This is a genomic window from Alkaliphilus crotonatoxidans (assembly GCF_054658015.1).
This window is the reverse complement of record NZ_BAAHXS010000006.1, coordinates 980,415-1,211,100: the sequence shown is the minus strand read 5'-3', so window position 1 is coordinate 1,211,100 and position 230,686 is coordinate 980,415. Positions and strand designations below refer to the sequence as shown.

The window sequence follows — 230,686 nt, the reverse complement described above, 5'->3', positions numbered from 1 at the left end:
GCTGAACATTATCGTTAAGGCCGATGTTCAGGGTTCTGTTGAGGCCGTTAAGCAGTCTTTAAATAAGCTATCCAACGATAAGGTAATCATTAAGCCAATCCACGGCGGAGTGGGAGCCATTACAGAAACCGACGTTTCCCTAGCCTCTGCATCCAATGCCATTATTATTGGGTTCAACGTCAGACCCACTTCTAATGCCAGCTTCCTGGCCGAAAAGGAAAATGTTGATATTCGTTCCTATCGGGTAATCTACAATGCAATTGAAGATATTGAAGCAGCTATGAAGGGAATGTTAGATCCGGAGTATAAAGAAGTTCAATTGGGAAAAGCTGAAGTTAGGGCTACCTTTAAGGTTCCTGGCCTGGGGCTGATTGCCGGCTGTTACGTGGTAGAGGGCAAGATTCTTCGCAGTGCCAAAGTTCGATTGGTTCGGGACGGCATTGTCATTCATGAAGGAGAAATTGGTTCTTTAAAACGTTTCAAAGACGATGTCAGAGAAGTGGCCACAGGTTATGAATGTGGTATTGGTATTGATCACTTCAATGATGTCAAGGAAGGCGATCTGATCGAGGCATTTAAAATGGAAGAGATAGCAAGATAAGTCGGAAAGGATGAAGGATATGGCATATCCTAGGGTAAGTCGATTAAATGAGGAAATAAAGAAAATAGTCAGCCATCTAATTAGAAATGAATTGAGGGACCCACGTATTGCGCCCATGACCAGTGTTGTCGAGGTGGATGTAACCAGGGATTTAAGGTTTGCCTCTATCTATATTAGTGTTTTGGGAACAGAGGATGAAAAGATCAGTACCTTGGAAGCCTTAAAAAAGTCCAGCGGCTTTGTAAGAAGAGAAGTGGGGCAAAAGATTAAGGCAAGGTATACCCCTGAAATACTATTTAGATTAGACAATTCCATTGAAAAGGGAGTTGAAATGTACCATAAGATTTCAAAAATTCAAGAGGCTGGCCCCTTGGGAGAGGAAGACAATGAATAATTTATTTCCTCAGGTTCAAAAAGGCAGCAGAATTGCGGTGATTTCCCATATTAATCCCGACGGCGACAGCCTAGGCTCCCTGTTGGGCCTCTCTCTGGCCTTAAAAAAGCAGGGGGCGGCGGTCACCACCTTTGTCAACGATGACGTGCCGCAAAAATATAGATTTTTACCGCAAATTGATCAGGTAATTCGTTATGATTTAAATCAAAGTGAATGCTTTGACATTTGCTTTGTGCTGGATTGCGGTGATGAAAAACGCCTGGGCTATAGCATTGATTTACTAAAAAAAAGCCGGCAGATTGTGAATATTGATCATCATGTCAGCAATGCAGGCTTTGGAGATATCAATATACTCGATCCTGAGGCTTCTTCAACCTGTGAAATGATTTACCGCTTGATTACCCAGGAAATGGAAGTTGATATTGATAAAGCCATGGCAATCTGTCTATATACAGGAATTGTAACTGATACAGGAAATTTCAGATATGACAGTACCAGCCCCGAAACCCACCATATTGCCGGAGCCTTGCTGGAAAAAGGAGTAGAGCTTAAGGAGCTTACCTACCACCTGCATCAAAATAATACCTTTGGCAGTTTGAAGCTCCTGGGGCACCTTTTGGCAGGCTTGAAAACCTACTTCGATGGAAAGGTAGCCGTTATGGAGGTAACCCATGACCTATTAAAGGCTTATCAAGTACAATATGATGAAGTAGAAGGTATGATCAACTATGCACGGGACATAAAAGGGGTAGAGGTGGCTGTGATTCTAAAGGAGCTTGAAGCTGGCGAAGTTAAAATAAGCCTTAGATCAAAAACAACCTTTGATGTCAGTCGCCTGGCCCAGACCTTCGGGGGCGGAGGTCATAAAAAGGCCTCTGGGGCGGTAATGGCAGGTACAATTCAGGAAGTGAAGGATCAAATACTGGATAAAATACAAAGGATGATTTAGGCTGGTGATGACTTGAACGGTATTTTAAATATATTGAAGCCGCCGGGAGTTACCTCCCACGGGGTGGTTTCCTTGGTCAGAAGAATGACGGGCATTAAAAAGGTGGGCCATACAGGAACCTTAGACCCCAATGCTGCTGGGGTCTTACCCATCTGTATCGGACAGGCCACAAAAATATCACAATTCTTATTAGACAGTCAAAAAAAATATCGAGCTGAGCTGTACCTTGGTATTGAGACCGATACCCAGGATCAATACGGGGAAATTTTAAAGCAACAGGCTGAAATTCCCTCCAGAGAAGAAATTAAAAAGGCCATCATGAGCTATGTGGGAGAATATGATCAAATTCCTCCCATGTATTCAGCTTTAAAGCGAGATGGCAAAAAACTTTATGAGCTGGCCCGGGAGGGAATCGAAGTTCATCGGGAGCCGCGGCGGGTACAGATCCATGAAATCTCGATCATTGAGATCAACGGAAATCGAGTTATTTTTGATGTGCTTTGTTCAAAGGGAACCTATATTAGAACCCTATGTAAGGATATCGGTGAAAGCCTTGGCTGCGGTGGAATGATGTCATTTTTATTAAGAACTGCCACGGGTGAATTTCAACTGGAAAATACCATTACCCTAGAGGCGCTGGAAGCAACCCAGGATATAGAGAAGCTATTGTATCCGGTAGATTATCCCTTGCGGCATCTACCCAAAATATCAGTGAATCCTGGGGCCGAAAGGGCAGTTTTAAATGGCAATAAAATCCCTTCCCATTTGTGGCTTAAGGGTTGGCAGGCTAAAGGGGAAGACCTGGCCAGAGTTTATCTTAAGGATCAATTCATTGGAATAGCAATCGTGAAATCAGGACAGGAAGAGGTCTATTTAAAATTCAGCAGGCTATTTGTTTAAAGGGGCGTCTTTATGAAATTAATAGAAGAGATTCAACATTTATCATCAACTGAAAGGGCAGTAGCTCTGGGGAATTTTGACGGACTTCACATCGGGCATCAAAAATTGATTGAGGCCTTAAAGGAAGCGTCTACGAAGTATCATTTAGAATCCTGTGTCTATACATTTAAAAATCATACCACCACTGTCACCACCAGGGGAAAGGAACCCCTGCAAATTACAAGTCATGAGGTTAAAAACAGGCTCTTTGAAGACTTGGGGATTGAAACTCTGGTATTGGCTGAATTTAACGAAGAAATCATGAATTTAAGTCCTGAAGACTTTGTTAAAAAAATATTGATAGAGAGCTTAAATTGCAAGGTGGCTGTAGTGGGCTTTGACTATCGGTTTGGGTCAAGGGCCAAGGGCGATGTGGTTTTATTGAAGGAGCTGGGGACTAAATATGGTTTTTCTGTCTGTGTAATTGACCCAGTTACCGTTGAAAATGAGAAGGTAAGCAGTACTGCAGTAAGAAAATATATTTTAGACGGTGAAATTGAAAAGGCTAATCAGTACCTTGGCAGGAGCTTTGCCCTCTACGGAAAGGTAATCCATGGAAATGGAAGGGGACGAAATTTAGGTTATCCCACTGCCAATATCATGATAAAGCCTCATCTTTTAATTCCCAGGGAGGGGGTCTATGCTACCCTGGTGAAAATTGAAGATAAGATATTCATGGGGGCAACCTGTATAGGTACCAACCCAACCTTCCAGGGGGAGCATACCTCGGTGGAAACCTTTATTATTGATTACCAGGGTAGCCTTTATGATCAATATATTGAAGTGATCTTTAAAAAAAGGTTAAGGGATAACATCCGATTTGACCGAGTAGAGGGCCTAATTCAACAAATGGAGACAGACGTTGAAAATACAAAAAAATATTTACATGACAAGACAATTATGGTAAAATGATTAAGGTTGAGAACCTGCTCTCGGTATTCTGAATCACCGACGTATACTTAGAGTAAGGGGATATAAATAGAGGAGGTGGAAACAAATGAATAAGGAATTAAAGCAAGAGATCATTAATAACCATAGGGTTCATGAAAATGATACAGGTTCTCCTGAGGTGCAAATTGCCCTGTTAACAGAGAGAATTAATCATCTAAATGAACACGGTAAGATCCATAAGAAAGATCATCATTCCAAAAGAGGTCTTCTTAAAATGGTAGGTAAAAGAAGAAATCTTTTGAACTATGTTAAAAACAAAGATATCGAGCGTTACAGAGAAATCATTGAAAAATTAGGCTTAAGAAAATAATCAAGAGCGGGCTAGCCCGCTCTATTATTTAATTGTGAAAATGGAAAAACATGTAATTAACAACTGGACCTTTGGCCTATTTTCATTATAGGAATTTAATCAAGATTAAAGGAAATAATATTCTTTACATAGAATTTATAATAGAAACAGAATGAAAGGAGGAACAATTTATGGCAAAAACTTTTGAAATGGAACTGGCAGGAAGAACCCTGAAGGTAGAAATTGGCAAAGTAGCTGAGCTGGCCCATGGAGCCTGCACCGTTACCTACGGAGATACAGTGGTTTTAGTGACTGCTTGCGCCTCCAAAACCCCCAGAGAAGGAATTGATTTTTTTCCTTTAAGCTGTGACTATGAGGAAAGATCCTATGCTGTGGGAAAGATACCTGGAGGCTTTATTAAACGGGAGGGAAGACCAACCGAAAAGGCAGTTTTAACCTCCCGGTTAATTGACAGACCCATTAGACCTCTTTTTCCAAAGGGATATTACAATGATGTGCAGGTTATTGCAACGGTTCTATCAGTTGATCAGAACTGTACCCCAGACGTAGTGGCAATGATTGGCTCATCCATTGCATTATCCATCTCACCAATCCCCTTTATGGGACCCACAGGCTCTGTTAATATCGGTATGATCAATGGGGAATACATAGTGAACCCCACCAGTGAGCAAAGAGAAATCAGTGACCTGAATTTAATGGTTTCAGGTACCAAGGATGCCATTATGATGATCGAAGCTGGGGCCAATGAGCTGACAGAGGAACAGGTGCTGGATGCCATTATGTTTGGTCATGAGGAAATCAAGAAAATTGTAGCCTTTATAGAAGGCATTGTGGCAGAGGTGGGACAACCTAAGGCCGAGGTAATATTAAAGGAAACCGATGTGGACCTAGAAGCAGAGGTTAAGGCCTTTGCAACAGATAAGCTGATTAATGCCATTAAAACCTTTGAAAAGCAGGAAAGAATTGAAAATATTGATGCTGTAAAGGAAGAAGCAATGGCCTTTTTCCAGGAAAAATACGAGGATCGTTTGAAGGAAGTCGGCGAAATTCTATCTAAAATCGTCAAGACCGAGATTAGAAGAATGATTCTTGAAGAAGGAATTCGCCCTGACGATCGTAAGCTCGATGAAATTCGCCCCATTTGGAGTCAGGTGGGAGTATTGCCTAGAACCCACGGAACAGGTTTATTTACCCGGGGGCAAACTCAGGTATTAACTGTGGCGACCCTTGGTGCCCTGGGAGATGTGCAAATTTTAGATGGTTTAGGGGAAGAAGAGGAAAAGCGCTATATGCATCACTATAATTTCCCACCCTATAGTGTCGGAGAAACAAGATTTTTAAGGGGACCCGGCCGTAGAGAAATTGGGCATGGTGCTTTGGCTGAAAGAGCTTTAGAGCCAATGATCCCCAGTAAAGAGGATTTTCCCTATGCCATCAGGCTGGTGTCAGAGGTACTAAGCTCCAATGGATCAACCTCCCAGGCCAGTGTATGCGGCAGTACTTTGGCTCTGTTAGATGCAGGGGTACCACTAAAAAACATGGTGGCAGGTATCGCCATGGGACTGGTAAAGGAAAAGGAAAAGGTAGCTGTTCTGTCAGATATCCAGGGGATGGAAGACTTCTTGGGAGACATGGACTTTAAGGTGGCAGGTACAGACAAAGGAATTACAGCTATTCAAATGGATATCAAAATTGCCGGTATCGATCGGCCTATTATGAAGGAGGCCCTTGAGCAAGCCCGGGTTGGCAGACTTCATATATTGAATAAAATGCGTGAAACCATTACTGAGCCTCGTCCTGAGCTATCTCCCTATGCACCTAAAATTGTCAAGATGAAAATCCATCCTGATAAAATCAGAGATGTTATTGGTACTGGCGGTAAGGTAATCAATAAGATCATCGATGATACCGGAGTTAAAATTGACATAGAAAATGATGGTACGATTTTCATTGCAGCCCCTGATCAAGAGTCAGGAAAACGGGCTGTAGAAATTATCGAAGACATTGTCAGGGAACCGGTAGTAGGAGAAGTTTACAAGGGAAAGGTTGTTAAAATCATGAATTTTGGAGCCTTCCTGGAAATATTGCCGGGTAAGGAAGGGCTGGTTCATATTTCTAACATAGCCCATGAAAGAATTAATAAAGTAGAGGATGTATTGCAGGTTGGGGATGAAATTGAAGTAAAGCTGATGGAAATTGACCCCCAGGGAAAAATAAACCTTTCCAGGAAGGCATTGTTGCCTAAGCCGGAAAAGAGTGACAAAGATAAAAACAAAAACGAAAAAGCATAAACCGGAGTGGTTTATGTTTTTTAATTTTTTTGGCTGATTATTCCCTACAATCAGAATAACCTGTCATATTTGGAATAATATATTATGAAATGGTTATTTGAAAAGAAAGGGGGAGCCTTCATGGTAATTATTATGAATAAAAGAATGGTAACTTTAATTATTGCAGTAATAATCATTTTGATCCTGGCAGGGAGTGGTATCTTTTATTTCACCAGAACTGCCAAAACCGCTGAAACCAGTACCTATCAGCCTGCCATTAAGCCCATAGACCAGGGAAAGGCAGATTCTGAATTTATTGCCTTTACCTGTAATGTAGACTGGGGTAATGAGGTAATTCCTGAAATGCTCAAGGTCTTTGAGGAAAAGGAAGTCAAAATCACCTTCTTTGTTACGGGCCGATGGGCCAAGGCCTTTCCAGAGGTCTTTGAAAGCATCATTGCGGCAGGCCATGAAATCGGCAGCCATGGCTATCAGCACCTTAACTACAGTACCCTTTCCCTTGAAAAGAATGAAGAAGAAATTCAAAATGCCGAAGCCGCCATCATGGCCCATACCCAGGAAAAGCCTAAATACTTTGCACCTCCTTCTGGGGCCTATAACGAGCATACCCTTAGGGCTGCAGAAAAGCTAGGTTATCAAACGATCCTATGGTCCATCGATACCATCGACTGGCGCCAGGGCAGTACAAAGGATTTGATTTTAAAGCGAGTTCTTGAAAAGGAAGAATTGAATGGAAAAATTGTTTTGATGCATCCTATGGAAGAAACAGCCAGAGCGCTTCCTGAGCTGATTGATGCCTTAAAGGAAAAGGGCCTTACGGTTGGTCGGGTAAGTGATGTACTCTAAGAAAAGTTGCATCCGTTTGAAAACTCCATTATAATAGATTAAGTATGAATAAATCATTAAACAATTGACGGAGCTTTGGCAGAATCCATAGGCGGGAGGATAAAATGTACAATAAATATACACTAGATAATGGTTTAAGAATTGTTACCGAACAAATTTCCCATGTAAAATCCATTTCAATCGGGGTGTGGATCGAGACCGGTTCAAAGAATGAAAACGTAATAAACAGTGGAATTTCCCATTTCATCGAGCATATGCTGTTTAAGGGAACCTCCACCAAAACAGCAAAGGATATTGCAGATTTAATTGATGGCGTGGGTGGGCAAATCAACGCCTTTACCAGTAAGGAATGTACCTGCTATTACGTTAAGGTTCTGGATTCCCATTTTGATTTGGCCATTGAGCTGTTGGCTGATATGCTCTTTAATTCGAAATTTGATCCCCAGGAAATTGATAAGGAAAGAAGTGTTATTTTAGAAGAGATCAGTATGTATGAGGATTCACCCGAAGACCTTGTTCATGATTTGTTGTCCCATACCATATTCAAGGAGCATTCACTGGGTTATCCAATATTGGGCACAAAGGAATCGCTAGAAGGAATTGATCGACAGGTGCTGATAGATTATATGAAGCACCACTATATTCCCCAACGGGCGGTGATTTCCGTTGCTGGCAACTACGACGAGGCCCAATTGATGGGGGCCATTGAAAAATTTTTTGGTGATTGGAAGGGACAGAGCCTGTCACAGGAGCAAGATCATGAGCTACAGTTTAATTTTGAGTTTTCAGAGCGGGTAAAGGATATAGAGCAAACTCATATATGTCTTGGCTTTAGAGGAGTAGCCCTGGGAAATCAATCTACCTATCCCCTTCTGGTGATTAATAACATTCTGGGGGGCAGCATGAGCTCACGGTTATTCCAGCGAATACGTGAAGACAAGGGTTTGGCCTATTCCATCTATTCCTATCCATCCGCCTATAAGGGAGGGGGACTTTTAACCATCTATGGAGGAATGAATCCTAACCAGCTGGAGGAGGCGGCCTATCTTATAAGAGAAGAAATCGAGCTTTTGCTCAGGGATGGGTTAACCGAAACAGAGCTGCAAAAATCCAAGGAACAGCTAAAGGGAAATTATATTTTAGGCTTGGAAAGCACCAGCAGCCGAATGTCGTCTATTGGAAAGTCAGAGCTGCTTTTAGGCAAGACCCATACCCAAAAAGAGATTATCCAGATGATCGATAACATTACGATGGAAGAAATTAACAATGTTATTAGATCCGTTTTAAACCTTGATTCTCTGGCAGGAGCAGTTGTTAGTAATCAGAAACAGAAAAACATAATGGAAGCAATTTTTTCTAAAAGGTCTTAATTGACCTTTTTTTATGTTTCATTACTTATCGAAATAGCCCCATATTATAAATTCAGAAGAAATAAGAGTAGTTCCTTTATAGGAGCGTTGAAGAAGTAGTCTGTTTAGTTATATAAAATAATGGAAATCAATAGAAATTTATTAAATGTCAAAGTTGACTTCTTCAATTATTGTGATAATATATATATGTAGCTTTTTTGATGAAAAATACTATCGAGGTGTGGCTCAGTTTGGTAGAGCGTTGCGTTCGGGACGCAAAGGTCGCTGGTTCGAATCCAGTCACCTCGACCATTAGTTTTATCTTAAAAAGTCTGCATAAACAAATTAAAAGCTTAGAAGAGCGGAATCCCTGATCCTTACATGAAAAAAGCTGTACTGAATTGAATAAGCCAAGCATATAAATTAAGAAGTAATTGATACAAATGATAGGAGGAATTTATATGCGGTTTAGTACCATGGGAGGTAAGGAAATCGTCAACCTTTGTGATGGCAGCAGACTGGGGATCATTGGCGATTCTGATTTATTAATTGATGAGAAAACAGGTAAAATAAGAGCCCTGTTAATTCCAGATCAAAAGGGCTTGTTTAATTTTCTGTCCAGCTCGACCCTGTTGGAAATTCCCTGGCAGGCCATTAAGAGAATTGGAAATGATATGATTATCATTGAGCTGGAGGATAATGAAAAACGTAAATATAATTTGTAAAAGGATTATGGCCCTCGTTAAAGAGGGCTTATTTTGTTTGGGCAGATTGAGGAAGAATATAAGCAGGGGAAAAGGTTAGAATAAGGTTATACAAAATTAATTGAGGTGAAAAAATGAAGGAATATAATTTTGAGGACCAATATCAAGAGCTGTATCCACCCCTGACAAAAAATAAAGAGGTACCGGGGGAGACTTCAAAAGAAAATCCTGCCCTTGCCAATATTCAAGCCCTTGGTACCAATCATTTGCCAAGTCAAGACAACAATATTCATATTTTAACCATAATTGGTCATATAGAAGGGCATATGATGGCTCCCCCCCAAAATAAATCTACAAAATATGAGCATATTATCCCCCAATTGGTGGCCATAGAGGAAAATGCTGCAATTGAAGGCCTATTGGTAATTCTAAATACGGTTGGGGGTGATGTAGAGGCTGGCCTGGCCCTGTCAGAGCTCATTCACAGCCTTTCAAAGCCTAAAGTAACACTGGTATTGGGCGGAGGTCACAGTATTGGCGTGCCCCTGGCAACGGCGGGAGATTATTCCTTTATTGCTCCCACTGCCACCATGACAATCCATCCAATCCGTATGAACGGCTTGGTGATCGGTGTGCCCCAAACCTTTAATTATTTTAAAAAAATGCAGGATCGAATTATTGATTTTGTTGTACGCACCTCAGGTATGAATCGTACCACCTTTTTGGAATTAATGAATTCCACCGATGAGCTGGCCAATGATATTGGAACAATTTTAATAGGGAAGGAGGCCGTAGAGCTGAAATTAATCAATGAGGTGGGGGGATTAAACCGGGCCATGAATAAGCTGAAGGAATTAATTAAGCTGGCTAAGCAAGATCAAGAAGAGCCCTTGAAAAATTAAAAAATTTCTTCTACTTCATTGTTGTTTCATTAATAAGTTTTTTTAAATCGTTTGTAGAATCGGCAATTTTGTTGTACAATGATATTATTGGATGAATACTTAATTAGAGCGCAGAATACTGCGCTTTACTTAATGGGATGGACAGATCAGTCACCATGTTGACAAAAACTATTACAGTTAAGTACATCGGATTTGGGGTGAGAAAATGAGGAAAAAAACGACAAAGAAGAGTAGAAGACGGACAGATTCCTTTAAAGAGCAATTTAACCATGAAATAAAGGGTGTCTTTTTAATCGGGGTAGGACTATTGTTGCTGGTAGGAATGCATTCCTTAGGTGCCGGAAGGGTGGGAGAATGGATTCGTACCCTGTTGATGGGCCTTTTTAGCAGTGCTGCAATGATTTTACCTTACATAACGATTTTATTAGGAATTTTAACCTTAATTAATACCTCCTTTTGGAAGGATGGCAGGAGTATTTGGTATTTTACAGTAATATTTTCATGCATATTGATTTATATCACCCTATGGGACATGGCCTTTATTGAAGGGCTCAAGGGTCTAAACCTGGTGGAAAGTCTTCGGGTTGCCTATGTGTGGGGACGAGAGGGAGTCAGCGGCGGGGCCCTGGGTATTAGCCTGACCTATCTCCTTGTCAGTCTTTTTGGCAGGGTAGGCTCTTATATCATTGTAACCTGCCTGGTAATCGTTTCAACGATGATCTATACAAAGGTTTCGCTCCTTCAACTGATTCGAGCTATTCAAAGGGGCCTTAAGGGTACCTTTGTATTTTTAAAGGAGGCCATCGAAAACTTTATATTTGTCCCTAAGGAAGAGCCTAAACCAAAGGCTAAAGCTAAAAGCAATCCTAAGGAAAGTCAAGACAAAAAGCTTCAAATGCTTCAGCAAATGGAGATTTTTGAGCAAGATTTGGCCATTGCTGGTGAAGAGGTTCATGATGATCGGTCTGATAAAATAAAGATATTAGACTTTGCCCAGACAGAAGACGGAGAAGAGACCCCGACAGTTCAGAGGAAAACAGGGGTTGATCCGGAACAAACGGTAAGACAGGAGGATAATCAAGGGGAAGAAATTAAAGTCAACCTTCCTCAACCCTCAGAGGTACCTTATGAGCTTCCCAGTCTTGATCTATTAAATCAGATTGAGGCTATGGCCAATAAGGAAGATAAAAAGCGAATTGTTAAAAAGGCCAAGGTGCTGGAAGATACCCTTCTCAATTTCGGGGTAGAGGCCAAGGTCATTCAGGTGAGTAAGGGGCCGGTAATTACCCGTTACGAGCTTCAGCCCAATGTAGGGGTCAAGGTTAGTAAAATTGTAAATTTAAGTGATGATATTGCCCTTAACATGGCGGCCCCCGCCATTCGGATCGAAGCACCGATCCCCGGTAAGGCTGCCATTGGTATTGAAATTCCCAACGAAGATGTTTCAACCGTAACCCTTCGGGAAGTATTAGACAGCAACGGCTTTCAAAACAGCACCGCCAACATTCCCTTTGCCCTGGGGAAGGATATTTCAGGAAATCCTGTAATTGCAGATATTAGCAAAATGCCTCATCTATTGGTGGCCGGGGCCACCGGTTCAGGCAAGAGTGTATGTATTAATACCCTGATTTTAAGCATTTTGTATTCTGCTAAGCCGGAAAATGTAAAGCTGTTGTTAATTGACCCCAAGGTAGTAGAATTAAATCAGTACAATGGTATTCCTCACCTGTTAATTCCCGTGGTAACTGATCCCAAAAAGGCAACCAGTGCATTGAATTGGGCGGTGCAGGAAATGACCCGAAGATACCAGCTCTTTGCCGAAAATGGTGTGAAGGATATCAGCAGCTATAATGAGAAGGGACTTCCTGAAAAGCTCCCCTTTGTTGTGATTATTATCGATGAGCTGGCTGATTTGATGATGGTGGCAGCCAATGATGTTGAAGATGCCATCTGCCGCCTTGCCCAAATGGCCCGGGCTGCAGGCCTGCATTTAATTTTGGCTACCCAAAGACCCTCGGTTGATATTATTACAGGGGTTATTAAAGCCAATATTCCTTCCCGAATTGCCTTTTCCGTTGCTTCCCAAACCGACTCCCGAACGATTTTAGATATGGGAGGGGCCGAGAAGCTTCTGGGCAAGGGAGACATGCTGTTTTATCCCATAGGGGCCAATAAACCCCTTCGGGTTCAGGGAGCCTTTGTTTCAGAAAAGGAAGTGGATCGGGTCGTGGCCTTTATTAAAGAACAACGAGAGCAGCCTCAATACGAAACAGAAATAATTAATAAGATAGATAGCGGAGAAATTACAGATATGTCTGGTTCAGATGATTTCTTTGAAAAGGCTGTAGAAATGGTGGTAGAAAGCCAGCAGGCATCCATTTCAATGCTTCAGAGGAGGCTTCGTATTGGTTATAACAGGGCCGCCAGATTAATTGATGAAATGGAGGAAAAGGGAATTGTTGGTCCCCATGAGGGAAGTAAGCCTCGACAGGTATTAATTGGTCCCTCTGAAATAATTGAGCAAAACAAGATGGGTTAAAGGTAGGTAACCCTTTAGGAATTATTAAATTTCAAAATATCATAGGATGGGTACATAAATTATGATAAAATTGAATAGGCAAATAAAGATAAGCGTTAACTAAGGAATAAGAAGGGAAGAAAATAATGGGTTTAACAATCTATGTAGAAGCATTGGGCTGTGCCAAAAATATGATTGATGCAGAAATGATGCTGGGAATATTGAATAAATATGGTTATCGACTGACAAATCTTAAAGAACAGGCCGATGTGATCATTGTCAATACCTGTGGCTTTATAGAATCCGCCAAGGAGGAATCAATTAATAAAATCATTGAGCTGGGGCTCTTGAAGCAGGAAAGACTAAAGCTGTTGATTGTTTCAGGCTGCCTGGGGGAACGATATCATCAAGAGCTTTTGGCAGAACTTCCTGAGGTGGATGCCGTTGTTGGAACAGGCAATTACGATGCCATTATTGAGGTAATTCATGAATCCTTAGCAGGAAGCCGTGTGGTACAGGTGGGGAATATAGACAAGGTTTTTGATGAAAATCTGCCTCGTTATCAAATTACGCCGACCTATAGCGCCTATATTAAGATTTCAGATGGCTGCGATAATTTTTGTACCTACTGTATTATTCCCAAATTAAGGGGCAAATATAGAAGTAGAAGGATAGAAAATATTGTTAAAGAAGCAAGGGAATTAGCCTCAAGGGGTGTCAAGGAGCTGATTCTAATCGCCCAGGATACAACCCGCTATGGCTTTGATTTGTATGGACAATATCAATTGCCTGCACTTTTGAAGGAGCTAAATGAAATAGATGGCATACAATGGATCAGGCTGCTGTATGCCTACCCCGAGGTGATCACAGATGAGCTGATTGATGCCATGGCTTCCCTGGAAAAGGTCTGTCATTACCTGGATATGCCAATACAGCATTGCAGTGACGAGGTGCTAAAGCGAATGAATCGTCGAACCAGAAAAGCTGATCTGGAGGCCTTAATTAAAAAGCTCAGAACCAGGCTGCCGGATATCACCCTGAGAACATCCCTAATTGTAGGCTTTCCAGGGGAGTCGCAAGCTCACTTCGATGAGCTCAGGCAGTTTGTGGAGGAGATGAGATTTGACAAGCTGGGGGTATTTGAATATTCCCAGGAGGAGGATACGCCCGCCGCAAGACTGCCGGAACAGGTAGATGAGGCGGTTAAGCAGGAAAGACGGGCTATTATCATGGAGCTACAGCAGCAGATTTCCCTTTCTAAAAATCAGGAAAAAGTAAATAAAATCCTTGAGGTTTTGGTTGAAGAAGAAATGGATGAGGATAACCGATACCTGGGCAGAACCCGTTCGGATGCACCTGAAATTGATGGCCTGGTATATTTTGAAGCCAACGACAGGCTGGCTCCGGGAGACCTGGTTAAAGTAAAGATCACAGGCGCCTTAGAATATGATTTGATGGGGGAGAAAACCGATGAATTTGGCCAATAAACTAACAATTTTAAGAATTTTACTGGTTCCCGTATTTATGATTTTCCTATTAAATAAGATTCCCTATGGAGTACCCATTGCTGCGGGCATCTTTATTATTGCAGCCATTACCGACACTTTAGACGGCTACATTGCCCGTAAAAAAAATATGATAACCAACTTTGGAAAGTTTATGGATCCCCTGGCAGATAAACTGTTGGTATCGGCAGCCTTAATTTCGCTGGTACAAATGGGAAGATTATCGGCATGGGTTGTGGTGGTTATTATTGCCCGGGAATTCACCATCAGTATTCTGCGGGCTGTTGCGGCGGCCGAGGGGGTAGTGATCGCTGCCAGCTGGTGGGGAAAGGCAAAGACCATTACCCAAATTATTGCCATTATTTTCTTGCTGCTGAATAACTTTCCCTTTCGTTACATCAATTTCCCCTTTGATATCATCATGATGTATGTGGCTGTGGCCTTTACAATTATTTCGGGTGTAGATTATCTTCGTATCAATAAACATATTCTTAAACATGAATAGACTCATTTCTGTAGAAAAGAGGTAGAATCCATGAAGGCATCAATTATCTGTGTAGGCACTGAATTGGTCACCGGTAAAACCATAGAAACCAATTCCAATTATATAGCGAAGGAATTACGGCAGTATGGCATTTATACCTATCAAAAGCTTGTGGTAGAGGATCATGAAGGGCATCTTGCAGTGCTCCTGGAAATTGCCTGTAAAGATTCAGATTGTGTTATTTTAACCGGTGGGCTGGGGCCTACCCTCGACGATTTGACCCGGGAGGCTGTAGCAGCCTATACGGGTTATCCCCTTGAGCTAAACCATATCGTTAAAGAAAAGATTAAACAAACCTTAGAACGAATACACCAGGCCTGTCCGGTAAACAACTACCGCCAGGCTTATTTTCCTCGGGGAGCCCATATATTAGAAAACCATCACGGAACCGCCCCCGGCTTTATTGTTGATTACCAAAAAACTAAAATTATTGCCCTGCCCGGACCGCCAAAGGAAATGATTCCTATGTTGAAGGATCAGGTGATTCCCTATTTGAGCGATGTAAGGGGCCTTGTGTTTGTTAAAAGGGAGCTGGAATTCATCGGCATTGGTGAATCGGCTCTGGAGGAAAAACTGATGGATTTAATCGAAGGACAGGTTAATCCTGTTATGGCTACCTATGCCGCCGAGGGGCGGGTTTCCCTGGTCATAACTGCCAGGGCTGAAACCCAGGAAGCAGGTGAAATGCTTCTTGCTCCGGTGATACAGGAGGTTAAGGGGCGGGTAGGTGTATATATCTTCAGTGAAACCGGCCAGGCATTGGAAGAAGTGATACAGGCCCTTTTAAATGAAAAAGCCTTGACCCTGGCTGTAGCTGAATCCTGCAGCGGAGGGCTGTTATCGGCAAGATTAACTGCCTTACCGGGGATTTCAACGGTATTCCATAGTGGATATGTGACCTACAGCAATGAAGCAAAGATCAAGACCCTGGCAGTACCGGCGGATACACTCAATCAGTATGGTGCCGTAAGCCCAGAAATCGCCCTGGCTATGCTGAAGGGGTTAAAGGAAAGAACAGGAGCCCATTGCGGTCTTTCGGTAACGGGAATTGCCGGGCCTGGGGGGGGTACTGTACAAAAACCCGTTGGACTTGTTTATGTAGGTGTAAATGTCTTGGACGATTATCAGGTTTTTGAGCTAAGACTTAGGGGAGAGCGCAGCCGGATACAAAATTTAACGGTGCTTTATAGCCTGAATTATTTAAGAAAAGCCCTGCAAAAAATTAAATAATTTATTTGACCTAAACTGAAATATAGTTTATAATAAATTAAAAGAACGTTTGTTCGACTATTCAGAAAGGTGGGTGAAGCCAGACAGGTTCTGGTGGGAGAGATGATTGAAAAGAAAAAAGCTTTAGAAATGGCCATTAATCAAATAGAAAAACAGTTTGGTAAAGGTTCGATTATGAAATTAGGTGAAGATTCAAAGCTTAACCTGGAATCCATTGCCACAGGGGCCATTGACTTGGATATTGCTCTGGGTATTGGTGGTGTACCAAGGGGAAGAATTGTAGAAATCTATGGCCCGGAATCCTCTGGTAAAACCACGGTGACCCTTCATATTATTGCTGAAGCTCAAAAAAATGGAGGAGCCGCCGCCTTTATTGATGCGGAGCACGCCTTAGACCCTGGCTATGCTAAGAAGCTAGGGGTTAATATAGAAGACCTGATTGTTTCCCAGCCCGATACCGGGGAGCAGGCCCTTGAAATTGCAGAGGCCCTTGTTCGCAGCGGTGCCATTGATATTATCGTAGTTGACTCTGTAGCTGCCCTGGTACCAAAGGCAGAGATTGAAGGTGAAATGGGAGATTCCCATGTCGGCCTGCAGGCCAGGTTAATGTCTCAGGCCCTTAGAAAACTGGCAGGGGCAGTCAATAAATCAAATACAACCATTATCTTTATCAACCAGCTTCGAGAAAAGGTTGGGGTTATGTTTGGAAACCCCGAAACCACCACCGGAGGAAAGGCACTGAAATTCTATGCCTCAATCCGATTAGATGTCAGAAAAATCGACGTAATTAAGCAGGGGAATGACATCATTGGAAACCGAACAAGGGTTAAGGTTGTAAAGAACAAGGTGGCCCCTCCCTTTAAGCAGGCTGAATTTGATATTATGTACGGAGAGGGTATTTCAAGAACCGGTGACGTGTTGGATGTAGCCACTAATCTTGATATCGTCAAAAAGGCCGGAGCCTGGTACAGCTATGGGGAACACCGTTTGGGCCAGGGCCGAGAAAATGCCAAGCAATTTTTAAAAGAAAATCCTGATATCTTCCTTGAAATAGAACACAAAATCAGAGAGGCCTATGGCCTGCCTGTAACCAGAAAAAACCCCGAGGTTATTGAAGTAGTCAATGAAGATGCAGCAATAGAATAAAATAAATGATTGAATAGAGCAGCCTCCAATAGAAGCAGATGGTTTGGGCTGCTTTTTTCTTTTTCCTATAATTTAGAAAATTTTGCGAAAGACAGTGAAGGAAGGATTAAAAAATTTAAACAATTAAATTCTTTTTGTGATCCTTACAGAATAATGGGTATAAACGAAGCAGAAGTGTCAAAAATGAAAATAAGCCTTCCATGCCCTGTATGGCAATGGAATGTAACTTGACATTAAAAAAAAAAAGATATACAATTAATACAAATCAAGATGTGTCAATGTCTGTTTTATGTAAATTGGTCTCTGTATTTTAAAGAGTTACATAGTTTTCTACCTAAAAACCTATTTGTAGCTCGCATTATTGAAAACTTAATAAAGGAGGTGTCCACGTATTATTATACAAATCATTTTACTCACTTTAGCTGGAATCGTAGTAGGATGCCTTATCGGCTATTTTTATCGAAAAAGTATTGCGGAGAAAAAAATTGGTGGTGCAGAAGAACTTGCTAAGGAAATTATAGAAAAAGCAGAGCGTGATGCAGAAACAACCAAAAAAGAAGTATTGCTTGAAGCAAAGGAAGAAGTTCATAAACTCCGTAATGAATTTGACCGAGAAAGTAGAGAAAGGCGGAATGAACTACAACGAACAGAAAGAAGATTAATTCAAAAAGAAGAAGCCTTAGACAAAAAGTCTGAAAGCCTTGAACTGAAAGAGGATAAGCTTAATCGAAAGCTAAGGGATCTGGAAGAAAGGCAGCAAGATATCGAACAACTTTATGAAAAGGAACTTCGTAAGCTTGAAGAGCTTTCTGGCTTGACATCTGAAGAAGCAAGACAGCTTCTCTTAAGTGATATTGAAAAGGATGTAAAATATGAAGCAGCAATGATGATTAAAGATATTGAGTCAAAGGCGAAGGAAGAGGCTGAAAAACGAGCAAGAGAAATTATTACCTATTCTATTCAAAAATGTGCTGCTGATCATGTTGCAGAAACTACCGTAACAGTTGTTTCATTACCTAATGATGAAATGAAAGGTAGAATTATTGGTAGAGAGGGTAGAAACATTAGAACCCTAGAGACCTTGACAGGAATTGATTTAATTATTGATGATACCCCAGAAGCAGTAATTTTATCCGGATTTGATCCAATTAGAAGGGAAGTCGCTAGAATAGCCCTTGAAAAGCTGATTTTAGACGGCAGAATTCATCCCGCAAGAATAGAGGAAATGGTCGAAAAGGCCAAACGAGAAGTTGATAATATTATTAAAGAAGAGGGAGAACAGGCAACCTTTGATGCCGGTGTTCACGGTCTTCATCCTGAACTTGTAAAATTACTAGGTAGATTAAAGTACCGTACCAGTTACGGTCAAAATGTGCTTAAACATTCAGTTGAGGTTTCCCATCTTGCTGGTATTATGGCAGCAGAGCTGGGTGCCGATGTAAAAATTGCCAAGCGGGCAGGCTTACTTCATGACATTGGTAAGGCAGTAGACCATGAGGTAGAAGGAACCCATGTAGAAATTGGTATGGAATTACTAAGAAAATACAAAGAATCCAAGGATGTTATCCATGCAATGTCAACCCATCACGGTGACTATGAACCTCAAACAATAGAGGCTGTTTTAGTTACTGCTGCCGACGCTATTTCAGCAGCAAGACCGGGGGCACGACGAGAAACCCTGGAATCTTATATTAAACGATTAGAAAAACTCGAAGAAATCGCCAATGATTTTGATGGCGTTGAAAAATCATTTGCTATTCAAGCCGGTAGAGAAATTCGTATACTCGTTAAGCCAGAGGTTTATAACGACGACGAAATACTTTTATTGGCCCGAAATATCACAAAACGCATTGAGTCTGATCTGGAGTATCCTGGTCAGATTAAGGTCAATGTCATTCGTGAAACAAGAGCAATTGAATATGCCAAATAAAAAACTGCTTAGGCAGTTTTTTAACTTTTGTAGCTCATATCTCCTTATATAAAAAATATTGATTGAAAAAATTGAAATAACAATAATTATGAATACAATATCCAATAATTATACATATAAATTTATTTTTTTGTTGACAGAGGTTATAAACTTGCATATAATCAATATTAATATTCAGATAATTGATGAAGGAAGAAAAAGGTGATCATGGTGTTGGAATTAATTAGAAGGGAATACCAATTAAATATTTATTATTTTTACTTTTACTGGGGCTTTTACTTTTTTAGCGTCAGTTATTTTGCATGGAAAAATAATAAATATTTGTATCCCCTTCTATATCAGAGGGATTCCTTCAAACCTATAACGCTATTCCTATAGTTTATTTAAAGGAACCATACTCCTTTTTTATTACCAGGAGACTCTAGTATAGTAGAGTCTCCTTTTTTTTATCAATTAAATTAAAAATTGAGGAGGCTATCATCATGGTAATTGTAATGAAACCAGAGGCTAAACCGGAAGCAGTGGAAAAAATCCAAAGGAAAATGGAAAGTTTGGGCTGTCAGGTCCATGGAAGCAGGGGTGAAAACTATTGGATACTGGGCTTAGTAGGCGACACAAGTAAAATTGATCCCAGTCAGATCGAAGCCAACGAGAACGTAGAAAGACTCTTGAAGGTTCAGCATCCCTTTAAACTGGCCAGCAGACATTTTCATCCTGAAGACACGGTAATTACCGTTGATCATTTGAAAATTGGCGGCGGCAACATGGCTATAATGGCAGGGCCCTGCTCAGTGGAAAGTGAAGAGCAGCTAATGACCATTGCCCAGGCAGTTAAGAGAAGTGGAGCTCAATTTTTAAGGGGAGGAGCCTACAAGCCAAGGACCTCGCCCTACAGCTTTCAGGGCATGGGAGAAGCAGGCTTAAAGCTGCTGAAAAAGGCCAAGGAAGAAACCGGAATGCCCATTGTAACAGAGGTAATGTGCCAGGAAACCTTTGATGTGGTAGAGGAATATGCCGATATATTGCAAATTGGGGCTAGAAATATGCAAAACTTTCCCCTGCTGAAAAAGGCCGGCAGGAGCCATCGGCCTATTTTGTTAAAGCGAGGCTTGTCTGCCACCATTGAAGAATGGCTAATGTCGGCGGAATATATTATGGCAGAGGGAAACACCAGGGTAATCCTTTGTGAAAGGGGAATCAGAACCTTTGAAACCTATACCCGCAACACCCTGGATATTAGTGCTATTCCGGTTGTCAAGGAGCTGAGCCATCTACCGGTTATCGTTGATCCAAGCCATGCCACAGGAAAATGGTCCACCGTGGCACCCTTGTCAAAGGCTGCCATTGCTGTAGGTGCCGATGGTCTGATAATAGAGGTACACCATCAGCCAGAGCAGGCCCTGTCTGACGGGGCTCAATCCCTTAAGCCCGAAAGGTTTGATAATTTAATGAAGGCAATCAATCTTATGTTGCCCCTGATAAAATAAATAGAGGGCACAAGGTGAGAAGGAGAGAGGCCGGATGGAGAAGTTTAAAAAGATAGCAATCATCGGGATGGGACTAATAGGAGGCTCCATGGCACTAGCCCTGAAAAAAGAAAATTACGGAAGTCAAGTGATAGGATATGATTTATCGGAGCCCAGCCTTAAGGCTGCCCTAAAGGCTGAGGCCATTGATAAAATGGCCCGTAGCCTTCAGGATGCCGTTGAAGGGGCTGATTTAGTGGTATTGTCTACCCCCGTTGGCAACTACCAGGCACTCATGCAGCAAATGGCTGCTTACCTTTCCACTGAGGCCATTGTGACAGATGTGGGAAGTGTCAAAGGCCATGTGGCCAGGCTGGCAGAAGACCTATTGCCTAAGGAAGTAAAATTCATCGGTGGCCACCCTATGGCCGGTTCAGAACAGGGGGGATTTAAGGCTGCCACCGCCACCCTATTTGAAAATGCCTATTATTTTTTAACCCCCCAGGGGGGTGCCACAGATGACGGTCTTGAAAAATTAAAGGTATTGGTCAAAATCATGGGGGCCTTACCCATTGTGATTGATCCCGCTGAACACGACCGGGTCGCTGCCACCATCAGCCACATACCCCACATGACGGCAGCAATCCTAGTAGATATTCTTGAAGACAGCGAAGGAATAAGCGATCGTTTCTTTGTTGGCGGCGGCTTTCGTGATACCACTAGAATTGCCTCAGGAAACCCTGAGATGTGGAAGGATATTTTCTTATATAATCGACAGGAGATGCTGAGGGGGATACAAAAAATTGAAAATCGACTGTTGAAAATAAAAGGATATCTTATGGATCAGAACGAATTAGATATTTTAAATCTACTGAAAAGGGCCAAGAACCTAAGGGATCAAATTCCCCACAGGCTGCCCGACTATATCGCTCCCCTGTTTGACATCACAATTGACCTGGAGGATCGCCCAGGCGCCATTGGAGAGCTGACACAGCTTTTAGGAGAAAATCGGATTAATATTAAAGAAATAGAGGTGCTTCATGTTCGGGAAGGAGTAAAGGGAGCCATTCGTATTGGATTAGAAACGGAAGCAGATGAAGGGCTGGCCTTAGGCCTGCTAAAGGAAAGGGGCTTTTCCTTGATTCATCGGAGAGGAGTGGAACAGGATGCTGAAAATCAATCAAGCTGAAGGAATTCACGGTACCATCACCGTACCAGGAGACAAGTCTATTTCCCATCGGGCTGTTATGCTTGGAAGCATTAGCCAGGGAAAAAGTACAATAAAGGGCTTTTTACAGGGGGAGGATTGTCTGAGCACCATTGCCTGTTTTAAAAAAATGGGGGTTGAAATTTTCCAGCAGGGAAATGAAGTAACGGTGCAAGGAAATGGTGTAAATGGACTCAAGGAGCCAATAGATATATTGGATGCAGGTAATTCCGGCACCACCATGCGGTTGATGGCGGGAATTCTGGCGGGGCAAAGTTTCCTGTCGATCGTAACGGGTGACGAATCCTTAAGAAAAAGGCCCATGGCCAGAATTGCTGCACCCCTTCGTCAAATGGGAGCTGCCATTGATGGCCGGCAGGATGGAAGACTGGCACCCCTAGTCATTCGTGGCGGAGGTCTAAGGGGAATAGACTATGTGCTGCCGGTTTCCAGTGCCCAGGTAAAATCAGCGGTACTTTTGGCGGGGCTCTATGCCGAAGGAACCACCCGGGTTAAGGAGCCGGTTAAAAGCCGAGATCATACCGAAAGGATGCTGAAGGCCTTTGGAGGGAATGTAGCGGTTGAAGGAGAATGGATTCGTATTGGTCAGTCCCAGCTAATAGGGCAAGAGGTGGAGGTACCGGGTGATATCTCCTCGGCGGCCTTTTTCATGGTGGCAGCGGCAGCAAAGCCAGGGGCAGAGCTAATGATAAAAAATGTAGGCCTAAACCCCACCAGAACAGGAATTATTGATGTACTCAAGGCCATGGGTGCAGCCATAGCCATTGAAAGTATTCGTACCAGCGGTGGAGAAGAAATTGGAGATTTGCACATATTGGGCGGCAGACTAAGGGGAACCAGCATCAATCAAGAAATACTTCCCCGTTTAATTGATGAAATACCGGTTATTGCAGTAGCTGCGGCCCTGGCGGAGGGAAAAACCATCATCACTGGTGCTGAGGAGTTAAGACATAAGGAATCAGATCGGATTGCAGCGATGGTGACAGAAATGAAAAAGCTGGGCATTCAAGTGAAGGAATTACCCGATGGTATGGAGATAGAAGGGCCTAACGAAATTGGCTACGGCATTGTAGAGAGCTATTCAGATCATCGAATTGCCATGGCCCTGGCAATTTGCGGACTATTTTCTAAAGGGGGTATCACCATCAATCATCCCCAATGTATTGCCGTTTCCTTTCCGGAATTTCAGGAAAAATTGAAGGCCATCGTTAAATAAGGGGGGCTTTAGATGCAGGTTGGATATCTGGGCCCCATTGGCTCCTACAGCCATGGGGCTGTTATAGAATATTGGAAGGATCATAAAATTACAGCAGTTGCCAAGGATAGCTTTCATGAATTGATTGAAGGGATCGAGGGGGGCGACCTGGAGGCGGCTATTTTGCCAATAGAAAATTCCACCGAGGGGGCTGTTACCCAGGTAATGGACCTTTTGCTTGAAACCAGGCTAACTGTTATTCAAGGTGAAAAAACCCTGCCGGTGGAGCATAATCTCCTTGGAACCGGAACCATGGAACAGCTGAAATATGTTTACTCCCATCCTCAAGCCCTTGAACAGTGCAGAGGCTATTTAAAAAAACAGCTTCCCCATGTAGAACTATGTCCCTGTCAAAGTACCTCCAGGGCCTGTGAAATGGTTAGTGTTAGGGGAGCGGCCCATGGGGCCATCGCCCATCGCCTGGCAGGGGAGCTATACCAGCTTACAATTCTCAAGCCCTCTATTCAGGATAATCCCCTCAATCAAACCAGGTTTATAATTGTTGGAAGAAAGGAAGCAGTACCAACAGGGCGAGATAAAACCTCCATCACCTTTTCCTTTTGTGACGATTATCCGGGCAGCCTTTTCCTTGTTTTAAAAAAGTTTGCTGAGGCGGGAATTAACTTGACCAGAATTGAATCAAGGCCGGCAAAGCTTGAATTGGGAAAATACGTATTTTTTATAGATTTTCAGGGGCATCATAGGGATGAAGCAGTAAAGGACACATTAAGAAAAATATCGAGGCTCACCAGCAATCTTAAAATCTTTGGCTCTTACCCCCAGGGGTAGTAGTTAGATAGGAGTGATTAATTTGTTGAGAATACTTACAGCAGGGGAATCCCACGGAAAGGCACTGGTAGGGGTTATTGAGGGAATTCCTGCCAATGTTACAATTGATATAGATGAGGTCAATCGTGACTTGGCCAGAAGACAGCAAGGCTATGGCCGAGGGGGAAGAATGAAAATTGAACAGGACCAGGTGGAAATAATTTCAGGGTTAAGGGGGGGAAAAACCCTGGGGAGTCCCATTTCGTTTTTAATATACAACCGAGACTATGAAAATTGGGCCGCCTTTATGAACCCTGTTGAAAGGAATCAAGATGACAGAAGGGTAACCAGACCAAGGCCAGGCCATGCAGACTTAACAGGGGCTTTGAAATATAACTTTGATGATGTAAGAAATGTTTTGGAGCGCAGCAGTGCCAGGGAAACCGCCGTTAGGGTTGCCGCTGGAAGCATCGTCAAGCAGCTCTTAAAGTCCTTTGGTATTATCGTCAATAGCCATGTCATTGGCCTGGGTGGGGTTATGACCAATATTAAAGAGGTCTCCCCAGAGGCTATCAAGGGGGCCGATGAATCCCCTGTAAGATGCCTTGATCCCCAGGCAGAGGCCGCCATGATTGCAGAAATCAATAGGGCCAAGGAGCAGGGGGATTCCCTGGGAGGCATCTTTGAAATAAGAATTTCAGGAGTTCCCGCAGGGCTGGGGAGCTATGTACACTGGGATCGGAAGCTGGATGCCAGGTTAGCCTTTGGGTTAATGGGTATTCAAGGAATTAAGGCGGTAGAGGTGGGGGCCGGCATGGAAAATGCCATGAAAAAAGGGTCTGAGGTTCATGACGAAATATATTACCATCCTCAAGAGGGCTACTATCGAAAAACCAATTATGCCGGGGGAATTGAAGGGGGCATGTCCAATGGAGAGGACATTGTTCTTCGGTGTGCCATGAAGCCCATTCCCACCCTTTATACACCCCTGCATACAGTCGATATCATGACCAAGGAAGGAGCCCTGGCTTCAGTGGAGCGCAGTGATACCTGTGCTGTACCCGCCGCCTCCATAGTAGGTGAAATGGTTGCTATTACAATAATTGCAGAGGAATTTATGAAAAAATACGGCGGAGATTCATTGGAGGAGATGATATCCAGGTGGAAACAGTAAATCTAGATTTAGGAACCAACAGCTATACCATTTATATTGAACCGGGTCTTTTAAACCAATTGGGTACCTACATTCCTGGGGATGAGCTTATGGTGGTAACCGATGATCTGGTGGATTCCCACTATGGCCAGCAGCTGGCCATGGCCCTGGGCGACAGAGGCTTTATCAAATACGTATTACCCAGGGGAGAGGAAAGCAAAACCCTGGAACAGGCCAGTATCATACTGGATTTCATGTTGAAAAACAGACTTTCCAGAAGATCGAAGGTTATCGCCCTGGGGGGAGGCATGGTGGGTGATATTGCAGGATTTTGTGCGTCAATATACATGAGGGGAATCGACTACTATCAGGTACCCACCACCCTGCTGGCCCAGGTGGACAGCAGTGTAGGAGGAAAGACCGCTGTTAATATGCCTCAGGGCAAAAACCTGGTGGGTAGCTTTTATCAGCCAAAGGCGGTCTTGATTGATCCCTTTTTATTGGGTACCCTGGATCAAAAACAAATAGTAAGTGGTTTAGGTGAAGTCATTAAGTATGGCCTAATTGCAGACTATGAATTATTTAAGCTATTAAAGAAAAACATTACAGAATTATTAAATTTAAACTATGGCATGCTAACCCAAACCATCAAACGCTGCTGTGAAATTAAGGCCCAGATAACAGGGGCTGACGAGCGGGAAATGGGGAACCGAAAAATTCTTAACCTGGGCCATACCCTGGGGCATAGCCTTGAAATGGTAACCCGATACCAAACCTATGCCCATGGAGAAGCCGTATTGCTGGGTATTTATTATGAAGCAGCCATTGCCCTGGCCCTGGATTTGATCAATACAGACTATTTTACAGAGATAAAAGAAATCATTGAAGCCCTTCCCCTTGCGCTGAAAATTAAGGCTAAGCCAAGGGAACTTATGGAGCCGATGGAGCTGGACAAAAAAAATAAAGATAATAAAATATCGCTTATTTTACCCGTAGGGCCCGGAAAGGCCCAGGAATTTTTATTTGATCCCTCAGTCCTGCTTGAGCTGTTGGATCAGGCTGTGGGGGGTGAAATCCTTTGAGCTTCATTGACAATAAAACCAAGCTTTATGCAGTGATAGGGGACCCCATCGGCCACAGCCTGTCACCCATTATTCATAATACCATTTTTCGAGAATTAAACCTGAACCGTGCCTATCTGCCCCTGCAAATTACCACCCAAGGGCTGGCTGGCAGTATGGGGCTATTAAAAAAGAACTTTAAAGGCTTTAATGTCACAATTCCCCATAAGCAGTCCATTATGAATCATTTAGATGAAATCGATGAAATTGCCCAAATATGTGGGGCTGTCAATACCGTTAAGGTAGAATCGGGGCAACTAAAGGGCTATAACACCGATGGCTACGGCTTTGTTAAAAGCCTCGAGGGCACTAGCCCTTCTCTGGCGGGAAAAAGGGTATTAGTGCTGGGGGCTGGCGGTGCTGCCAGGGTAATCGTCTACGAGTTGTTAATGATGGGCTGTCAAATCACCATAGCCAACCGAAATCAAGCTAAGGCCCGAAGCCTAAAGGAAAGCCTTGAAAAAACAGTAGGAGAAACAACCATAAAAATTGTCACCTTGGCAGATGTAGAAGGTAGCTATCATATGATTGTCAATACTACCCCCCTGGGTATGCACCCAAGACACGAAGAATGCCCTGTGGGGGAGCACATTATCCAAAAAGCGGCGATTATATATGATTTAATTTATAATCCCGAAAAAACCAAGCTCCTTAAGCTGGGAGAAAAATATGGCTGTCAAACAATTAATGGCCTTTCAATGCTTTTGTATCAAGGAATCAAGGCCCAGGAAATCTGGCTGGGAAAAAGCATTAAAAAACCCCTGGTTCAACAGGCCTGGGAAGCATTGCAGCGACATCTGGAAGAATTAACATAGGAGGCCGAAGACCCATGAAGGAATTAGATGAAATTAGAAGGGAAATCGACATTTGTGATAAGGAGCTTGTGGTTCTGCTGGAAAAAAGATTTCGCCTGGTAGATCAGGTAATACAATATAAAAAAAGAAAGGGGATGGCTATTTATCAGCCCCATCGTGAGGCCATGGTGATGGAACGGGTATCGGCCCAGGTAAGGGATAGGGATTACCTGGAGCCTATTCAAGAAATATTTAATGAATTATTAAAGATCAGTAAACAGATACAGGCGAAAAGAATATTCCCCTTTAATCTGGTACTCCTGGGCTTTATGGGGGCAGGAAAAACCTCCATCGGAAAAGAGCTTTCTGGCCTGCTGGGAATTGAACTGGTGGATCTTGATGAATTGTTGGAATTTAAAACCGGAATGTCAATTAATGAACTCTTTGAAAACTATGGCGAAGCCCATTTCAGAGGACTGGAGACCGACCTGGTAAAAGAAGTAAGTCAAGGAGAAAATCAGATTATTTCCTGTGGCGGCGGAGTGGTTTTAAATCAAGACAACATCGAGGCTTTGAAAAAAACAGGAAGGCTCATATGGTTAAGGGCCCGGCCCGAAACCATTTATCAACGTCTACAGAAGGATCAAGCTCGACCATTATTAAAGGATCATTTGAAGGTTCCCTATATTCAAAGACTCCTTAAGGAGCGTCTGCCCAATTATGAGAAGGCTGCGGATTACATTGTCGATACAGATGAAAGGCCCCCTTCAGAGATTGCCCAGGAAATCATTTCAATAATTACAAATCCCCCAAAGGAGGATTAGCCAAGAGGTTAATTCTCTTTTTTTGAAGGAATTAATTGGTGGAAATCGAATAGAGCTAATAGTAGAGAAACGGATCTGGGAGGAAAAAGCATGGATTATGTTCTTTATTTTAATGCTCTCTTATTAGCCATTCTGGCCTTGGATTTTACGAGGTCAGGATTAAAGTCTATAAAGGGAGAAAGAATTACGCAATCTTCCTTAATGTCTTCATTATTCAACGCTGCCTTGTCCTTTGTCGGATCAATATACTCATTTCAGACAGAAGGACAGGGTACTGATGCCCCCAAATTAACTGTTATTGTCGTAACTATAATTATACTGGCCTGTATTGCGGTATGGAAAGTAAGCCAGGACAGTTACACCATAGAAGGCGTTGAAGGCCAGTATCTTACCAGTGAGCTTGGTGAACTGCTCAATCAACAAAGGCTGAATCATTCCCTGGAGCAAAAAGAAGGTCATTACGAAATAAGCTTTGAAGATCAGTATATTTCTTCAGTCATATCCCTTAAGCAGGGAGCCTATAGAAAAAACAGCTACAGTTTATCTGTCAGTAATCAGGGGGATCTGCCGGAGTTTAAGGTCATTATGGAACAATTAAATGAAAGGTTGGTCTTTGAGCCAGTTAAGTATGGTTTTATAAAAGCAATGCTAGAGCTCTGGGCTGGTGGCATTGTAATGGCTATAGCCATTTGTATGGTGGTAAGCCCGGAACAATTATTTCGATTTATTGGTATAAATTGAAAAAATGTAAATATTTACTTTTTTTTAAAAAGATTTTTAAAAATATGGCAGGTATTTAACAAAAAAAGGAGAATAATATACAATGTATCCAAAATCTAGTAAACCAGATGATTACAAAAGGGGGCATCTTAAATGGAAGTATTAAAAGTATCAGCAAAATCAAATCCAAACTCTGTTGCTGGAGCGTTGGCCGGCGTTCTAAGGGAACGTGGGGCAGCTGAAATCCAAGCTATTGGAGCAGGCGCTCTAAATCAAGCAGTTAAAGCAGTGGCAATTGCACGAGGATTTGTAGCACCAAGTGGCCTTGATTTGATCTGTATTCCTGCCTTCACAGATATTGAGATTGATGGTGAAGAAAGAACGGCAATTAAGCTAATTGTAGAGCCCAGATAGCCTACAAAGTCATAAAAATCTACTAAGAAATTAGTAGATTTTTTTTTATGGTGTTTCCGTAGGCATATTGATAATATATGTTAATTAAAATAACGGCTTCTATTTATTAAAGGAATATATTATAAGAATACAGATAGATGCTGACAAGGGGGGAATAATAGAATTATAATAAAATATAGTATCTTTTATAGATGGGAGGCGTCATCTTGAAAAAAATCGATATGCATGTTCATACCACTGCCTCTGATGGCATCTATTCACCCTCTCAGGTTATAAATTTGGCTGTTAAGCGAGATTTAGCCGGCATTGCCATTACAGATCATGATACAGTGGAAGGAATTGGGGAAGCCCTGAAATATGGAAAAACAAAAAAGGATTTTATAGTCATACCCGGTATTGAATTGAGTACAGAAATCAATGGTGAAGAAATTCACATCCTGGGGTATAGGATAGATTATGAAGACAAGGAACTCATGGAAGTATTACGTACCCTTAAAGAACAACGGGTACAGAGGGCCGTTAAAATTACGGAAAAATTAAGGGACCTGGGGTTATCCATCACAATAGATGAGGTCAAGGCTGCTGCTGGCCAGGGAATTCTAGGCAGACCCCATATTGCCGGTGTGCTGGTGGAAAAGGGCTATGTAAAAAACACCTATGAAGCCTTTCAGCAGTATTTATCCAAGGGGTGCCCGGCCTATGTTGAACGATTTAAGCTGTCTCCCTATGGGGCCATTGATCTGATCAAGAAGCTGGGGGGATTTGCTGTGGTGGCTCATCCCGGTTTAATTGAATCAGAAGAAATCCTAAAGGAGCTGGTGGATTATGGAGTCGACGGCATCGAGGTTTATCATCCCGACAATGGACAGGAGGCCACCGAAGCCTACAGAAGCCTGGCCCAAAGCAGGGGATTGTTAATAACCGGTGGTTCAGATTTTCATCATCCCCCCAATCAAGAGGGGTACCATGGCGATCTAGGCAGCAAGGGGGTTTCGATTGATTCCATCGCTGCCATCCTGAAAATCAGGTAGTCTGACCCGAGTTTTTTCAAATCCATACAATGTTTGAATTACCTGTAGAAATCAACAGAAAAATTTGTTAAAATAAGATAGATATTGAAGCCTTAAAACAATAACATAGGTAATGAAACTATGGTGTCGGAGGGATTGCAATGAAAATCAAGCTTTCAGAGAAAAATCAAAAAATTGCAGCGTCAGTTACCCTGGCTATTGATGCCAAGGCAAAGCAAATGAAGGCACAGGGTTTAAATGTCATCAGCTTCGGGGTAGGTGAACCGGATTTTAACACCCCCGAAAACATTATTCAAGCTGCAGTAGAGGGAATGAGGGCAGGCTTTACCCGGTATACAGCGGCTTCTGGATACCCAAAGCTAAAGGAGGCCGTATGTGTAAAGCTGAAGCAAGACAATCATTTAGATTATACTCCCGAGCAGATTATTATTACCAACGGTGCTAAACAAGCCCTGCATAATACCCTGGAGGCCCTTTGCAATCCCGGGGATGAAGTGATTATTCCAGTACCCTATTGGGTAAGCTATGTAGAGCTGGTGAAAATTTCAGGCGGTGAGCCAGTATTTGTAGCGTGTACAGAGGAAAATGAATTTAAGCTTACGGCCGAGGGCCTAAAGGCCGCCATAACCCCTAAAACCAAGGCGTTAATCTTAAACACCCCCTCTAATCCCACCGGCTCATTATATACAAGGGCAGAATTAGAGGCAATTGCAGATCTGGCTGTGACCCATGGCTTTGCTGTAATTTCTGATGAAATCTATGAAAAGCTGGTTTATGAAGGAGCAGAGCATATCAGTATTGCCAGCTTAAATGATGAAATTAAGGAACAAACCATTGTGATTAATGGAATGTCAAAGGCCTATGCCATGACTGGCTGGCGGGTAGGCTATACCGCTTCCAACCGTGAAATTGCGAAAATAATGGGGAATGTCCAAAGTCATGCCACCTCCCATCCCAATACCATTGCCCAATATGCCAGTGTAGAGGCCCTTTTAGGGGATAATTCCTCAGTAGAAACAATGAGACTGGCCTTTGATGAAAGAAGAAAGTACACGGTTGAACGGATCAATCAGATCGAGGGGCTGTCATGTATCCCCCCCAGGGGAGCCTTTTATGTTATGATGAATATATCTAAAATATTAGGAACGGTTGTAAAGGGTAAAAAAATTAACAACTCCCTTGATTTGTCAGAGCTTTTGCTGGATGAGGCCCATGTGGCTGTGGTTCCGGGAATCGCCTTTGGCGTAGATCAATATGTAAGATTATCCTATGCGAATTCAATGGAGAACATTAAGGAAGGTCTTCAGAGAATTGAAGCGGTGTTAAAGCAATAGCAAATATAAGGGCAATTATCAGTTAAAAAGATTCAGGCCAGCATCCTTACGTATAAGTATACGCTGTGTTTGCTGGCTTTTCTGAGTAGTAAAACCTTACCTGAAAAATAGCCCATTATTATACATATCATTTGAAGCAACCCGATATGGAATGAAAGGAGAAGGAACGATTGAACAAGCCTATTTACCAAAATCCCCTTATTGAACGATATGCCAGCCAGGAAATGACCTACCTTTTTTCTCCTGATAATAAGTTTATCACCTGGAGAAAGCTATGGATCGCCCTGGCAGAGGCCGAAAAGGAATTGGGACTGCCCATTACCGACGAACAAATCGCAGAGTTAAAGGCCAATCAGAAAAACATTAATTATGAGGTAGCCATCCAGCGTGAAAAGGAGACAAGACATGATGTTATGTCCCATGTATATGCCTATGGCGAGCAGTGTCCCAAGGCTAAGGGAATCATCCATCTGGGGGCCACCAGCGCCTATGTAGGTGACAACACCGACGTCATTATTATGCGAGATGCCCTAGGGCTGATTAAGGGGAAAATGGTAAATCTTTTTCACGTGTTGGAGGATTTTTGCCAAACCTATAGGGCCTTGCCTACCCTGGGCTTTACTCATTTTCAGCCGGCTCAATTGACCACAGTGGGAAAAAGAGGTACCCTGTGGCTGCTGGATTTATTAATGGATTATGAAAATTTAGAATTTCAATTGGATAGAATGAAGTTAAGGGGCGTTAAGGGAACCACCGGAACCCAGGCCAGCTTCTACAAGCTGTTTGAAAATGATGATGAAAAGGTCAAAGAGCTGGAAAAAAGAGTGGCTAACAAGATGGGCTTTGAAAAAACCTTCCCTGTAACAGGACAAACCTATTCAAGAAAGCTGGATTACGAGGTATTAACAGTATTAAGTGGCATTGCCCAAAGCCTACATAAAATGACCAACGATCTACGGCTTTTACAAAGCATGAAGGAAATTGAAGAGCCCTTTGAAAAGGGGCAAATAGGGTCTTCGGCCATGGCCTACAAGCGAAATCCCATGCGAAGTGAACGGATCGCTTCTTTGGCCCGCTATGTTATGGCGGCAGCTCAAAATGCAGCTATGACTGCTTCAGTCCAGTGGTTTGAAAGAACCCTTGATGACTCTGCCAACCGAAGAATTGTCCTGCCTGAAGCCTTTATGGCAGTAGATGCCATTTTGGAAATTGCCATCAATGTATGTAGTGGTTTGGTGGTCTATGAAAAAATGATTCTACAGCACATTGAAAACGAGCTCCCCTTTATGGCCACAGAGAATATTTTAATGGAGGCAGTAAAACAAGGGGGGGACCGACAGGAGCTTCACGAAAAAATCAGACTTCATTCCATGGAAGCCGCCCGGCAGGTAAAAATCGAAGGTAGGCCCAATGATTTAATCGAGAGAATACTGAAAGATCAAGACTTTAACCTAACAAGGGAACAGCTGGACGAATTGCTTGATCCTAAAAACTTTATCGGCAGAGCGCCCCAACAGGTAGAAGACTTTCTAAAGGAGTATATTCATCCCATTATAGAAGAAAATAAGAATCTGCTTGGTCTTAAGGTAGATTTAAAGGTGTAATGATTATAGAGATGGAGGTGCCATAAATGGCAGTTTTAACAACAATAGAGGAAATTGCAAAGCATGATGGCAAGGAAGTGACCATACAGGGCTGGCTGTTTAATAAGCGCTCCAGCGGAAAAATACATTTTTTACAGATAAGAGACGGTTCCGGCTTTATACAGGGGGTTGTGGTAAAGGCAGAAGTAGAAGAATCAGTTTTTGAGGTATGCAAAAAATTAACCCAGGAATCATCAATTGAAGTAATAGGACTGGTTCAAAAGGATGACAGGGCCCCCAGCGGCTTTGAAATACTAGTGAAGTCTGTCAAACCAATCCACATAGCCCTTGAAGGATATCCAATATCCTTAAAGGAGCATGGAACTGATTTTCTAATGGAGCATCGACACCTATGGATGCGTTCACCGAAGCAAAATGCCATATTAAGGATTCGTGACGAAATTAATCTGGCTATCAGAACCTTCTTCCACGAAAGGGGTTTTGTGCTGGTAGAGCCGCCTATCATCACCCCTGCTGCCTGTGAAGGAACCACAGAGCTGTTTGAGATCGACTATTTTGGTGAAAATGCGTACCTATCCCAAACTGGTCAGCTCTATGCCGAAGCCGCCGCCATGGCCTTTGGCAAGGTCTATAGCTTTGGGCCCACTTTCCGGGCAGAAAAATCCAAAACCAGAAAGCACTTAAACGAATTTTGGATGGTGGAGCCTGAAATGGCCTATGTTGATTTTGAAGGGAACCTGGAAATTCAGGAGCAAATGGTGGAATATATCGTACAAAGAGTTCTTCAGCATAAAAAGATAGAGCTCAAAAGGCTTCAAAGAGATACAACGATACTAGAAAAAATTAAGGCTCCCTTCCCCAGAATTACCTATACCGAGGCAGTTAAGCTGCTTCAAGAGGGAGGCTTTGAATTTGAGTGGGGGGAAGACTTCGGTGCTCCTCATGAAACCTATATTGCTGAAAAATTTGATAAGCCTGTATTCATTACTCATTTTCCAACAAAAATGAAGGCCTTCTATATGCAGCCTGACCCAACAAACCCCGATGTCATTCTGGGAGCCGATTTAATTGCCCCCGAGGGCTATGGTGAAATCATCGGCGGTTCTGAAAGAATTCATGATCTTGACCTGATTCTAAGACGTATTCAAGAGGAAGAGCTGCCCCAGGAACTGTATGAGTGGTACCTGGATTTAAGAAGATATGGCTCAGTGCCCCATTCAGGCTTTGGCCTGGGACTGGAAAGGACAGTTGCCTGGATCTGCGGTATAGACCATATTCGTCAGACGATTCCCTTTGCCAGAACCTTAAATCGGGTTTATCCTTAACCGACAGCCCCCCTGGGGCTGTTTTTGCTTACTAAAGCCGCCGGCCATAAAAAAACATTTTTATTTATTGGAGATTTATATCATTTGATTCTGTATACAAAATCAGATATAATTATAAGCAAATTATTGATACAAAGAGGTGTAGCCATGTCTGAGCTAATAGAGAAATGTAAAAAATTAAAGGAAGCCTCACAGCTTTTAGCCACTGTTTCAACCACCATTAAAAATGAAGCGTTAAAATATACGGCTGAAGCGATTAAGGAAAATAAAGCCTTAATTTTAAGGGAAAATCAAAAAGATATTGATGCTGCCCTTAAAAAGGGAATGAAGGAGAGCTTGATCGATCGTCTAAGGCTGAACAATGCCCGAATTGAAGGAATGATCGAGGGGATAGAAGCCATTATTAAGCTTAAAGACCCAGTCTGGAAAAGTAACGAGGTATGGAGCCTGGAAAACGGCTTGACCGTCAGTAAAATGAGTGTGCCCCTGGGGGTTATCGGAATTATTTATGAATCGAGACCCAATGTAACGGTAGATGCCTTTTCCCTGGCCTTTAAAAGCGGGAATGGAATCCTGTTAAGGGGAAGCTCCTCTGCTATTCACTCCAATAAAGCCCTGGTAAAGGCCATTCGAGAGGGACTTCAAAAAAGTCAGATCAGCCCCGAGGTGATTCAGCTGGTAGAAGACCTGGATCGAAGGCTGGTGGAGGAAATGCTGCGGATGAATGAATACATTGACGTGATTATTCCCCGGGGAGGGGCAGATTTAATCCGTTTTGTGGTTGATCATGCCACAGTACCCACCATTGAAACCGGGGTGGGCAACTGCCATATTTTCATTGATGAAAGTGCTGATTCTGACAAAGCCCTGGCAATTATTGAAAATGCCAAGGTTCAAAGACCAGGTGTCTGTAATTCCTGTGAAACTGTACTAGTTCATCAGAGCATCGCCGGGCAATTTCTGCCCATGCTAAAAAACAATTTAGAAGATCGGGTGGCCCTTCGAGGGTGCGCTAAAACCCGCCAGATAATTGATGTTCAACAGGCCACTGAAGCGGATTGGGCCGAGGAATATTTAGATTACATTTTGGCCATAAAGGTGGTAGAGGGTCTTGACGAGGCCATTACCCATATTACTCGATATGGAACAAAGCATTCAGAGGCCATTTTAACGGAAAGCTATAGTAATGCCAATGAATTTTTAAGACGTGTCGATGCTGCTGCGGTTTATGTCAATGCCTCCACACGATTTACCGATGGCGCAGAATTTGGCTTTGGAGCTGAAATGGGAATCAGTACACAAAAAATCCATGCCCGGGGGCCCATGGGCTTAAATGAGCTGGTAACCATAAAATACACCATAATTGGTGACGGACAAATTAGAGAATAAGGAATGAGCAGAGTGATTGAATCAGTGATTAAAAACAGTAAGAAAATTGTTATTAAAATTGGAAGCAATACCCTGTCCAATGCAGATGGTACCGTAAACGATGAATTTCTAGAGGAGCTGTGTGAACAGATTGTTCGCTTAAAAAGAGAGGGGAAACAGGTTTTAATTGTTACCTCCGGTGCCCAGATTGCGGGAATCAGCAGAATCGGAAAATGGTCAAGGAAGGGAGACATCAATTACCGGCAGGCCCTTTGCGCCATTGGCCAGCTGGAGCTGATGGCTGCCTACAGCAAGCATTTTTCCCAGCACGATATTTACATTGGTCAAATGCTCCTTACCCGAGAGGATTTTTATGATCAAACCAGAACCTTAAATATACGAAATACCCTTTTTACTTTGGTAGACGAAGGGGTTGTACCAATTATTAACGAAAATGACACAGTAAGTGTTGAAGAAATAAAAATCGGTGATAACGACACCCTGGCAGCGCTTTCAGCCAGTCTTTGGAACGCAGACCTACTGATTTTGTTAAGTGATATCGATGGAATCTATAATAAAAATCCTAAAGAACACAACGATGCTGTGCTTCTGGAGGAGGTCAGGGATATAGACCAAATGCTTAAGGAGATAGAAATCGGCGAGACTAATTCCTTTGGTACGGGCGGAATCTCGACCAAAATTGAGGCGGCCCGAATTGTAAACCGGTATGGAATTCATATGATTTTGGCCAATGGAAAAAAACATAACATCTTAACCAGTATCATGGAAGGTAAAGCCAAGGCCACCCTGTTTTACCCTACCGAATTTTAGTACGCAACATAGACAATTTTATTGAGGTGAACACTATGAGAAAAATAGGCTTTATCGGGGCAGGAAATATGACCGCCACCATCATTGACGGGTTAGTTTCCAGGTTTGATCAAATCAATGACAGCATTTTTGTTACCAACCGCTCCAGAAAAAAGCTGGAGAAGCTTTGCAGGGAAAATGGAGTGAATGCTCTTGATACAAATATCCAGCTGGCGAAGCAATGTGATGTGATTGTGCTTGGCATAAAGCCCAATATTTATCCGGTTGTTTTAAATGAAATCAGCCCCTTTATCAATGAAGATCAATTGCTGGTTTCTATTGCTGCTGGTATAACCATTGATGAAATTCAGGGGTACTTCTCCAACCCTCAAAAAATCATACGAATTATGCCCAATGTGGCTGTCAGTGTGGGGGAGGGAATGCTGCCCATGAGCAGCAGCCCCCATGCCACCCAGGAAGACATTGACATCACTACAGAATTATTCAGTAGTATTGGTCGGGTAGATCTGATCAGTGAACATTTAATGGATGCCGCCACCTGTTTAAGTGGCTGCAGCCCTGCCTTTATAGCCCAAATGGTGGAGGCCATGGCCGATGGGGCTGTGCTCCAGGGAATGCCCAGGGAAAAGGCCTATCAATATGCAGCCCAAACCCTGGTGGGTACCGGGCTAATGATTCTTAAAAAGGAGCTTCATCCGGGGCCGCTGAAGGATATGGTCACCTCACCTGGGGGGGTTACCATAGAGGGAGTCTATTCACTGGAAAAGAATGGTTTTAGAGGAATTGTGATGGAGGCCTTAGAGGTGTGCAGCCAAAAGCTCAAGACCCCAGCTAAAAAATAAATCTGTCAAAATATTGCCTACCTGCTTGTGGTGGGCTCTTTTTGTAATTTTGTTGGAGTGAAGAAAATGAAAAGGAAAACCAAAGGAGGAAATTTATGATCAATGGAATCAATCATATTACCTTTGCAGTCAGTGACCTGAATAGATCACTGGCCTTTTATGTTGAGCTGCTGGGTTTAAGACTGGTGGCCAAATGGCAGCAGGGAGCCTATTTGCAGGCAGGGGCCACCTGGATTGCCCTCAACGTGGATCGAAACAAGAAAAAGCAACCTGCTTCAGACTATACCCATGTTGCCTTCAATGTGTTATCCCTTGACTATCATCGCTTAAAGGCTCGGTTAGAGGATGCAGGGGTCGATGCCTTTAAGGAAAATACCTCTGAAGGTGAATCCTTCTACTTTTTAGACCCCGATGGACACAAGCTGGAGCTTCATTACCATACCCTGGAGCATCGCTTAAGCTGGGCAAAGGAAAATCATTGGCCGGGCTTTATAATTGCCTCTGACCAAGAGGACAATCAGCCTTAAACGAGAAAATAAGGTCTATTAATTTGCTGCGAAATAGGCCAAGAGTGACAAAGCTAAATATTTACCGTACATGCACACATGAAGATCATACCACATATTATTAAAAGTGACCTTTTATAGAGGTTTTCAGGAGGGAGATGATCTTCATGTGGGCATTGTTGTCAGGAATAGCACCTTTCGTATTCAAACCTTTTATGTTTGCAGTATCGTACATCTCCAGCAGCACTTCTTTTCCTCAGCCCTTAACCCCAGAGGAAGAGGCAGAATACTTAGAACGCTATGAAGAGGGGGACGAAGAGGCAAGAAATATTCTTGTCGAGCGGAATTTGAGGTTAGTGGCACATATTGTGAAAAAGTACTCAAATATTGGTGTTGATGCAGATGATCTAATATCCATCGGCACCATTGGTTTAATTAAGGGAATTACTACCTTCGACCGAAAGAAAGGAACTCGACTGGCCACCTATGCCGCTAGGTGTATAGAAAACGAAATTTTAATGACTATACGTTCCAGTAAAAAGCTAAAAACAGAGGTATCCCTTCAAGAGCCTATTGGCATGGATAAAGAGGGGAACGAGATCTCACTGTTGGATCTGTTAGGTACTGAACCAGATAAGATATTAGAAGAGGTAGAGCTGAAAATGCAAATAAAAAAGCTCTACAGTAAAATGGCAGCAGTATTGAAAAAAAGAGAACGAATCGTGGTGGAGCTGCGCTATGGCATCAGCAATGGGGCCAGCATGACTCAGCGGGAAATCGCTCGCATGCTGGGAATTTCCAGATCATATGTTTCAAGAATAGAAAAACGGGCGGTAAAGAAGCTATATAAAGCCTTTCAAGGAAAGGACGACGGGTAGATCCATACGAGCCTGATAAACAGCTAAGTGATAAAAAAATACATTCAACTAATAGGATAAAAAAGCATGTAAAAAGGCCGACTCAATCGGCCTTTATTAATTATGTATAAACAATTAAGTTATTTCTTGTTTGCTAGAAGCTCGGCACCATTTCCAACGTTCTCTAAATCATTTTCCTTAATCAGGGTTACAAAGGCCTGTTGAGGAATATTTAATACTTCACTGGCCTTTTCTACCAGACCCGCCACCAGCTTTTCTTTTTGCTCCTTTGTTATTTTTCCACACTCGATATTAATAACAGGCATTGAATCAGCTCCTTAATAGATTTACTTATATTATAAAGAAATTAGCTTAAATAAACAAGCTAGACCGTTAGGATTTGATAAAAAAATGAGAATATGCTGGTCAAAAGGGATTAAAGGGGGACTAAAAAACCTTTATCGCATCATATTCTCATTGATATTATCTACCAATTTAGCTAACCTTATACATTAAAATTAAAAAATAAACTCAGTTTTCCCAATTAGCCTACTAATAACATTAATTATTAACCTTGTTACTTTTACTAAGCCCTTAATACTAGGTTAATAAACCCTTCAGCAGATCGACTATATACAAGGTAAATTTTGATCCTATATTGTGTTACATGGGTTTAACAATTCAAGACCCATCAAATAAATATTTTTCGTATAAAAAATATATTGCTATTTCAAAATAGCTAAATGATTGGGTGTTAAGGGCTGTAAAAAAACGACAAAATTTCACAATTACAGTTGACATACTGTCTAAGTGGAATTATACTATATTCAAGTAGTAATATTTTTACTTTTCTGATAAAAGTAAGGGGGAAAAGAAAAAGCGATGCGGGTTTTAAGCAGAGGGGAAAAAATTAAGGAACTAAGAACACGAATTGGACTAAAGCAGGATGACATTTCAAATGACGAGATCACCAGAAGTTTAATCAGTATGATTGAAAACAATAAAAGAAACCTTACCTTTAAAACTGCCAGGGTTATTTCTGATGCCCTCAATAAATATTACATAAACCTTGGTAAGGAAATTACACCAGATTTACTGCTTGAATCGGAGGTAGAACAGGCCCAGCGAATGATTCGAGAAAGACTGGACGAAATGCGAGAGCTATTGGATAACCCCACAGCTGGTGCAGAAAAAGAGGTATATAGTAGCTTCCAAAGGCTAATTGATTTTGCAAAGGAATGGAATCTACAAAATATGATTGCAGAGCTTAAGGAGGCTAGGGGCCGATTCTATTACAAAACCTATCAGTACAATAAAGGATTAAAGGATTTCTTTGATGTGCTGGAATATCATCTAAAGTATGAAAACTATCACAAGGTAGCCTCTATGTATAACCTAATTGGTAGTAGTTTATATCAGTTAGACTCACCAGATCAAGCTCTCTTATATTATGAAAAGGTCTACGACACCATCATTACCCATCACCCAAGTAATTATGATTTGATGAAGATATTAGTTAGGAAGAATAAAATACTGTGCTACATTAAGCTTAAGCGATATGATACAGCTTTTAGCTTAATTGCAGAATTTAAAGAATTTTATAATAAAGAAGATGAGAAATTTTATGAGATAATTCTTATGGAAGCCAATACTTATTTAGAAGTTCAAAACTATACAAAGGCTGCCAAGATCTTTAATAAGCTATTGAAAAAATCAACAAAATTTTCCAGGGGATTATTGTTTTTGGTTTATGAAAGCTATGCCGACCTGTATATAAGAAAAGGAGAATATCAACATAGTATCGATAGTATAGAGTCTGCCTTACAATATGCTGATGATGGGGAGCCTAATGTTGTTGCTTATTTGTATCTGTTTGAAGCTAAGGCTTACTTAGAATTAAGTCAAGTAAACAAAGCTCATAGTATAGTTGAAGAAGGTTTGGTATATGCTAGTAAGGTTTCGGAAACAAATGTAGTAATTGGGTTATCTATAATAAGAGCTCAAATTGATATCCATACCAACTGTTATGATCAGGCAGAAAAGAAATTAAACTGGTTAGAAGAGTATGTGCTAAAAAAAGCGATGAAGGAAAAATTAAACGAAATATATCTATGCTATATCGAGCTTTATTGTAAGAAGAAAGATATGAAAAAATGTCTAGAGTATACGTATAAAGCACAATCAATTAAGTTTAATGTAAAATAAAGGAGGAATTTTATAATGAATTTACGAAAGCGGTTATTAATGTTTATTTCATGCACTATCATCTTTTTTAGTCAAGTTCTTGTAACAGAAGCAATAACAAAAACAGAACAATCCTATGATTATGGAAAAAGAGTCGTTATTTCAACAATTAATTCCAGTATACATCAACCAATTATACAACTAGGACCAAATCCGAACCCTGATATAGATTAATGTCAATTCGATCTATCTTTAAAAAATTGACAAGAAAAAACACTACTCAGGAAAGTTTTTATATTAAGGTAGTTACATATGTACTATAATTGTTAAAGATTGAATATTATTTTGCCCCCATGAAGATGGGGGTTTTTTGATAGTGTACACAGAAACTATTCTTAATGTTTGTACAGTTATACTTATTCTTTTAAGTGGCTTTCCAACAATGGATTTTCACTAAGGGTACATCTGAAGGCAGTATTTTTGAAGAATAATAGAAAAAAACCTAACACCTTTACCAATCTTTTACTGGCAAAACCTGCGGAAATTTTGTATAATAATAAATTGTGAGTATACTAACATTTGATTTGATAATTCAGCTAACAAACAATTGGGGAATTCCATAGGGATTGAATATTTAAGAAAAAGTTGTCAATAATGAAAAAAGACCATGGGGAAGCCCGTTAAGATTATAATTAGAAAGGTGATAAGATGGAAACTGCTTCAGAAAGAGCCAGAAGGGTTCTTGGAAAAGGAATTCGTAAAAAGAGATTTAGAAGATTAAAAACCTGGGAAATAAAAAACCGATACATGCTGGGCCTGATGTTTGCTGACGATATTAAGGTGAGTGATATGGCCGAACGCATTGGTGTTTCTCCCCGTACGGTACAGGCCTGGATTTACGAGGGCCGAATTCCAAAGGAGGAAAACATTGAGAAGGTATGTGAAATTCTTAGGTGCCCTGAGGATATTTTATTTCGAGAATTAAGAAATTAGTCTTTGAAAAAGCATCATCCTACATAACAGGGTGATGCTTTAAAAATTTATATAAAATTTCCTGGAGCGTTTAAATACTATTGCCAACGCTTTAGGATATAGGTATGATTAAAGGTAGAAAATACCTTTGATTGACGGAAGGAGTGAAAAGGGTATGGAGATGGAAACAAAGGATGAAATTCAATATCAAGCAGTATTGGTGGGGTTAAATCAAACAAGAATAAAGGAAGACATTGGTATAGAAAGCTCTATGGATGAATTGGTGGAGCTGGCCCAAGCAGCCAGAGTGGAGGTTTTAGCCCTATCAATTCAAAATCGGCCAACGGTTGATGCAGCCTTATTTATAGGAAAAGGAAAGGTAGAGGAAATTAGAGACCTATGTAAGGCCCATGGGGCAAATTTGGTAATTTTTAACGATGAGCTTTCAGGTTCACAAATACGAAATCTTGAGGAGCTTATTGGAGTTGATGTAATTGATCGTACGACTTTAATTCTTGATATCTTTGCACGGCGGGCCACTACTAAGGAAGCAAAGCTTCAAGTAGAGCTGGCCCAGCTAAAATATCGCTTGCCAAGGCTGACGGGCCTAGGTAATAAGCTTTCTAGGCTGGGGGCTGGTATTGGTACCAGGGGCCCCGGAGAAACAAAGCTTGAAACCGATAGAAGACACATTATGAGAAAAATAGATTATATCAAAGAGCAGCTCGATGAAGTAAAAAGAGTTCGAGAGGTACAACGGGCCCAGCGAATTAAATCAGATTTACCCATTGTGGCTCTGGTGGGCTATACCAATGCAGGTAAGTCTACCCTGATGAATAGCTTGCTGAGAATGAGTGAAGACTACGGTGCTGAGCGGGAGGTTTATGCAGAAAATATGCTCTTTGCAACTCTGGAGGTATCCTTAAGGCGGTTGAGCCTTCCAGACAATTTTAATTTCCTGCTTACCGATACCGTAGGCTTTGTCAGCAGATTACCCCACCATTTGGTGGATGCCTTCAAGGCCACCCTTGAAGAGGTAAAGTATGCAGATCTATTGCTGCATGTCATTGATGCCTCCAATGAAGATTATCACCTTCAAAGAGAGACAACCCTGACGGTGCTGAAGGAGCTAAAGGTAGAGGAAAAGAAAATCGTTGATGTTTATAACAAAATTGACCTGCTGCGGGATGAAGGATTAGTTCCTAAATATGAAAATTCCCTGACCATATCTGCTAAAAAGGGCATTAATCTAGATCAGCTAATACAAAGGATTCAGCAGGAGGTAGGGGCTGCTAATAAAGAGGTTGAACTAATGATTCCCTATGATAAAGGGGCTGTGGCCTCGAGCCTCCATGAAGCTGCAACGGTTCTTGAATCAGAATATCAGGAAACCGGAATTTATTTAAAGGTGAGGCTTTCCCTTGAGGATTACAGCAAATACCAGGCATATGAAATAAAGTCTTAGGCAGGTGGGGGAAAATGAGTTTACTTTTAAAGCTAAACTGGGACGACATCAAGAATCAAGAGGATTTTATGGTTACCTACTTATTGTATCAAGAGGGCAAATCAATTGATTTGATTAGTCGAATAAGGAATATGCCCCCCGAGCTAATTAAAGAGCAGCTTATACAGGCTAAGGTGAAAATGAAAAGGCGTGAGGTTGTTACTTATCACCCAATATTTGTAAAGCTATTGGCTGGAACAAAAAAGGATCGAATCACCTTTTTAGAGGAATGTGACGACGACCAGCGGGAGGCTTTAATTGCTTACTTAATTAAAATAATGCCCCATATTGATCAGGCCGAAGATAAAATGATCGCCCTATGGCTGGCAGGGCAATTAAGGGATGTCAGGCTGCTGCCGGTGATTCAAAGAGAAATCGGCCACAAGCATGGTGGGGTCAGAAGAATGGTATGCTCTGCCCTTCGGAAGATTCCCCATGAAAGCAATTTAGAAATATTATATCGGGGCCTGCAGGATACAAAGCCTCAGGTCAGGCAGTATGCCGCAAAGGCCTTGGCAGAGGTGGGGGATGAAAAAACCCTTTACCGTATTAATGGACTGATAAAAAAGCCAGGGGAGCTGGATTATGTCAAGCGATCCTTTCTTCAAACAATTGAAATAATTGAAGCAAGGCTTAAGGAAGCAAACTAGGCTCAGGAAAACCAGGGGGTGCGTGAACTCCCTGGTTTTTCAACCTAGGCTTTGGAGCTTTTTCTTAGTATCCAGTACAATTTTAACCAAATCCGGATAGGCCTTAATGGTACCCCTTGTAACAATGGGCCTTCCCAGCTTAACCCAATTCATTCTCCTGGAGGTAAAGCCCCCTAAACGCATTAGAAAATTTACGGTACTTAACGTAGAAACAATCATTAAATCCTCTGGTTTGGCCCCTAGCATATGCCAGGTATCTTGAATGACTGGTATCACCAGATGGGGGACAAACTGACGGCTCAGGGTATAAATTCGATGACCCAGCTCATCGGTACCCCGATACATAACCTTCCCTCGATCCCGAATGGTCAAGGTGTCGAAATAGGGAATATTCAATAAATCTGATGGGGCAGGTATATGGTCGCTGGGTAACCTGTTTAAATGAATGGCAGAGGCAACCACCGAGGAATGGGCCCCGCCAACACAATGGTAAATGATATGCAAAAAATCACCCTCATTTTTTAACTTTAACTGCATTTATAGTATGTAGAATGTCTGGAATTAATATAAGTCCTTTAAGTAGGTTTTTTAAGAAAAAGAATGAGGTATATAGTGTAAAGTATTGATTTGCAAATTAACTTCCTTGAGATATTATCTTATTGGTATAATAGATAGAGGATATAATACTAGTGATTCAAAACAATTTATGCTTATGATTCCAACTCAGCAATCGTAAACACATATTTTTTGCTCCAAAACCATTTCTTCTGAAAGTATAGCATATCTTCATCTTTCCAGACGTAATAAGAATTACCCTTAAAAACTATTACCGTTGAGCCCTTACTAACTCCCAATGCATTAATTCTAACAATTCCATTTCTAATGATTTTGTCAACATCAACTTTACTTAATTTCATCGTGCGGCCCCTTATTCTATTAAGTCTATGGTTAAACGATAGACACTTTTTTATTTATCATTATACACCTATGGCCCCAATTACACAATTTAACGTTATTCACTTCTTCAAGATTCACTCCTTTTTATTGAATTGGTAAACAAGCTGCATCACAGTTTTAGGGGGGGTTCAAGAAAACTTACGTAAATATTCAGAAAAAAAGTTGTAAATTTCCTGTTATTGGTGTATATTAATAGTAAGAATGATGGAAGGAGGACTGTCCTATGCTGTTCAGAAATTGTGCAGGTGGAGTTGTGTTCTATGCAAATCAGGTTTTCATCTTGAAGAACGAAAAAAATGAATGGGTATTACCGAAGGGTGTAATTCGTAACGGTGATCTCTCTTGGGAAGTAGCGGTAAGACGTGTAAAGGCAGAAGGAGGTATTGATGCCGAGGTTCTCGAGAGTGCAGGAGGAACCAGTTACGAATTTTTTTCTATTTCAAGGAAACAACCGGTATGTAATGAAATAACCTGGTATATTATGTCAGCCGCTTCCAAAAACTTTAAAGTTAATCATGAGCTGGGCTTCCGTGATGGGGGCTTTTACCCGGTAGATGTGGCCCTGCAAATGATCACCTACAGTCAAGATCGATCACTAGTTTGTTTATCTTATAAAAAATATAAAGATATTATGAAAGAGAAGAAGGTAGTTTAGGCCAAGGGAAAGGTTCCGAAGCAGTCAAAGGACTGCTTCTTTTTATTTGGGGCTTATGATATAATATTTTCCAAAAGGATGAAAAAGGTTGTGATACATATGCTGGAATCTTATCGAACAGTACTAAGAGCTGATCAAGACGAAATTATCATAGAGCGGTCAAGGTTTATCGGTTATGCAGCCCCTGTTGCTTCAGAAGAGGAGGCCCTTCAATTTATAAAGGAGATCAAAACCAGGCACTGGGATGCAACCCATAATGTTCATGGCTATGTAATTGGTGAACAAAATGAGATACAGCGCTACAGTGACGATGGAGAGCCATCGGGAACAGCGGGTATTCCCGTTTTAGAGGTCATTAAAAAGGAAAACTTAAGGAATGTGGTGGTGGTTGTAACCCGTTATTTCGGAGGCATTAAGCTGGGGGCAGGGGGGCTGGTGAGGGCCTATACGAAGGGGGCCAAGATTGGCCTGGATGCGGCCCAAATTGTCACTAAACGCAGCTATGAGCTGATGAACGTAAAGGTGGATTATACCCTGCTGGGTAAGGTTCAAAATGAGCTGGTACAGCGGGGGTACCATATCAAAGAGGTAGTCTATGACGCAGCGGTAAATTTCCATGTATTTATAAAGGCCCCAGAGGTGGAAAGGTTTAAGGAATGGATCATAGACCTTACCAATGATCGGTTGGAAATTGAACAAAAGGGTGCGCAATATTTAACGGAGCTGAATGACAAAATAATAGGTTGATTTTAATTGGTAAATGGGTATTTTAAGAATAAGGAGGCGACTATTATGAATATTGAAGAAAACAAAAAAGAAATGCTGTCAAAAAAGGTTTGGGCCGTTATTGGGGCGACACCCGATTCAAACAAATTTGGGTACAAAATATATCAGAAGCTAAAGAACCATGGCTACCAGGTATATGGTATAAACCCCAAATATGATACCCTCGAAGGTCAGCCGCTATACAATAGTCTTACTGCCTTGCCTGTAAAGCCGGATTGTATTGATATGGTGGTGAACCCAACCCTTTCAATGGCCGCTTTAGATGAGATTAAAGAGGCAGGGGTTGAATACGTTTGGTTTCAACCAGGCACCTTTAACGATGAGGTTATTCAAAAAGCCGAGGCCCTGGGCCTTAAGCTGGTTTACAACGACTGTGTTTTGGTGGCCTTGGGTTAATCAGTATGTAAGCACCCTGATCTTGAGAAAATGGTATCTCGAAGATGGGTGCTTTTCATATGGAATATGTTCTATTGATTTTTATTTTCTTTACCCTTATAAAATATTTCGTAAATTCCCATACCAAACAGAAAAATGCCAAAGAGCTTTCTGAGGGTTTCAGATGAAATCTTAAGGGCGATGTTGGCTCCCAGCCAGGCCCCCAGCAAACCAAACAGGATTAATGGAATGCTCAATTTAAGAACAATGTTTTTGTTTTTAAAATGAATGATTAATGCTACAATGGCTACGGGAATAAAGGAAATAAGATTGACACTCTGTATTGTCTGCTGAGGCAGCTGGGTTAATAAAATTAACCCGGGGATTAATATGGTGCCGCCGCCAATTCCCATACCACCAATAAAACCCGTGACAAGGCCCAATAAAATAAGAATCATCCCATCACCATCCTTATGGCAGCAATAATCATAAAGATGCCAAAAATTTTTCTTAAATAACTGGCTGAAAACCGGGTTAATGCCCTGGAACCAAAATAGCTTCCCACCATGCCGCCTAAAATGATCTTCAGTGTCACATATAAGTCAAAATAATCATTTTTAAAATAGATAAAGCTGCTGATCAAAGCAAAGGGCAAAATAATGGATATGGCAGTGGCGTGGGATTTGTGCTGGCTGACACCAAAGACAAAGGTTAGAGCCGGTACAATGATTGTACCGCCCCCTGCACCAAATAGGCCGTTAACAATACCAGCTATTAGACCAACGAATAGGATTTTTACCCAGTAGATATGCTTTTTCAAATTTCTCACCCTTCCCTGGCAGTAGATTTAATTTAACCAACTGGCCTAAAACTATTCACAATAGGTATAGGCTTCTTTCGATTGGGGGTATGCTAATGGAGAATATAATTTATAATGGAGGGTGAGGAATTGAAACGGGTAGACGCTATTTATCAGTTAATTGGAAATACACCCTTGGTCAGACTCAATCGAATGGTTGAAGCCAACATGGCCGAGGTTTACCTGAAGCTGGACTATTTGAATCCTGGAGCCAGCGTGAAGGATCGTATTGCCTTAAGCATGATCGAAGCAGCCGAGGAAAAGGGATTATTAAAGCCAGGGGCTGCTATTATTGAACCCACCAGCGGAAACACCGGGATCGGATTGGCCATGATAGGGGCTGCCAAGGGCTATCATGTGATTTTGGTGATGCCTGATACCATGAGTATGGAAAGAAGACGGCTTTTAAAAGCCTATGGTGCCCAGTTGGTATTAACCCCAGGTGCCAAGGGAATGAAGGGGGCCATCGAAAAGGCCACGGAATTAAAGGAAAAACACCCCGACTATTTTATGCCCCAGCAATTTGAAAATCCTGCCAATACAGAGGTCCATCGAAGGACAACTGCCGAGGAAATTTGGCAAATGACCGAGGGGAATATTGATGCCTTTGTGGCAGGGGTCGGTACCGGGGGTACCATTACAGGGGTAGGGGAAGTATTGAAATCTAAAAACCAGGATATTCAGATTATTGCTGTTGAGCCAAAAAATTCCCCGGTGATCTCTGGTGGGCAGCCGGGGCCCCATAAAATACAAGGGATTGGTGCGGGCTTTATTCCTTCCATATTAAATACAGACATCATTGACGAAATCATTCAGGTGGAGGACGAGGACGCCATGGAAACGGCCAGAAAAATTGCTTCAGCCGAGGGAATTTTAGTGGGGATTTCCTCAGGAGCCGCCATTTATACCGGCCTTAGGATAGCAAGGGACTTAGGGTCTGGAAAACGGGTGGTGGTAATGGTTCCCTCCTCGGGAGAGCGATATTTATCAACGGCTCTGTTTAATTTTGATGATTGAGTGATGGGGCGAAAAACGCCCCAGTATTTTTTGGAATCATTACAAGAATTTTTCGTCATTTTATGATATAATAATTTCTAAAAAAATAAGGAGCTGTTGATAGTGGAAATAGAAAAAAAGATAGAATATGTAGTAGGCTGGCTTCGGGATCAGGTAAAGGAAGCCGGGGCCAAGGGCCTGGTTGTCGGGATCTCTGGGGGAATAGATTCTGCTGTGGTGGCCAATTTAATATATCGTGCCTTTCCCGAAAATTCCCTGGGGGTGCTTTTGCCTATTAGCAGTAATCCTAAAGATGTGGAGGATGGTACGGCCGTAGCTGAAAAGGCGGGGATTAAATACATAACGGTTGATTTGAGTCAGGAAAAGGGCCTGGTGGCCGACAAGGTGACAGAACAGCTTAAAGATAACGGGCTGTACGATGAAAAACGACAACGAATTATGGATGCTAACCTGCGGGCTCGGCTAAGAATGAGCACCCTCTATGCCGTTGCTAACAATCTAAATTATTTGGTGGCAGGTACCGACAATGCTGCCGAGGTATATACAGGCTATTTCACTAAGTACGGTGATGGCGGGGTGGATATACTGCCCATTTCTACGCTGAAAAAATATGAGGTATATGAATGGGCCAAGGTATTAGGTGTGCCCCAGTCTGTTTTAGACCGTAAGCCCTCTGCGGGTTTATGGGAGGGTCAGACGGACGAAGCAGAAATGGGCACCACCTATGCTTTAATTGATGCCTTTTTAGAAGGAAAGGAAATACCTGAAAAGGATCGGGAGATTATCGAAAGACTACATCGTATCTCAGAGCATAAACGTGTTATGCCTCCAGCCCCCTCCCTATAGTCTTGAGTTTAACAAAAAATTGCAGCCCTTAATAAATTATGCTAAAATAGATTTGCCATAGACATTAAGGTAAAGCTGTATCAACATCTAAAATATAGAGTTTAAGCTGTAGTAAGCAAGGAGAGGATAGAATGGGACGGATAGGAAATATTATTGACCGTAAAGGAAAGCAGGACTCTAAAAAAGCAAAAATCTACACCAAAATGGCACGTTTAATTACTGTGGCGGCCCGAATGGGGGGGCCAGACCCAACCTATAATGCCAGCCTGAAAAATGCCGTTGACAAGGCCAAGGCAGTTAACATGCCCAACGATAATATTGACAGGGCCATTAAAAAGGGTTCTGGCGAACTGGGTGGCGACCAATTTGAGCATATTACTTATGAAGGCTATGGCCCCAATGGGGTTGCAGTAATTGTCGAGGCCTTGAGTGATAATCGAAATCGAACTGCCGGTGAGGTGAGGCACGCCTTCGATAAAAATGGGGGTAATTTAGGAACCTCGGGCTGTGTATCCTTTATGTTTGATCGTAAGGGGCAAATCATTATTGAAAAGAATGACAATACTGACGAAGAAACCCTGATGATGGCAGCCTTAGAGGCTGGAGCAGAAGACTTTGATGGTAGTGAGGATGCCTTTGAAATTATTACAGCCCCTGAGGATTTTGAAACAGTAAAGGAGGCCTTGCAAAAAGAGGGATATACCTTCTTTGCAGCCGATGTAGTGTACATTCCTCAAACCGAGGCAACTCTTGAGGGTGAAGATGTAAAGAAAATGAAAAAGCTGATCGATATGCTTGAAGACAATGATGATGTACAAGAGGTTCATCATAATTGGAATGAAGTGGAGTAGAAGCGTCTGGAAATATATTGAATCTGATGACATTTAAAAACTGAAAAAAGCCAGTACCCCAAGTATGAATTATTACATTATTACCTAGGGGCTACTGGCTTTTTATGTAGATATAATTTTATAAATCCTTCGCCATTTGGGCCAATAGCTGGGAGGTGGCATTAAGCTCCTGCAGGGCCCCTACAATTTGCTGGGTAGATTCGACTTGATTTTGAGTAATGCTTCGGGTGTCTTGAAGTAATTGGGCTGTTTTAGCCACTGAGTCCTTAATGCTTTGCAGTACCTCATTAATGCTTCCCACAGAGGTTTTGGTTTCTTGTGATAGCTTTCTGATTTCTTCGGCAACAACTGAAAAGCCCCGCCCGTGCTCCCCTGCCCTGGCAGCTTCTATGGCAGCATTTAGCCCAAGCATATTAGTTTGATCGGATATGTTTTTAATGTACTGTAATATCTTGTCGGTGGCAGCCACCTGTTCGTTGGTTTTGTCCCCATGAAGCTGTACATTCTCCATAGAGGCAGCAATTCGATCTGCCCCGCCGGATATTTCGTCAATACTGGCAGTAATTTCTTCCAGGGCAGCCGCTACATTTTGGGTTAGCTCCATATGGCGATTTTGATTTTTGAGACTACGACCGATGCTGATGGAGCCAACGGTGGAGCCGGCTTCGTTTTGAATTGGTACCGTTACTGATTTAAAGGGAATGCCAAAGGCCTCCTTGGGAATGACTTGAATAATACGGTTGCCTGTTTTAATACATTCAAACATGGCTTCGCCAGGCTGTAGTGGTTCGCCTTCCTTTGCCCGGATGTCCAATTCCTTGCCTGGTAGATATTTCAAAAAAGTGTGCAAATCAGAAATTCCAATAATTACATCTTCGTCAAAGCAGTTTTGCAGTGTTGGAGCCATTTCAATAAAATATTGAACTGCCTTTTCCATGACTTAATCATCCTCTCATCCTTAGCCTTTTTAAGAGCATTTTACTATATTTACATAAAATTTGCAATAGAGATAAGAAATGCTTATTTTTCATTTTTGAATAAATCAAGGAATTTTAGTTAGATTAAAAATGTAATCTAGTATTAATGGGAAGGAGTAGGATAAAAATGAGATTTACCGGTATAGAAAAAATCGACAGAATTAATGAAGAAGAAGGATTAATGGATTTGGAAATAGGGGTGGAGCTGGATGCCACCATTGATTCAAGATGGGAACTGGTGGACCCTAAGGTTTGGGTGGCCTGTAGAGACAAGGGAGAACTAGAACTGGAATCAATAGAGCTTACTGATCAGGGGATGGTAGTACATGGCTTTGAATTTAACGAAAGGGATCGGACTGAAATACTCAGGCTAATCAGTAAGAGGGCTGGGCAGAAGAAAAAATTACAATAAAAAAAGGAAATAAAGGGGGATCAGAGAATTTTTTAAGTAAGGGAAAATTAAGTTATAACTGGAAAGGAGAAGTGGAATGGATAAATTAAAGGTAAGACGTCAGCTAATGAAGGCCGATTTCAACGATTGGGGTGAGGTGAAATCGGATCAGGTAAAGGGGCTGCCTCAACCACCATTGGAAAAACCCTACGCTAATGAAGATTCATTAATTGATTTGCCAAAGGTCAGCAAAGACACCCTAATCAAAACAAACATAATGGACATTATACAAGATCGGGTCAGTCATCGAAAATATTCAGACAAAGCCTTAAGCCTTAATGAGCTTTCCTTCCTTTTGTGGGCCACCCAGGGGGTGAAGGAGGTCGTTGGAAATAACTATGCCACTAAGCGAACAGTGCCCTCAGGAGGAGCGAGACATCCCTTTGAAGCCTATCTTGTCATTAATCGGGTAGAGGGCTTGAAAAAGGGGCTTTATCGGTATATTGCCTCAAAGCATCAATTATGCTTTCTCTTTGAAATCGAAAATCAAGTGGAAAGACTTACTACTTTAAGTAATGGTCAGGCCTTTGTGGGAAAGGCAGCTGTTACCTTTATTTGGAGCTGCCTGCCCTATCGAGGGGAATGGCGATATTATATTTCTGCCCATAAAACTATGCTTTTAGATGCCGGGCACCTGTGTCAGAATCTCTACCTGGCCTGTGAAGCCATTGGGTGCGGTACCTGTGCCATTGGTGCCTATGATCAGCCTGCCATTGATCAGTTTATGGGCTTTGACGGAGAAAATGAATTTGTTGTATATATGGCCCCTGTTGGTAAAATTGAGAGTTAAGGCAATGATGTTTTAAACTAGAAGATGGTAAGGGGAGCTAATGATGAAGTATACCAAGATTTTCTGCATATTATTGGGAATTACCCTTTCTTTGACCATACTATTAACTGCGGTGGAGTGGGTATCCTTTGACTTATCCGGTCATATGAAGCTGTTTGAAAAATACAATATTCCCAAAGAAACAGGCCTCACCATGGGGGAATTAGAATTGGTGATGGAAGACATACTACTCTATTTTGAAGATGAACGAGAATTATTAGATACAACGATTGTAATCGATTCTGTAGAAGCCCCTGCCTTTGGGGAAAGGGCCATTTTACATATGATAGATGTAAAGGAGCTCTTTGTAAAAGGCAGGGTGATTAGAAATATAAGCCTGGTGGCCGCTATTTTGCTTTCCCTTGTGATCATCAAAACCCAGGAAAAGCGACTTCAGGTATTGACTAGAACTCTTTTTTATACGGCCCTGGGTAACTTTATTTTGATGGGCTTATTGTTTGTCTTGCTTCAGCTGGATTTTTATAAATATTTCACCCATTTTCATGAGATATTTTTTGATAATGATCTATGGATTCTTGACCCCAGTAGGGAGCTTTTAATAAAAATGCTGCCCGAGGGATTTTTTATGGATACGGCTATAAAAATTCTAAGTCTTTTTGTAGCTGTTAATCTATTGATGGGGCTGCTGGGGCTTTATGGGAAGCTGCGGCTTAAAAAGAAGAATTGCTGTCTATAATATTTCTGCAGTAATCATCCATACAAAGGTATTCATCTGCTTTTTATCGTAAGAAAATTGAAGTTCCGCCAAAAGATCGGTAAGATCTTCTACCAGCTCATAGTATTCTGAATTTAAGTCTACCAAAAGCTGCTGGTACCCATAAGCTTCAACCTTTTTTAACAGCTGATTTTTGTAGTCAATGGATTCAAACATTGTATCTGCAATAATCAGCTTTCCTTTTTCCCTTAGAAAGCCCTTTAAGTATTTAAATGCTTTTCGCTTTTCAGGCAAGGTTAAATGATGAAGCGCATAGGATGTAACAATGGCGTCAAATCTTTCATTGCTGGGAACAGATAAAAAGTGCCCCTCTAATATAGGTACCTGGGGGAGTTTTGCCCTGGCCAGTGACCGCATCTGTAAGGAGGGTTCAATTCCCACAACATTTAATCCCTGCTTAACCAACAACTGGGTAAGATTTCCGGTGCCGACCCCTATTTCCAGAACTGACTGACCAGGCCCAATCTGGCGGCTGATTTCGGTTAAAATTGTTGTATAGTTTTCAAAGACCTCAGCATATTCATTATTAGTACCAAAAACAGTTTGATCATAATGGGGAGCCCATTGATCAAAAAGATCATTAAAATTTGACATATCCATGCCTCCTTTAATACATATAATTCATATATGAATACTAGGAATTAGTGTAACATTAATTATATGTTACGTCAATCCCTAGTTTACGTGCCTGTTTACCTCAGAGAAAATTAAAGGAGTCGTGAAAAAAGAATAGAATATTAGATATTGACCGCTTGAATAATCAATGATATATTAATACCAAGTAAAACGATATGAATTATAGGTGTTAAAATAGGAGGTTATGCCATGAAGGTAGTAGTTGAGAGTTTTACAATGGATCATACCAAGGTTAAGGCTCCCTTTGTCAGAAAGTGTGGGCATATTCAAACCCCAAAGGGAGATATCATTACAAAATTTGATTTGCGCTTTACCCAACCAAACCAGGAGGCAATGCCCACTGGTGCCATTCATGCCCTGGAGCATCTAATGGCGGGCTTTTTAAGGGAGGAATTGGAGGATATCGTTGATATTTCTCCTATGGGGTGCCGTACCGGCTTCTATTTGATCAAAATTGGGGAAGCCAAGGAAGAAGAGGTGGCTGCAGCTTTGATTGCTACCCTGAAAAAGGTGATAGATGCAGAGGAAATTCCTGCGTTAAACCCCGTTCAGTGCGGAAATTACCGAGACATGTCACTGTTCGGTGCCAAGGAATATGCTAAAGAAGTACTAGAAAAGTTAGCGGATCGATACAAGTAGAAATGAAAGTCTAAGATAAGAAAATATCCTTTACTTGGAGGTTATCACATGAAATTTAATACATTGGTTATTCACGGTGGAATTGATGGCGACAAAAATACAGGGGCTGTAACCGTACCGATTTATCAAACCTCAACCTATCGTCAAAGTAAAGCAGGCCAACCTGGTGAGTATGAATATTCAAGAACAGCCAACCCCACCAGAACAGCCCTGGAAAGGCTGATTGCTGATTTAGAGGGGGGAGCCAGGGGCTTTGCCTTTGGCTCGGGAATGGCTGCCATTTCATCGGTTCTCATGCTTTTTAAGGCAGGTGACCATATTATCATTGGTGATGATGTTTATGGCGGTACCTATCGGGTGATGGATAAGGTCTTTTCACAAATGGGAATAAGGTATACGGCAGTTGATACTACCGATGGGGGGAGCCTTGAGGGGGCCATTCAGGAAAGTACCCGGGCAATTATGATTGAAACCCCATCTAATCCCACCATGAAGCTTACAGACATTAAAAAAGTCGCTCAGATTGCAAGGGAAAGGAATTTAATATTTATTGTAGATAATACCTTTATGACCCCTTATCTGCAAAGGCCCCTTGAGCTTGGTGCCGACATCGTTTTGCATAGTGCTACCAAATATCTGGGGGGACACAGTGATGTGGTGGCAGGCCTGGCAGTAGTAAAGGACGAAGAACTGGGCGAAAGACTGCATTTTATTCAAAATTCCGTTGGAGCCATCCTAGGGCCCCAGGATAGCTGGCTGTTGATGAAGGGAATTAAAACGCTGCCCTTAAGGATGGATCGTCATTGCGAAAATGCCAGAGCAATTGTGGCCTGGTTGAAGAAGCAGCCCTGGGTGACTAAAATCCATTACCCAGGTCTTAGGGGCGAGGTTGAGCTACTACAGGAACAAATGAAGGATTTTGGCGGAATGATATCCTTTGAGGTGAAGGATGAAGCCCTGGTAAATACACTGCTGGATCAGCTAAAAATCATCACCTTAGCTGAAAGTCTTGGGGGAATCGAAAGCTTGATATCGGTTCCGGCCAGAATGACCCATGCCTCCCTGCCCAAAGAGCTGAGGGAAAGGCTTGGAATTAGCAACACCTTGATTCGGCTTTCTGTCGGCATAGAAGCAATAGAGGATTTATTGGCGGATTTATCCCTGGAGGGGGTGCGCTAATATGGAGTACATTACCCATATTCACCAACTAATTGGTAACACGCCCCTCCTCAGACTGAATCATTTTAGTCTGCCCTCGGGGGTACAGCTATTTGCCAAACTGGAATTTTATAATCCGGGAGGGTCGGTTAAAGACCGAATCGGCCATTGGATAATTCAGCGGGCCGAGGAAAGGGGAGATTTAAAAAAGGGCGATACAATTATTGAGGCTACTGCGGGGAATACAGGCATTGGCCTGGCCTTGGCGGCCCTCAACAGGGGCTATGAGATGATTTTGGTTGTGCCGGGAAAATTCTCAGTTGAAAAGCAGAAAATAATGGAGGCCCTTGGGGCAAAAATAGTTAATACTCCCACCGAGGCAGGGCTTCAGGGAGCCTTTGACAAGGTTGAAGCCTTAAAAAAGGAAATTGGAAGGGTATTTATCCCTGATCAATTTAATAACCCCGATAATATAGAAGCCCATTACCTTTTCACAGGAAAGGAAATCTATGAGCAGCTAGAGGGAAAAATTGATGTATTTGTGGCTGGTGCCGGCTCAGGAGGAACCTTTACGGGGGTCATGAAATATTTACGAGAACAGGGATTAACCACCACTAGTGTTTTAGCAGACCCAGTGGGTTCCATTATGGGAGGCGGCCGAGAGGGCTGTTACCGAATAGAGGGGATCGGAAATGATTTTATTCCTCAAACCTTTGATTTGAACCTGGTGGATGAGGTAGTAAAGATAACCGATGAACAAGCCTATCATATGGTAAGTCAGCTGGCCCGTAGAGAAGGTCTGCTGGTGGGCTCTTCATCGGGGGCAGCCATGTGGGCTGCTTTGAAAAGGGCAGAAAAAATGGAGCAGGGAAATCTGGTGGTGATTTTTCCCGATCGGGCAGATCGATATTTTAGTAAAAATATATTTGACTTAACCTAAGCAGTCCACAGACTCAATCAATCAGCAGGCCCATGACTTTTTGGTCGTGGGCTTAATGTTTTTTTGATGAAGAAATTAATTTATTTAAAATTACAAATAATAGAAGAAAATCTTTTGTCTAAAATGGCTGTCAGGTTATGAAGCTTAAAGCTGGCTATACCTTGAAAGAACCATTTTGAAAATGTTTAATAAAATAAAATAAGAGAAAAAGAAGGGATATGAAGAAAAAAATAGAATTATAAGTATGGAGATTCAATACGATCGAAATACTGTTTAGGTGGTGACTTATGGAAAACAAAAGAAAGCACAGAATACGGATGGTAGTAATGGTGTTGGTTATGGTATTGTTGTCCACTGTATTAGCTTCTGCTGCCGAATTAAAGGGGACAGTAATTGCAAAGCAGGGAATTGTTAGAAAAACTGGTGACTTTGACGGAGAAGAGGTTAATACTTTATCGATTGGAACAAAGGTAACTGTTCTGGAGGTTGCTGATCAATGGTATCGAATTAAGGGACAAGAAGGTACCGTTGAGGGATGGATGTATAAGGATATTGTGTCGATCGAAGGAGCAGAAGACAAGGTTAAAAAGGGTGAGGTTACGGCTTCAATATTAAATGTAAGGGCCAACCCAGCCACCGATGCTGCAATTATGACAAAGTTAAATCAAGGTACAGCTGTTTCGATTGTAGGGCAGCAAGATGATTGGTATGAGATTGTTGTTAATGGTACTCTAACGGGTTGGGTGAGTGGTGAATTTGTTAAGCTAACTCCCAATTTACCCAAGGCCCAGGTGATTGAAGCGAAGGCTTCGCTGCTAAAGGAAAAGGCTGGGGCAGAAACCTTAAGGGAGCTTGTTCAAGGAGATATAATCTATATTGAAGCCTATGAAGCAGGCTGGTTTAAGGTTTTAACAGAGGATCAGGCCACCGGTTGGATTGATAGTAAAACCGCAGAGATTGTTATTAATAATTCCAATCTGGTAAACCGCTCATCACGTTCAGGTGTTTTTGCCAATGTTGAAAATATTACTAGAAAATACTTAGGGAAAAAATATGCCTGGGGTCAAACCGGCCCTGACCGCTTTGATTGTTCAGGATTTACGTATTATATTTTAAATCATTATTATGGTGATTACTTAAAGCTAAAGGGAATTAATCTACCCAGGTCTTCCAGAGATCAGGCTACAGTAGGTACAACGGTGAGTAAAAATGCATTAGAGATTGGCGACCTTGTATTTTTTAACACCAATTCCCAAAGGGGCAGTACCATCACCCACGTGGGAATCTATATTGGGTCAGGAAACTTTATTCATGCCTCCTCAGCCAGGGGAAACGTTATGATTTCATCTTTAAGTGAAGGATATTATCAAACAAGATATATTAAGGCGGTACGCCTGTAATTAATAGGTAATGTAAAAAGATCTATGCTTAAGTAAAATGAAAACTCCTTTCCAGCAGGAATTTAAATATAAATTCTTAGTTGGAAAGGAGAAAACACTTTTTTGCATCCCTACAGCTTCATTAACTTGATTTACAATAAAATTTTTTTAGGTTGGCAACCGGGAGGCGTTATTGAATTATGCATTATCAACAGGATTGGATTATGCGACAAATTGAGTCTGTCGTGGTCTTTATTATACGTATGATATTGGGCAAAAAATCGGATCCAACAATGATGGAAGAATTTGAGCAAACAACTTCACAGTTCAATGATCTCTATATTAAGCTTCATGGCCTTGTTTTGAAAAACAAAACTAAAAACAGATAACTTTTAAGCGCTCAGTAGAGACGCTTTTTTTATGCTCATTTTAAAAATTAACCATTTAAATAATTTATCCTACCAATTATCTATTTTGTTAAGATGTCGGATGTGATAAAATAGGAGCCATGCCAGATTTATACATATAACTATACGTATCTATAAAGTGTTAAGATCAATCAATATAAATAACATATAGGGGTGGTTGTTATGAAAAAAATCACATCGATGATCATCATTATGATAATGCTGTGCCTGGTGAATCCACTAATGGCTTCAGCCCAGGAGGTCATCTACAGGCCGCCTAATGTGGATGTTATGTTTGTATTGGATTTCAGCTACTCGATGAATACAAATGATCGAGACAAAATGGCCATTGATATGATTAAAATGTTTATTGACACCCTGCCCTCAGAACGGGTAAATGTAGGCTATGTTGCCTATAACCATACAATAATATCCTCTATGGCACCGGCTCCCATCAGAACCGACAGGCAAAGGGATCAGATTAAAAAGCCCATTGAAGAAATTAGAAAGACCGGTTATTCTGATTTAGGTATGGGGTTGAAAACAGGCTTTGACCTATTGACTGCCCAATCTAAGGATAACACAGAAAAGATTATAATATTAATATCCGACGGAGAAACGGCTCTGCCCCAAAACAGTCAGCGTACCCATGGCGATTCTGATAATGATGTGAATGCTGTTTTAAAGGCCTCCAAAGAGCTGGGAATTCCCATATATACGGTTTCCATCGGGGACGAATTTGAGGGTAGCGATATTTTGACCTGTATTTCCGATGAAAGCGGAGGAAGCTATTATGAAGATTCCACCTCCAGGGAGCTGATAGAAATTTTTGCCGAAATCATGCAAGGGCATATGTCTTCAAAAATTAAGTCTGTGGCCGCCTCTATGGGTACGGGAGGCAAGCAGGAAATCATTATCCCCATTAAAGATTCCCTCATAACCGAGGCTAATATTCTCTTTATCGCCTCATCACCTATTCAGCAGCCTAAAATTTATTATTTGGGGAACGATGTCAGCTTTGCCGATTCTAAATATTACTTTGTTGCTAAAATAGCTGATCCCCCTGCCCAGGAGGTTAAGCTGGAATTTGTCAGTAACCCTGGAGATATGGTCAAGGTGTTTCTGCTGGCCAACTATGACATTAGCCTGGTAATGGATTTGCCGGCAGAAATATATAAAAATGAGCCGATGGAAATAGAAACCGTATTTAGGAATGATGACGACGGGCGTTTAGTTGATGATCCAGAATTTTATCGTAAAATTACTCCTCGGTTTACCTTTGTAAGTGATGACAGGCAATATGATTTTGCCATTGAAGCAGCAGAGAATAAGTTAAAGGCCCGGGGGATCTTCGATTTAAGTGGTAAATATGATCTTTTGGCCAGCTTCCAGCATGAAGATTTTAAGATAAGCTTTGAAGAATACCAAATTCAAATCGAAAATAGACCTCCCCGGGGAAAATTTGATTCCAGGCTGGTTTTTCCCAAAATAGCAGGGACAAGAGATTACGATTTAAAGGATTTTTTTGTGGATGAAGACGGAGACCCTCTTACCTTTGAAATATTGACAGAAGACCTAGATTCCCGGTATTTTCATCTGGAGGATTCAATGTTAACCATTGATCCATATCGACTGGGGCGAGGAACCTTTATGATTCAGGCAATTGATCACGAAGGGGCAGTCCTTCGTCAGGAGGTTTATCTTCGGGTAATGCCTACGCTGCAATACTATTACCCTGTGCCTCTGGGATTATTGGTGATGGCTCTGGGCTACTATTATTACCGTAGGAGAAAAGCACCAAAGCCCTGCTTCACCGGAAAAATCAATGGCTATGTCATTTATCTGAAGGGTAGACAGCAGGAATATCCACCCCTAAGTATTCCCCTTAACCAGTTTGATGGGAAGAAAAGAATCACCCTAAGGGAGCTTTTAGAAAGGGAGAAGATCGATTGTACGGGCTTACATGCCGATCTAATCTATTTTGAGCCGGGCATAGAAAGGAGCGTTGTTCTCTTTCATAAATCCGATGCCAATCTAATTATAAATGGTAATAGTCTGGAAAAAAATAAGAAGCTACGATTGGAATACAAAAATAAAATCTATATTACATTTTCCGATGGAGAGTCAGAAATTGAGTTACATTATCTAAGGCATAATACATCATCGGAAATGGCATAGAACACCCCCAGGGGTGTTTTATTTTGTAGATTGATGTCGAAAAATGTAATTTTAAATTGATTTGTTTTGTTAATAAGACCATAGACTCATTTCATTTAGTGCCTGGCACCCATTGTGACAAAGGACCATGAATGTTAAAATATGTTAAAAATGAACTATTTTTCTGTCGCTCCATGGAAGCTGAGTCCTAGGACTCAAATAGCATTAGGTTAAAAAATTTGATAGGAGGAGTAAAATGGAAATCATTAATCAAACCAACAGAACTATATTATTTGAAGAAATAAATCCTGAAAAATCGGATTTAATCACTTTAATTGGTGATACCAAGGGAATTGACAGCTTAGATGATGACAAAATAAAGGAAATCAATGAAAAGCTTTTGGTGGGAAGCTTTGACGAGTTTTTAGATAAGTTTGCTCCTGTTGTCTACTCCTTTTATAATGCCATGAATCAGAAGGTTATGTATAGCTTGAAAAAGCCGGAGAATATTCCAGAGGAGTACATTACAGAGATTCCAATCAACATGTCAAATGATTTTCTGAAAATGCTTTTTACCCTCATTGAAACTAAAACTGCCCAGGGATTGGCCAACGTTGATTTTAAATTTGAAAACCTGCTGGATATGATCTCGCCCAAAAAGGTGATGGAGGATATCAGACAATCCAGAAAGGAAATTCAATATGTCTACAGCCAATATGCTGAGCTGGATGATGATGATCCTAAAAAATTGGATTTGGGAGATAAGTTAAATACCATGTTTGAAGAAGCCAGCTATAACTATAACAACGTGATGGCGATGCTGCCCCTGGCAATTGAAGATATTAAGACAAGATTACTAATGGGGCAGGGAAACCAGGAGGAAAATTCAGAGGTGGTCAAAATAGGTGTCCTCAGCATGGGGGAAGGGGGAGAGCTGCAAATTCTTGAGGCCCCCAAGGAGGAGGATCATTCACTGGTTTTGCTGGATGATCAAGCCAATACTGGATTAATCGAAGCCTTTAAGGAGGACTACGACGCCATTAATGAAACCCCCTCTGACTATGTCAGGGATTTGGTTGTCAGGACCTTTTGTCCCTTAACCTCTACCTTTGAAAGTAAAATTGACATGGAGCGAGAGGTTGGCAACTATAATACTTACCTGGAATTTTATAAAAATGCCAAGGATGACTTTGTTAAGACCGTAAAGCCGCTGATCGAAAAAATGCTGGGAGTAAAGATGTACTTCGATCAATACCGGGTGGAAAACAAAGGTATGAGCCCTAAAATGCTGATTACCAATACCAAGCTTGACATGTTGGTAAAGAGTAATAATGTTCCCCGTTTAGTTACCTATTTCAATACAGTTAATGATAAAAATGATTTTGACAATACCATTTGGTTTGGAATCGTTCCGTCGGTTCAAATGGGTATGAAGACTAAAGCTTCCCTAAGAAGAGAACGGTTTAAGGGTAACCAGCATGTGGAAAAGACCGACGTCAATACAATGGAATCATTAACATTATTATTAAATATTGTAAAGGATTATCGCATTCAAATTTTCTTTAGCTTTGAAACCAATGAGGAAACCACCTTTTCTCAAATGGCCATTAACGGTATTGAAAAATATATGGATAAGTGCATGCCTCTAACCAGAAAGGATTACAGTGAATTTGCCATACCCTGTATACCCAACTTTACCATTATACCCAAGGATAAATCGGGTGTCATTTTAGACAGTAAAATCGTGATTCAGGAAAATGGCATGCCTAACCTTTCCAAGGAAAAGGAGGATATTTTAAAGCTATGGATTGAAGGGGTCTACATAGGTGCTTCCTATATTGCGGCTGGTATTGTTTCGGCTTACCAATGCCCTGAATATTTGAAGGAAGTATTTAAAAATGCAACCCATGAGTATCCTGGGGTCAGGTTCGACATTGAGGCCGACGATAATGCCCTGAATGTAACCACCACCTTGGCCAAGGAAATTTCAGGCTTTACTAATAGTATTAAAAACGCCATTAACCGCAAGAACTTTGGCTTTGTCTTTTCATCTGAAAATGCCCAGCTGAAGGGTAAAGATATTAAGAAAATCAGTGTTTATAAGGCCAGAAGCCTTCAGATGGTGGGCAATGACTTTGAGTCTATTTATAAGACCATTGTGACCACCTACATTGAACGTATTTTGCGGTTCCATACAAATGATTTCAAGCAAGACAATATCATTAAATTCTTCAGCAACAACCCCAATAGTCAAAAAAGCAAATGGCTTTCAAATAAAGGCTATATTAATTCTATTATACAAGAGGGTGACGATATTAACTTCGTCATTAACGACAAAGTGGGAAATTGCAACATTGATATTACCTTTAATGGTAGCGTGAAGAATTTAGAGGTGGAAATTACCAGAAGCATAGCCAACTAATAGTTTTACAGCTATTAGCATATAAAAACCTAACAAAAGGGAGGAATTTAAGATGGGATTCAGATTAAAGGTAGAGGGGCCAGAGACAATTGAATTGGGAGTTGAAAATATCCTAACAGTGGAGTTTAAAACTGACACACCAAACGATTCAAATGCCCGCTCTACAGATTTAGGAACATCCCTGGTTGTGACAGGGAAAATTTTAACCGCAGTGGATGGAGAAGCGGCCGACAGCAGCATTAAGCTTGCCCAATGGTCCCTCGTGCCTGGAGAAAGATCCGATTGCTATCGTAAGGTAGTGATTGATGTGATTGCAGCCTCTCAGGTGGTTAGACAAATCCACTTGCCCAATGCCTTCATTGTAGATTACACAGAGTACTACGGCGATACAGAAGGGGTTGGAACCTTCTATTTACACATGAAGCAAAAGAAGGACAAAACTGTTGCTGTGAAGCTGGAAGGCGGATTTGAACAGGCTTAAAGAAAAAAATTTAGAGAGGATGGTAAACAATGGGTTTTAGAGTAAAAATTGAAGGCGCCGAAACAATTGAGCTGCATATTGAAAGTGTACAAAAAGTACAGTTAAAAACAGACATTCCTGCCGATTCCAACGGTCGAACCAAGGATGTCGGTTCGACAATGATCATTAGCGGGAAAATATTAACCGCTGTAGATGGTGATCCCTTTGACAGCACCAGGCAGCTGGGGCTTTGGTCCTTAGTACCTGCTGAAAAGGCCGATTGCTATCGTAAGCTGACGGTTGAAGTGATTTCAGCCGATCAAGTGGTTCGTAAAATTTATTTCCCCCATGCCTTCGTGGTGGACTATAAGGAGCATTATGGTGACACAGAAGGGGTAGGAACCTTCGAGCTAATTGTTAAGCAAAAGAAGGACAAACTGGATAAGGTTACCATAGAAGGCGGATACAGCGCCTAGTTGTCTATTAATTAAGAAAAGAATGATTGGCAGTTCTGGTCTCGCCCTTTTGGGCGAAGGCCTGGAACTGCCTATTAGTAAAAAAACAGGAAAGAATCCTGCAAGGTGAAGGAATAGTCATGAAAAACTTATATCAGATATTAGAGGTATCAACCCAGGCAACCCCGGAAGAAATTAAGCGGGCCTATCGAGTTTTGGCAAAAAAATATCATCCTGATTCAAATTCAGCACAGGGGGCGGCAGAAAGGTTCAATGAAATTTCTGAGGCCTACCAAATTTTACGGGATGAAAAGCTAAGAAGAGACTACGATCAGGCCTTTTTTAATCAATCTTCAAAAACCCAAAGGAAGCAGTCCCAGGGGCCCAGGGCTCCCCGACCAAACACTGATGGTGTTGATATTAATTTTGAATTCGAGCAATTTTTTGGGTTTAATCCCTCTGGTAAAAAGCCCTCTGAAAAAAATCAGGCAAAAAAGGAACCCATGGATACCAGTCGTATTTTCGATAGCTTTTTTAAAGTAAAAAGAGATTAATGGAGCTGATGATCTTGGAAAGGTCAATTTCCCAAAGTATTATAAAATTTGATTTGGCAATATCAATTGTTTCAATTATTGCCTGTGCCTTTATCTATTCAACGGTTGATCATGTGGCAATAAAATATATTACCATAGCAGTACTGGCTGCCATTGCCCTGGTATATGGCTTAAAGGTATTTAACTCTGATCTGGGGGCAGACCCACAAAAAAACCTGACTGATCCCATTACGGTTATTGCTTTGCTCAACGAAGAAGATGAGATCATCAGGGAATGGGAACTTTATGGAAAAACGGCTGTGGTCATTGGAAGAAACACCAAGGAAATTCAGGTTGATGTGGATTTAAGTGATGTCACCTACGCTTCCTTAATTGACCCTCAGCATGCGGTTATGAATTTTGCATCAGGTAATTGGTATATTGAGGATGTCCATTCCCAAAACGGAATCGGCCTTCAAAAAGAATCAGAAAGAACCAGCAGTAGATTAGCAAAGGATAAACCTTGTAAAGTAATCAAAGGAGACATTGTTTTAATTGCTAAAACTAAACTTTTGATTAGATGAAACGGAGTGTTCGCAGATGAGTCTTATTCGATGCCAGAATGGCCATATGTTCAGTGAAAGAAGATACGGGACCATATGTCCCTATTGTAATATAGAAACAGCAGTGAAGGAGCCTCCCCAACTGCCTCCCAAGGCCCTGGATGTTGAGGAGGAGCTTTTAAAGGAGATAATTCCCCCTGTGTGTGGCTGGATTGTCTGTATTGAAGGCTCCCGGGTGGGAAAGGACTATAAAATTAAGGAAGGTAAAAATTTCATTGGCAGAGCCGATGATATGGATATTCAAATACTGGGCGATAACAAAATTTCAAGAAGAAATCATGCCATCATTGTATACGATCCTAAAAAGAGAAACTTTGTATTATTGCCCGGTGATGCGTCAGGAATAGCCTATTTAAATAATGAAGCAGTTTATGTACCCACTCCCCTATCTCCCTATGATGTAATTGAATTGGGAAGGTGCAAATTTCTCTTTGCACCCTTCTGCGGTGAACACTTTGAGTGGGACGACACGGGTGGGGAATAGCTTCATGGAGAGAATAATCGTTGAAAACACCTATGAAATTATTATTATTTTAATCAGTATCCTGTTGGTACTAATTATCACCAGGGAATTGATCAAGCTTGAATTCCCAGAAAACCAGTATCGCTTTTTAGATTTGGGGCAGGCCTCCTATATTGGTGATCGAGAATACCAGGAGGATGCCATGGAGGTTGTCCATACCACCAGGGGAACCTTAGCCATAGTGGCCGATGGCAGGGGGAAAAACAAAGCTGGAAGAATTTCCAGCGGCATGGCGGTGAAAATCTTTACCGAGCTTTTTATTCGTGATTCCGCTTTGGCCAATGTCAACTATTATTTTAAGCGGGCCTTCAACATCACTAATCAAAAAATTCTAGATCGTTTGGGAGACCAAAGGGGCGGTGCCAGCCTTGCCTGTGCCATCATTGACAAAGGACTTCTGTACTATGCCTCTGTGGGAAATACCCGAATGGCAGTCTTTAGAAATAACCAACTAATTTCATTAAATGAGGGCCATACAGTCAATGTATTGGCCCGAAAAGGCTTCTATCAGGGGAAAATCAGCCGGGAGACTGCTCTGACAGCCCTTAAGGAAAAGCGTGTACTGAATTATGTTGGTCAGGAGGGCTTTAAAGAGGTGGAGGTATATGATGTTCCGGTTCGATTAAAAACCGGCGATACTGTTTTATTAATGAGTGACGGGGTCTACGAACATTTACCCGAGCATAAGCTGGAGACAGCTTTAAAGGCCAAGGGCAACAGCCAAAACCGGGCCGAGGCTATCATTAGCCTGATAAAGGAAACAGCTAAGGAAGAACGAGATAATGCCAGTATCATTCTGATTAAGTATAAAGGAAATTAAATAGGGTGCGTACATATGAGAAAAATAAATTCAAAATTTGTGACCAGCTTTGTATCAGAAGCCGGAAGCCTATTGCAAAATAGAGATTATTTTGGCTTCGTAGAATTAGACAAGTATGCAATTTATGTGATTGCCGACGGAATTGACAATGAAGTAGATATGTTGGGGGCAAAAATAGCTGTAGCCAGTATCATTAGCTATTTCAGTGAATCCCCCAGTATGAGAAGCAGTTTTTTGGAACAGGTACTTAGAAGGGCCAATGAAGAACTGATCAACCAGAGTAAAAATATGCGGTTGAAGGCGTCTGTTACCATCGTGGTGACAGATTACGTAAAAATTCGTTATGCCCAGGCAGGTAATACCCGATTCCACCTTTTTCGGGAGGGCTTTTTAAGGGAGCAAAGTGAAGACCAGTCTTTAACCCAACAGTTGGTCAATGAAGAAAAGCTGCCCCTCGACAAGGTGGCCAAGCACCAGGAAAGGAACAACCTATACTGCTATTTAGGCCAGGATGAACGATTAAATCCCTTTGTTTCAAAAAAAGTTAAATTAAAGAATGGTGACATCATCACCCTTTCCACCAAGGGGATTTGGGAAAACATTGACCTGGGAGAATTGACCGATGGTGTGGTGGAGGCTAAGGAGCCCCAGGAGGCCGTAGATCATGTGGAGGAGCTGATTCTTTCAAAGCAGCCCAAGGAATTAGAAAACTACACCTTTGCTGCCATCTTTGTGGACAAGACTTATGAAAACCCCAAGAGGAAGCAAAAAATCAAAAAAATTATCATGACGGCAATACCGATTATTTTGGTGGTAGCTATTATCTTTTCGGTATGGTATTTCAGAAGGAAGCAACGGCTAGATCAAATTAGTAGCATGAATTACTATATTGAAAGCGGCCATAGCTACATAGAAGATATGAATTTCATTCGGGCCAAAGAGGAATACAAGGCCGCCCTGGATATTGCCAAAAAGCTAAAATTAGACGAAAAAAGGGATTATATTGACAGCTATTATCGACTGGCAGAAACCATTATTAAAGCAGACGAGCTGTTATATGACGGAAAATATGAAAATGCTCTGGGAGACTATCTGTCGGCCCAGGAGAGGGCCTATTATGCTGACCATTTGGCCAAGGACTATATTATTCAGCAGCTTGACAAGGTTAATGGCTTCATCAAGGTGCTGGAGCTAATACAGCAGGGGGATCAAAAAAGAGACTTTGATGACCTGCATGGAGCCCGATTAGATTACCAAGAGGCTAAAAACATGGCCACAGCCCTTTATTTCAGAGAGGCCCGGCAGGAGGCCCAGGAAAAGCTGAATCAGATCTATGAAGAGCAAAAAACCCGGGAGCAGGAGGCGGCTAAGGAGGCCCAGGAGGCCATGGCCCAGGCCGAGGAGGAGGAAAAGGAAGCAGCCCTGGCCCAGAAGGAAAGCATGGAAATTCAAATGAATGCCATTGAAATGACCAAAAAGGGTGATGTCAGCTATCGTATTGGTAGCTACCAGGATGCCAAAATGTATTATACCATGGCCCAGGAGCTGTATCGACAGGTAAACCAGACCCGATTGGCCAGGGAGCTGGAGGAAAAAATACAACTGACGGAGCAAATGATTACTCAGCAAACCAAAAGCCAGGCCAGAGCACAGCAATATGTAGCCGATGCCATGGAAATGGCCGAAGCGGGGAATTTGAATGATGCAAGGCTTCTTTATCTCTTTGCCAGGGATATTTATGAGGCGGCAGAAATAGAAGAGGAAGTTAAAAGGATTGATGAAAAGATTGGAGCCATCGAAGCATTAATTGAAGAAAGGAATGGGGAGTCACCCCAGGTGAGGCAATGAAGGAAAAAATCTACGACAGGATTAATCACATTGATCACTTAAAGGATCGGGCCCTCTTTAGGGAACTGTTAAATGGGGTGTTTATCCCCCTTTATGAGCATAGCCAGGAAATGTATCAGGCCCTGGAAAAAAGGGTTTTTGACGAGATAGAATATACCCGGCAAAACTACAGCGTCTATACTACCATTGTTAAAAAGCAAGACTATGATCCAATTCATTATTATCTTCATCCTATGCTGCCAGAGGATGTGGAGGAAAGAACCTATGATTTAAACCATATTTTAGAAGCCATGGTTGAGAAAAGGGAGGTTAGGCTCTTTAAGGTATTTCTTGAATGTGATTACCTGTTATTTAAGGAGCTGTTGGAAAAGCAGGTGGATTTTGAGGGACAAATTGAGACCAACCAAGGCAGCAGAAAGGCCACCTTCAGGCTGAAGGAAAATACCCAATATTGGGATCGGATCGAGAAGCTTTATCAAATCTTTATTCGAAACAATATTCCCTGGACCACCATCAATGCCCCCTACGTGGCAAGAATTGCCGATGTTGTTTTAGTGAGCCATGAAAAGGAAATTTCAAAGGATGAGGAAATTCAAGGAATAAAGGTGGATTTTGGTCAGTACAGTCAATATGTTAGGTACGATATGGTGCCCCTGTGGAATATTCAAAGGCTGACCCTGAAAAGTACAGGCTTTCCCTTTCCCTGTGAAGATGAGCTAAATTATGAACACAGTATTTCCCTAAATGGAGAGGGGGCTGAGCATGGCTTCCTGGTGGAATATGAAAATCAAGATATTAAATACATCAGACACACAAAGGATAGTCTGCTGATCACCGCCCAACGGGATGAAGCCCAGGAATGGGAGGTCTATAAGGTTGTCAAGCAAAGGGCCTCTAAAATAGAAAAATATGAGTATGAGTTGATTTCCAATTCAAAGGATATCAGCTTTGTAGAAAAGCTGTCGAGCTACAAGGGGGCCAATGTCAAAACCAAGGCCGAGCTTATTCGGATTATCAATTCCTATGAGGCATCGAAATATTTACAATTTGAGGACATTAAAATTATTGACAGGGGAGTCGATGACAGGCAGGAAACCTATAATATGAATTCCTTTATTATCGATGAAATCAGGGACAGTACCTATGGTAAAAGGTTGATCCTATACTTTAGTCCCCTAAAGCCCGGTTACTTTATTTTAAGGGATTTACTTAGCTTTATCATTTCTGAAATACAGCAAATTTATCCTGAATATCATTGCGAGGGAAGATTGATATGAATTACATTTGGGATGTTCTATTACGGGCCAAAGCTCAGAATATTAATGTAGAGGCCATCAAGTTCAAATACCCACAATCCTACAGTCCCTATATGGAAATTGCCTTTGAGGACTTGAACACATCAACAATTAATGATGAACTGACGGTGGAAATTAACCCGTATTACCGCTTTTATCATATCTTTAAGGATCTATTTAATATCAATCTTGAAGAAAGCCTGGAGTGCAGAGAGGCACTTTTTGATATTTTAATACACTATCTGGGCACCCTGGATTTAAAGCAGGGTCTGACAAAACAGAAATACTATGAGAAGTATATTTTAAAGGATATAAATAAGCATCTTTTTTCAGAGCATATCAAAAAATTGATGGGGGCCTTTGATAACAGTGAGCAGAGCTTTATATTGTCGGCCCTGGTGAGCCTTTATACAACAGGCAATTCCCTTGACCTTTTCAGGAGGGTTGTCAAACGGATTTTCAACAAAAGCATTGTCTATATCAATCAGGATCACGGTAAGGAAATACTCATTTATTTAGGCGAGGCTAAAAAAACCATACTTGAAAATAAAATAGAAATTTTAATTTCATTATTTTTACATATAGAATTTAAGGTCTTTTTATACTGGCAATACCATTTTGGTGTTTTGGGAATGGATGACACCATGAAAATTGAAAACATGGTATTGTACTAGTCAAGGAATTCGGGTGATCAATCATGGCATATACATATAAATTACATAAAAACAATTTGAAAAAAGAAGCAAAAAGGCCTCAGGGACGTTACCAGCAGCATCGTCTGGAGGCCATGACGGTTTATCAACTGCGGGATATCTGCCAAAGGGAAAGGCTGGTAAAAAGTACACTGAATCTGTTAAACAAGGATGAGCTCATCAGGCTGATTATGCGATACCGGGGAGCGACAGAGGGGCTGTTTATTAAGACCCACCACGAGGAGGGCTTAAAAAGACTGCAGCGATTTATTTCCAAAGCAGTGCAGCTTCCCCTTGAAGGCCATACAATCCATTCTCCTTCCAAGCTGGTGCTTTATGAAGGGCTTAATGTGGAAATTTTCGATAACTACTTGGTCAGGGCCACAGGAGCCCTGGATGAGGGGAATGTGATTCTGGTGGATGGAAATGGTCAAATTTCTACGATTTTTAACCTGGTATTGGGTGACAATGGAAACTACTACTTAACAAAATCTGCTGAGGTTGCTGCGGTAAAAAGCACCACCAAGCATTATCGTCTGCTGTACCTTGATAGGGAACAATCGGAATTAATTTACCATATTTATTATGGTACCGCCCAGCATATTCCCCAATACCTCATGGCCTACGGTGCCGAGGTGCTAGACTTCAATATTTTATCACCCATGGAGACCGATATTCCCCTGGCAATAGACTTTGGAACAAGCAACACCACAGCAGGTATCTACCTGAATCAAGAGAGCTTTCATCTGCTGAATCAGGGTAGCTCCATGGAATCCCTTAAAATAAATGATATAAATGGGGTAGCGGTTCTCAATACAACGGTGGAGCCGGCAGAAACCACCCCGCTGATTCCCAGTGTTGTGGGCATTAGGGCCATTGAAGAAAATGAGATTGACTATGTTTTTGGCTATGAAGCCCTTCGTTATTCAAAATTAAGCTATATTGACGAGGGAATTTGTATTTTCTACGATATTAAACGTTGGGTTAGTGATTATGACAGGGAAGAAAAAATTACCGACCTGAAGGGCCGAAGCGGATATGTGAAGCGAAGTGCCATTATCAAGGCATTTTTGGAATATATTATCGGCCTGGCCAAGCAGCGCTTTAAATGTAATTTTAAAAATATTCATATTTCCAGCCCTTCAAAGCAGAAGTATCGCTTCTATAGGTTATTTCAAGAGGTCTTGTCGGACTACGAGGTGGCCTATGAGGATATGCTTGATGAGGGGGCTGCAGTACTTTTCAATACAATTCATGAACTGATTGATAAAAAGTCTTATCAGGAGGGGGCTCCCTATCGAGCCTTGATTATTGACTGTGGCGGAGGAACCACAGACTTATCCTCCTGCGAATTTAGAATATATAATAACCGTGTTTCCTATGAAATTGACATCGAGACCGCCTATGAAAACGGTGATACAGACTTTGGCGGTAATAATCTGACCTATCGACTGCTGCAGCTCATTAAAATTGTCTTTGCCAGCATTTTGACCGGCAAAGGCCAGGGGATAAAGGAAGAGCTGTTAAAGGCCTTTGATGTAGATTTATTCCGTCATGTTGATGAATATGGCAGCAGGGAAATTTACCTTACTTTGGAAGAGGCCTATGATAGGGCAGAGGAAATGATCCCTACTCGATTTAAGGACTACGAAAGCAGAAGCAGCCATGATTATTTTAAGGTGAAAAGTAACTTTTACCTGCTGTTTGAGCTGGCGGAGGGGGTAAAGAAGGCTTTTTTTAAGCATAAAAGCCTGCTGACGCTGAAGGTGAATTCCGAGGCACCCTTTCATCATGGTATTGATGAGCTCCTATTTGATAAGTGGCGGCTTCACATCAGACAGGATGGAGAATTAAAGCAGCTGAGGCATCCCCTGGAGGCCACCTTCAGCCGCTATGATATACAAACCCTTTTGAGGGCCGACATTTATCAAATAATTAAGCGATTTTTAGAAGGGATTTATGAAAGGGGTCAGCTCTTTGATTATTCCATCATTAAGCTGACGGGGCAATCCTGTAAAATTGAACTTTTCCGTGAAGCCTTGAAGGAATTTGTGCCCGGCAGGCTGATTCAATATGGAAGGAATCAAAAAGCCCATCAGGACGACCATGAGCTGAAGCTTACCTGCCTAAGGGGAGCATTGAAATATTTACAGGCTAAAAAATTTGGCTATATCAATGTAAATCTTCGTACCCGAAAGCCTGCACTGCCCTATATGATTACTACCTATACCCACCGGGGTGATGAGAAGGTTTTAATTCACAGCAGCCAACGCCAAAATACCCAGGGGCATATTTCAAGGTTTATGGAAAGAATTACACTGAAGCTGTATTTGAAGGATGCCAATGGTAACGTTCGGTATGAATATGAATACGAAAACCGGCCCGAGGATTTTGTTCAAACCACCTATGAGGAAATTTACAAGCGTTATAAGGACAAAATTATTCAAGATGAAACTGACAACATTGTGGACAAGGAGGTAAAATTCTTTGTCTGGGCCAGGGAGGCCGAATGGGGCTTTTGTGTTGTACCGGTGCTAAGGGAAAAGGAGATACTATACATCGGCAAAGAAGCCTTTTACAGCTTTGAAAATGATACATGGGAAATGCATTTCTTTGATGGATTAAAATAAATGAAAAGGGGATGAGCCTTTGATTTCAAATATCATGCCTGTTTTTACCCGCGGCAGGGTATTAAAGCTTGAAATGCTGGAAAGTTTGCGGGATTTCCCAAAGGATCTGGTGAGTACCTATTTCCATAGCTATTCCAATGGAATTTTGTGGGGAATGGGACTTGAGGTGGAGGAAAATGAAATAATTATTTCACCGGGGGCCATCTACTTTAACGGAGTTGTCTATCTATTGAGGGAAGCCCATCGGGTACCCTACAGCCATACCAACGATACGGCCATTTTAAAGGTGAAATTTGAACCGAAGAAGGAGGCTAATGACTTTGTTCAGTATCAAACCCAGGTAAAGATTGACCTGGGGGATGTGGTGGCCCAGGATGAGATGGAGCTGTGTCGATTTAAACTAAAGATAGGGGCCCAGCTGCGTACAAACTATGTGGATTTTCAAGATATGTCCACAGAATTTAATACAATCAATGTGATACATGTCCCCTTTGCCTGTCAGGGTGAAAGCACCCTTTCGCCCCAGCTCCTGGCGAACTTTGCCAGGGAAGCTTTTCAGTATTCAATTAAAAATCCCCTGGACTCAGCCTTTACCCTCCAGTGCCTTCAGCAGCAGACCTTGAATCGAGGCCTAATTACAGCCTATATAGGAGCGAGGCTGGGCATTCAATGTAATGAGGCATCTAATGGGGAGCTTTACAGATATTTGGTTGAGGTTTTAGATGCAATAAAAAATGAACGTGAGGTAAAGAGCAACAGTAATTATTTTGGTAGGAAGATATTAATAGAATAGACGTAGTAGCTTAAAGAAATGTTAGATAAATTGAAAAACAAAGGGGGCTTTATTGAATGGAACATATGGATGAGAAAATATTAGATTTAAAAAATCAGTTTAAAAAATATGAAGGTAAGGATATTTCAGAAACTGTCTGTATTGGAGGGGACGAGTACAATTTTATTATAGAAAATATCTTTTCTGAAGGTTCAAGGGAGCAGTAAAGCAAAAAAGTAGGAGCAGTATAAGGCAGGCATTAAGAACCTTTTTTAATAATACAAAGCTTCAAAGGGAGCTTTTGAAAAAACTAGGTGTAAATAGTATAAATGAAGCAAAAAGAGTTATTCAAAAAAATCCTGATATTTTACTGGAGCTTTTTCCTGATAACATAAAGCCCTTATGGAAAATTGAAAGTTTAACCAGAATAGTTGAAACCATAACTGGCGAATTACTGGATTAGAGGAGAATTATACGGAAGAAGAAATGAAATTACAGCGAATTATGGGCTATGAAGAGGAAAGGCAAGAAAAAAACAAAAATAAAGGCCATATTTTACAGCCCATTCCCATGGGGAATTAGTGTACGCCAAAAAAAAGAATAAAGTGAAATTAATATATCAGGAGGATAGCATATTATGAAATATAGCAGGCTGGAATTGCTAGCCAAAACTGGGGGAGTGGTACATTTAGCTATAAGTTTACTTAGTTTTTTAATATTTTTATTTTTTATAGCTATTGGTATAAATGATTATTTTTCTATTGGAGATAAAGAAAAGATATATATAGGGCTATTATCCTTAATACCGTCACTTGGTATTGGTATACCTATTCTTCGTGCCTTTGGTTATGACATCATTCAAAAAAATGTCAAAACTTATAAAGGAAAAATTGGAAAGCTGGTAGGCGAAAGAGATGAAAGGGTTAGAGCATTGGTGTCAGTAACAATTTCAATTGAGGGGAAATATGTTACTGAAGAGGGAGAAGTGGAAAGAAAGCCTCGCTTTATATGTAATTATGAACCATATTTTGATGTATTGGAGTCTTTGAAGGGAAAGGATGTAGTAATCTCCTTTCTTCCTAAATCACGTCTGATTATAGATATGACATATCTGGACGGAACCCCTGTGGTGGAAGATGGGCAACTAAGCTTTGCTGCTAAGATAGAGCTAGGCAGGGGGGTTTTAGGGGTGGCAATATTTCTTCCGATATTACAGTACTTCACAATTCTGCTGGAAGCTTTTTGGATGAAAAGCAGTGAAATTATGGAAATAACAATTGTATTTGGTCTATTACTTTTAGCATCGGTCGTAATAGGAATTCTATTTTACCTGAATGCTGGAACAATGAAGCGATTTGTCTTACTGTGGCGGCTATGGCTTGTGTTTGGGGTGACGATAGGAATTATAGTAAATATCTTGGTAGGAATAATCATATTTAATCCTGATATAAACAGCCATTTCATAAATAGATACTTATTAATTGATGAAATTGACAATGGAATTTTTATTTTGAAATTAATTTTTTATGTAGTACTAATGATAAATGGAACAACACTTATATACTTAAAGAATTTTCCCCATAACCCCAAGTATATGGATGCATTTAAGACGTATATTAATTCACGATGGCGAAGATGGTAGAATTATGAAACTAAATAGATTCAAATTACTTGTTAGAAGTGGAGCTGGAACTTATTTGTTTTTTGGAATCTTGGGGTCATTAGGTTTTTTGTTTTTTTCCATAACTGGTGTTAAAGATTACCTATATATCGGGGACAAAGAAAAAATATACACTAGTTTATTATTCTTAATTCCATCTTTATATTTTATCATCACCACTTACACCGCTGTTGGAAATGACATCATCCATAACAATATAAAAAGATATAGAGGCAGGATAAGAAAAGTAGAATACAACCGAGATGTCAGAGGCAGAGGGCTAGTATCCCAAACGATTTATTTTACCCAGGGAAAATACATAGATGAAAATAACCAAGAGGTCAAAGCCACTGGCCCACAGATTTTTCTAGCTAACTATGAGCCATTTTTTGAAATATTAGGGCATTCTGTTGATGTTGTAATAGAAATTTATTATCTCAGCAAAACCAATATAATAATGGATATGAAATTTAAGGATGGTAGTCCAGCCTATTATGGACAGTTTAGCTTGCAGCGAAAAATCAACCTGGGTAGAGGAATTTTAATTATGCCTTCTATCATGCTGGCCTTCCAATATCTCTGGTTTTTATTAGCGGGCTTATCCTTAAATGCTACCTATAGTAAGGGCGTGATCAGCTTTTCTGCCATAATGATTGTTTTATATACTGTTATAGGGGCAGTCCTTTATAGATATGCAGGTAAACTAGGGAATTTCAGCAAAATATGGTGGCTATGGATTACAACTGGGGTAGCTGTCTGTAGTACGTTGGTTTTCGCTATAGGTGCTTCATTGTGGATTTTTCCAAATGCAAGGAAATATCTTATAAATAATGTCCTACTTGGAGAAAACATAGGAAATGAAATTTTAGATCTAAAGTTAGCATGCTACGTAGGTATATTGGTGATTAGTGCCTGTTTGTTCTATCTAAAGAATTACCCCAAAAATCCCAAATTTGTTAATGCCTTTAATACCTATCTAAAATTAGCTTGGCGTAAATAGTGATAGCATTTGGTGAAGTTTTATATGGGGGATGAACTATGAAATATAATAGATTGATATTGATTACCAGAAGTGGAGCTCTGATATATGCTGCATTAGGACTATTAATGACATTAGCCACCTTGATAACGGGGATTATGTCACTAAATGATTATTTAAAGAATGGAAGCTATGAATTTATTCATATACCGATATTGGGCCTGGTGATTGTATTGATTTTCATATATTTCTACAGAGATTTAATAAGAGATATCCTTAAAAAAGATATAAAAGAGTATACAGGAAAAATCGGAAAGCTGGTAGGCAAAAGAGATGAAAGAGTTAGAGCATTGGTGTCAGTAACAATTTCAATTGAGGGGAAATATGTTACCGAAGAGGGAGAAGTGGAAAGAAAGCCTCGCTTTATATGTAATTATGAACCATATTTTGATGTATTGGAGTCTTTGAAGGGAAGGGATGTAGTAATCTCCTTTCTTCCTGAAACACGTATGATCATAGATATGACATATCTGGACGGAACCCCGGTGGTGGAAGATGGACAACTAAGCTTTGAAGGTAAGATAGCGGTGGGCAGGGGCGTTTGGGGAGTCACATTATTTCCTCCGATATTACAATATGTCACAATTCTACTGGAAGCATTTACGATGAAAAGCAGTGAAAGTATGGAAATGAGAATTTTATTTAGCCTATTACTTTTAGCATCGGTCGTAATAGGAATTCTATTTTACCTGAATGCTGGAACAATGAAGCGATTTGTCTTACTGTGGCGACTATGGCTTGTGTTTGGGGTGACGATAGGAATTATAGTAAATATCTTGGTAGGACTAATCTTATTTAATCCTGATATAAACAGTTTTTTCATAAATAGATACTTATTAATCGATGATATTGATGATGGAATTGTTTCCTTGGAATTAATACTTTATGCAGGAATAGTAATGAATGCAATAACACTTATATACCTAAAGAATTTTCCCCATAACCCCAAGTATATGGATGCATTCAAGACATATATCAATACACGATGGCGAAAATGGTAGTATTATGAAACTAAATAGATTCAAATTACTTGATAAAAGTGGCATTACTGTATACCTTATAATATTTTTAGATCTAAAGTTACCATGCTACGTAGGTATATTATTGATTAGTACCTGATTATTCTATCAAAAAATTACCCCAAAAACCCAAATTTGAAAATTTCTTTAATACTCACCTATAGTTGGTTTAACGAAAATAGTCTTACCCATTATTAATAGACTAAACACAAGGAGGTATGAAAATGCAACCCATTGATGAGAAAATTATTGGTTTTATTCAGGCGGCGGAAAAAGCCAAGGAAAACCGAGATATTACTGCAGGGCCAATTAAAATCGGCCAGAGAATGTATCAATTTATCGAGAGAGATTTTTTTCAGGAAAAACTCTTTCTCTATCTGCCAGAGGACTTTGAAGAAATGGACAAGGCGCAGCGGGAAATAAAGTACCCCGCTCAGCAGCGGCCCCAAATTATTAAAACCGATGAAACAGGCAGCGTGAACATCACCCTTAATCCCATTGACGAAGATTTAGACGAAGATGGGGTCAAGGAGCTGACAAAGGGCATGAAAAACATTATTAAAAGGGTCAATCCCGCCAATGTTTTTTACAGCGACGGGGTTGAAAGGGTTGGGGAAAAAAACATTGGCTTTTTTGAATTTAAAAGCCCTGCCTTAGACGAGTTCATCTATAATATTATGTTCTTCTTTGCCCTGGAGGGAAAGCTGGTTATGGGCACCTTCAGCTGTCGATATGCAGCCTATGAAGACTGGCGAGACATTGCCTTTCAGATAATCAAATCTATTAGAACCGTAGAATAGGGGAAGGGAGGAACAGAAATGAGTAAATCAGTCTATAGTTATGGGGATATCGTCATTTCCCCCTATCAATTTGAGAAGATAATTGATTTTAAGCTGACTAGGGCCTTAAATGAACACGCCAAACTATCCATTAAAGGGGTTGTACCCCAGGAAAATCTGGACGAATATGTTGAAAACGCCAACAGCCAAGAAACCATCGAGGTTCAACTTAAGGGGGATGATGGTTCAACCCTGCTTTTTAAGGGAACTGTAACAAGGCTGTCTGTTGAGGCAAAGGGTGATGTCAGAAGCATAGCTATTGAGGCCCTGAGCGGTACATTTTTAATGGATGTGAAAAGAAAAAATAGATCCTTTCAGGATCATGCCATGACCTATGGTGAGATATTTAAATCGCTGACCAAGGATTACCCCCATTCCGATGTCATTGATAAGGTAACCAAGGGTAAGGCCATTGGAGGGCTTTTGGTTCAGTACAAGGAGACCGACTGGGAGTTTATAAAGCGATTGGCTTCCCATTTTAATGCTCCCTTAATTCCCGATTGTCGATTTAATGGGGCAAAATTCTTTGTAGGACTGCCCCAAGACCTCCAAAAACAAAGCCTTGATGAATACCATTATACCATTGAAAAGGACCTTAAGGGATACAGGCTCAAGACAGAGAACGATTTGCCAGGGTTAAATGAACAAAATTTGATTAGCTATAGTATTGTGAGTCACCAATTGGTTGAATTGGGCAGCCCAGTAGCCTTTAATCGACGAACTCTATTCGTTTATCAAGCTATTACCGAAATGAAAAATGGACTTTTGACCAATCGATACGTTTTAAGAGACAAAAAGGGGATGGGAAGAAGAAAAATCACCAATGTCGCCCTGGCAGGGGTATCGCTTTTCGGAAAGGTACTAGATGTAGCCAAGGATAACCTCAAAATTCAACTGGAAATAGACGGTCAACAGGACAAGGGCAAGGCCATGTGGTTTCCTTATTCCACCATCTATTCTTCCCCCGATGGCAGTGGCTGGTATTGTATGCCTGAGGTTGGGGATCAGATCAGGGTACATTTTCCAGATGATGATGAAAAAAATGCCTTTGCTGCCAGCTCAGTGAACCTAAGCTCATCTAACCCGCAAAAAAGAAGTGACCCATCGGTAAAGAGCATTAGTACTAAATATGGTAAAGAAATTGTTTTTCAAAAAGGTGCCATTGAGATCATTGGCAATGGTAAGCTGCTTATGCGGCTGACCGACGATGGAGGTATTGAAATCAACAGTGACAAGAAAATTATGCTGACGGCTGAAGAAGATATAGAAATTACAGGTGGAGCCAAAATATTGCTGCAGGGTGAAGGAGGAGTTGACTTAACCCAGGGGGATGCCGCCCTTACCATTTTAGATGAAGTCACCATCAGCGGAGCGAAGGTGAAGATCGAATGATGAATCGAGAGGAAGCCATACAGGATTTTATGGAAAGGTATGTAATAGACAGATGGCAGGATGAAATGCTGGCCATTGACGAGCGATATGCCAAAAACAAAGCGTCCATTGAAAAAGAACTAACCGATGCCTTTGTTAAGGTATGTCACCAAGCTCAGCTTCTACAGCAGCAGCAACGTAAGGGTTCAATACACTACATTTACTTCTCCTTTTTAAGGACAAGCATTTTAGAGAATAAATCCACCTATCGTATAGACTTCTATGACGAGAATTGGTTTTTAGACAATGAAGAATGTTGTGGTCACTGGGATGTAGATTTTATTTATCACTCCCTTTTCCAGCATATGAGGGAGCTGGAGGAAAAAAGAAAAGCCTATGCCCGGAAGGTAACCGCTATGGATATTGAGCATTTTAAGCTCTTTGAGGCCTTTAAATACAATATGCTGGTAATTGAATTCATACGTGAGCAACTGCCGGCCCTACGGGAGCAAGAGGCCTTTAAGGGTGTAAAGTGTAGTGAAGAGCTTCATATTTTAGCCGGTGAATACATGGATCAAAGTGAAATATTATATGCAGGGGGCGAGGTGAAGGCATAATATGGATTACTTTTTATTAAAGCAGGATAGGCGGTATACCAATGTGCCAATTTTAATGGACTTAATGAAGCAAATTGATCTAAGGGACATTAACGAGCTAAGGGCCCATCGAATTGAAGATACCAAAATTTTTTATGTTAAGGCAGATGAAGAAAGCTGTTATTTAGATATTTTAGACAGACAGCTTTATCTGGTTTCCACCAGACTAAAAAAGATCATAGAAAAATATGAGCCTGATTTGATTTTTAAGACCATGCCATTAATAGATTTGATCCATCGCAGACAGGAAAACTATTACCTACCCATATTCAAAGAGGTGGAGGCCCTGGGCCCAAGCAGTGAATTTAACCTTGATAAAAGTGTGATCACCAAATTAGTGTTAGATCAAGAGAAGATAAAAGGAAAAAGAATCTTTAAAATTAAAGAGGGGACAGCGACCCAGGTGGTGATACGACTTGATGTGGCTGAAAGCCTTTTAAGACGGGGTTTTTCAGGTCTGTGTCTGGAAAAAGTAGCTGTCGAGTAAAGGGGGAACAACCAATGGCAGATATACAGGGATATGTTGTAAGAGGGGCAAGTATGAGGTGTAGATGTGGAAGCCACCCGAGAAAGATTAATCTTCCGGTTAGCCACGGCTCCTTTGTTAACCAAAAACCCATGCTTAATGAAGAGGATAATAAGGAAGAAAATATTTCGAGCTTTGGAATATGTAGTGGGCCTGCTAATCCCAGCAATGAAACAATACATCTGGTGGGAGAAGATGGAGCGGTAGTAAGCGGTAAGCCCTGTCAGCCAGAAATATTGGCAAAATGGCTGAACACCAAGGAGGATGCCCTGGTGGAGAGGAAGCCTGCCCTTACCACAGCTTCACAACTAATCTGTGCCTTTGGCGGAGTCATCGCCTTTGAGAATGACGGGCAGCAGGAAGAATAAGGGGGTGTGGAGAAATGGCAGGCTTTGATCAAATCAGGGTTTCGGTACCCTACCCCATTAAAACCATAGAGGCCCTTGAAATAAAATGGCCTTTGAACGACCACGCCACGGTCTATATGAAGGCTATTTTAGACGAAGGGGCTAATGTAAACAGCACCATTAATGCCACCCTGGAGGACACCATCCATATCTACAGCATACAGGGGGGCGAAAAAACCCTTTTTAAGGGGCTGGTGACCAAGGTCAAGACCAGTAACCAGCAGGGTATTTACCAAATTCAGATTGAAGGAACCAGCGGCAGCATACTTTTAGATACAAGGAAAAAAAGCCGCTCCTTTCAGAATATCAATATGGTATATCCTGCCCTGTTAAAGGAAATCATTGAGGAATACCCGGGTCATGATTATATTAATACCATGGGTGATGGTACTAAAATTAAAAGCCCCGTTATACAGTACAAGGAAACCGACTGGCAGCTGATTAAACGTCTGGCCAGCCAGTTTAATTCAGTAATTGTCTGTGATATAATGGAAAAAAAGCCAAGGTTCTTTTTTGGGTTTCCCCAGGGAAAAAACTATCGAATCGAAGAAGATATCCCCTACAGGGCCGATAAAGATCTAGAGGCCTTTCAAAGGGCAGGGGGCTATGAAGCAGGCTTTCACGATACAGATTTCTTTCATTACTACATACAGAGCCGGAGCCATTACCAAATCGGGGACGAAATCTGGTTTAAGAAAAAAAGAATGTATGTGACCCAGGTAGAGGTCAGGCTCGAAAAGGGTGAACTGGTATACTGCTACCAATTATCAAGGCGAAAAGGAATTTGGCAGGAGCCCATCGAAAACAAAAAGCTAAAGGGAATTACCATGGAAGGAAAGGTGCTGGATGTAAAGGGGGAGGACGTCAAGCTGCATCTGAGTATAGACAAGGAGCAGTCCAAGGAAACCGCCCATTGGTTTCCCTTTGCACCCCCCACCGGGAATATGATGTACAGCATGCCTCAGCTTGGCACCTATGCCAGCCTCTACCTGCCGGAAGCTGCGGCAGACCGGGCCAAGGTCATTGGCTGTATCAGAAAAAACGGAGCCACAGCAGAAAAAACAGCCAACCCCAACAACCGCTACTTTGGAACCGAGCATGGAAGTCAGCTGGCCCTGACTCCAACAGAAATCACTATCACCGGCGGCAGCCCAGAACCCCTGCTAATCAGTTTAGAGGATGAAACAGGCATTACCCTAAAGAGCCACAAAAACCTGACCATCAATGCCCTAGAAGAAATCATCCTTAAAACCCCAAAGCAAATACGACTTAGTGCCCAGGCCCAAATCTTTGCAGGGCTGCCCAATCAAGAGAGCGGCTTATCAATAGAAAGCGAATACCACATATTAGGGGCCAAGACAAAGGCAGAGGGAACAGACCGAACCACCTACCCACCCTTTGATGATGAACCCCAGGCGGCAGAGCCCCCGGTGGAAAAGAAGAAATTCAACTGGGGAAAGCTGGCCCTGAATGTAGTAGCAGGCTTAGCGGCAGTAGCAGTGGTGGCAGTAGCGGCAGTGGCTGTGGCCGCCACCCTTGGAGCAGGAGCAGCGGTAATAGGGGGAATCGCCATAGCCGCCACTGTAGGAGGCACCTCAGCTGTGGTGAGCCATGCCATTTCAGATATAAGGCAGGGAGAGGTCAGCAGCGTTTGGAGCTACGTTGGCAGTGCCGCCCGGGAGGCCACCGTATCAGCCATATCAGCCGCCATATTCGGGCCAATGGGAGCAGGAGGTACCCTGAAGGCAAAGATGTTCCTTGGAGGTGTAACCAATGCCTTTGAAAGCTGCGTCAGACAAGCCCTGTCGGGAGAAGGAATCAACCCCTGGGTAGCACTGTTTGACGGACTAGTAGGAGCCACCGTAGCATGGGCATTTAACGCCAAATGGGCAAAAAATCTGGGGGGCAAAATAGTCAATAAAATAAACAACGTAGCCCCATGGCTTAAAAAGGGAGCCAACAAAATCCTCAACAACATAGACGACATGGCCCAAAAGATAGGAAATGCCAGCAGACAATTCGGAGAAGAAGCCCTAGGAGGGGTACAAAAAGCTGTCAAAGAAGCAGGAGAAAACTTCGCCCAAAGGGCAAACCAATTGATCAATTCCATTGACAATATCAAACTGGGCGGCATGATTCCACTGGCAGCAGGGAATGTAGAAGTACCCCTGAATAGCGCCAATATGATGGATACCCCGGAACTTTCAAAGAACCAACAGCAGGTGGCCTTTATGGAGGCGATGGAAGGTAGGAATGGTGGGACCGGTGTTGTTGAGAGGGCGGGGAATACTAGATTAATACCTGGGACAGACGGTGTTGTGACTGGTGGGGACTCTACCAAATTAGGTAAAAATATGATGGAGGCTATGGGAGAGAAGAGATCAACCAAGTGGACTGGTTATCAAGCTCAACATATTATTCCAGCTGAGATGGCTGAGCATCCAGTATTACAAAAAATAGGTATGGATTTAGACGATGCATCAAATGGTTTATTTTTACGAGTACCAGCTGATGATGTAAGTACAATGTCAAGACATAGAGGATATCATTCAACTTATAATGAATTTGTGAAATCACAATTAGAAACAATTGATGTCACTCAAAGTGTTAATGTATTGCAACAGAAAGTATTAGACTTGCAGACTAACCTAAAGAAGTTGCAACAAAGTGGGTTGCCACTCTATCCGAATCAAGGTGCAACAGTCGATTTATGGCAGAGAAATTTAGATAAAATTAAGGGCGCTGTAAAGTCTTTCTGATGAATTATGGGAATATTTTATTGAAAGTAAATAAAGAAGAGCGCTTACGGCTAAAAAAAGCACCTTAAGCAAGTACATGGATATTTGAACCTTTGTAGTTACTATAACCATAGCATACCTTAGTATGAATATTGCCTACGACCACTGAATATTTCCTTATAAATAAGGTCTTAGCAGAGCTGTTAAAAGTATCTAGATGCGGGAGTTCAAAGCCAAAGGCAGACTGAGATCTGTGTCTTGTTATAAAATTTAAAAACTATAAATTCTTGAGAAAAATTAAGCTACTGTTGAATAATAGGAGGAACCCGAGATTATATTTGAATGATTAATTGGTAATCTATATAAATCCAAAAAAGATTTTGGCTATAAATTAAGTAAAGGAGAAAATGTATGGACAAGAATAAAGAAACAATTGTTCGACAAATGTTATATGATAAAGATAAAGAAGAAGTGTTAAAAGAGTTATATGATATTAACGACCCTGAGATATTATATCTCTATGCAAATAACTATAATTGGGACAATGGTTTTGAAATACCAAGAAAAATTCTTCTTAAAAGCTGTTGTGAATTAAGTACTGCCTTAATGATGTTTTATGCTGCTGACGGAGATAGATATTTACAAGATAAAGATGAGAATAATGGTAATCTAAAAGAATGGTCTATATTTATAAAAGAGTTATATAATAGAATTATTAATAATGAATTTCTTAAAGGCGATATAAAATTTGTTCCGCCTCTTAGTAAAGTTCAAATTTTTAAATTGAAAAAGATAATTAGTGATGAGGAAAGTGTTTTTTTAGAGGAGTTAGGAAGTTATGATTTGAACATAACTTTGTAATTTTATTAAGTCATAACATCACATGTGAGATGTTGTGACTTTTTCAATTGTGCCTGATCTGACCTTTCTACTTTTTCAAAGATGATCCTGGGAGGGGTACAAAAGCTGTCAAAGAAGCAGGAGAAACCTTCGACCAAAGGGCAAACCAATTGATCAATTCCATCGATAGTATCAATATGGACGGCATGATTCAACTGGCAGCAGGGAATGTAGAATGCCCCTAAATAGTGCCAATATGATGGATACCCCGGAACTTCCAAAGAACAAACAGCAGGTGGCCTTTATGGAGGCGATGGAAGGTAGGAATGGTGGGGGAGAGAGCTCCAGCAGTCGCTGGAGTTTATGATGTTAAGTAAATGAAGTTGATTATGGCATATGTTGTATTGTTATAGTAGATTATAAAACAAAAAGAGTTATTGAAAAGGTAGACTATATGAGTAAAATTGAAGTGCCATATATACCAGGTTATTTAGCCTTTCGTGAATTACCACTGGTTCAAGAAGCTGCTAAGAAATTAAGTAATCAGCCAGATATTTATATGTTTGACGGTAATGGATATTTACATCATAGGCATATGGGGATTGCTACCCATGCGTCCTTTTTTTTAAAAAGGCCAACAATTGGAGTAGCAAAGAGTTATTTTAAAATACAAGCTACTGATTTTGAAATGCCTAAAAACGAGGTGGGAGAATACACATATATTAGAATTACTCTATCAGAATTACAATGCATTTTATTGAAAGTAGTAGTAGATTACCTATTACTACAAGATACGCCGACTTAGCGACACATGAAGCTAGAAATAAGTATAGTTGCAGATTGCTATAGTCTAGATAGGCTACAAATAAGATGTTAGACATGAGTTTGAATAGAAAAAATATATAGATTATGTAATGAATATAAAAGAAAAGAGAAATGACTACAGAGTAAGTTAATTTATGACGTAGAAAAAATAGCTTTAAAGCAGAATATAAGTATGAGCTTGTTTATTCAAATGACCATTTAAAACTGACGATATTACAATGTAATGGTTTGAAAAAGTTCAAAGAAAAAGTATTAAATAAAATTACAACGTGGAGCTTAATTAAGGCAGATAGAGTCTATTAAGCTCCATTTATGTTAAATAATTAATTCAATAATTGTCTGTGATATAATGGAAAAAAAGCCAAGGTTGTTTTTTTGGTTTTTCCCAGGGGAAAAACTATTGAATAGAAGAAGACATCCCCTAAAGGGCCGATAAATACCTGAAGGCCTTTCAAAGAGCAGGAGGCTATGAGGCAGGTTTTCACGATACAGATTTCTTTCATTACTACAAATAAATATGGAAGTTTCAATAATGAAAATAGAAATAAAAAAGCTCATAGATGATTTTATAAGAAAGCTATTATAATAATTTAAAAAGGAGATAATTGATTATTATGTTAGAAAAGCTTAACTTTTTAAGAAAATATAATCAAGATATTCGCTTAGTTTCCATTAATGAGGTTGAAAAAATTGAAGACGGTTTAATACCAAATATTTGGAAAGAAATATTTAGATATGAGTCAATAAATATAAGAAAAGACATTCTTTTAAATGTGTGGGAAAAATATGTGGGGGAAGAACTAAGAAATACGCTTGCTTATTTAAGTGAGTATCTGGAAGAAATCGATATGATTGAATTTAACAATATATATTCGATTTTGTATACGATAAGAAATCCTAAAGGTGACATTCTATATTATGAGGGGGGTAATCCACAAAATAAGTTCGAAAGTCATAGGTTAGAGAAACATTGGAATAAAATGCCTCAGTCGCTAAAGAATTTCTATGAAAATGTTCATGATGGTTTTTTTTACTACGCCAGTGAATCTATGGGGTTAGTACCTATTTCATCTGTTGCATTCTTGGGGGATGATGAAATAGAGTGGGGTATTTTAGAACAGTTAGAACAACCTCTGCAGTTAAATTTAAATACATCATTTGGTTTTTTCAGCAATGGTATGGGATCTTATATAGTAATCGATTCTACCAATTGTAATAATGATAATGCTGTATTTTGGTCAACAAAAAGGCAACCGAAATACAATATTAACTTTTGGGATTATGTAGATGAATGGATTGTTATTGGCTTTCAATCATAATTCAATATTCCTATTAAATGTTAAAGAGGCAGTTTGAACGGCCTCTTTTTTAATATAAATTTTCGATGCGACTCAATTAATAAGATGTTCCTGTATATATTATAGAAATAAATTAATCAACATTGTATGCATAAAAGTCTAACAATAATGGCATATATCAAAGGAAAAATAGAAAATAAAATGGTGTTAGTATAAAAGCATGGACACGAAAAGTAGGATATAATATTTATATCTGAAAGGAAGTGTCCAAATGAAACAAAACGGTAAACGATATGATGATGATTTTAAAAGAATGCTAGTTGATCTCTACAATACAACTAATCATACTTTCAAGAGTCTCGAAAGCGAATATGGCGTAACAGCTACAACAATACAAAGATGGGTTAAGGATCTAACCCCTACTGATCCTACCGATGAAAATTCTCTAAGTCCTCGTGAAATTGCTGAACTCAAGAAGAAAATTGCACAGATAGAACAGGAAAATGAAATCTTAAAAAAGGCTATGGCCATATTAGCGAAAAAATAGATAAAAGTAGCATCTTCGAGACAATAGATATTATATCTAGCAAATATCCTATAAAATCAGTCTGTGAAACCTTAGGTGTTCCTCGTAGTTCTTATTACGATTTTCAAAAGCCTAAGGAATCTCCTAGAATCATTGAAAACAAACTAATTAAAGAGCATATCCTTCGAATCTATATGGAAAGTAAGGGCAGATATGGATCTCCCAAAATCCATAAACAGATGAAAAATATCACTGGAGTTTATGATATTAAGACTGGAAAATACTACTTTGGCATAAATAACATTAATGGAAAGTTCCTGCATCCAATTATCAGAGACAGAATAAATAATATGCCGCAAGATATATTAAGTGGATACCAAAAAACTATAGGAGCGGATCACATGCGGAGATATATGCTTCAAATGAAGTATTATTAGCAAGAGAAGCGGCTGAGATTAGTACAAATAATGCTTAATGTTATTAAGTATAAAAATAACTAGGAAAAAGTATTGGACAAGCTGGAATGCCAGTACCTAGATGTCCACATTGTGAGCACATTATAAACGGAACACATTTTTATCCGGAGGTATTGAAATATGTAAAATAGTTTTTTATCAAAGGAATTTGTATTAAATAATGGTGTAAATTATGATGAGTTGTTTGTAGAATATTGTAGTGATAGAATATTAGATGCCCCTTCTTTTTACAAAGATGATCCTAGGAGGTGTAAGCAACGCCTTTGAAAGCTGCGTCAGACAAGCCCTGTCGGAAGAAGGAATCAACCCTGGGTAGCACTGTTTGACGGACTCGTGGGAGCCACCGTAGCATGGGCATTTAACGCTAAATGGGCAGAAAATCTTGGAGGCAAAATAGCCAACAAAGTAAACAACGTAGCCCCATGGCTCAAAAAAGGAGCCAACAAAATTCTCAACAACATAGACGGCACAAAAAGTAGGAAATACCAGCAGACAATTCGGAGAAGAAGCCCTGGGAGGGGTACAAAAAGCTGCCAAAAAAGTAGGAGAAACCTTCACCCAAAGGGCAAACCAACTGATCAATTCCATTGATAGTATCATTATGGGCGGCATGATTCACTGGCAGCAGGGAATGTAGAAGTACCCCTGAATAGCGCCAATGATGGATACTCCAGAACTTTCAAAGAATCAACAGCAGGTGGCCTTTATGGAGGCGATGGAGGGGAAGAGTTGGGATAAACAGCTATAGAAAAAATTTGAGCAAAATGTATATAATAATCAAGTTGACCCTGATGGAATTTTACGTGACCCTAATTCGGGTGAGATAATCGATTGGAAGCCTGGAGAACCTAGAAAGGGTAAGGTTGATTTCGGATACAAGCAGGGGAAATCCTATAATGAAATGTTTAACAAGTATAAAAATGGCGAAATAACAATAGAAGACTTAAAAGAATTTCAATATAATGCTGAAAATTATAGGTTAGAATTACCCTCAGCAAATTGTAGTCATAAATACGAGTAGGAGTGAAGTATACATGAAAATTACTAATGTATTTGATGCAGTATTAGAAGGAACTGTTGAGGACTTTAAAAAGTATTATAATGGAAATGTAAATCAAATTAATCCGTATACAAAGTTAAATTTACTTTCAACAGTAGTGTTAAACGATAAATATGAGGAAAGTAAGCTTGAGATTATAAAATTTTTAGTTGCTAAAGGAATAGATATTAGTTTTACTGATCCAAAATACAAAAGGAATGCCTTGCATACATTCTTTTTTAATGTACTTCGTGCTTCAAATAGTTATACACTAGAGGTGGTAAAAATATTAATTGACAACGGAGTTGATATAAATGGTTTGGATAAATTTAAGGCTATCCCTTTAAAATATGCAATTACTGTTAATAAAAATTCTACAGATGATATGAAAAAAATATATCAATACTTATTGAAAAAAGGTGCTGACTACAATTTAAAAGATGAATTCAATAAGTCATGTATCGACTATGCGAAAGAATATTCATGGAGGAATGGGTTTATTAATATAGTAGAGGAGTATGAAAGTGAAAGACATTAATCATTTATACGGTGGATTTATGGTTTCAAGAAATGTATTCAATGGAATTCCTATTCCAAATTAAACGGGTGGAATGTATTATCAGAGATTGATGATGAATATATAAGTAACCCAAAAAGATTTTCTAATTATTAATGGAGAAATCTTGACAGGAGAAAGCTTTTTAATCCAACCATAAATTGTTATACAGATACGCCATATTCGCTGCTAAGTTCCGATACCGGTGTTTCAGTACGATAGAGGTCAACGATTTGTTGTTTAAATTCATCTGAATATCTGTTACCGTTTTTGGACATTGTTGAACATCTCCTTTGTGTTGTAATCTGTTCAATTTTTCGTGTCCACTCTTATATACTAAACATCAAAGTTTAACTAGGAACAAGTTAAAGGAAAACCTAAAAATTTTTCTAACCCTGATAAGTGCTTTAAGAAACATATAAGTATATCAATTGACGATAGTGCTTATGGATGCATCATGATTGAGAGGGTAATTCAAAAATCATAAATGTTATTATGGTTTAATTTAATATAATGGGTTAAATCTACTTTTGCAAAGAAAAAATATATATAGTAAACTATGGTTAACAAATGCCAGAATTTTAAGATACAGAAGGAGAATATAATGAGAATTGGTAAATTTTCAGAAAAGCATGGGGTAACCCAGGATACAATTCGATATTATTTGGATATAGGGCTCCTTGTTACTAAGAAAAAGGGCGGACAATATCAATTTAGTGAATCTGATAGCAAAGATATGGAGCAAATTATGGAGCTGAAGCAGCTGGATTTTTCACTGACTGATATTCAAAAAATCCTGTCCTTTCAAAGAATAAGCGGTACCAATACAGATGTATTCAGAAAACTGTATTTACCTTTTTTAGAAGCTAAAAAGGAAAAGGTTGATAAAGAGCTGGTTAAGTATAATAAAATGAAGGAGTATTTAACGCTTAGAATTGACGAAATGAAGCAGCAGGGGGTGGAAAAGGGAGATAAATTAGGAATTCCCATGTCTGCGCTGAAAATACTGGTTTGTCCCCTTTGCCAAAGGTCCTTAAATATTTCTGATGGTACGATTCATGATAATATGATTATGAAGGCCAACATTCACTGCAAATGCGGTTACCAGGTTAACATCAACCACGGGGTATTAATTGATGAATCCGCCGTTCGTACTAAAATGCTGTATGGCAAAAAAATGCCTTCAAAAGAAGAGTTTTTAAATAACAGCTCCCATGTCCATGTGAACTTTATTTATAAGGGAATGGCAACGCTGGTTGAATATATTAATAAATATCAGCAAATTCAGACGGAATTTATTTTAGAGCTGGATAACTGTGTTGGCTTTTTTTTGCTGCAGTATATTAAATATCTGTCGCCTAATAGTACCTATATCCTCGTGGAATATGATCTGGAGCGGCTGCTTTACCTGAAAAGAAACCTGGAAATGTACTATGATCATCAGCATTTTATCTTTTTATGCTGTGATCTTAATCGCCTACCCATTGCCAAAGCCTCTATTGACATAGCTGTGGATGCCCACATGACAAGGGCCTTCGCCCAATCCCATGGGGAGTTTCTGTTGGATTATGTTTATCCTCTGATAAAGGATAAGGGATTATTAGTCGGTAATTATCTTTATGCCGGGTCTAATTCTAAAATGACTTCCCATCCTGGTTTAGCAGGAGAGCTGCTTGTTCGTGAAAGAATTCTAGAAAGGCTAGAAGCCAAAGGCTTGCAGAACTTGGAACTGATGGATATCGGACCAATTGTTGAAAACAGCCATTCTGATAAAGAGCTTAATGCTATCGAACGGTATCGAATGGTCTACGCAGGGAGGAAGTAATGCAAAGTATATCGATAATTTACTTTCTTTAAAAAACTTGGAGTTAACTCCAAGTTTTTTTGTTTCAGCAGTATATATTCGCTTCTTGACATAGGCTTAACTCGAGGTAATAAAATAAAATTGTAGACTAGCATGGTTAGTTAAATAACAAACCATGCAAACCTTTGCTTATGCTTGGCAGAGGGATTAAAATTAGATTAACGGGAGGAAGAATATGAAATTTAAATTATTTAAGCAATTGTCTCTCTTACTATGCTTCGTGATGATTTTGGGATTAGCTGCCTGCTCTCAGCCTGAATCAAATACAGGTGAGACAATCTATAAGGCAGGAACTTACACAGCCACAGCGGCAGGCCATAATGGAGACATTAAAGTTGAGGTAGTCTTTAGTGATCAATCAATCGAGTCCATCAATGTATTAGAACACAGCGAATCTGCCGGAATCAGTGATGCACCGATTGAGCGTATTCCAAAAGCAGTTGTAGAGGGTCAAACCTTGGCTGTTGATACAGTAGCCGGAGCAACCGTTACCTCTAAAGCACTTTTAGCTGCTATTGAAGATGCGGTTGTGCAGGCAGAGGGAGATGTAGAAGCCCTTAAAGCGAATAAAGGCGATAAGGATGCTGCTAAAAATGATGTAGAATTAACTACGGATGTAGTTGTTGTGGGCGCCGGTGGGGCCGGCTTGGCGGCCGCTGCTTCTGCTTATGAAAATGGTGCTGAGGTTATTGTTTTAGAAAAGCTTGCCACTGTTGGAGGTTCTACTGCTTTATCTGGCGGCGGCATTTCAGCTACAGGTACAAGATTCCAGGAGGAATTAGGAATTAATGACAGTAAAAAATCTTGGATGACGCTTTGGAAAGAGCGCCAGGCTACAAGTAACCCAAATGGTAAGTATCCGGATTATGACTTTGTAGATAAATTTATGGATGCAGCCGTTGTAACTACAGAATGGTTAGTTGATTATGTAGGCCATCAATATGATAGAGTAGAAGGATTTGGAGTGGATACAGCACCTAGAATTCATTTCCCTAAGGATGATGATATAAAGGGTGGAACTACTTTAACTCAAAATATTGAGAAATTCCTGTTGGATAAAGGAATTGAAATTCTTACAGAAACCAAGGCTACAGAATTACTAACCGATAATGAGGGGAATGTGATAGGGGTAGTTGCAGAGGGAAAAGATGGAAAGATAACCGTTCATGCCAAAAAGGTGATTTTGGCTGCTGGCGGATATGCTAAAAACGAAGAGCTTTTAGAGACATATATTCCTGAAGCCGCCGGTACAGCAGAGCTAAGTATTGCATCAGCCGGTAGTACGGGCGATGGAATTGTCATGGCAGAAGAGGTAGGAGCTGCGCTATACGAAGAACCATGGGTGATGGGGGTAGGCGTTGCTACAAAGGTGAGCGGAACAGGGGCTCTAGGTATGGACTGGACTAAAATATATGTAAATGGTGAAGGAGAACGTTTCATGAACGAACAAATTCACTATGCAGTTGCAACAAACAAACTTATAGATCAAGACTCAAGATGGGCAATTATTGATTCTGCAGATGCAAATACAAACCTGATAGATTCTCTTGAAGCAGCAATTTCTACAGATGAAGTTGTAAAGTCTGACAGCTTTGAAGGATTAGCTGAAGCGATGGGGGTACCTGTCGATACCTTTATACAAACAATGAAAGAATATAATCAAGGTGCAGCAGCAGGCGAGGATAAAATGGGTAAAGAAGCACAACACTTAATTGCTGTTGAAAAAGCGCCATACTATGCGGTAAAATTATATCCAAGAACAATGGGAACATTTGCTGGTGTAAAAACTAACGATAGCTTCCAGGTTCTACGGGAAGATGGTTCTGTTGTTAACAATTTATATGCAGCGGGAGAAAATGCCAATAAAAGGATCTATAACCAAGTATACATGTCAGGAAGTGCTGTTCAATTTGCACTAACTAGTGGACGTTTAGCCGGAGAGCATGCAGCGCAAAGCTTAAAATAGGCTTTAAAAAGCAGAAGGATTTCTTCAGACCCTTCTGCTTTTTGATTGCTTTTATTTTACTAGGGTATAGCCTCTATGACAAACCCTTTCACGAGTAGTGCATATCCATAGAAAAATTTTTATGTACTCGGTACGTTCATTTTATAAAGAGTAAATATTTATTTAAATTTAACTGCAGTACCGTAGGCCATAACCTCGGCTGCACCCTGTGTAACCGCTGCGGAAGCATATCGAATATTGATAATGGCATCTGCCTGCAATTCCTCTGCCTCAGCGACCATACGTTTGGTAGCAAGAGCCCTTGCTTCGTTCATCATTTCGGTATAGGCTTTTAGCTCTCCACCGACTATGGTTTTAAACCCTTGGGTAATATCACGACCAATGTTTTTGGATTGGATTGTGCTGCCCTTTACAAGACCAAGCATTTCAAACTCTTTCCCTGTAATGTAATCAGTATTTACTAAGATCATCTTCCTCACCACTCCTTATTTCTTTAATTCGTTCCACAAGAACGTATATGCAAATCCCGGCTAAAAGCAGAGGAATCACACTCCCTAATATTTTACCGTACAATGGAATACCATCTAGAAAGATACAGGCAATTATAAATCCGATATAGTATAATAATATGATAGCAGTTATCACGATGGGGGCAATCATTTTCTTCAAGTGCATATTGGTTTTCACCTCGTAAAATATAATTATTGTCGTTGATTCTTTCAAGGAAGCTACTACTGCATAATAGCAACTGAAATATAATCTAAAAGCGGATTGCATAATTTTAAATTCATCTTTTGTAGCTATTCTTATTCTTTTGTGATGGTATGGGTTTCAATTTGGATTTCTTAAAGGGAAGCTATAGTATTTACCACATGATACCTTTTCTAAATACTGCACTTCAATTTATTCTACTATTAATTATAGTTCCAAAAATAGAATAAGTAAAGTGAAAAATAAACACCTTCTAATATATTAATAACATCCTTGTAGGCAAAAATACAATTAACCGTTGCCCTGAAAAAAATTCTATGATACAATCAAACTACAATATACAAATTATTGTATTTTGAAGAGAGGTTGTTCAGGGTGGGAGACTTTAGAAAAAATTTAATGTCAAAAAATGGCCGAATTACAATGAATTTAGCCAAGGAATTATTAAGCTATGATGAAGGCGACCGAATTAAAACGGTAGAGCAATATGCCAAAGCATTTGAAAGCAGCAGGGGGACGGTACAATCGGCCTTTAAATTCCTACAATCAGTTAATGGTATAAAATTAGAGGCCAGGGGCCATTTAGGAACCTTTATTACATCCATTGACCATAAAAAGCTATGGGAAATTACAGATATGGGGCCTATTATGGGAGTAATGCCCTTACCCTATTCAAAGCGTTATGAGGGGCTGGCAACGGGTCTTTATAAGGCCTTTGAAGAAGCCAATATACCCTTTAGCTTAGCCTTTATGAGGGGTTCCAGCAAAAGAATTGAAGCTCTGAATATGGATCGATACCATTTTGCCATTATGTCGAAGCTGACGGCAGAAATAGAGATGAAGAAGTTTCCTGGTCTAAAGTTGGTATCCCAGTTTAAGGAAGGCAGCTATGTACGTAATCATGTCATAATATTCAGAGAAAAGGGAGAAACGCAAATTCGTGATGGTATGAGGGTGGCCATTGACCCCGTTTCGGTGGATCAAATTATTTTAACCAATTACGAATGTGAAGGAATTGATGTAGCCTATATTGAGGTATCATATAATCAAATTTTGCATAAACTAAAAAGCAACGAAATTGACGTAGCCATATGGAATGGTGACGAAATTGAAGAGCAGAACTTTGACTTTAATGTACAGCCCCTTAGCAATCCCAAAACCCAGAAAATTGCCAAGGATGATACCATTGCAGCCATTGTAGTCAATAACAATGAGCTAAAGGAAATATTCAGCCGTTTTGTCAACGTTTGTGAAATTGAAATGCTTCAGGATAAGGTCATAAAAAATGAAATGATTCCTGTTTATTAATTTTTTTATGATTAATATACAAAAAAATGTACATTGAATGGAGTGATCAAAAATGAATACAGCATTAAGGGACCGACTGACAATTTTAGTGGAGGCTAAGGAGATTGATCAGACAATTGCATCGGCAGTGGTTGAATTTATAGAATCCATTGAAAAAAAGTATGCAGTTGAAATTCATGAAGACAATGGTGCCATGCTGGTGACTCATCTAGCCATGGCCCTGGCCAGGATTAAAAGACATGAAACAATTGAAAAGATGGATGCAATGATTTTGAAGGAGCTACAGGAAAATCAAGTTTATAGAGATTTACCAGAATTTTATCAGCAGCTGGAGGAAAAGCTACAAATAAAGCTGCCTGATTCAGAAAAGGGATATATTGCATTACATTTATGCAGTTTACTCAATAAAGACCAATAGGGAAAGGAGGGAAATGTAATGATTAAAGTTGTAGTAGGTGGACAGGTAGAAAAGCAAAGCATCGCCGACCTAGTTAAAAAGCTGGGGGGTGAAGAGGTGGATGTTCAGGTGAAATCTGATATTCAAGCCGCCAGTGATGTTAAGACAGGTAAGGCAGACTACTATTTAGGTGCTTGTCATACCGGTGGAGGTGGAGCCCTGAGTATGGCCATGGCCCTCTTAACAAGAGAGAAATGTGCAACTGTATCCATGCCTGGAAAGCCTCCAAAGGATGAAGAAATTACATCTGCAGTGGCAGCAGGAAAGGTGGCCTTTGGTTTTACAGGGGATCACTATGAAGCTGCTGTGACTAAAATTATGGAAGAACTTATGAAAAAGCATTAGACCGCTTAACATCTTATTTTAGTACTATCCTGGTTATTCCTTTTAAGATATCTTTCAACCTCCAAAGAAATAACCAGATGGTACAGTGATGAACTTCTAGGGAAAAAAATAAACAAAAAGAGGGGATCATGATGAAAATAATCGTTATTGCTTTAATAGGTGCCCTGGCTTCAATTATGGCCAACAAAGGAATCGCTGTCTTCAATGACGGACTCCGCCCCATTGTACCAGAGCATGCTGAAGGCAGAATGACCAGAAAAGAGCTGGCGGCCACCTCCTTTGCCATGGGCTTTGGTCTTGTAATTGGGTTTGGTATACCCTTTTCATTAACAGCCAGTATTTTACTAATCCATAGTATTTTGCTTGGAACTGATATCATAGGTACATCTTCACCCGATGGCAAGAAGGGCGTATTCATAGCCGGTGCTGTTGGGGCCCTCTATGGAATTGGTATTTTACTGGGTCTGGAAAGTATCGTCAATGCCTTTTCTCTGCTTCCCGTTAACTTTATGGATAGCCTAGGGCAAGTGGGTAACCCTGTTGTAGTGGCCTTTGCAGCCTTCCCAGCCCTGGCAACAGGCTACCAGTATGGAGCCAAGAAGGGGCTATTAAACCTAGTTGTTTCGGTAATTGCCAGACAAATTGCCATCATAGTCAGTCCCATTCAATTGGGGGGGGCAGCCATCACCATCAACCCTGAAGGTGCTGCCCTGATTGTGGGGATGGCAGTATTGTTATTCTATGCCATGTCAGAAAAGTCAGAGGAAGAAAGCGTTGACCTGGTGGCTATTTTTAGTGAAAGAGTGAAAAGGATTAAAAGCAACGCACCAATTTTAATGGTGATGGGGGCTTTAATCTCCCTGGCAACCTCATTAAATATGCTGGCCGGTGACCCCATTTCACTAAATCTTATGGGGGAAGGACAAATAGCCGATGCGGGCTTTGCAGCCTTGGCCAGAGGAATTGGTTTTATTCCCTTAATTGCCTCCACTGCCATTGCAACAGGAGTCTATGGCCCTGCAGGAATGACCTTTGTCTTTGTAACAGGCTTATTCATTAGAAATCCGATTCTGGCAACCATTGCAGGGGCGGCAGTAATTGGGCTTGAGGTATTTTTACTAGATAGAATCGCCCGATTCCTTGATAAATTCCCTGGTATTAGAAAATCGGGAGAAAATATAAGAACTGCCATGTCAAAGCTATTGGAAATAGCCTTGCTGGTGGGCGGGATGAATGCTGCCAATGCCATTGCCCCGGGAATTGGATTCTTTGTGGTGGTAGGGCTATATATCTTAAATGAAATCGCCAACCGACCAGTGGTTCGAATGGCAATTGGACCGGTGGCAGCCATATTGGTGGGCGTATTGGCAAATATTCTAAGCCTTGTGGGGTTATTCACACCGCCGGTATAAAATACCTTAATTAAATTAGATAAAGCCAAGGTTAATTCCTTGGCTTTATCAAACAAAGGTGGCAAGAGATAATGCAGATAAAAAATGAGGTTTTACAGATGAAACGCTTAATGACTGGTATGCTGGCGGCCAAAGAACAACAGGGTAAAAGCGTTGTCTATATGCGGGAAGAAATTATAGAGGAGGCTGTGATGGCTTTAACAGAAAATCCCCATTGTACGCTGGTGCCCTTTGGTGTAAAGGATACTCATCAAATTCCAAGGGCTATGGTAGAAAAGCTGCAGCAGGTGCCGGGGTTTCTGTTTCATACCATTGATAAAATGGCAAGGGGCGGCAGAGCGATTGACGTTGATTTATTAAATCCCCTGACTGGTAAAGTCATGACAGGCTCAACTAGCGGAGGCTGTGTCAATATTTTAAGGGGTATTAATGACTTGTCCCTGGGCACCGATGGTGGCGGTTCGGTACTGGCCCCAGCCATTAGTACGGGCCTCTATTCCATTATGGCAAAGGGAATGGGCCTTAGGGGCAGCATTCCTCGAAGATCCACCGACAATCTATCCTTTCTTCCGGGAATTGGGTTGATTTCCCATGATTTTCAGTTGTGCAAAGGGGCAGCTTCCCAGCTATTAGACCTGGATTTAGCCATTGTAGAAAACAGCCTGAAAAAGGAGTCAATCACCGTTGCAATTCCCAAGGCAGGCCAGGGAATCCTTCCCAATGGAAGGGATATGGTGGAATACCTGCAAAGGGTTTTAGAAAGAACAAGGGACTGGATTCGATGGATGGAGTTTGACATCCAGGGCCTGGTGTCCCGGCAGGACATGATCGACTGCGTAAAGGCCCTTTTCGAAGCAGGAGTTGATATGATTTTGACGGCGGAGGGGCCCATAGACCTATATGGCAGCGGTGATTCAGTTTTGGGTCAATGGGGCCCCACGGGGGCGGATTTACAGCAAAGGGGCGGAAAATACCTTTTGAAGGTGGCCAATATGGTGGATGCCACCGCTGTTACCCTTCCCACAGAGGACCTGGGGGTAGGATTATTACTCATGGGCCCCAGGGGCATCGGGGCCGGAAGCCGGGTCATTGCCCTGGGCAATGTGCTACAAAGCTATTTTAAACCGCCTGCTTTATTTGAACGATATTTTATTCAGGGTGGCTCAGGGCAGGGCTTTCTTTAAATAAAGGAGGGAACTAAATGATGATTCAAACGGTTACAGGTGAAATCAAAGCTGCTGAACTGGGCAGAACCTATATTCATGAACATATTAAAATTGATCTGTCAGGTGTTAAGAATAACCCTGATACCAACTATAACGACCTCGATGGAGTAATTGCAGAGCTAAAGGAGCTAAAAGAAAAGGGAATCGACAGCCTGGTGGAGGTTACCAATCGAGGCATGGGAAGGGATGTAGCTGCTTTAATCCGTGCTGCCAAGGAGGCAAAGATCAAGGTGATTGCCAGTACGGGCTTTTACAAGGAGCCCTTTCTTCCCCAATATGTATATGAAATGGAGGAGGAAACCTTAAGCAGGCTCTTGATTCAAGACATGATAAAGGGGATAGATGGTACGGAGGTGAAGGCCCATGTGATTGGGGAAATTGGCTCCAGTCATAATCAATTCACCCCTATGGAGCAAAAGGTATTTCGGGTGGCAGTACGGGCCCACCACGAAACAGGACGCCCAATTTCTACCCATACCACCCTGGGAACCATGGCCCTGGAGCAAATAGAATTTTTTCAAAATAATAATGTCTCCCTCGAGCGGGTTATAATTGGTCACTTAGATTTAAGCAGTGACTTGGATTATCACCTTAGAATTGCCGATACAGGCTGCTATATGGCCTTTGATACGGTAGGAAAGGTGAATTACCAGCCCGATGAAAAGCGGGTTGACCATATTCAAGCCTTAATTAAGCGGGGACACCTGAAGCAAATCATGCTATCGGAGGATCTTACACGAAAATCCCATTTAAAATGCAATGGGGGGATCGGCTATAGCTATTTGGTAGACAGCTTTATTCCTAAATTACGACAGGCAGGCATTACCCAGGAGCAGGTTGATGAAATGCTCATTGAAAATCCAAGACGATTTCTGGGGGTAAGGAGGTAGAACATGAAAACATATCCAATTCAAACAATGACCCTGGAAGAAGCAAAGCAAAAACAGTTCCAGCTGGTAGATATCATTCATCAACATTTTAAGGGAGAGGAATTTCTAAGGGGAGGCGACTATGGTGTAGTTCCCGGAATGGGAGGCCCCCGTACCACCAGAAGGGTGGAGGCAGTCCTGGCCCAATTTTTTGATGCAGAGGCGGCAATCCTTGTAAGGGGAGCCGGGACAGGGGCCATACGAAATGTAATGAATGCTATGTTGGCCGCCGGAGAAAAAATAGTGGTTCATAAGGCGCCCATCTATCCTACTACCAAAGTCATTATTGAGGCTATGGGCTTAATACCTCAATATGTAGATTATAATCAAGCCGAGGAAATCAGTAAAATCGACCCTGATATTCCCCTGGCAATTATACAATATTCAAGACAAAAAGTAGAAGATTCTTACGATATGGGTGAGGTAATCAGGGCACTGAAGCAGGTGAATCCTGACATATTAATTCTTACGGATGATAACTATGTGGTCATGAAGGCAGCCCAAATCGGGGTACAGCTGGGGGCCGATGCCAGTGCCTTTTCTTTATTTAAGCTTTTAGGGCCCGAAGGGATCGGATGCATTGTAGGAAAAGGTACCATTATTGAAAGGATTAGAAAAATAAACTATTCCGGTGGCAGCCAGGTACAGGGCCATGAAGCCATGGAAGCCCTTCGCTCTTTGGTATATGCACCTGTTTCCTTGGCGATACAGGCAGAAGAGGGAAATAAGGTGGTGGAAAGGCTAAATCAAGGAGAAATATCTGGTATTGAATCTGCCTTCATTGCCAATGCCCAATCAAGGGTAATTTTAGTAAAGTTCCAAAAACCTATTGCCAAGGCTGTGTTAAAGGAGGCCGCTGAATTGGGGGCAGCCCCTTATCCGGTGGGGGCAGAATCGAGGTACGAGGTGACTGCCATGTTCTATCGAGTGTCGGGGACCTTTCTTGAGGCCGACCCTACATTGGCAGATTATATGATCCGAATTAACCCCATGCGTTCTGGAGCAGATACCATCATAGGCCTTTTGAAGGGTTCCCTTGAAAAGGCCCTGGAAGCAGGTGACAAATAGATGTTTTTACAGGCGACAATAGAGCAAAATCCGTTATTAATCAAAACGGCTTTACAGCTTCACCAAGAGGGACAAATTGCCCCCAATACCTATTTACTTGACTTAGACAGCATCAGAGGAAATGCCCGGCTGCTGGCCGATACGGCCAGAAGACATGATATTCAACTTTATATGATGACAAAGCAAATTGGAAGAAATCCTGAGGTGGCAAAGCTTATAGCAGAGGAGGGCATTGAAAGGGCTGTGGCGGTGGACCCATGGGAAGCTGTTACCCTGGCAGAGGCTGGAGTGGCCCTGGGAAATGTGGGGCATTTGGTTCAAATACCAAGGGGGTTAATGGCTAAAATTTTGTCCTTTCGCCCGGAGGTGGTAACTGTTTTTTCAGTGGAAAAGGCCCTGGAAGTTGGTGCCGAGGCCACAAGACAGGGGTATGTTCAAGACATTTTGCTGAAGGTGGTGGGCAAAAATGACATGATTTATGAAGGGCAGTTGGGAGGCTTTAAGGAGGAGCTGCTGCTGGATTCCGCCCGTAGAATATTGCAAATTCCGGGGGTAAGAATTGTAGGCTGTACGGTGTTTCCCTGCCTGCTGTTTAATAGTGAAACAAAAATGGTAGAAAAGACCCCTAATGCCGATACTCTGCTTCGGTCTGTGGATATTCTGCAGAAGGAGCTGGATATTCAAATTCTCCAGATTAATGGACCCAGTGCCACTTCTGCAAACTCCATTCCGCTATTAAAGCAGTTGGGCGTAACCCATGGGGAACCGGGTCATGCCCTGACAGGTACCACCCCACTTCATGCCTATGAAAAACAGCCCGAGATTCCTTCTATGGTCTATGTCAGTGAGGTGTCACATATTTATGACGGCAGGGCCTACGTCTATGGCGGCGGACATTACAGAAGATCCAGGGCCGAGGGGGCTCTGGTGGGCTCCAGCTTTGATTCAATGGTTGAAAATGTACTTGAAATTGATCCCATTTCACCAGAAAATATTGACTATTACGGAGCCCTGGTGATGAAAAATAGACCTGCCGCCATTGGTGATACGGCAATTTTTAGTTATCGAACTCAAATTTTTGTCACCAGAAGCCACGTAGCCCTGGTGGAGGGAATTCAAAATGGAAAGCCGAGGCTGGTTGGCGTTTATGACAGCCTGGGCAAAAAACTAAGATAGGGGTGAATACCATGGCAAAAAGAGTTATTCTATTGGTGTTAGACAGCCTGGGGGTAGGGGCCATGGAGGATACGGCCCTGGTCAGGCCCCAGGACCAAGAAGCCAATACCTTTTACCACATTATTGATACGACAAATGTAAACCTGCCTGTGCTGGAGTCCTTAGGTGTTAATCATATCCTAGGGCATCCTGCCCTTAAAACCATAGCACCCATGGCCAGTTATGGCAAACTCAACCTAATGCACTACGGTGCCGACAGCTATGCCGGGCATCAGGAAATCATGGGAACCAGACCCATGAAGCCCCTGATGGAGCCCTTTATTCAGTCCATTGATAGGGTAAAAAAGGCCTTGATGGAGGCAGGCTATGGGGTTACCATTCCCCATGGGGATACGCCCTATTTGCTAGTCAATGATTGTGTGATAGTGGGTGACAATATTGAAACGGATTATGGCCAGATTTATAATGTATCAGGAGCCCTGGATGTGATTTCCTTTGAACAGGTTTTGGAAATTGCCAGGGTAGTGAGGGAAAATGTCAAGGTAAATCGTGTGATTGCCCTGGGGGGCCAAGATGTCAGCCCCCGGCAGCTTATCGACAGTGTTGAGCGGCGACAGGACGGCCTGATCGGTGTCAATTCTCCCAAATCAGGAGTTTATAAAAAGGGGTATCGTGCCATACACCTGGGCTATGGGGTCTCACCCGACCAACAAATCAGCACGATATTAGCCCGAAGTCAAAGGGAGGTTTCACTGATTGGTAAGATGCAGGATGTGATTCATTGTGATGGGGCTAAAAAGGTTCCCGCCGTTGAAACAGCCCTGGTGATGGAACATGTTCTAAGGGAAATGGATCAGCTTAAAGAGGGACTGATAGCCGCCACTGTTCAAGAAACCGATCTGGCAGGTCACAGTCAGGACCCAGCAAAATACGCACGAATCCTTCAGATAGTAGATCAATCACTGGTTGAAGTGTTACAAAAAATGACTGAGGAGGACTTGCTCATTGTTACAGCAGATCATGGCAACGACCCGACCATCGGCCATAGTCAGCATACTAGGGAAAAAACCCTGCTGTTGGCTTACGGGAAAGGACTTCGGGCTGTGGATCTGGGGGAAAGGGCTACCCTTTCAGATATTGCTTCAACCATTGCCCAATACTTTGGAGTTCAGACTCCAGAAAACGGTACAGGCTTTTTTGAATTAATGAGGTAGGTGAATAAAGTGAAAATCGTGGTAGCAGAGAATTATCAGGAATTAAGTAAATTGGCGGCAAGGATTATTGCTGAAGCAGTTCAATCGAAGCCCGATGGGGTCCTTGGGCTGGCTACGGGCAGTACCCCCCTGGGTACCTATCAGGAGCTGATTAGAATTCATCAGGAGGAGGGACTGGATTTTTCTCGAATTGTTACCTTTAACCTGGACGAATATTATGGGCTTCATTCCCTTCATCCCCAAAGCTACGGGTATTTTATGAGGGAAAATCTATTTAAGCATATCAACATAGACCTTAAAAATACCCATATTCCCAATGGAACCCCCGAAGACCTTGAGGCTGAATGCAGGGCCTATGATGAGCTTTTGACGGCCCACGGAGGAATTGACTTACAGCTCCTGGGGATTGGGGAAAACGGTCATGTTGGCTTTAATGAGCCCTCTGCCAATTTAAATGTTTATACCCATCTGGTCCAATTAAAGGAGGAGACGATCAGGGCCAACAGCCGCTTTTTCTCATCCCTTAAGGAAGTTCCCACCCAAGCTATAACTATGGGCTTAGGGGGAATATTGAAGGCTAAAAAAATACTATTATTAGCTGCTGGAAAGGCTAAGGCCCCGGTGATTGCCAAGCTATTGGAGGGTAAGCTGAGTACCCAGGTGCCTGCTTCGATTCTACAGGTTCATCCCCAGGTGGTTGTAATCGTAGACCAGGAGATCGGTCATGAATTAAAGCTAAAGAAGCATTACGGGGCAGAAGCAATAAATGTTTAAACTTAAATAGTCTACAAAAATGTAGAGGCCTTGGCCTCTTTTTTTTATGGAGATTTATTTTGTTAAAAGAATTATAACATATTCATAACAATTTTCGACACATGCATTTCACTATTCATGATAATATATTAATAAAAATTAACTATATTATTAAGAAAATGTATTCTTTATTGAGGTTATATGCTGTCACAGGTTTTGCAGAGGACTATTCCCAAAGCTCCACTGCAATTAAACCTTTTGATGGGAGAAAAGGTACCTGACAGAAATATAATATTGACAGCCAAGCTGATCATTAGAGGGAATCGAGAATATTTGAAAGAATGAAAGGGGTATTGCTTATGAAAAAAGGAATCTGTATTGTCTGCTGCTTTGTGCTCATCCTTACCTTTACCTTCACCACCTGGGCCCATCAGGAAGAAAGCATCTATTTGGGTCCCTATGCCAACACAATTGTATATGATGAAACAGGGAAAGTTGACGCTAAATACTATGAAGACCTACAGTACAGGCTCATTAAAGAGTTTGAAGAAAAGCTTCAAAAAACCGATAAAATGACGAAGCAATCGGTTGTTTTGCCAGCCTCCCTCAGTAGTGTTGCTCCCGGCGATGTTTTTGTTTCCTTTACTGGAACCACCTCAGGAATTGATTTTGCCCTGGTGGGACATGCTTCTCTGGCAGAAACCAGTGGAGGGGTATGGGCTATTTCATCCTGGCCGGAAAGCAAGAGTCCTTCGGGAGTAAATGGTGTTCAGTATGAATATCGCTATTGGGACAACTTAAGTAAAATCTACGCACTGCGGGTCAAGGGCAGCACCAGTACCACACGGAATAATGCGGTGAATAATGCCAGGGCCATTGCTTCAAGAAATCCAAGGCCCCCTTACAACTGGTTCTTTTTAAACAAATTTACCACCTCTAGCTTTTATTGCTCACAGCTGGTGTGGCGGGCCTGGTATGATGCAGGTGTCAATATCGATCGGTTCCCCTATGATACAGTTGTATCGCCGGCAGAATTAACGGGTGACCATATGCAGGTTCTGTATTACAGGAACTAATACTAACCTTGATAAGTGCGGTGATTTTGCCGCACTTATCAATTAAACTCCTGGGGTGAAGAGGATGAAACAGAGAAATAATATTCAAATCTTGTGTCTAATAATACTATTTTGTCTCTTGATTATTAATGTAGGCTGTACCCGTAGAGAAACAGATGAGAATTTTATCAAGACTGAAAATGGAAAATACCTTTTTGCCTTTAGCACAGGTTTAAGGGAAGAATCCATTAATTCCTTTTCTGTTTTATATCAGGATGGTACTGTTAACGAGCATCCAGTCAATCGTTCCATTGTTATTGTCAACTCCCTTAGGATAGGTGAAGCTCTCATGTTCTTTTCCAGACAAAAAAATACTCATTTTGTAATAGAGAATAATCGATTACAGGAGTTCTCCTTTTTAGAAGAAAGATATGGCGATTCCTATGTGGGGGTACTGTTTGCATCAGAGAATAACGGCTATATACTCACCGGAATGAATGTGGGCTTTTCTGATGAAGGGTATATCTCAGAACTTCTATATAAAGAAGAAAGTGAAGGTGGTTATCATAATATAACCTTTTATGATAAAATCCTTTGCTCAGCCGTTTATTCAGGCGGAATCATCTATTTACAATACTTAGACTTAAATAAACGGGATGACAATGATTTCTTTAGAAAATCAGGTATTTTAGAGATTGATGTATATAGTCAAGAAATAATCAGCGATATTTTACTGGACAGTAAATATGAGGGTGAGCCTGATCGTCCCCTGGTATTGTCTAATAATGAAGTCATTTTGTTCAGACCCGAATTAAATGAAGAGGCAATTCCCACCGGGAGATCCCACTTGGCTGTCTATTCCCAGGGGGAGATAAAAAAGGAATTAACCCTGGAGGATTTTATCGTAATTCATATTCATGCCTTCAATGGAAAGCTCTATCTGGTGGATTTATTTGGCTCAGTTAGGGTATTGGATGACGAATATAAGCTGTTAGATATTTATGAGCTTGATCAATTTCAAGGCAGCATTAGGGATCTATACACCAACGAGGGAGAACTTTATGTTGCTTTGATGGATGAAAAAAAACTGATGAAAATTAACCGGTACAACTTAGGTAATGGCCGGTTGATGGAATCAGATCCTATTATTTACCCAAAGACAATCGACTGGAACAAGGAAAGCTTTACATTTTTACCGATAAAATAAAAAGAGGTCTGACTATTTCCCCTGGGGGAATAACCAGACCTCTTTCTTATTTTTGAGATGTATTAAATTCCTGAAAATAACGCAGTACCCGGGCCACATAGCTTTGGGTTTCCTTAAATGGGGGGATGCCCCCATAACCGTCAACATTGCCAGGACCAGCATTATAGGCGGCCAAGGCCAACGATAGATCACCATTATAGCGATCCAGCATTTGCTTAAGATACCTGGCCCCCCCATTGATATTTTCCTGGGGATCCCAGGGATTATTAACCCCCAGGGCTGCGGCGGTTTCAGGCATAAGCTGCATTAATCCCTGGGCCCCAGCGCTGGAAAGGGCAGTGGGATTGAATCCTGATTCAGCCTTCATAACAGCCTTAACTAAGTTGGCAGAAACCTGGTATCTTCTGGCGGCATTCATTATCATAGAATCATAGGCTGATGAAGGGGTTGATTCTTCACTGGAATAGGTATTTAATACCTCTTGAAAGTTTTTTTGATTAGGCATGGGAATATTTAATTTTATTGGTATACGACTTTGAATTTCACTAATTTTTTCATAAAAAATATTCTGGATTAAGTTCTTCATCCGATGCTACCTCCCAATCGAAGGAATAATTTTTCTAATTACTATTATATATATAATATGACCTGTAGACAACTTTTCTAAAAAATATGGTGTAAAAGTCTTAGTTATTTCTGGGCTTTTGGGTGGAGCCGTATATTCGCTTTAGAATGGAGGGATTGATTTGAGACCGGTTCGTAGAATGGTAAAGAAAAAAAATCGCCGAATTAATTTATTGCTGTTGCTTTTTATTGGTATGATTATTCCTGCCACTGCCATCTATGTAGGCTTAAGAATTACAGAAAGATGGGTGTCACCAGTTTTAAATTCCGACGATCTCGATTATGATTTTGTAATGGATCAGGAGGAATTGGAATCAAAAGAGGAATCCAATGGTAATTCGTCAGAAGAAGAAAAATCATCCGAGGAGGTATCTGGTCAGGAAAATGTAATGGAGGCAGAAATAAAGCCCCTTTCAGTCTATGTCATTCAAATTGCCAGTTTAGGCGATACAACCAATATTGATGCAATGATTAATCAGCTTAATGAAAACAAGCTACCCTATTTAGTATACCAAATGGATAACAGCTACAAGGTATTTGTCATGGGAGCTACCCGCAGAGATCAGATTGAAGGTGAATTGGAGCACGTAAGGTCGTTATATCCAGATGCCTATATTAATGAAGTTTTATTGCCCAAAACGGTTGTTTCCTTTAGTGAAAAGGAGGATGGCAAAATCCCTCAATTGATTGTAAATATAAATAATACCATTGATATTATGGATAGCCAGGGGGCAGAATGGTATAATTTTTTCGAAAAAGAAGGAGATTTGAATCAATATAGCGAATTGTTAAAAAAACAACATGAAATATTGGCTGAAATAACAGATATACTCAATAGTGGGTCATTACCTGCTAGCTTTGCGAAGGGTGATGCCCTGGAGAAAATGGTACATTACCAAGAAAGTAATATTAATCGTTCCCTAGAGCTAATAGATGAAAATAACAGTGAAAATCTTCACAAGCTTCATAGCCTATACCTTGATAGTCTATTTCGGATTGTAGAGGTAATCAAATGACGAATTTAATGGAGGGATAGAATGAATTTAAAGGAAATTCAAGAGCTATTAGAAGCAGAGGTGATAACTGGTTCGGAATTCCTGGATAGAGAGATTAAGACGGTTTTTGCCTGTGATTTGATGAGTGATGTATTGGCTTTTGTGGAAAATAAAACGCTTTTGTTAACAGGGCTGGTTAATCCCCATACAATTCGTACGGCAGAAATGATGGATATTAATGCAATTGTTTTTGTCAGAGGTAAAATGCCCGATGAAGAGACGATTAAGCTGGCCCAGGAAAATAAGATTGTATTAATTTGCACCAAGCATATTTTATATACAAGCTGCGGAATCCTATTTCAAAATGGCTTAATGGGGGCTGAAATTGCACAAAAATAGATAAAGAGGAGCGTGGGGGATATTTTATTAAGCTATGAAGTAGCCAAGCATGATTTCTCAAAGGCAGGAGAAGCCTCAAGCGGCATTAAAAAGGTTTTGAGGCAATTGGGAATCCCGGACAGTATTATCAGGCGGGTTGCTGTGGCCACCTATGAGGCAGAGATGAATATCGTTATCCATTCAGAAGGGGGACAAATTACCCTGTCCATCATACCAGAGAAGCTTGTGATTACCGCCAAGGATTTAGGGCCGGGAATTGAAAATATAGAAATTGCCATGAAGGAAGGCTATTCAACGGCCTCCCGGGAGATTCGGGAGCTGGGTTTCGGGGCTGGAATGGGATTGCCCAATATGAAGCGATGCGCCGATGAGTTTCATATTGAATCTGCCCTGGGACGACCAACAGAAATCACCATTACCTTCTATATTAAGTAAGGGGTTTTTCTAAACTAAAGGGGAAAGGGAGGAGTTTTGATGCTTGTCAGTGAGTTGGTAGAGGCCTTAGGTCTGGAGGTACTTGCAGGTCAACAAGGGTTAAACTCTGAAATGAAGGGTGTATATGTTTGTGATCTGTTAAGTTGGGTCATGTCAAAGTTAGAGAAAGGAAATTGCTGGATCACCATACAAACCCATATCAATATTGTAGCTGTGGCATTGCTGGGAGAGGCTGCCTGTATCTTAATACCCGAAAATGCCAAGGTGGACGATAATACAATCGAAAAGGCAAACGAAGAACAGATTCCGTTATTAAGAAGTCCTTTAAATGCTTATCAATTGATCAAAAAAATTGGGGAATTGGAAGATGTACAATGAAGCTGGCCTATGACCTCCATATTCATAGTGGTTTATCACCCTGTAGTGACGATGACATGACGCCCAATAATGTGGTGACCATGGCCAGACTCAAGGGCTTAGATGTAATTGCTATTACAGATCATAATGCCACAGGAAATTTAGCCTCTTTTAACAGGGTAGCGAAAAAGCAGGGTTTATTAATGATTCCTGGGGTTGAGGTAACAACAAGGGAAGAGGTACATATATTGGGGTTGTTTCCAAGGGTCATGGATGCTTTCAACTTTCAGCAGGTAATTGATGAGGCACTACCTAAAATAAAAAATCACCATGAAATTTTTGGGAAACAGTTAATTTATGATGATATGGATAATATCATTGACCAAAAAGAACACCTCTTGTTAAGTGCACTTCAACTTTCCATTGAAGATACGATAAAGGCCATAAGGGCCTTTAAAGGAGTGCCAATTCCTGCCCATATTAACCGGGAGGCCTATAGTATTTTGACCAGCCTCGGCTTTATTCCCCCTGATTTAGCTCTGAAGACGGTGGAAATAACCTCAAATTGCCAGTATGAGGAATTGGAAAAGAGACATTCTTATCTTAAGGGCTATTTCAAAATTTATAATTCCGATGCACATCAGTTAGGCAGCATTTCTGAAAGGGAACACTATATAGAAGTGAAGGAAAAAACCAGTAGCGCTGTTTTAATGGGGCTGGCGCAGCAGAGGGGTTACTATTGAAAAAGAGGATTGAGGTGATTTGCTAGATGAAAGAATTGTCACTACATATATTAGATATTGCAGAAAATGGGATTCGTGCCAAGGCAACTCAAATTAAAATTACGATCGTAGAAAATTTAAAAACCGATCGTTTACATATTACCATTGAAGATAATGGCTACGGTATGGAAGAAGATTTTTTAGATAAGGTATTGGACCCCTTTACCACCACAAGGACAACTCGGAGGGTGGGATTGGGGCTTCCTTTTTTTAAAAGGGCTGCAGAGGAATGTAACGGACAGATGAGAATCAGCTCTAATCCGGGGCAGGGTACAATTGTTGAAGCTACCTTTCAACATAGTCATATAGACCGGGTTCCCCTGGGAAATATGGCGGAGACCTTAACGACTTTAATTTTAGCAAATGATTCCATTGACTATATTTATGAGCATTTCTACAATGAAAATAAATTTTTTTTTAGTACAATAGAAATTAAAAAAAGGCTCCAAGATATTTCAATCAGCGAGGTAGAAGTGGTTTTGTGGATAAAAGAATATATTGAAGAAGGACTAAAAGAACTTGTGAAAAATTAGATTTTATAATAATATAATATTTGATATACAATTTTATTCTAGAATGTTAATTAATAAAGAATAATTCATTAACATTCTAAAAATTCTACAAACACAGGTCTTTTACAGTAGTTGGAATATGCTGGCAATATACGGTATACAGTATTTTGCTTGTGTACTTTTCTAATTATAATGAAGGAACTTGTATTTTTATGTAGAATAAAGGTATAGTTAACAAATTGACAAAATTAAATTTTATGTAAGGGGTGAAATAACAATGAAGTATTTAACCTTTAAAGCAGGTATTCATCCACCTGAGTATAAGGAATCAACAGAACACTTGGCAATTGAGCAGGCAATTAAGCCGAGTGTTGTTACAATTCCGCTCCAGCAGCATATCGGAGCACCGGCTGAGGCGTTGGTTAAGGTTGGTGACAGAGTATTGGTTGGAGAAAAAATTGGAGAAGCAAAGGGCTTTGTTTCTGCACCTGTCCATTCAAGTGTTTCGGGAACTGTAAAGGCCATTGTGTCAAAGCCTGCAGTTGGTGGAAATGAAGTTCTTTCTATTGTAATTGAATCTGACGGAGAAGAAGAGGTACATCCCTCCGTAAAGCCTAAGGGTGAAATTGAAAAGCTTCAACCTAAGGAAATTATTGAAATTATTAAGGAAGCAGGCATTGTTGGTATGGGTGGTGCAACCTTTCCAACCCATGTAAAGCTATCGCCTCCCCCTGATAAGAAAATTGACACTATTATCTTAAATGGTGCCGAATGTGAGCCCTATTTAACCGCTGATCATCGATTAATGCTTGAAACACCTGAACTTGTTATTGATGGACTAAGGGCCATGATGAAGGCTGTTGGTGTTGATAAAGGCTTTATTGGTATTGAGTCAAATAAGCCTGATGCCATTGAAGTAATGAAGAAGGCTGCCGAAAAGTTTAGTAACATTGAAGTTGTAACTTTACAGACCAAATATCCCCAAGGGGCTGAAAAGCAATTGATTGTTGCCTGTACAAGTCGTGAGGTTCCCTCTGGGGGATTACCAATGGATGCCGGTGTAATCGTTAACAATGTTGGAACTGCTGCACAGGTGGCAATTGCCATTAAAACGGGTATGCCTTTAATTGAAAGAATCACCACCGTAGCAGGCAAAGGAATTAAAACACCTAAAAATTTGAAGATCAAAATTGGTGTTTCAATTAAGGAAGTAATTGAACAATGCGGTGGATACGAAGGTAAACCAGGTAAAATTATTTCAGGTGGACCAATGATGGGACTGGCTCAGCATTCTGAAGAGGTGGTCATATCAAAGGGTAGCTCAGGAATCCTGGTATTTACTGAGGAAGAAGCAAAACTGCCGGAAGAAGGACCCTGTATTCGATGTGGAAAGTGTGTAGAAGTTTGCCCTGCCTTCATACAGCCTTTGCATATTAGTAATTATTCACGAAACAATATGATGGAGCATGCGGAAAAATATAGGGCCCTGGATTGTATTGAATGTGGCTCCTGTTCCTATGTATGTCCTGCAAAAATACAATTATTACAGTCGATTCGAGTTGCAAAACGCAGTATCATAGCTAAAAAAAGAAAGCAAGCTTAAGTTTGATGGGAGGGAAAGGAAATAATGGAAGAAAAATTAATTGTATCTTCTTCTCCGCATATACGTTCTGAAAATACAACCTCTAAAATTATGCTGGACGTTGTAATTGCATTGTTACCTGCGGTTGTAGGAGCAGTATACTTCTTTAGATTAAATGCAGCATTGATTATTGCTTTAGCCGTAATCACTGCGATAGCCTCGGAGTGGGGCATTCAAAAAATTAGAAACAGACCCAGCACTATTTCTGACATGAGTGCAGTTGTAACAGGATTATTGGTTGCTTTAAACATTCCTGCTTCAGCACCCTGGTGGATTCCTGTTGTAGGTTCAGCCTTTGCTATTATTATTGTTAAACAATTATTCGGAGGTTTGGGGCAAAACTTCATGAATCCTGCCCTGGCTGCTAGAATTATGATGACAATTTCCTGGACTGATCTAATGACGGGGTGGGTAAAGCCCGGTGTCGATGCAGTTTCAACAGCGACCCCTTTAAGCTATGTCAAAGGAGTCACTGCGGTACCCGGTAACGCTCCCCAATTATTTGACACCATTATAGGAAATATCGGAGGCTGTATTGGTGAAACCTCTGCAATCCTTCTGATTTTAGGCGGCCTGTATTTAATTTACAGGGGAGTAATCGCTATTGAAATCCCAGTAATTTACATCTCTACTGTGGCCGTTTTAACTTTCATTAATGGCGGATTTGACGTAAACTATATGTTATATCATATTTTTTCTGGTGGTTTAATGCTGGGGGCTATTTTTATGGCAACCGACTATGCCTCTTCACCAGTCACTAAGCGTGGCAGAATGATTTTTGCCCTGGGCTGTGGTATTTTAACCAGTGTAATTCGTATTTTCGGTTCTTACCCAGAGGGTGTAGGCTTTTCAATTCTATTAATGAACATTGCAGCACCGTTAATTGAAAAATATACTAGCCCTAGAGTGTTTGGGGAGGTGAAGCAAAATGCGTGATATAATTAAAATGGGACTAATCCTATTAATCATTACTTCCATCGCCGCATTTGTTTTAGGAATAACCAATGATGTAACCCAGGCGATTATTCAAGAAAGATTAGAACAAGAAAACATTGAATCAATCAGAGCCCTGTTGCCTGAGGCATCAGAGTTTAACCGAGTAGAGGATGTCGATGCCACTGCAGGTGTTGTAGAAGTATATGAAGGCTCGAAGGATGGTACCGTGGTCGGCTACACTGTAAAAACAGAGCAAAATGGATACGGTGGTAACGTGGTTATCCTAATTGGTATGTCTATCGATGGTGAAATTGTTGGGGTGAAAATTGCCGAGCATTCTGAAACTCCGGGTTTAGGCTCTAAAATCACCGATGCTTCCTTTGTTAATCAATACGTAGGCAAAGGTACTGCAAATCAGTTCAATGTTACCAAGGATCAGCCTGCCAAGGACGAAGATATTCAGGCAATTTCTGGAGCAACTGTTTCCAGTAGGGCTGTTACCGATGGCGTAAACAGTGCCACAGAGCTTTTTGAAAGTACATTGAAGAATCGATAGATTATTGGAGGTGAAAGTATGAGTTTAGGTCGTATATTTTCCAAGGGAATTGTTTATGATAACCCTACGTTTGTTCAGCTATTAGGAATGTGTCCAACCCTTGCGGTAACCAACTCTGCCATGAACGGTTTGGGGATGGGCTTAGCAACAACGGCTGTTTTAATTGGCTCTAATGCCGTTATCTCGTTAATTAAAAACTTTATACCCAGTAAAATTAGAATTCCTGCTTTTGTTGTAGTAATTGCAACCTTTGTAACCATGGTAGGAATGATGCTTAAGGCCTTCATGCCAGCTCTGGATCAGGCCCTGGGTATTTTTATACCATTGATTGTTGTTAACTGCTTAATCCTTGCAAGGGCTGAAGCCTTTGCTTCCAAGAGCTCAGCCGTATCGTCAATAGTAGATGGTGTCGGCATGGGATTAGGCTTTGCCCTGGCCTTAACTATTTTAGGAATTATTCGTGAGCTTTTAGGAGCAGGAACAATTTTTGGTGCAGCTGTTATGCCAAGCTTCTATGAGCCAGCAAGGTTTATGACCCAAGCTCCTGGTGCATTCCTTGCATTGGGGCTGTTATTGGCATTATATAACAGAATGACTGCAAAAAAATTAAATGAGCTATAAGGAGGTGTAGGATTTGTCAGTTTCTTCAATATTTATTCTATTGGTCAGTTCAATTTTAGTTAATAACTTTGTTTTATCAAGATTTTTAGGAATATGTCCTTTTTTAGGGGTTTCAAAACAGGTTGAAACCGCCTTCGGAATGGGTATGGCGGTAACCTTTGTTATGGCTCTGGCCTCTATGATCACTTATCTTGTTTATAATTTAATGCTGGTGCCCTTAAATTTGGTTTATCTGCAAACTATTGCCTTTATTTTGGTAATTGCAGCTTTAGTGCAATTAGTTGAAATGGTTATTGAAAAAACCAGTCCTACGCTATACCAATCATTGGGAGTTTATCTGCCTTTGATTACAACCAATTGCGCTGTTCTTGGGGTTGCATTAATTAATATTCAAATGGAATATAATTTCATAGAGGTATTAATCAGCGGTATTGGTGCCGCCATTGGATTTTCTCTGGCAATTATTCTTTTTGCAGCTATAAGAGAAAGACTGGAGCTATTTGATGTACCAGAGGTATTTAAAGGATTTCCAATAGCTTTGATTACTGCCAGCCTGATGTCATTAGCCTTTATGGGCTTTGCCGGTTTGGTGTAAAGGAGTGGTCATAATGAACTTAGAAGTTGTACTTTATCCGGTTTTAAGCTTAGGTGGTCTGGGCCTTTTATTTGGCGCAGGACTTGCCTATGCTTCTCAAAAATTTGCCATAGAGGTTGATCCAAAATTTATGGCAATTCGTGATGTGCTTCCTGGGGCCAATTGCGGGGGCTGTGGTTATCCTGGTTGTGATAGCTTTGCCAAGGCTGTTGCAGAGGGAAAGGCACCTACCAATGGTTGCCCTGTAGGCGGAGCCTCTTGTGCCGCTGCTGTGGCCGAAATTATGGGGGTAGAGGCCAAGGAAGAAGTTAAAAAGGTAGCAAAGGTAATCTGTAACGGAGATACCACTAAGTGTAAGGAAAAGTTTGAATATGAGGGAATTAGGGATTGTGTTGCTGCCACAATGATTGCTGGTGGAAGCAAATCCTGTCAATATGGTTGTTTAGGCTATGGTACCTGTGTAAAGGCTTGTCAATTTGATGCCATCGAAATTGTAGATGGAAGGATTGCGAAAATCATTCCTGAAAAATGTACGGCCTGTGGTAAATGTATTGAGGCATGCCCCAAGGATGTAATCGATATGGTGCCCTATGAACAGGATGTCGTTATTACCTGCAATAACAAAGAAACAGGTAAAGAAGTCAGACAAAAATGCAGCGTAGGCTGTATCGCATGCAAAATTTGTGTGAAAAATTGCCCCCATGAGGCAATCGACTTTGAAAACAACCTGGCCTTCATTAACTATGAAAAATGTACCAACTGCTTTGTATGTGTTGAGAAATGTCCTACAAAGGCCATTGAAGGAAATTTTGAAAGAAGAAATATTGACCAAAGAGATGCCATGTAAAGTCCATTTCTTAAGGTACTGTCATAAGAAAAAAGAGTTTCAAAATAGAAGCTCTTTTTTCTTTTTTTGTCGAAACAGCAGATTTATCCATTCCCACAAAAATTGGATGGCAATAGTTGATAATTACCCCTTGTAAGTTGAAAATAATAATGATAAACTTTTAATGATTCCCTGTTCAATTCAAGAAATTTCAGGTAAGAAAAGAAATAAAGCCTGATAATAAATTTCAATGTATTTCCAGTCTTTTAATCCCCCTAAAGAATAAATTTGTATCGAAAACTGTAGAATGGACAGGAAATTTTCTTAAATCTTGAAGATACTTTATGTTATTTTTAAAACATGTGTTAAAATAGAAGTTAGTACGAAAACTAACAAACTAGAGAGAGTGATTATCATGAACATTAAAAAGATTACCCAACTGGCAATGTTAACCTCCCTTGGGTTAGCTATGCATATTATAGAATCCTTTATTCCGAATCCCTTTGTTGGCATGGCTCCTGGAGCCAAGCTGGGACTGGCTAATATTATTGGGTTAATAACCCTGGTATTGTTTGGATTGAAATATGCACTGGGAGTCAATTTATTAAGGTGTTTTTTAGGTACCCTTGCCACCGGAGCAGTTACTTCAATGATATACAGTATGTCAGGGGCATTGGTTAGTACCCTTTTAATGTATCTTGTTTTTCGATATTTTAACAAGACCTTTAGTTTAGTAGGTGTCAGTATATTTGGTGCCCTGGGCCATAATATCGCCCAGATGACTGTGGCCAGTGCCATGATTAGCAATGTTCGTATTTTTTCCTATTTACCCTTTATGATGCTGGCAAGTATCATAACCGGAATTTTTATCGGAATTACTGCCAACTTCACCATGTCCAAAACCAAAGCCCATTTTACTCAAATTATGGGAATTTAATATCAATATATAAGCAATAAGGGGGAAGTCTATTTATGAGCAGATACCGTAATCCTTGGTTACTAATTTTATTATTGATTACTGGTGTTGTATTGGGGAGTTTAATTGGTACCTCTTTGGGAAAGACAATCCCATTGTTGTCCTATGGCCCTGGCCCCCTGGGCTTAAATCAATTTGAAGTAAATCTAGGTGTTATATATTTTAATTTATCGCTGCTGATTGAAATTAATCTATCTAGCTTAATTGGGCTATTATTGGCAATTTTAATTTTTAACAGATTGTAGGTGAAGAAATGACAAAGTTAGTTTTAGCTTCCCAATCTCCAAGAAGAAAGGAATTGTTGGAGAACCTGGGAATTGCTTTTGAGGTAATGGTTAGGGAAACCCAGGAAGACATGACCAGTAATATAGATCCTGTTCAGTTGGCTGTTGGCAATGCGGTTCAAAAAGCCAGGGCATTGCTGCCTTTACTAAACCAAGAGGCAATTATATTGGCTGCCGATACCATCGTTTTTAAGGAAGGAATTATGGGAAAACCCAAAAATGAAACCATTGCTTTGGATATGCTACGGTTATTATCTGGTGAGAAGCATGAGGTCATTACCGCCATAGCCATGATTGACTGGCCCGGTGGAAAGGAAGTTACAGCCGCTGCTACCACTGAGGTGTTTTTTAAAAAACTTAATGAAGCAACGATTAAGGACTATATCGACAGCGGTGAGCCCATGGATAAGGCTGGTGCCTATGGTATTCAGGGGCGGGCTGCTTTATTTGTTGAGAAAATAATAGGTGATTACTACAATGTAGTTGGTCTACCTCTTTTCAAAATAGAAGAAATGCTAAATCACCATTTTCATAAAAGCCTATTGACTGATTTTCGAAAATAGTGGAGGTTCAAAGGATGACAAAGGAAATGACCACAATTAAGATGTTACCTCAGGAGGAACGTCCCAGGGAAAAACTGTTAAGTAGTGGTACCAGGAAGCTTTCCAATGCAGAGCTGCTGGCCATATTGTTATCTACAGGAACAAGGAACGAATCTGCCATTGCCCTTGCTGAAAGGATATTATGTCACAGGACAGACGGACTGAGATTTCTAACAGATTGTACAGTTGAGGAGCTATGCGTAATCCGAGGAATAGGATTGGCCAAGGCCTCCCAATTAATTGCCGCTGTTGAGCTTGGAAAGCGTATAGCATTAGCTTCAAAGGCAAATAATTATAGAATAAAGACTCCAGATGATGTAGGAAAACTGCTGATGGAGGATATGAGGTACTTAACGAAGGAGTATTTTAATATTATATTGTTAAATACCAAAAACGAAGTTATTTCTGTTGAAAATATTTCTATTGGCAGCTTAAATGCCTCCATTGTACATCCAAGGGAGGTATTTGTCAGGGCCATTAAACGAACCAGCTCTGCCATTATTTTGGTTCACAACCATCCTAGTGGCGATCCCACTCCCAGTCAAGAGGATATTAATATCACCAGACGGCTTCAGGAGGCTGGTCAATTAATTGGAATATCAGTCTTAGATCATGTAATTATTGGAAATGGTACTTATATTAGTTTAAAGGAAAAAAGCTTAATGTAGAGGAAGGAGCAGAATGAATGGGACTTTTAAATTTCTTTTCAAAGGATATGGGAATAGATTTAGGTACTGCAAATACACTGGTGTATGTAAATGGTAGGGGGGTTGTTTTGAGGGAACCCTCTGTTGTGGCCATTCAAAATGATACAAAAACAGTTTTGGCAGTGGGGGAAGAGGCCAAAAAAATGATCGGTAGAACCCCAGGAAACATAGTTGCCATTCGACCCATGAAGGATGGGGTCATTGCAGATTTTGACGTAACCCAAAGCATGCTTAAATATTTCATTAGAAAGGCCTATGGCAAGCGTACTTTGGTTCAGCCCCGGGTAGTGGTATGTGTGCCGTCGGGGGTTACTGAGGTGGAAAAACGAGCTGTCGAGGAGGCTGCTTACCAGGCAGGGGCCAGGGAGGCTTACTTGATTGAAGAACCTATGGCTGCGGCCATTGGAGCAGGTTTACCTGTTGAGGAGCCCACCGGAAGCATGGTAGTTGATGTGGGTGGCGGTACCACCGAAGTGGCCATCATATCCCTGGGGGGAATCGTAACAGCCAAGTCAATCCGAGTGGGGGGCGATGAGCTGGATGAATCGATTATGAATTACATTAAGCGAGAGTATAATTTAATGATTGGGGAAAGAACTGCTGAAGAGGTAAAAATTACAATCGGATCTGCCTTTCCCAAAGCAAAGGAAGAAAAAATGAATATTCGTGGTAGGGATTTGGTGACAGGTCTGCCTAAAACTTTAGAAATTACATCGGCAGAAATTTTAGATGCTTTAAAGGAGCCGGTCAGCCAAATTATTGATGCTATCAAATATACCCTTGAAAAGACCCCACCTGAGCTGGCGGCAGATATCATGGAAATAGGAATTATGCTTACTGGTGGAGGAGCCCTGTTGGATGGCTTGGACAGTCTTGTCAAGAATGAAACAGGGATGCCTGTCAGAATAGCAGAGGAGCCACTGGATTGCGTTGTGTTAGGTACGGGAAAAACAATTGAAGAATTAGACACATTAAAAAGAGTATTAATCACACCAAAGAAATTAGGGTAAAGTTGGTGAGTTAAGTGGCTAGAAGAGACTCGAAGGATCGGTCGGCAATGATAGTGGCTGCTGTTGCTATCATTCTCATTATTGTTATGGGTATAACAGCAGGGCAAAGACAAAATATTACGGCAGTAGAAAAATGGATTGGCAATATCATATCACCAGTACAAAACGTTGTTAATACTGGAGCCGGCAAAATCAGTGAAGGGTTTCGGTCTGTATTTAGTATGGGGCAAATTAAAAGAGAAAACGAAGCGCTGCTTCAACAAATAGAGACCCTTCAACAGGAGGTAATTGAATATCGCCTTGAGAGAGATGAACTGGAAGAATTGAGAGATTTAAGGTATGCATTAAATTACCATGAAGAGGATACCCCTATGGATATAATCACTGCCGATGTGATTGCCAAGACCCCCGATAGTTGGTTCAATATTTTCACCATTAATGTAGGTGAAAATCAGGGAGTGACTGTTGACAGCATTATTTTATCTTCAAATGGCCTGGTGGGAAAAGTTTATGAAGCTGGAGGCAGCTGGTCAAAGGTGATTTCGATTATAGACAACAACAGTTCCGTTAGTTTTCAGGTCTTGCGTGATGCCAATTCCCAAGGAATTTTAAGCGGCAGTATTGATTTTGAAGTTTCTGGTTATCTTTTTGACCCCTTGGCTGAAGTGGTGGTAGGAGATAAGCTCATTACCTCTGGTCTTGGAAATTACCCCAAGGGAATCCCCATCGGAGAGGTGGTGGAGGTTGGAAAGACCAATGATCAATTACTAAAAACAGTCAAGGTGGCACCGGCAGTAAACTTTAATCGTATGAGCAGAGTCTTGGTCATGACACCAAAGTCTGTTGATGAATAAATAAAGGGGAAAATACAGTGAAGGCTTTTGTTATCAGTATGATTGTGCTGCTTAATTTAATATTGCAATCTACACTTTTCCAGTACTTTGAGATTTATGGAGTCGTTCCTAATACAGCTTTGATTTTGGTTATTTCTTTAGCTGTATATAACGGGAAGATAAAGGGCGCAGGGATCGGCTTTGTGGTAGGCCTGCTGCAGGATATCATTTTTGGAAGAATGATTGGATTAAATGCCCTGGTATATATGCTGACAGGCTATGGAGTAGGGCTCTTAAATAAAAATGTCTTTAAAGATAATCTGTTAATTCCTTTTTCCTTAACCGCTGTATCAACAGTGTTTTATGAAAGTATTAACCTGCTTTTACTTTTCTTTATGGGATATAAATTTGAGCTTTTAAGTTTTTTTAAAAAAATGCTGATGGTAGAAGTACTCTATAATTCTATTGTCTCTATTTTTGTATATATTTATGTATCAAAATTATATCAATCAAAGCTGATGAAAAAACGCTATTGAATGGGGGGGGAAATATGTGGATAAAAAAATTAAAAGATCGCTATACGGTAACCTTTATAGCCTTTATGCTGGTCTTTAGTGTAATTATCTTTAGGCTTGCCTCTATCATGATAGTAGATGGGGAAAGCTACAGGGAAGAGGCAGAGAATAGAATCTTAAAAAGCATTCCCTTAACTGCAGCCCGAGGAGAAATCAGAGATCGATATGGCCGCCTGCTGGCCGGCAATAGGCCTAGCTTCACTGTCCAAATCATAAAGAATGAGATTGTAGACAGTGAGATTAACGAGGTAGCTCTGAAACTGATGGATATCTTTATTCAAAATGGAGATGCCTATGTCGATGAGTTTCCAATTAAAATTGATGAAAATGGAAATTACTACTTTACATACGATTTAGAGATAGAAAAATGGAAGATTAATAATAACATTCCCTTGGAGGCCACTGGAGCAGAAACCTATGAAATACTTTTTGAACGCTATGGAATTGAAGCAGAAGACCCTGCCGAGGCCCAGCAGCAGCTTCTGCAGCATATGTCCTCAGTTCCGGTATCAATTCTAACCTGGAAGTATACAGATCAGATGAAGAAGGAAAGCTGGCTGACGACTCACCGTATCACAGATTTTGAAATTACAGCCGAAGAGGCATTTCATCATGCTAGAGAAAAATATTATAAAATTCCCGAAACCTATTCCGTAGAAGAAGCCCATAGAATCATGATTATTCGGGAGCAATTAAATAAATCCGGTTATTTACAGTTTCAGCCCATTAGAATTGCCCACGATGTAGCTGAACAAACGGTAATTCAAATTGAAGAAAATATACTGGATTTGCCTGGGGTCAATGTTTCAGTGGAGCCAATACGGTATTATCCAGAGGGAGAAACTGCTGCCCACATTTTAGGAACCCTGGGAAAAATATCACAGCAAAATGAAATAGACTATTTCATTAAGGAATTGGGCTATAATCCCAGTGATATTATTGGAAAAACTGGAATAGAACATAGCTTTGAGGAAACCCTGAAGGGAACCGACGGTTCACAGAAAGTGATTGTTGATTCCAGGGGACGACCCATCAGTGTAGTGGAAAGGGAGGAGCCTGTTCCAGGGGATACCCATTATCTGACCATCGATATGAACCTTCAGAAGAAGGCCCAGGAAGTATTAAAAGAGGTTTTGGAAACCATACAGGTGGGAGGAACCTATACAACCCAGTGGGGCAGCAATAGGCTGTCAGGCAGTAAAGGACCTATGAAAAATGCCACATCGGGATCGGTAGTGGTGATGGATGTTAAAACAGGTGAAATTTTGGCCCTGGCCAATTATCCTGCCTATGATCCTAATCTTTTTGCCACCGGAATCAGCCTTGAAGACTGGAATAAGCTGTTGCCAGAAAATGATCGTGACCCTCTGGCGCCCAGACCCCAGTTAAATATAGCCCTAAGCACTGCCATACAGCCTGGCTCTACCTTTAAAATGCTGGTAGGAATTGCAGCCCTGGAGCAGGGTCTGAGTCCCAATTATGAAATATATGATAAGGGGGCCATTCGAATTGGGGGTCACTCCTTCGGAAACTGGCTATATAACCAGGGCAGTGGAACCATGGGCTGGCAAAATCTATATGAGGCTATTGCCCAGTCCAATAACTTTTATTTTTATTCCCTGGGTACTGGCTATGATCATGGTATTGAAAGACGGTTACCTGTTCCCATGGATGTTCATAAAATTATTGATTACAGCCACCGTTTCGGTCTTAATGATCGAACCGGCATTGAAATCGAAGTGCCCAGGGAACGATCAGGTGGGGTACCTAGCCTTGAGAATAAAACCAGAACCATTAAAGCCCTCTTAAAGCGCTATTTAGAAAGGCAGTTGACGGTAGCCAGCTTTGATGATACCGTGGAGCCGCCATCTCAGGAAAGGCTTGATGAAATTATAGAAGAAATCATAGGCTGGACAGAGGAGAACCCTTCCAGAGGGGTGATTTATAACCGTCTGCTGGAAATGGGAATAAAGACAGATGTGGTTAACCTGTTTGCCGATGTAATTAAATATAACTATTTTATGCAGGCCAGTTGGAGCATAGCCGATACCATGAACTTCTCTATCGGTCAGGGAGAGCATTCCTACACACCACTGCAAATGGCAAATTTTATGGCGATTCTTGCCAATGGAGGCTATCGTAACCGTGTGAGTGTTCTGCAAAAAATTCAAAGCTATGACGGTTCCGTTGTAAAGGAAGATCCCCCGGAATTAATTGAACGGGTAGAGATGAATGACTATAATAATATCAATGAAGTGAATTACGGGATGCATCAAGTAACCACAACGGGTACGGCAAGAAATTATTTTACCAACTTCCCTATAAAGGTAGCGGCTAAAACCGGGACTGCCCAAAGATCAGGGAAAATACCACCGTTGGATGAGGTTCAATATATGCTCAGCCATCTGAAGAGCTTTGGCGTTAACGAGCAGGCGGTTTATGAGCGAATGGAGCTGCTGAGGGAAGAAAACAAGGATGATAAGCTCTATTTAGATGATGCCTATGCTATGCGTGAGGCAATAAAAGATTTGAATCCAAAAATAAAAAATGCTGATATCGATCAATTTAAAGCAGATTATGATAACTATGCCTGGTTTACCGGATTTGCACCCTATGAAAACCCTGAAATAGCCATTTCGGTGCTGATTTTTCAAGGGGGTTCCGGAGGGTATGGAGCGCCCATCTTTAGGGAAATTGTTGCTGAGTATATGGGCCTTAACCTAACAGATGACAACAATGAAGCAATAATAGATAACAGACTGACCCGATAGGGTTGGTCTGTTATTTTGCCATTAGAAGGAGCATATTACCGAAGTTTTTTGAACTGATAAGAAGGATTTAAACAATAGATGGAGAATGTTATAGAATGTGTAATGTAGTGGAATTTTTAGTTGGAGGTAGAAACAGATGCCCCAGGGAAATGCAATCGAGTTTAAAGGCACAAAAAATGGCATATATGTTTTAATCAAACAGCAGCTTAATGACTATGAATCAATTAAAAATGAATTAATTGCACGACTAGAAAAAACCAAATCCTTCTTCACCGGGGCAAAAATTTTGGATATACAGTGTGATATTCTTTCCACTGATGAAAAGAAAAAATTAGAGACCCTGATGAAGGATCGATACAATATGGAAATTGTTAAGGGACCTATCCATGACATACCAAAAAGGGAAGTGGTTTTTGAAGGAATTTATGAAGGAAAAACCAAGTTTATAGAAGGTACCATTCGATCTGGTCAAATTATTAATTATGAAGGCAATGTTGTCATCGTGGGAGATGTGAATCCGGGAGCTCAAATAACAGCCCATGGAAATATCGTAGTAATGGGCAGCCTCAGGGGAATAGCCCATGCCGGCAGCAACGGAAATCAAGAGGCCTTTGTTGTTGCCAATTATCTTGATCCCACGCAGCTTAGGATTGCAGAGTTAATTGCCAGATCTCCCGACGGAAATTATGAGAAGCCCAAGGGGCCGGAATTAGCCCGGGTACGAGATAATATCGTCATCATAGAACCATATTTATCAAAAAAGTAAAAAGAAGGACAGGTTAGGGGGTTAAATAATGTCAGAAGTAATTGTAGTGACATCTGGAAAGGGTGGCGTTGGTAAAACCACTACCACAGCCAATTTAGGGACAGGCCTGGCTCAATTGGGCTACAAGGTCGTTGTGGTAGATGCAGATATTGGTTTGAGAAATCTCGATGTGGTAATGGGGTTAGAAAACAGAATTGTATATGATATTGTCGATGTGGTGGAAGGTGTTTGCAGAATAAAGCAGGCTTTAATTAAAGATAAGCGATACGATGGTCTGTACCTGTTGCCGGCGGCCCAAACCCGAGATAAAAATGCGGTGACACCAGAGCAAATGCAAAAGCTGACCATTGAGCTAAAGGAAATGTTTGACTATATCATTATCGATTGTCCGGCGGGTATTGAACAGGGCTTTAAAAACGCTATTGCCGGTGCAGATCGGGCAATTGTTGTCACCACACCAGAAATTTCTGCGGTTCGAGATGCAGATCGAATTATCGGTTTATTAGAGGCCGCTGAGATCAGAAATCCCCTGTTAATCATCAATCGAATTCGAATTGAAATGGTAAAAAAGGGTGATATGATGAACATTGATGACATGATTGATATTCTCGCCATTGATCTATTAGGCGTAGTACCGGATGATGAGTCAATTGTTATTTCCACCAATAAGGGTGAGCCTGTGGTAACAGACCCCAATTCCATTGCAGGTCAGGCCTATCGAAATATAACCAAACGTATTCGTGGTGAAGAGGTTCCCTTTGTTAATATGGAAAGTGAGGATGGCTTTGTCGCTAAACTGAGAAAGATATTTGGCTTTGGTAAATAAAAAGAGTATGAAAGGAGGAGGATGAGATGGATTTATTTAAATTGTTTTCGAGAGACAGCGGCACCAGTAAGGAGGTTGCTAAGGAGAGACTGAAATTGGTACTGGTTCACGATCGCACAAATTGCTCCCCTCACTTTCTTGAAATGGTGAAGGAGGATATTATTAAGGTGATTTCCGATTATATGGAAATTGATGAAGATGGCCTTAATATTAAAATCACCAAGACAAAGCGTGATTATGATGATAGTAGCATTCCTGCCTTGGTTGCTAACATTCCAATCAAGAAAATGAAGGATAGAGGTCGATCAATCTAAAATGCAGGAGGGGAAGTCATGAATATTGCACTCATCGCCCATGATCAAAAAAAGGATTTAATTGTTAGCTTTGCCACTGCCTACGAAGGGGTGCTGGGAAAACATACACTTTATTCAACGGGAACAACAGGAAAAAGGATTATGGAAGCAACCTCATTAAAGATTCACCGCTTTCAATCAGGGCCCTATGGCGGTGATCAGCAAATTGGTGCCGAAATAGCCAAAAACAACATGGATCTGGTGATTTTTTTAAGGGATCCCATGACTGCACAGCCCCATGAACCTGATATTCAAGCCTTAATACGTCTATGCGATGTTTATATGATACCTGTCGCTACCAATATCGCAACAGCAGAATTGTTGATTAAGGGTTTGGAACGGGGAGATTTACAATGGAGACAATACATGAAACAAAATCAATCGTGATTAATTTTCAAGCCCTAACAAAGTCCCCTAGCTTTAAAGCAATGGTATTGTGCCGTTTTGCTTATCCAGGTTGGGGGGCTTTTTTTATTGGATATATATAACAGTTGGCCTTCTCTATCATCCCTCTCAGTAATAAAATAGGCCCTTAAACAATATATTATACTAAATGCACACCAAAGGAGAGGGAGATAATGAGTTTGACGAACAAAAATAGACCTGTAGGTTTCTTTGGAAACCAAAATCTAAAGGAAAGTCGTTTTTTAGAATTTAATATTGAAGATTGGCTTAGAAAGACACTAATACAGGCTATTGCGTGTACCCTATTGTTTTTTGGCCTTCTTGGCATGAAGTATTTAGATAACACCTTAACCAATCGTTGGATAGAAGAGATATCATATATAACTAATAAGCCCTTTCACTTATCTGAGGGATTAAGTACGCTGAAGAATTGGGGTGAGGTGGCAAAAACCAAGGGAGAGGCAGTAATAGAAACGCTACAAATAGGGGGCTCGTTGGGATTTAATTTTTCCCAACCCATCAATGGCGATGTATTGGCTGGATTCCAGGAGGAAAATCCCATTAACGGACAAATTTTAAAGGGTATTCTTTTTGAAGCCGACCCTGGTGAGCCGGTTTTTGCCAGTGAAGAGGGGGTAGTGGTGGAGATCAGCTCCAATCAAGCACTGGGGTACTATATGGTTATCAAGCACCGCGGGGAATTTATTTCAGTTTATAAATATTTAAATCAACCATTATTGGAAATAAACAGCAAGGTGGTCAAGGGGCAGGCCATTGCAGAAGCATCAGATAAACTATTATTTGAAATATGGGAGCGTAAGGAAGCTCAGGATCCAACCCAATTTATGGATTTTGGTAAAGTAAAGCTATAATGAATGTGGTTGAAAAAATGAGAAGCATAACCCTATTGGGCATAAAAGTGAAGATAAACCTGCTGTTAATACCGATTTTAGCCCTGAGTATATTGGGTGGCTACTATAAAGAGCTGTTAATTACCTTTCTATTGGTATTCATTCATGAGATGTCCCATTGTAGAGTCGCCCAGTATTATCAAATACCAATACAGGAAATTGAATTGTTTCCCTTTGGCGGGGTAGTAAAAACAGAAGAAAATTTAGGGGCCGAGCCCCTTAAGGAAATATTAATTGCCTTGGCGGGCCCCCTTAGCAACTTTATCATGTTAGCCATAGGCTATTTTTTAATGGCAATTCTCCCTCTGGAAGGCGATCTTATCAATATATTCTTGCTAGCCAATTTAATTATGGGAGCCTTTAACCTGCTTCCCATATTGCCCTTAGACGGGGGCAGGGTATTAAGGGGGGTAATTAGCTATCATTGGGGCATTAAAAGGGCTACCAACATTACCATTATAATTGGCAAGACGTGTACCATCCTATTATTGTTTAAAGGCTTAATATTAACCCTGGAAGCTATAGAGAATCTTTACCTGCTATTATTACCGATCTTTTTGTATGTTAGCCTCCACCAAGAGCGAAAAATGGTTATTTTCTTGTATTTTAAAGATGTTTTAAGGAAAAAGTCAAAGCTGGAAGAAAGGGGTATTATGAATAGTCGTTACTTAACTGTAATGGACAATGTTAATCTAAATAAAGTGCTTCATGAATTTTGTTCCGGTAAATATCACTTTGTTTCAGTAATCAATAAAGAAGGAAGATTTATAGGCACCCTGACAGAAACCGAGGTATTGGAGGCCCTTGGCCGACATGGCAATCATATGACCATAGGTACCTTAATAAATATTACAAAAAATCAAGAAGAAAGTCAGCAATAAATATTTTCAAACTATTTATGTTATCATATACTTATAAGAGGTCTAATGAAAACAAAGGTGAAATTTGAATGGAGGATCACAAATGAATCGAGTTGAAATATACGATCTGTTATTTAAGGTTGAAAAGCCTGCACGATATTTGGGAAACGAACTAAACAGTATCCACAAAGAGGTAGCTGGGGATACTGTTCGTTTTGCTTTTTGCTTTCCTGATATCTATGAAATTGGTATGAGCCATTTAGGCATGCAGATCATTTACCATTTGTTAAATAAAGAGAATTATGTCTACTGTGAAAGGGTATTTGCCCCTGCCGTAGATATGGAAGCAGAAATGAGAAAGCATCAGATTCCCCTTTTTGGTTTAGAGAGCCGTGAACCCATTAAAAATTTCGATTTTATTGGCTTTACGCTTCAATATGAATTAAGCTATACGAATATATTAAATATGCTTGATCTAGCCGGTATTAAAATCCTTTCTCGAGATCGCAGTGAAACAGACCCCTTGGTAATTGTAGGCGGCCCCTGTAGCTATAACCCAGAGCCCCTTGCAGACTTTGTTGATATTGTCATATTGGGAGAGGCTGAGGAGGTTTTACCGGAGATTATGGAAATATACTATCAAATGAAGCAGTCCAATTATTGTAAAAAAAGCTTCCTTGAAAAAATTGCTGCTTTACAGGGTGTTTACATACCTGCATTTTATGCTGTGGAGTATGAGGAAACAGGGGAAATCAGCCGATTTTACCCGATCAATGAAAATGCCCCTGCAAAGGTAAAAAAACGTATCGTCAAGGATTTAAACCAGGCCTTTTACCCCGAAGAGCTTATTGTACCTTACTTGAATGTAGTCCATGATCGGGTGATGCTGGAGGTTTTCAGGGGGTGTACCAGGGGATGCCGATTCTGCCAGGCTGGAATTATCTATCGTCCAGTTAGAGAAAAGGGCTTTGATCGACTGCAGGATTTAGCTCAGAAGCTACTGGCCAGCACAGGCTATGAGGAAATCTCTCTTTCTTCCCTAAGCACCAGCGATTATTCTGAGCTTGAAAGGCTGGTCAGACATTTAATAGATCAGTACTCCGATGACAAAATAGGTATTTCCTTGCCATCCCTTAGACTCGATAACTTTACCTTTGAATTAATTCAAGAGATACAAAAGGTTAGAAAAACTGGTTTAACCTTTGCTCCAGAGGCAGGAACCCAAAGATTAAGGGATGTAATTAATAAGGGACTAACTGCTGATGATCTAATTAAGGCCACTGAAAAGGCCTTTTCATTAGGGTGGACCAGTGTCAAGCTCTACTTTATGATCGGCCTGCCGACAGAAACCCTTGATGATCTGGATGGTATTCAGCAATTGGCCTATCAGGTATTGGATGTTTACTATCAGACTGATAAAGAAAAACGAGGAAAGGGTGTTAATATCACCGTAAGTGCCTCAACCTTTGTGCCAAAGCCCTTTACGCCCTTTCAGTGGGAGCCCCAGGATTCCCTGGAGGAAATCCATCATAAGCAAAGACATTTGGTGGATAAACTGAAACGAAAAAATATCACCTTTAATTATCACGATTCAAAAACCAGTATGCTGGAGGGGGTCTTTGCCCGGGGCGATCGCAGGCTATCTAAGGTATTGGCCCAGGCCCTGGAGGCTGGCTGTAAATTCGATGGCTGGGGAGAGCATTTCAGCTTTACCCGATGGATGGAGGTCTTTGAAAGCTGTGGTATTGACCCTGCCTTTTACGCCAATCGAAGGAGAGCTTTTGATGAGATTTTGCCCTGGGATCACATCGATGTGGGGGTGACTAAGTCCTTTTTAATAAGAGAAAATGACAAAGCCAAGGCAGCTCAATTAACGGTCGATTGCAGGAGTCACTGTTCGGGCTGTGGCATAAATCAAGGGTTAATAGGAGGAATCTGCTAATGGTGAAGATACGCTGTCAATTTAGTAAAACAGGTGATCTGATTTTCATTTCTCATCTGGATTTAGTCAGATTATTTGAAAGGGCCATGAGACGCAGTAAGCTTCCAATATCCTACAGTCAAGGCTTTAATCCACACCCCATTATGGCCTTTGCCACTGCATTGGGAGTGGGTGTATCCAGTGATGCTGAATATGTAGATTTACAATTGGAAAAGGAAATTGATCCAAAGGAATTTACAGATCAATTGAATGCCGTGATGCCGCCAGGGCTAAGAATGTTAAAATGCAAATATATTGAACCCTCTGCTGAGTCACTAATGGCTATATTAAAGCGTTCCATCTATTTAATCAGGGTGCAGCTAACTGCTGAGATGGATCAACAAACTTTTGAGGAAAGGCTAAATAATTTTCTAGCGCTGGATTCCATCATAGAAGTAAAGGAGAAAAAGAAAAAGGGAAAGCATCGAAGAAGAGCGGAAAATACATTGCAGGAAATCAATATACGGAATTGGATTCATGAAGCTACACTTTTTTCGCTAACTAGCAAAGAATTAATTATTAGAGCCAATTTATCGACCGGTAGTGTTGGAAATCTAAAGCCTGAGGTTCTAATGGCCAAGCTGAAGGAATTATGTGAGATACCAATAGACTTAGAGACCATACGGATTAATCGCCTGGCATTATTAAAGGAAGAAGCCGGTCAGTTTATTCCCTTAATGGATTAAAAGCATAGAAGTTGGGAGTTGGGTTTATGAATCGAATAGTAGTAGATGTGGGAATCACGGAAACAAGATTGGCCTTTCTGGAGGAAGACGAGCTGGTGGAGTTATATATCGAGAGAAAGAACCAGAAACGACTGGTGGGAAATATCTACAAGGGGCGTGTAACCAATGTGCTTCCGGGGATGCAGGCTGCCTTTGTCGATATTGGTCTGGAAAAAAACAGCTTTCTTTATGTGAAGGACGCCATTCCCCAGGATTCGTCAACTGAGGTCAATGAAGTATCAATTAAGGAGGTCCTTAAGGCTGGTCAAGAAATTATGGTCCAGGTAATTAAAGAACCCATTGGCTCTAAGGGAGCCAGAGTTACCACCCATATTACCCTTCCGGGCCGATATTTAGTTTTGATGCCTGATACGGACTATGTAGGAATTTCCAGAAGAATTGGTGATGAAAAGGAACGGGAGCGGTTAAAAAAAGAAATTGAAGAGATTAAGCCTGGTAAAATGGGCGTCATTGTCCGCACTGTGGCTGGGGGGAAGACCAAGGAAGATTTTAAGGATGATATTAAGTTTTTACTGAGGCTGTGGCAGAAGATAGAGAAGGATAAAAAACTGGGCTTTGCTCCAAGGCTAATTTATAAAGATTTTGACCTGATCAATCGAACCATACGGGATGTATTTAATCAAGATATTGATCAGTTTATTATCAATGATCAAGAGGAATACCATCGATCAATGGAACTGGTTGAACTGATTTCTCCTCACCTTAAGGAGCGCCTTGTCTATACCGATGATATAGACATATTTGAGGAGTTTCAAATTGAGGGGCAAATCACAAAGGGAATCTCCAGAAAAATATGGCTAAAAAGCGGTGGCTATATTATTATTGATACCACCGAGGCGTTGACAGTGATAGATGTTAATACCGGCAAATATGTGGGCAGTATAGATCTAGAGGATACGGTTTTTAAGACCAATGCAGAGGCTGCTGTGGAAATTGCCAAGCAGTTAAGGCTTAGGGATATAGGTGGAATCATTATTGTAGATTTTATTGATATGACCAGCGAAGCTGATGGTTTGGAAATCATGAAGATGTTGGAAAAGTCCTTAAGTAAAGACAGAACTAAAACCAAAATATTGGGGATGACTCAATTGGGCTTGGTGGAGATCACCCGAAAAAAGGTAAGGCAAAGGCTTGATTTTCAATTGTTAAAGAAATGTGACTGTTGTGAGGGTACCGGTAAGGTATTATCAGAATATATGATGCTTCAAAAAATCGAAAAGCAGCTGAAAAGAATAAAAGCCCATACCAGTTGTGAGGGGGTTATCTTTGAGATCCACCCCCTGGCCCTTAAGGCTTTACAGGAAGAAAAGCTTCTGCTGGAGGAAATCGAAAGGCAAACTGAAATCAAACTATATTTTTTGCCAAATGAAAAAATGCATATCAATGAATTAAATAGAAAAATTATGGGCAGTATCAAAATAATAGAGGAGCATTTACGGTCGGTCAATAATAATATAAAGGCTTGACAACAACAGATTACTGTGATAACATATATTTCTGTAGGTAGCCGCACGGATCGGGTTTTAAAACGTAAGTACCTGGTATTCGGCGAGACTGGGTTGAGGAGGTGTAATAAATGTACGCAATTATTGAAACTGGTGGTAAGCAATACAGAGTTCAAGAAGGTGACACATTATTTGTTGAAAAGCTGGATGCAGCTGAAGGTGATGTAGTTACAATTGACAGTGTGTTGGCAGTATCTAAGGATGGTAATGTAACCTTCGGTACTCCTGTTGTTGCAGGAGCAAAGGTTGAGGCTAAGGTTTTAGCCCAAGGAAAGGCAAAGAAAGTTATTGTCTTCAAGTATAAGCCAAAGAAAGATTTTAGAAAAAAGCAAGGTCATAGACAGCCATACACAAAATTAGTCATTGAAAAAATCAATGCTTAGGTTGGAACAATGATAGATGTATTGATTGAACGAAATCATCAGGGTACCATTATAAGGTATGAGATTTCAGGTCATGCCAATGCTGCAGATCATGGTGAGGACATCGTATGTGCTGCCATATCGGTGCTAAGTCAGACTACGCTGTTGGCACTACATGAGATTGTAAAGATTGAAACGAACTATCAGGTTCGGTCTGGGTTTTTATCCTGCGAACTGCCTAAAATGATGAGCCAGGAGCAGCGGCAGCAGACAGAGCTGCTATTGGAAACTATGATATTAGGCATAAGGAATTTAATGATAAGCTATTCTGAATATATATCGCTTCATGACAAGGAGGTGTAAGTCATGTTATTTATCATGGATCTTCAGCTATTTGCCAGTAAAAAAGGGGTAGGTAGTTCTAAGAACGGCCGTGACAGTATTGCCAAAAGACTAGGAGTTAAAAGAGCCGATGGTCAATTTGTCAGTGCTGGCAACATTATCGTAAGACAAAGAGGAACTAAAATCCATCCAGGAAGTAACGTGGGAAGAGGTAGTGATGATACCCTTTTTGCAATGATTGATGGAGTGGTTAAGTTTGAAAGAAAAGGAAAAGATAGAAAGCAAGTAAGTATCTACCCTAGAGAGGCTTAATCGTGTTTTGTTAAACCGCCAATTTGATTGGCGGTTTTTTTATGATTTTTTATAACACCAACTCAGTTGGTGTTTTTTTTATAATTTATAGGAAAGTCAAACTTAATAAATTGAATAATAGAGAACGTATAGAGATTTGGTCTAATCTTAAGGAAGTTATTGCTTTGACCTCTTTTTTTTAACAAAAAACCATTATTTTTATAAAATTGGGAAATAAGTTCAAAAAAAATCGTTACAAGCAATTGCAAAATTTGCTAGTATTTGTTATAATTTGTTTTAATGAGACTTTAGACCTATATTATAAGGCTACAGTCCTAGTAAAAATGTGAATTTCTATATTTTTTTTGCCTGATGTGTAACAACTGCATGAATACAAAAATTAAATAGATTAATTTTATATACTATTATAAAAAATTATATAGTTAATTATTTAATTAAATTAAGTATTAAAGTTACAAAGACTATATTTTCAAAAATGCTTAATTGTTTAAATATAATTTTATTTAGAAATAAGGTGACATAATTGAAAAAATATTCCGTGTCAAATGATCCTGTTAAGGGTAGCGGTAGAATCAAAGATTCTTTATATGATGTTGAAACTGAATACATGACTTCTCTGCTGGCTGAGGGAGAGACTGATCCCCTGGAGGAAAAGGAAATTATTTTTGAACCTGGAGAGATACTACATGGCTTATATCAGGTTCAAAGGCTTTTAGGGGAAGGAGGAATGGGAAGGGTATATTTGTGCTTAAACCTAAAGCTGGGAAATCTCTGGGCGGTAAAGCATCTAAAGGCTTATAGGGGAGTAAAAAAAATCCCTGGAGAGGAAAATATTTTAAAACGATTGAACCATCCTTATTTACCCAAAATTGTTGATCGTTTTGAAGATGATACTGGCATCTATATTGTTGAAAGCTACGTAGAGGGGATTTCGCTAAATAAAAAGCTTGAATTGGAAGGCCCCTTTACGGAAAAACAAGTGGTCTCATGGTCAATGCAGCTGACTGATGCCCTGGAGTATCTTCATTCCATTAAGCCCTACCCCATCATATACCAAGACATGAAGCCCTCCAATATTATTATCACACCAGAAGATAAGGCGGTGATGATAGATTTTGGCGTTTCAACAGAATTTGCGGGAAAGGATCGTATAAGAAAATCGGTGGTGGGTATTACCAATGCCTTTGCTGCGCCGGAACAACACAGGGGAAGGGCAGACCCTCGTTCGGATATTTATAGTCTGGGGGTGATGCTATATTATTTATTAACGAAAAAGATACCGGTACAATGGCAAGAGGTTCATGGAATCATCAGTGAGGAAATGGAAGAAATATTGAAAAAATGCATAAAAGAAGCCCCTGACGAAAGATACCAATCCATTATAGAATTAAGAGGGGACTTAAATCAGCATTTTTTAATGCTGCAGGGGGTTAATCCCAAGGAAGATCCCAAGAAATATCATCATCCTTTGAGGAACTTCAAAAGGCTGATTCTGGTAATGAGTCCTGAAGCTGCTGGGAAAACCACTGTAGCGGTCAACCTGGCCTATGGTTTCAGTCAGCGATATATTAGGACTGCATTAATTGATACTGACCTGAAAAAGAAGGATATTTACTATCACTTTGATCAAGAATACAGTGAATGCCTATCGGGAATTAATCAAGAGAATTTTCTAGGCAGAGGCAAAAAAATTAATTCCTATTTAAAGGTCTATTCAGAGCATCGGGATGTAGAACTGAAAGTAGACTGGGAAGAGCTGTTGAATTTACTTAGTATAGCTAAAAATCATTCTCAAATGACCATTGTTGATCTGGGAAGCGACGTACCCCTTCAATTCCTAAATAAATTGATACTGTTTGCAGATGAGGTATTGCTGGTGGTGGATCAAAGAGTGGGCTTTTTAAACCGTTTGCAGGAATTTTTAAGGGGATTGGATTTACAGGGAAAGGATATTAACTTAGTTATTAATCGATATGTTGAAGGACTACCAATCAATCTCAGGCAGATAAAATCCATATGTAAAAGGGTGATTACAGAAGAAGAAAGCTATAGCATATCAATCAATCAAACCTTTCTTCTTCCAGATGACTATACTTCTATTGTAAAGGCCTTGGCCGACAGAAGGCCAGCTATTGAAATCAAAGATAATCTATTAATGGCAGCCTTTGATGAAATCATCCAGTATTATTTTCCTGAAGAAGAGAATCAAACAGAGGGGCTATTCAAACAAATAACAAAACTATTCGGCTTTTCCAATAAAGAGTAGGAGGATGGGAATGAATCGGGAAAAACAAAGAAAATTATTAATTGCAATTATTGGTCTATTCTTTTTTTCTGGTATATTGCTATATTATCATCAATTTAAGATACCCAGGGTGGCCATGGCCGTTGAAGCAAGTGTTCGGGAAGAATTGGATGAAGATTTTATGCCAAAGGAGCTTGTCTGGGTGGTAGCAAAGCCTGATGGAATCGGCAAGTATACTGAAATAACCAGGGAGCTGTTTGATGAACATATTGTTCAAATCGAGATGCCCACTAAATACATAGTAGAAGGAGCTATTAAAGAAACGGAAGCCATCGAAGGCATGATTACAAAATATAATCTAAGCCATGGACAACAGCTAATCCATGATCAGTTTTTAACTAATGAGGATTGGTATGGTGATGATGAACGATTAAAGGAATTTACTGTCACCAGTCTGGTGGCCAATGAAGTAAAGAGTGGTAATATTGTGGATGTTTTAGTTCATTATGGTAATGGAGACTATGATGTTGTGGCATCGAAAATGAAGGTGAGAAAAATAATTGAGTCTGTAAATGATGAATTTGAACAGGATGAAAAGGACTATACCATCATTTTATCGGTAGATGAAGGGCAATATCGGGATTTAACCCTGGCCCAGGAGCTGGGAAATCTAGAAACCCGACTATATCACGATAAAGAACAGACCCAATCAATAAAAACCTTTGATTACCATAAGGCCCTCCAGCAGCAGCGCATGTCGATATTGAATCAAAAAGAAAATCATGGGGTGACAGATCAGCCAAAGGATCTGATCGTCTATGATAATTAATGGGGTGAAAAAATGCTAGTTGGTATCGTAGCCCCCAGAAGAGCCGTGGGGCAATCAGTAACGACAATTAATTTAACGGCTAAGCTAACACAAATGATTAAAAGAAAGGCCTTAATTATTGACTTTCAGCAAAACCACGATATAGCCCATTATTTGAGTGATAGTCAATGGACAAGGGGACTTGATGAATTTAAAACCCTACTGGATTCAGGTATGCTTCAAAATCCCATCCATTTTAATAAATGTGTAAAAGCAGTGAATCCAATGATTGATATAATGGATGCCAATCGATGTTTTACAGTCAGTTTAGATGATATTAAAGCACTTTTGGAAATGGTTCGGTCAAGCTATCCGATTACATTAATTCATATGGATTTTTTAGGTACGCCGGGATTCAAAGAGATTCTACGTCAAGTCCAGTCCATTATCATGGTCTTGGATCAAAATAAAAGAGCAATACAGTGTGTTAAACATCAACCCATGTATTTAGATGAAAAAGATAAGATTAGCTTTGTGATTAATCGTTGGATGGATCATTATACGGATGAAGTAATTAGATATAATGCTAAGGAAATTAAAAAAGATCTAAAAAATATGGGGTTTATCAATAACGAAATATATCGACTCCCCTTTGATCCATATCTTTTGAATGAATGTAATGATAACAGTATTTTAAATTATGCCTTCCATGAAATTGAAAATACTCAGGGGTACAACAGGGAACTGGAAAGAATGGCAAAATGTATTTTGACACAGGGCGGAGGCTTTTCATTGGAAGAAAATGAAAGGGAGGATAAGGGGGTTAAAAGCGTATTTAGAAGATTTTTAAACCCTAGGAGGAATTTTTAATGAAGCAGGAGTTAAAAAAGATAATCGAAGCGTACTACGCTAAAATAGAAGGAATTTATGAGGATCCTGATTTGTATGCAGGTATATATGGGATTGAACGGGATCAGGCAGCGAAAGAGCTGAAGGATTTCATTTCATTTAAAGACCAGGCTGTTCTGGGGGACTATCGGGCCAGGCGGCTGATTATAAGTCAATATGCTAAGGTGATTGAGGATGTTTTACAAATCAATGAAAGGCAATTGAGGGAAATTATTAATTTGAAGGCCTGGGAGAACAATGACAGCAGGGTATTATTTGAAATTCTGCTGGATCGATATGATATTGGGCAGCTTATTGATCAATATCAATTTCACACTGTAATTTCAAGGGATGACATACTTAAGATATTTGCAGAAAACCTAGAGGAATTAAAGGATTACGGGAACAAGGCAAGGGCAATTAAAATATTGGCCACATTGATTTATGCCCATGAGGATGGACAGGATGCCATCGATACCCTGCAGCATCACAATATAAATGAAATTGGCATATTAGATAAGGATTACATCTATATCGTGTACCGAGGGAAAAAGATAAGGCTGGAATTTTTAAAAATTGCAGATAATGATACAATTATCAACATTCAAAAGAAAACAACCCGAAATAGTAAGATACAATATGACGAACAAAATCCTACCGTGGTTGCCTCGAAAAATAATGCCAGTAGAATTACTGTGGCAGGCTATTCGGCAACGGCCGCTGACTCAGACCTATTATATAATGAGAGAATTTTTAATTTGAAAAAAATCACCCTAGAGGAAATGAAGGAAAATTATGGGACATTAGATGAGCTCATTTACAATCTAATCATTATGAATCAAAAGGGTCGGGGCTCATATTTAATTTCAGGCAGTGATATGGGAGTGGGAAAATCTACTTTTTTGGCAGCCACCATAGAAAAGGTTCCCAATTATTGGGGAATTGGGATTTTAGATACCCAGGATGAGTTGCAGGCTCGAAGGAAGTATCCCTGGAAAAATATTATTACCCTGATAGAAAACCCCAGGCGAACAATCGCCGAACAATTTCAGACAATGCTAAAAATGGCCAGAGATGTTCTGTTTGTCGGTGAGATTACAAAGTCTGAAGAAATCAGCCAGTTGATTAATTGTTGTTTACGGCTTAACGCCGGGGTGGGGGGGACGATTCATTTGTTTTCTCCCTTTGAAGCGGTGGCTAGCTGTAGAAACCTACTTATGGGAACGGATATGTATGATGATAGCCAAAAGGCAGAGGAGGATATTTCCAGGGGAATTGATTTGATTTTTCATCTAAGTAAGCTAGAGGACGGTAAAATCATCATTGAGAGGGTTGTTGAGATTTGTTACCTTGAAAAAAACTACGATCTTCCCCCTGAAACAGATGGGCCCATGGAGGAAAGGCTATCGAATTTAGTTAATATGGCCCAGATCGCCCTATCGAAATACCTTTATCAAAAATGCTACCGCTATAACGAAATTATTCGCTTTGATAGAGGGCATATGTGTTGGCTTCCGGTTAATTTGCCTTCAGACAATTATTTTAAAAAGCTTCAGCAATTTGTTTCGATAGAAGAAATTGAAGCCTTCAAGCGTAGCTTTAGGGATAAAAAGGCCAAAGGCGGGTGCTGAAACAATGATCATAGGGTATATTAGCTTAACGGCAGCCATAGGGCTTTTCGCTATTTTCTTAATTACAAAGTTAATCTTGGTATTTCGTAAACGAAAATATTTAGTCCGTAAAAAAAGCATTAATCCCTTAAGAAGTCTTCGGCTTGCTTTAGAAAAAAACAATGAATTCAAAAAAATATTAAATACCATCGCCATCAGAATCGGAATCTATAATAATTACTCAATGGAAAAAAATAGAGAATACAGTTCCCTTATGCTAATTCTCTTATTGATCATCGCAGCTTGGATATTAAAAGTGACCTTATCTGTTCAAACGGTTTTGTGGTATGTTAAGGTGCTGTATTTGCTGATGGGTATGCTGGTATTGGTATTATTGACCTATCTGACAAATTCCATTGTATTGTTAAAATTTACGCTACAATTGCCCGAGGCCTTTAAGATACTTAACAGTCGATATACCACCGAAGGAGACATTCTAAAGGCCATCGATATTTCCGTAGAAGATTTTAGTGGTGCAATACAAAGAGAAATGATTCGCATTAGAAATGTTTTGCGAAAAAATAACCGAGAAAAGATAGATGAAACCTTTTCGCTATTGGAACAAATGTACCAAGACGAGTATTTTACCCTTCTGTTAAATTTAATTAGTCAAGCCTACTATAAGGGGGGGAAGGAAGGTATTAAAAAGCAGTTTGAAAATATTACCGAAGAAATATTAACGGATATTGAAAATAAAAAGGACTTAATCTTGACCAGCAGGATGTATATGCTGCTGGGTATATTACTTCCCCTGGGATTACCACTCATTAACAAATTCAATGGGGCTGCCCTGGGGGAAAAGTCGACGGAGTTTTTACGGAGTGGTTATGCAGAACGTATGCAATTGATGATTTTAATTACAATTATCTTTTATATCGGCACACTGTTATACATGGAAAAAACCCAATGAAGGAGCAAACCCCATGAAGATAGATAAATTTCTATTCCTTATCCCCTTGTTTTTTGCCATCGTTATTTCGTTTTATATATTCTTCAATAGACGGAATATAAAAATAAAGGCATTAAAGGTCATTCGGCAACGAAGCCTTTATAAAAGATTGATTTTCACCCTGGAAAGGAAGCTCATTCCATTAAAGAAAAACAGGCTGTACCAATGGTATGAAGAAAGGCTGAAATATACATCGTGGTCAGTGGCGAAATATATTATCTGGAGACTGTTATTTTTAGTCTTAATTCTTATGGCAGCAGGAATCATCAGGGTTACAGACATCAAGGCGGACAGTCAACATATTTTTCGCAGCTATTCATATTATATGGAGCCCATCTATTCCCTCAGTATTCCAGAGGAGATGAAGGAATCAGCCTTAGAGCAGGAAGTTTATTTTTTAAATCAGGCTTTGTCGATTTTGTCGCCTGGAAAATTCAAAAATCTTGATAAGATACAGGTAGAGGCAATCATTTATGATTTGATTGCTCAATCGAATAACGAGCAGCTTCAACCAAATCAGATTACTGCCAATAAGGTTTATTATCGACTCAGAGACTTTTATCAAATTAAGCAATATCATAATATTAAATTTTTAATAACAATTCTCATATTAAATGTTTTTCCTCTAATGGGGTTAGGGCTTTATAACTTGATGATTAAGGGAGATAAAAAAAGGGAGCTTCGTTTTCTAAAACGTTTGATTATTCTCAATGGTAGTATTAAGCCGGTGGATTTTATTGAGGTCTTAGTCCGGTTAATTGATAAATCCAAGTATTATGAAAAAATGCTTAGGGCTATTGAAAGAGAAAATAAGAAAAATACAGTTTCCAATCAAACAATTTATCGTCAGTTTATTCATCGAGAAAAGGATATTGACATTAAGCTATTTTTGGAAAAGCTCGATCAGGCAAATAATTATGATTTTGACCAGGCCATTATCAATATAGAAAATGAGTTCAAGCTGGAGCGAAGACAGCAAATCAGAAAGGTAAGAAAGCAAATAGAGTTTATTCATGCCTGGGGAATTATTGGGAGCTTCCTGTTGATTGCATTACTAACAGTATATATGCTTAGACCGTGGTTAACGGCATACGATATGAATCAATTAGTATAGAAGAAGGAGCGAATCATGAAAACAGTTATAGCTACAATAATAATTTCTGTAATGTTACTTGGACTAACAATGGTTGGAATTCAGCTCTGGCGCAATAATATGGAATTAATCAATGTAGCGGCAGGGAAGGTTGAGGATCTGGAAAAGATCAAGGTCACCAGCATGCTTTCACTGGATCAAAATTTGGTGAAGGGAGGTGACGTAGTTTCAGTTATACGTTATTATAGCAGGGATCCAGAGGTAATGGTTGAAGTGACTGTAGGGGGGATCACAAAACAGTATATTGACGAATCATATGTGCCTGATGAATTTTCAATTTCCTACGAAGAAAGCTTTTCTTCTGTAATTATCTATGAGGAAACTAAAATTAAAAAAATCGCGTACTTACAAAAAGAGTAAAGGGGTGCTTGTAAAATGGATAAAACAATTGCAACAATTGTAGGAATTGTACTGGTATTGGGGTTGATTGGATATGCTGTACTGGGACAGGTATCGGGGGCCAAGGATATGGGGGACCGGGCTGCCATTGAACAGCATAAGGTAAATCAAATGCTTCAAGATCCCAATATTGTTACTGGTAATACTGTCAAAAGCTACAGTGGTACTGGAATAGGGTTGGATATTAGAGATGCGGATAATGATCGATTAAGCATTTCCAACGTTGTGGAGGGAGCTTTGTTTAAAATGACAAAATCCTATAATGCTAATGGGGAGCTGGAAAGCATTAAATTTGAACAAATTGACTTAAGTCGATAAACTAATTTCTGAAAGGATGGAGGTTAACATGATAGGAAAAGTGATTGCTGGAATTGTATCTGTTATATTAATCAGTTTTATGGTGGTGTTAATCTCCCTATACTTTCTGCAGGAGACGGTGAAGGGTGAAATCAATGAATTGAATTATCATATGACTGAGGTTGTCGCCACCAATGGTATATTAACCCAGAGTCTTTTTGATCGTTTTTCAGATCAGATTGGAAGATATGGAAGCTACTTTGTCAGGCTAAAACTGGAAAAACAGATAAAACCGGGGGTCTACGATGTTTATTTTGATTATGAGGATATAATCGACAAACGACTGGCTATAGGTGATCGTATTACCATATATCTGGAGGATCAAAACCAAACATTTTTTGGGCGACTGATGTCGGCAAACACTTTAGGTTTCCAGCCGGATAGGATATCGGAAAATCGAATTAAATCTGTTAAGACAGCGATGATTGCAAAAAACGCCAAAGATCTGGTAAAGGGCTATGATGTGATTGTTGAAATAGAGCGGCAAGCACAGATAGATCAGGTGGCAGTTTTTGTGCAAACTAAAATGACAGGTTCGGGAAAATATTATGGTGCCAGCAGTCATCCAGAGGTCAATGTCACCAATCGATATTATGGAGATGATGAAGACGAACAGGCCAATTCAGGCATTAATTACATCTATGATTATGGTGACTTTATACGGAATTTGGAATACGATGCTTTAGGTGAACTTACGCTTATTAAGTTCATTCAACAATAGGAGGCCTTTATGGGACAAGGGGTATCTTTAATTATCATTATGATCTTCTTAATACTACTTTTTTTTGCAGCCTTTCATTTGCAACAAAACCGCTTTGCTGTCGCCGATGTCAAGCACAGCTTGAATTTATCTGCCAAGGCCCTGGCAAAGGCAGTGAATCTGGAAACAACTAATCAAGAGCATATTGCCCTGGGCTATTTTAAAGAAAATATAGAACCTGATATTGATCACGGTTTATTATTGACGGAATTTTATGAAATATTATACAGAAACCTGTACAATCCTGAAGCATATGAAAGCGTAAAGGATCGCATTTTGTTAAAGGTGCTGGTTTATTATGATCGATTCTATATAGCTGACAAACAGGACCGATGGAGTCCCCCCTATTATTTTAATGTAGTACACGAAGGGCAGCTTTATTATTTAACCACCCTTAACGAAATCTATACCTTCAATGAAAAAGGCGAAAAGCAATTAATTAAAATTACTGCCCTAAATATGACAGAGGTTGAAAGGGAAGAAATAATTATTAATCGTATTAATGAAAGGATTGCTTTTGAAACAAGTCGATTTAATGAAGGGGTGCCTTTGGCTGTTGAAATACAAAATCCTGCATCGGTAGATTTTGAGTACATTCGGAATTATGGTCATTTTAATGTATTGGATGGCCTGACCTTTTTTGTGATCTACGGGGAGGAACATAGCGTTGGAATAGACCAAAGAGAATTTCAGTTTACTAATTATAATGTGGTGGGCTATACCCTGGAGGTAGAAAAGGGAATGGCCAGATAAAATAAGAAGCTATTGGCAGGATACAGCCAATAGCTTTTGCTCATTCCCTATCTTTGGTGAGCTTACTTAGATAACGATAGATGCTGGGTTCAGAACAACGAAGCTGCTTTGCCACCTCGCTGACGGCTCCCTTCAGCATAAAAACACCTTTTTGATTCAAAATATCGACGATATTGAGCCGTTCCTCTTGCGTCAATCGATCGATAGGAATATTGGTTTCCGCCAGAACCTTATTCAAAACGGTTTCAACCACCTCTGTAATTGAACCGGAAAGGGTTTCCGCCTCATCTAAAAGGGAATTAACAGATTCATAGGTACTGTTTTGTTCTATTAATTCATCGGGATGACAGAGCTTTAATATTTGATTGCAAATATCTACATATTTTCGATCATCAAAGTTAATACATAATAGTCCGACAAGCTCTTCATTTTCATCTTTAATAAATAGAGTAGAAGATCTTAAAATACGTTGATCATTAGAAACACCATTGTAGTTGAGCTTGTAGTTACTGTTTTTGTAGGTTTTATAGGATACGACATTTAATCCGAAATTCGTCATGGGTGCACCAACAGTTCGTCCGCTGACATGTCCATTGGCAATTGCCACAATTGAGTTGGTGTGATCGCCAATATCATGTAAAGCTATTTCATAGTCAGGCCCCAGGGCCTTCCCTAAAAACTCCACTATAATACTGTACTGTTTCAGTAATTTATCATCCATTTTTTTACCTGCCCTTCAATTGTTTATTGATTCAAATTAAAAAGTGAATTATAGTCTATTCATATCATAATTTCAGATGAAAGTGAAAAAGGTGTAAGTGATTAAAAAAAGAGATTTACGTCGATCGAGTATTAAGTAAAGAAAGATAATTTAGAACGGCGTCTTGGCTTTATACAATAGATTAGCATAACAAAAGGGAATTTGCAATGAAAATAGCAGTTTGATTATAATTTATTATTATAATAAAAAATAATTAATCTATTTTGTTAATGCAAAATTAATTGAATGAAGGAATTTCAAAGGGTATCAGACTAAATGGATATACTTAAGATACTAGCAATTTTTAAGTTTAATAAAAAGTTATTGAATGTGTTGACAAAAAATTATAACAGTGATAATATTATTTCAAAGGAGGCGAAGGAGTATGAAAAAAATTATTAATACAAAGAATGCACCGTCTGCCATAGGTCCATATTCTCAGGGAACCACAGCGGCAGGGCTAATATTTGTCTCTGGTCAGCTGCCAATTGATACGAAAACAGGTGAGTTTGTACCAGGAGGCATCAAGGAACAAACCAGACAATCTCTGGAGAATCTAAAACAAATATTAGAATCTCAAGGCTCAGGGCTACATAATGTCTTGAAAACAACAGTATTTTTAAGTGATATAAATCATTTTAAAGAAATGAATGAAGTGTATGAAGCAGTATTTGGAGAAGGTAACTATCCTGCACGGTCGGCGTTCGAGGTGGCGCGGCTGCCTAAGGACGCATTGGTCGAAATAGAAGCCATTGCTGTCGAGGGTTAACAATATAGAATTTATTCATTTAGAATAAACTATTTTATATTTTAAATGAATGAAGATAAATTAAATTAAAAGTGGGAGGTCTTTGTTATGGGAGTAAAATATGTACCAGAGCCATTTAGAATTAAAATGGTAGAGACAATTAAGATGCTAACTCGGGAAGAAAGAGAACAAAAAATTGCTGAAGCCAAGTACAATTTATTTAATCTTAAGGGCGAAGATGTATATATTGACTTGTTGACCGACAGTGGAACAAATGCAATGAGTCAAGAGCAATGGGCTGGCGTAATGAGAGGTGACGAAGCCTATGCCGGTTCTGCAAGTTATTTTAAACTTATCGAAACAGCGCAAGACATTTTTGGGTACAAGTATATTCAGCCAGTTCATCAAGGCCGTGCCGCAGAAAAGGTTCTATTTGGACTGCTAATGGGAGAGGGTCAATACTCCATCTCTAATATGCATTTTGATACAACAAGGGCCCACGTAGAATTAGCAGGTGCAAGGGCTATTGATTGTGTTGTTCCTGAAGCTGGTGATCCAACAAAAAGAGCACCCTTCAAAGGAAACATGGATACCCAAAAATTAGAGGCTTTAATTAATGAGTATGGTGCAGATAAGATAGCTGTTGTGATTATGACTGTGACAAATAACTCCGCAGGTGGACAGCCGGTATCTGTACAAAACGTAAAGGAAACAGCGGCGATTTGTAAAAAATACGGTATCAAGTTCTGTATTGATGCTGCACGATATGCAGAAAATGCTTACTTCGTAAAACAAAGAGAAGAAGGATATGCAGATAAATCAATAAAAGAAATTGTAAAGGAAATGTTTAGCTATGCAGATATGTTTACAATGAGTGCTAAAAAGGATACAATTGTAAACATGGGTGGGCTGCTTGGTATTAAAGAAGATGAAGAACTGTATCAGGGTTGTAAAGGACGCACAATTTCATATGAAGGCTTCGTAACCTATGGCGGGCTGTCTGGTCGTGATCTTGAGAGCTTAGCAATTGGACTTAATGAGGGCCTAGACGAAAATTACCTGCGTTATCGTATTGGACAAGTGGAATATCTAGCGGGACGTCTTGATGAAGCAGGCATTGCATATCAATCACCAGTAGGTGGACATGGTGTATTCGTAGATGCAAAGGCAATGCTTCCCCATATCCCCTATTATGAATTTCCAGGACAAGCCCTTGCAATTGAGCTTTATAAAGAGGCCGGAATTCGTACATGCGATATAGGGTCTTATATGCTAGGAAATGATCCCGATACAGGGGAACAGTTAAAGTCAAACTTTGAATTTACCCGTCTTGCAATTCCTCGCCGGGTCTATACACAAGCGCATATTGATGTGATGGCCGATGCGTTGATTGCTATCAAAGAAAGAGCAAAGGAAGTAAAAGGCTATAAAATCACATGGGAGCCGCCAGTCCTTAGACACTTCCAGGCAAGCCTTGTTCCAGTAGAAAAATAAAAAACTTACCTGTGGCTATTGCCAGCAATAGCTGCAGGTAATTCTTACCCTTAAAATATTAGACCTGAAGATGTTAAATATAAAAGATAAGAGGTGGAACAATGCCAGATAAACATAATGAAAACGTTGTCATGGAAAATGAGACGTTGGGGGATCGTGATACGTTTAATTCTAAAGTTGGGTTTATTTTAGCATGTATCGGTTCAGCTGTTGGTATGGGAAATCTATGGATGTTTCCCTATCGTGTAGGTCAATTTGGTGGTGCGGCATTTTTAGTTCCTTATTTTTTATTTGTTATGATAATTGGTTTTACAGGGGTAATAGGTGAGATGTCCTTTGGGCGTGCCATGCAAACGGGCCCGTTGGGAGCATTTAAAAAAGCCTTTGAAAGACGGAATAAAAAAAATGGTGATTTGTTAGGACTCATTCCTGTGTTAGGATCTTTGGGAATTGCTATTGGCTATGCTGTTGTTGTGGGATGGATACTGAAATTTACTGTGGGGTCCATTTCCGGAGCCGTAACAACGGCAGCAGACAGCGGAGCTTATTTTGGGCAGATAGCAGGCCCCCTCGGGAGCGTAAGCTGGCACTTTGCTGGGCTGGCGTTGACATTTATTGTTATGCTTTTAGGCATATCAAATGGGATTGAAAAAGTGAATAAGTTCATGATGCCGGCATTTTTTGGATTATTTGTTATTTTGGCTATTCGGGTGGCGACATTACCGGGGGCGACGACGGGATATCAATATTTATTTGTTCCTCAATGGGAGCTTTTAAAGGATCCGAAGACATGGGTCTATGCCTTGGGTCAGGCCTTCTTCTCTCTGTCACTGGCAGGGTCGGGTACCGTTGTATATGGAAGCTATTTGAAAAAAACAGAAGATGTTGTTGGATGTGCCAAAAATGTGGCAATTTTTGATACAATAGCGGCTATGCTGGCGGCGATTGTCATTATTCCTTCGGTATTTGCCTTCGGATTGGATCCGGCAGCAGGACCACCGCTAATGTTTATCACCATGCCCAATGTGTTTAAAATGATGCCCATGGGCCAGCTGTTTGCGATTTTATTCTTCGTAGCAGTATTATTTGCAGGTGTCAGTTCGTTGATGAACTTGTTTGAAACGCCCATTGAAGCCTTGCAACAGAGATTTAAACTATCAAGAGGTACCTCAGTGGCAATCATTGCAGCTGTTTCCGCTCTGGTTGGTCTAATACTGGAGGATGCCGATAAGCTCGGAAGCTGGATGGATGTTGTTTCCATCTATGTCATTCCCCTTGGCGCACTGTTGGCAGGAATTATGTTCTTCTGGGTTTGTGGACCAGGATTTGCCAGGGAACAGGCCCAATTGGGACGGGAGAAAACTATTGGTGCCTGGTTTGAACCTATGACAAAATATGTTTTCTGTGGACTAACGATTGTTGTATACATTTTAGGGATTTTTTACGGCGGTATTGGTTGATTCAGACTGTAGATTTCACTTTATCTCAATATCAAGGGATGTCATATTATCGATATGAACATCCTTTTTTCATCTATTGGAAAGTTTCGTTTATAATAACTAATTTAAGAGAACTTTTCGTCAATAATTTAACCCGGTCAAATTTTCCAATACTGTGGGAAATTTGTCCCAGGCTAGATCTCGTAATCTATATAACCCAGGGCACTGGTGGTGTAAAGGGCTGCTGAGTTAAAGTATGGTTTACGGGGCGAAGCTAAAAGTTTGATTGTTATTGTAGACCTTTGGTTATAATAAATATAGTTGACAGCGGGTATCTAGTTGATATAATAAAATTATTGAATTAATATTTAAGTCATGTTTTTACATATAATGTAGCTTAACTTGAATAAATTAACTATTTTAAGGGTGATTGAATGTTTATTGATCGAGCAGTAATACAATTAAAGGCCGGTAAAGGCGGCGACGGGGCTGTGGCCTTTAGAAGAGAAAAATATGTTCCTGCAGGGGGCCCCCAGGGCGGTGACGGCGGAAAGGGAGGAAATATCATCTTTGAAGTAGATGAAGGTATGCGAACCCTTATGGATTTTCGATATAAAAAACACTATGTCGCTGAGAATGGTGAAAACGGTGGTAAAAAAAACATGTTTGGCAAAGATGGCCAGGATTTAGTATTAAAGGTTCCTCCAGGAACCATTATTAAAGAAGAAAAAACAGAAAGAATACTGGCGGATTTAACAGATAAAAATGATCGTAAAATTATAGCCCGTGGTGGAAAGGGAGGCAAAGGAAATACTCATTTTAAAACTGCAACCCGACAAGCACCACGGTTTGCCATAGCAGGTGAAGCGGGGGAGGCATTAACCGTTGTATTAGAATTAAAGCTAATTGCCGATGTAGGATTAATTGGCTTTCCTAATGTTGGGAAGTCTACATTTTTATCTGTAGTAACCAGTGCGACACCTAAAATTGCAAACTATCATTTCACCACCATTACGCCTAATTTGGGAGTAGTATCAACTAAGTATGGAGATAGCTTTGTTTTAGCAGATATACCGGGTTTGATTGAAGGCGCCCATGAAGGCGTGGGACTGGGGCATGATTTCCTGAGGCATGTGGAAAGAACAAAGCTGTTAATTCATGTATTAGATGTGGCCTCGGTAGAAGGGCGAAACCCCCTGGAGGATTTTGAAAAGATCAATCAGGAGCTCAAACTTTATAGTGAAAGGCTGGCTAAAAAACAACAAATTGTTGCGGCCAATAAAATAGACCTTCCTGGTGCAGAAGAACAGCTTGAAATATTAACAAAAAACCTGGAGGAACAGGGGATCAGGGTGTTTCCAATTTCTGCTGCCACCAATAAGGGCTTAGATGATTTAATGGTATATGTTTCAAGTAAATTAAAGGAGATAGAAGATCAAGAAAGAGAAGTGGTTTCTGAAGAGGAGACAGAAAAAATATACAAATTTAAAGATGAGCCTGATAACCTCTATACCATTCGTAAGGAAAATAGTACTTTTATAGTAGAAGGAAAATTTGTAGAGAGACTTGTTAATTCTACAAATTTTGATGATGTAGATTCTTTAGCCTATTTCCAAAAAGTGTTGAGAAGGAGAGGAATTATCGATGAACTAAAGGAATTGGGAATTAATGATGGTGATCTAGTTAAAATTGACGAAATAGAATTTGAGTATTATGACTAGGAGACGGGGGTAAAGTAGTTATATGAGCTGTATTAATTGTGAAAATTGCAAATTAGATACGAAAACATATTTCTGCATTGCAAAGAATGATTTTGTCGTAAAGGAACGGGAACAGGCAGTAGAGAAGGTTCGTTCAGGCTGGAAAAAGGGCGTCAAGGAATACGAGGTTCATCGAAGAAAGGCAAGGAAGGAAATAGAGGTTTAATAGAAAAGGAGCAGATTAATGTTAACAGGAAAGCAAAGAAGCTATTTAAAGGCGTTAGCCCATAAAGAAAAGCCTATAACCCAGATTGGTAAGGGGGGCATTACTGAAAATTTTATTGAGCAGTTGGATCTAGCCCTTGAAGCCAGGGAGTTGGTGAAAATTTCGCTGTTGGAGACAAGCCTGCTGGATGCAAAGGAAGTTGCCAATGAGCTGGCAGAGGAATTAAGGGCTGAATTTGTTCAGGCCATTGGTAATAGGTTTGTTTTATATCGAGAATCAAAGAAAAATCCAAGAATTCAATTACCCAAAAACTAGTACATTGTGTACTGGTTTTTTTATGCTTTTATTTAAAATACGGTGTTGAATATATAAAATATTCCCCTTTAAGTAATTTTACCGGGCAAGAGAGTATTCAATGACGAAATTTATTGTTTGAAAATTATTCAACAACCTTAAAAAATAAAAGTTTATAGAAATATTCAATAGAATGTAAAAAATATTATTATTGTATTGGAAAAAGTGCCGAATTATCAATGAAATTTTTGAGTTTATATTAAAATATTAATGTATCGTTAATTTAATTTTTAAAAACGATTAGTCTAAGAATATCATCTGGCGCTGTTCTGTAAAACCAGTTCAAATCATACTTTGAGAGGAACTGTGTTTTTTTATGCTAAAAATAACAAAAAATATTTAAATAATACAAATTCTAGCAGGAATATACAATATTATATCGAATTAAATAATAAATTGTAACTTTAAATTTTGGAATTTATGTAAATGAAACTAGGAAAAGAGGCCTATGAATGAATCATTTTAAGGTGATTCAGAGTATTCTGTTACTATGTTTAATAATAGCTGCAGTGTACACTGATATCAAATCTAATAAAATAAAAAATAAGCTGGTCTATTCTATGATGCTCATGGGAATTGTCATCAATGGCATGTCGGGGCAGCAGGGAATAAAGGAATCCTTTTTTGGAATACTGCTTCCTGGTTTATTCCTTTTACCTTTATTTCTCCTCAGGATGCTCGGTGCAGGGGATATTAAGCTATTCAGCGCTATCGGCTCCATCACAGGAAGCACATTTATTATTAAGTGTATGCTCGCTTCATTTTTAGCAGGCGGTTTGATGGCCCTTTGTATTATGATCATAAAGAAAAATATGAGGATAAGGTTAATGAATTTATTTCAATACTTAAAGGCTTCTTTTCTTACCCGAAGTTTGCTGCCTTACCAGGATTTCAACAGAAAGGACAATGGACACTTTCCCTTTGCGGTGGCCATCGCTTTGGGGACTTTAATCGTCAGCTTGCAAATAAAAATATAGAGAAAGGAAGGGAAAAATGGTTAAAATCAATTTAATTATTGCAGATCCCGATTTAGCCTATTTAAAGGCTATAGACAGTTATTTTTCAGAACATTATTCCCATCGTTTTCATATTTTTCTCTATTCTCATGGAGAAGCTTTGGCCAAAAGAACAGTGATGAACGTCGATGGGGCTGACATATTACTTGTAAACCCTAAGCTATTGACTGAAGAAATCGAAAGCGTATACGAAGGTAAAATCATTTTATTGTCTGAAGGCAGGCTAGGTCAGCATTTAGATCAATATCCTAGTATTTTTAAATATCAGAGGGGAGACATGCTGGCAGCAGATATTTTACAGAATTTATCGCTACTCACTAATGATGTAACGCCTCTACAGGTTAGTACACGTTCTGCCAAGCTGGGGCTGTTCTATTCGGCAGAGGGAGGTGCGGGAAAAACCACCCTGGCTTTGGCGTTAGGGTCGCTTTTGGCTGGAATGGGAAAAGAGGTGCTTTATCTTAACTTTGAAATTTTTCCGTCGACAGAGTTATATTTTGACTGTCAGCGTACCCAGCAGGGAGGACAGCTCTATTATTATATGAAGGGAGATCAAAAACAGCTAAAAATGAAGCTGGAAGGTTTGCGGCTAAAGGATCCTTCAACACAGTTAAATTATTATCCGCCTGCCGAAGTTCCATCGGAATTCAATGAAATTACACCTGATGAACTAAGGAATTTTATTCACGAAGTTCAAAAGAGTGGTCTTTATGACTATGTTTTAATTGATGTAAGCAGCAGCTTCGATGATAAAATTGAGACCATGTTAGAACTAAGTGATTCAATCGTGCTGCTGATTAATGATACCCCAGGGGGAAAAAGCAAAACGGAGATTTTGTTTAAAATGCTGGAGGTCAATGATTTCCATAAGGATAAGATGATCTTGTGCTATAACCGGGTCAAAGACCTTCAGGCTTTGGAGGAAACAAAGAAAGACCTGCGGCTATATTTACCCTCTGATCCCAGTTTGCTTATTAAAAGAGGGGCATTCTATCAAATAAATTTGAACAGTCTTTATGTTAAATCCCTTAAAGGATTGGTTGAAAGCTTTGTTAACTTATAACTGAGGTGTAATATATGGAAAAAAGGCCTTTAAATGAAGTCATAGAGCTGGTAAAGGAAAAGGTTAGGGAAGGACTGGACCTAAAAAGTAATATAGAGGACGATGAAATAATTGATGTGATTGAAAGGGTTGTTTTTGATATTGCCAGAGACAACCGACTTATGCTTGCAGAAAAGCAGCAGGTAGTAGAGGCTGTTTTTAATGGACTAAGAAGATTGGATATACTACAGCCCCTTTTAGAGGACGACACGATCACAGAGATAATGGTAAATGGGCCTGATATGATCTTTATCGAGCGACAGGGGATGAGTCATCAATATCCAAGTCGTTTTAGCAGTCAACAGAAATTGGAAGACGTTATTCAGGCCATTGTCTCAAAGGTCAATCGAGTAGTAAACGAATCGTCCCCCATTGTAGACGCCAGGCTTCAGGATGGTTCCAGGGTCAATGTGGTTCTGCCACCCATTGCCATCAATGGCCCGATATTAACCATCAGAAAGTTTCCCCAAAAACCTATGACAATTGAGGATTTAATCAATGGTGGTGCTATAACAGAAGAAGCAGCTACCTTCTTAAAGCAGCTCGTGGTGGCAAAGTACAATATTTTCGTTTGTGGGGGAACTGGTTCAGGTAAAACTACATTACTCAATGTGCTATCTAACTTTATTCCTAGGGAAGAAAGAATCATTACGATAGAGGATTCAGCAGAGCTGCAAATCCTTGAAATAGATAATCTGGTAAGGCTTGAAACCCGTAATGCCAATGTAGAGGGAAAGGGAGCGGTTTCTATTCGGGAGCTAATCAGAGCTTCCCTGCGTATGAGACCCGAGAGAATCATTGTAGGGGAAGTAAGGGGAGCCGAGGCAATTGATATGCTTCAAGCTATGAATACAGGTCACGACGGGTCCCTTTCAACTGGTCATGCTAACTCCACGAAGGATATGATAAGTCGGCTTGAGACCATGGTTTTGAGCGGGTCCCCCCTTCCATTAGAGGCCATTAGACAACAGATTGCTTCGGGAATCGATATTATGGTGCATCTTTCCAGGCTAAGGGATAAGAGCAGACGTGTCATGGAAATTTCAGAGGTTGCAGGAATTGAAGGGGGACAAGTTAAATTAAATCCACTCTTTCTCTTTGAGGAATTTGAAAGTGGTGACCAGGGCCCATTGGGGCGGCTTATTCGAACATCCAATTTATTATTGAATACCGATAAATTAAAAATGGCGGGTATAGCCTGGAAAGGATAAATTATGGGGTTACAATTTATATTAATTTTAATAGCAATCATATCCTTCTTGATCATTCTTTATTTGATGTTTCCCGGTAGACTGCAAAAGCTTAAGGAACCAGCTCTTTTGAGAAGTAAAGGTGAGAAGCCTCAAAATGAAATGAAAGATTACAGCACCTATCAGATGCCCTTTGGCGAAAGGCTTATATATATTTTTCAGGCCATGTTAATATTATTTCTCCTGGGCTATGTGTTCTATCAACATTTACTCCTTTCATTGGTTTTAACTCCCCTAGCCCTGTATTATCCTAAAATCAAGAGAAAGGAAATAATTGTAAGTAGAAAGCTTCAACTGAATATTGAATTTAAGGATGCCCTTTATGCCATATCTTCTTCCCTTTCGGCCGGGAAGTCCATGGAGGCATCCCTTCGGGATGCCATTAGGGATTTAAAGCTACAATATGCCGGCGAATCAACATTCATCATTTCTGAATTAGAATTAATCATCGGCAAGCTGGAAATGAATGAGACTATCGAAAGTGCCTTCCATGACCTGGCTTCCTATTCTCATCTGGAGGATATACAGAATTTTGTTGATGTCTTTGTTACCAGCAACCGTGCTGGGGGGAATCTGGTGGAAGTGATGAAAAATACCAGTAAAATTATTGCGGAAAAGTTAGAGTTTAAGCAGGATTTGGAGCTATTACTGGCCCAGCGAAAATTCGAACAACGGGTATTGATGGTGCTGCCGGTATTACTGATTATAGTTTTAAAGGCCACTGCTCCGGATTATATGGCCCCGGTCTTTACTACAGCGGTTGGAAGGGTCGTGATGACAATAGCCCTGGTTCTGATGGGCATTGCCCTTTGGTTGTCTAAGAAAATAATGAATATCGAGGTGTAGGCATGGTCTTTCAAATCATTTTTATTGTCTTACTTATTGTAGAAATTACTTTATATATAATTGGGCGAAAAAGATATAGCCAAATGTTTGAGTCCTTAAATCAAAAACAATATCCCTTAAGGCAAATGCTGCCAATGGGTTACCTCCTTTTGGCAGAGACAGGCTATCGGTATCAGACAAACTACGATAGAAGAATGGCGTCTCGTTTTAATGAGCTTTACGGCCCTAAGGAGGGGCAAAGATATTTGAGAATTCACTGGGCCAATCAGGTGACAATGGTTCTTATTATTTTTCTCATATTATCGATCTTTGCTGTCGCACTGGAGGACAGCCTTGATCGAGAAGGAATTTTAGCAGTGCTGCTGCTGCCTGCTGCTGCCGTTTATGGGCTCAATCAAGAGGTCAATCAACAGGTTAAGAGAAGACAGATGCTGTTAAAGCTAGATTTTACCGAATTCCTCAACAAATTAATTTTATTATTAAATGCAGGAATGAATCTATCCAGGGCCTGGCAGAAAATCACCGAGGAAAGCGAAAGTGAACGGCCCCTCTATCATGAGCTTAGGGTGACGCTGGCAGAAATACGGGGAGGCAGATCAGAGGCTGAAGCCTATGAAGACTTTGCCAATCGGTGCAGGACTCCTGAGATATTTAAATTTATAACGCTGGTTCTTCAAAATATGAAAAAGGGAAGCGGAGAAATGGTGGGCATGCTCAGGCTGTTATCCAGTGAATGCTGGATTATGAGAAAAAATACAGCCAAGCTGTTGGGTGAGGAGGCCTCTACAAAGCTATTATTTCCCATGATGGTAATGTTTTTTGCCATTATTTTAATTGTGATGACACCGGCTATTTTGGCCCTGTCACAAATGTAATGGTGCTATTCGATGAAAGGGGGTGGTTAGAATGTTAAAACTATTGAAAGAGTTTATTTTAGAGGAAGATGGATTGGGTACTGTTGAACTGGTTCTTTTAATTGCGGTGTTAGTAGGTTTAGCACTTATGTTTAGAAAAACGATTGTTAGATTTGTTCAAAATGTGTTAGGTAACATCGAAGGAAATGAACTTGATCCAAATTCGATTGAAAACGGAATTTAATTAAAATTCTTATGGGAGGCTAGGGTTATCCTGGCCTCCTCAAAAAGGATGGGGGCAATGCTTAAAAAGCTGGAGAATCTAAGTCAAAAAAAGAATTTCAATCGAAGGGGCAGCATGACCATAGAATTGGCAATTATATTTCCTGTTATGATCTATGCCTTAATTACTGTATTTTATATATTATTGATACTATATGAATATGCAGCAGTACAGTCCCTTGCAGACCGAACTGCAATGAATGGTGGTTTAACTTGGTCTAGGCTGGGCCAGTCGGCTGAAAGTAAATCATTGCTTGAATCTGGAGAAGTAACGCTTCGTCAGCTTAAGACTCCCCTCTATTGGAGATTGGGGATATTTAGCAATAACAAAACTAAGAAAGATATTATTAAAGAATATCTTCAAGAGGAGCTGAAGGAACATCGGCTGTTAACTCCAAAGGAAGCTGTAATTGATGTAGACTATAAAAATTATCTATTTTATCAGAAGCTTATTATTGACATCCATATCAAATATCAACCCCCCTTTCCCTTTATTAATCAAATTATGGGAAGTAAAGGTCATCAATTGACCGTTCGTTCAGAGGCAAGGGTAAAGGATGCCCCTGAAATCATAAGAAATATAGATTTTGCAGGGGATTTACTGGAGGAATTTGAGGTGACCTCGAATTTAAAGGAAAAATATTTTGATTCTATACGAGAAGTAAGAGACAAGGTACAGAACTTTTTTAAATAGGCAGGGGTGAGAATACTGAAAGCAAGGGCACAACAGGGGGCAATTACCGTTTTTTTTAGTATTATTTTGCTGATTCTGATTACCTTGACAGGAATCATTGTGGACGGTGCCAGAATTAGAACTGGAGAAACCATGGCTAGAGAAGCAGCCAATACCGCCCTCCATTCAGTTTTGGCAAATTATAATGAAACCCTTAAGGAGGATTATGGATTATTTGCGATGGAATTAAAGGAGGAAGATATCGATCGGCTATTATCCTTTTACATAGAAGGCACCTTAAGGCCCCATGAAAGGGCAGATTTATTATTTGATAATCAAATTCCATGGGATCTTTACGACTTTTCAATTGAATCACTTAAAGCAACCCCGATGTATTCCCTGACAAACGACGACGTTATTGGCCAACAAATTCTTGAGTTTATGAAATATCGTGCACCAAAGGCTATTGTTGAGGAGGGACTCAATTATTTTTTTGAGCTTGAGAAGGTTGGCCGGGCTGCTAAGGATTTAGAACAAAAGCTTGAAATAGAGCGGGAGTTGGAGTCCCTTTCGCAAAAACAGCTGGAGCTGGAAAAAATCATTGATCGCCTGAATTCCTTTAGACCAGATTCACATGTGGCGTTACTGGAAGATATGGCTCAGGAGGTCAATGACAGAATTTATTATCAGGAACGTAAGCTGGAAATAGAAGCGCAGCAGCAGCGTATTAGAGATTATTTGTCGGCCACACAGGACCCCGAGGAAAGGAGGTCTTATTCAGAAGACTTAGCAGACCTCAGAAACCAAAGGGATGAGGCCAATCGAGGAGAAAGACGGGCTGTCGAAAACATAGGCAGAATCCATAGGGAAATCACTAATGCTATTGTTTCTGCCATGTCGGACTGTAATCAACTGACCGTTACTTCTCAACAGCTAAAGCAATTAATGGCACAGATAAAAGAAAAAACCTTGGCAATGGAGAGGAACTTAAGCCAACGAAGCTCATCTGACAAAGATGAATATGAAAAGCATCTTATGGAGGAGCTTGAAGGTTATCGGGAATTTTTAGAGGGAGAAGAACTAATCGAGCTAATAGAAACGGCAGAGAATACAAAATTAATTTTAGAGGAAAGTAAACTGAAATTAGACAGTGCCCATCAAATTGCCCTGGAAATCACCGTTGATTCGAATCAAAGCCTAGGTCAATTGAATCGGGCCATCAATGAATTCAGACATACTATAGGGGCTGTTAATCTGGGGTTAAATTATCAAAAACCAGATGTTCCAGAGATACCTTCTACCGATGCCGGAGATTATAAGGACAATCGAAGGGAAGTGGCATCGAAGGCCAATGCGTTATTTAAGGAAACCAGGGGAAATGATATTGTCATTGATTCATCTACCCTGGCTCGGCTGCCCTCCCGGGGAGCAGGCTCGGAAATCGATAGTAATGAGGTTGAATTTAATGAAAAGAGCGGCAGCAAAGGCTACAGTGAAGGAAGCTTATCAGAGATTGGTCAGCAGACTTCCATTATTATGTCAAGCCTGGAACAGATCAGAGATCATCTTTATATTAACGAATATAGCGTTGGTATCTTTAAAACTGCCCTCTCAGGTCATGAGGATTTAAAGTATAATCTGCGAAATCAGTCAAAGGAGCAACGGATTTCCTTTTTTGATTATGAAGTGGAATATATTTTATATGGGAATCCATCACAGGAAAAAAACCTTACGAAGGCAAAACGAGATTTGGTGGCCACCAGGTTTGTATTAAACTTAATCTATGTTTATCGAAATCCTGAGCTGCTGAAGGCAGCAACGGCCCTGGCCGCTGTAATAGCGGCACCCCTGGGGGGAGCTGCCATGCCTTTGATAAAAACCATGATACTGTGTGGTTGGGCCATGGGATACTCCCTTGAAGACGTACAAACCTTGATGAAGGGTGAACGGGTAAATTTTTATCGAGGCCAAGATCGCTTTAAAATGGGTTATGAAGACTATCTAAGACTATTTCTGTTAAGACCCGGTCTTTCTCAATCCCTCAAGCTCAATAGAATTAAGGACCTTATTCAATTAAATCTAGAGAAAAATCCCTTATATGACAATACAGTCGATATAAACCGCTATTACACCTATCTTCAACTGGAGCTTGATTATTCATTAAAGGTATTGTTTCTCCGTTCCTTTAGCGCCCAGGGGGATGGGCCTGTCATGGGAAAAGACCGGCATCAGATGAAACTGCTGCAGTGGCAGGGCTACTAAAGAGGTGTATTAATCAATGAAGAATACAAAAACAAAGGGCTCCATAACTGTTGAGGCGGCGATTGTTTTTCCGCTGCTTATATGCTGCATTATTACAATTGGTTTCTTCAGTAAAGTTTACTATACACAGCAATTGATCCAGCACGCTATTACCGAGGCTGCCCAGGAATTATCGAGCTTCAGCTATGCCTACTATAGCAGCGGCCTTTATGAAATTCAGCAGGATGTAGAACATGGTTTGAATAGTGGTGCTGCCCAGGCCGAGGAGCGGATGGAACAGCTCCAGAAAACCTACTTTGATCTGATGGAGGTGGCTTCAACGGTTCAAGAGGAGCCCACGGAAATCCTTGACCAAATAGAAACCATAAGAAGCAGCTTAGAGGACACTGCTACGATAGGGAAAGAGATTTTAACTAATCCCTTGGCAGAATTGAAAAGTTTTATTTCCCTAATGGCAAGGGATTTTTACGATGATGGAAAAACAGCGGTAGGGAATACCATTGTTAAGCAGCTGATGAAAAAGCACCTGTTAACCTCCGGCGAAAGGGATATTGAAAGGCGTATGCAAAAGCTTCATATCGTTGATGGATGGGCAGGGTTGGATCTCAGCAGGTCTCAGTATTTTGACCGGCAGGGCGAAATTGATATTGTAGTTACCTATGCCATAGACTTACCTGTACCGATAAAGGTAATTGGTGAAATTCCTTTGCTTCAGCGAGTTGTTTTGAAGCCATGGATGAAGGGTGCCTTACCTGATCAAAGCACAAAGACCGGATTAGGCTCCAACTTGCCCGATGATCTGGTGGATCAAGTGGTGGAGGCGGGTTATGATGTTTGGGCCCTGCCTGTTATGCAGCGGGGAAGGGAAATTAAAGGACTGTTGGGTAGGAATTTAGCAGAGACCTTTCCTAAAATTGATTCCCTGGAGGATGGTAGGGCCATTGCCATTCGAACCCATGATACCCGCTTAAAAAGTAATCAGGGAAAACAGTTCTATTACCAGCTTACAGCCGATATTCGGGAATTGGAAAACTTTAAAGAGGCCAGTCATCAAGGAGTAAAAATTGGGCCTGGTGATTATCATGAAAAAAGGCTGCACATTGTGGTTCCTGATGTGGCCCTTTCCGATGAGCAAATACAATATTTAAGAGATGCAAAGGAATACGCCGGAGCCCGAGGAATTGGAATAAAAATTATTGTTGTCAAGTAAGGAGGAAGGGAATGAAAGCATTATGGATGATGGCACTGGGGATGATAGTGGGCTATGGCCTATGGTGTCTGGCCAACCAAGAAGGCTTTATTGGTATTGATGATGCCAGGCCAAAAAATAATTGGAGGTCAAAGCTAAAATACCCCGTAATACTTACCATGGGAGGAACTATGGCGGGATTGTACCTGACATATGGCTGGAGCACAGGGCTGGTAATGAATACCTTTTTAATCTGCTTTTTAGCCTTAATCAGCTTAATCGATATAAGCTATCATATAATCCCCAATCGAGTGTTAATAATTGGCTTTCTCGTTGGTTTGTTATTTATAATTATTTTTTCCCATCAACGGCTACCTGAGGCCCTGTTGGCCTGTGGAGCAGTGGGGGGATTAACAGCTTTAATTTCCTACGGAACCAAGGGTGCCTTAGGAATGGGCGATGTAAAGCTATTGGCCTGTCTGGGAATTTTATTAGGGCTATGGGGATTATTAAAGGTGCTTTTATGGGCGACAATACTGAGTGGATTAACCGGCTTAATATTACTGATGACCAAAAGGGTTACTAAAAAGACCTCCATGCCCTTTGCACCCTTTATATTGATTGGCAGTCTTTTAATCTTATTTATTAGATAGGGGGGCGTCTATGAAAGAAACAACAATCTTTGGATCTGAAATTTCTTATGAAAATGATATGAATGGCAGCTATCTTGTATTGAGGCCTCAGGAGCAAATAATTTATCTGCACCAAATAGCCATGCTGATGAACTCCTCAATTCCGGCTACCTTACCCTTTAATCACCGGGAAAGGGATGGTCTTCACTTTTTGTATTATGAAATTACCTCAAGGCAACCATTAAAAATGATTTTAAACAGAAGGAAGCTAAAGCAGCAGGAGCTATTGAATATTTTATTGGAAATACTTCAAACACTGTTAAACAGCAGTGCCTATCTTCTTAATTATCATAACTACTTATTGGATGAAAGCTATATTTATTTAACTCCTTCCCTGGAATTATCCATGGTCTATTTACCCTATGAAAGAGAGGAAAGCAACACCATAACAGACCTGAAGGCCCTGGTTAATCGGCTGATTTTAGCCCTTGACCCCAATGAAACAGTAAAGGATTCTATGCTGCATAAAATTTTAATGGCTATTAATGAAGACCAATTAACAATTCGAGATTTCCACAGGCTTCTAATGAAATTGAAGCTGGATATAGATAAAAATCTATCGACTAGAAGTGTAAAAATTCAGGAAGAATTTATGGAGATTAGTGCTTCGAAGGAGATATTGAAGGAAGATATTCCTAAAGCTTCAAAAAACAAGATAAATCGAGGCCAGGAGCTTCAAGGGAAAACTCAAGGGAAAACCCAAGAAGAAAAGCTGCCTGACGATCAGGTAACCAGCAGGTTAAAATTAATTTTTTTCCTTATTCAGGTAATCATACTTGTCATTACAATATTAATGATTACAGAAACTGCTTTATTCCGTAGGGAGACAGGTGCCTTTGACAGTACAGCCCTTTTGGGGTGGGGAATTTTAATTCTGGTACTGGACATCTATCTATTTAAAAAGCTTCAATTAAAAAAAGTCTTGAAAAAACCGAAGGATAAAAAGAATAAAGAGCTGCTGAAAACAATAAAAATGAACAAAAAAGAAATTGTGAGTCAAAATAAAGGTAAAGGGCCGCTGAAGGAAGAACATAGGCAAAAACCCGTAAATGACAATATGCCAGTTATGCCTCAGGAAAGCTACGTTACAGAGCTGGTAGAAATAGGAGGTCAGGATTATCCACAATTAATGGGAGTACAGGATGGCCTGGTGCAGTGGGTCGAAATTAATAAGCCCTCATTCATTATTGGAAAACTGAGGGAGCAGGTTGATCTTCAGATCACCGACAAGGCCATCAGTCGAATTCATGCAGAAATTCTCTGCTTAGAAGAGGGGTGCTGGTTGAGGGATTTAAATTCAAAAAACGGTACCTATTTAAATGGAAATCGAATTAATAGTAATGTGAATTATCCTATTAAGGACGGAGATCATATCAAATTTGCCAATCGAGAGTTTACCTTTATCATGAAGGAATAAAAAAGAATTAATCAGCCCATTCATTTTCGTGATTTGGGTTTCTTTTTTTGAAGGAAAACAAACAGTAAAGGAAGAATAACTATTAAGCTTACTAAAATAATTGTGAAGGTTTCTGCTTTTATTTCATAAAGTAAAATAATTGGGAGCCCAGATATTCCGATTGACAACAATGAAGCTATGTGGAAATTTAACCGGGGACTTTACAGGTTGAAAGGAGGACATAATATGAAATGTATAGTGATTCATGGAAGTCAACGCAGGGGGAATACCTACCGAATTACCAATGCGTTAATAGAAGAAATGGAAGCACTAGGCCATTACAGCTTTGAGGAGGTTTTTTTAAAGGATTTGGACATGGAATTTTGCCTAGGCTGTAATAGCTGCTTCCTAAAGGGAGAGGCCTATTGCCCCCATCGGGAAAGTATTCAGGCACTGGCTGAAAAAATAGAAGAGGCCGATACATTGATTGTCACTTCACCGGTCTACTCATTGGGGCCTTCGGCCCTTGTGAAATGTTGGATAGACCATATGTCCTATCGGTTTCATAGGCCCCTTTTCTTTTCTAAAAAAGCGCTGGTCATTGCCACCACCGCCGGGGCTGGCGCTACCAAAACCGCTGGATTCATTAGAGATACTTTAATGCACTGGGGCTTCAATTGGGTGGGGCAATTAGCGGTTGAGTGTAGAAGCTTGAATTATCAAATTGATGAAAAGGTTCAAAAAAAACTAAAAAATACAGCGAAAAGTTTTCACAAAGAATTAACCGTAAAAACATTACGTAAACCAAGCTTCAAAAGAGTCATGTATTACAATGTATGGCGTGCCATGGCTGAAGCAGGAAAATCCGAAAAAAACGCAGATTATTGCTATTGGCAGAAAGAAAATTTATTCAATACTTCCTTTGCACCGAGTGTTCATATAGGTTTTTTTAAGAATGCCCTGGGAAATATGGTCTACAGTTCATTTAAAAGGTTGATAAAATAGGGTTAATCGTAGTATCATTTAGTAAGACTGTAACGTAATTGGGAGGTTTGACAATGAAAACAAGGCTGTTGATGATCACGCCTGAGAATAGGGAAATCAATCGGTTTAGAAAAAAACAATTTAATAATTTTATACAGATTACCATGCCCTATCTGGCGGCCTTTGTCAATACTGACCACTATGAAATCATTTTGATCGATGAATATAATCAAAAAATACCCTATCATGAAAAATATGATTTAATTGCAATAACTGTTAATACACCTAATGCGTCCCATTGCTACGAAATTTCCCGCCATTTTCGTCAGGAAGGGGCGAAGGTAGTCATGGGAGGACCCCATGTTACCCTGCTGCCCCAGGAAGCCCAGGCTTATTGTGATTATCTGATTATAGGAGAAGCTGAAGAGACCTGGCCACAGTTTTTAACTGATTTTCAACAAGGTAGGGCAAAATCCCTGTATCGCTGTAAAAATGTCCCCAGCCTTGATCATATTCCAATACCCAGGAGGGATTTAATCAAAAAAAGATTTTTCACAAAGGGAGCCGTATTTGCCTCCCGGGGATGCCCCTATCAATGCAGCTATTGCAATTTGAAGCAGATATACTGTGACGCCTATCGAACCAGGCCCCTTCAAGAGATAATTAAGGATATTGCTGCTATTAAATCACGATTTTTTGTATTCTGGGACGATAATCTATTGGGAGATATTGAATTTGCCAAGGAACTATTTAGAAGGTTAAAGGGAATGAATAAAAAATGGGCTGCCCAGGTAAGCTTAGATCGATGTAAAGACAAAGAGCTCTTAACCCTGGCCCAAGAGGCAGGCTGTATTTATTTTTTTGTTGGGATAGAATCCTTTTCAGAGGACAGTCTTGAGGGTGTTAACAAGGGGTTTAATCGGGTAGCAGAATACAAAGATATCATTAGTCTGATTCATCACCATGGCATTGCTGTTCAGGCAGGCATCGTCTTTGGGTTTGATCATGATGGCAGGGAGGTCTTTAAGGATACCCTGAAGGCCTGTAACGAGCTGGGAATAGATGGGGCTACCGTCAGTATACTTACACCCCTGCCCCTTACTCCGGTGTATGAAGAAATGAAAAAACAAAATCGACTGATTACTCAGGATTGGCATTACTATAACGGGAAGACCAGAGTAGCCTTCCAACCGGTTCATATGTCTCCCCAAGAGCTATTTCAAGGATATATGTGGTTTAGAAGGGAATTCTATTCTTTGAAGTCTATATACAAACGATTAAAGACTTCCCGCACGAATATAATTTATAACCTAATCGTCAATCTGGGTTACGGGTGGAGTTTGAAACAACAAGGGGATAATAGCAGTTTAGTTGATAAAAAATAACAAATAACAAGGGAAGAAAACAGAAGGAGGAAATACAATGTCGAATAATTATGTTAAGCCGTCAATTTTACCCGGCTTTATGGAGCTGCTGCCGGCAGAGCAAATACTCTTTAATAAGATGATGGACACAATACGTGGTGTTTATGAAGCCCATGGCTTTGTACCTCTAGATACGCCTGTTATTGAAAAAGAAGAAATATTATTGGCCAAGGCCGGCGGAGAAACCGAAAAGCAGATATACCGTTTTGAAAAGGGTAAAAACAATTTGGCCTTAAGGTTTGATTTAACTGTACCACTGGCTCGATATGTGGCTCAGTATTATAATGAGCTGAGCTTTCCCTTCAGAAGGTATCAGATCAGTAAGGTCTTTCGGGGAGAAAAGGCACAGCGGGGAAGATTCCGTGAATTTTATCAATGTGATATTGACATCATTGGGAATGAAAAACTCAGTGTGATTAATGATGCAGAAATATTAAGTGTAATCTATACCTTATTTACTTCCCTAAATTTTGAAGACTTTACCATCAGAATTAATAACCGCAAGGTTTTACAGGGATTCCTCGAAGGCATTAAGGTAGAAAGGAAGCCAGAGGTTTTAAGGGCTATTGATAAGCTGGAGAAAATAGGCATTGAGGCGGTCATTAAGGAGCTGGAAGCCCTTGGACTTGAGAAAAGGGCTGTTGACCGATTGGTCGATTTTATTAGCCAAAAGGGTACCCCCAGGGATATTATTGATTACTTAGGGGGCTTAGACCTTAAAAATGATCTTTTTCAGCAGGGTATAGCAGAGTTAACTCAGGTTTTGGGAGCCATTGAGGCCTTCCAGGTGCCGGAGCGTAACTATCAAATCGATCTCACCATTGTAAGGGGGCTGGATTACTATACCGGAACGGTATATGAAACCATTTTAAATCAATATCCAGAGATTGGTAGTGTTTGCTCCGGAGGGCGATATGAAAGCCTGGCAGAGAATTATACCGACAAAAAGCTGCCTGGAGTGGGAATATCAATTGGTCTAACAAGGCTATTTTATCAGCTAAGGGAGGCTAATATTATTCAGCCGGCGACTGCCACCCTAACAGAGGTGCTGGTGGTACCAATGGATGAGGGAAGTATGAAATATGGTTTAAAGGTGACGAATGGTTTAAGGAAAGCGGGAATCATTACGGAAATATACCTGGAGGATGGAAAATTTAAAAAGAAGCTGAACTATGCCAATAAGCAGGGAATACCCTATGTAATTATCATTGGTGAAGATGAAACCGAGAAGAATCGGGTATCCCTCAAGGAAATGTCATCGGGCGAACAGAAAAGCCTTAGTCTTGAGGAGGCCATAGGTCTCATTGAATCTCAAAATAAAGAATAGGTATTGGTGAGGCCATTGACCCAGAAGATGATAATTTAGTAAATTTTCCTTGATGTAGCGGACTTTATCAAATATAATTGTTAAATAATAGTACTACATGCAAAAGAGGAGGTCATTTCATGACAACACCGAATAATCCAGTTCAATCTAATTTTATTATTAATTTAATAAATGATGACCTGAAAAATAATCGTAATGATTCTCGGGTTCATACACGATTTCCGCCGGAGCCCAACGGATATCTCCATATAGGCCATGCTAAGTCAATTTGCTTAAATTTTGGACTGGCAGAAAAATTTAACGGATTATGTAATTTACGGCTGGATGACACAAACCCCAGTAAAGAAGAGGTAGAGTATGTTGAATCAATTAAAGAAGATATTAAATGGTTAGGCTTTGACTGGGAGGATCGTTTGTACTTTGCTTCAGACTACTTTGAAAGATTGTATCAGCTGGCAGTTCAGTTAATTAAGGATGGTAAGGCTTATGTGTGCGATCTGTCTCCCGAAGAGATGAGGCAGTACAGGGGAACCTTGACAGAGCCGGGGAAGGAAAGCCCCCATCGAAACCGCTCCATTGAAGAAAACCTGAAGCTTTTTGAGAGGATGAGGGCAGGTGAATTTGAAGATGGCAGCAGGGTACTCCGGGCTAAAATTGATATGAGCTCGCCTAATTTGAATATGAGGGACCCGGTCATGTATCGGATTTTAAGGGCCCATCACCATCGGACCGGCGACCAATGGTGTATTTATCCAATGTATGACTATGCCCATCCCCTGTCAGATGCCTTTGAAGGAATTACCCATTCAATTTGCACCCTGGAATTTGAAGATCATCGACCGCTGTACAATTGGTTTATTGAAAATTGTAAGGTTGAGGCCAAACCTCAGCAAATAGAATTTGCTCGGTTAAATTTAAGTGACACCGTCATGAGTAAGCGAAAGCTCCGAAGGCTGGTGGAGGAGGGGCTGGTATCAGGCTGGGATGACCCAAGAATGCCTACCATCAGTGGATTTAGGAGAAGAGGCTATACACCGGAGGCCATTCGTGACTTCTGTGACAGAATTGGAGTGGCCAAAAGTAACAGTGTGGTTGATATTGCTATGCTTGAGCATTGTATCAGGGAAGACCTTAATACCAAGGCTTCCAGGGTTATGGCGGTCTTAAAGCCCCTTAAGGTGGTTATTGAAAATTATCCGGAGGGGCAGGTTGAAGAGCTAATAGCTGAAAATAATCCAGAAAATCCTGAAATGGGAACTAGAACTATACTCTTCTCCAGAGAAATTTATATAGAGCAAGAGGATTTTATGGAAAATCCGCCTAAAAAATATTTCCGACTTTTCCCAGGAAACGAAGTACGACTTAAGCATGCCTACATTATCAAATGTGAACAGGTTATCAAGGATGAAAAGACCGGTGAAATTTTGGAGCTTAGATGTACCTATGATCCTGACACGAAAAGTGGCAGTAACACCAGCGGCAAAAAAGTTAAGGGAACCCTTCACTGGGTTTCAGCCAGCCACGGAATTCCTGCAGAGGTCAGACTTTTTGAACCCTTACTGCTTGATGAAGAGGCAGAAGACAGTTTGGAAAACGACTTTTTATCTAATGTGAATCCCAATTCCATTCAAGTGATGAAGGCTGTTGTTGAGCCTAGTCTAAAAATGGCTGCCAAGGGCAGTAAGTACCAGTTTATGAGACATGGTTATTTTTCTGTAGACCCGGTAGATTCAAAGGAAGGGGCTCCTGTATTTAACCGTATTGTTTCCTTAAGGGATACCTGGGCTAAACTAAACAAAAAATAAGTGAGTGATCCGAGGCAAATCATGCTTCGGATTTTTTCCTTCGTTTTTAAGTAGAAAATCTAATAAATGAAATATTTTCCCTTTATCAGAAGAACAATATTTGTTAGAATATTATAGATGCCGCTGAAATAAAGCAAAAGAGGTGCAAAAATGAATTCAATCGATTGTAATAAACAGGCAGGGAAGAAACGTTATGGAATATTGGGCGGTACCTTTGACCCCATTCATAACGGACATCTTTTTATTGCCCAAATTGTTCTGGAGGCGCTTCAGCTGAATAAAATTTTGTTTATTCCCAATAGAATATCGCCCTTTAAAGAGAAGGAATCTGTTACAGAAGCCTATCATCGAGGTGTCATGACTGAAATTGCTACGGCTGATAATCTATATTTTGATGTTTCAAGTGTGGAAATACAACGGTCCGGCTATTCCTATACTATAGACACAGTACGACAGCTTATCTCAGAAAACCCTGTCGATACGGCCCTTTATTTCATTATTGGAACTGATGTTTTTATGGAAATAGAGGGCTGGAAGGATTATCGTGAGCTGCTTAAGTTAATCAATCTGGTCATTGTCACAAGGGGAAATTTTGACAATCGGAAGCTGGACGAAAAAATTGAATATTTTACGAATGAGTATAAGGGAGATATAATAAAATTAGCCATTCCTACCCTGGAAATTTCATCGACCGATATCAGAGACCGGGTACGAAAGGGAAAGAATATCAAGTACATGGTTCCCCCGGGGGTAGAAGCTTATATACATAAGCATGACCTGTACAAAGAGTAAGGGGGGAGTTATATGGATAAAAAGTTAATTGAAGCAATCGAAAGGAAACTTAAAGAGGTAATTAATCCCAAACGATATGACCATACCATGGGGGTAGTAGATGCTGCCATTTACTTAGCCGACAAATATGGCGCAAATCCAGAGGAAGCTCGAATAGCCGCTTTACTTCATGATTATGCAAAGGATTTTTCAGAGGCTGAGCTAAAGGAGTACATTAAAGTTAACCAGCTGAAGGTTGATGAAGTTTTGATGGAGGCCCATGAACTGCTTCATGGCAAGGTAGGAGCCCATATTGCCAAAGCAGCGTTTGGAATTCAAAATGAAAGTATTATTAAAGCCATAGAAAATCATACCACTGGTAATGTCAAAATGGGTATTCTTGAAAAAATCATCTATTTAGCAGATTTTATCGAGGTAGGAAGGGATTATCCAGGGGTGGATGATTTAAGGCAGTTGGCAGAGGAAAGTCTTGACAGAGCCGTTTTGAGGGCTTTTGATAATACAATCGTCTATGTGATAAGGATAGGAAAACCCCTTCACCCCAATACAATCCATGCTAGGAATGAAATCTTAAAAACCATTGAAGGAGCTAGATAGCATGAGAAAAATAAGAAAAAGGTTCTGGTTATTGATTTTCCTTGGGGCCATATTTTTTATAGGCGCTGGGGCCATGACCAATTTATTAATGGCAGGAGGCTTTAATGGTTCAGGCGGAGGAATATTAAACCCACTGAATATTTTTGGCAACCGAAAGGAAAGAATCAATATATTAGTATTTGGTATTGATGCAGATAATCCTGAAAAGGTAGAGAAACGCAGATCAGATACCATTATGCTTTTAAGCGTTGACGGAGCCGGGAAAAACCCTGTACTTCTCTCTATTCCCAGGGATACTCGGGTGCCCATATCGGGAAGAAGCTCCCAGGAAAAAATTAATCATTCCCATGCCTATGGGGGCCCTGAGCTTTTGCTGGAAACCGTCGAGGGATTATTGGGAATAGAAATTGATTACTATGTCAGAATAAACTATCATGCTGTAGAAGAGGTGGTAGATGCCCTGGGGGGGGTCGAAATAGATGTTCCCATGAACATGAAATATGATGATCCTTATGATGATCCGCCCCTTCATATTAATATTAAGAAAGGGCTGCAGGTATTGGACGGCAAAAACGCTGTTCACTTTCTACGATTTCGAAAGGGATATGCCAATCAGGATCTAGGACGAATAGAGGCTCAGCAGCAGTTTGTTCAAGCCTTGAAGGATAAAGTATTGTCACCCTCAGTGATCCCTAAGATCCCGCAGTTAATTGATATATTCTACAGCAATGTTGACACTGACCTTCCTAAAACAAAAATGCTTAGCTTGGGTACCAAGCTGGCTGGCTTTAACAATGAGGAAATGATTAAGCTGACCCTGCCGGGTACCTCCAAGTATATAGGGAATGTATCTTATTATGTAGCCGATGAAGCTGAAGTACGGAATATGCGCAACAGCTATTTAGTAGGAGAAATAGAAAAAGGCTTTGATGTGACTGTATTAAATGGCTGTGGTGTCTCTGGAATTGCTGCAAAATATCAAGGGCTTCTTGAAAAAGAGGGTATTCAGGTTAGCTCGATAGACAATTATGAAAGCAGTAATGTAGCGTCGTCCTTTATAGAATATCCAAAGGGCTTTGAAAAACAGGCTAAAAAGGTGGCAAGTCTGTTTAAAATAAAGGATTTAAGGGAAAAGGAAACCCCTTCAGATTCAACAATAAGATTAATTGTAGGCAGTGACTTGGCGAATTAAGCTAAATTCATATTAATCCCCTGACATATATTTGAATGATATCAATATATTTATATCGATATGGTTCTAGTACCTAGCGTCATTTAAATGATGCAGCGTACTAAGTTGTGATCCATTTCATAAATCACAGCATTAGGGGGATAATATGGAGACATTGATTGTTTCGATGCTATTTTTACTTGGCCTGGGTATGACCATTAAGGGCGGCGATTGGTTTGTGGAATCGGCAATTTGGCTGGCAAAGGTAACCGGTATTCCCAATGTAATAATAGGAGCCACCGTTGTCAGCATTGCCACCACCCTGCCAGAGCTATTGGTGTCTACCATAGCCACCTATCAGCGGTTTTATGACGTGGCCATCGGCAATGTGGTTGGATCAGTTATTTGTAACATAGGCCTCATATTGGGACTGACAGCGGTACTGACACCCGTTAAGATTCAACGCAGTACCTTTTCCATTAAGGGAATATTCATGATAATAAGCTGCTTATTGCTTTTTTTTACAGCAGCCAATCGCATGATTACCCCCAGAGAAGGAACTGTATTTCTAATTTTTTTCGCAATCTACATTGGTTTAAATATTATTGAATTAAAGCACAGCAACCGGCTTCCCAATAGGGAATCTGTTAACTACAATAGTAAGGGAGCCCCGGGGCATCATATATTAAAATTCTTAGGCGGAGCTCTATTTGTTATAGGCGGAGCTCGACTGCTGGTCACCCAGGGCGTTGTATTGGCTCAGATTATTGGCATACCCGAACAGATAGTCAGCCTTACCCTCATTGCCCTGGGCACATCGCTGCCTGAATTAATTACCGCCATTTCTGCCGTTGTAAAAAAACAGCAGGGGATATCGGTGGGTAATATTATAGGAGCAAGTATTTTGAATTTACTGATGGTAATTGGGATATCCTCCAAGCTAAGCAATCCTGGCATTGTGATCAGCTACCAGAATGTTATGCTGGGGGCAACCATATACAATATACCTCAAACCCTTTATTTTGATTTACCGGTTGCTGCCATATTGATAGCGATATTGGTGCTGGGGGGGATTGTATTTAGTAAAATAAATCGGATTTTAGGGGCTATAATATTAGGCATTTATTGTGCTTATTTATTTATTCTGGCAAGATTATTTATGTAAACGGGAGGAATTATATGGAAAAAACTGCATTTGATTTAGTTAAACGAATTGTATATCATATTGAAGATAAACTAGGAGAAGATATTATTGTACTAGATTTGTCAAAGGTCAGCTCCATTTGCGATTATTTTGTCATTGCCAGTGCTGCCTCCAGCAGACAAGTGAAGGCCATTGCCGATGAAGTTGAAGATCAATTGACCAAAATAGGGGTAAACCTGTCTCATAAGGAAGGGTACCATACAGCACGATGGATTTTAATGGACTATGGTGATGTGGTGGTTCATCTATTCCATGAAGAAGATCGAGCCTTCTATAATATAGAAAGAATCTGGCGTGATGCCTTAACGGTTAATATTGACAAAATTGAGAAAAATGATTTATAATGTTATATAAACTAACTTAACAAAAAAATAAAAACAACACTTCGCTTAAGGGTAGGTGTTGTTAATTTCATAGTTTTTCAGGGTCAAAGGAGTAGTAGGCATGAAGTCCTTTAAGAGAGTCGGTGGTTGGTGCGAACCGATAGGGAAAACTGCTGAACTTGCCTGTTTAAAAAGCCCTAGGAGGGGTTCCTATATCAACCGTAAAAGTGGACTTTCTGTCAATTAGGGTGGTACCGCGGGCTTTAGCTCGTCCCTATGTTGACCAGGAAGTTTTTTGTATTTAGAAACAAATTTGAGGAGGAATCGTATGGGTAATTATCAATTTAATGAAATCGAAGCCAAATGGCAAAAATATTGGGCCGATACCAGGGCCTATGAAACGGGAGAAAATGAAAAGCCCAAATATTATGTTTTAGAGATGTTTCCCTACCCGTCAGGGAAAATACATATGGGCCATGTGAGAAACTACTCCATAGGTGACGTGGTGGCTCGTTTCAAGCAAATGCGTGGCTTTAATGTACTGCACCCCATGGGGTGGGACGCCTTTGGCTTGCCGGCTGAAAATGCCGCTATTAAGCACGGTATTCACCCAGATATCTGGACAAAGAAAAACATTCAGGAAATGAAGGAACAACTAAATACGCTGGGACTAAGCTATGATTGGAATCGAGAGGTTGCCACCTGTAATGAGGATTATTATAAATGGACCCAATGGTTGTTTTTGAAATTTTACGAAAAGGGACTGGCTTATAAAAAGGAATCGAGGGTCAACTGGTGCCCCTCCTGTGAAACAGTACTGGCCAACGAGCAGGCCGTAGGGGGCCATTGTGAACGCTGTGATAGCAAGGTTGGAAAAAAACTGCTGAACCAATGGTATTTTAAAATTACCGACTATGCCGAAACCCTTCTTGAAGATATTGAAACCTTGGATGGATGGCCTGAAAAGGTGAAAACCATGCAAAAAAATTGGATCGGGAAGAGCGAAGGTGCTGAGATTGATTTCCCCATTGAAGGCTATAACCATTCCCTTAGGGTTTTCACCACCAGACCCGATACAATCTATGGTGCAACCTATATGGTATTGGCACCGGAGCATCCCTTTGTAGCTGAATTGACAGCAGGAACAGAATATGAAGCACCGGTTAAGGAATTGGTGGATAAGCTTCAGCATATGTCTGATATTGAAAGAACCTCTACAGAAATTGAAAAGGAAGGATTATTTATAGGACGATATTGTAAAAATCCTCTTTCTGGTGAGTTAATTCCCATCTATATTGCAAATTATGTTCTAATTGACTACGGAACAGGTGCTATTATGGCGGTGCCTGCCCATGACCAGCGGGACATGGATTTTGCTAAAAAGTACAATATAAAAATAACCCCCGTCATTGAGCCAGCAGAAAAGGATAATGCAGATGAAAATACGGCCTATGATGGAAACGGTATAATGGTTAATTCACAGGAATTTAACGGCTTAAGCAATCAAGAAGCCTATAAAAAGATCAGTGAAAAACTAGAGTCCCTTGGTGTGGGAAAAAAGACTGTAAGCTATCGGCTTCGGGACTGGCTTCTATCAAGACAACGCTATTGGGGAGTTCCTATTCCTGTAATCTATTGTGAGGAATGTGGTACAGTACCTGTTAAGGAGGAAGAGCTTCCAGTTAAGCTGCCAACCGATATTCAATTTACCGGCAAGGGCTTATCCCCCCTGGCCACCAGTGAATCCTTTATTCATGCACCATGCCCTAAATGCGGTAAGCCAGGAAAACGAGAATTGGATACAATGGATACCTTCGTAGATTCCTCCTGGTATTTCTTAAGATATGCTGATCCCAAAAACGAAGCATTACCCTTTGATAAAGAAAAAATTCGCTATTGGATGCCGGTGGATCAGTATATAGGTGGAGTAGAGCATGCCATTTTACATCTTTTGTATGCCCGCTTCTTCACTAAGGTAATTAACGATTTAGGCTATGTGGAATTGAAGGAGCCCTTTAAGAACCTCCTTACCCAGGGAATGGTACTGAAGGATGGGGCCAAGATGTCGAAATCCAAAGGAAATGTTGTAAGTCCCGAGGAAATTATACAAAAATATGGTGCCGACACTGCCCGTTTATTTGTTTTATTTGCAGCGCCTCCTGAAAGAGACCTGGAGTGGAGTGACCAGGGAGTCGAAGGGTGCTACCGTTTCTTAAACAGAGTGTGGCGTCTGGTGGATGAAGCAAAGGAAAATGATTTGTTCTCAGGAAAGGCTACAGGGGAATCCAAAGAAGACAAAAATTTGAAATATATGATTCATCACACTATAAAACGGGTAACAGAAGATATTGAAGGCAGATTTAACTTTAATACTGCCATTAGTGGTATTATGGAATTGGTGAATGAGCTTTACAGGTATAAGGAAAGCAATAAAGCTACAATCAATGGGGAGTTATTAAAAGAGGGGATTTCAACGGTTATTGTTTTATTGGCACCCTTTGCGCCCCATATAACTGAGGAATTGTGGCAGCTTATAGATGGCAAGGGAAGCATTCATCAATTAAAATGGCCCGAATTTGATACCAGTGCCTTGATAAAGGATGAAATCGAAGTCGTGATTCAAATCAATGGAAAGCTTAAGGATAAAGTTACCATACCGGCCGAAGCTTCCAAGGATGAAATGGAAAAGATAGCAATGGAAAATGAAAAAATTAAAGCTATACTGGCGGGATCAGAAATAGTAAAAGTTATAACTGTTCCTAAGAAGCTGGTTAACATTGTAATTCGATAGGGGGGATAAAATGGCAAAAACACTGCATCCAATTTTAAAAGGCATGATTCCCATGGTAGAAGGAATTGCACGGACCTTTGGGAAAAATTGCGAAGTTGTTTTACATGAAATATCTGAATCAAAAAAATCAATCATTGCCATTTACAATGGACATGTTACAGGTCGTTCGGTGGGCAGCCCCATGTTGGATGTAGGTTTAAAGGCGGTACGGAAGGGAAAAAATGCTGATAATATTTTAAACTATAGAAATAAAAGTTCTGACGGCAGAGTTTTGAAATCTTCAACCATGTTTATTCGCAATGAGGAAAATGAGATTATCGGCTGCCTCTGTATAAACATTGATATTTCAGAATTTGTTGTAGCTCAAAAGTCCCTGGAGGAGCTGATTTTAACTGATTCAAAGGTAGAGGCATCCATGGGGGACTTCATTGCTAATAATGTAAATGATGTACTAATGAATATCGTATCAGAAACCCTTGATGCCTTTGGTAAGCCTGTGGCCTATATGAACAAGGAGGAAAAGGTGAATATTGTTAAGAAGCTGGACGATCAAGGAGCCTTTTTAATTAAAGGTGCAATTGATTATGTGGCTAAAATTTTATGTGTTTCTCGGTATACAATTTATAATTATTTAGATGAAATAAGAGTAAATGGATAAAGGAGGAATTCTATGAGAAAGGTTGTTAACACAGTCAAGGCGCCGGCTGCCATTGGCCCCTATTCCCAGGCAGTACAGGTGGGTAATATGCTGTTTGTTTCCGGTCAAATTCCCTTTGTTCCAGAAACCATGGAATTGGTCTCACAGGATATTAAAGAACAAACAAGGCAATGCCTGGAGAATTTAAAAGCAATTCTTGAGGAAGGCGGCTTCTCTTTCAATGATGTGGTAAAAACCAGCGTCTTTATCAAGGACATGAACGAATTTGGACAAATCAACGAGGTTTATGCCAGTTACTTCACAGATAATAAACCTGCCAGGGCATGCGTTGAGGTTTCAAGGCTGCCAAAGGATGTAAGGGTTGAAATAGAGGCTATTGCTGTAATTGAGTAGATAAGAAATAAAATTTAATCAAATATTTTTTTTTAAAAGCTATTCGATCTAAGGATTGAATAGCTTTTTTATGTAAATATGCATAAGAATTGGTATGATTATGAAAAATATAAGTGAAATTAAGGAAGCTGAGAAAGGAAGAAGGAATATGTCAGATTCGATAAAGCTACAGCCTAAAAATAATCAGGAACGGAAGCTGCCCAACGAAAAATATCAAGAGTTAAAGGATTATATCGATCGCTTACCTGAGAAAGAAGGGACGCTAATTCAGGTTTTACATAAAGCTCAGGATATTTTTGGTTATTTGCCCCGGGATGTACAGCTTTATGTTGCCAGGGCCTTGGGAATTTCAGGAGCGAAGGTTTATGGTGTAGTCAGCTTTTATAATTACTTTAATGATAAGCCTCGGGGGGAAAAGCTAATCAATGTTTGTACAGGGACAGCCTGCTTTGTGAAGGGAGCAGGTAAGCTACTGGATGAACTTAACAGTCAACTTGAAATAACCTCAGGGGAAACCACCAAGGACGGTAAATTTACCCTCAATGGAGTTCGTTGTATTGGAGCATGCGGCCTTGCTCCGGTTCTAATGGTAGATGACAAGGTCTATGGAAGAGTTAAACCGGAGGAATTATCAGGAATATTGGAACAGCACGGAAGGGGGAAGAACTAGTATGAAATCTCTGGAGGAGTTAAAGGAAATCAGAGAAAGGGCGCTAAAAAAAATCAACGTGAGGCAGCTGGGAGAGCAGGATGATATTAAAGTGATGGTGGGAATGGGAACCTGCGGGATTGCCCAGGGGGCTCGGCAGACGCTACAGGCTTTGATAGAGGCCATTTCTGATTTTAAGCTGGAAAATGTTTATGTAGTGCAGGTAGGGTGTATGGGTCAATGCTATGCAGAGCCTCAGGTGCAGATTGAGGTACCGGGGAAGGAACCGGTGGTCTATGGCAGAGTAACGGCCCAGAAGGCAAAGGAAATTGTTGAAAGACATTTGGTTAAGGGAGAGATATTAGAGGAATTAACAGTTGAGGCAAATACTCAATATTAAAACCTAGCAGGAGGGAATCAAGTGAAAAGTCAAAGACAACATTTGTTGGTTTGCGGAGGAACGGGCTGTCATTCCCAGGACAGCCATAAATTAATTGAAGCATTACGGCTTTTAATCAAGAAAAATGGATATGAAAATGAAGTTTCGGTTATACAAACGGGCTGCTTTGGGTTTTGTGAGAAGGGGCCAATTATCAAGGTACTGCCAGATAACATATTTTATGTAGAAGTTAAGCCTCGATATGCAAAAAAAATATTTGAGGAGCAAATTGTTAAAGGTAGAAGAATAGAGGAGCTGCTTTATGAGGAACCCAATTTGCATGAAAAGGTGGAGCACCAAGGGGATATGTCCTTTTATAAAAAGCAGCATCGAATTGCCCTTAGAAATTGCGGTATAATCGATCCAGAAAATATTGAAGAATACATCGGCTTAGATGGTTACCTTGCCCTGGGGAATGCGCTGACAAAAATGAAACCGACAGAGGTCATTAAGCTGATAAAGGAAAGTGGTCTACGGGGAAGGGGCGGAGGAGGCTTTCCAACAGGTACGAAATGGGAGCTGGCCTATCGAAATCGAAATGACAAAAAATATGTTATATGTAATGCCGATGAAGGAGACCCAGGAGCCTTTATGGATCGAAGCATTCTGGAGGGGGACCCCCATAGTGTTTTAGAAGCCATGGCCATTGCCGGCTATGCCATAGGGGCTCAGAAGGGGTTCATCTATATTCGGGCAGAGTATCCTCTGGCAATAGAAAGGCTGAATGTGGCCATTCACCAGGCTCGAGAATATGGCCTGTTAGGAGAAGGGCTCTTTGATACAGATTTTAATTTTGATATTGAATTGAAATATGGGGCAGGGGCCTTTGTTTGCGGAGAAGAAACAGCCCTGATCAATTCCGTAGAGGGGGGACGGGGAGAACCCAATGCCAAACCTCCCTTTCCAGCAGAAAGCGGTCTATGGAACTATCCCACTATTGTTAATAATGTTGAAACCCTTGCCAATGTTCCCCCTATTATTTTAAAGGGACCTGAATGGTTTAGCAGCTTGGGTACAGAAAATAGTAAAGGAACAAAGGTCTTTGCCCTGGCGGGAAAAATTAATAATGTGGGTTTGGTGGAGGTACCCATGGGAATCAAGCTGAGGGATATTATTTATGAAATCGGCGGAGGTGTAAAGGATCATCATGGTCTTAAGGCTGTTCAAACGGGAGGTCCCTCCGGTGGGTGTATTCCAGAGCATTTAATTGATATTCCGATCGATTATGAGAGTCTAAAGTCCATTGGCTCTATGATGGGGTCAGGGGGAATGATCGTCATGGATGAAAATGATTGCATGGTAAACATAGCGAAATTTTACCTAGAGTTTACAGAAGAGGAATCCTGCGGTAAATGTACTCCCTGTAGAATTGGCAATAAGCGCCTTCACGAAATATTAGTAAGAATAACAAAAGGGGAGGGAACCGAAGAGGACTTGGAACGCCTTGAAGCCTTAGGGCACATGATAAAGGAAAATTCCCTCTGTGGATTAGGACAATCTTCTCCTAATCCGGTACTGAGCACTTTAAAATATTTTCGTGAAGAATACCTGGCCCATGTTAAAAATAAAGAATGCCCGGCTGGGGTTTGTAAAATGAAGTAAGGGGTGTAAATGTGAAAAAGGAAAAGGTTAAAATAATAATTAATGATCAAGAAATTAGCGTGCCAAGGGAATATACGATTTTAAAGGCAGCAATTGATGCAGGAATAAAAATACCAACCCTATGCCATTTAGATCTGCATGATTTAAAAATGGTTAATCGAACGGCATCCTGTCGTGTTTGTATGGTTGAAGTAAAGGATCGGCCCAATTTAGCTCCGGCCTGTGCCACACCCGTTAATGAGGGAATGGTCATCCGTACCGACAGTTTAAAGGCCATCAGGGCCAGGAGAATGGCGGTGGAGCTTCTATTGTCTAATCATCCTACAGACTGTCTGATTTGCCCGAGAAACCTACAATGTGAACTGCAAGCCCTGGCTAAGGAATTGAATATTCGAGAAATAAACTATTCAGGCAAGAGAAATGAATTTCATATAGATAGCAGCAGTCAGGCCCTGGTTAAAAATCAGAACAAATGTATCCTATGTCGGCGTTGTGAAACCGCCTGCAATGAGATTCAAACCTGTGGAATATTATCGGCACTCAATAGGGGCTATGAAACTATTGTGGGGCCGGCCTTTAACTTACCCATGGTTGAAACCTCCTGTACCTATTGTGGGGCCTGCGTAGCAGTTTGCCCCACAGCAGCCTTAACCGAGGCAAATCATATCGCCAAGGTTTGGGAGGCGTTGAATGACCCCGAAAAATATGTAGTTGTACAAACAGCACCGGCCATAAGGGTGGCCCTGGGAGAGCTCTTTGGAATGGAACCTGGCACTATTGTTACTGGCAAAATGGTAGCTTCCCTCAGAAGGCTTGGCTTCCATCAAGTATTTGATACAGATTTTGGTGCCGATGTAACCATTGTTGAAGAGGCCAAGGAGCTATTACATCGATTGGAACATGGTGGCAGGCTGCCTATGCTGACAAGCTGCTGCCCGGCCTGGGTCAGCTTTATTGAGCATCAATTTCCTGATTTGGTAGATGTACCTTCCACCTGTAAATCACCCCATATTATGCTTGGAACCATTGTTAAGACTTACTTTGCCGAGAAGATGGGAATCGACCCTAAAAAAATAGTTATGGTGTCAGTTATGCCTTGCATTGCCAAGAAAGCCGAGGCTGCCAGAACAGAGCTTGCTATCGATGATTACAATAATGTAGATATTGTGATTACAACCCGTGAACTGGCTGCCATGATTAAGGAGGCCGGAATAGATTTTAATAAGCTGCCCGATGAGGATTATGATCATCCCCTGGGGGAATCAACCGGAGCCTCGGTTATTTTTGGTACCACAGGAGGTGTAATTGAGGCCGCTGTTCGAACTGTCCATGAATGGATGACAGGAAGTGAGCTGGCTAAGGTAGATTTTCATTCATTGAGGGGAATAAAAGGACTCCGGGAGGCCGTTATACCGGTTAATGGAAGGGAATTAAAGATCGGGATTGCCCATGGCCTTGGAAATGCCAGGCATCTGTTGGAAGAGATTAGAAGCGGCAAATCTGAATACCATGCCATTGAGATTATGGCCTGCCCGGGTGGGTGTATTGGCGGAGGGGGACAGCCCTATCATTTTGGAAACGATGAAGTGGTGAAGAAGAGACAGTTGGCAATCTATCAGGAGGATCAAAACAAAAAAATCAGAAAATCCCATCTTAACCCTGAGGTAATCAAGCTATATGAGACCTACATGGGCGAACCCTATGGGGAAAGGGCCCATCATTTATTACATACCCGATATGAGCCAAAAGAGAGGATTTAAAGGTGGGTGATCCATATAAAAGTGAAATAGAAGGATTTTATAGTACAGGAAGATTGTTTAAAATTTTGAATTACAATAAAATTTAAATAATTTAAATATCCTTAATATTAATGAAAATAAACTGGAAAAGTCTCCTGTTTTCTGTTAGATTGAATAGGGAAGCATGCATAGGTTGAGAAAGGTAGGAGTCTTTATGAAAGATTTTAGCATATTTGATATCGTTGGACCCAATATGATTGGCCCCTCCAGCTCCCATACGGCAGGTGCCTGTAAATTGGGAAAGGTAGCCCACAGGCTGATGAAGGGGGAAATCAAGCAGGTGAATTTTTACCTTCACGGCTCCTTTGCCAAGACCTATCGGGGGCATGGTACCGATAAGGCACTACTGGGAGGAATTTTAGGATTTAATGAGGATGATGAGCGAATTAAACATTCCTTTGAAATTGCCGAAGAAAGGGGAATTGTATTTCATTTTCATGAGTCCGACCTAGGGGAGGTTCATCCCAATACGGTGAAAATTGAAATGGAGAACCAACAGTCTGAGCAGCTGACTATATTAGGCTCATCAATCGGTGGCGGCAATATCGTTATTACGGAAATCGACGGAGTCAAACTGGAATTCACCGGTGATTATCCAACATTGATAATTTCCCATACCGATAAACCCGGGGTCATTGCCAAGGTAACGGCTATTTTAAGTCTGTATAATATAAATATTGCCTTTATGCGGGTATACCGTTATAATCGGGGTAAAAGTGCCTTTATGGTTATTGAAACCGATAATGATATCGATGTGGAGATTCTAAAGCACATAAAAAATGTTGAATATATTGCAAATGCCTATCTGGTCAGTATTAATTAAATAAAGGTGGTAGGATCATGAACTTTTCTAGTGGAATTGAGCTATTAGAGTTGTGCGCAGAAAATAATTTAAAAATATATCAGGTAATGCTGTTAAAAGAGATGGAAGCCACAGGCTTGACAGCGGATGAAATTCTTGAAAAAATGAGGGTTAGTCTTGAAATCATGAAAAATGCTGTCAAAATGGGCTTAGAGGAAGAAATCAAGTCAGTCAGTGGTTTAATTGGAGGAGACGCTAAAAAAATATATAATCGTCATGGGAGAGAAAAATCCGTCTGCGGTTCTTTAATGAGCCGTGCAATAAGCCGGTCTATGGCGGTTTTAGAGGTGAATGCCGCTATGGGGAAAATTGTTGCGGCCCCAACGGCAGGCTCCAGTGGAATATTACCTGGTACATTAATTACCATTGTAGAGGAATTTAATTTATCAGAGGAGGCATTACTTAATGGAATCATCACGGCCAGCGCCATTGGTTTCATTATTTCCAAAAATGCCACTGTAGCTGGAGCAGAAGGAGGCTGTCAGGCTGAAACCGGTTCTGCTGCTGCCATGGCAGCAGGTGCTATTGTCGAAATGATGGGTGGAACCCCTGAAGAAGCATTGCATGCCGCCGCCATTGCCTTGAAAAATGTTCTTGGATTAGTTTGTGACCCCATTGCAGGGTTGGTCGAGGCCCCCTGTGAAAAACGTAATGGTATAGGTGCAGCCAATGCTCTAATTTCTGCTGAAATGGCTCTGGCAGGGGTTAAAAGTATTATTCCCTTCGATGAAGTGGTGGAATCAATGTATCGAGTTGGCAGATGCTTACCCTTTGAGCTCCGTGAAAGTGCCCTGGGTGGGTTGGCCGCCACTCCTACAGGTCAGAAAATTAAAAAAGAAATTTTAGGTGAATAATCAACTAAAAAAAGAAGATAGCCTTAGCCGCTATCTTCTTTTTAATATATTTTTGCTAAATTGATAGTTTCTCCTTGAATATCCGCCATACACATACCTGCGTCTTTTCCGTTGAAATCGGATATAGGCTACAAGAACTTGCCATACAACAAATATTATAAATATAATCAATACATATCTTCCAAAGCCACCCCAGGGTATGAGTGAAGGTTTTAAATCCACAAAGGCTTCAGAAATCAGGTTCACTTCCCCCAGAACCTCGTCTCCTAGGGAATAAATAACCTTTCCAAGAATGGCTCCTTCTTCAATGGGTGCCGTAATATTATCTTCAATTATAATCTCCTTTGTGATAAGAGAGGGGTCTTGATCTTGATTCAATATTGCTGTAAAGGAATCTGCTGTTATTAATTTTATTGAATCAACAAGGCCTTTTTCTACCGGAGCTTCTGACTCCAGCTGATGTAGCTCACTAATCACATGGGATGAGAAATTTTCATACCCGTAATCCAGCAATGTTCTTGTATCTATGTATATATTCTGACCTACGGCTCCCAAAACCACTGAAATATAACGCTGATTGTCTTGAATTGCCGAAGCCACCAGGCATTGTTGAGCAGCATTGGTATAACCGGTTTTAATCCCATCGACGATATCATATTTTATGTTAATGGTTTGTCCTCTGTAATCCATTAGGTTGCCGCCCCCCGTTCCCCAGAGGAACCGGTTGGAATTTCGATAATAACGTTTCTCAGGAGTTTGCTCCGTTTCGTCAAAGGTAAGCATGGTTGTTGAAACGGTTTCACGAAATAAGGGAAACTCCATTGCATGTCTTGAAATAACAGCTAAATCATAGGCGGTGGTGGTATGATTTTCGTCAGGGAGCCCATGGGGATTAGTAAAATGAGTATTTAATGCCCCCAATTCCTTGGCCCGCTCATTCATTAATTTAACAAATTCTTCAATGGAACCCGAGATGTGAATAGCCAACGCTTCGGCAGCATCATTGGCAGATCGTATCAATAGGGCCTGAAAAAGCTCTTTTACAGTAAAGGATTCACCCTTTACCAGGTACATTCCCGAGCCGTCAACATGAAAATCATAATCAATTGTGACAACATCATCCAGATTAGCCTTTTCCAGTACTAAAATTGCCGTCATGACCTTGGTGGTACTGGCTGGATAAGTAGGCTCATGGGCATTTTTATCATATAGAACCTTCCCGGTTTCAAAATCTATTAAAACTCCGTGGGGAGCAGAGATTTCCGGTTCGGCTCCATAGATGGGTTTGGCAAAAATTAAAAAAGCTAGCAATGAGATTAATATGATTTTCATGTTTTTAAAATTCATCCTCATACCCCTTGTCTTATACATTTGATGTTTACCAATAAATATAGTATAACAAAAAAAGCTCCCATTTTTAAGGAAAAAATAAATAAAACTTTAGAGGGAAATCTATGTTGTGATAGAAAATAATAGTATGGGTCAGATATGAAAGATTGATTAAAGGAGGCAGGGGGTTGAATTTAAAGCAAAAAAACCTAATCATCATTGTCGTAGGGATCCTAATGACCGTAGTCATGATTAAGGGATACTTCCAAAAGGAGCAGCCGGTTTATGTACTAAGCGGGCCAGACAGTCCATTGGTGTTAGAGGAAGCTTCTGAAATTGACGGGGTGAATCATGAAACCATCACAATCCATATTGAAGGGCAGGTTAATGCCCCCGGAGTCTACGAGCTTCCTATAGAGCAGCGAGTTATCGATGCCGTTGAAGCGGCCGGGGGTTTGACAGAAATGGCAGATCGCAGCAAAGTTAATATGGCTAAAAAAATCTATGATGAAGAAAAAATATATATTCCGGCCTTAGACGAAGAGGTTGATGATCAAATTTCTTCAGGTCAGGTTAGCCAAGGAGCGAAAAAGATCAATATTAATCAAGCTGGCCAACAGGAACTAACTGCTTTGCCGGGAATTGGAGAGGCTTTGGCAGACAGAATTATTAACTATCGTCAGGAGTACGGAAATTTCAAAAGCCCTGAGGAAATAAAAAATGTAAGCGGTATCGGTGAAAAAAAGTTCGAAGATATAAAGGAGCTTATCGTAGTCAATTAATTTATGATATGAGATAAACAAAAAAGCCCCGATTTCCCGGTGCCAGAGAGTAGGCCTGGGAGTTCGGGGCCTTTCGTTAATGTAAAGGAATAAGCTCTGCTCTAGTTTGTTTTGAAAAAATCTGTCGTTAATTTTAAAACGACACCACTTAGTCCTAAAAGGCCAATTAAATTGGGGATCGCCATTAAGGCATTCAAAGTGTCGGCTATATCCCAAATTAAACCTAGGCCGCCAATAGCCCCCACAACAATAAAGGGAATAAAGATGATACGATAAATCAAGTTTACCTTTGATCCAAATAGATGCTCAGCACATTTTTCGCCATAATATGCCCAGCTTAATATGGTTGAAAAGGCAAAGAAAAAAATACCAATGGCCACAATAATGCCCCCGGGTCCTGGAAGGCCATGATTGAAGGCTTCTGTCGTTAAATCGGCACCACGTAATCCACTATTCCATACACCGGTTGATATAATAGTCAGTGCTGTTAAAGTACAGATTACAATGGTATCGGCAAATACTTCAAAAATTCCCCAGAGCCCTTGACGTACCGCATGATCAGTTTTAGCTGCTGCATGGGCAATGGGGGCACTACCCAAGCCAGCCTCATTAGAAAAAACGCCTCTTGCAATTCCTTGTTTCATACTTTCCATTACTATTGCTCCAGCAAATCCGCCTGTGGCTGCGGCAGGGGTAAAGGCATGCCTGAATATGAGGGCAAAGGCGGAAGGGATTCCGGTGATATTTAGAATAAGAATAGTAATGCTGCCGACCATATAAAACAATGCCATAAAGGGAACAACCCTTTCTGTAATTGATGCAATTCGTTTCAATCCGCCGATAATTACGGCGCCGGCAGCGAGGGCTAGGAAAATTCCAGTGGCCAGGGGAGGAATATTAAAGGTTGATTTTAACGCTACGGCTACAGAATTAGACTGAACCATATTACCTATTCCAAAGGCGGCAAGGGCACCAAAAATAGAGAAGATGGCTGCCAGCCATTTTAAACCCAGCCCCTTTTCAATATAGTACATGGGCCCGCCCACCCAAGCTCCCTGCGGATTTTTCTCTCGATATTGTATGGCAAGAACGACCTCGGCATATTTAGTTAACATTCCAAAAAAAGCTGAGATCCACATCCAAAAAATAGCTCCCGGTCCACCCAAGGCGATGGCGGTGGCTACCCCTGCAATGTTGCCGGTTCCAATGGTGGCCGCCAGGGCTGTTGAAAGGGCTTGAAATGGAGTGATATCACCTTCCTCTGATGCTTCCGGTTTCGAGAGAATTTTCATTAAGGTTTCCCTCATGGTTAAGCCAAATCTGCGAATTTGTAGAAAGTTGGTTCTGATGGTAAAATAAATTCCTGTCCCTACAAGTAAAATTAGCATATAGGGGCCCCAGACAATATTGTTGATGATGGCATTAATCGATTCAATCCTATTGATAAAACCTAGCATAAATTTACCTCCTATCATTCATTATATAAGAATTAAAACCCTCTAAAATCTCCTTTATCCACACCCCCCTATAAACAATCAAAAAATTTTAGGGCCAAATCCCCTTGCCCCCACTTCAAAAGACTAAGTAAAAACGATTGTTAAATAATTGTAATTATATTTTAAATTTATATTAACATATTCGAGAATGAAAGGAAATAAAATCTTTTAGCAATTTATACAATAATTTAACAATTTTTTATATTCACATTATTTTCAAAAAATAATCGTAGAAGTGGGACTTATTTAAGTTAAAAGAGTACTGGGAAGGATAGCCTTGTTTTTCTTCTTTTATAAATGCTAATAATTATATATAATGAAATAATAAAGCTTGTATTTTGTTTTTCTATCATTGCAAATGAATAAATAATGAGGTGATTAGAAATGGGTTTTAAAATACTAATTGTTGACGACGAGCCCCTATTGGTTAAAGGTTTAAAATATAGCCTTGAGCAGGATGGTTATGAGATTATTACGGCTGTTGACGGTGAAGAGGCAATTGAAATGGCCTTTAATGAAGTGCCTGACTTAATTCTACTGGATTTAATGCTGCCTAAGATCGACGGGTTGGAGGTCTGTCAAAAAATAAGAGAACATCAGCAGACGCCCATTATCATGCTGACGGCCAAGGGGGAAGATATGAGTAAAATTTTGGGTCTTGAGTACGGAGCCGATGACTATTTAACCAAGCCCTTTAATATACTTGAACTAAAGGCCAGGATTAAGGCGGTTTTAAGAAGGACCCAAAATGCAGAGGCCTCTGCTGATCGAGTGATTAAAATAGATGACTTTACTCTTTACACCCTGGGTAGAAAGGCTACCATAAGGGAGGCTGATATAAGCTTAACTGCTAAGGAATTTGACCTATTGCTTTTACTGGCATCAAATCCCGGTAAGGTATACAGCCGTGAAGAGCTATTGGAAATTATATGGGGCTATGAGTACTTTGGAGATTTAAGAACTGTCGACGTACATGTCAGAAGGCTAAGAGAAAAGATTGAAAAAAATTCAAGTCACCCTGAATATATATTGACCAAATGGGGGGTAGGATATTATTTTAGGGGTAAATAATCAATTTATTAGCATAAGGTGGAAGCTGCTTTCCACCTATTTATTACTGCTTATTATTGCTTTGTTAATTATCAATATTTTCGTTTACGGTACGATTAAAAATAACTATATCTCAGAAAATGAAACCAGCTTTATTACCCAGGCCAACATTATAGCCAATCGAGTCAGGGTAACGGTTGATGAAGACAATGGTGAGTTTAACCAATTATTGATCAACCAAATGATGGAAGAGGTCAGCAGGCTCGTAGAAGGAAGAATTATAATTGTCAACCGTCAGGGCTACGGAATTTATGATTCTTTTCATGTGCTAAGGGATCAAAAAATGGATACCATTGAGGTTGAGAGGGCCCTTAGGGGAGAAACCATTACAAATATTTACGAATTAAGTGAATTTGGAAAAACCATGTATGTAGGGGTACCTGTAAACTATACTGACCGAATTCAAGGTGTGGTTTTTTTATCGATGTCTCTGGAGGACACCTACCAGCGAGTTGACAATATTAAAAACTTTTTAATGATTGTGTCTGCCTTGACGCTGGTACTGATTACAATCATCAGTCTTCTTTTTGCAGATTTAATAGCCGAACCAATTAAGGCCTTGACGGAGGCCATGCAGAAAACAGCCCATGGTAATATGAACGAAAAGGTGAATATTGAAGGCAATGATGAAATTGCTCAATTGTCAAAGGCATATAATTTCATGAGTACAAAGCTAAGCCATATAGAGAAGCAACGTCAGGAATTTGTTGGAAATGTATCCCATGAATTAAAGACACCATTGAGCTCAATGAAGCTTTTGTCAGAATCATTGTTAACTCAACCCAGCTTAAAGGTAGAAATTTATCAGGAATTTTTAAAAGACATAGACTCAGAAATCGATCGATTGAATCAAATTATCGAAAGCCTGTTGGCTATGGTAGACCTTAACGAAGAAAAGCTAAAGCTGGATTATCAAATTACCTATGTAAATTATCTGGTCGAAAAGGTGGTAAATGCAGTTAAACCCCTGGCAGACAAAAAGAAAATAAAGCTGTTCATCAATCAGTGGGAGAAAATTCAGATCTATTTAGATTCTGGAAAGATTCATCAGGCCTTGTTGAATATTATCCATAATGCAATTAAATATACCGATGAGGGCGGGCGGATTAATATTAATATCTATAGAGAGGGTAAATATGCTGTGATCAAGGTGATGGATAATGGAATTGGAATCCCCGAAGAAAGTCTGCCCCATATATTTGAAAGGTTTTATCGTGTTGACAGTGCCCGGTCAAGAAAAACAGGGGGCACCGGATTAGGACTAAGCATTTCACATCAAATTGTCGGGTTGCATCAGGGTTTGATTCAAGTAGAGAGTAAGGTAAACGAAGGGACAACCTTCTATATTAAGCTTCCTATGGAGTTGAATCCATAGCATGCTTATTAAGCTAAATAACCAATTTGATATAATAAAGGTGATTAAAAGATGAAAAAAAATATTTGGCTTTTTGTATTTTTAATACTTACTTTCCTGATTTTACTAACAAGATGCAGCGGGCTGAAGCTTTCAAACGACAACATTGAAATACCTTCCCTGGAAATACCGCCGGTTCCTCAAAAGTCTGTAGAATTAGTAAATCTTTACTTTGGGAATGCTGGGAATGAATACCTGATAAAGGAACAAAGAGCTGTAGAAAGGTCCATTGAATCTAGGGAAGAGGTGGTCTTAAGGGAGCTGATCAAGGGTCCCCGTGACTATATACTATCACCCACCATTCCTCAGCAAACAAGGCTGTATTCGGTAACCACTGTGGAGGGGGCGTGTTATGTCAATTTTTCCAAGGAGTTTGTGACCAATTTCCAAGGAGATCAGAGGCAAGAGATTACTGCCGTGTATTCTATTATAAATTCCTTAACGGAATTGAACCACATTAATAAAGTACAAATATTGGTTGAAGGCGAGCGCCTGGAGCTATATCAGGAGCTGCTGTCTTTAAAGGAGCCCTATACTCGAAACGAAAAACTGTTGACGGGCCCCTTTCCAAGTGTTATTGAGGTAGTTAAGGAATATTTCGCTTACATTGAAAGGGAAGAATATCGATACGCTTTTAATCAAATTTATCGACCTGGCGATTATAACCTGGACTATGCCTTGTTTTTTAGATATTTAAGGGAAAATAAAAGTAATACGGCAAAGCTCCAAATTGTCAGCTACAGCATTACAGCCGCTGATAAACAAAGTGGTACGATTACATTGGACTATATCGAAACCCTTGATGATGGTACCAGTATTCAGCATGATGGAGTGGAATTTCGATATCAAAATGACTTGGGTGAATGGAAGCTCATCTTTACAGAGTTTTAATATCGTGTAAAATCTGGAAGGTATATATCTTCTCTATTCAAGCAAAATAATATTGCAGAGGGCTTCAGAGGACGAGAACTCAGGGTTAGTACTTGCTTAGATGCAGCAGGATATTACAAGAGTTCCTCAGGGGCTCTCTGCTTGCGCTTAATTGTAACAGACATTTGACAAGTGAAAGCCTTACTTGTATCATAAAAAGAAAAGGTAATCGGGAGCGATTTTTAGTGAAGGAACAGGTAGAAAAGCTAAAGGCAAGGGGCTATAAAATAACGAATCAGAGAAGGGCAATACTGGCTGTTTTCATAGAGGAAGAAAGGCACTTATTAACTGCGGCTGAGGTTTATGAGGCGGTAACGCAAAAAGAAACGTCAATGAATTTTTCAACTGTTTATCGAAATTTGGAGGTGCTGACCGAGGCGGCCATTATTAAACGTCATAATTTAGATAATGGCATAAATTACTATGAATTAGAAACCAATGAGCATCACCATCACTTAATCTGTTTGGGCTGTGGCCAGACCAAAACAATTTTCAGTGTCCCATTGAGCTATTGAAGGAACGAATCGAGGCTGAGGATGGCTTTATCGCCGTAGAACACAAACTGGAAATTTATGGGTATTGCAAGGGCTGTAAGTCTAATCAATCAAGCTAGTACTAATTGATAACAGTAAACATCATTTAAGGCATAATCAAAAATAGATTATGCCTAATTCATTAATAAATAAAAATAGATACTACCCCGAGGGTAATATCTATTTTATATTATTCTTTTGTAGTGGATCTTTCACGGAATAAGAAACTAATGCAATAGGCTCCGGCCAGACCCACAAGGGAATAGACAATTCGGCTTAGAAGAGATTCTTGCCCTCCAAACAGGGCTGCCACAAGATCATATTGAAATAATCCTATTAAGCCCCAGTTTAAAGCACCCACAATAACTAAAATAAGAGCTAATCTATCCATTTTTTCAACTCCTTTAATTGAATATATAGTCAAATATAGTATGGCATCATTTAATCAAATTCATACCATTAAAAACCTAAAAAAATAGTAACGGAATAGAAAAGCCGGCGGGTGGAACAATGAGGGTAGATTACCTTGATTGGAGGAAATGTTGTGATTGATTCAAAGAACTTAAAGCTAATCGTTAACGAAGCATCTATAAAAAGAAGGCTGCGATTTCAAGGAGGCCTCATTACTAAAACCAGATTAATGGGTGTAATTGCATTAAAGCTCCATTGGTTAAGGAGTAGTCAAGAGCACTATGTACAATGGTTTTTATTAGATGCCGAAGAGCATGGTATTTATGACTACCTTAGTATACATACATTAGATATTGATCAGACAGACAAATATACAGAACAATTTTTGGGAGCTTTAGGAGGAGAAAGGATTCCAATCACTCAAAAAGATGCTTTTTTTCTAATACAGCAATTTTCTACCTATAACAAAAAATTTAAAAAAATAATGCCTAAGGCTTCGGAATACAGATTTATTTTAGATTATAAAATTCCTCGTATCGAAGGAATGGAAGACAGGATAATGGGTTATATATCTGAAAAGGTGGACGATCCAATACAGCTCATCAATCTGTTTATGATGAGGCTGGTGGCCAGGGATCACTTGGGCATTCATTATTTACTTTCAAATCACAATTTAAGACCCATACCATCACTGGGCTTTGGCAGTGGAGGAACCCTGTTGAAGAATGTTATTAAGCCTGCGATGCTTTCCGGTGTCTTTCGGTGTGAATCAATTATCGAAATTCGGGGTCAGTATTATTTAGTTTTCTCTACCCACGAGGTGATTAGGGAAAACGGAGAATTTAGAATAAAAAGCTTCAGGCAGCGAAACAAGGTTAAAAAACTTAATCCCGAAGCAGTGGCTTATGCCATACAGTATCCTGAAACCTTACAAATCTATCGAACCAATGTAACCGACAGCACCATCATCGAAGGACTGATCAAACACCTGAACAATTCATTAAGATATGAATTTAATCAAGGGACAATGGTGGTTGAATTCCATGAGCGAAATCAGCATACCTATGAAGAAGTGTATTATCTGGGAAGAGACATAAAGGGAATCTATTTCCTAAATCACTTTCAACAGTTGATTTTGTGCAGCTACCGGCCCCAGGAGGAAAAAAGGAATCAACAGCTGATGGATAAGCCGGATTTTAAAGGTCAGGTGGAAAGAATATTTAAGCATCAGGCTCCTGGGTCAATTATTTATGAATATGCGGAAGGAGAGACCATGGACTTTTTTGAATATCTAGAAGAGCTTAAATAGCCTTAAATTGTAGGATTTTGCAATGAGTAAAGAGCATAGCCCTGTATAATATTTAGATATTTGGTTAAAATAACCTCCATAGAGTATAAGGAGGTTATAGCCATGAGAAGAAGGCGAAGCGGCCCATATATTGCAGCTTTTTTTGCAATCTGGTTGATTTTTGGTCTGGTGGGCTTCATATTTGGTTACTATATTGGTCCCCTCAGAGTTGGAGAAAACCCTCAAGTAACGGAGCTTGATGATAACAATCGGCAACAGGAGGAAAATAGCAAGCTTGGCTTGACAGAGCTTCCCGAAAACCCTGAAGATTTGGATGAACCCGTTGCCAGTCATAAAATATCGATTGGAGAAGATACAAAAATAATATATCGCACTCATTTTACTCAATGTCAAACAATACGAGATGACGTAACGGCCCCGGATGAAAAGATGATTGGATTAAAGGAACAGGATTTTAAGGCGCTGGTGGCCCTGGATTTATCTGATTGGCAGGTGGTTCGTTTTTCTGGCGATGAAGTCATATTATTTCAAGCAAAGGATCAAATTTGTCCCAATCATTACCTTGTTTCCCACCAGGACGGCTATATAGCCATTTATCAATTTGATGAGGCTGGAGTTAGACATTTAGTTGAAAAAACTTCTATTCCAATTGCTGTCTTACCGAAGGTGGATCAGGACAAACTGAGCCGTGGTATTTTATTAAAAACCCAGGAAGAGGTTAATCAGCTCCTAGAGGATTATAGCTCTTAACCTATGATATCAATCTTAAAGCCCTCACATTTTTATGTGGGGGCTTTTTGGGCCCTATTCTTCACTTGATTTCAAGATAATTTTAATCAGTTCGACCTTAGTTTTACATTTCCTTCTACAGATTTTTTATAAATAATAAAAAATAAGAAGGGGACATTGTAAATGACGGAGAATATTATAATGTCATTTCTTTTTTAGGAGGGAGGAAAACAATGAAGTTTATCAGCTATCATATAGACAATCAAAAAGCTATTGGAATTATCAATGCAGAGGGCACCAAGGTGTATGACCTTAATCAGCTGGGGCTGCCTGAACATTTTGAAGATATGAATGGTTTTATAAGCCGAACTGAAGAAAATGAAATATTTCGATTGAAGGAGCTTTACCAAAATAACTTTGAGGGCTATTCGGGAAAGCTCCTTAGAGAGGTTCAAATTCAGGCCCCCATTTCGCAGCCGGTTCACGATATTCTTTGTCTAGGACTAAATTATAAGGAGCATGTACAGGAAACCGCCAAGGGATTTAATCAAAAAATAGAGCTGCCAAAGTATCCTGTTTACTTTTCCAAAAGAGTTCATCGAGCCATAGGGCCCCATGAAAGAATCAATGGAAATGAAGCCGTGACAACCATGCTGGACTATGAGGTGGAACTGGCTGTGGTAATTGGTAAGGAGGGAATCAATATTCCTAAAGAAGAAGTCGAAAATTATATTTTTGGCTATACCATTATGAACGATCTTTCGGCAAGGGATCTGCAGCAAAGGCACATGCAATGGTTTCGAGGAAAAAGCCTAGACAGCTTCACAGCCTTAGGCCCCTGTATTGTCCATAAAAGTCAACTGCCTCTGCCCTTAGAGCTTAAGGTAATAAGCAAAATTAACGGTGAAATAAGACAGCAGGGCAATACGTCGGATTTCATTTTTGATATTCCAACCATCATAGAGGATTTATCCCGGGGAATGACCTTAAAGCCCGGTGATATCATCGCCACCGGTACCCCCTCTGGTGTAGGCATGGGCTTTAACCCGCCACGATTTATGAAGCCTGGAGATGTGGTGGAATGTGAAATAGAAGGAATCGGAACCCTTAAAAATACAGTTGCAGCATGGTAATAATTTAAATCCCACGCTGGGAAGACTGTTTGGAAGGAAATTATATTAAATCATAATAAAGATAATAGAAGCCGCAGGAGGTCAGTATGATTATATTAGGAATAGACCCAGGAATTGCGATTATGGGCATTGGAATTATTCATTATGAGGGAAATCGCTTTAAGGTCATTCATTATGACGCCATTAAAACCTCCAATGATATTACGACAGATCAGCGATTAGAAGCAATATTTGTTCAGTTAAGCAGTTTGATTGAAACCTATCGGCCCCAGGCAGTTGCCATTGAGGAGCTATTTTTTAATACCAATGCCAAAACGGCCATTTTAGTAGGTCAAGCCAGGGGTGTAGCCTTACTTTCGGCGGCCTTAAAGCAGATCCCTGTTTATGAATACACGCCCCTTCAGGTTAAGCAGGGGGTGGTGGGATATGGCAGGGCAGACAAAAGTCAGGTTCAGCAAATGATTAAAGCACTGCTGAATTTAGAAAAGGTCCCAAAGCCCGATGATGTGGCCGATGCCTTGGCAGTGGCGGTTTGTCATGCCCATTCGGGTAATTTCCGGAACCTGTTTCGTTTAAAGTAAAATAACGGAGGGATTGCACTTGTTTGAATATATAAAGGGGATTGTTGCAGATATCCTATTAGATAAAATAATTGTAGAGGTGAATGGAATCGGCTATCGAATTAACAGCACCATGAATAGTGCAGCCCAGGCCAGGAAGGGCGAAGCCCTCACCATCTATACCTATTTAGCGGTAAAGGAAGATGAAATCAGTCTTTACGGCTTTGTAACAAAGGAAGAGCTGGAGCTTTTTAAACATCTGATTTCAGTATCTAAAATTGGCCCCAAGGTAGCTACGGGAATTTTATCCACCTATACGCCCCAACGGTTGGTGGGTTTTATTGGAGGTAATGATTTTCAAGCCATTTCCAAGGCCCCGGGGGTAGGTAAAAAGACAGCAGAGAGAATTGTACTGGAATTAAAGGATAAGGTGAAGCATTTCTCGGTGGAAAGGGAAGAAAACGATATTTTAGAACCAGAGGCGTCGAGCAATCAAGAGGTTATAGATGCCCTCATGGCCCTAGGCTATCACCGCACAGAAGCTGAAAAGGCATTGCTGGCCGTAGGACAGGAAAATGGAAAGACAGAAGAAATTATTAAAAACGCATTAAAATGGTTGGTTAAATAGAAAAGAGGGAATACTATGTTTAGTGAAGCTGAAGATCGAATTGTCACCAGTCATTTCAGGGAAGAGGACCTGGACCTTGATGGTGGACTAAGACCTAAAAAGCTGGAGGATTACATCGGGCAGGAAAGCGTGAAGGAACGTTTGAAAATTTATATTGAAGCCGCCAAGGGTAGGCACGAGGCCTTGGATCATGTACTGTTATATGGCCCTCCCGGACTGGGAAAAACCACCCTGTCCAATATTATAGCCAATGAGATGAATGTCAATATTAGAATAACCTCTGGCCCTGCCATTGAAAGGCCCGGAGACCTGGCAGCAATTCTAACAAATTTATCAGAGAATGATGTGCTCTTTATCGATGAAATCCATCGTTTAAACCGTACCGTAGAGGAAATACTGTATCCTGCCATGGAGGATTATGCCCTGGATATCATCATAGGAAAGGGCCCCAGTGCCCGTTCAATCAGGTTGGATTTGTCTAAATTCACCCTAATTGGGGCCACTACCCGGGCGGGGCTGTTAACCTCTCCCCTCAGGGATCGCTTTGGGGTAATTTGTAAGCTGGCCCTTTACAATACAGAGCAATTAACAGACATTGTGATTCGGTCAGCCAGAATATTGAATGTAGAAATTGATCAGGAAGGGGCGGTTGAAATTGCCACCCGTTCCAGGGGAACTCCAAGAATTGCTAATCGTCTTTTGAAGCGGGTTAGAGACTATGCCCAGGTAAGGGCCCAGGGGAAAATTGATCGCCATGTGGCCTGCCTGGCCTTAGAGATGATGGAAATCGACGGCCTTGGACTAGATGGGGTAGATAAAAAAATGATTACGACCATGATAGAAAATTTTGGCGGCGGCCCTGTAGGAATCGATACCCTGGCTGCCTCCACCGGGGAAGAAAAAAACACAATAGAAGATGTCTATGAGCCGTATCTGCTGCAATTAGGTTTTATTAACCGAACTCCCCGGGGAAGGATGGTAACAGAAAAGGCCTATCGGCATTTTAATATACCGCTTAAGGAGTAGGTGAAAAAATGAATTCAATGGGCAGATTATTAATGATGGGAGGAATTATCCTCATAATAGTAGGGGGAATCGTCACCTTGGCAGGAAGATTAGGGTTGGGCAGGCTTCCCGGAGACATTCTGTTGAAAAGGGGCAATGTAACCTTTTATTTTCCCATAGTGACCAGTATCCTCATCAGTCTGCTTTTAACCTTAATATTGAATTTAATTTTTAGAAGGTAATCATCAAGACCAAAAGCCTTTCAATCAATGATAATAAGCTTCTTTTTATTCCAGGAAGCAAGGGTATTACATGAGTGTTCATAGGCCCCCTGAATAAAAAGGAGCTTTTTCTTTTGCCATAAAGGTTTTAGTAAAAGAGATTATTGCAGGAAAAAAGCCTTTTCTGTCGAATTGTAATGAAGTTGATACCCATTGATAGTAGGAGTGAAGCCAAAATGAAAGGAACGAAGCTAAAAAAATATGCAATATTATTAATTGGTCTGTTCATTGTAAGCTTATGCCCTTCCTTTGCAGACCAGTCCATGGCTCTGCCGGAAAAAGTGGAAATTGGCTTATATTTTAGAGCATCGGCAAAATCGACTGTAATGGTTAAAGCCCAAAATGGCTTTGAAATCAAAAAGCACCAGGGAAATAATACAGTTAATCTAACTGATTTTCCCAATATTTCAGGTCTTATCCTGAGGAAGGATGCTTATTATCTAGGTAATAAAGGAAACTATGTGGAATATACCGGCCCCATTCAGGAGCAGGTATCTCAGATGACTCTCCAGGGCCCTTATCGGCTCCAGCTAGGTAATGGGTTTAGTAATCTATCCTCGGCTGAGGCCTTTATTAAAGACCTTCAATTGACTGATCAGGTTTATTTGGCCTATGAAGGCGGATGGCAGGTATATTATGGCCTGTTGGTCAGCGAGGAGGCGGCCCTGGAAAAGTCGTCAGAAATTAGGGAAATGGCCAAAATAGAGACAACCGTGGTTTATCCTTCTGATACCAGGGTTCAGGTGATGGATTTGAACGGCAAACCAATTTTTAGTTTTGATTCCAGTGAAAATATTTATTTTGGGCCCATTGAGGAAAAGGGAACGACGTCCCTCGTGGAAATTGAGGGAAGTCAATTCCGTGGAGAGGTTACGGCCAAAAGAAGCAGCAGCAGCGATATGGCTGTGGTGAACAGGCTTTCTTTAGAGGAATATCTATACGGTGTGGTTCCCAGGGAAATGCCGGCCTCCTGGCCCCTAGAAGCCCTAAAGGCCCAGGCTGTGGCCGCCAGGGGTTATGCCATTACCATAATGGGAAAGTATCGGGAGGATGGCTTTGATCTCTGCAATACCGTAAGCTCCCAGGTATACGGGGGCTATGATGTTGAGCAGTCAAGCACCAATCGAGCTGTTGACGAAACAAAGTCAATGATTTTAACCTATAATGGAGAGCCTATTCCCCCCTATTATCATTCCAATAGCGGCGGGCAGACTGAAGACAGCGAAAATGTATGGAGCACAGTGCTGCCCTATATTAGAGGTGTAAAGGACCCTTTTTCAGAGGGAACCCCCAATTCCACCTGGTCTGTTCAGCTAACCTTACCAGAGCTTCAAGCTGCCATGGCAAAGAACAATATGGATGTGGGTGAAATAAAAAATATACGAATTACGGAGGTTTCCCCCAATGGCAGGGTTTTAAGCCTGGTTGTGGAAGGTACGAAGGGGAAGGAAACCTTGAAAAAGGAAGCCAGCCGAAGTGTCTTTGGCCTTAGAAGCACCTGGTTCCAAGTGATGCTCCAAGGAGAAGGAACGATTTATGTCAAGTCAAAGGATCAAGAAGCCCCTGGAGTCATTTCCCCCCATCAGCTACATGTAATTTCTGCTGAGGGCTCCAAGGAATTAAAAAATCCAGCTAATATACAGATTTATAATGGGGAAAGCTATAAAGGAATTGATTCCAACCCCGAAGCCGTTCTCATTGAGGGAAAGGGCTATGGTCACGGCCTGGGAATGAGCCAGCATGGTGCCAAGGCGATGGCAGAGAAAAATTACAACTTTAAAGATATATTGACCCATTATTATACAGATGTAAAGGTGGAATTACGTTAATGAAAACAACAGATTTTGATTTTTATCTTCCAGAAGAGCTGATTGCCCAAACACCTCTGGAAAAACGAGATGAATCACGATTGATGATATTAGACAAGAATACGGGAGCCATTACCCATAGCTATTTTTATGAAATCATTAAGTATATGAACGAAGGAGACTGCTTGGTTTTAAACAATACCCGGGTTCTGCCGGCCAGATTGCTGGGGGAAAGGGAAGGCACCGGTGGTCGGGTGGAATTTTTACTGCTCAAGCGAATGGAGCTAAATTGCTGGGAGGTTTTGGTGAAGCCTGGTAAAAGAGCAAGGGTAGGTTCAATCATAAGCTTTGGAAATGGCTTATTAAGGGCAGAGGTCATGGACATTACGGAAGAAGGTTCAAGGATTGTAAAGTTTTATTATGAGGGAGCCTTTGAGGCTGTGTTGGATCAACTGGGGGAGATGCCGCTTCCGCCCTATATTACGGTTCCCTTAAGGGATCGAGAGCGTTATCAAACGGTTTATTCAAAGTATCAAGGCTCAGCCGCAGCTCCCACTGCAGGCCTGCACTTTACAGAGGAGCTCCTGGCAGCAATAAAGGCTAAGGGAATTAAGATTGCCTATATTACCCTTCATGTAGGGTTAGGCACTTTTCGGCCTGTTAAGGTGGAAAACCTACTGGAGCATAAAATGCATAGTGAGTTTTACCAGATTGATGTAGAAAACGAAAAAATTATTAATGATACCAAGCTAAGGGACGGCAAGGTGATTGCCGTTGGCACGACCTGCTGCCGAACCCTGGAATCAGCCGCTGTCGAGGGCGGCCTGGTGAAGGCAGGCAGTGGCTGGACTGAGATTTTTATCTATCCTGGTTATCAATTTAAGGTAATCGATCACCTAATTACAAATTTCCATTTACCCCAGTCTACCTTAATTATGCTGGTGTCGGCCCTGGCCGGAAAGGAAAGGGTAATGAAGGCATATCAGGTTGCAGTTGAGGAAGGCTATCGGTTCTTTAGCTTTGGTGATGCAATGTTCATAAAATAGAAAGGTGATAAAACTATGGCAATAAAATATGAGCTGATTAAAGAGTGTAAGCAAAGTGGGGCTAGGCTTGGAAAAATCTCTACTCCCCATGGGGAAATTGAAACCCCAATTTTCATGCCCGTTGGAACCCAGGCCACCGTCAAGGCCATGACCCCTGAAGAGCTTAAGGAGATTAAATCTCAGATTATTTTGGGTAATACCTATCATTTATATCTTAGACCGGGTCATGAATTAATCAAAAAGGCTGGAGGACTCCATTCCTTTATGAACTGGGATAAACCGATTCTTACCGATAGTGGAGGCTTTCAGGTTTTTAGCCTTGGGCCCCTCCGAAAAATTTCTGAGGAAGGGGTAGAATTTAGATCCCATCTGGACGGATCAAAGCACTTCATTAGCCCAGAAAAGGCTGTTGAAATTCAAAATGCCCTGGGCTCAGATATTATGATGGCATTTGATGAATGTCCTCCTTATCCTGCAGATCGAGAATACGTTAAACAATCATTGGAAAGAACTACCCGATGGGCTAAACGATGTCTGGATGCCCACAAAAATCCCCATAGTCAAGGCTTATTTGGGATTATACAGGGAGGTATGTACGAGGATCTTAGAAGACAAAGTGCAGCTGAGCTGTTGGAGCTTGACCTGCCGGGCTATGCAGTGGGGGGCCTTAGTGTAGGAGAACCAAAACCATTAATGTATGAGGTTTTAGAATATACAACACCCCTTATGCCCAAAAATAAGCCAAGATATTTGATGGGAGTAGGCAGTCCCGATGCTTTAATAGAGGGCAGTATAAGGGGAATCGACATGTTTGATTGCGTACTACCTACCAGAATAGGGCGAAACGGAACAGCTATGACAAGCCGGGGGAAGGTAGTCATTAAAAATGCCGTCCATACGGAATCATTTGAGCCCCTGGATGCCAACTGTGATTGCTATACCTGTAAAACCTACAGTCGAGCTTATTTAAGACACCTTTTCAAGGCCAATGAAATCCTGGGCCTTAGGCTGTTAACCTATCATAATCTATACTTCCTGTTGAAGCTGATGGAACAGATCAGACAGGCCATCCGGGAAGACCGATTGTTGGATTTTAGACGGGAGTTCTTTAATCAATATGGATATGACTTAAATTCTTAAAAATTAATTAATAAAAAGGAAATATGTCATTTTTGTTGAATATAGAGTTGAATATTAAACCTGTAAAGGAGGTGAAGGAGCTTGAACGCACAACAATTATCAAGCTTGATATTACCAATCGGTTTTATCGTAATTTTCTACATATTTGTCATCAGACCGCAACAGAAAAAGGAAAAGAAAGTTAGAGAAATGAGAAACAATCTAAAGGTTGGTGATCATGTTGTTACCATAGGAGGAATTTATGGTAAGGTGGTTAAAATTAAGGAAGACAGCATGACACTGGAGGTTGGAGCCGATAAAACCAAATTAGTAGTAGCAAAATGGGCTATTGGAAACCTTGCATCAGAGGAGGAATAGTCCATCACTTAAGGCTTCGTGTAGAAGCCCTAATCCTATGTCTTCAATTATATCGTCCTAAAGGGACGGTATTGGAAATAGGATTAGGGCTTTTTTTATAATCAAGAGGGCCTTTTTGCAGTCAATCAGTCATTCAAATGGTATAAAACCAAAACTGTCGCATATTATTTCAATAAAAGCGCAGTGGAGGTGCTATTATGAAGGGTGGTAAAAAAAATGTCGTAAAGAACAGTGGTCCTTTTAACCTTTTCACCTATGGCAGAGGTCTGGTGCGGGGCTATGTGTTATCTTTGCTTTTATTTTTACTCTTTGGTATTATCATCACTTATACAATGGCAGGGGAAGGGTTAATCCCCCTGGTAACCACAATTGTTATGATTTTAGGGGTGGTTTATGGAGCCATTTATACCGTAGCCCATATTGGTACCAAGGGTTGGCTTCATGGGGCCTTAATTGGCTTGGTGTTCATGTTGCTGTTGGTCATTCTAAGCAAAATGTTTCTTACGGAATATACCCTTGACCGTTATGTGGGTTATCGGCTGCTTATCAGCATAGCAGCCGGCAGTGTCGGCGGAATGATTGGGATAAATATAAAATAATGGCTTTTTGTAGGCCTGTTTATGTGTTATAATTTTATAGGAAATTATAGCGAAAGGGGAAACCGATATGAAGCACATCAAAGTACTAAGTGGTGCAACACTGGCTAATAGTGCTGCCAAGGGCGGTTGTGGAGAATGTCAAACCTCCTGCCAGTCAGCATGCAAAACCTCCTGCACCGTGGCAAACCAAGAATGTGAAAATAAGTAATCTTATTAAAAGATACATAGAGGAAAGCCAGCAGTAGTAACGGAAACTGCTGGTTTTTCTTGATTGTTTTGCCTATATTTTATAAAATGGTTATGATAATGTTTCATAATGGAAGGAGCACATTTTAAATGATACACAAATTTAGCCAGGGGAATAAAAATATTGTTCTTGATGTAAACAGCGGAGCAGTCCATGTGGTAGATAGATTGGTCTATCGAATCCTTGACTTTTATCCCCAACAGCCAGAGGAAAAGATTGTTGATGCCCTCAAAGATGAATATGAATCGCGAGAAATCACAGAGGCTTTAGAAGAAATTAAGGAATTACAGCAAAATGGTTTATTATTTACTGAAGAACGTTATCTAAACCATGAAAGCTTTAAGAATAAAAGACCTGTTGTCAAGGCCCTTTGCTTACACATCGCCCACGATTGCAACATCAGATGTAAGTACTGCTTTGCCTCCCAGGGTGATTTCAAGGGTCAAAGGAGCCTCATGGGCCTTGAGGTAGGTAAAAAAGCCATTGACTTTTTGCTGGAAAGCTCGGGCTCCCGTAGAAACTTGGAGGTAGACTTTTTTGGCGGAGAACCCCTAATGAACTTTGAAGTGGTTAAGGAAATTGTAGCCTATGGCAGGGAGCGGGAAAGGGTCTATAACAAAAATATCAGATTCACAATGACCACCAATGGTATGCTGTTAAATGAAGAAAATATGGAATTTATTAACGAAGAAATGTATAATGTGGTTCTCAGCATAGATGGCAGAGAAGAAACCAATGACAGAATGCGCTATACTGTCAATGGCAAGGGAACCTATGGGGTGATTTTGCCAAAGCTGTTGAAGATGGCCGAAATGAGAAGGCATCAAAATTATTATGTAAGGGGCACCTTTACAAAACATAATCTTGACTTTTCAAAGGATGTGCTTCATTTAGTGGATTTGGGCTTTAAAAACGTATCGGTAGAGCCGGTGGTGACCCAACCCCATATGGATTATGCCATTCAGAAGGAGGATTTGCCGACTGTATTTAAGCATTATGAGCTTTTGGCAGAGGAATATGTTCATCGTCACCGGGCAGGAAAGCCCTTTTCATTTTTTCATTTCATGATTGATCTACATCAGGGACCCTGTGTTATTAAGCGGATATCAGGCTGTGGAGCAGGTGCGGAATATCTGGCTGTTACCCCCGAAGGTGACCTGTATCCATGCCATCAGTTCGTTGGGAATGATAGCTTTAAAATTGGCAGTGTGATGGATCAATCCTTGGATCAGGGGCTATATTATACCTTTGCAGAGGCCCATGTTTATAACAAGGAAAAATGTAATAGCTGTTGGGCTAAGTTTTATTGCAGCGGAGGCTGTCATGCCAATGCCTATCATTTTAATCATGATATTAATATTCCCTATGACATTGGGTGCGAAATGGAAAAGAAGCGAATAGAATCTGCCCTGATGATTCAAGCGAAGCTTTCAGAGGAGGAAGAAAGATGATAAAGGCCTTTAAGGGAATTAATCCAGAAATTCACGAAACTTGCTTTATCGCGGAAACGGCCGACATAATCGGTCGAGTGACCCTTGGGAAAAACTCTAACATCTGGTATAATGCTGTGCTAAGGGGAGATGACAATGACATTATCGTAGGGGAAAATACCAACATTCAAGACAATTGTGTCGTTCATATTAGCCATATTCACCCTACGGTTATTGGAAATAATGTTACGATTGGCCATGGGGCCATCGTTCATGCCTGTAAAGTTGAAGATAACTGTTTAATCGGTATGGGGGCCATTATCTTAAACGGAGCAGAAATTGGCGCAGAAACAATTATAGGAGCCGGCAGCCTGGTACCCTCCAATAAGAAAATTCCTTCGGGGGTATTGGCCATGGGTTCTCCTGCCAAGGTAATTCGGCCCTTAACCGAAGAGGAAAAAAAGGAGCTTAGGACATCGGCCGATGATTATGTGGCCCTGGCCAGGACATTTAAGGATCAATAGTATGCAAAAGTGGATTTTACTGGAGAAGGATGTTTATTGACTCATAGAACCGTAGCATATATAATTAAACTTATGAAATTAGGTTAGGGGGAAATAATCAATGAAAATAAAAAATCTAATTGTATTTTTGCTGGTCATAGCCATTGTAGGACTGGCAGCCTTTACTGCAATCAATGGCCTTAATATCGGCGGCATTGCAATTAATCCGCTTTTAAGCTCCATTAATCAGGGACTAGACCTTAAAGGCGGGGTATATGTTGTCTATGAAGCCAGAACCGATGCAACTGGTGCCGAGCTTGACAAAATTATCAATCAAACGATTGAAGTATTTAGACTAAGGGTCGACGGCTTTGGGTTAACAGAGCCAATTATTGTTCGTGAAGGAGACAAGCGTATTCGGGTTGAATTACCAGGAGTTGAAAATGCCCAGGAGGCCATCGATTTAATTGGACAGACGGCACAATTACGCTTTATTGCAGGAGACAATGAAGAAGTAGTTTTAACGGGAGCCAATGTAAAAAATGCTGAAGCCGCCTATTCCGAAGGACAGATTGTGGTAAGCCTGGAATTTGACTCTGAAGGGGCCGCAAAATTCGCCGATGCCACCGGAAGAGTAGCTCGAACCAATACTCCCTACATTGCCATTATGCTAGATGAAGAAGCCCTTTCTGTTCCTCAGGTACAGGAACGAATTACCGGAGGCAGGGCCCAAATCAGCGGAAACTTTACCGAAGAATCTGCTTCCCGTCTGGCAGCCCTCATTAGAGCAGGGGGATTACCTGTAGATTTAGATGAGGTTCAAAGCTCAACCATTACCGCAACCCTGGGGGTAAATGCCCTTAATCGAAGTATTCAGGCTGCTCAAATTGGTATTATCTTGGTATTATTGTATATGCTGATTTACTATAGAATTCCTGGTTTGGTGGCCAACATAGCCCTAACCATCTATATATTATTGGTACTTGGTATTTTTGTCGCCTTAAACGCAACCTTAACCTTACCTGGTATCGCTGCCTTGATTTTATCGATAGGTATGGCGGTAGATGCCAATGTCATTATTTTTGAACGTGTCAAGGAGGAGCTGAGGGCTGGAAAAACCATTCGTGCGGCCGTAGATTCAGGCTTTAAGCGGGCCTTTACGGCGATTCTTGACTCCAATGTAACGACCTTAATTGCCGGAATTGTACTTTACCAATTTGGAACGGGAACAATTAAAGGCTTTGCCCTAACGTTAATTATTGGGATTGGAGCCAGTATGTTTACTGCCATAATCATTACAAAGTTCCTGTTAAAGCTGATTGTTGGAATGAATATTACAAAAAGTAGCAAGCTATATGGAGCATAGGGGGGATAGGACATGAAAATTATAGAAAAGCACAAGCTCTGGTTTAGCATATCAGGACTGATTATTGCCCTTGGCCTGATTTTGGGCTTAGTCAGAGGATTAAACGTAGGGATTGATTTTACTGGTGGCTCCATTTTAGAAATTGAGCTGCATCAATTGGTAGAAGTCACTGAGATTCGGGAAATTGTCAATGAATATGATCCCTCTGCCAATGTTAATTTGCTGGGAAATGAAAGGACAACCCTTCAAATTCGGTCGATTATAGACTTTGACAACAAAGAGCGCATGGAAATATTTGGTAAATTCCAAGAAAAATATGATTTGTCTGAAGATGACTTTTTAAGGGCAGAGCAATTTGGCCCTGCCATAGGAAAGGAAATTCAAGGAAAGGCTCTGTTGGCAGTGGTTGTGGCGGTTATTGGAATGTTAATTTATATTAGCTTTCGATTTGAACTGAGGTTTGGCTTGGCAGCGATTATCGCCCTGGCCCATGACGTATTAATTGTGGCCTCTGTCTACTCAATATTAAGAGTACCCGTCAATGGCCCCTTTGTTGCGGCTATTTTAACGATATTAGGGTATTCTATCAATGATACAATTGTTATCTTTGACAGGATTAGAGAAAACCAACGATTTATGAAGAAGAATGACTATACAAAGCTGGCCAATGATAGTATCACCCAGACCGTCAGCCGATCCATTAATACTTCTATTACCACACTGGTAACCATCGTAGCTTTGTATGTACTGGGGGTTGAGCAAATTAGAGAGTTTGCTCTACCCTTAATAGCCGGGGTTATTGCAGGAACCTATTCTTCACTTTTTATTGCCAGCCCGCTATGGGTTATATTTAAGAACAGACAATTGGTTAAAGGAAACAATAGGCCTGTACCCGACACTAAATAAGATTTAAAAAATATGATAATTTAATGATTCAGGTGGTAACAATACATATATATGTATTATTGCCACCTTTTGTATTTGAATTATATGTTCAAGGAGAAAAGTGCTTATGGGTAAAATAGGTACCAGATATCAGAATATTAAACGATATAAAAGAATTGGAGAGGTATTGGTCAAATATGGTTTTGACTTTCTTGCCGAAAAATTATGTGAAAAGGGTTATATACCCAAATTCGTGCTGCGTATCAATCGATCTAATAAACAGTTAACTGAAGGAGAACGAATTAGACTGGCCTGTGAAGAACTAGGACCAACCTTTGTTAAACTGGGTCAGATTATGAGTACCCGAAGTGATATTTTTCCTGAAAATATAATCAGTGAGCTATCGCACCTGCAGGATAATGTAGCACCCTTTCCCTTTGAACAGGCAAAGTACCTGTTAGAAAAGGAGCTGAGGCTTTCAATTGAAGAGGTATTCAGCAGCTTTTCACCTGAACCCATTGCTTCTGCCTCAATCGGACAGGTATATGAAGGAATCCTTCAAACCGGTGAATCTGTCGTGGTTAAGGTACAAAGGCCTGGTATACAACGGATCATTGAATTAGATTTAGATATTTTATTTCATCTGGCCAGGCTGATGGATGAGCATATGGATAATAATAAGCCCTATCAGCTTTATGAAATGGTAGAGGAATTTAGTCGTGGTCTATATAGGGAGCTGGACTATACCTACGAGGCTAGAAATGCAGATCGTTTTTATGAAAATTTTAGAGGAGACCATGGCATTAAAATACCTAAAATCCATTGGGATTACACGACTAAAAAGGTTCTGACCATGGAACGGATTTACGGGGTCAAAATAGTAGATACCCAAACCTTGAGGCAAAAAGGATGGGATTTAAAAAAATTAGCAGATATCGGTACCGAGGCCTTTATGAAGCAAATCTTTATTTTTGGTTTTTTCCATGGAGACCCTCATCCAGGCAACATTTTCGCTGTTAGTGAAAAGCAAATTGGCATCATTGATTTTGGGATTGTGGGCTACCTTGACCGAAATATCATGGCAATGTTAACAGATCTTTTTACGGCGGCTGCCCGCAGGGACGTAGAGAAAATTGTCAGCAGCTTGATGGAAATGGAAGCCCTAAAGCCTGAAACCAATATACGAAGACTTAAGGAGGATATCTCTTTTCTTTTAAATCTATATTATAACTTACCCTTAAAGAAACTAAATATTGGTGAAGCCCTTAAGGAGCTATTGCAAGTAGCCCATAAAAATCAACTGAAGCTGCCGGCTCAGCTAACCCTGCTCTTTAAATCCTTAATTACCCTAGAGGGCAGCGGCAAATATTTAAATCCTGATTTTAGCTTGTCAATGGCCGCCAAGGGCTTTGTTAAAGAAATATACCTATATCGATATCATCCAAAGCAACTGCTGGAGGAATTAAGGGGTTATTCAGAAGAAGTGCTATCCAGCTTTAAATATTTGCCGAAACAGCTCCGGGTAATATTAAAGAAGTTTGAAAATAATGAGCTGAAGGTACAAATGGTACACCGGGGCTTTGAAGAATTACATCATACCATTAATCGGGCGACGAACCGTATTTCCCTTAGTATGATTACTTCAGCCCTGATCATAGGCTCGTCCCTTGTAATTTACAATAATGCAGGCCCCAAAATTGGAGGCATCTCCCTATTTGGTATTGCAGGCTTTTTAATAGCCAGCTTCCTTGGGTTTAGTATTATCATATCAATTTTATTTCAGGGAAGAAATAAAAAATAAAGGGATCAGGGAGCTAATGTAGAATATTATATTTTATATTGGGCAGCTATGGCTGCCTTTGTTGTGCTATAAAATAAAGTTTGGCAGGTGTACAAATGAAACTAAAGCGTTATTGGACCTATAACAGAATAGAGGAAGAGGAAATTGACCTATTGACAAAGGCCTGCGGTGTCTCACCAATTACCGCAAGAATCCTTTTGAATAGAGGAATTAAAGATCAGAATGAGGTCAGGGCTTTTTTACGTTCCTCAATAAATGACCTGCACTCACCTCTTCTATTAAAGGATATGGATCGGACAGTGGAGCGAATTCGGCGGGCAATAGATCATCAAGAGGCCATCTGGATTTATGGGGACTATGATGTAGACGGTGTTTCCAGTGCCGCCCTTCTGGTTCGTTTCTTTAGAAATGTTGGTTATCCGGTGAATTATTACATACCCCATCGTATGGAGGAGGGCTATGGCCTTAATTGTGATGCCCTGGCTGAGATTGCCGCCCAGGGGGGGAATTTAATTATCACAGTAGATTGCGGTATTACTTCAATAAAAGAAGTCGAGCAGGCCAGGGAGCTTAACTTAGATATGATTATAACAGATCACCATGAATGCCAAGGGGAATTGCCCAGGGCCTATGCAGTAGTGAACCCTAAGCGAAGGGACTGTACATACCCCTTTAAGCAGCTTTGTGGTTGTGGGGTGGCCCTGAAGCTGATACAAGCCTTAAGCAGTAAAGAGGACTTTCAGCGGAATTTAAATCAATATTTAGATATTGTGGCCCTGGCCACAGTGGCGGATATTGTGCCGCTATTAAATGAAAATCGTATCTTTGTTAAAAATGGTATTAAGGTTATGCAAAATAGCACTAATCTGGGAATTCAAGCCCTGATAGAGGTATGCGGGTTAAAGGGAAAGGCCGTTAATGCAGGCCATATAGGCTTTATGCTGGCACCTCGATTAAATGCTGCAGGTAGAATTGGCAATGCTAGAAAGGCTGTTACCTTACTAGTGACGGAGGACGAAAGGGAGGCCAGGGAATTGGCAGCCTTTTTAGATGAGGAAAACCGCCTACGCCAGCAGATTGAAATGGAAATTTTCAATATGGCGGTTTCAATGATAGAAAGCGATAGAAGCTATCAACAGGATAAATTTATAGTACTCTACCAAAAAGGCTGGCATCATGGTGTAATCGGTATTGTTGCCTCCCGAATTGTAGAAAAATACTATAAGCCTACGGTTATATTGTCGATAGAGGATGGCGAGGTTAAGGGTTCAGCCCGCAGTATACCAGGAGTTAATCTATTTGAGGCCTTGAACCAATGCAAAGAGCTATTTACAAAGTTTGGCGGACACGAACAGGCAGCAGGCCTTTCTTTAAAGGAGGAAAACATACTTCCCTTTCGTAAAAGAATAAATGAAATTGCCAATCATCTTATGAGTGAAGAAGATCAGATTAAGAAGGTATTCTGTGATGGCGTATTAAGACTGGATGAAATTAATGAGGAGCTATTAGGTGAGCTGGAAACCCTAGAGCCCTATGGAATGGGCAATCCCGGGCCAAAGTTCTATTCAAGGCTTTTAAGGCCCCAATATGTCAATCGAATTGGTGCCGAGGGAAAGCATCTTAAGCTGCAAATGTCGTCGGAAACGGGAGCCCTTGACGCCATAGGCTTTAATTTTGGAGAATATAAGGATGAATTAGTTGCCGGTGGTTTGGCTGATATTGTTTTTACTCCCGAATTAAACGTATTTAACGGAAACAAAAAAATACAGCTTAATTTAAAGGATATAAAGGCCATTGGAATGGGAGCCGAAGCCTGGAACGGGTTTTCCTACTGTTATTACACGAATCTTAGTATTTCGGAGAAGACAATGGCCGGAAACCTTGAAAATATTACCCTTTCCCCCGATTGCATTGTCGATTATAATGAAGAAGTGATTTTAAAGCTGATGGAGAGCCAGGAAGGATTGCTGATATTGGCCAATAGCTATTATAAGGCTTTACAGCTATTAAGCTTAACTGATATAAGAATGGTTAAAAGTCAGCTGAAGTTTCAGTTTTCCTTTGGTTTTACCGTCAAAGGGCCTCGTGAGAAGGAAGTTCACATTATCATTAATCCCAATATTGATAAAATTGATTTTAAAAGATATAATAAAATTATTCTATTAGATCATTTTTTTACAGAATATGATTTTTTGTTGTTTTTTCAAAGGGTTGAACTGAATCAGCTGATTGTATTGTTTGATCCTGAAGCAGCAATACAACAGCAAAGGCAGATCCAGAAGATTGTTCCTAAACGGGAAAACTTGGTGATTTTATATAAATATTTCAGCAGGACTGCCAGTCAAGGACGATACAGCATTCAACAGATATTAGAGGGGCTTAGCCATCAATACCCGGGCGTATTTAATCCTGCCATGATTCAAAATGCCTTTAAGATATTCAGTGAAGGAAAGCTGCTTCTCGTTGAGAAAATCCAGGGATACTATCAAATTAAGCTAAATAAGGTTACCGATAAGGTTGATTTAGAGGCCCTTGATAGCTACAAGAAATTCAATCAGCTTATCCTTGATTTTGAGAATTTAAAAAATAAATTGTACCGATTGTACATGAGGAGGAAATAAATAATGGATTTGAAAAAAATAATCAGAGAAGTTCCTGACTTTCCTAAGGAAGGCATAAGCTTTAAGGATATAACCCCTTTGTTGTCAGATCATCGAACCTATCGGTATGTAATTGATCAATTGGTGGAACAATTAAAGGATTTAAAGATAGACTTGGTCGTAGGACCAGAGGCCAGGGGATTTTTGGTGGGAACACCGGTGGCTTATCAATTGGGGGTTGGCTTTGTGCCTGTTAGAAAACCGGGAAAGCTCCCTGCTGAAACGGTAAAATATGAATATGAGCTGGAATACGGAACTGATGCCCTGGAAATTCACAAGGATGCCGTTCAGCCTGGCCAAAGGGTTGCCATATTGGATGATTTATTGGCCACTGGGGGAACTGTTTTGGCTGCTGCCAAGCTGATTGAGGCCCTGGGGGGAGAGGTTGTATCCATGAACTTTTTAATTGAACTGGCCTTTTTAAAGGGAAGGGATAACTTAAAGGATTACCATATTCAATCATTGGTTAAATATGAGGAAGAATAGCGCATCATAATTTTATCAAACATCAAATAGGAATGCTTTAGCTGCGAGAGGGTGATCGAAAATGTTAGAGAACTTAATAGCCATGATAGAAGAGACAAACCCTCAATGTGATGTGGGATTAATCGCCAAGGCCTTTCATTTTGCCGAAAGGGCACACCAGGGTCAATATCGCAAATCGGGTGAGTGTTATTTTATTCATCCTGTAGAAGTGGCCAAAATTTTAATTGAGCTTAGGCTTGACAGCAGTACCATTGCGGCAGCATTACTGCATGATGTTATTGAGGACACGGAATACGGATATGACACCGTCAAGCAAGAGTTTGGCGAAGAAATCGCCCTTCTGGTGGAAGGGGTAACAAAGCTGACCAGGATGTCCTTTGAATCCAAGGAAGAAAGACAGGCTGAGAATTTAAGAAAAATGTTCGTGGCCATGGCAAAGGATATTCGAGTGATTTTGATTAAGCTGGCTGACAGGCTTCATAATATGAGAACCCTGAAGTATCAAACCGATGAAAAGAAAAAAGAAAAGGCCATGGAAACCTTGGAAATTTATGCACCCATTGCCCATCGGTTGGGTATTTCAAGAATCAAGTGGGAGCTGGAGGACCTATGTTTACGGTATATTGATCCGGAGGGCTACTATGAACTGGTCGAAAAGGTTGCAATAAAACGTAAGGATCGTGAGCTGTATATTAATCAGGTCATTCAAGAGCTTCAGCAGAGGTTGAAGGAATTTAGCATTGAAGGGGAAATTTCAGGCAGACCCAAGCATTTTTACAGCATTTATCGAAAAATGACCTACCAGGGAAAATCCTTTGATGAAATTTTTGATTTCCTGGCCGTTCGTGTTATTGTAGAGACAATTAAAGATTGCTATGGTGTTTTGGGTATTGTTCATACCCTGTGGAAGCCCATTCCAGGTCGATTTAAGGACTATATCGCCATGCCCAAGCCCAATATGTACCAGTCCCTTCATACCACTGTGATCGGGCCCAAGGGAGAGCCGGTGGAAATACAGATCAGAACCTTTGAAATGCACCAAATTTCAGAGTATGGGATTGCCGCCCATTGGAAATATAAAGAGGGTCGGGGAACCGACCAGGATAAGATCAGCAGCAAGCTCACCTGGGTCGGACAAATGCTGGAATTGGAAAAGGAGTATAAAGACCCAAAGGAATTTATGGAGTCTTTAAAGATAGACCTCTTTACCAACGAGGTCTTTGTTTTCACGCCTAAGGGTGAGGTAATTAATTTGCCTGCGGGTTCAACCCCTATTGACTTTGCGTATAAAATCCATTCCGATATAGGAAATCGATGTGTTGGCGCAAAGGTCGACGGTAGAATCGTACCATTAGATTATAAGCTAAAAAATGGTAATATTGTTGAAATACTAACTTCATCCAATAGTAATGGGCCCAGTCGGGATTGGCTTAAAATTGTAAAGAGTTCCCAGGCTAAAAATAAAATCAAACAATGGTTTAAGCGGGAGCGAAGGGATGAAAACATTGAAAAGGGAAGGGAGCTTTTGGAAAGGGAGGTTAGACGGCAGGGTCTTTTGCAACAGGAGGCCTTACAGTCAAAGCTGCTAATTTCAATTGGCAGGCGGCTTGGATTAACCAGTGAGGAGGACTTTTATGCCGCCCTTGGCTATGGTGGCATTACCCTTAGTCAGGTTTTACCTAAAATTAAAGAGGTTATTAAAAAGGATGCCATAAAAAGAGAGCCCCAGCCGGAAATTACCGATAAGGAATATATCCCTCAGTCCAGAGCCCCAGAGGAAATAGCTTCCCGTAAAAAGCAGGGTCAGGGTGTTACTGTAAAGGGAATTGACAATATCATGGTTCGTTTTTCCAGGTGCTGTAATCCTGTTCCTGGTGATGAAATCATCGGCTACATTACCAGAGGAAGGGGTGTATCAATCCATAGAAAGGATTGTCCTAATCTGGAGGATAACATTGAATCCACCGATAGGCTCATTGATGTGGATTGGGATACCACTAAGCCCATCAGCTTTCAGGCGGAGATTCAAATTCGAGCCACCGACCGCAAGGGATTGCTCTCGGAAATTACCAGGGTTATTACCGACAGCAAAATTACTGTTAATGCCTTAAATGCCAGAACCAATAAGGAACGTATGGCAGTGTTGAATCTCACCATGGAAATTGATAATATTGAAGAGCTTGATCGAATTATGAAAAAGTTTAGAAATATACAGGGTGTCATTGATGTATATCGTGTCACAACATAGGAAAAGGAGGCCATTATGCGGGCTGTTGTACAACGAATTAATCATGGAAGGGTTATGGTTGATGGTAAGGCCACAGGAACAATAGAGAAGGGATTACTGGTCTATTTAGGTGTTGGTTCAGAGGATTCCCTTCAGGATGTAAAATATATGGCTGAAAAGCTGGTGAATTTACGGATTTTTGAAGATGAACAGGAAAAGATGAACCTGTCATTACTCGACACAAAGGGACAAATGCTGGTGGTTTCCCAATTCACTCTTTATGGAGATTGCCGGAAGGGAAGAAGACCGAATTTTACCGAAGCCGCAAAGCCAGAGATGGCTGACCGACTTTATCAAGAATTTATTAAGGAATGTCAGCTATTAGGAATTGATGTGGAAACCGGGGTGTTTCAAGCCCATATGCAGGTCCATTCCATTAATGACGGCCCGGTAACCATGCTTATTGATAGTAAAAAAGTTTTTTAAGGAGGTAAAGGGCATGTTTTTGCATAAAATACCCGCTGGGGTAATGGAGGTTAATTGTTATCTCATTGGAGATGATTCTTCAGGTAAGGCAGCGGTCATTGATCCTGGCGGTGATGCGGATAAAATCATCTCTGCATTGGATGAAAATGGTTTTGAGTTGGTTTATATTATTCTAACCCATGGTCATGGAGACCATATTGGGGGCGTTGAAGAACTGAGGGAAAAAACAGGCGCACCGGTTTATATCCACAGAGATGATCTAAGTATGATTAAGGATAAAAGAAAAAATTATTCAGCTAGCATGGGCATGGCCGTAGAATTTGAAACTGATCATTTTGTGGCCGATGGGGATCAGCTTCCCCTGGGAGGCTTAAAGCTTGAGATTATCCATACCCCTGGCCATAGCAGAGGTGGTATCTGTATTAAGGCTGATCAGGTGCTGTTTACAGGAGATACGCTTTTTTCCAATTCTATTGGCAGAACTGACCTATACGGTGGTAATCATGAGCAATTGGTTAATTCCATAAAGGAAAAATTAATGATATTAAGTGATGAAATTACTGTTTTTCCTGGACATGGTCCTGCAACTCGAATCGGAATTGAAAGACTGACAAACCCCTATATAAAATAAAGAAAATTCCCTTATCAGGGAATTTTTTATAAAAGATTACGAAAAAGTAATTGATGATAGGAGCCTAAGGATGATTAAGGTTTACTTAACAGGACACAACTATGAATATGAGGTAAAGGAGCTTCTAAAGCTCTTTTATCCTCCAGAGGCAGTGGAATTCGAGCCGGAAGAAAATGCCGAGGATTTTTCAGAAGAAAAGCTGATATCCCAAATCAGCCTTAATCACGATTATGTAAGGGTTCATACCAGCTATTACCTCCGGGGCGAAACCATCTCTCTTCAAGAAACCAGCCAAATTGATGGCCAAAACCTTCAAAGACTGGAAAAAAGGCTGATAAAACGAGGGATTTTTAAGCTGCTGAAGGAAAAAAAGGAGAGCTATTTACCCTGGGGGATTTTAACCGGAATTAGGCCCACCAAAATTGTCCATGAATTGATGGAAAGGGGAGTAGGCCAAGGGGAAATTCTCCAGGAGCTGCAGGAGGAATATTTGATTCATGAGGATAAGGCCCAACTTTTAGTTGACGTAGCCCAAAGGGAGTATCCTTATCTTTACCCTTTAGATGATGGTAAAGTCAGTGTATATATCAGTATTCCCTTTTGTCCCACCCGATGCGTTTATTGCTCCTTTCCTTCTAATCCATTAAAGCAGTGGAGCCATTTGCAGGAGCCCTACGTAGAGGCCCTTTGCCGGGAAATACGAGGTGTAGCGCCTATACTTAAAAGGACTGGTAAGCAAATAGAAACCCTTTATATTGGGGGCGGAACTCCCTCTGTTTTAACAATTGAACAGCTAAAGCAGCTGGATGATTGTATTAAAGAGGCTTTTTTACTGGATACCCTTAAGGAGTTTACCTTTGAGGCAGGACGCCCTGACACCATTGATGCCCCTAAGCTCGAGAAGCTCAGGCAGATGGGTGTTACACGCTTGAGCATCAATCCACAAACCATGAACGACTGTACCTTAAGGGCCATCGGAAGAAACCACTCGGTTGAAGCGTTAAAATCGGCCTATTATTTAGCAAAGGAAATGGGTTTTGAGGAAATTAACATGGATTTAATCATCGGGCTACCTGGCGAAACACCTGAAATGGTACGCCATACCATGGAAGAAATTGAAGCCCTTTCACCTGTAAACCTGACGGTTCACACCCTGGCCTTAAAAAATGCTTCAAAATTAAAGGAAGAAAAGGGTACCTACCGGTTAACCGAAGGTGCAGAAATACTAAAAATGTTAAAAATAACCCAAGATTATGCTGCTGCCATGGGGCTTCAGCCTTATTACATGTACAGGCAAAAACACATGCTGGGCCATTTAGAGAACATAGGTTATTGTAAGCCTGGCTACGAGGGAATATATAACATTAAAATTATGGAGGAAAAGCAAACCATTATCGCCTTTGGAGCAGGAGCCGTATCAAAATTTGTATATCTGGATGAAAATCGCTTGGAGAGGGTGCCTAATGTAAAAAATTTAGAGCAATACCTCAATCGGGTTGAAGAAATGGTTCAAAGGAAAATTAAATATTTGTAGGTCGTTGTTTATTAATTCGAATCAAAGGAGTAGATATAACTATAACAGCGAGTCTTGGTGGTTATATTATTAAGACAACATATACTCAATTTAAAAAGATCATGATGAGAGGACTCATGGTCTTTTATGTGCGACAGGCAGTCGCACATTCATAAAAGAAATTTTATGAAATCTTGAGTATTAAGAACAGCGACGACGATACCAATGATGGTAAGAACGAGTCGGGAGTTTGGAAGCTCAAGAGTTCTCGAAGGTGAGAGTCCTTCCCTAGGAGTGCTGATACAACCTAGGAAGCCTAGTCTAGGGCAATATCGTGAGGTGTTGTCTGAAGGAGACGTGGAAAGTCGTGAGACCCATAGGCGGACTAGCAGACCGAAATGCAGAGGTGTGAAGCACAGGTGGCGGGGTAAACTGACGACTATGCGTAAAAAATGGGAAGTCAATAATTCTAATTCAATGAATCAGCCGAATTAAAATAGTTTATCATGTGAAAGTGCTCGGTATGCTAGGAAGGAAAGTGCGGTGACCCTGTGAGATCTCTATTCAAGCCCGAAAGGGGTAGTGGAATATAAGGTTATGCCGAAGTTTCTACTACGGATAGAGAAGTCAGACAGTTCCATAGTACGGGAGTAGGTATTAGGCCAAACTGATACTGAACGGAAGGGAACTGACCTCAGTGGACCTAACTTTAATCATGTGTAATGATAACGGTAACGCTACGAAAGTAAAAACGAACCGAAAGGACACAAGAAAGGTGAAGGATAATAAATGAATCAAGAATTGAAGCTTAAAATGCATAGTATTTATGGACAGCTATTAGTTGAAAGAAAGCTAATGGAAGCATGGAAACAAGTTAAAGAAAATAAAGGCTGTGGAGGTATTGATGGTGAAACCCTCGAAACCTTCGCTGAAAAAGAAGAGGAGAAGATTAATAAACTCCTAATTACCCTAAAAGAGAAAAGCTACGTACCAAAGCCAGTAAAGAGGGTATATATACCAAAGAAAAATGGTAAGAAAAGACCCTTAGGAATCCCAACCATAGAGGATAGGATTGTACAGCAAAGTGTGGTAAATGTCATAAGTCCCAAGTTTGAGAATGAGATATTTCATAAATGGTCATGTGGATACAGAAAAGGATTAGGTGCAGAAAGAACAATGCAGATAATTCTTTGGAATCTAGAAACAGGATACAACCACATATACGACTGTGATATTAAAGGGTTCTTTGACAACATACCACACAAGAAACTGATGAAGATATTGACAAAATATATAGCTGATGGAACTGTCCTAGATATGATATGGAGATGGCTAAAGGCTGGACATATGGAAGAAGGTAAACTCCATAATACTGAATCTGGCACTCCGCAAGGAGGGGTGATTTCACCAGTACTTGCGAATATATACCTAAATGAACTGGATTGGGAACTAGATAAGGAAAATATCCGTTTTGTAAGGTATGCTGATGATTTTCTTCTGTTTGCTAAAACAGAAGAAGAAATCAAAAGAGCAGGTGCGGTAGCAAATAGGGTAATAAATGATTTAGGATTAGAAGTATCAATGGAGAAAACAAAATTCGTTAATTTCAACGATGAAAATTTTAATTTCCTTGGTTTTACATTTGAGCATTGGAGGAAAAGAAAGAAAAACGAGAGCTCATACTTCATCGTAAGACCTACCGAAGGCTCAATCAAGGACTTCAAAACTAAATTAAAGGATAAAACGAGGAAAAGCTTAACCCTTAGTACTAAAGCATGGCTGGACACCTTAAACCCAATAATAAGGGGTAAGATAAACTACTATTTGAACATATCCAAAGCAGTAAAAGCTAATGAAGAATATGGTCAGAAAAGTAGATGTATTCTACAGGCCTTCAGCAAGGAACTACATGCAGTAGACTCCTATGTTAGACAAAGATTAAGGGTAGCAATGATACACAAAAATCCATGTCAAAGAAAAGGCTGGCTTATGACCTCGAAGTGGAATAATGAGTATTTTGTCAAGATAGGGCTTATACCATCCCACTGGTTATATTACAATAAAATGTGGGGGTATACCCTAGAAATGTACCTAGAGAAAATAACGGCCAAAAATAGAGCAAAATTAGAGAAACAAATCAAGAAATTAAAGGAAAAAGGCCAAGAGTATTATACTCATGACCGAGTTTCCAAGATAAATGCTGTTAAAAACTATGCTTAATTCATTTAAAACACGTTGGTAAGCCGTATGCCTTAGTAGGGCACGTGCGGTTTGATAAGGGGGTAGCTATGCAAATAGTTACCCTACTTTATTAAATGGTGCATCATTTGGTAAAGAACAAATAATTTTATGGAGGTATGTCATATGAAAAAGAATAAGTTACTAAAATTTTTAGTTCTGAGCATTGTACTATTAAGCTTTACTATTAGTGCAAATGCTGCTACTGCTACTGTTTACCTGAGAACTGATCAATCCTCAGCTTCTTCAAGCATCATTGGGCTTAGTAATAAGGCAGATTATTATGCAGCTAATTCGCCCAATTCATTATTTAGCGTCTATGCTAATGCTTATCGTGCTTATCCCGGTAAAGGTTGGCAACAAGTTGCAGAATCACTAATGTCTACAGGATCTAGTGCCTCAGGGTCATTAACGGGTACAGAAGGAGCAAATTGGTACTTAGAACTTAACCCTTGGGGTTGGGGTTTAATAGGTTGTGAAGCTGTTGGTACCATTAGCTATTAAATAATAATCTCTATTTTTAAAATATGCTATTAGATGGTAAGAGATTTACCATCTAATAGCATTCATAAATACAGATAAAAGGGGATTTGCAATGCTTACCTTAGTTAAAAATAACTTAAAGCTATTTTTTAAAAACAAGTATTTATTATCAGGATTTATTATTTTTTTTATTATAATAAATGCGTATTTAATCGAAGGGCTTTATAAGCTTTCGATTCATAGAGATGCTTTTTATTACCTGCAGGTCAGTCAAAAATTAAGTATGGTTTACTTTATCTTCTTTATATTTATATCCTATGAGTATCTGGTGAAAAGTAAAAATGATTTTATATTAGAAAGCCTTTCAATTACGGATAATGGCAAGCTTACATTGTATTTTTCCAAATTCGTGGTATTATTGGCAATTATGGTGACCATGACCCTGAACATAATGTTATATAATTACATTTCTTATATTGCAATGCATGTACAAGCATTATCCTTTGCCTATCATATATTCTTAAATAATATCCTAAATATCTTTCTAGTATCTTTTTTGGGCAGCTGTATCGGAACAATGGTCTCCCTATATCTAAAGAGGTTCCAGGCATATCTTTTAATGATATTATCCGGAATTTTAATCAGTCCAATTTTTGAATTCGTACCATTTGTTCTCTTCATGGGTTTTGGAAAAAATATATATCCCTTCAGAGAAGTATTTAACATTTTACCACCAAATTTAAATTGGGTCGAAGAAGCACTCTACGGTCTGTCTATAGAAGCTTATAGATGGAACTTGGTGGTATTTTGGATATGTCTATTAAGCTCAGCTATATTATTAAAATTAAAAACTAAAAAACATAAACTCCAGAGTCTCGTGTGTATGTTATTGGTTATGGTTTCTGTTGTAAATTTCTATCTATATACAAATCCCGGCAGTATAGTAAAGAAGGATTATAATCCAAAGGGGTATACGCCCTTTGATGAATTATACTATACAAATGATGTCCAAAAAGAAGAGAAGGTTGATTTTAGCATAACAGCCTACAATATGAAGTTGGTTATAGATAGGCAATTGCATAATGATGTAAAGATTCAGTTAAATGAAAAAGAACCTTTAGAAAGTTACAAATTTACATTATATAGGAACTTTGAAGTAAAAAGCATATTGAATAAAGAAAATAAAAATATGGAATATAAAAGAGATGGAGATTATTTAGAAATATTTAACCCGACTTCTGAGAAGCTGGAGGAGATTAGAATTATCTATAGTGGTTATAGTCCAGTATTCTATAGTAATTCTCAGGGGGTTTTACTGCCAGGAAGCTTCCCCTATTATCCAATGGAAGGCTATAAACGGTTATATATTAAAGAGCAGACAGTATTTATTCCGATAATAAGGGATGATGAGGTGGATTTTGAGGTTGATGTAAAGTCTAAGCTTAATCTCTATTCTAATTTAAATAAGGATGGAAATTATTTTTCCGGTAAAGCACAGGCAATTACTATGGTTGGTGGTTTTGTAGAGGAGGAGAAGGTAGGCGATGTTACCTTATATGGACTAATACTGAGTGAGATGGATAAAGCTAATCTATTAAAAATAGATGATTTGCTAAAACCCTATAAACATTTAGTATCGGGGATTGATACGCTTAACATCACTGATAAAAAGATATTTCAAGCACCGCATACATTCAGCTCCAGAGTATTAGAAAATGGACTAATTAGCTTTAATGACCATGTTTTTGTATATAGCCTAGATGAAAAAACTTTAATTTACACTTTAATGCAGTCTATTATCCCTCAAGACTATAATAAATCAAAAATAAAAACTGTATTGTTGGATTATATCATCGATAAGGATAGATTTCTCAATATACCGAAGGAACAACTAGAAAATTTTAAGCCTTATGAATTTCACAATTTGTTTCTAAAAAAAATAGATGAATTGGGGGAAGATTATGTGATTCAGGCTACCTTTAGCTATTTAAAGGACAAAAATGATGGAAGAGATTCAATTACCTTTATTGAAAACTTAAATTCTGGGGGGCATTAAAATGTTAGAAGTAATAAATTTAGATAAGGCCTTTAAGAAAAAAGAAGTATTAAAAAATGTTTCCATAAGCCTTAAGCCTGGAGTTTATGGGTTGTTAGGTTCAAACGGGGCAGGAAAAACAACCTTAATAAGGTGTTTAGTAAAACTTTATCATATTACCAAAGGGCAGATAAAGTACAATGGTGTTGACGTTATAAATAATAACTTATTTACAGAAAATGTTGGCTATTTGCCTCAGAAATTCGGCTTGTTTAAAGAATTGACCGTTTATGACAATCTTCAATATTTCGGAGTATTGAAAAAGATACCAAAAGGCTTGATTGAGACCAGTATAAAAGCAAGTTTAGAAATTGTAAACCTAAAGGACAGGATTAATGACAGAGTTTCGACCTTATCTGGAGGTATGATAAGAAGGTTGGGAATCGCTCAGGCGATTTTGGGAGAGCCTGAAATTATCATTTTTGATGAGCCAACAGCTGGTCTGGACCCGGAGGAAAGACTAAGATTTAAAAACATCCTATCTACAATTAAGGAAAATAAAATAATTATAATTTCAACTCATATAGTGGAGGATGTTGAAGCCTGCTGTGACGGATTGATAATTATGAATGAAGGGGCCATATTAAAAGAAGGAAGTTGCGGAGAGATTATATCCATGGCAGAGGGAAAAGTTTTTGAGGTGAAGGAAGGAACTCATATCAACTCAAGCTGCCATATTCAAAAATCCTACTTAAAAAATGGAGAGAGGTTTTTACGAATACTATCCAGTAAATCAGTAGGGGATAAACGGTTGGAACCCACCATAGAGGATGGGTATATGTGCATAATGAAGGGTATTTAGCTCATGAATATACGACTAATATATCTATCTTTTAAAAATTTAAAGGTTTATTATTTCATCCCTTTATTTATATTATATATTTTCTTACCTGTTTTAAATATTGGTATGGTATCTATGTCAGGCAGTATAGAAAATTCCTACATCTTGATATTCAGAGAAGCGGAAAAATATATACCGCTTCTATCCTTCTGGTGGATTACACTAATATTCAAAGAATATATATCAGGAGACGGAAATGAAGTTCTCTATTGTATTGATAGCTCAGGAAAGGTGAAGCTCACTCAAATCCTCCTAATATTTCTTTGGTACATTATACATGTTGGGGTTCTATTTCTAGGCTATTGTGTATTTTGGGACAATGTGTTTTGGGAATTTATTAAGACCGTTATACAATGCTTCTTTTTTGTTTCATTAGGTTACATGCTTATGTATATTTTAGAATCGCCTATAATTAGCTTTATGCTCTTATTAATTTATGAATTATTGGCAATCTTTATAAATTCCGAGATAGCTACTTATATTAGTATTTTTGAAAATGGCAACAGGATAACTATTGATTCCATAGCTAATAAATATCTAGGGATTCTTTTGATATCAATTGTATTACTCTTAGTTGGTGTATATAGAAATAAGAGGTTCTATTATTGAGTTTGTTGAAATTGTCAAGAAAAGCGTACACCCAAGAAACTAGAAAAAATTTTTATTCCTTTGTCGGGGCCCATCTTTCAGCATGCTTTTACCCATTGTGTAAAAGGCGGTTTTGCCGTTTATCTTTACTTGAGACAATCGGTAAAGCATGCTAGGCTCCTTATGCCGACAAATGAAATATTTTTAATTGGTGATACTTGTACTTGTTGTGGTAATGAATCATGTGTTGATGACGATATAATAACAAGTTTATTAAAAGAGGATTTTTTATGAGTACAGTATTAAGGGAATTTTTAATTTAATCCGTTGACAAGAAAATTAAAAAGCCTTATAATATTACCAATTCCATATTGACAATTACGATTGATTCAGGAGGAGTAGATAGGTTACCCGTGGCAGCGAGTCGAGGAGGGTGAAAGCTCGATACGAAGGAACATATTGAAGACACCTGATGAGTAGATTACCTGTCCTATAGATTGCCAGGGAATCCGTGAACCTGCGTTAAGGTATTAAGTGGGATTTTATCCAATTAGGGTGGCACCGCGGGAACAAGCTCTCGTCCCTTTACAGGGATTGGGAGTTTTTTTAATGTAAAAATATTGATAAATATAAATTGAAAGGGAGGTAACTAAATTGGAAAAAAACAAGCTAAAAAGAAGCTATATGGCTGGAAACTTGAGGAAGGAACATGTCGATGAAGAAGTAACTTTAATGGGCTGGGTACAAAAACGCCGGGACCTGGGCGGACTTATTTTTGTCGATTTAAGGGACCGTACAGGGTTGGCTCAGGTAGTTTTTGATATAGATATTTCAAAGGAAGCCTTTGAAAAGGCAGGAAAATTGGGTTCGGAATATGTCATTGCCGTAAAGGGCAGGGTAAAGCCCCGACAATCGATTAACCCCAATCTTCCCACAGGGGAAATTGAGGTTTTTGCAGAAAAGCTGGAGATCCTTAATAGCGCAGAAACGCCCCCCATTTATATCAGGGACGATGACGAGGTTTCAGAAAATCTAAGGCTTAAATACCGTTATCTTGATTTAAGAAAGCCAGGTATGCAAAAAAACCTGATTATAAGACATCAAACTGCCATCACGGTTAGAAATTTTTTAAATCGGGAAGGGTTCTTAGAAATTGAAACCCCAGTTTTAACCAAAACGACCCCAGAAGGGGCCAGGGACTATTTAGTACCCAGTCGAGTTAATCCCGGTAAATTTTTTGCCCTTCCCCAGTCTCCCCAGCTATTTAAGCAGCTTTTGATGGTTTCAGGAATGGATCGTTATTTTCAAATCGTCAAATGCTTTAGAGATGAAGATTTACGGGCTGATCGCCAGCCGGAATTCACCCAGATTGACTGTGAAATGTCCTTTGTCGATATAGATGATGTGATAGAAATTAATGAAAGACTTATTCAAGAGGTATTTCATCAAGTAATTAATGTAGATATTCCCTTGCCCATTCCAAGGATCACCTACCAGGAGGCAATGGAACGCTTTGGGTCAGACAAGCCGGACATTCGCTTTGGCTTTGAATTGGTGAATGTATCTTCAATTGTGAAGGATTTAGAATTTAAGGTTTTTACTTCAGCAATTGAAAATGGAGGCTCTGTCAGGCTGATAAATGTGAAGGGGCACGCTGAAGCCTTTAGCCGCAAAGATATTACCTCTCTTGAGGAATATGTCAAGACCTATGGAGCAAAGGGCCTCGCTTGGATTAAGGTAACAGAAGAAGGGGTTTCATCACCTATTGCAAAATTCTTCGATGAAGCTGCCACCGCAGCATTATTAAAGACAGCCCAGGCGACACCTGGGGATTTACTGCTTTTCGTTGCCGATAAAGACTCTATTGTCTTGGATTCCTTGGGACACCTGAGGGTTGAGGTGGCAAAGCGCCTGGGAATTTTAAATAAAGAGGAATATCGAGCCCTGTGGGTGACAGAGTTTCCGCAATTTGAATTTGATGAACAGGAAAATCGCTATGTTGCAAAGCATCACCCCTTTACTGCCCCCATGGATGAAGATCGTCACCTGCTGTTGACTGAGCCCCAAAAAGTAAGGGCAAAGGCCTACGATTTGGTCATTAATGGGTACGAGGTTGGGGGAGGTAGTATACGAATTCATTCCTCCCAGCTTCAGCAGGATATGTTTAAGGCATTGGGCTTTAGTGAAGAAGAGGCCTGGGAAAAATTTGGCTTCTTATTAGAGGCCTTCAAATATGGTACACCACCCCATGGTGGAATTGCCTTTGGCCTAGACAGGTTGGTTATGCTATTAACTAAGGAAGACAATATCAGACAGGTTATTGCCTTCCCTAAGACACAAAATGCTACTTGCCCGTTAACCAATGCTCCTTCTGTGGCAGAGGAGAAACAGCTTAAGGAATTAAGTATTGCTGCCCTACTGGAATAGATGAAGGTGCTTCGAAACAGGTTAAAAACTGCTTCGAAGCACTTTTTTTCAACCCTCAAAATGGCTGGCGGCTAAAACCTTCTTTAATAATAAAGAAAGAAACAAATAAAATCAAAAAAAGAAATAAAAATAAAAATATTTTAGATTAGTTAGAGAAAAACAGGGTATAGTAATTAAAGTTATCAGAATATTTCATCTAACCAAAAAATTGATATTGACAACGTATAAGATTCCATATATAATATTGATAATAATAATCATTTTCATAAATAGAATTTTGGTAAATAGAAATCAGTTGTAATTTAGGGGGTATTAATTATGAAGGCATTAATTGTAGGGGCAGATCGTTTGGGGAATATACCAGAAACCTTAGTCAGTCATGGCATTAAAGATTACATACATTGGACAGGCAGGAAAAAGGGAATGAGAAGGCTGGAAATTCCCAATGAGGTAGACATGATTATTGTTTTTTATGACTTTATCGAGCATAATATTACCGAAATTGTAAAACAAAAAGCCAAGCAAAACAATATTCCATGTATTTTTTCCCGAAGGGCCTGTAGTGATTTAAGCAAAAGATTAAATGATTGTAGAGAATGTAAGATTTGCACCATTTCCAATAATTAAGTTTGAAAAAATACAAAAGATATGATATTATACTATTAAATCCTGCTGTGTGCGTAGACTCGACATAGTTTTGACCAACACTATATAAACGGGAATCTGGCGTTTGTTGTTGGAAGAAAGGCCCCCATTGAGGGGAATTCTGAATACAGCAACAGGATACCCACCTGCGAGGCAGGTCTCAAAACAATCGATAAAACGGCACAGCGGGGAACCAAGTAAAAGCTTCTGATTGCAGAAGTTTTTTTGTTTGTTTTTGATTGAATTAAGAATGGATTTATTTTTAGATAAGGTTGACAGAGATTAGCTTTTTCGTTACTATTAATTTTAGCGTCATATTAAAAGGAGGATTAGGATGGCATTACATGCTTTTTCAAGAAGTGAGCTTTTGCTTGGCCCGGAGGGGTTGGAAAAATTGCAAAAAAGCAAAGTGGCTATTTTTGGTATTGGCGGGGTAGGAACCTTTGCTGTAGAGGCCTTGGCCAGAACGGGAATTGGTCACTTTGTTCTGATAGATGATGATGATATATGCTTAACTAATATTAATCGACAGCTCCATGCCACCAGAAAGACCGTAGGAAGAGCGAAGGTTGAAGTAATGAGGGAGCGAATTTTGGAAATTAACCCAAAGGCCCAGGTGACGATCCATCAGGAGCTTTATAACAGCCAGAGTGCAGAAAGGCTTCTTCTTGAAGATTACGATTATGTTATTGATGCGATTGATATGGTTACGGCAAAGCTGGATTTAATTGAAAGAAGCAAGAAAATGGGGCTGAAGATTATTAGCAGTATGGGAGCAGGAAACAAGCTTGATCCCACCCGGTTTGAAGTGACAGACATACACAAAACCTCCATATGCCCCCTGGCAAAGGTGATTCGTAAGGAATTGAAGAAGCGAGGTATAAAGGATGTAAAGGTGGTTTATTCTAAAGAACCGCCCATCACCCCTAAGGTCATTGACAGTGATTGTAAAAGCCATTGTATTTGTCCTAATAAGGATCGAACCTGTACAGTAAGGCACCAAATCCCGGGAAGCGTTGCCTTTGTACCGTCGGTGGTAGGGCTAATTATGGCTGGAGAGGTCGTGAGGGATTTAATAAGTGATTAAAACCATGGTTATTGGTGTAATGATAAAATAGAAGGATAAAAAAGGAGGTCATGGCCATGAAACAATGTGGTGTTGTTACAGGAATAGACGGTAATTATGCCAAGGTTGTGATGCAGCGTCATTCCAGCTGCGGTAACTGTAATGCCTGTAAAATGGGACAAAGTAATGAACAGCTGGAAATAAGGGTTTTAAATGAACTGAATGCCAAGGTAGGTGAGCGGGTATCGGTAGATATGAATGATACCGATGTATTGACAGCGGCCTTTCTTGTTTACGTAATTCCCTTGCTTACCTTACTGGTCAGTATATTTATTGCCAATGGGGTCTTACATGCCATGGGGGTGGAAGCCTATCGGGATATCTATTTGGCCGCTACTGGTTTTATTATGACGGCCCTTTCCTTTTTATTGTTGAAGAAACGAGAGGGAAAGCTTAAAAATAACCAAAGGTTTATCCCGGTTATTGAAGAAATATTAAAGAAAGAATAACGCTTGGAAAATTTGTCTCAGGCCTTATTTCGTCATTTAAAGGGTACTAGGGGGTTAATGATTGGAAGCAATGATTAACCTCTATTTTTATCAAAAAAGGAAAATATTAAGAAATAATTAAGATCGTGCTTAAGCTATTGACCTCTGCCAGGTGAAAAATATAAAATAAGGGAAAATGCAGCATTTTTTGTGGAGGGAAATTAACTTGAAGGGGAAATATATGATTGCCTTAGTCGTTATGGTATTAAGCTTTACCATTACAATACAGGCTAAAAATAATTCTGTTTTGGGGACAGCTGCCACCGATCCCCACAAAAGGATCAGCAATGCCAGGGAGCTAAGACGTGCCAGAAATGAATACGATCAACTGATGGAAAAGCTCAATCAATTGGAGGCCAGGTTAAGGGACTATCAATTCCAGGATGCCAGTGATTTGAGTGCTGCCAATAATCTGTCGGCAGATCTATATCAATATCAAATACTATCAGGCTTTAGGGCTGTCGAAGGGCCGGGGGTAACGGTAACCCTCAGGGAATCACCCTATTATCTAGAAACAGGGGAGGCCAGCAGCTTTATTATGTATAACTATGATTTAATTGTTGCCCTGGTAAATGAATTGAATTCTGCCGGTGCCGAAGCAATTGCCATCAACGGTTTGAGATACACCGCCAATACAGAAATATATTATACCTCAAATCAACTTTTGGTAGACAATACGCCTATTAGTGGGCCTATTGTCATTGATGCCATCGGAAACCCCCAAACTATGGAATCGGTTCTAAACATGAGATTTCGTGTAGCTTGGCATCTTAAGGAAAATAAAAATATACATTTAGAAATCACAACCAGAGATCAACTCCTTATCCCTGGGAAGGAGGATTTACCCGATTATCAATATCAATATGCAAAACCCTTGATGGAGTCAGAGGGTATCGAATAAAAAACATAAAAGATTGCTGAAATACTTTAGTATTTTGCAATCTTTTTTCTTTGAGAATTTATTTTGTTAAAAGCCGCCTTTGGGTATATTTCCTTCTAAGGGAGTTTAAAGATAATACAATGGTCAGGGCCCCTGCGATGACAACGGCAATCATCAGGGCTTCACTGCCGTGATTGGCTGCCCCCGTGTAATCCTTCTCTATAATTGTAAGCATCGTGTAGTATAGCTTATAGCCCGGTACCAGGGGAATGATCGCTGGTATAATATAGACTGTAATGGGATTTTTATAATAAATTGCCAATACCTCGCTGATTAAGCCAACACATAGGGAGGCAAAAAAAGTTGAAAGCACTGATGAATTTGAAAGCTGGAAGCTAATTATATATACAGACCACCCAAGGCCCCCTGCCAAGGCCGATTTAAAGAGAGATGAACGGGGAGCGTTGAATAATACCGCAAAGCCAAGGGCACACATAAAAGCATAAACAAAATGCTTAAAAACCAGAATCATAATAATGTTCCTCCTGTCAAGTAAATCCAGGTCTGTAGTGTAAAACCTACACCAAAGGCAATGGAAACCGCAATCAGTAAAGCCTCTGTTCCCCTTGCCAGACCTGAAACTAAATCTCCAGCTATAGTATCACGCAGTGCATTGGTAATGGCTACCCCGGGTACCATGGTCATAATTGCACCGATTATGACCATATCAACGCTGATCTGGGGATGAATATAGGAAAATAATATGGCACATGCAGCCGCTATGAAACCCCCGATAATGTTTGTTAGAAATAAATTTAAATCAGCCTTTACAAGTTTTAAAGTAACCAGGGTAGTTAAAACACTGGTAATTAGGGCAGCAGAAAATTCAAAGAGATTTGCTTCAAAAAGCAATGCAATAAAGGCACTGGCAATGCCGCCAAAAATTGCCTTGGTTTTCATTGGGAAGGGGGGAAGGTTTTCTATGGCCTTAAGCTGCATCATGGCCTCCTCCAATGACATAGATGATCCCACAAACTTCCTGGAAAAGTTATTAACCTCAGCAATCTTGTTTAAATTAATGCTTCTTGAGGTAATACGCTTTACATAAGAGATCATTTCATTATGATCTTCCCCCTCGTTATCAACGGAAATAATAATTCCAGTAGGGGTTACGTAGGACTCCACATAGGAGAAATTTCTTGATTTACATAATCTTATTATTGTATCCTCAACCCGATAGGTTTCAGCACCATTTTTTAACATAATTTCTCCGGCATAAAGGGCCATCACCAATAGACGTTTACGATTTACCTGTATCATGATATAACACCTCCAAAATAGTATTATTATACCAAATTTAAGAGGATATAGTAAGGGATAAATCAAAAATTAATTGTTTCATTTTTGATAACCTTTGGCATCAAAGAGAAAACGACTTTATCTTGTAAAATACTATCATTAATTTTATAATTAAATTGTATATAAAAATCGGTAAGCTGAAGGGAGAAATGCAAATGAACTTCGAAATGTTAAAAGAGACCGACCCAGAAATTTACGAGACAATTTTAAGAGAAACAAGGCGTCAGCGGGAAAAAATTGAGCTGATAGCTTCAGAAAATTTTGTCTCTGAAGCAGTGATGGAGGCCATGGGAAGTCAATTAACAAATAAATATGCAGAGGGGTACCCAGGAAAAAGGTACTATGGTGGATGTGAAGAGGTGGATGTGGCAGAGGATCTCGCCCGGGATCGACTTAAACAGCTATTTAAGGCTGACCATGCCAATGTACAGCCCCATTCCGGTGCTAATGCAAATTTAGGTGTGTATTTTGCAATCCTTCAGCCAGGAGATACGGTTCTGGGAATGAATTTATCCCATGGAGGCCACTTAACCCATGGAAGTCCGGTCAATATTTCTGGCACCTATTATAACTTCGTAGCCTATGGAGTTGATGAAAAAACCCATACAATTAACTATGAAGAGGTAAGACGAATCGCTAAAGAAACCAAACCAAAGCTGATTGTGGCTGGGGCCAGTGCTTATCCTAGAACCATAGACTTTAAACGCTTTAGAGAAATTGCCGATGAGGTCGGAGCCTATTTAATGGTTGATATGGCCCATATTGCCGGGTTGGTGGCAACAGGCCTGCATCCAAACCCCTGTGAATGGGCCGACTTCGTTACCACAACAACCCATAAAACCCTTAGGGGGCCAAGGGGCGGCGCTATTCTCTGTAAAGAAAAATATGCTAAGATGATTGATAAGGCCATTTTCCCAGGAATACAAGGAGGGCCATTAATGCATGTCATCGCGGCCAAGGCCGTTTCCTTTAAGGAAGCCCTAAGCCCGGAATTTAAGGAATATCAACAACAGGTAGTAAAAAATGCAAAAAGACTGGGAGAAGAATTAACTAAAAGAGGCTTTAATCTGGTTTCTGAAGGAACAGACAACCATTTGCTATTAATTGATTTGAGGAATAAGAATATTACCGGAAAGGATGCAGAACGGCTATTGGATGATATTGGAATCACAGTCAATAAAAATACGATTCCCTTTGATCCCCAAAGCCCTTTTGTGACCAGCGGTATCAGAATAGGAACCCCTGCAGTTACCACCAGGGGAATGAAAGAGGAGGATATGGCCAGTATTGCCACAATTATCGCCACAATTATTGATCATCCCGATAAAACCCAAGAGGCAAGGGCCATGGTAAAGGGGCTTTGCAAGCAATTCAAACTATACGAATAATAAGCAGTAATATTATCATTGATCCTTATTTAAAAGAGAGGGCCGGCACCTATTCTATGATTCCTTTGGTGCCGGCACTGCTGGTTTTTATGAGCTATGGCTTCAATCCCTCCTTAAAAGCTGATATACTGTAAATAAAACACGGTTTGGAGGTATGATACCTTGATTTCCAAGAAAATGACAATGGCAATACTGCAAAGTATTTTGCACTACCTTGAGGAAGGAATTCATGTGATTGATGCCGAGGGCCGAACAATTTATTATAATCAAGCGATGGCCGAATTAGAGGGCATGGAAATACATGATGTTATGGGAAAAAGGATGCTAGATGTTTTCCCTTCCTTAAATCATAATACCAGTACCTTGATTCGGGCCCTGGCATCAGATCAAATTATAGAAAATCAAAGTCAGACCTATTTAAATAATCGTGGCAAGGAAGTGACCACCTTAAATACCACCATCCCCCTTATCGACAGGGGAGAGCATATTGGGGCCCTTGAAATCGCTAAAAACGTAACGGAAATAAAAAATCTTTCAGATGAAATTTTAAAGCTTAGGCAGCGATTAGCTCCACCAAGCTCCTCTGGCAGAGGGGAAATTAAAAAATATACCTTTGAAACATTAAAGGGAAAAAGTCCTTCCTTTATGAAGGCCCTTAGGCAGGCTAGAAGTGCTGCTGCCACCAGTTCCAGCGTTCTAATTTATGGTGAAACCGGTACAGGAAAGGAGCTTTTTGCTCAAGGTATTCATTATAGTGGGGTAAGAAAGGGTAGACCCTTCTTGGCTCAAAATTGTGCCGCTCTGCCTGAAACACTCCTGGAAGGGATATTGTTTGGTACTGCAAAGGGAGGCTTTACAGGGGCCATAGATAGACCAGGAATTTTTGAGCAGGCCCATGGCGGTACCATATTACTGGATGAAATTAATTCCATGGGGCTACAGCTTCAGGCAAAGCTGCTAAGGGTGCTGCAGGAGGGATACGTAAGAAGGGTAGGCGGATTAAAGGATATTCCCATTGATGTACGGATTATCGCTACCACCAATGAAGCGCCTTTGAGGGCCATTGAAAGGGGAAACCTAAGAAAAGATCTGTATTATAGGCTTAATGTGGTGAATATTACCATACCAAGTTTAAGAGAGCGTACAGAGGATATTTTACTACTGGCCGACTATTTCATCAATCGATATAATAAGAGTTTGGGCAAGGAGGTTTGGATGCTTTCTACCGAAGCCAGTGAGTGTTTTTTAAGCTATTCCTGGCCAGGAAATGTGAGGGAGCTGGAAAATGTAATAGAGGGTGCCATGAACATGATTCATGAAGAGCACATTATTAAACCAGAACATCTGCCGGAGCAAATTTTGGCCGAATCCATTGAATGCCAAAACGCTGACATACAGCAGCTATTTAATCAATTGGGGACAATTGGTTTAGATGAGGCGCTTGAGGCATTGGAACAAAAAATGATAGAATCGGCCCTTGAAAAAAATAAAGGAAATATTTCCCGTGCAGCGAAGGAGCTTGGAATTAAGCGTCAAACCCTACAGCACAAGATTAAAAAATATAATTAAAGTGCAAGAATATTTGCCTATAATGCAAATGTTTTTGCACTTTTTTATTTTTTTAAAATCTAATCAAAAGTAGCAAGGAATAACTATACATTTAAAGGAAAATTTGTATGATTACAAGTTTTTTAATGATGCTGGTATTTATTCAACAACCTGATTGAAATTAACTGACAAAACAAATGAATAATTAGAAAAGATAAATTAATGAATATTAGAAGCAATCAAACGATAATTGTGGCAAGATAATTGCAGTAGAAATAAATAACTTTAAATAAAATGGAGGGAATAAAATGGAAAATGTTAAGGTTATTATTTGGGGCTTTGGTGCCATGGGCAGTGGAATGGCCAAAATGCTGTTAAAAAAGAAGGGAGTGGAAATTGTAGGGGTCTGTGATCGTGCAGAAGCCCGTATCGGAAAGGATATTTATGAGGTATTGGAGGTGGAAAGGTTAGATAGGAAGCCCGTAATCATTACTGACAACATAGATGAAATTGCCAAACCAGGCTTTGCAGATATCGCCCTGGTGGCGACGGATTCCTTTACACGTCATACCTTTGACAAAATTAAAAAGTTGGTGGAGCAAAAAATAAATGTGATCTCTACAGCCGAAGAAATGGCCTTTCCCCAGGCCCAGGAGCCTGAGCTGGCAAAGGAGATGGACCAGCTGGCCAGGGAAAATGGTGTATCAATCCTTGGAACAGGTATTAATCCCGGTTTTGTCTTAGACTTACTTATTCTAGCCCTCACAGGAACCTGTGAGGAGGTTGATTTTATTAAAGCCGCCAGAATTAACGATCTATCTCCCTTTGGTCATGCGGTTATGGAAGAACAGGGAGTGGGTCTATCGGTTGAAGCCTTTAAGGATGGAGTAGCCAATGGTAAGGTAGCTGGTCACGTGGGCTTTCCTGAATCCATTGGAATGATCGCCCAGGGAATCGGCTGGAAGATCGATAAAATCCAGCAAACCAGGGAGCCTATCGTGACAAATGTCCCCCGTCAAACCCAGTATGCCAAGGTGGAGGCCGGTAATGTGGCGGGCTGCCGTCAATGCGGCTATGGTTATCAGGGCGAGGAAGTTAAAATTGATATGGAACATCCACAGCAGATCCTGCCAGAAAAGGAAGGGGTCGATACGGGGGATTACATCTGGATTAAGGGGACACCGAACATAAATCTTCAAATTAAACCTGAAATCCCCGGAGGTATCGGAACTATAGCCATGTGTGTCAATATGATTCCCCATGTGATCAATGCGACACCAGGGTTGAAAACGATGCTTGATTTAC

Annotated in this window: 236 protein-coding genes, 1 tRNA gene, 1 other RNA gene and 1 other annotated feature (2 of these 239 only partly in view); of the genes, 221 read left to right on the top strand and 17 right to left on the bottom strand. The window is 40.3% G+C overall.

Features of this window, described 5'->3' with window-relative positions; genetic code table 11:
• The 37 genes from infB to sigK form a co-directional block, all read left to right on the top strand.
• Nucleotides 1–601 carry the final stretch of a translation initiation factor IF-2 gene (gene infB / locus ACYQ1I_RS17925; protein WP_459767782.1) on the top strand. 1,490 nt of this gene lie to the left of the window's left edge, so only the last 601 of its 2,091 coding nucleotides appear in the window; its start codon lies off the left edge, out of view; the stop codon is at nt 599–601.
• A 19-nt stretch (nt 602–620) separates the two neighbouring features.
• Nucleotides 621–995 (top strand): 30S ribosome-binding factor RbfA, encoded by a 375-nt coding sequence (gene rbfA, locus ACYQ1I_RS17920; RefSeq protein ID WP_459767780.1) that lies wholly within the window; start codon nt 621–623, stop codon nt 993–995.
• A complete protein-coding gene (locus ACYQ1I_RS17915) occupies nt 988–1,944 on the top strand; it encodes a DHH family phosphoesterase (RefSeq protein WP_459767778.1) in 957 nt (318 codons plus the stop codon). The genes rbfA and ACYQ1I_RS17915 overlap by 8 nt, the downstream gene beginning before the upstream one ends.
• A gap of 12 nt (nt 1,945–1,956) precedes the next feature.
• The gene (gene truB / locus ACYQ1I_RS17910; protein ID WP_459767776.1) at nt 1,957–2,844 is read left to right on the top strand and encodes a tRNA pseudouridine(55) synthase TruB; all 888 of its coding nucleotides are present in this window, start codon (nt 1,957–1,959) and stop codon (nt 2,842–2,844) included.
• Nucleotides 2,845–2,856: 12 nt separating this feature from the next.
• Nucleotides 2,857–3,795, top strand: coding sequence for a bifunctional riboflavin kinase/FAD synthetase (locus tag ACYQ1I_RS17905; RefSeq protein WP_459767774.1), 939 nt, complete (start codon nt 2,857–2,859; stop codon nt 3,793–3,795).
• Between the two features lie 85 nt (nt 3,796–3,880).
• A complete protein-coding gene (gene rpsO / locus ACYQ1I_RS17900; RefSeq protein ID WP_459767772.1) occupies nt 3,881–4,144 on the top strand; it encodes a 30S ribosomal protein S15 in 264 nt (87 codons plus the stop codon).
• A 170-nt stretch (nt 4,145–4,314) separates the two neighbouring features.
• Complete coding sequence (locus ACYQ1I_RS17895) at nt 4,315–6,435, top strand: polyribonucleotide nucleotidyltransferase (RefSeq protein WP_459767770.1); 2,121 nt, start codon at nt 4,315–4,317, stop codon at nt 6,433–6,435.
• 120 nt (nt 6,436–6,555) lie between these two features.
• The gene (locus tag ACYQ1I_RS17890) at nt 6,556–7,281 is read left to right on the top strand and encodes a polysaccharide deacetylase family protein (protein ID WP_459767768.1); all 726 of its coding nucleotides are present in this window, start codon (nt 6,556–6,558) and stop codon (nt 7,279–7,281) included.
• Between the two features lie 104 nt (nt 7,282–7,385).
• Nucleotides 7,386–8,651 (top strand): M16 family metallopeptidase, encoded by a 1,266-nt coding sequence (locus tag ACYQ1I_RS17885; RefSeq protein WP_459767766.1) that lies wholly within the window; start codon nt 7,386–7,388, stop codon nt 8,649–8,651.
• A gap of 214 nt (nt 8,652–8,865) precedes the next feature.
• Nucleotides 8,866–8,942, top strand: a tRNA-Pro gene (locus ACYQ1I_RS17880).
• 149 nt (nt 8,943–9,091) lie between these two features.
• Nucleotides 9,092–9,355, top strand: coding sequence for a YlmC/YmxH family sporulation protein (locus tag ACYQ1I_RS17875; RefSeq protein WP_459767764.1), 264 nt, complete (start codon nt 9,092–9,094; stop codon nt 9,353–9,355).
• 113 nt (nt 9,356–9,468) lie between these two features.
• The gene (locus ACYQ1I_RS17870) at nt 9,469–10,236 is read left to right on the top strand and encodes a ClpP family protease (protein WP_459767762.1); all 768 of its coding nucleotides are present in this window, start codon (nt 9,469–9,471) and stop codon (nt 10,234–10,236) included.
• Between the two features lie 205 nt (nt 10,237–10,441).
• Nucleotides 10,442–12,775, top strand: a complete 2,334-nt coding sequence (locus tag ACYQ1I_RS17865; protein WP_459767760.1) for an FtsK/SpoIIIE family DNA translocase — start codon at nt 10,442–10,444, stop codon at nt 12,773–12,775.
• A 125-nt stretch (nt 12,776–12,900) separates the two neighbouring features.
• Nucleotides 12,901–14,241 carry a 30S ribosomal protein S12 methylthiotransferase RimO gene (gene rimO, locus ACYQ1I_RS17860; protein ID WP_459767758.1) on the top strand — a complete coding sequence of 447 codons (1,341 nt, stop codon included), beginning with the start codon at nt 12,901–12,903 and terminating at the stop codon, nt 14,239–14,241.
• A complete protein-coding gene (pgsA, locus tag ACYQ1I_RS17855; RefSeq protein ID WP_459767756.1) occupies nt 14,225–14,764 on the top strand; it encodes a CDP-diacylglycerol--glycerol-3-phosphate 3-phosphatidyltransferase in 540 nt (179 codons plus the stop codon). Before rimO ends, pgsA begins: the two co-directional genes overlap by 17 nt.
• Before the next feature lie 30 nt (nt 14,765–14,794).
• A complete protein-coding gene (locus ACYQ1I_RS17850) occupies nt 14,795–16,033 on the top strand; it encodes a competence/damage-inducible protein A (protein ID WP_459767755.1) in 1,239 nt (412 codons plus the stop codon).
• A gap of 102 nt (nt 16,034–16,135) precedes the next feature.
• Nucleotides 16,136–17,179 (top strand): recombinase RecA, encoded by a 1,044-nt coding sequence (gene recA, locus ACYQ1I_RS17845; RefSeq protein WP_459768204.1) that lies wholly within the window; start codon nt 16,136–16,138, stop codon nt 17,177–17,179.
• A gap of 391 nt (nt 17,180–17,570) precedes the next feature.
• Nucleotides 17,571–19,109: a ribonuclease Y gene (rny, locus tag ACYQ1I_RS17840; RefSeq protein WP_459768202.1), complete on the top strand. Its 1,539-nt coding sequence runs from the start codon at nt 17,571–17,573 to the stop codon at nt 19,107–19,109.
• Between the two features lie 482 nt (nt 19,110–19,591).
• Nucleotides 19,592–20,596 (top strand): 3-deoxy-7-phosphoheptulonate synthase, encoded by a 1,005-nt coding sequence (gene aroF / locus ACYQ1I_RS17835; protein ID WP_459767753.1) that lies wholly within the window; start codon nt 19,592–19,594, stop codon nt 20,594–20,596.
• Between the two features lie 34 nt (nt 20,597–20,630).
• Complete coding sequence (locus tag ACYQ1I_RS17830) at nt 20,631–21,764, top strand: prephenate dehydrogenase/arogenate dehydrogenase family protein (protein WP_459767751.1); 1,134 nt, start codon at nt 20,631–20,633, stop codon at nt 21,762–21,764.
• A complete protein-coding gene (gene aroA / locus ACYQ1I_RS17825; protein ID WP_459767749.1) occupies nt 21,742–23,019 on the top strand; it encodes a 3-phosphoshikimate 1-carboxyvinyltransferase in 1,278 nt (425 codons plus the stop codon). Before ACYQ1I_RS17830 ends, aroA begins: the two co-directional genes overlap by 23 nt.
• Before the next feature lie 12 nt (nt 23,020–23,031).
• Nucleotides 23,032–23,847 carry a prephenate dehydratase gene (pheA, locus tag ACYQ1I_RS17820; RefSeq protein ID WP_459767747.1) on the top strand — a complete coding sequence of 272 codons (816 nt, stop codon included), beginning with the start codon at nt 23,032–23,034 and terminating at the stop codon, nt 23,845–23,847.
• Nucleotides 23,848–23,860: 13 nt separating this feature from the next.
• On the top strand, nt 23,861–25,000 hold the full coding sequence (aroC, locus tag ACYQ1I_RS17815; protein WP_459767745.1) for a chorismate synthase: 1,140 nt from the start codon (nt 23,861–23,863) through the stop codon (nt 24,998–25,000).
• Nucleotides 24,988–26,061, top strand: a complete 1,074-nt coding sequence (gene aroB / locus ACYQ1I_RS17810; RefSeq protein ID WP_459767743.1) for a 3-dehydroquinate synthase — start codon at nt 24,988–24,990, stop codon at nt 26,059–26,061. Before aroC ends, aroB begins: the two co-directional genes overlap by 13 nt.
• Nucleotides 26,058–26,915, top strand: coding sequence for a shikimate dehydrogenase (gene aroE, locus ACYQ1I_RS17805; protein WP_459767741.1), 858 nt, complete (start codon nt 26,058–26,060; stop codon nt 26,913–26,915). Before aroB ends, aroE begins: the two co-directional genes overlap by 4 nt.
• A 14-nt stretch (nt 26,916–26,929) precedes the next feature.
• A complete protein-coding gene (locus ACYQ1I_RS17800; RefSeq protein WP_459767739.1) occupies nt 26,930–27,718 on the top strand; it encodes a chorismate mutase in 789 nt (262 codons plus the stop codon).
• A 90-nt stretch (nt 27,719–27,808) separates the two neighbouring features.
• Nucleotides 27,809–28,459 (top strand): hypothetical protein, encoded by a 651-nt coding sequence (locus tag ACYQ1I_RS17795; protein ID WP_459767738.1) that lies wholly within the window; start codon nt 27,809–27,811, stop codon nt 28,457–28,459.
• Nucleotides 28,460–28,591: 132 nt separating this feature from the next.
• Nucleotides 28,592–28,852, top strand: coding sequence for a stage V sporulation protein SpoVS (gene spoVS / locus ACYQ1I_RS17790; RefSeq protein WP_459767736.1), 261 nt, complete (start codon nt 28,592–28,594; stop codon nt 28,850–28,852).
• Nucleotides 28,853–29,058: 206 nt separating this feature from the next.
• Entirely contained in the window at nt 29,059–29,883 is an 825-nt protein-coding gene (locus ACYQ1I_RS17785; RefSeq protein WP_459767734.1) for a PHP domain-containing protein, read from the top strand.
• Nucleotides 29,884–30,023: 140 nt separating this feature from the next.
• Entirely contained in the window at nt 30,024–31,217 is a 1,194-nt protein-coding gene (locus tag ACYQ1I_RS17780) for a pyridoxal phosphate-dependent aminotransferase (RefSeq protein WP_459767733.1), read from the top strand.
• A gap of 170 nt (nt 31,218–31,387) precedes the next feature.
• A complete protein-coding gene (gene purB, locus ACYQ1I_RS17775; protein ID WP_459767731.1) occupies nt 31,388–32,821 on the top strand; it encodes an adenylosuccinate lyase in 1,434 nt (477 codons plus the stop codon).
• Nucleotides 32,822–32,847: 26 nt separating this feature from the next.
• Nucleotides 32,848–34,146 (top strand): asparagine--tRNA ligase, encoded by a 1,299-nt coding sequence (asnS, locus tag ACYQ1I_RS17770; RefSeq protein WP_459767729.1) that lies wholly within the window; start codon nt 32,848–32,850, stop codon nt 34,144–34,146.
• 147 nt (nt 34,147–34,293) lie between these two features.
• The gene (locus tag ACYQ1I_RS17765) at nt 34,294–35,535 is read left to right on the top strand and encodes a glutamate-5-semialdehyde dehydrogenase (RefSeq protein ID WP_459767727.1); all 1,242 of its coding nucleotides are present in this window, start codon (nt 34,294–34,296) and stop codon (nt 35,533–35,535) included.
• A 3-nt stretch (nt 35,536–35,538) separates the two neighbouring features.
• Nucleotides 35,539–36,345: a glutamate 5-kinase gene (proB, locus tag ACYQ1I_RS17760; RefSeq protein ID WP_459767725.1), complete on the top strand. Its 807-nt coding sequence runs from the start codon at nt 35,539–35,541 to the stop codon at nt 36,343–36,345.
• 35 nt (nt 36,346–36,380) lie between these two features.
• The gene (proC, locus tag ACYQ1I_RS17755; RefSeq protein ID WP_459767723.1) at nt 36,381–37,187 is read left to right on the top strand and encodes a pyrroline-5-carboxylate reductase; all 807 of its coding nucleotides are present in this window, start codon (nt 36,381–36,383) and stop codon (nt 37,185–37,187) included.
• Between the two features lie 95 nt (nt 37,188–37,282).
• Entirely contained in the window at nt 37,283–37,714 is a 432-nt protein-coding gene (locus ACYQ1I_RS17750; protein ID WP_459767722.1) for a VOC family protein, read from the top strand.
• A 137-nt stretch (nt 37,715–37,851) separates the two neighbouring features.
• Nucleotides 37,852–38,571, top strand: a complete 720-nt coding sequence (gene sigK / locus ACYQ1I_RS17745) for an RNA polymerase sporulation sigma factor SigK (protein WP_459767720.1) — start codon at nt 37,852–37,854, stop codon at nt 38,569–38,571.
• A gap of 119 nt (nt 38,572–38,690) precedes the next feature.
• Here sigK and dmpI read toward each other — a convergent pair whose 3' ends face one another.
• The gene (gene dmpI, locus ACYQ1I_RS17740) at nt 38,691–38,876 is read right to left on the bottom strand and encodes a 4-oxalocrotonate tautomerase DmpI (RefSeq protein ID WP_459767718.1); all 186 of its coding nucleotides are present in this window, start codon (nt 38,874–38,876) and stop codon (nt 38,691–38,693) included.
• Between the two features lie 556 nt (nt 38,877–39,432).
• On the opposite strand from dmpI, the gene ACYQ1I_RS17735 reads away from it, so the two are divergent.
• The 5 genes from ACYQ1I_RS17735 to ACYQ1I_RS17715 all read left to right on the top strand — a co-directional run bounded on the left by ACYQ1I_RS17735 (nt 39,433) and on the right by ACYQ1I_RS17715 (nt 43,860).
• The gene (locus ACYQ1I_RS17735) at nt 39,433–40,755 is read left to right on the top strand and encodes a helix-turn-helix domain-containing protein (protein ID WP_459767716.1); all 1,323 of its coding nucleotides are present in this window, start codon (nt 39,433–39,435) and stop codon (nt 40,753–40,755) included.
• A 15-nt stretch (nt 40,756–40,770) separates the two neighbouring features.
• Complete coding sequence (locus tag ACYQ1I_RS17730) at nt 40,771–40,968, top strand: hypothetical protein (protein ID WP_459767714.1); 198 nt, start codon at nt 40,771–40,773, stop codon at nt 40,966–40,968.
• 474 nt (nt 40,969–41,442) lie between these two features.
• On the top strand, nt 41,443–41,727 hold the full coding sequence (locus ACYQ1I_RS17725) for a helix-turn-helix domain-containing protein (RefSeq protein WP_459767712.1): 285 nt from the start codon (nt 41,443–41,445) through the stop codon (nt 41,725–41,727).
• A gap of 154 nt (nt 41,728–41,881) precedes the next feature.
• On the top strand, nt 41,882–43,171 hold the full coding sequence (gene hflX, locus ACYQ1I_RS17720) for a GTPase HflX (RefSeq protein WP_459767710.1): 1,290 nt from the start codon (nt 41,882–41,884) through the stop codon (nt 43,169–43,171).
• Between the two features lie 14 nt (nt 43,172–43,185).
• Nucleotides 43,186–43,860 carry a HEAT repeat domain-containing protein gene (locus ACYQ1I_RS17715; RefSeq protein WP_459767708.1) on the top strand — a complete coding sequence of 225 codons (675 nt, stop codon included), beginning with the start codon at nt 43,186–43,188 and terminating at the stop codon, nt 43,858–43,860.
• 39 nt (nt 43,861–43,899) lie between these two features.
• Here the strand turns inward: ACYQ1I_RS17715 and ACYQ1I_RS17710 are convergent, their stop codons facing one another.
• Nucleotides 43,900–44,397: a DUF3189 family protein gene (locus tag ACYQ1I_RS17710; protein WP_459767706.1), complete on the bottom strand. Its 498-nt coding sequence runs from the start codon at nt 44,395–44,397 to the stop codon at nt 43,900–43,902.
• Between the two features lie 173 nt (nt 44,398–44,570).
• A complete protein-coding gene (locus tag ACYQ1I_RS17705) occupies nt 44,571–44,777 on the bottom strand; it encodes a hypothetical protein (RefSeq protein ID WP_459767704.1) in 207 nt (68 codons plus the stop codon).
• A 263-nt stretch (nt 44,778–45,040) separates the two neighbouring features.
• On the opposite strand from ACYQ1I_RS17705, the gene ACYQ1I_RS17700 reads away from it, so the two are divergent.
• The 3 genes from ACYQ1I_RS17700 (at nt 45,041) to ACYQ1I_RS17690 (ending at nt 46,654) form a co-directional block, all read left to right on the top strand.
• Nucleotides 45,041–45,472, top strand: coding sequence for an NUDIX domain-containing protein (locus ACYQ1I_RS17700; RefSeq protein ID WP_459767703.1), 432 nt, complete (start codon nt 45,041–45,043; stop codon nt 45,470–45,472).
• 78 nt (nt 45,473–45,550) lie between these two features.
• Complete coding sequence (locus tag ACYQ1I_RS17695) at nt 45,551–46,219, top strand: YigZ family protein (RefSeq protein ID WP_459767701.1); 669 nt, start codon at nt 45,551–45,553, stop codon at nt 46,217–46,219.
• Nucleotides 46,220–46,264: 45 nt separating this feature from the next.
• Nucleotides 46,265–46,654, top strand: coding sequence for a CoA-binding protein (locus ACYQ1I_RS17690; RefSeq protein ID WP_459767699.1), 390 nt, complete (start codon nt 46,265–46,267; stop codon nt 46,652–46,654).
• Nucleotides 46,655–46,725: 71 nt separating this feature from the next.
• Here the strand turns inward: ACYQ1I_RS17690 and ACYQ1I_RS17685 are convergent, their stop codons facing one another.
• Nucleotides 46,726–47,091: a TSUP family transporter gene (locus tag ACYQ1I_RS17685; protein WP_459767697.1), complete on the bottom strand. Its 366-nt coding sequence runs from the start codon at nt 47,089–47,091 to the stop codon at nt 46,726–46,728.
• On the bottom strand, nt 47,088–47,453 hold the full coding sequence (locus ACYQ1I_RS17680; protein ID WP_459767695.1) for a sulfite exporter TauE/SafE family protein: 366 nt from the start codon (nt 47,451–47,453) through the stop codon (nt 47,088–47,090). The genes ACYQ1I_RS17685 and ACYQ1I_RS17680 overlap by 4 nt, the downstream gene beginning before the upstream one ends.
• 114 nt (nt 47,454–47,567) lie before the next feature.
• Between ACYQ1I_RS17680 and cysK the strand changes: the two genes are divergently transcribed.
• From cysK to ACYQ1I_RS17665, 3 genes are all read left to right on the top strand, one after another.
• Nucleotides 47,568–48,509: a cysteine synthase A gene (gene cysK, locus ACYQ1I_RS17675; protein ID WP_459767693.1), complete on the top strand. Its 942-nt coding sequence runs from the start codon at nt 47,568–47,570 to the stop codon at nt 48,507–48,509.
• Between the two features lie 99 nt (nt 48,510–48,608).
• On the top strand, nt 48,609–49,355 hold the full coding sequence (gene nadE, locus ACYQ1I_RS17670) for an NAD(+) synthase (protein WP_459768200.1): 747 nt from the start codon (nt 48,609–48,611) through the stop codon (nt 49,353–49,355).
• Between the two features lie 131 nt (nt 49,356–49,486).
• A complete protein-coding gene (locus ACYQ1I_RS17665) occupies nt 49,487–50,206 on the top strand; it encodes a YebC/PmpR family DNA-binding transcriptional regulator (RefSeq protein ID WP_459767691.1) in 720 nt (239 codons plus the stop codon).
• A gap of 118 nt (nt 50,207–50,324) precedes the next feature.
• On the opposite strand, the gene ACYQ1I_RS17660 is transcribed toward ACYQ1I_RS17665, so the two are convergent.
• On the bottom strand, nt 50,325–51,143 hold the full coding sequence (locus ACYQ1I_RS17660) for a methyl-accepting chemotaxis protein (protein WP_459767689.1): 819 nt from the start codon (nt 51,141–51,143) through the stop codon (nt 50,325–50,327).
• 167 nt (nt 51,144–51,310) lie between these two features.
• On the opposite strand from ACYQ1I_RS17660, the gene ACYQ1I_RS17655 reads away from it, so the two are divergent.
• The 3 genes from ACYQ1I_RS17655 (at nt 51,311) to ACYQ1I_RS17645 (ending at nt 53,160) form a co-directional block, all read left to right on the top strand.
• Nucleotides 51,311–51,595, top strand: a complete 285-nt coding sequence (locus ACYQ1I_RS17655) for a hypothetical protein (protein WP_459767687.1) — start codon at nt 51,311–51,313, stop codon at nt 51,593–51,595.
• Between the two features lie 76 nt (nt 51,596–51,671).
• Nucleotides 51,672–52,424, top strand: coding sequence for a SagB/ThcOx family dehydrogenase (locus ACYQ1I_RS17650; protein WP_459767685.1), 753 nt, complete (start codon nt 51,672–51,674; stop codon nt 52,422–52,424).
• Between the two features lie 43 nt (nt 52,425–52,467).
• Nucleotides 52,468–53,160 (top strand): TIGR01906 family membrane protein, encoded by a 693-nt coding sequence (locus ACYQ1I_RS17645; RefSeq protein WP_459767683.1) that lies wholly within the window; start codon nt 52,468–52,470, stop codon nt 53,158–53,160.
• Here the strand turns inward: ACYQ1I_RS17645 and ACYQ1I_RS17640 are convergent.
• A complete protein-coding gene (locus ACYQ1I_RS17640) occupies nt 53,155–53,793 on the bottom strand; it encodes a class I SAM-dependent methyltransferase (RefSeq protein ID WP_459767681.1) in 639 nt (212 codons plus the stop codon). The two genes, ACYQ1I_RS17645 and ACYQ1I_RS17640, sit on opposite strands and share 6 nt — an antisense overlap.
• Before the next feature lie 231 nt (nt 53,794–54,024).
• Here ACYQ1I_RS17640 and ACYQ1I_RS17635 point away from each other — a divergent pair, with 231 nt between their 5' ends.
• From ACYQ1I_RS17635 to ACYQ1I_RS17465, 35 genes are all read left to right on the top strand, one after another.
• Entirely contained in the window at nt 54,025–54,474 is a 450-nt protein-coding gene (locus ACYQ1I_RS17635; protein ID WP_459767680.1) for an S-ribosylhomocysteine lyase, read from the top strand.
• A gap of 48 nt (nt 54,475–54,522) precedes the next feature.
• On the top strand, nt 54,523–55,653 hold the full coding sequence (locus ACYQ1I_RS17630) for a trans-sulfuration enzyme family protein (protein ID WP_459767678.1): 1,131 nt from the start codon (nt 54,523–54,525) through the stop codon (nt 55,651–55,653).
• Between the two features lies 1 nt (nt 55,654).
• Nucleotides 55,655–56,572 carry a PLP-dependent cysteine synthase family protein gene (locus tag ACYQ1I_RS17625; RefSeq protein ID WP_459767676.1) on the top strand — a complete coding sequence of 306 codons (918 nt, stop codon included), beginning with the start codon at nt 55,655–55,657 and terminating at the stop codon, nt 56,570–56,572.
• A gap of 287 nt (nt 56,573–56,859) precedes the next feature.
• Complete coding sequence (locus ACYQ1I_RS17620) at nt 56,860–57,972, top strand: C40 family peptidase (RefSeq protein WP_459767674.1); 1,113 nt, start codon at nt 56,860–56,862, stop codon at nt 57,970–57,972.
• Nucleotides 57,973–58,151: 179 nt separating this feature from the next.
• Complete coding sequence (locus ACYQ1I_RS17615) at nt 58,152–58,340, top strand: DUF6483 family protein (protein WP_459767672.1); 189 nt, start codon at nt 58,152–58,154, stop codon at nt 58,338–58,340.
• A gap of 201 nt (nt 58,341–58,541) precedes the next feature.
• The gene (locus ACYQ1I_RS17610; protein ID WP_459767671.1) at nt 58,542–60,536 is read left to right on the top strand and encodes a vWA domain-containing protein; all 1,995 of its coding nucleotides are present in this window, start codon (nt 58,542–58,544) and stop codon (nt 60,534–60,536) included.
• Nucleotides 60,537–60,771: 235 nt separating this feature from the next.
• The gene (locus tag ACYQ1I_RS17605) at nt 60,772–62,937 is read left to right on the top strand and encodes a hypothetical protein (RefSeq protein WP_459767669.1); all 2,166 of its coding nucleotides are present in this window, start codon (nt 60,772–60,774) and stop codon (nt 62,935–62,937) included.
• Between the two features lie 52 nt (nt 62,938–62,989).
• A complete protein-coding gene (locus ACYQ1I_RS17600) occupies nt 62,990–63,418 on the top strand; it encodes a hypothetical protein (RefSeq protein ID WP_459767667.1) in 429 nt (142 codons plus the stop codon).
• Nucleotides 63,419–63,447: 29 nt separating this feature from the next.
• Nucleotides 63,448–63,873 carry a hypothetical protein gene (locus tag ACYQ1I_RS17595; RefSeq protein WP_459767665.1) on the top strand — a complete coding sequence of 142 codons (426 nt, stop codon included), beginning with the start codon at nt 63,448–63,450 and terminating at the stop codon, nt 63,871–63,873.
• 119 nt (nt 63,874–63,992) lie between these two features.
• Nucleotides 63,993–64,406 (top strand): DnaJ domain-containing protein, encoded by a 414-nt coding sequence (locus ACYQ1I_RS17590; RefSeq protein WP_459767663.1) that lies wholly within the window; start codon nt 63,993–63,995, stop codon nt 64,404–64,406.
• A 14-nt stretch (nt 64,407–64,420) separates the two neighbouring features.
• Nucleotides 64,421–64,969: an FHA domain-containing protein gene (locus ACYQ1I_RS17585; RefSeq protein ID WP_459767662.1), complete on the top strand. Its 549-nt coding sequence runs from the start codon at nt 64,421–64,423 to the stop codon at nt 64,967–64,969.
• Between the two features lie 16 nt (nt 64,970–64,985).
• Entirely contained in the window at nt 64,986–65,492 is a 507-nt protein-coding gene (locus ACYQ1I_RS17580; protein ID WP_459767661.1) for an FHA domain-containing protein, read from the top strand.
• A gap of 4 nt (nt 65,493–65,496) precedes the next feature.
• A complete protein-coding gene (locus ACYQ1I_RS17575) occupies nt 65,497–66,351 on the top strand; it encodes a PP2C family protein-serine/threonine phosphatase (protein ID WP_459767660.1) in 855 nt (284 codons plus the stop codon).
• Nucleotides 66,352–66,366: 15 nt separating this feature from the next.
• Nucleotides 66,367–68,199 carry a PP2C family protein-serine/threonine phosphatase gene (locus tag ACYQ1I_RS17570; protein ID WP_459767659.1) on the top strand — a complete coding sequence of 611 codons (1,833 nt, stop codon included), beginning with the start codon at nt 66,367–66,369 and terminating at the stop codon, nt 68,197–68,199.
• Entirely contained in the window at nt 68,196–69,476 is a 1,281-nt protein-coding gene (locus ACYQ1I_RS17565; RefSeq protein WP_459767657.1) for a hypothetical protein, read from the top strand. Before ACYQ1I_RS17570 ends, ACYQ1I_RS17565 begins: the two co-directional genes overlap by 4 nt.
• The gene (locus ACYQ1I_RS17560; protein WP_459767656.1) at nt 69,473–70,168 is read left to right on the top strand and encodes a hypothetical protein; all 696 of its coding nucleotides are present in this window, start codon (nt 69,473–69,475) and stop codon (nt 70,166–70,168) included. The genes ACYQ1I_RS17565 and ACYQ1I_RS17560 overlap by 4 nt, the downstream gene beginning before the upstream one ends.
• Before the next feature lie 23 nt (nt 70,169–70,191).
• Nucleotides 70,192–72,816 (top strand): hypothetical protein, encoded by a 2,625-nt coding sequence (locus tag ACYQ1I_RS17555; RefSeq protein WP_459767655.1) that lies wholly within the window; start codon nt 70,192–70,194, stop codon nt 72,814–72,816.
• A 19-nt stretch (nt 72,817–72,835) separates the two neighbouring features.
• Nucleotides 72,836–73,609, top strand: a complete 774-nt coding sequence (locus ACYQ1I_RS17550) for a hypothetical protein (RefSeq protein ID WP_459767654.1) — start codon at nt 72,836–72,838, stop codon at nt 73,607–73,609.
• 56 nt (nt 73,610–73,665) lie between these two features.
• On the top strand, nt 73,666–73,815 hold the full coding sequence (locus tag ACYQ1I_RS17545) for a hypothetical protein (protein ID WP_459767653.1): 150 nt from the start codon (nt 73,666–73,668) through the stop codon (nt 73,813–73,815).
• 74 nt (nt 73,816–73,889) lie between these two features.
• Nucleotides 73,890–74,051: a hypothetical protein gene (locus ACYQ1I_RS17540; protein WP_459767652.1), complete on the top strand. Its 162-nt coding sequence runs from the start codon at nt 73,890–73,892 to the stop codon at nt 74,049–74,051.
• Between the two features lie 216 nt (nt 74,052–74,267).
• Nucleotides 74,268–75,230: a hypothetical protein gene (locus tag ACYQ1I_RS17535; RefSeq protein ID WP_459767650.1), complete on the top strand. Its 963-nt coding sequence runs from the start codon at nt 74,268–74,270 to the stop codon at nt 75,228–75,230.
• Between the two features lie 4 nt (nt 75,231–75,234).
• Complete coding sequence (locus ACYQ1I_RS17530; RefSeq protein ID WP_459767648.1) at nt 75,235–76,248, top strand: hypothetical protein; 1,014 nt, start codon at nt 75,235–75,237, stop codon at nt 76,246–76,248.
• A gap of 38 nt (nt 76,249–76,286) precedes the next feature.
• The gene (locus ACYQ1I_RS17525) at nt 76,287–77,288 is read left to right on the top strand and encodes a hypothetical protein (protein ID WP_459767646.1); all 1,002 of its coding nucleotides are present in this window, start codon (nt 76,287–76,289) and stop codon (nt 77,286–77,288) included.
• A 242-nt stretch (nt 77,289–77,530) separates the two neighbouring features.
• On the top strand, nt 77,531–78,106 hold the full coding sequence (locus ACYQ1I_RS17520) for a hypothetical protein (protein ID WP_459767644.1): 576 nt from the start codon (nt 77,531–77,533) through the stop codon (nt 78,104–78,106).
• A gap of 18 nt (nt 78,107–78,124) precedes the next feature.
• Nucleotides 78,125–79,537: a contractile injection system protein, VgrG/Pvc8 family gene (locus tag ACYQ1I_RS17515; protein WP_459767642.1), complete on the top strand. Its 1,413-nt coding sequence runs from the start codon at nt 78,125–78,127 to the stop codon at nt 79,535–79,537.
• A complete protein-coding gene (locus tag ACYQ1I_RS17510) occupies nt 79,534–80,133 on the top strand; it encodes a hypothetical protein (protein WP_459767640.1) in 600 nt (199 codons plus the stop codon). The genes ACYQ1I_RS17515 and ACYQ1I_RS17510 overlap by 4 nt, the downstream gene beginning before the upstream one ends.
• Nucleotide 80,134: 1 nt before the next feature.
• Nucleotides 80,135–80,659, top strand: coding sequence for an imm11 family protein (locus tag ACYQ1I_RS17505; protein ID WP_459767638.1), 525 nt, complete (start codon nt 80,135–80,137; stop codon nt 80,657–80,659).
• Nucleotides 80,660–80,673: 14 nt separating this feature from the next.
• Nucleotides 80,674–81,066, top strand: a complete 393-nt coding sequence (locus tag ACYQ1I_RS17500; RefSeq protein ID WP_459767636.1) for a DUF4280 domain-containing protein — start codon at nt 80,674–80,676, stop codon at nt 81,064–81,066.
• A gap of 14 nt (nt 81,067–81,080) precedes the next feature.
• On the top strand, nt 81,081–83,864 hold the full coding sequence (locus ACYQ1I_RS17495) for an AHH domain-containing protein (protein ID WP_459767634.1): 2,784 nt from the start codon (nt 81,081–81,083) through the stop codon (nt 83,862–83,864).
• 390 nt (nt 83,865–84,254) lie between these two features.
• Entirely contained in the window at nt 84,255–84,704 is a 450-nt protein-coding gene (locus ACYQ1I_RS17490) for a DUF4274 domain-containing protein (protein ID WP_459767632.1), read from the top strand.
• Between the two features lie 214 nt (nt 84,705–84,918).
• Nucleotides 84,919–85,050: a hypothetical protein gene (locus ACYQ1I_RS17485; protein ID WP_459767630.1), complete on the top strand. Its 132-nt coding sequence runs from the start codon at nt 84,919–84,921 to the stop codon at nt 85,048–85,050.
• A gap of 27 nt (nt 85,051–85,077) precedes the next feature.
• Nucleotides 85,078–85,488 carry an endonuclease V gene (locus ACYQ1I_RS17480; protein WP_459768198.1) on the top strand — a complete coding sequence of 137 codons (411 nt, stop codon included), beginning with the start codon at nt 85,078–85,080 and terminating at the stop codon, nt 85,486–85,488.
• Nucleotides 85,489–86,122: 634 nt separating this feature from the next.
• Nucleotides 86,123–86,827: a hypothetical protein gene (locus ACYQ1I_RS17475; RefSeq protein WP_459767628.1), complete on the top strand. Its 705-nt coding sequence runs from the start codon at nt 86,123–86,125 to the stop codon at nt 86,825–86,827.
• A gap of 250 nt (nt 86,828–87,077) precedes the next feature.
• Nucleotides 87,078–87,353 carry a transposase gene (locus tag ACYQ1I_RS17470; protein WP_459767626.1) on the top strand — a complete coding sequence of 92 codons (276 nt, stop codon included), beginning with the start codon at nt 87,078–87,080 and terminating at the stop codon, nt 87,351–87,353.
• 173 nt (nt 87,354–87,526) lie between these two features.
• The gene (locus ACYQ1I_RS17465) at nt 87,527–87,769 is read left to right on the top strand and encodes a hypothetical protein (protein WP_459767624.1); all 243 of its coding nucleotides are present in this window, start codon (nt 87,527–87,529) and stop codon (nt 87,767–87,769) included.
• A gap of 249 nt (nt 87,770–88,018) precedes the next feature.
• On the opposite strand, the gene ACYQ1I_RS17460 is transcribed toward ACYQ1I_RS17465, so the two are convergent.
• On the bottom strand, nt 88,019–88,396 hold the full coding sequence (locus tag ACYQ1I_RS17460; RefSeq protein ID WP_459767622.1) for a hypothetical protein: 378 nt from the start codon (nt 88,394–88,396) through the stop codon (nt 88,019–88,021).
• 208 nt (nt 88,397–88,604) lie between these two features.
• On the opposite strand from ACYQ1I_RS17460, the gene ACYQ1I_RS17455 reads away from it, so the two are divergent.
• Together ACYQ1I_RS17455 and ACYQ1I_RS17450 are read left to right on the top strand one after the other, a co-directional pair.
• The gene (locus ACYQ1I_RS17455) at nt 88,605–88,829 is read left to right on the top strand and encodes a GH-E family nuclease (RefSeq protein WP_459768197.1); all 225 of its coding nucleotides are present in this window, start codon (nt 88,605–88,607) and stop codon (nt 88,827–88,829) included.
• A 13-nt stretch (nt 88,830–88,842) separates the two neighbouring features.
• Nucleotides 88,843–89,385, top strand: coding sequence for an ankyrin repeat domain-containing protein (locus tag ACYQ1I_RS17450; RefSeq protein ID WP_459767620.1), 543 nt, complete (start codon nt 88,843–88,845; stop codon nt 89,383–89,385).
• Between the two features lie 182 nt (nt 89,386–89,567).
• On the opposite strand, the gene ACYQ1I_RS17445 is transcribed toward ACYQ1I_RS17450, so the two are convergent.
• A complete protein-coding gene (locus tag ACYQ1I_RS17445) occupies nt 89,568–89,681 on the bottom strand; it encodes a transposase (protein ID WP_459767618.1) in 114 nt (37 codons plus the stop codon).
• A gap of 326 nt (nt 89,682–90,007) precedes the next feature.
• On the opposite strand from ACYQ1I_RS17445, the gene ACYQ1I_RS17440 reads away from it, so the two are divergent.
• Nucleotides 90,008–91,228, top strand: a complete 1,221-nt coding sequence (locus ACYQ1I_RS17440; RefSeq protein ID WP_459767616.1) for a MerR family transcriptional regulator — start codon at nt 90,008–90,010, stop codon at nt 91,226–91,228.
• Between the two features lie 214 nt (nt 91,229–91,442).
• Nucleotides 91,443–93,233, top strand: a complete 1,791-nt coding sequence (locus tag ACYQ1I_RS17435) for an FAD-dependent oxidoreductase (RefSeq protein ID WP_459767614.1) — start codon at nt 91,443–91,445, stop codon at nt 93,231–93,233.
• Between the two features lie 158 nt (nt 93,234–93,391).
• Here the strand turns inward: ACYQ1I_RS17435 and ACYQ1I_RS17430 are convergent, their stop codons facing one another.
• Entirely contained in the window at nt 93,392–93,703 is a 312-nt protein-coding gene (locus ACYQ1I_RS17430; protein WP_459767612.1) for a YbjQ family protein, read from the bottom strand.
• A 640-nt stretch (nt 93,704–94,343) separates the two neighbouring features.
• Here ACYQ1I_RS17430 and yhfZ point away from each other — a divergent pair.
• The 12 genes from yhfZ to ACYQ1I_RS17370 all read left to right on the top strand — a co-directional run bounded on the left by yhfZ (nt 94,344) and on the right by ACYQ1I_RS17370 (nt 106,094).
• Nucleotides 94,344–95,252 (top strand): GntR family transcriptional regulator YhfZ, encoded by a 909-nt coding sequence (gene yhfZ, locus ACYQ1I_RS17425; RefSeq protein ID WP_459767610.1) that lies wholly within the window; start codon nt 94,344–94,346, stop codon nt 95,250–95,252.
• A gap of 52 nt (nt 95,253–95,304) precedes the next feature.
• Nucleotides 95,305–95,670 carry a PRD domain-containing protein gene (locus ACYQ1I_RS17420; protein WP_459767608.1) on the top strand — a complete coding sequence of 122 codons (366 nt, stop codon included), beginning with the start codon at nt 95,305–95,307 and terminating at the stop codon, nt 95,668–95,670.
• Nucleotides 95,671–95,688: 18 nt separating this feature from the next.
• Entirely contained in the window at nt 95,689–96,054 is a 366-nt protein-coding gene (locus ACYQ1I_RS17415) for a DUF2620 domain-containing protein (RefSeq protein ID WP_459767606.1), read from the top strand.
• A gap of 131 nt (nt 96,055–96,185) precedes the next feature.
• Entirely contained in the window at nt 96,186–97,466 is a 1,281-nt protein-coding gene (locus tag ACYQ1I_RS17410) for a YhfT family protein (protein WP_459767604.1), read from the top strand.
• 71 nt (nt 97,467–97,537) lie between these two features.
• Nucleotides 97,538–98,650, top strand: a complete 1,113-nt coding sequence (locus ACYQ1I_RS17405) for a hypothetical protein (protein WP_459767602.1) — start codon at nt 97,538–97,540, stop codon at nt 98,648–98,650.
• Nucleotides 98,651–98,667: 17 nt separating this feature from the next.
• Entirely contained in the window at nt 98,668–99,582 is a 915-nt protein-coding gene (locus tag ACYQ1I_RS17400; protein ID WP_459767600.1) for a phosphotriesterase family protein, read from the top strand.
• Between the two features lie 3 nt (nt 99,583–99,585).
• Nucleotides 99,586–100,689: an aminotransferase class V-fold PLP-dependent enzyme gene (locus ACYQ1I_RS17395; protein ID WP_459767598.1), complete on the top strand. Its 1,104-nt coding sequence runs from the start codon at nt 99,586–99,588 to the stop codon at nt 100,687–100,689.
• The gene (locus ACYQ1I_RS17390; RefSeq protein ID WP_459767596.1) at nt 100,690–101,865 is read left to right on the top strand and encodes a YhfX family PLP-dependent enzyme; all 1,176 of its coding nucleotides are present in this window, start codon (nt 100,690–100,692) and stop codon (nt 101,863–101,865) included.
• Between the two features lie 11 nt (nt 101,866–101,876).
• Complete coding sequence (locus ACYQ1I_RS17385) at nt 101,877–103,079, top strand: phosphopentomutase (protein ID WP_459767594.1); 1,203 nt, start codon at nt 101,877–101,879, stop codon at nt 103,077–103,079.
• Nucleotides 103,080–103,853, top strand: a complete 774-nt coding sequence (gene nagB / locus ACYQ1I_RS17380; RefSeq protein ID WP_459767592.1) for a glucosamine-6-phosphate deaminase — start codon at nt 103,080–103,082, stop codon at nt 103,851–103,853.
• A 338-nt stretch (nt 103,854–104,191) separates the two neighbouring features.
• Nucleotides 104,192–104,908: a hypothetical protein gene (locus ACYQ1I_RS17375; protein WP_459767590.1), complete on the top strand. Its 717-nt coding sequence runs from the start codon at nt 104,192–104,194 to the stop codon at nt 104,906–104,908.
• Nucleotides 104,909–104,972: 64 nt separating this feature from the next.
• Entirely contained in the window at nt 104,973–106,094 is a 1,122-nt protein-coding gene (locus ACYQ1I_RS17370; protein WP_459767588.1) for a hypothetical protein, read from the top strand.
• Nucleotides 106,095–106,140: 46 nt separating this feature from the next.
• Here ACYQ1I_RS17370 and ACYQ1I_RS17365 read toward each other — a convergent pair whose 3' ends face one another.
• On the bottom strand, nt 106,141–106,680 hold the full coding sequence (locus ACYQ1I_RS17365; protein ID WP_459767586.1) for a lytic transglycosylase domain-containing protein: 540 nt from the start codon (nt 106,678–106,680) through the stop codon (nt 106,141–106,143).
• Nucleotides 106,681–106,840: 160 nt separating this feature from the next.
• Between ACYQ1I_RS17365 and ACYQ1I_RS17360 the strand changes: the two genes are divergently transcribed.
• The 42 genes from ACYQ1I_RS17360 to ACYQ1I_RS17155 all read left to right on the top strand — a co-directional run bounded on the left by ACYQ1I_RS17360 (nt 106,841) and on the right by ACYQ1I_RS17155 (nt 142,483).
• Nucleotides 106,841–107,734, top strand: coding sequence for a hypothetical protein (locus tag ACYQ1I_RS17360; protein ID WP_459767584.1), 894 nt, complete (start codon nt 106,841–106,843; stop codon nt 107,732–107,734).
• 21 nt (nt 107,735–107,755) lie between these two features.
• Nucleotides 107,756–108,112 carry a DRTGG domain-containing protein gene (locus ACYQ1I_RS17355; protein ID WP_459767582.1) on the top strand — a complete coding sequence of 119 codons (357 nt, stop codon included), beginning with the start codon at nt 107,756–107,758 and terminating at the stop codon, nt 108,110–108,112.
• A 12-nt stretch (nt 108,113–108,124) separates the two neighbouring features.
• The gene (locus tag ACYQ1I_RS17350; protein ID WP_459767580.1) at nt 108,125–108,547 is read left to right on the top strand and encodes an ATP-binding protein; all 423 of its coding nucleotides are present in this window, start codon (nt 108,125–108,127) and stop codon (nt 108,545–108,547) included.
• 39 nt (nt 108,548–108,586) lie between these two features.
• A complete protein-coding gene (locus tag ACYQ1I_RS17345; protein ID WP_459767578.1) occupies nt 108,587–108,925 on the top strand; it encodes a DRTGG domain-containing protein in 339 nt (112 codons plus the stop codon).
• Nucleotides 108,922–109,647, top strand: coding sequence for a PHP domain-containing protein (locus ACYQ1I_RS17340; protein ID WP_459767576.1), 726 nt, complete (start codon nt 108,922–108,924; stop codon nt 109,645–109,647). Before ACYQ1I_RS17345 ends, ACYQ1I_RS17340 begins: the two co-directional genes overlap by 4 nt.
• Nucleotides 109,648–109,673: 26 nt before the next feature.
• Nucleotides 109,674–110,219, top strand: coding sequence for an ATP-binding protein (locus tag ACYQ1I_RS17335; protein WP_459767574.1), 546 nt, complete (start codon nt 109,674–109,676; stop codon nt 110,217–110,219).
• 256 nt (nt 110,220–110,475) lie between these two features.
• Nucleotides 110,476–111,801 carry an electron transport complex subunit RsxC gene (rsxC, locus tag ACYQ1I_RS17330; RefSeq protein ID WP_459767572.1) on the top strand — a complete coding sequence of 442 codons (1,326 nt, stop codon included), beginning with the start codon at nt 110,476–110,478 and terminating at the stop codon, nt 111,799–111,801.
• A 24-nt stretch (nt 111,802–111,825) separates the two neighbouring features.
• Complete coding sequence (locus tag ACYQ1I_RS17325; protein WP_459767570.1) at nt 111,826–112,776, top strand: RnfABCDGE type electron transport complex subunit D; 951 nt, start codon at nt 111,826–111,828, stop codon at nt 112,774–112,776.
• Nucleotides 112,769–113,332, top strand: coding sequence for an RnfABCDGE type electron transport complex subunit G (locus ACYQ1I_RS17320; protein WP_459767568.1), 564 nt, complete (start codon nt 112,769–112,771; stop codon nt 113,330–113,332). The genes ACYQ1I_RS17325 and ACYQ1I_RS17320 overlap by 8 nt, the downstream gene beginning before the upstream one ends.
• 18 nt (nt 113,333–113,350) lie before the next feature.
• Nucleotides 113,351–113,953 (top strand): electron transport complex subunit RsxE, encoded by a 603-nt coding sequence (gene rsxE, locus ACYQ1I_RS17315; protein WP_459767567.1) that lies wholly within the window; start codon nt 113,351–113,353, stop codon nt 113,951–113,953.
• 13 nt (nt 113,954–113,966) lie between these two features.
• Nucleotides 113,967–114,548 (top strand): electron transport complex subunit RsxA, encoded by a 582-nt coding sequence (gene rsxA, locus ACYQ1I_RS17310; protein ID WP_459767565.1) that lies wholly within the window; start codon nt 113,967–113,969, stop codon nt 114,546–114,548.
• Between the two features lie 13 nt (nt 114,549–114,561).
• Entirely contained in the window at nt 114,562–115,395 is an 834-nt protein-coding gene (locus tag ACYQ1I_RS17305; protein ID WP_459767563.1) for an RnfABCDGE type electron transport complex subunit B, read from the top strand.
• Nucleotides 115,396–115,789: 394 nt separating this feature from the next.
• Nucleotides 115,790–116,311 carry a Gx transporter family protein gene (locus tag ACYQ1I_RS17300; RefSeq protein ID WP_459767562.1) on the top strand — a complete coding sequence of 174 codons (522 nt, stop codon included), beginning with the start codon at nt 115,790–115,792 and terminating at the stop codon, nt 116,309–116,311.
• Nucleotides 116,312–116,346: 35 nt separating this feature from the next.
• Nucleotides 116,347–116,595, top strand: coding sequence for a DUF4321 domain-containing protein (locus ACYQ1I_RS17295; protein ID WP_459767560.1), 249 nt, complete (start codon nt 116,347–116,349; stop codon nt 116,593–116,595).
• 8 nt (nt 116,596–116,603) lie between these two features.
• Complete coding sequence (locus tag ACYQ1I_RS17290) at nt 116,604–117,197, top strand: Maf family protein (RefSeq protein WP_459767558.1); 594 nt, start codon at nt 116,604–116,606, stop codon at nt 117,195–117,197.
• 14 nt (nt 117,198–117,211) lie between these two features.
• Nucleotides 117,212–117,904, top strand: coding sequence for a RadC family protein (radC, locus tag ACYQ1I_RS17285; protein ID WP_459767556.1), 693 nt, complete (start codon nt 117,212–117,214; stop codon nt 117,902–117,904).
• A gap of 17 nt (nt 117,905–117,921) precedes the next feature.
• Complete coding sequence (locus ACYQ1I_RS17280; protein WP_459767554.1) at nt 117,922–118,953, top strand: rod shape-determining protein; 1,032 nt, start codon at nt 117,922–117,924, stop codon at nt 118,951–118,953.
• A 14-nt stretch (nt 118,954–118,967) separates the two neighbouring features.
• Nucleotides 118,968–119,807: a rod shape-determining protein MreC gene (gene mreC, locus ACYQ1I_RS17275; RefSeq protein ID WP_459767552.1), complete on the top strand. Its 840-nt coding sequence runs from the start codon at nt 118,968–118,970 to the stop codon at nt 119,805–119,807.
• A gap of 17 nt (nt 119,808–119,824) precedes the next feature.
• Nucleotides 119,825–120,322 (top strand): rod shape-determining protein MreD, encoded by a 498-nt coding sequence (gene mreD / locus ACYQ1I_RS17270; RefSeq protein ID WP_459767551.1) that lies wholly within the window; start codon nt 119,825–119,827, stop codon nt 120,320–120,322.
• A 14-nt stretch (nt 120,323–120,336) separates the two neighbouring features.
• A complete protein-coding gene (locus ACYQ1I_RS17265) occupies nt 120,337–123,132 on the top strand; it encodes a penicillin-binding transpeptidase domain-containing protein (protein ID WP_459767549.1) in 2,796 nt (931 codons plus the stop codon).
• Between the two features lie 136 nt (nt 123,133–123,268).
• The gene (gene minC, locus ACYQ1I_RS17260; protein WP_459767547.1) at nt 123,269–123,898 is read left to right on the top strand and encodes a septum site-determining protein MinC; all 630 of its coding nucleotides are present in this window, start codon (nt 123,269–123,271) and stop codon (nt 123,896–123,898) included.
• A gap of 28 nt (nt 123,899–123,926) precedes the next feature.
• The gene (gene minD / locus ACYQ1I_RS17255) at nt 123,927–124,724 is read left to right on the top strand and encodes a septum site-determining protein MinD (protein ID WP_459767545.1); all 798 of its coding nucleotides are present in this window, start codon (nt 123,927–123,929) and stop codon (nt 124,722–124,724) included.
• A gap of 26 nt (nt 124,725–124,750) precedes the next feature.
• Complete coding sequence (gene minE, locus ACYQ1I_RS17250) at nt 124,751–125,038, top strand: cell division topological specificity factor MinE (protein ID WP_459767543.1); 288 nt, start codon at nt 124,751–124,753, stop codon at nt 125,036–125,038.
• Nucleotides 125,039–125,056: 18 nt separating this feature from the next.
• Entirely contained in the window at nt 125,057–125,464 is a 408-nt protein-coding gene (mgsA, locus tag ACYQ1I_RS17245; RefSeq protein ID WP_459767541.1) for a methylglyoxal synthase, read from the top strand.
• 191 nt (nt 125,465–125,655) lie between these two features.
• Nucleotides 125,656–126,354 (top strand): peptidoglycan DD-metalloendopeptidase family protein, encoded by a 699-nt coding sequence (locus ACYQ1I_RS17240; protein WP_459767540.1) that lies wholly within the window; start codon nt 125,656–125,658, stop codon nt 126,352–126,354.
• Nucleotides 126,355–126,371: 17 nt separating this feature from the next.
• Entirely contained in the window at nt 126,372–127,274 is a 903-nt protein-coding gene (locus ACYQ1I_RS17235) for a site-2 protease family protein (RefSeq protein ID WP_459767538.1), read from the top strand.
• An 82-nt stretch (nt 127,275–127,356) separates the two neighbouring features.
• Nucleotides 127,357–129,195: a TIGR03960 family B12-binding radical SAM protein gene (locus tag ACYQ1I_RS17230; RefSeq protein WP_459767536.1), complete on the top strand. Its 1,839-nt coding sequence runs from the start codon at nt 127,357–127,359 to the stop codon at nt 129,193–129,195.
• A complete protein-coding gene (locus tag ACYQ1I_RS17225) occupies nt 129,195–129,920 on the top strand; it encodes a TIGR03936 family radical SAM-associated protein (protein ID WP_459767534.1) in 726 nt (241 codons plus the stop codon). The genes ACYQ1I_RS17230 and ACYQ1I_RS17225 overlap by 1 nt, the downstream gene beginning before the upstream one ends.
• A 26-nt stretch (nt 129,921–129,946) precedes the next feature.
• The gene (locus ACYQ1I_RS17220) at nt 129,947–131,446 is read left to right on the top strand and encodes an Rne/Rng family ribonuclease (protein ID WP_459767532.1); all 1,500 of its coding nucleotides are present in this window, start codon (nt 129,947–129,949) and stop codon (nt 131,444–131,446) included.
• 110 nt (nt 131,447–131,556) lie between these two features.
• Entirely contained in the window at nt 131,557–131,868 is a 312-nt protein-coding gene (rplU, locus tag ACYQ1I_RS17215) for a 50S ribosomal protein L21 (protein WP_459767530.1), read from the top strand.
• 9 nt (nt 131,869–131,877) lie between these two features.
• On the top strand, nt 131,878–132,210 hold the full coding sequence (locus ACYQ1I_RS17210) for a ribosomal-processing cysteine protease Prp (RefSeq protein ID WP_459767528.1): 333 nt from the start codon (nt 131,878–131,880) through the stop codon (nt 132,208–132,210).
• 3 nt (nt 132,211–132,213) lie between these two features.
• Complete coding sequence (rpmA, locus tag ACYQ1I_RS17205) at nt 132,214–132,501, top strand: 50S ribosomal protein L27 (RefSeq protein WP_459767526.1); 288 nt, start codon at nt 132,214–132,216, stop codon at nt 132,499–132,501.
• A gap of 523 nt (nt 132,502–133,024) precedes the next feature.
• Nucleotides 133,025–134,767, top strand: coding sequence for a protein kinase domain-containing protein (locus tag ACYQ1I_RS17200; protein ID WP_459767524.1), 1,743 nt, complete (start codon nt 133,025–133,027; stop codon nt 134,765–134,767).
• A gap of 10 nt (nt 134,768–134,777) precedes the next feature.
• Complete coding sequence (locus ACYQ1I_RS17195; protein ID WP_459767522.1) at nt 134,778–135,575, top strand: CpaB family protein; 798 nt, start codon at nt 134,778–134,780, stop codon at nt 135,573–135,575.
• A gap of 12 nt (nt 135,576–135,587) precedes the next feature.
• The gene (locus ACYQ1I_RS17190) at nt 135,588–136,424 is read left to right on the top strand and encodes a CpaE/TadZ family protein (protein WP_459767520.1); all 837 of its coding nucleotides are present in this window, start codon (nt 135,588–135,590) and stop codon (nt 136,422–136,424) included.
• Complete coding sequence (locus ACYQ1I_RS17185) at nt 136,424–138,073, top strand: P-loop NTPase family protein (protein ID WP_459767519.1); 1,650 nt, start codon at nt 136,424–136,426, stop codon at nt 138,071–138,073. Before ACYQ1I_RS17190 ends, ACYQ1I_RS17185 begins: the two co-directional genes overlap by 1 nt.
• A gap of 4 nt (nt 138,074–138,077) precedes the next feature.
• Nucleotides 138,078–139,022, top strand: a complete 945-nt coding sequence (locus ACYQ1I_RS17180; protein ID WP_459767517.1) for a hypothetical protein — start codon at nt 138,078–138,080, stop codon at nt 139,020–139,022.
• A 13-nt stretch (nt 139,023–139,035) separates the two neighbouring features.
• Nucleotides 139,036–140,175: a hypothetical protein gene (locus ACYQ1I_RS17175; RefSeq protein ID WP_459767515.1), complete on the top strand. Its 1,140-nt coding sequence runs from the start codon at nt 139,036–139,038 to the stop codon at nt 140,173–140,175.
• A gap of 15 nt (nt 140,176–140,190) precedes the next feature.
• Complete coding sequence (locus ACYQ1I_RS17170) at nt 140,191–140,574, top strand: hypothetical protein (RefSeq protein ID WP_459767513.1); 384 nt, start codon at nt 140,191–140,193, stop codon at nt 140,572–140,574.
• Nucleotides 140,575–140,589: 15 nt separating this feature from the next.
• Nucleotides 140,590–140,931, top strand: coding sequence for a hypothetical protein (locus ACYQ1I_RS17165; protein ID WP_459767511.1), 342 nt, complete (start codon nt 140,590–140,592; stop codon nt 140,929–140,931).
• A 28-nt stretch (nt 140,932–140,959) separates the two neighbouring features.
• Nucleotides 140,960–141,691, top strand: a complete 732-nt coding sequence (locus ACYQ1I_RS17160) for a hypothetical protein (RefSeq protein WP_459767509.1) — start codon at nt 140,960–140,962, stop codon at nt 141,689–141,691.
• A gap of 9 nt (nt 141,692–141,700) precedes the next feature.
• The gene (locus tag ACYQ1I_RS17155) at nt 141,701–142,483 is read left to right on the top strand and encodes a hypothetical protein (RefSeq protein ID WP_459767507.1); all 783 of its coding nucleotides are present in this window, start codon (nt 141,701–141,703) and stop codon (nt 142,481–142,483) included.
• 40 nt (nt 142,484–142,523) lie between these two features.
• Here ACYQ1I_RS17155 and ACYQ1I_RS17150 read toward each other — a convergent pair whose 3' ends face one another.
• Nucleotides 142,524–143,204, bottom strand: coding sequence for a helix-turn-helix transcriptional regulator (locus tag ACYQ1I_RS17150; RefSeq protein WP_459767505.1), 681 nt, complete (start codon nt 143,202–143,204; stop codon nt 142,524–142,526).
• 424 nt (nt 143,205–143,628) lie between these two features.
• Between ACYQ1I_RS17150 and ACYQ1I_RS17145 the strand changes: the two genes are divergently transcribed.
• From ACYQ1I_RS17145 to sdaAA, 35 genes are all read left to right on the top strand, one after another.
• On the top strand, nt 143,629–144,012 hold the full coding sequence (locus tag ACYQ1I_RS17145; protein WP_459767503.1) for a RidA family protein: 384 nt from the start codon (nt 143,629–143,631) through the stop codon (nt 144,010–144,012).
• Between the two features lie 87 nt (nt 144,013–144,099).
• Nucleotides 144,100–145,485: a tryptophanase gene (locus ACYQ1I_RS17140; RefSeq protein WP_459767501.1), complete on the top strand. Its 1,386-nt coding sequence runs from the start codon at nt 144,100–144,102 to the stop codon at nt 145,483–145,485.
• Between the two features lie 101 nt (nt 145,486–145,586).
• Nucleotides 145,587–146,945, top strand: coding sequence for a sodium-dependent transporter (locus ACYQ1I_RS17135; protein WP_459767499.1), 1,359 nt, complete (start codon nt 145,587–145,589; stop codon nt 146,943–146,945).
• Between the two features lie 413 nt (nt 146,946–147,358).
• The gene (gene obgE / locus ACYQ1I_RS17130) at nt 147,359–148,645 is read left to right on the top strand and encodes a GTPase ObgE (protein WP_459767497.1); all 1,287 of its coding nucleotides are present in this window, start codon (nt 147,359–147,361) and stop codon (nt 148,643–148,645) included.
• Nucleotides 148,646–148,667: 22 nt separating this feature from the next.
• Nucleotides 148,668–148,850, top strand: coding sequence for a hypothetical protein (locus ACYQ1I_RS17125; protein WP_459767495.1), 183 nt, complete (start codon nt 148,668–148,670; stop codon nt 148,848–148,850).
• 18 nt (nt 148,851–148,868) lie between these two features.
• Entirely contained in the window at nt 148,869–149,165 is a 297-nt protein-coding gene (yhbY, locus tag ACYQ1I_RS17120; protein WP_459767493.1) for a ribosome assembly RNA-binding protein YhbY, read from the top strand.
• A gap of 491 nt (nt 149,166–149,656) precedes the next feature.
• Nucleotides 149,657–150,181 carry an A24 family peptidase gene (locus ACYQ1I_RS17115; protein WP_459767491.1) on the top strand — a complete coding sequence of 175 codons (525 nt, stop codon included), beginning with the start codon at nt 149,657–149,659 and terminating at the stop codon, nt 150,179–150,181.
• 16 nt (nt 150,182–150,197) lie between these two features.
• Nucleotides 150,198–151,283, top strand: a complete 1,086-nt coding sequence (locus ACYQ1I_RS17110) for an AAA family ATPase (protein WP_459767490.1) — start codon at nt 150,198–150,200, stop codon at nt 151,281–151,283.
• A 14-nt stretch (nt 151,284–151,297) separates the two neighbouring features.
• Nucleotides 151,298–152,533, top strand: a complete 1,236-nt coding sequence (locus tag ACYQ1I_RS17105; protein ID WP_459767488.1) for a TadA family conjugal transfer-associated ATPase — start codon at nt 151,298–151,300, stop codon at nt 152,531–152,533.
• Between the two features lie 3 nt (nt 152,534–152,536).
• Nucleotides 152,537–153,418, top strand: coding sequence for a type II secretion system F family protein (locus ACYQ1I_RS17100; RefSeq protein ID WP_459767486.1), 882 nt, complete (start codon nt 152,537–152,539; stop codon nt 153,416–153,418).
• A gap of 2 nt (nt 153,419–153,420) precedes the next feature.
• The gene (locus ACYQ1I_RS17095; protein WP_459767484.1) at nt 153,421–154,293 is read left to right on the top strand and encodes a type II secretion system F family protein; all 873 of its coding nucleotides are present in this window, start codon (nt 153,421–153,423) and stop codon (nt 154,291–154,293) included.
• Nucleotides 154,294–154,324: 31 nt separating this feature from the next.
• Nucleotides 154,325–154,516 (top strand): Flp1 family type IVb pilin, encoded by a 192-nt coding sequence (locus ACYQ1I_RS17090; RefSeq protein ID WP_459767482.1) that lies wholly within the window; start codon nt 154,325–154,327, stop codon nt 154,514–154,516.
• Between the two features lie 57 nt (nt 154,517–154,573).
• Nucleotides 154,574–155,248 carry a TadE/TadG family type IV pilus assembly protein gene (locus ACYQ1I_RS17085; protein ID WP_459767480.1) on the top strand — a complete coding sequence of 225 codons (675 nt, stop codon included), beginning with the start codon at nt 154,574–154,576 and terminating at the stop codon, nt 155,246–155,248.
• Between the two features lie 6 nt (nt 155,249–155,254).
• Nucleotides 155,255–157,489: a DUF5702 domain-containing protein gene (locus ACYQ1I_RS17080; protein ID WP_459767478.1), complete on the top strand. Its 2,235-nt coding sequence runs from the start codon at nt 155,255–155,257 to the stop codon at nt 157,487–157,489.
• 16 nt (nt 157,490–157,505) lie between these two features.
• Nucleotides 157,506–158,699 (top strand): endonuclease toxin domain-containing protein, encoded by a 1,194-nt coding sequence (locus ACYQ1I_RS17075; RefSeq protein ID WP_459767476.1) that lies wholly within the window; start codon nt 157,506–157,508, stop codon nt 158,697–158,699.
• A gap of 11 nt (nt 158,700–158,710) precedes the next feature.
• The gene (locus ACYQ1I_RS17070; protein WP_459767474.1) at nt 158,711–159,331 is read left to right on the top strand and encodes a prepilin peptidase; all 621 of its coding nucleotides are present in this window, start codon (nt 158,711–158,713) and stop codon (nt 159,329–159,331) included.
• A 10-nt stretch (nt 159,332–159,341) separates the two neighbouring features.
• Nucleotides 159,342–160,787 carry a DUF6382 domain-containing protein gene (locus ACYQ1I_RS17065; protein WP_459767472.1) on the top strand — a complete coding sequence of 482 codons (1,446 nt, stop codon included), beginning with the start codon at nt 159,342–159,344 and terminating at the stop codon, nt 160,785–160,787.
• A 225-nt stretch (nt 160,788–161,012) separates the two neighbouring features.
• The gene (locus ACYQ1I_RS17060) at nt 161,013–161,771 is read left to right on the top strand and encodes a flavodoxin family protein (protein ID WP_459767470.1); all 759 of its coding nucleotides are present in this window, start codon (nt 161,013–161,015) and stop codon (nt 161,769–161,771) included.
• A gap of 53 nt (nt 161,772–161,824) precedes the next feature.
• The gene (locus tag ACYQ1I_RS17055; protein ID WP_459767468.1) at nt 161,825–163,135 is read left to right on the top strand and encodes a B12-binding domain-containing radical SAM protein; all 1,311 of its coding nucleotides are present in this window, start codon (nt 161,825–161,827) and stop codon (nt 163,133–163,135) included.
• A gap of 37 nt (nt 163,136–163,172) precedes the next feature.
• Nucleotides 163,173–164,501, top strand: coding sequence for a histidine--tRNA ligase (gene hisS / locus ACYQ1I_RS17050; RefSeq protein WP_459767466.1), 1,329 nt, complete (start codon nt 163,173–163,175; stop codon nt 164,499–164,501).
• A 119-nt stretch (nt 164,502–164,620) separates the two neighbouring features.
• Nucleotides 164,621–166,306 (top strand): glutamine--tRNA ligase/YqeY domain fusion protein, encoded by a 1,686-nt coding sequence (locus ACYQ1I_RS17045; protein WP_459767464.1) that lies wholly within the window; start codon nt 164,621–164,623, stop codon nt 166,304–166,306.
• A gap of 150 nt (nt 166,307–166,456) precedes the next feature.
• Complete coding sequence (gene nadD, locus ACYQ1I_RS17040) at nt 166,457–167,098, top strand: nicotinate-nucleotide adenylyltransferase (RefSeq protein WP_459767462.1); 642 nt, start codon at nt 166,457–166,459, stop codon at nt 167,096–167,098.
• A 12-nt stretch (nt 167,099–167,110) separates the two neighbouring features.
• Complete coding sequence (gene yqeK, locus ACYQ1I_RS17035) at nt 167,111–167,695, top strand: bis(5'-nucleosyl)-tetraphosphatase (symmetrical) YqeK (RefSeq protein ID WP_459767460.1); 585 nt, start codon at nt 167,111–167,113, stop codon at nt 167,693–167,695.
• 1 nt (nt 167,696) lies between these two features.
• Nucleotides 167,697–168,887: an LCP family protein gene (locus ACYQ1I_RS17030; RefSeq protein WP_459767458.1), complete on the top strand. Its 1,191-nt coding sequence runs from the start codon at nt 167,697–167,699 to the stop codon at nt 168,885–168,887.
• A gap of 145 nt (nt 168,888–169,032) precedes the next feature.
• Complete coding sequence (locus ACYQ1I_RS17025) at nt 169,033–170,031, top strand: calcium/sodium antiporter (protein WP_459767456.1); 999 nt, start codon at nt 169,033–169,035, stop codon at nt 170,029–170,031.
• Between the two features lie 14 nt (nt 170,032–170,045).
• A complete protein-coding gene (rsfS, locus tag ACYQ1I_RS17020) occupies nt 170,046–170,414 on the top strand; it encodes a ribosome silencing factor (protein ID WP_459767454.1) in 369 nt (122 codons plus the stop codon).
• Nucleotides 170,415–170,721: 307 nt separating this feature from the next.
• On the top strand, nt 170,722–173,184 hold the full coding sequence (gene leuS / locus ACYQ1I_RS17015) for a leucine--tRNA ligase (protein WP_459767452.1): 2,463 nt from the start codon (nt 170,722–170,724) through the stop codon (nt 173,182–173,184).
• 10 nt (nt 173,185–173,194) lie between these two features.
• A complete protein-coding gene (locus ACYQ1I_RS17010; protein WP_459767450.1) occupies nt 173,195–173,842 on the top strand; it encodes a helix-turn-helix transcriptional regulator in 648 nt (215 codons plus the stop codon).
• Nucleotides 173,843–173,854: 12 nt separating this feature from the next.
• A complete protein-coding gene (locus ACYQ1I_RS17005; RefSeq protein WP_459767448.1) occupies nt 173,855–174,235 on the top strand; it encodes a RidA family protein in 381 nt (126 codons plus the stop codon).
• 148 nt (nt 174,236–174,383) lie between these two features.
• Nucleotides 174,384–174,905, top strand: coding sequence for an NADH-quinone oxidoreductase subunit NuoE (gene nuoE / locus ACYQ1I_RS17000; protein ID WP_459767446.1), 522 nt, complete (start codon nt 174,384–174,386; stop codon nt 174,903–174,905).
• A 1-nt stretch (nt 174,906) separates the two neighbouring features.
• Entirely contained in the window at nt 174,907–175,284 is a 378-nt protein-coding gene (locus tag ACYQ1I_RS16995) for a (2Fe-2S) ferredoxin domain-containing protein (RefSeq protein WP_459767444.1), read from the top strand.
• A 21-nt stretch (nt 175,285–175,305) separates the two neighbouring features.
• The gene (locus ACYQ1I_RS16990; RefSeq protein WP_459767442.1) at nt 175,306–176,925 is read left to right on the top strand and encodes an NADH-ubiquinone oxidoreductase-F iron-sulfur binding region domain-containing protein; all 1,620 of its coding nucleotides are present in this window, start codon (nt 175,306–175,308) and stop codon (nt 176,923–176,925) included.
• An 11-nt stretch (nt 176,926–176,936) separates the two neighbouring features.
• Complete coding sequence (locus ACYQ1I_RS16985) at nt 176,937–178,685, top strand: NADH-dependent [FeFe] hydrogenase, group A6 (RefSeq protein WP_459767440.1); 1,749 nt, start codon at nt 176,937–176,939, stop codon at nt 178,683–178,685.
• A 193-nt stretch (nt 178,686–178,878) separates the two neighbouring features.
• Complete coding sequence (sdaAB, locus tag ACYQ1I_RS16980; RefSeq protein ID WP_459767438.1) at nt 178,879–179,547, top strand: L-serine ammonia-lyase, iron-sulfur-dependent subunit beta; 669 nt, start codon at nt 178,879–178,881, stop codon at nt 179,545–179,547.
• A 17-nt stretch (nt 179,548–179,564) separates the two neighbouring features.
• Entirely contained in the window at nt 179,565–180,440 is an 876-nt protein-coding gene (gene sdaAA, locus ACYQ1I_RS16975) for an L-serine ammonia-lyase, iron-sulfur-dependent, subunit alpha (protein ID WP_459767436.1), read from the top strand.
• 30 nt (nt 180,441–180,470) lie between these two features.
• Here the strand turns inward: sdaAA and ACYQ1I_RS16970 are convergent, their stop codons facing one another.
• Nucleotides 180,471–181,787, bottom strand: a complete 1,317-nt coding sequence (locus ACYQ1I_RS16970; RefSeq protein WP_459767434.1) for a D-alanyl-D-alanine carboxypeptidase family protein — start codon at nt 181,785–181,787, stop codon at nt 180,471–180,473.
• Nucleotides 181,788–181,957: 170 nt separating this feature from the next.
• On the opposite strand from ACYQ1I_RS16970, the gene ACYQ1I_RS16965 reads away from it, so the two are divergent.
• Nucleotides 181,958–182,551, top strand: a complete 594-nt coding sequence (locus ACYQ1I_RS16965; protein WP_459767432.1) for a helix-hairpin-helix domain-containing protein — start codon at nt 181,958–181,960, stop codon at nt 182,549–182,551.
• A 101-nt stretch (nt 182,552–182,652) separates the two neighbouring features.
• Here ACYQ1I_RS16965 and ACYQ1I_RS16960 read toward each other — a convergent pair whose 3' ends face one another.
• Nucleotides 182,653–184,008, bottom strand: a complete 1,356-nt coding sequence (locus ACYQ1I_RS16960; protein ID WP_459767430.1) for an alanine/glycine:cation symporter family protein — start codon at nt 184,006–184,008, stop codon at nt 182,653–182,655.
• 423 nt (nt 184,009–184,431) lie between these two features.
• Between ACYQ1I_RS16960 and ACYQ1I_RS16955 the strand changes: the two genes are divergently transcribed.
• From ACYQ1I_RS16955 to ACYQ1I_RS16940, 4 genes are all read left to right on the top strand, one after another.
• Nucleotides 184,432–185,118 (top strand): response regulator, encoded by a 687-nt coding sequence (locus ACYQ1I_RS16955; RefSeq protein WP_459767428.1) that lies wholly within the window; start codon nt 184,432–184,434, stop codon nt 185,116–185,118.
• A gap of 61 nt (nt 185,119–185,179) precedes the next feature.
• Nucleotides 185,180–186,532: a sensor histidine kinase gene (locus ACYQ1I_RS16950; protein ID WP_459767426.1), complete on the top strand. Its 1,353-nt coding sequence runs from the start codon at nt 185,180–185,182 to the stop codon at nt 186,530–186,532.
• 51 nt (nt 186,533–186,583) lie between these two features.
• On the top strand, nt 186,584–187,462 hold the full coding sequence (locus ACYQ1I_RS16945; protein WP_459767424.1) for a GerMN domain-containing protein: 879 nt from the start codon (nt 186,584–186,586) through the stop codon (nt 187,460–187,462).
• Nucleotides 187,463–187,686: 224 nt separating this feature from the next.
• Nucleotides 187,687–188,016 (top strand): Fur family transcriptional regulator, encoded by a 330-nt coding sequence (locus ACYQ1I_RS16940; protein WP_459767422.1) that lies wholly within the window; start codon nt 187,687–187,689, stop codon nt 188,014–188,016.
• A gap of 208 nt (nt 188,017–188,224) precedes the next feature.
• Here the strand turns inward: ACYQ1I_RS16940 and ACYQ1I_RS16935 are convergent, their stop codons facing one another.
• Nucleotides 188,225–188,425, bottom strand: coding sequence for a DUF378 domain-containing protein (locus ACYQ1I_RS16935; RefSeq protein WP_459767420.1), 201 nt, complete (start codon nt 188,423–188,425; stop codon nt 188,225–188,227).
• 153 nt (nt 188,426–188,578) lie between these two features.
• Between ACYQ1I_RS16935 and ACYQ1I_RS16930 the strand changes: the two genes are divergently transcribed.
• The 34 genes from ACYQ1I_RS16930 (at nt 188,579) to ACYQ1I_RS16765 (ending at nt 225,107) form a co-directional block, all read left to right on the top strand.
• Nucleotides 188,579–189,754 carry a hypothetical protein gene (locus ACYQ1I_RS16930; protein ID WP_459767418.1) on the top strand — a complete coding sequence of 392 codons (1,176 nt, stop codon included), beginning with the start codon at nt 188,579–188,581 and terminating at the stop codon, nt 189,752–189,754.
• Between the two features lie 102 nt (nt 189,755–189,856).
• The gene (locus ACYQ1I_RS16925; RefSeq protein ID WP_459767416.1) at nt 189,857–190,504 is read left to right on the top strand and encodes a BofC C-terminal domain-containing protein; all 648 of its coding nucleotides are present in this window, start codon (nt 189,857–189,859) and stop codon (nt 190,502–190,504) included.
• Nucleotides 190,505–190,716: 212 nt separating this feature from the next.
• Nucleotides 190,717–191,616 (top strand): fumarylacetoacetate hydrolase family protein, encoded by a 900-nt coding sequence (locus tag ACYQ1I_RS16920; RefSeq protein ID WP_459767414.1) that lies wholly within the window; start codon nt 190,717–190,719, stop codon nt 191,614–191,616.
• 86 nt (nt 191,617–191,702) lie between these two features.
• Nucleotides 191,703–192,197: a crossover junction endodeoxyribonuclease RuvC gene (gene ruvC / locus ACYQ1I_RS16915; RefSeq protein WP_459767413.1), complete on the top strand. Its 495-nt coding sequence runs from the start codon at nt 191,703–191,705 to the stop codon at nt 192,195–192,197.
• A 19-nt stretch (nt 192,198–192,216) separates the two neighbouring features.
• Nucleotides 192,217–192,804, top strand: coding sequence for a Holliday junction branch migration protein RuvA (gene ruvA / locus ACYQ1I_RS16910; protein ID WP_459767411.1), 588 nt, complete (start codon nt 192,217–192,219; stop codon nt 192,802–192,804).
• Between the two features lie 15 nt (nt 192,805–192,819).
• Nucleotides 192,820–193,830 (top strand): Holliday junction branch migration DNA helicase RuvB, encoded by a 1,011-nt coding sequence (gene ruvB, locus ACYQ1I_RS16905; RefSeq protein WP_459767409.1) that lies wholly within the window; start codon nt 192,820–192,822, stop codon nt 193,828–193,830.
• An 8-nt stretch (nt 193,831–193,838) separates the two neighbouring features.
• A complete protein-coding gene (locus tag ACYQ1I_RS16900; RefSeq protein ID WP_459767407.1) occupies nt 193,839–194,051 on the top strand; it encodes a DUF2905 domain-containing protein in 213 nt (70 codons plus the stop codon).
• 215 nt (nt 194,052–194,266) lie between these two features.
• Nucleotides 194,267–195,919, top strand: a complete 1,653-nt coding sequence (locus ACYQ1I_RS16895) for a SpoIID/LytB domain-containing protein (protein WP_459767405.1) — start codon at nt 194,267–194,269, stop codon at nt 195,917–195,919.
• The gene (gene queA, locus ACYQ1I_RS16890; RefSeq protein ID WP_459767403.1) at nt 195,919–196,944 is read left to right on the top strand and encodes a tRNA preQ1(34) S-adenosylmethionine ribosyltransferase-isomerase QueA; all 1,026 of its coding nucleotides are present in this window, start codon (nt 195,919–195,921) and stop codon (nt 196,942–196,944) included. Before ACYQ1I_RS16895 ends, queA begins: the two co-directional genes overlap by 1 nt.
• A 15-nt stretch (nt 196,945–196,959) precedes the next feature.
• Nucleotides 196,960–198,084, top strand: coding sequence for a tRNA guanosine(34) transglycosylase Tgt (tgt, locus tag ACYQ1I_RS16885; RefSeq protein WP_459767401.1), 1,125 nt, complete (start codon nt 196,960–196,962; stop codon nt 198,082–198,084).
• Between the two features lie 81 nt (nt 198,085–198,165).
• A complete protein-coding gene (gene yajC / locus ACYQ1I_RS16880) occupies nt 198,166–198,441 on the top strand; it encodes a preprotein translocase subunit YajC (protein ID WP_459767399.1) in 276 nt (91 codons plus the stop codon).
• Between the two features lie 197 nt (nt 198,442–198,638).
• Nucleotides 198,639–199,040, top strand: coding sequence for a TIGR04086 family membrane protein (locus tag ACYQ1I_RS16875; RefSeq protein ID WP_459767397.1), 402 nt, complete (start codon nt 198,639–198,641; stop codon nt 199,038–199,040).
• A 67-nt stretch (nt 199,041–199,107) separates the two neighbouring features.
• Nucleotides 199,108–199,248: a six-cysteine ranthipeptide SCIFF gene (gene scfA / locus ACYQ1I_RS16870; protein ID WP_459767395.1), complete on the top strand. Its 141-nt coding sequence runs from the start codon at nt 199,108–199,110 to the stop codon at nt 199,246–199,248.
• A gap of 128 nt (nt 199,249–199,376) precedes the next feature.
• Nucleotides 199,377–200,738: a thioether cross-link-forming SCIFF peptide maturase gene (scfB, locus tag ACYQ1I_RS16865; RefSeq protein WP_459767393.1), complete on the top strand. Its 1,362-nt coding sequence runs from the start codon at nt 199,377–199,379 to the stop codon at nt 200,736–200,738.
• A complete protein-coding gene (locus tag ACYQ1I_RS16860; RefSeq protein WP_459767391.1) occupies nt 200,735–201,241 on the top strand; it encodes a gamma carbonic anhydrase family protein in 507 nt (168 codons plus the stop codon). The genes scfB and ACYQ1I_RS16860 overlap by 4 nt, the downstream gene beginning before the upstream one ends.
• A 100-nt stretch (nt 201,242–201,341) precedes the next feature.
• Nucleotides 201,342–202,586, top strand: coding sequence for a protein translocase subunit SecD (gene secD, locus ACYQ1I_RS16855; RefSeq protein ID WP_459767389.1), 1,245 nt, complete (start codon nt 201,342–201,344; stop codon nt 202,584–202,586).
• 12 nt (nt 202,587–202,598) lie between these two features.
• Nucleotides 202,599–203,492, top strand: a complete 894-nt coding sequence (secF, locus tag ACYQ1I_RS16850) for a protein translocase subunit SecF (RefSeq protein ID WP_459767387.1) — start codon at nt 202,599–202,601, stop codon at nt 203,490–203,492.
• A gap of 106 nt (nt 203,493–203,598) precedes the next feature.
• Nucleotides 203,599–205,272, top strand: a complete 1,674-nt coding sequence (locus tag ACYQ1I_RS16845; protein WP_459767385.1) for an ABC1 kinase family protein — start codon at nt 203,599–203,601, stop codon at nt 205,270–205,272.
• Between the two features lie 95 nt (nt 205,273–205,367).
• Nucleotides 205,368–207,893 carry a single-stranded-DNA-specific exonuclease RecJ gene (gene recJ / locus ACYQ1I_RS16840; protein WP_459767383.1) on the top strand — a complete coding sequence of 842 codons (2,526 nt, stop codon included), beginning with the start codon at nt 205,368–205,370 and terminating at the stop codon, nt 207,891–207,893.
• Between the two features lie 3 nt (nt 207,894–207,896).
• Nucleotides 207,897–208,418, top strand: coding sequence for an adenine phosphoribosyltransferase (locus ACYQ1I_RS16835; protein WP_459767382.1), 522 nt, complete (start codon nt 207,897–207,899; stop codon nt 208,416–208,418).
• A 61-nt stretch (nt 208,419–208,479) separates the two neighbouring features.
• Nucleotides 208,480–210,666, top strand: coding sequence for a RelA/SpoT family protein (locus ACYQ1I_RS16830; protein ID WP_459767380.1), 2,187 nt, complete (start codon nt 208,480–208,482; stop codon nt 210,664–210,666).
• A 15-nt stretch (nt 210,667–210,681) separates the two neighbouring features.
• Nucleotides 210,682–211,131 (top strand): D-aminoacyl-tRNA deacylase, encoded by a 450-nt coding sequence (gene dtd, locus ACYQ1I_RS16825; protein WP_459767378.1) that lies wholly within the window; start codon nt 210,682–210,684, stop codon nt 211,129–211,131.
• 13 nt (nt 211,132–211,144) lie between these two features.
• Complete coding sequence (locus tag ACYQ1I_RS16820) at nt 211,145–211,762, top strand: MBL fold metallo-hydrolase (RefSeq protein ID WP_459767376.1); 618 nt, start codon at nt 211,145–211,147, stop codon at nt 211,760–211,762.
• 70 nt (nt 211,763–211,832) lie between these two features.
• Entirely contained in the window at nt 211,833–213,296 is a 1,464-nt protein-coding gene (gene hemZ, locus ACYQ1I_RS16815; protein ID WP_459767374.1) for a coproporphyrinogen dehydrogenase HemZ, read from the top strand.
• Nucleotides 213,297–214,064: 768 nt separating this feature from the next.
• The gene (ltrA, locus tag ACYQ1I_RS16810; RefSeq protein WP_459766577.1) at nt 214,065–215,495 is read left to right on the top strand and encodes a group II intron reverse transcriptase/maturase; all 1,431 of its coding nucleotides are present in this window, start codon (nt 214,065–214,067) and stop codon (nt 215,493–215,495) included.
• 144 nt (nt 215,496–215,639) lie between these two features.
• Nucleotides 215,640–216,017 carry a hypothetical protein gene (locus ACYQ1I_RS16805; RefSeq protein ID WP_459767372.1) on the top strand — a complete coding sequence of 126 codons (378 nt, stop codon included), beginning with the start codon at nt 215,640–215,642 and terminating at the stop codon, nt 216,015–216,017.
• 91 nt (nt 216,018–216,108) lie between these two features.
• Nucleotides 216,109–218,052 (top strand): ABC transporter permease, encoded by a 1,944-nt coding sequence (locus ACYQ1I_RS16800; protein WP_459767370.1) that lies wholly within the window; start codon nt 216,109–216,111, stop codon nt 218,050–218,052.
• 1 nt (nt 218,053) lies between these two features.
• Nucleotides 218,054–218,893 (top strand): ATP-binding cassette domain-containing protein, encoded by an 840-nt coding sequence (locus ACYQ1I_RS16795; RefSeq protein ID WP_459767368.1) that lies wholly within the window; start codon nt 218,054–218,056, stop codon nt 218,891–218,893.
• A 1,001-nt stretch (nt 218,894–219,894) separates the two neighbouring features.
• Nucleotides 219,895–220,108: a binding site (T-box leader), on the top strand.
• 66 nt (nt 220,109–220,174) lie between these two features.
• On the top strand, nt 220,175–221,947 hold the full coding sequence (aspS, locus tag ACYQ1I_RS16790; protein ID WP_459767366.1) for an aspartate--tRNA ligase: 1,773 nt from the start codon (nt 220,175–220,177) through the stop codon (nt 221,945–221,947).
• A gap of 318 nt (nt 221,948–222,265) precedes the next feature.
• On the top strand, nt 222,266–222,574 hold the full coding sequence (locus ACYQ1I_RS16785; protein WP_459767364.1) for a DUF2325 domain-containing protein: 309 nt from the start codon (nt 222,266–222,268) through the stop codon (nt 222,572–222,574).
• A 36-nt stretch (nt 222,575–222,610) separates the two neighbouring features.
• A non-coding RNA gene (gene ssrS / locus ACYQ1I_RS16780) (6S RNA) lies at nt 222,611–222,788 on the top strand.
• A 138-nt stretch (nt 222,789–222,926) separates the two neighbouring features.
• Nucleotides 222,927–223,679 carry a tRNA threonylcarbamoyladenosine dehydratase gene (locus ACYQ1I_RS16775; protein ID WP_459767362.1) on the top strand — a complete coding sequence of 251 codons (753 nt, stop codon included), beginning with the start codon at nt 222,927–222,929 and terminating at the stop codon, nt 223,677–223,679.
• 56 nt (nt 223,680–223,735) lie between these two features.
• Nucleotides 223,736–224,167: a SoxR reducing system RseC family protein gene (locus ACYQ1I_RS16770; RefSeq protein WP_459767361.1), complete on the top strand. Its 432-nt coding sequence runs from the start codon at nt 223,736–223,738 to the stop codon at nt 224,165–224,167.
• 205 nt (nt 224,168–224,372) lie between these two features.
• Nucleotides 224,373–225,107, top strand: a complete 735-nt coding sequence (locus tag ACYQ1I_RS16765; RefSeq protein WP_459767360.1) for a DUF881 domain-containing protein — start codon at nt 224,373–224,375, stop codon at nt 225,105–225,107.
• 58 nt (nt 225,108–225,165) lie between these two features.
• Here ACYQ1I_RS16765 and ACYQ1I_RS16760 read toward each other — a convergent pair whose 3' ends face one another.
• The gene (locus tag ACYQ1I_RS16760; RefSeq protein ID WP_459767358.1) at nt 225,166–225,618 is read right to left on the bottom strand and encodes a threonine/serine exporter family protein; all 453 of its coding nucleotides are present in this window, start codon (nt 225,616–225,618) and stop codon (nt 225,166–225,168) included.
• Complete coding sequence (locus tag ACYQ1I_RS16755) at nt 225,615–226,406, bottom strand: threonine/serine exporter family protein (RefSeq protein ID WP_459767356.1); 792 nt, start codon at nt 226,404–226,406, stop codon at nt 225,615–225,617. Before ACYQ1I_RS16755 ends, ACYQ1I_RS16760 begins: the two co-directional genes overlap by 4 nt.
• 194 nt (nt 226,407–226,600) lie before the next feature.
• Between ACYQ1I_RS16755 and ACYQ1I_RS16750 the strand changes: the two genes are divergently transcribed.
• From ACYQ1I_RS16750 to ord, 3 genes are all read left to right on the top strand, one after another.
• Nucleotides 226,601–227,833 (top strand): serine hydroxymethyltransferase, encoded by a 1,233-nt coding sequence (locus tag ACYQ1I_RS16750; protein ID WP_459767354.1) that lies wholly within the window; start codon nt 226,601–226,603, stop codon nt 227,831–227,833.
• Nucleotides 227,834–227,995: 162 nt separating this feature from the next.
• The gene (locus ACYQ1I_RS16745) at nt 227,996–229,402 is read left to right on the top strand and encodes a sigma-54 interaction domain-containing protein (protein ID WP_459767353.1); all 1,407 of its coding nucleotides are present in this window, start codon (nt 227,996–227,998) and stop codon (nt 229,400–229,402) included.
• A 287-nt stretch (nt 229,403–229,689) separates the two neighbouring features.
• Nucleotides 229,690–230,686 carry the 5' portion of a 2,4-diaminopentanoate dehydrogenase gene (ord, locus tag ACYQ1I_RS16740; protein WP_459767351.1) on the top strand. The gene runs 56 nt beyond the window's last position, so the window shows 997 of its 1,053 coding nt (coding positions 1–997); it begins with the start codon at nt 229,690–229,692; the stop codon falls past the right edge of the window.

Excerpts from the sequence above, each read along its gene's own strand:
- ACYQ1I_RS17595 (WP_459767665.1), top strand. The coding sequence starts at position 63,448 with ATGGGTTTTAGAGTAAAAATTGAAGGCGCCGAAACAATTGAGCTGCAT.
- ACYQ1I_RS17190 (WP_459767520.1), top strand. The coding sequence starts at position 135,588 with ATGCTAGTTGGTATCGTAGCCCCCAGAAGAGCCGTGGGGCAATCAGTA.
- ACYQ1I_RS17735 (WP_459767716.1), top strand. The coding sequence starts at position 39,433 with ATGCGGGTTTTAAGCAGAGGGGAAAAAATTAAGGAACTAAGAACACGA.
- ACYQ1I_RS17590 (WP_459767663.1), top strand. The coding sequence starts at position 63,993 with ATGAAAAACTTATATCAGATATTAGAGGTATCAACCCAGGCAACCCCG.
- ACYQ1I_RS17115 (WP_459767491.1), top strand. The coding sequence starts at position 149,657 with ATGAATCATTTTAAGGTGATTCAGAGTATTCTGTTACTATGTTTAATA.
- minD (WP_459767545.1), top strand. The coding sequence starts at position 123,927 with ATGTCAGAAGTAATTGTAGTGACATCTGGAAAGGGTGGCGTTGGTAAA.
- aroA (WP_459767749.1), top strand. The coding sequence starts at position 21,742 with ATGCTGAAAATCAATCAAGCTGAAGGAATTCACGGTACCATCACCGTA.
- ACYQ1I_RS17160 (WP_459767509.1), top strand. The coding sequence starts at position 140,960 with ATGATAGGAAAAGTGATTGCTGGAATTGTATCTGTTATATTAATCAGT.
- minE (WP_459767543.1), top strand. The coding sequence starts at position 124,751 with ATGGATTTATTTAAATTGTTTTCGAGAGACAGCGGCACCAGTAAGGAG.
- ltrA (WP_459766577.1), top strand. The coding sequence starts at position 214,065 with ATGAATCAAGAATTGAAGCTTAAAATGCATAGTATTTATGGACAGCTA.
- ACYQ1I_RS17170 (WP_459767513.1), top strand. The coding sequence starts at position 140,191 with ATGAAAACAGTTATAGCTACAATAATAATTTCTGTAATGTTACTTGGA.
- ACYQ1I_RS17560 (WP_459767656.1), top strand. The coding sequence starts at position 69,473 with ATGAATTACATTTGGGATGTTCTATTACGGGCCAAAGCTCAGAATATT.
- ACYQ1I_RS17490 (WP_459767632.1), top strand. The coding sequence starts at position 84,255 with ATGGACAAGAATAAAGAAACAATTGTTCGACAAATGTTATATGATAAA.
- ACYQ1I_RS17890 (WP_459767768.1), top strand. The coding sequence starts at position 6,556 with ATGGTAATTATTATGAATAAAAGAATGGTAACTTTAATTATTGCAGTA.
- minC (WP_459767547.1), top strand. The coding sequence starts at position 123,269 with ATGCCCCAGGGAAATGCAATCGAGTTTAAAGGCACAAAAAATGGCATA.
- ACYQ1I_RS17140 (WP_459767501.1), top strand. The coding sequence starts at position 144,100 with ATGGGAGTAAAATATGTACCAGAGCCATTTAGAATTAAAATGGTAGAG.
- ACYQ1I_RS16860 (WP_459767391.1), top strand. The coding sequence starts at position 200,735 with ATGATAAAGGCCTTTAAGGGAATTAATCCAGAAATTCACGAAACTTGC.
- scfA (WP_459767395.1), top strand. The coding sequence starts at position 199,108 with ATGAAGCACATCAAAGTACTAAGTGGTGCAACACTGGCTAATAGTGCT.
- ACYQ1I_RS17150 (WP_459767505.1), bottom strand. The coding sequence starts at position 143,204 with ATGGATGATAAATTACTGAAACAGTACAGTATTATAGTGGAGTTTTTA.
- ACYQ1I_RS16995 (WP_459767444.1), top strand. The coding sequence starts at position 174,907 with ATGAAATCTCTGGAGGAGTTAAAGGAAATCAGAGAAAGGGCGCTAAAA.
- ACYQ1I_RS17440 (WP_459767616.1), top strand. The coding sequence starts at position 90,008 with ATGAGAATTGGTAAATTTTCAGAAAAGCATGGGGTAACCCAGGATACA.
- ACYQ1I_RS17045 (WP_459767464.1), top strand. The coding sequence starts at position 164,621 with ATGACAACACCGAATAATCCAGTTCAATCTAATTTTATTATTAATTTA.
- proC (WP_459767723.1), top strand. The coding sequence starts at position 36,381 with ATGAGAAAAATAGGCTTTATCGGGGCAGGAAATATGACCGCCACCATC.
- ACYQ1I_RS17730 (WP_459767714.1), top strand. The coding sequence starts at position 40,771 with ATGAATTTACGAAAGCGGTTATTAATGTTTATTTCATGCACTATCATC.
- dmpI (WP_459767718.1), bottom strand. The coding sequence starts at position 38,876 with ATGCCTGTTATTAATATCGAGTGTGGAAAAATAACAAAGGAGCAAAAA.
- ACYQ1I_RS17005 (WP_459767448.1), top strand. The coding sequence starts at position 173,855 with ATGAGAAAGGTTGTTAACACAGTCAAGGCGCCGGCTGCCATTGGCCCC.
- ACYQ1I_RS17715 (WP_459767708.1), top strand. The coding sequence starts at position 43,186 with ATGAGTTTACTTTTAAAGCTAAACTGGGACGACATCAAGAATCAAGAG.
- ACYQ1I_RS17415 (WP_459767606.1), top strand. The coding sequence starts at position 95,689 with ATGATTAAAGTTGTAGTAGGTGGACAGGTAGAAAAGCAAAGCATCGCC.
- ACYQ1I_RS17780 (WP_459767733.1), top strand. The coding sequence starts at position 30,024 with ATGAAAATCAAGCTTTCAGAGAAAAATCAAAAAATTGCAGCGTCAGTT.
- ACYQ1I_RS16875 (WP_459767397.1), top strand. The coding sequence starts at position 198,639 with ATGAAGGGTGGTAAAAAAAATGTCGTAAAGAACAGTGGTCCTTTTAAC.
- ACYQ1I_RS17420 (WP_459767608.1), top strand. The coding sequence starts at position 95,305 with ATGAATACAGCATTAAGGGACCGACTGACAATTTTAGTGGAGGCTAAG.
- hisS (WP_459767466.1), top strand. The coding sequence starts at position 163,173 with ATGTCGAATAATTATGTTAAGCCGTCAATTTTACCCGGCTTTATGGAG.
- ACYQ1I_RS17605 (WP_459767669.1), top strand. The coding sequence starts at position 60,772 with ATGGAAATCATTAATCAAACCAACAGAACTATATTATTTGAAGAAATA.
- ACYQ1I_RS17575 (WP_459767660.1), top strand. The coding sequence starts at position 65,497 with ATGGAGAGAATAATCGTTGAAAACACCTATGAAATTATTATTATTTTA.
- ACYQ1I_RS17865 (WP_459767760.1), top strand. The coding sequence starts at position 10,442 with ATGAGGAAAAAAACGACAAAGAAGAGTAGAAGACGGACAGATTCCTTT.
- ACYQ1I_RS17010 (WP_459767450.1), top strand. The coding sequence starts at position 173,195 with ATGGCAAAAACACTGCATCCAATTTTAAAAGGCATGATTCCCATGGTA.
- hemZ (WP_459767374.1), top strand. The coding sequence starts at position 211,833 with ATGATTAAGGTTTACTTAACAGGACACAACTATGAATATGAGGTAAAG.
- ACYQ1I_RS17695 (WP_459767701.1), top strand. The coding sequence starts at position 45,551 with ATGAAAAAGGTTGTGATACATATGCTGGAATCTTATCGAACAGTACTA.
- ACYQ1I_RS17570 (WP_459767659.1), top strand. The coding sequence starts at position 66,367 with ATGAGAAAAATAAATTCAAAATTTGTGACCAGCTTTGTATCAGAAGCC.
- ACYQ1I_RS17210 (WP_459767528.1), top strand. The coding sequence starts at position 131,878 with ATGATAGATGTATTGATTGAACGAAATCATCAGGGTACCATTATAAGG.
- ACYQ1I_RS17075 (WP_459767476.1), top strand. The coding sequence starts at position 157,506 with ATGAAGAATACAAAAACAAAGGGCTCCATAACTGTTGAGGCGGCGATT.
- rsxE (WP_459767567.1), top strand. The coding sequence starts at position 113,351 with ATGAGTTTAGGTCGTATATTTTCCAAGGGAATTGTTTATGATAACCCT.
- ACYQ1I_RS17475 (WP_459767628.1), top strand. The coding sequence starts at position 86,123 with ATGTTAGAAAAGCTTAACTTTTTAAGAAAATATAATCAAGATATTCGC.
- ACYQ1I_RS17100 (WP_459767486.1), top strand. The coding sequence starts at position 152,537 with ATGGGGTTACAATTTATATTAATTTTAATAGCAATCATATCCTTCTTG.
- ACYQ1I_RS17065 (WP_459767472.1), top strand. The coding sequence starts at position 159,342 with ATGAAAGAAACAACAATCTTTGGATCTGAAATTTCTTATGAAAATGAT.
- ACYQ1I_RS17875 (WP_459767764.1), top strand. The coding sequence starts at position 9,092 with ATGCGGTTTAGTACCATGGGAGGTAAGGAAATCGTCAACCTTTGTGAT.
- ACYQ1I_RS16845 (WP_459767385.1), top strand. The coding sequence starts at position 203,599 with ATGGGTAAAATAGGTACCAGATATCAGAATATTAAACGATATAAAAGA.
- ACYQ1I_RS17655 (WP_459767687.1), top strand. The coding sequence starts at position 51,311 with ATGAGATTTACCGGTATAGAAAAAATCGACAGAATTAATGAAGAAGAA.
- ACYQ1I_RS17895 (WP_459767770.1), top strand. The coding sequence starts at position 4,315 with ATGGCAAAAACTTTTGAAATGGAACTGGCAGGAAGAACCCTGAAGGTA.
- ACYQ1I_RS17665 (WP_459767691.1), top strand. The coding sequence starts at position 49,487 with ATGGGACGGATAGGAAATATTATTGACCGTAAAGGAAAGCAGGACTCT.
- ACYQ1I_RS17565 (WP_459767657.1), top strand. The coding sequence starts at position 68,196 with ATGAAGGAAAAAATCTACGACAGGATTAATCACATTGATCACTTAAAG.
- scfB (WP_459767393.1), top strand. The coding sequence starts at position 199,377 with ATGATACACAAATTTAGCCAGGGGAATAAAAATATTGTTCTTGATGTA.
- ACYQ1I_RS16920 (WP_459767414.1), top strand. The coding sequence starts at position 190,717 with ATGAAGTTTATCAGCTATCATATAGACAATCAAAAAGCTATTGGAATT.
- ACYQ1I_RS17430 (WP_459767612.1), bottom strand. The coding sequence starts at position 93,703 with ATGATCTTAGTAAATACTGATTACATTACAGGGAAAGAGTTTGAAATG.
- ACYQ1I_RS17095 (WP_459767484.1), top strand. The coding sequence starts at position 153,421 with ATGGTCTTTCAAATCATTTTTATTGTCTTACTTATTGTAGAAATTACT.
- cysK (WP_459767693.1), top strand. The coding sequence starts at position 47,568 with ATGGAGGGTGAGGAATTGAAACGGGTAGACGCTATTTATCAGTTAATT.
- ACYQ1I_RS17235 (WP_459767538.1), top strand. The coding sequence starts at position 126,372 with ATGAGAAGCATAACCCTATTGGGCATAAAAGTGAAGATAAACCTGCTG.
- ACYQ1I_RS17240 (WP_459767540.1), top strand. The coding sequence starts at position 125,656 with ATGAGTTTGACGAACAAAAATAGACCTGTAGGTTTCTTTGGAAACCAA.
- yqeK (WP_459767460.1), top strand. The coding sequence starts at position 167,111 with ATGGATAAAAAGTTAATTGAAGCAATCGAAAGGAAACTTAAAGAGGTA.
- yhfZ (WP_459767610.1), top strand. The coding sequence starts at position 94,344 with ATGTCAAAAAATGGCCGAATTACAATGAATTTAGCCAAGGAATTATTA.
- ACYQ1I_RS17885 (WP_459767766.1), top strand. The coding sequence starts at position 7,386 with ATGTACAATAAATATACACTAGATAATGGTTTAAGAATTGTTACCGAA.
- ACYQ1I_RS17450 (WP_459767620.1), top strand. The coding sequence starts at position 88,843 with ATGAAAATTACTAATGTATTTGATGCAGTATTAGAAGGAACTGTTGAG.
- ruvC (WP_459767413.1), top strand. The coding sequence starts at position 191,703 with ATGATTATATTAGGAATAGACCCAGGAATTGCGATTATGGGCATTGGA.
- ACYQ1I_RS16755 (WP_459767356.1), bottom strand. The coding sequence starts at position 226,406 with ATGATACAGGTAAATCGTAAACGTCTATTGGTGATGGCCCTTTATGCC.
- ACYQ1I_RS17125 (WP_459767495.1), top strand. The coding sequence starts at position 148,668 with ATGAGCTGTATTAATTGTGAAAATTGCAAATTAGATACGAAAACATAT.
- rsfS (WP_459767454.1), top strand. The coding sequence starts at position 170,046 with ATGGAAAAAACTGCATTTGATTTAGTTAAACGAATTGTATATCATATT.
- ACYQ1I_RS17445 (WP_459767618.1), bottom strand. The coding sequence starts at position 89,681 with ATGTCCAAAAACGGTAACAGATATTCAGATGAATTTAAACAACAAATC.
- ACYQ1I_RS17530 (WP_459767648.1), top strand. The coding sequence starts at position 75,235 with ATGAAACTAAATAGATTCAAATTACTTGTTAGAAGTGGAGCTGGAACT.
- ACYQ1I_RS17405 (WP_459767602.1), top strand. The coding sequence starts at position 97,538 with ATGCAGATAAAAAATGAGGTTTTACAGATGAAACGCTTAATGACTGGT.
- ACYQ1I_RS17465 (WP_459767624.1), top strand. The coding sequence starts at position 87,527 with ATGGAAAGTAAGGGCAGATATGGATCTCCCAAAATCCATAAACAGATG.
- ACYQ1I_RS16820 (WP_459767376.1), top strand. The coding sequence starts at position 211,145 with ATGTTTTTGCATAAAATACCCGCTGGGGTAATGGAGGTTAATTGTTAT.
- ACYQ1I_RS16900 (WP_459767407.1), top strand. The coding sequence starts at position 193,839 with ATGAATTCAATGGGCAGATTATTAATGATGGGAGGAATTATCCTCATA.
- ACYQ1I_RS16970 (WP_459767434.1), bottom strand. The coding sequence starts at position 181,787 with ATGAATTTTAAAAACATGAAAATCATATTAATCTCATTGCTAGCTTTT.
- ACYQ1I_RS17600 (WP_459767667.1), top strand. The coding sequence starts at position 62,990 with ATGGGATTCAGATTAAAGGTAGAGGGGCCAGAGACAATTGAATTGGGA.
- ACYQ1I_RS17470 (WP_459767626.1), top strand. The coding sequence starts at position 87,078 with ATGAAACAAAACGGTAAACGATATGATGATGATTTTAAAAGAATGCTA.
- ACYQ1I_RS17625 (WP_459767676.1), top strand. The coding sequence starts at position 55,655 with ATGGAGTACATTACCCATATTCACCAACTAATTGGTAACACGCCCCTC.
- ACYQ1I_RS16795 (WP_459767368.1), top strand. The coding sequence starts at position 218,054 with ATGTTAGAAGTAATAAATTTAGATAAGGCCTTTAAGAAAAAAGAAGTA.
- ACYQ1I_RS17070 (WP_459767474.1), top strand. The coding sequence starts at position 158,711 with ATGAAAGCATTATGGATGATGGCACTGGGGATGATAGTGGGCTATGGC.
- ACYQ1I_RS17300 (WP_459767562.1), top strand. The coding sequence starts at position 115,790 with ATGAACATTAAAAAGATTACCCAACTGGCAATGTTAACCTCCCTTGGG.
- rplU (WP_459767530.1), top strand. The coding sequence starts at position 131,557 with ATGTACGCAATTATTGAAACTGGTGGTAAGCAATACAGAGTTCAAGAA.
- ACYQ1I_RS17795 (WP_459767738.1), top strand. The coding sequence starts at position 27,809 with ATGGATTATGTTCTTTATTTTAATGCTCTCTTATTAGCCATTCTGGCC.
- ACYQ1I_RS17105 (WP_459767488.1), top strand. The coding sequence starts at position 151,298 with ATGGAAAAAAGGCCTTTAAATGAAGTCATAGAGCTGGTAAAGGAAAAG.
- ACYQ1I_RS17750 (WP_459767722.1), top strand. The coding sequence starts at position 37,283 with ATGATCAATGGAATCAATCATATTACCTTTGCAGTCAGTGACCTGAAT.
- mgsA (WP_459767541.1), top strand. The coding sequence starts at position 125,057 with ATGAATATTGCACTCATCGCCCATGATCAAAAAAAGGATTTAATTGTT.
- ACYQ1I_RS17025 (WP_459767456.1), top strand. The coding sequence starts at position 169,033 with ATGGAGACATTGATTGTTTCGATGCTATTTTTACTTGGCCTGGGTATG.
- ACYQ1I_RS17355 (WP_459767582.1), top strand. The coding sequence starts at position 107,756 with ATGAATTTAAAGGAAATTCAAGAGCTATTAGAAGCAGAGGTGATAACT.
- rpsO (WP_459767772.1), top strand. The coding sequence starts at position 3,881 with ATGAATAAGGAATTAAAGCAAGAGATCATTAATAACCATAGGGTTCAT.
- rpmA (WP_459767526.1), top strand. The coding sequence starts at position 132,214 with ATGTTATTTATCATGGATCTTCAGCTATTTGCCAGTAAAAAAGGGGTA.
- ACYQ1I_RS17180 (WP_459767517.1), top strand. The coding sequence starts at position 138,078 with ATGATCATAGGGTATATTAGCTTAACGGCAGCCATAGGGCTTTTCGCT.
- ACYQ1I_RS17870 (WP_459767762.1), top strand. The coding sequence starts at position 9,469 with ATGAAGGAATATAATTTTGAGGACCAATATCAAGAGCTGTATCCACCC.
- ACYQ1I_RS17545 (WP_459767653.1), top strand. The coding sequence starts at position 73,666 with ATGGAACATATGGATGAGAAAATATTAGATTTAAAAAATCAGTTTAAA.
- ACYQ1I_RS17620 (WP_459767674.1), top strand. The coding sequence starts at position 56,860 with ATGGAAAACAAAAGAAAGCACAGAATACGGATGGTAGTAATGGTGTTG.
- ACYQ1I_RS17185 (WP_459767519.1), top strand. The coding sequence starts at position 136,424 with ATGAAGCAGGAGTTAAAAAAGATAATCGAAGCGTACTACGCTAAAATA.
- ACYQ1I_RS17635 (WP_459767680.1), top strand. The coding sequence starts at position 54,025 with ATGAAGGTAGTAGTTGAGAGTTTTACAATGGATCATACCAAGGTTAAG.
- ACYQ1I_RS17370 (WP_459767588.1), top strand. The coding sequence starts at position 104,973 with ATGAAACAGAGAAATAATATTCAAATCTTGTGTCTAATAATACTATTT.
- recA (WP_459768204.1), top strand. The coding sequence starts at position 16,136 with ATGATTGAAAAGAAAAAAGCTTTAGAAATGGCCATTAATCAAATAGAA.
- ACYQ1I_RS17500 (WP_459767636.1), top strand. The coding sequence starts at position 80,674 with ATGGCAGATATACAGGGATATGTTGTAAGAGGGGCAAGTATGAGGTGT.
- secF (WP_459767387.1), top strand. The coding sequence starts at position 202,599 with ATGAAAATTATAGAAAAGCACAAGCTCTGGTTTAGCATATCAGGACTG.
- rbfA (WP_459767780.1), top strand. The coding sequence starts at position 621 with ATGGCATATCCTAGGGTAAGTCGATTAAATGAGGAAATAAAGAAAATA.
- ACYQ1I_RS16835 (WP_459767382.1), top strand. The coding sequence starts at position 207,897 with ATGGATTTGAAAAAAATAATCAGAGAAGTTCCTGACTTTCCTAAGGAA.
- ACYQ1I_RS17515 (WP_459767642.1), top strand. The coding sequence starts at position 78,125 with ATGAGTAAATCAGTCTATAGTTATGGGGATATCGTCATTTCCCCCTAT.
- ruvB (WP_459767409.1), top strand. The coding sequence starts at position 192,820 with ATGTTTAGTGAAGCTGAAGATCGAATTGTCACCAGTCATTTCAGGGAA.
- ACYQ1I_RS16775 (WP_459767362.1), top strand. The coding sequence starts at position 222,927 with ATGGCATTACATGCTTTTTCAAGAAGTGAGCTTTTGCTTGGCCCGGAG.
- nadD (WP_459767462.1), top strand. The coding sequence starts at position 166,457 with ATGAATTCAATCGATTGTAATAAACAGGCAGGGAAGAAACGTTATGGA.
- obgE (WP_459767497.1), top strand. The coding sequence starts at position 147,359 with ATGTTTATTGATCGAGCAGTAATACAATTAAAGGCCGGTAAAGGCGGC.
- ACYQ1I_RS16800 (WP_459767370.1), top strand. The coding sequence starts at position 216,109 with ATGCTTACCTTAGTTAAAAATAACTTAAAGCTATTTTTTAAAAACAAG.
- ACYQ1I_RS17505 (WP_459767638.1), top strand. The coding sequence starts at position 80,135 with ATGGATTACTTTTTATTAAAGCAGGATAGGCGGTATACCAATGTGCCA.
- ACYQ1I_RS16750 (WP_459767354.1), top strand. The coding sequence starts at position 226,601 with ATGAACTTCGAAATGTTAAAAGAGACCGACCCAGAAATTTACGAGACA.
- aroF (WP_459767753.1), top strand. The coding sequence starts at position 19,592 with ATGGTAATTGTAATGAAACCAGAGGCTAAACCGGAAGCAGTGGAAAAA.
- ACYQ1I_RS17905 (WP_459767774.1), top strand. The coding sequence starts at position 2,857 with ATGAAATTAATAGAAGAGATTCAACATTTATCATCAACTGAAAGGGCA.
- queA (WP_459767403.1), top strand. The coding sequence starts at position 195,919 with ATGAAAACAACAGATTTTGATTTTTATCTTCCAGAAGAGCTGATTGCC.
- ACYQ1I_RS17435 (WP_459767614.1), top strand. The coding sequence starts at position 91,443 with ATGAAATTTAAATTATTTAAGCAATTGTCTCTCTTACTATGCTTCGTG.
- ACYQ1I_RS17345 (WP_459767578.1), top strand. The coding sequence starts at position 108,587 with ATGCTTGTCAGTGAGTTGGTAGAGGCCTTAGGTCTGGAGGTACTTGCA.
- ACYQ1I_RS17110 (WP_459767490.1), top strand. The coding sequence starts at position 150,198 with ATGGTTAAAATCAATTTAATTATTGCAGATCCCGATTTAGCCTATTTA.
- ACYQ1I_RS17335 (WP_459767574.1), top strand. The coding sequence starts at position 109,674 with ATGAAAGAATTGTCACTACATATATTAGATATTGCAGAAAATGGGATT.
- ACYQ1I_RS17725 (WP_459767712.1), top strand. The coding sequence starts at position 41,443 with ATGGAAACTGCTTCAGAAAGAGCCAGAAGGGTTCTTGGAAAAGGAATT.
- proB (WP_459767725.1), top strand. The coding sequence starts at position 35,539 with ATGAGCAGAGTGATTGAATCAGTGATTAAAAACAGTAAGAAAATTGTT.
- ACYQ1I_RS17700 (WP_459767703.1), top strand. The coding sequence starts at position 45,041 with ATGCTGTTCAGAAATTGTGCAGGTGGAGTTGTGTTCTATGCAAATCAG.
- ACYQ1I_RS17650 (WP_459767685.1), top strand. The coding sequence starts at position 51,672 with ATGGATAAATTAAAGGTAAGACGTCAGCTAATGAAGGCCGATTTCAAC.
- ACYQ1I_RS17765 (WP_459767727.1), top strand. The coding sequence starts at position 34,294 with ATGTCTGAGCTAATAGAGAAATGTAAAAAATTAAAGGAAGCCTCACAG.
- ACYQ1I_RS17060 (WP_459767470.1), top strand. The coding sequence starts at position 161,013 with ATGAAATGTATAGTGATTCATGGAAGTCAACGCAGGGGGAATACCTAC.
- ACYQ1I_RS17265 (WP_459767549.1), top strand. The coding sequence starts at position 120,337 with ATGTGGATAAAAAAATTAAAAGATCGCTATACGGTAACCTTTATAGCC.
- ACYQ1I_RS17230 (WP_459767536.1), top strand. The coding sequence starts at position 127,357 with ATGAATCGAGTTGAAATATACGATCTGTTATTTAAGGTTGAAAAGCCT.
- ACYQ1I_RS17660 (WP_459767689.1), bottom strand. The coding sequence starts at position 51,143 with ATGGAAAAGGCAGTTCAATATTTTATTGAAATGGCTCCAACACTGCAA.
- ACYQ1I_RS17400 (WP_459767600.1), top strand. The coding sequence starts at position 98,668 with ATGATGATTCAAACGGTTACAGGTGAAATCAAAGCTGCTGAACTGGGC.
- pgsA (WP_459767756.1), top strand. The coding sequence starts at position 14,225 with ATGAATTTGGCCAATAAACTAACAATTTTAAGAATTTTACTGGTTCCC.
- ACYQ1I_RS17395 (WP_459767598.1), top strand. The coding sequence starts at position 99,586 with ATGAAAACATATCCAATTCAAACAATGACCCTGGAAGAAGCAAAGCAA.
- rimO (WP_459767758.1), top strand. The coding sequence starts at position 12,901 with ATGGGTTTAACAATCTATGTAGAAGCATTGGGCTGTGCCAAAAATATG.
- ACYQ1I_RS17850 (WP_459767755.1), top strand. The coding sequence starts at position 14,795 with ATGAAGGCATCAATTATCTGTGTAGGCACTGAATTGGTCACCGGTAAA.
- leuS (WP_459767452.1), top strand. The coding sequence starts at position 170,722 with ATGGGTAATTATCAATTTAATGAAATCGAAGCCAAATGGCAAAAATAT.
- ACYQ1I_RS17390 (WP_459767596.1), top strand. The coding sequence starts at position 100,690 with ATGTTTTTACAGGCGACAATAGAGCAAAATCCGTTATTAATCAAAACG.
- ACYQ1I_RS17135 (WP_459767499.1), top strand. The coding sequence starts at position 145,587 with ATGCCAGATAAACATAATGAAAACGTTGTCATGGAAAATGAGACGTTG.
- ACYQ1I_RS17295 (WP_459767560.1), top strand. The coding sequence starts at position 116,347 with ATGAGCAGATACCGTAATCCTTGGTTACTAATTTTATTATTGATTACT.
- ACYQ1I_RS16935 (WP_459767420.1), bottom strand. The coding sequence starts at position 188,425 with ATGGATAGATTAGCTCTTATTTTAGTTATTGTGGGTGCTTTAAACTGG.
- rsxC (WP_459767572.1), top strand. The coding sequence starts at position 110,476 with ATGAAGTATTTAACCTTTAAAGCAGGTATTCATCCACCTGAGTATAAG.
- ACYQ1I_RS17320 (WP_459767568.1), top strand. The coding sequence starts at position 112,769 with ATGCGTGATATAATTAAAATGGGACTAATCCTATTAATCATTACTTCC.
- ACYQ1I_RS16960 (WP_459767430.1), bottom strand. The coding sequence starts at position 184,008 with ATGCTAGGTTTTATCAATAGGATTGAATCGATTAATGCCATCATCAAC.
- ACYQ1I_RS17155 (WP_459767507.1), top strand. The coding sequence starts at position 141,701 with ATGGGACAAGGGGTATCTTTAATTATCATTATGATCTTCTTAATACTA.
- ACYQ1I_RS17055 (WP_459767468.1), top strand. The coding sequence starts at position 161,825 with ATGAAAACAAGGCTGTTGATGATCACGCCTGAGAATAGGGAAATCAAT.
- ACYQ1I_RS16955 (WP_459767428.1), top strand. The coding sequence starts at position 184,432 with ATGGGTTTTAAAATACTAATTGTTGACGACGAGCCCCTATTGGTTAAA.
- recJ (WP_459767383.1), top strand. The coding sequence starts at position 205,368 with ATGAAACTAAAGCGTTATTGGACCTATAACAGAATAGAGGAAGAGGAA.
- ACYQ1I_RS16770 (WP_459767361.1), top strand. The coding sequence starts at position 223,736 with ATGAAACAATGTGGTGTTGTTACAGGAATAGACGGTAATTATGCCAAG.
- dtd (WP_459767378.1), top strand. The coding sequence starts at position 210,682 with ATGCGGGCTGTTGTACAACGAATTAATCATGGAAGGGTTATGGTTGAT.
- ACYQ1I_RS17485 (WP_459767630.1), top strand. The coding sequence starts at position 84,919 with ATGCCCCTAAATAGTGCCAATATGATGGATACCCCGGAACTTCCAAAG.
- ACYQ1I_RS17495 (WP_459767634.1), top strand. The coding sequence starts at position 81,081 with ATGGCAGGCTTTGATCAAATCAGGGTTTCGGTACCCTACCCCATTAAA.
- ACYQ1I_RS17520 (WP_459767644.1), top strand. The coding sequence starts at position 77,531 with ATGCAACCCATTGATGAGAAAATTATTGGTTTTATTCAGGCGGCGGAA.
- ACYQ1I_RS17645 (WP_459767683.1), top strand. The coding sequence starts at position 52,468 with ATGAAGTATACCAAGATTTTCTGCATATTATTGGGAATTACCCTTTCT.
- ACYQ1I_RS17305 (WP_459767563.1), top strand. The coding sequence starts at position 114,562 with ATGAACTTAGAAGTTGTACTTTATCCGGTTTTAAGCTTAGGTGGTCTG.
- ACYQ1I_RS17710 (WP_459767706.1), bottom strand. The coding sequence starts at position 44,397 with ATGCAGTTAAAGTTAAAAAATGAGGGTGATTTTTTGCATATCATTTAC.
- ACYQ1I_RS17685 (WP_459767697.1), bottom strand. The coding sequence starts at position 47,091 with ATGATTCTTATTTTATTGGGCCTTGTCACGGGTTTTATTGGTGGTATG.
- ACYQ1I_RS17375 (WP_459767590.1), top strand. The coding sequence starts at position 104,192 with ATGAAAAAAGGAATCTGTATTGTCTGCTGCTTTGTGCTCATCCTTACC.
- ACYQ1I_RS17410 (WP_459767604.1), top strand. The coding sequence starts at position 96,186 with ATGAAAATAATCGTTATTGCTTTAATAGGTGCCCTGGCTTCAATTATG.
- ACYQ1I_RS16945 (WP_459767424.1), top strand. The coding sequence starts at position 186,584 with ATGAAAAAAAATATTTGGCTTTTTGTATTTTTAATACTTACTTTCCTG.
- sigK (WP_459767720.1), top strand. The coding sequence starts at position 37,852 with ATGATCTTCATGTGGGCATTGTTGTCAGGAATAGCACCTTTCGTATTC.
- pheA (WP_459767747.1), top strand. The coding sequence starts at position 23,032 with ATGCAGGTTGGATATCTGGGCCCCATTGGCTCCTACAGCCATGGGGCT.
- ACYQ1I_RS16830 (WP_459767380.1), top strand. The coding sequence starts at position 208,480 with ATGTTAGAGAACTTAATAGCCATGATAGAAGAGACAAACCCTCAATGT.
- ACYQ1I_RS17090 (WP_459767482.1), top strand. The coding sequence starts at position 154,325 with ATGTTAAAACTATTGAAAGAGTTTATTTTAGAGGAAGATGGATTGGGT.
- tgt (WP_459767401.1), top strand. The coding sequence starts at position 196,960 with ATGGCAATAAAATATGAGCTGATTAAAGAGTGTAAGCAAAGTGGGGCT.
- ACYQ1I_RS16805 (WP_459767372.1), top strand. The coding sequence starts at position 215,640 with ATGAAAAAGAATAAGTTACTAAAATTTTTAGTTCTGAGCATTGTACTA.
- ACYQ1I_RS17630 (WP_459767678.1), top strand. The coding sequence starts at position 54,523 with ATGAAATTTAATACATTGGTTATTCACGGTGGAATTGATGGCGACAAA.
- asnS (WP_459767729.1), top strand. The coding sequence starts at position 32,848 with ATGGCAGTTTTAACAACAATAGAGGAAATTGCAAAGCATGATGGCAAG.
- ACYQ1I_RS17510 (WP_459767640.1), top strand. The coding sequence starts at position 79,534 with ATGATGAATCGAGAGGAAGCCATACAGGATTTTATGGAAAGGTATGTA.
- hflX (WP_459767710.1), top strand. The coding sequence starts at position 41,882 with ATGGAGATGGAAACAAAGGATGAAATTCAATATCAAGCAGTATTGGTG.
- ACYQ1I_RS17280 (WP_459767554.1), top strand. The coding sequence starts at position 117,922 with ATGGGACTTTTAAATTTCTTTTCAAAGGATATGGGAATAGATTTAGGT.
- spoVS (WP_459767736.1), top strand. The coding sequence starts at position 28,592 with ATGGAAGTATTAAAAGTATCAGCAAAATCAAATCCAAACTCTGTTGCT.
- ACYQ1I_RS17690 (WP_459767699.1), top strand. The coding sequence starts at position 46,265 with ATGAATATTGAAGAAAACAAAAAAGAAATGCTGTCAAAAAAGGTTTGG.
- ACYQ1I_RS17165 (WP_459767511.1), top strand. The coding sequence starts at position 140,590 with ATGGATAAAACAATTGCAACAATTGTAGGAATTGTACTGGTATTGGGG.
- ACYQ1I_RS17460 (WP_459767622.1), bottom strand. The coding sequence starts at position 88,396 with ATGGAATTGATCAGTTGGTTTGCCCTTTGGGTGAAGGTTTCTCCTACT.
- ACYQ1I_RS17195 (WP_459767522.1), top strand. The coding sequence starts at position 134,778 with ATGAATCGGGAAAAACAAAGAAAATTATTAATTGCAATTATTGGTCTA.
- ACYQ1I_RS17085 (WP_459767480.1), top strand. The coding sequence starts at position 154,574 with ATGCTTAAAAAGCTGGAGAATCTAAGTCAAAAAAAGAATTTCAATCGA.
- ACYQ1I_RS17385 (WP_459767594.1), top strand. The coding sequence starts at position 101,877 with ATGGCAAAAAGAGTTATTCTATTGGTGTTAGACAGCCTGGGGGTAGGG.
- ACYQ1I_RS17290 (WP_459767558.1), top strand. The coding sequence starts at position 116,604 with ATGACAAAGTTAGTTTTAGCTTCCCAATCTCCAAGAAGAAAGGAATTG.
- ACYQ1I_RS17640 (WP_459767681.1), bottom strand. The coding sequence starts at position 53,793 with ATGTCAAATTTTAATGATCTTTTTGATCAATGGGCTCCCCATTATGAT.
- ACYQ1I_RS17325 (WP_459767570.1), top strand. The coding sequence starts at position 111,826 with ATGGAAGAAAAATTAATTGTATCTTCTTCTCCGCATATACGTTCTGAA.
- sdaAB (WP_459767438.1), top strand. The coding sequence starts at position 178,879 with ATGAAAGATTTTAGCATATTTGATATCGTTGGACCCAATATGATTGGC.
- ACYQ1I_RS16760 (WP_459767358.1), bottom strand. The coding sequence starts at position 225,618 with ATGATTCTGGTTTTTAAGCATTTTGTTTATGCTTTTATGTGTGCCCTT.
- ACYQ1I_RS17145 (WP_459767503.1), top strand. The coding sequence starts at position 143,629 with ATGAAAAAAATTATTAATACAAAGAATGCACCGTCTGCCATAGGTCCA.
- ACYQ1I_RS17915 (WP_459767778.1), top strand. The coding sequence starts at position 988 with ATGAATAATTTATTTCCTCAGGTTCAAAAAGGCAGCAGAATTGCGGTG.
- ACYQ1I_RS17615 (WP_459767672.1), top strand. The coding sequence starts at position 58,152 with ATGCATTATCAACAGGATTGGATTATGCGACAAATTGAGTCTGTCGTG.
- ACYQ1I_RS17175 (WP_459767515.1), top strand. The coding sequence starts at position 139,036 with ATGAAGATAGATAAATTTCTATTCCTTATCCCCTTGTTTTTTGCCATC.
- nuoE (WP_459767446.1), top strand. The coding sequence starts at position 174,384 with ATGTCAGATTCGATAAAGCTACAGCCTAAAAATAATCAGGAACGGAAG.
- radC (WP_459767556.1), top strand. The coding sequence starts at position 117,212 with ATGACAAAGGAAATGACCACAATTAAGATGTTACCTCAGGAGGAACGT.
- ACYQ1I_RS17365 (WP_459767586.1), bottom strand. The coding sequence starts at position 106,680 with ATGAAGAACTTAATCCAGAATATTTTTTATGAAAAAATTAGTGAAATT.
- yhbY (WP_459767493.1), top strand. The coding sequence starts at position 148,869 with ATGTTAACAGGAAAGCAAAGAAGCTATTTAAAGGCGTTAGCCCATAAA.
- ACYQ1I_RS17580 (WP_459767661.1), top strand. The coding sequence starts at position 64,986 with ATGAGTCTTATTCGATGCCAGAATGGCCATATGTTCAGTGAAAGAAGA.
- ACYQ1I_RS16785 (WP_459767364.1), top strand. The coding sequence starts at position 222,266 with ATGAAGGCATTAATTGTAGGGGCAGATCGTTTGGGGAATATACCAGAA.
- ACYQ1I_RS17705 (WP_459767704.1), bottom strand. The coding sequence starts at position 44,777 with ATGAAATTAAGTAAAGTTGATGTTGACAAAATCATTAGAAATGGAATT.
- ACYQ1I_RS17030 (WP_459767458.1), top strand. The coding sequence starts at position 167,697 with ATGAGAAAAATAAGAAAAAGGTTCTGGTTATTGATTTTCCTTGGGGCC.
- ACYQ1I_RS17800 (WP_459767739.1), top strand. The coding sequence starts at position 26,930 with ATGAAGGAATTAGATGAAATTAGAAGGGAAATCGACATTTGTGATAAG.
- ACYQ1I_RS17220 (WP_459767532.1), top strand. The coding sequence starts at position 129,947 with ATGAATCGAATAGTAGTAGATGTGGGAATCACGGAAACAAGATTGGCC.
- ACYQ1I_RS17830 (WP_459767751.1), top strand. The coding sequence starts at position 20,631 with ATGGAGAAGTTTAAAAAGATAGCAATCATCGGGATGGGACTAATAGGA.
- ACYQ1I_RS17225 (WP_459767534.1), top strand. The coding sequence starts at position 129,195 with ATGGTGAAGATACGCTGTCAATTTAGTAAAACAGGTGATCTGATTTTC.
- ACYQ1I_RS17555 (WP_459767655.1), top strand. The coding sequence starts at position 70,192 with ATGGCATATACATATAAATTACATAAAAACAATTTGAAAAAAGAAGCA.
- secD (WP_459767389.1), top strand. The coding sequence starts at position 201,342 with ATGAAAATAAAAAATCTAATTGTATTTTTGCTGGTCATAGCCATTGTA.
- sdaAA (WP_459767436.1), top strand. The coding sequence starts at position 179,565 with ATGAACTTTTCTAGTGGAATTGAGCTATTAGAGTTGTGCGCAGAAAAT.
- ACYQ1I_RS17525 (WP_459767646.1), top strand. The coding sequence starts at position 76,287 with ATGAAATATAATAGATTGATATTGATTACCAGAAGTGGAGCTCTGATA.
- ACYQ1I_RS16925 (WP_459767416.1), top strand. The coding sequence starts at position 189,857 with ATGAGAAGAAGGCGAAGCGGCCCATATATTGCAGCTTTTTTTGCAATC.
- ACYQ1I_RS16895 (WP_459767405.1), top strand. The coding sequence starts at position 194,267 with ATGAAAGGAACGAAGCTAAAAAAATATGCAATATTATTAATTGGTCTG.
- ACYQ1I_RS17610 (WP_459767671.1), top strand. The coding sequence starts at position 58,542 with ATGAAAAAAATCACATCGATGATCATCATTATGATAATGCTGTGCCTG.
- ACYQ1I_RS17340 (WP_459767576.1), top strand. The coding sequence starts at position 108,922 with ATGAAGCTGGCCTATGACCTCCATATTCATAGTGGTTTATCACCCTGT.